Raw genomic sequence first — 230,686 nt, forward strand, 5'->3', positions numbered from 1 at the left:
CGAACTCGACGATGCGCTGCTCCCCGGCCGCCAGCAGCTTCTTGCAGGCGAATTCCGGCGAGGTGCGCAGGTAACGAGTGAACCGCGCCCCGGCGGCGTCGGTCACCTGCGTCGAGGGCGCGTGCAGATGGATCTCGTTACCGGGCGAGACCTGCAGGATCGCGGTCTCCACCTCGGTAAAGCCGGCGGCGGCAAACAACGCCCGCAGGTCGCGGGCAACGGCGGCGCGGGCGGCGAGGAACCCGCGACGGTCCGCATGGCGGGCGGGGGCCCACCAGGGAGACCCGTTAGCTCTTTGAGTCATCTAGGTTTTGCCCTGGAGAGGCGCAAAAGGCTGGCATTGAACCGGCAAATCAGTATGTTGCGCGCCGAAACTGCTTCGTCCGCCGCCGGGCCAGGGCAACCGCCAATAGCACAGCCGATATGGCCGGCCTGGCTGCCACCGCCCCGCCTACCAGGAAATTGATCCGTGAGAGTCATCGCCAGTTCTATTCGCAAGGGCAACGTCATCGATATGGATGGCAAGCTATATGTGGTTCTGAGCGCCGAGAACATCCATCCCGGCAAGGGAACCCCGGTCAGCCAGATCGAAATGCGGCGCATCAGCGACGGCGTGAAGGTCTCCGAGCGCTTCAAGACCACCGACCAGGTCGAGCGCGCGACCATCGAGGACCGCGACTATAACTACCTTTACGAAGATGGCGACGGCTTCCATTTCATGAATGCCGAGACCTACGACCAGGTTCAGGTGTCGAAGGACATCGTCGGCAACTCCGCGCCGTATCTGCAGGAGAACATGACCGTCAAGCTCTCGATGCATGATGGCAATCCGATCGCCATCACCCTGCCCCAGCGCACCACGCTGGAGGTCGTCGAGACCGAGCCTGTGACCAAGGGGCAGACCGCGTCGTCGTCCTACAAGCCGGCTATCCTGTCCAACGGCGTGCGGACCGCGGTGCCGCCGCATATCGGCATCGGCACCCGCATCGTGGTGATGACCGAGGACGGCTCCTACGTCGAGCGCGCCAAGGACTAACGGAGCGGAACAACGCCAATGACCGGGGGCCCGCGCCAGACAGCGTCAGCCGCCCCCGGCCCGTCTCGTTCAGGGGCCATCCGGCTACGCGCCGCGGTGGCCCTTTTTCATGGGCTCTTTCAGATCCTCGGCGTCCAGATCCTTGGTGTCGCCGTGCCGCTGCTGACCGGCAGTCCGGCGCAGGGCGACGAATTCCGGACGCCGACCATCGCCGCGGTCGATCCCGACTGGCGCGCCGCCCATGCTCAGCTCCGCAGTGAGCTCGGCAGCCGTCCCGAGCTGACCGGTCTTCTGACCTTCACCGGCGCCGGCGGGCACGCGCCGGACGACCCGCGGCGCTGGCCGGCCTTCGCCCAGCTCGCCGCGCTCACCTCGCCGCTGTTCCCGGCGATCGGCCGCAGCACCGTTCCGGTCCTGCTTCCTCTCGATACCGCCACGCTGCTGGCCGACCGCGCCGGCGGCGCACCGCAGCTCGCGCCGGCCCATTACCAAGCCGGTTTCGATACCGAAATGTTCGATGCCGGACCGGCCGGCTACGACGCGCTCTTCTCCCTGCCGCCGACCGGTATCGACGGATCGCCACAGCGCAGCTTCGCCGAGCCGGTCGAGGTGCATATCACCGGCTCGCTGCTGATCTACGACATCAACGATCCGCTGGCCGGCAAAGGCGAGCCGGTGAAGATGGTCGGGGCGCCCAGCCCGGATCTGCGCCGCGTCATTCGCGAAGGCTTCGTCCGTTATGCCTTTACCCGCTTCGGCGTGCCCTACGTGGTGTCGATCCCGTGCCTCGACAGCGTGCCGCGCCGCCATCGCCTGGCCTGTCGCGAAGCCTCCGCTGTCGCCGAGCGCTTTCTTGCCGCCCTGCGCATCGCCGGCGGCCGGCCGCAGCGTCGCCACGGCAACATCGAATCCGTCGCAGTCGAGCGGCCGGCAGCGGTATCGGCCAGTTTCACCTACCGCCCGCCCGGCGCCATTCTCCCCAACTCCGGCTACCAGGGCCAGCCTGGCCGGCCCGACCTCACCGCCTATGCCCAGATCCGCTTTCCCTTGCGTGACGTGCCGGCCTTCGCCAATTCGCAGTCGTTCCTCAATTGGGGCGACTGCAATTTCACCGGCCGAACCGCCTCGCCGCACAGCAAAGGCGCGCCCTACCGCTGCCGGCGCAACGACAAGCCGCTGGTGTTCGATGAATCCGCTGCCGAGAACTACAGCTACCCCTGGCAGGACAATTTCTGCGAGAGCCGCCATTTCGAGGTCGGCCAGTGCGCCAACGGCTTCGGCCACCAGGGCCAGGACATCCGCCCCTCGGCCTGCCCGCTGCGCAACGACGGCGCCGACCGTTGCGAGCCCGGGCGGTTTCCGATCCTCGCCGCGCGCGACGGCGTGATCCTGCGCTCGCCGAAGCAGCAGGCCGCCTATCTGCTCGTTGATGCCGCGCGCGACCATGTCCGGCTGCGCTACATGCACATGGCTCCGGCACAGATGGACGCCGACGGCCTGCTGAGCGGCCGCCTCGTCGCCGAAGGCGAGACCATCGGCTTCGTCTCGAACTATCAGGACTACCCCGGAGGCACCACCAGCCACCTGCATTTCGATCTGCAGGTCTTCACCCCTGACGGCTGGCTGTGGGTCAACCCTTACGTCACACTGGTGGCGGCCTATGAACGCCTGCTCGCCGCACGCGGCACCGAGGTTCCACCCGAGCCCCCGCCCGAAGGGGCAACCGCCGGCGCTCTGACGCCGGAGCCGGCCAAGACCGATACCAGCACCGACGCCGATGAGCGCTGACGCCGCGCGTTCCGGCGCCGGAGAAAAGCGCCTGGTGTGGCGTCTCGCAATTGCCTACGAGAGGCCTGCCGCAAAGGCGGTAGGCAATTGCGAAACGCCGCACCAAGCCTCCGCACCGATTCCATCGGAGCGGAGGAAGCTCTAGTGTCCTGTCTCCGAATTACCGCTTCATTTGCCTCACCCTCGTACGGTCATTCGGAGACATCAGGACACTAGCAAAATCAAAAAGCTAGTGTGGCTTATGTCTCGCAATTGCCTACAGGGGCTTGCCGCAAAGGACATAGGCAATTGCGAGACGCCACACTAGACTTCGTCCATGACACGGGCCGATTCTCTCTTGTCGCGACGCGCCCTGCTGCTTGGGGCCGCGGGCCTCGCGTTGGCCCCGGCAACGGCGTTCGCCGCAGCCGCCGGCTTCGAGTCCTGGTTGCAGGGCTATCGCGCCCGGGCGCTGTCGCGCGGCATCAGCGCCGCAACTTTCGATCGCGTCCTCGGCCGCATCGAGCCCGACATGAGCGTGTTCGCGCAGCTGCGCAATCAGCCGGAATTCCACGAGCAGACCTGGCAATACATCAACCGCCGCGTCTCCGACTGGCGGATCATCGCCGGCAAGGAAGCGCTGCGCGCCAATACCGCGCTGTTCGCGCGGATCGAGCGCGACTTCGGCGTCGAGCGTGGCACGCTGCTGGCGCTGTGGGGGGTCGAGAGCGCCTATGGCGATCCGCTGGTGCAGAAGAACCACATGCGCCCGGTCTTCCCGGCGCTCGCGGCGCTGGCGTGGAACGAGCCGCGCCGCAAGGCCTATTGGGAGACCGAGCTGACCAACGCGCTGCGCATCGTCCAGCGCGGCTGGAGCACCCCCGAGGAGATGCGCGGCTCCTGGGCTGGCGCCATGGGTCATACCCAGTGGATGCCGGAGGTCTGGCTCAATGTCGGCTTCGACTACGACGGCGACGGCCGCGTCTCGCCTTTCGGCAGGCCGGACGACGCGCTCGGCTCGACCGCGCGCTATCTCGTCAACCGCGGTAGGTATCACCGCGGCGAGCATTGGGGCTATGAAGTGCGGACCAACGGCGTCAGCGTCTCGGGCAACCGCAGCTATGCCGCGTGGAGCGAAGCCGGCGTGACGCGCGCAGATGGCCAGCCCTTTGCGCAACCCGCCGCCATGGCGCAGCTCTGGACTCCTGTGCCGGGCGGACCGAGCTTCCTGCTCGGACCGAACTTCTATGCGGTCCGCAGCTACAATCCGTCGATGAATTACGCTCTCGCCATCGTCCATCTGGGCGATCGCATTCTCGGCGGCGGTCCCTTCATCCAACCCTTCCCGGGCTCGGAGCGCGCGCTGACGCTCGCCGAAGTCCAGGAGATGCAGACCCGCCTCACCCGCCTCGGCTTCGACACCGGCGGCACCGACGGCCGGGTCGGCAACGACACCATGAAGGCGATCAAGGATTTCCAGATCAAGGCCGGCATCACCCCGCCCGACGGCTATGGCGGGCTGAAGGTGCTGGCGAAGTTGCGACAGGGATTGTAATTACCGCCTAGCGTGTACGATGACGGCGCCGCAATCTCTGTTTGCGCCGATATCGAAACCGCCGTATCATTTATCAAACATCTGACGCTCCCGCTGCTCGCCTCCGTACGAGCTCTTGGCGGTTTTGCATCCGAGTCGACATGACTGTCAGATTCTAACGCTGTCAGATTCTAACATTCGCATCCCATTGCTGCGGGGGGTGTTCGCATTTGCGAATGGAGTTAAGGATTTGACACCCGCTTCACGGGCGACGCGTCGAGTGGGTAGCAAATGTCAAATCCACTCCATGGGTGACTGACTTCCCGAAGCTCCGGAGCGCCAAAGCCAGCACATTTGAACGGCCGTAGTTCGATCGCGCTCCGGCTGCAGCAGAGTATTTGAAATGTCATTCCCAACATCTTCGTAGGTGCCGCGCATGACGATCAAGCCGCCTCCGAGAATCGCGGTCGGCAATTGCGAGACGGCACACTGGTGTCCTGTCTCCGAATTACCGCTTCGTTTGCCTCACCCTCGCCCGGTCATTCGGAGACATCGGGACACTAGCAAAATCAAAAAGCTAGTGTGGCTGATGTCTCGCAATTGCCTACGAGAGGCTTGCCGCAAAGGCGGTAGGCAATTGCGAGACGCCACACTAGCAAGCGCCGCTACTCAGCGGATCATCGCCGGTCCCATGTCCGGCACGGCGACGTCGACAATGCGCATCTGCACGCGCTCGTTGCCTTGATAGCGGTCGATGGTGAGCGAGCCGGCGACATGGAGAGGCTGGCCGCGGTTCTCGGTCAGCGCCTTGCCGAGTTTCTGGCCGACCGCACGGAAAGCAATGGCATTGACCATCGCGCCGTCGCCCGCCCTGAAGCGGGCGCGGACATGGGACTGGCCGACCTCGTCGACATAGGCGAGCTGGTGTGAGGGCAGCGCGACGACCGGCTCCGGATTGCCGGTGCCGAAGGGTGCAGCGCGGTTGAGCATCGTGACGAATTCCGGCGTCGCCGCACGGGCGCTGATCGCACCGTCGATCAGGATTTCATTGATGTGGCGCGCTCGCGCCACCTCGTTCGCCAGCGCGGATTCGATGAAGGCGCGGAATTCGCCGAGGCGCTCCTTGCGCAAGGTCACGCCGGCCGCCATGGCATGGCCGCCGCCCTTGATCAGCAATCCATCATGCACCGCCTGGCGGACCGCCTTGCCGAGATCGACGCCGGAGATCGAGCGCCCCGAGCCGGTGCCGATGCCGCCGGGCTCGAGCGCAATGGCGAAAGCCGGACGGGCGAATTTCTCCTTGAGGCGCGCGGCGACGAGGCCGACGACGCCGGGATGCCAGCCCGCGGCGGCGGTGACGATCACCGCCCCCTTGTCCTCCAGCCCGAGCGCGGCCATCGCCTCGGCTTCCGCCTGGGCTTCGGCGTCCTGCTCGATGGCGCGGCGCTCGAGATTGAGGCGGTCGAGTTCGGCGGCGATGCGCGCCGCTTCCGAGACGTCGGCTTCCAACAGCAGCCTGACGCCGAGATCGGCCCGGCCGATGCGGCCGCCGGCATTGATGCGCGGGCCGAGCAGGAAACCGAGATGCCAGGCCTCAGGCGGACCATTGAGGCGGGCGACGTCCATCAGCGCGGTATGGCCGATATGGTCGCGGCGGCGCATCGCGATCAGTCCCTTGGCGACGAAGGCCCGGTTGAGGCCGACCAGCGGCGCGACGTCGGCGACGGTGCCAAGCGCAACGTGATGCAGTTGCCCGAGCAGATCGGGCTCGGGCCGCATTCCGGTCCAGAAGCCGCGACCGCGCAATTCGCGATTGACCGCTACCAGCGTCACCAGCACGAGGCCGACCGCGGCGAGATGGCCGAGGCCGGACAGATCGTCGGGCCGGTTGGGGTTGACCAGGGCGTCGACCACCGGGAGTTCGTCACCGCACTGGTGGTGATCGATGACGACGATATCCATGCCGAGGCGCTTGGCCTCGGCGAACGGCTCGAAGCTCACGCTGCCGCAATCGACCGTCACCAGCAGCGTCGCGCCCTTGCCCGCCAGGGTCCGCACCGCCTCGACGTTCGGACCGTAGCCCTCGAAGATGCGGTCGGGAATATGGATCAGCGGATCGAGACCACAGAGCCGCAGATGCCAGGCGAGCAGAGCCGACGAGGTCGCGCCGTCGACGTCGTAATCGCCGAAGATGGCGACCTTCTCGTTGCGCACCACGGCGTCTGCGAGGCGCTTCGCCGCCACCTCCATCTGGGTGACGCTGAACGGGTCCGGCAGCAGCTTGCGCAAGGTCGGATCGAGGAAATCCGGCACCGCCTCGATGTCGACGCCACGGCCGGCCAGCACCCGCGCCAGCATTTCCGGCAGCTGGTGCCGCTGGGCGATCGCCAGCGCCAGCGCCGCGCCGCGCGCGTCAAGGCGATCGCGCCACAGCCGCCCGGTGGCAGACTGATCGACGCCGAGAAAGGCGGCCGGGGCTTCCACCGGCAGGGCTGCGAGTGGCGGTGTCATCTGACGCGGTCCGTCTGTGTCCTGAATTCCGGCGGCCTCGTGGTTCAAGACAGCTGCTTCGCAGCGTCCTGACCAAGAGGGAGCGAACGCATGGGTGTGCTTAACTTCCCCGACACCCCTTCCTCATCCTGAACAGGCGGCAACGGCGCCGTCTCCAAAGTTGAGGCCAAGGCATCCAACGTGAGGCATTCCGATCGCGAGCCATTCCAATCCTGAACGACCGGCGGCGCCGCGCGCCCCTCAACAACCGAACCGGTCGGCGAGGTCGACGAGATCGCGAACCACCATAGTCCAGTCATCCTCGGCACCGAAATCCTTGTTCTGCAGCGGGCCGTATTCGGTCGGCCGCGGCACGAAACAGGTGGCGAGGCCGCAGGCCCTGGCGCCCTTGAGATCGGCATTGTGGGCGGCCACCAGCATGACCTCGTTCGGCGCGAGCCCGAGCAGCGCCGCGGCGCCGAGATAGGTCTCCGGATCGGGCTTGTAGTGGCGAAACAGTTCGGCGCTGAGGACGAGATCCCAAGGCAGCCCGGCATGCTTGGCCATGTTGGTGAGCAGCGCCACGTTGCCGTTCGACAGCGGCGAAATGATGAAGCGGGTCTTGAGCCGGGTCAGGCCGGCGACGCTGTCGGACCACGGTTCGAGGCGGTGCCAGCCGCGCGTGACGTGGTCGAGATCGGCTTCACTCAACGAGCCGATGCCAAATTCCGGCAGCAGGCGCTCGAGCGAGGCGCGATGCAACGCGTCGAGATTGCGATAGCCGCGCTCGGGGTGGCGGCGGACCTCGTCCATGGACGGCACATAGGCGCCCCGCCAGGCATCCACCAGCCCGGTCCAGTCGCCGCCGAGACCACGCGAGGCGGCCCAGGCCGAGAGTTCGGCGATCAGGCTGCCGCGCCAGTCGACGACGGTGCCGAACACATCGAACAGCAGTGCGCGCACGCCGCTTGCTTGTGCCGACATATCCAGCCCCCTGATCGAGTTAATCCAGTCGCTTGCGATATTGGATGAAGTCGCTGCGGGCCGCGACCTGGTCGTAGAGCTGCTGGGCCGCGGCGTTGCGCTCCCGCGTCGACCAGTACAGCCGCGTCGCATGGGCATCGCGCGCCGCCGTCTCCACCGCCGCGATCAGCGCGCGACCGACGCCGTAGCCACGCAGGTCGGGGGCGACGAAGAGATCCTCGAGATAGCAGTAGCATTCCGGCGCCCAGGTCGAGCGGTGCAGCAGGAAATGTGCGAGGCCGGCGAGCCGGCCGTCGATCTCGGCGACGAGCCCGTGCAGCGGCTCCATCGGATCGAGGAAGCGCCGAAAACTGGCGTCGGTGATCTCCGGCGCCAGTGTCGTTTCGTAGAAGGCCAGATAGCCCTGCCAGAGCGGCTCCCAGGCGTCGCGATCGGCCTCGCGCAGCGGCCGGATGCCGAGCGGTCCGGCCATCTCCGTCAATCCAGATGAAACTTCGAGAGCTGACGGTGCTCTGCCTTGATCATGCGCACGGTGCCGGTCACCGAACGCATCACCACGGTCTCGGTTTCGATCGTATCCTTGCGGAACTTGACGCCCGACAGCAGCGAACCGTCCGTGACGCCGGTGGCCGCGAACAGGCAGTCGCCCCTCACCAGATCCTCGATGCCGTAGATCTTGCGCGGGTCCGTGATGCCCATGTCGTAGGAGCGTTGGCGCTTCTCCTCGGTGTCGAGGATGAGCCGGCACTGCATCTGGCCGCCGATGCAGCGCAGCGCCGCCGCCGCGAGCACGCCTTCGGGCGCACCGCCGGTGCCCATGTAGATGTCGATACCGGTGTTATGGGGATCGGCGGTGTGGATGACGCCGGCGACGTCGCCGTCGGTGATCAGGCGGACCGCAGCCCCCGTCGAGCGGACGCCGGCGATGATGTCGGCATGGCGCGGCCGGTCGAGCACCAAGGCGGTGATCGCCGACGGCGGCACTCCCTTGGCCTTGGCGAGACGCAGGACGTTGTCGGCCGGCGACGCGTCGAGCTCGACGATCCCCTTGTCGTAGCCGGGACCGATGGCGATCTTCTGCATGTAGACGTCGGGCGCGTTGAGCAACGTGCCGCCCTCGGCCATCGCCATGGTGGCAATTGCGCCCGGCATGTTCTTGGCGCACAGCGTGGTGCCTTCCAGCGGATCGACGGCGATGTCGACCCGGGGGCCGGTCTGAATGCCGACCTTTTCGCCGATGAACAGCATCGGCGCCTCGTCGCGCTCGCCCTCGCCGATCACCACCGTGCCTTCGATCGGGATCTTGTTGAGCTCGCGCCGCATGGCATCGACCGCCGCCTGGTCGGCGGCCTTTTCGTTGCCATGGCCGCGCAGCCGGGCCGCAGAGACTGCCGCCCGCTCGGTCACGCGGACGATTTCGAGCGTCAGGATGCGCTCCAGCAGTTGCTGCGGCGGAACGGCAATCGTCATGGACATCGGTCTGGCTCCTCAAATTCGACAATGCGGGCGAAACGCGCCCGCGTTCAGTTCTTCTCGATCCTGATCACCTGCGGCCGTCCGGTGATCACCTTGTCCCGCTGCACGGCTCGCAGCGCCCGATGCACGGCATCCTCGCTTGTGGCGTAGGTGATCAGAATCACCGGAACCGGCGTGGATTTCGTCCGAGCGACACCATTGCCGACCGCCGCGGCGTCAGGATGACGCTGGACGATGGATTCGATCGATATCTTCTGCTCGGCGAGTCGTGTCGCAATCGTGGCCGCTGTGCCGGGCAAATCGCGTGCCATCAGGCGGATATAATAGCCGCCCTCGTGGCGTTCCATGGGCGCCTTGGTGGTGGTGCGCAAACGCCTGACCGGCCGGCCGAACGGCAGCACCCTGGCGCCGCGTGCCACGTCGGCGATATCGGCGACGACCGCGGAGGCGGTGGCGGCGCCTCCGGCGCCGGGACCGACCAGCGTAATCGGCGGAATGCCCTCGCCGTCAATGGTCACCGCGTTGGTGACGCCCATCACCTGAGCGATCGATGACGTCTTGGGCACCATCGTCGGATGCACCCGCTGTTCGATGCCCTTGGCAGTGCGGACCGCGACGCCGAGCAGCTTGACGCGATAGCCGAGCTGTTCGGCGGCGCGCAGATCCTGCGGCGAGATCGAGGAAATGCCTTCCACATAGACCGCGCGCTGCGCCACCTTGGTGCCGAAGGCGAGGCTGGCGAGAATCGCAAGCTTCTGTGCGGTATCATGGCCGTCGATATCGAACGACGGATCGGCCTCGGCGTAACCGAGCCGTTGCGCGTCCTTGAGGCATTCGGCGAAGGACAGTCCCTCCTGCTCCATCCTGGTCAGGATGTAGTTGCAGGTGCCGTTGAGGATGCCGTAGACGCGCTGGATCGTGGTACCGGACAGGCCCTCGCGCAGCGTCTTCACGACCGGGATCGCGGCTCCGACGGCTGCTTCGAAATTGATCGCGCCGCCATGGGCCTCGGCAAGCTCGGCGAGGCGCACGCCATGCTTGGCGATCAGCGCCTTGTTGGCCGTCACCACCGCTTTGCCGGCGCGCAGCGCCGCCTCGATGGCGGAGAGCGCCGGCTCGTCGGCGCCGCCCATCAGCTCTACGAAGCAGTCCACGTTCGGATCGGTGGCGAGCGCCAGCGGATTGCGCGCCCAGCTGACGCCGCGCAGGTCGAGGCCGCGCTTGCGCGCGCGGGAGCGCGCGGTGACGGCGACGACGCGCACGCCGCGGCCGCAGCGCTCGGCGAGCGTGCGCTGCTGTGCCTCGATCAGGCGGACGACTGCGGACCCTACGGTGCCCAGCCCCGCAATGCCCACCCCGAGTGGCGCGACCATATGAGGAGAACCTGCCGGAAGAAATCTATCGCCGGTTGGCGAGAGGAACCACGTTGTGCAACGTTTCGACGCCGCTTTCAAGGAAACGGCGGAGATTGCGGGCCGCCTGGCGGATTCGCTGCTCGTTTTCCACCATGGCGATGCGCACATAGCCCTCGCCGTGCTCGCCGAAGGCGACACCCGGCGACACCACGACGCCCGACTTTTCCACCATCAGGGTGGCGAACTGCATGCTGCCGATGTGGCGGAATTTTTCCGGCAGCGGTGCCCAGGCGAACATCGACGCGGCAGGCGGCGGGATGTCCCAGCCGGCGCGACCGAAGGCCTCCACCAGCGTGTCGCGGCGCTTGTGGTAGATCTCGCGCATCTCGCGGATGCAGTCTTCAGGGCCGTTCAGCGCCGCGGTGGCGGCGACCTGGACCGGCGTGAAGGCGCCGTAGTCGAGATACGACTTCACGCGCGCCAGCGCCGCAATGATGCGATCATTGCCCACCGCGAAGCCCATGCGCCAGCCGGCCATCGAGAACGTCTTCGACATCGATGTGAATTCGACGGTGACGTCGATGGCGCCCGGCACCTGCAGGACCGACGGCGGCGGATGGCCGTCGTAATACATCTCGGCATAAGCGAGATCGGACAGGATGAAGATCTCGTGCTTCTTCGCGAACGCGACGAGGTCCTTGTAGAAATCCAGCGTCGCCACATAGGCGGTCGGATTGGACGGATAGCACACCACCAGCGCGATCGGCTTGGGGATCGAGTGGATGATGGCGCGCTCGAGCGACTCGAAGAGTTCCGGGGTCGGCTCCGCCGGCACCGAGCGGATCACGCCGCCCGCCATCAGGAAGCCGAAGGCATGGATCGGATAGCTGGGATTGGGAACCAGCACGACGTCGCCCGGCGCGGTGATCGCCTGGGCGACATTGGCGAAACCTTCCTTGGAACCGAGGGTGGCGACGATCTGGGTTTCGGGATTGAGCTTCACCCCGAAGCGGCGGTCGTAATAGGCGGCCTGGGCCTTGCGCAGCCCCGGAATGCCCCGCGACGCCGAATAACGGTCGGTGCGCGGCTTGCCGAGGGTTTCCTTGAGCTTTTCCAGAACGTGGGGCGGAGTCGGCAGGTCCGGATTACCCATTCCCATGTCGATGATATCGGCCCCCGCATTGCGCGCGGCTGCCTTGGCCCGGTTGACCTGCTCGAAGACATAAGGCGGCAGACGACGAATGCGGTAAAACTCTTCCATGGGACCCATGACCCTTGTCGCCGAAGTTCGTGCGCCAGTCGCAGCACCCTTCCGAGACGAACTTCGGAAACAGAAAGGGTACTAAAATCACAAATTTAGCCGGTGCCTTCGGTTTCGAAGCCGATGTCGGGAGCGGCCGCGACCGATCACGAAATCCGGACGCCGGCACCAGGACTCCCGGAACCCGCGGAGCACTCTTTGCGGCTGAATCGGGCTCTTTTTAGCACGACGGATCTGCAGTAACAGCCGCCGAATCCACCTAATTTGGCCGTTCGGCGGCTTTGGCCTGACCGGCCTGGCGGGCGCGGGCCGCCTTGAGGTCATCCTCGACCTTGGACTGCTCGTCTGCGCTCAGCGTCGGGTCGGTCCGGGCCGAGGGGATGTCGTGCACCGCGGGATAGGCGGCCGACTCGGCTGGCCGCGCCGGGGCTCCGGACGGCAGCCCGATTACAGGAAGGTCCGCCACCGGTACCGAGCAGCCCCCCAGCGAAAGGGCTGCTGCCGCCGCAGCCAGCACGGCGACGCCGCTCAGGCTGGCACGCCGGCCGTTCCGCCATGGATGGCATTGCCGGATCGCTGGTCTCATTTTCCGCACAGGGGGCCCTCGCACCGCCGAACTTGTATCAGGGCAAAGTATTAACGCCGGCTGATTATCGTTCGCCTAGTGTCCTGTCTCCGAATTACCGCTCCATTTGCCTCATGCTCGCACGGTCATTCGGAGGCATAAGGACACTAGCAAAATCAAAGTGCTAGTGTGGCTTATGTCTCGCAATTGCCTACGAGAGGCTTGCCGCAAAGGCGGTAGGCAATTGCGAGACGCCACACTTGGTGGCGTGCCAATATGACCGAAGCAAGACCTATTGTCGCGGCGCAACACAAGGTTTTCTGCAGCCGTCGCCCAACTATGTCATCATCATTTCAAGTCCGATGACAATATCCTGCGAGAGTCCAAGAAGTACCCGCCGACGATGAGTGACGCCCTCGAGATCGCCGACGCCGCAAAGAAGAACTTCGATGCCGAAGCCTTTGCGCTCAACCTCGCCCGCGCCATGGAGAGTGGCGGCAAGGCCCTCGCCGAATTCCTGAAATCCCGCGAGGACACGCCGCCCGACCAGCCGCCGCCGGAGCTTGCCGAAATCGTCAAGACCTTCACCGCGATCGCCGACTACTGGCTGTCGGACCAGAATCGCGCCAACGAATTGCAGCTCAAGCTGGCGAAATCCTACCTCGACCTGTGGGGCGCCTCGATGCGGCGTCTCGCGGGAGAAGACGCAGCTCCGGCGATCTCCCCGGCGCCGCGCGACAAGCGCTTCCAGGACGCGGAATGGAAGTCGAACCATTTCTTCGATTTCGTCATGCAGCTCTATCTGCTCACCACCCAGTGGGCCTATGAGGCGGTCCGCAAGGCCGATGACGTCGATCCGCATGTCCGCCACAAGGCGGAGTTCTACGTCCAGCAGATCACCAACGCGCTGGCGCCGTCCAATTTCGTCCTGACCAACCCTGAAGTCCTGCGCGACACCCTGGCGACGAGCGGTGCGAATCTCGTGCGCGGCATGAAGATGCTCGCCGAGGACGTCGCCGCCGGGCGCGGCAGCCTGCGCATCCGCCAGTCGGATTCCGCCAATCTCACGATCGGCGAGCAGCTCGCGACCACGCCGGGCAAGGTCGTCTTCCAGAACGAGATGATGCAGCTCATCCAGTATGAGCCGGCCACGGCGACGGTGCTGCGCACGCCGCTGCTGATCGTGCCGCCGTGGATCAACAAGTTCTACATCCTCGACCTCAACCCGCAGAAGTCCTTCATCAAATGGTGCGTCGACCAGGGACTCACCGTGTTCGTCATCTCCTGGGTCAATCCCGACGCCCGGCTCGGCGGCAAGACCTGGGACGACTACATGAAGGAAGGCCCTCTCGCGGCCATGGACGCGATCGAGCAGATCACCGGCGAGATGAGGGTCCATACCCTGGGCTATTGCGTCGGCGGCACGCTGTTGTCCACGACGCTGGCCTGGCTCGCCGAGAAGCGGCGGGTGCGCGTCACCTCGGCGACGCTGCTCGCCGCCCAGGTCGATTTCACCCATGCCGGCGATCTCATGGTCTTCGTCGACGAGGATCAGGTTGCGGCACTCGAGCGGACAATGCAACGCGATGGGGTGCTGGAAGGCAGCAAGATGGCCATGGCCTTCAACATGCTGCGCTCCAACGACCTGATCTGGCCCTACGTGGTGAGCAACTATCTTAAAGGCCAGCAGCCCGCGAGCTTCGATCTTCTGCACTGGAATTCCGACGCCACGCGGATGACGGCGGCGAATCACTCCTATTACCTGCGCAATTGCTACCTGGAGAACCGGTTGTCGGCGGGCACCATGGTGCTCGACAACACCCTGCTCGACCTCTCCAAGATCAAGGTGCCGGTCTACAATCTTGCCACCCGCGAGGACCACATCGCCCCCGCCGAGTCGGTGCTCTACGGCTCCCAGTTCTTCGGCGGCCCGGTGCGGTACGTGCTCGCGGGCTCCGGCCACATCGCCGGCGTCGTCAATCCGCCGGCGCTCGGCAAGTACCAGTACTGGACGTCCGAGCACAGCAAGGCCGAGAATGTCGCCGAATGGCTCGCCCGCGCGGAGGGGCACAAGGGATCGTGGTGGCCGGACTGGCGGGCGTGGCTCGAGAGCATCGATGCGGAAGCCGTGCCCGCGCGGACCGCCGGCACGGCGCAATTCCCGCCGATCGAGGATGCACCCGGCAGCTATGTGCGGGTCCGCGCCTAGTGCGATGGATCTGACGCTAGTGTCCCGTCTCCGAATTACCGCTTCGTTTGCCTCACGCTCGCACGGTCATTCGGAGACATAGGGACACTAGCAAAATCAAAGTGCTAGTGTGGCTTATGTCTCGCAATTGCCTACGAGAGGGGTGCCGCGAAGGCGGTAGGCAATTGCGAGACGCCACACTCGTATCAGCATTGCAGCGAATTCGTCGTACCACCGTCAGATCCAGAACCGCGCCGGTGCGGCCGCCGGCGCCGCAGTTATCCACTGCCGGCGAGCCGCCCTGCCCTGTTCCCCGCGCCGCGCAATTACACTATCACTTCGCAGCATTAAGTTGATGACGTGATCGAGCGGCGAGTCGTGGCTCGCCCCAAGCTGGGAGCATGCGATGACACGCGAATTGTTTTGGCTGACGCTGACGGTCGTCCTGACCGGACTGCTGTGGATTCCCTACGTCATCAATCGCTGCCAGGTGCGCGGCCTGTCCGGCGCCATGGCCAATCCGGCGCGCAACGACAAGCCCCATGCCGAATGGGCCAATCGTCTGATGTTCGCCCATGATAATGCAGTGGAGAATCTCGTCGTCTTCGCGCCGCTGGTGCTGATCCTCAACGCGATGGATTATTCCACCAAATGGACCGCACTCGCGGCGACCGTGTATTTCTGGGCGCGTCTCGCCCATGCCATCGTCTACGGGCTCGGCATTCCGGGTTTCCGCACCGTCGCCTTCACCATCGGCTTCCTCGCCCAGGTGGTGCTGGTGCTCGGGATCTTCGGACTTGTGTGAGCGAATGCCGGCAAGAACGCTCGCGGCGCCGCCAGGAATGGCGGCACCGCGGTGCGACATATGTTCAGATCATTGACGTCTCAGATCACTGGCGACCAAGGCGCCGGCACCAGGCCAGCACCTCGGCATTGGCGAAGACCGGCTTGCCGTCGGCGTCGAGCAATCCGTTGACGTGATCACCATGGAAATGGGAGATCACGATCATGTCGACGTCCTTGGGCTCGATGCCCGCCGCCCTGGGCGCGTTCCAGGCTCGCGATGAAGCCGTCTTCGCAGCGGCCCCGGCCGGTTGAACATCCGGCGGCGCCGGTTATTCCGCGGATGGCGTCTTGTTCCCTCACCGGTCCGGGTGCACGAGCCCGACCATACCGGACACCGCCGCTACACGGCGCTCCAGAACCAGGTCGCGACCTTGGAGATGATATCGCCGAACAGCAGCAGCACCGCCGCCCACACGAAGGCGGAGGCGAAATTGGCGATCTGGAACATTCCGTAGGGCATTTCGAATATTCCGGCGACGAGCGGCACGGTCGCCCGCAGCGGGCCGAAGAAGCGTCCGACGAAGATCCCGGGCACACCCCAGTCCCGAACGAAGGCCTCGCCCCTCGGCAGCATGTCGGGATGACGCGACAGCGGCCACATATGGGCGACGCGGTCCTTGAACTTGAAACCGATCCAATAGGACAGCCAGTCGCCGCAGGCCGCCCCGATCGATCCGGCCACCCAGATCGGCCAAAAGCTGATGCCGCTCGGCCCAATCAGCGCGCCGATACCGACGAGCGCGCCCCATGCCGGAATGAGGAGCGACAGGAAGGCGATCGATTCACCGAAGGCCAACGCGAACACGATCGGCGCAGCCCAGACCTGCTGGTCCCGTACGAAGTCGGTGATCGGCCTGACCAGTTCTTCCATGTCCGACGACTGAGTTCCCCCGGTTGACCTTGAACCAGAATGCGAACTTGCCGTCCAAGTCAAATGTCGGCGACGCCGCCGAACAGCCCGGGATGCCCGGCCGCCGCCTGACGCGATGCCGTCCCGGCGGGCGCCCGCGGACCATCTCGCCCGCACATTTCCCGTCGAAATCCGGAACGGACGGCCTCCATGCGTCGGCCTTCGCCGATGATTGCCACCAATACCACCCATTTGTTCACCGGGGGTGTTGCCGGCATTGTGATGGGCATCCAGCAGAATTTCACCCTCGCCCCGGCCCATGCTCGCTTCAATCTGGTCCGCGACGTGCTGCTGTTCCTGTTCGGCCGCTATGACAAGGTGGTGCCGGCCGCTGCCGAACTGCCCCCTGCGGCGCGTTCGCGGGCCGTTTCCAACATTCGCATTCCCGGACGCCCCGGCAGGCGGACCGCCGTGCCACATTGCCAGCCCATCCGTGGCATATTGGGGCTCAGCGATTCGCCCCTTCCGGACCTCACCGGATCTGAAGAGTTCTGAAGAGTTATGTCCAAGCCGTTGAAATCAAACAAAAATGACAAAGGCGAAGATCTCTTCGCCGGTGCCCCCAAGGGCCGCGCTGCGCCGTCCCGCCCCGCCCCTCGCGCCAGCAGCGCCGAAGGCGGCTACACCGCGCGCGACATCGAAGTCCTGGAAGGGCTGGAGCCGGTGCGGCGGCGGCCCGGCATGTATATCGGCGGCACCGACGAAAAGGCCCTGCATCATCTGTTCGCCGAGGTGATCGACAACTCCATGGACGAGGCGCTGGCCGGCCACGCCACATTCATCGAGGTCGAACTCGGCAAGGATGGCTTCCTCACGGTGACCGACAATGGCCGTGGCATTCCGGTGGACCCCCATCCGAAATTCCCCAAGAAGTCGGCGCTCGAAGTCATCATGTGCACGCTGCACTCCGGCGGCAAATTCGACTCCAAGGTCTACGAGACCTCCGGCGGCCTCCACGGCGTCGGCGTGTCGGTGGTGAACGCGCTGTCGTCGCGCCTCGAGGTCGAAGTGGCGCGCGAGCAGCGGCTCTATCGCATGGTGTTCGAGCGCGGCCACCCCAAGGGCAAGCTCGAGGAAGTCGGCAAGGTCCAGAACCGCCGCGGCACCACCATCCGCTTCAAGCCCGACACCGACATCTTCGGGGCCAAGGCGACGTTCAAGCCGCAGCGGCTGTTCAAGATGGCGCGCTCGAAGGCCTATCTGTTCGGCGGCGTCGAAATCCGCTGGCACTGCGACCCGGAACTGCTGCGTGGCGTCGAGGACGTGCCGTCCGAGGCGACCTTCCATTTTCCCGGTGGCCTGAAGGACTATCTCGTCGCGGCGATCCACGCCGATACCCTGGTCCATCCCGACGTCTTTTCGGGCCGTTCGGGCCGTAACGGCTCCCACGGCGCCTGCGAATGGGCGGTGGCCTGGACCGCGGACGCCGACGGCTTCCTGTCCTCCTACTGCAACACGGTGCCCACCCCCGACGGCGGCACCCATGAATCGGGTCTGCGCAGCGCCCTGCTGCGCGGCCTGAAGGACCATGCCGAGCGTGTCGGCCAGAGCAAGCGCGCCGCCTCGATCACGTCGGAGGACGTCATGGTCGGCGCCGCGGTGATGCTCTCGGTGTTCGTGCGCGAGCCCGAATTCCAGGGCCAGACCAAGGACCGCCTCGCGACGGCGGAGGCGCAACGCATCGTCGAGCAGGCCATCAAGGACCCGTTCGACCACTGGTTGTCGGGCAATCCGGTGCAGGCCAATCGCCTGCTCGAATTCGTCATGGAACGCGCCGACGAGCGGCTGCGCCGCCGTCAGGAAAAGGAGATCTCGCGCAAGACCGCGGTCCGCAAGCTGCGGCTTCCGGGCAAGCTCGCCGATTGCACCGACACCGCCGCGGACGGCTCCGAAATCTTCATCGTCGAGGGCGATTCCGCCGGCGGCAGCGCCAAGCAGGCGCGCAACCGCAAGACGCAGGCGATCCTGCCGCTGCGCGGCAAGATCCTCAACGTCGCCTCCGCCGGCCGCGACAAGCTCGCCAGCAATCAGCAGCTCGCCGACCTCGTCCAGGCGCTCGGTTGCGGCACCGGCGCGCAATATCGCGAGGAAGATCTGCGCTACGACCGCATCATCATCATGACCGACGCGGACGTCGACGGCGCTCACATCGCCTCGCTGCTCATCACCTTCTTCTACCGGCAGATGCCGCGGCTGATCGATGAAGGCCACCTCTACCTTGCGGTGCCGCCGCTCTACCGGCTGTCCCACGGCGAAAAGACCTTCTACGCCCGCGACGACGCCCACAAGGACGAGATCCTGCGCGCGCAGTTCAAGGCCAATGCCAAGGTGGAGATCGGGCGGTTCAAAGGTCTCGGCGAGATGATGCCGAACCAGCTCAAGGAAACCACCATGGATCCGGCCAAGCGAATGCTGCTGCGCGTCGTGCTGCTGCCGGACGATCGCGAGGGCACCGCAAGTTCGATCGAGCGCCTGATGGGGACCAAGGCCGAAGCGCGCTTCGCCTTCATCTCCGAGCGGGCGGAATTCGCCAGCGAGGATATGCTCGACGTCTGACGATCGCCTGGAACAGGAGCCGCCGATGCGCACCATCCGCCTCGCCCTTGGCCTCTTGCTCCTCGGCGTCTTGCTCCTCGTCATCGGCCTCATCTGGATCGGTCAGGGCACCGGCACTTTTCCCTACCCTGCCGCCAGCTTCATGATCCGGCAGATGCAGTGGGCGTGGATCGGCGGCGCCGTCGCGCTGGTCGGGTTGGTGCTCGTGGTGCTGTCGCGGCGGCGGTGAGACGCCCCTGCTCGGAGGTGCAGCTGATAGCCGCCGGCCTTCCGGGAGCGCTTCGGCTCGATCCGCCGCGGCTCAAGGAACGGACGCCTGCTCATCGTCGGTGCAGAAGCCGCCGGAGTGACCCGGCGGAGCGCGGCAAAACGCGGTTTTCGGCCGTAATCATTAAGGTTTTTGGCCGTTGTCATCGTATCCCGCATTGACTTTGGCCAATTCGTCCCTATCTTCCGGCCACAAGCGGCCGGTCTCGACACGCGAAATCCCGAATAGCCGCCTGCCTGCGTATTCCCACTCCCCGTGCCTTTAGAGCGTGCCGTTCCGGGGCTGAACGCGGCAGATTTTCCCGAGAATCCGAACGGCGGTTTCGACTCGAGGCTCAATGTCTTTTTCCAATCTCGGACTGTCCGACAAGGTGGTCGCCGCCGTCGCGAACGCCGGTTACACCACCCCCACCCCGATCCAGGCCCAGGCCATTCCTCACGTTCTCGCCCATCGCGACGTGCTCGGCATTGCCCAGACCGGTACCGGCAAGACCGCTGCCTTCGTGCTGCCGATGCTCACGCTGCTCGAGAAAGGCCGCGCCCGCGCTCGCATGCCGCGAACCCTGATCCTCGAGCCGACCCGCGAGCTGGCGGCCCAGGTCAAGGAGAACTTCGACAAATACGGCGCCGGCCAGAAGCTCAACGTCGCTCTCCTGATCGGCGGCATGTCCTTCGACGATCAGGACGCCAAGCTGATGCGCGGCGTGGACGTGCTGATCGCCACACCGGGTCGTCTGCTCGACCACTCCGAACGCGGCAAGCTGCTGCTCACCGGGGTCGAACTGCTGGTGATCGATGAAGCCGACCGCATGCTGGACATGGGCTTCATTCCGGATATCGAGCGCATCTGCAAGCTCGTCCCCTTCACCCGGCAGACGCTGTTCTTCACGGCGACCATGCCCAACGAAATCCGCCGGATCACCGAGGCCTTCCTGCACAATCCGGTCCGCGTCGAAGTCTCCAAGCCGGCCTCGACCGCCGTCACCGTCAGCCAGTCGCTTGCCACCTGCGGCCGCGAACCCCATGAGAAGCGTGAGATGCTGCGCCATCTCATTCGCTCGGCCCAGGATCTCAAGAACGCGATCATCTTCTGCAACCGCAAGCGCGACGTGGCGCTGCTGCACCGCTCCCTGCAAAAGCACGGCTTTGCCGCCGTCGCCCTCCATGGCGACATGGAACAGTCGGCGCGGATGGCAGCTCTCGACCAGTTCCGCAAGGGCGAGATGCCGCTTCTGGTCGCCTCTGACGTCGCCGCCCGCGGTCTCGACATTCCCGAGGTCAGTCACGTCTTCAACTTCGACGTGCCCCACCACCCCGACGACTACGTCCACCGCATCGGCCGCACCGGCCGCGCCGGTCGCCTCGGCACCGCCATCTCCATCGTCACCTCGGCCGACGCCAAATCCGTCACGGCAATCGAAAAGCTGATCGGTCAGGACATTCCGCGGGTCGATGTCGGCTTCGCGCCGTCGGCCCAACCGAGCGACGAGGGCGCCGGCGAGCGCAGCCATCGCGACGCCAAACCGCGCCGCGAAGGCCGGCGGGGCCGCAACGGCGGCCGTGCCGAGAAAGGTCACGAGCCGAGACCGGAATCCAGAACCGAGTCGCGATCGGAGCCGAGGTCGGAGCCGAGGTCGGCGGCCAAATCCGAGCCCGCCGGCCGCAAGGGCCGGGATCAGCATCGTGGCGAACGCAGCGCGCCCCCTGCAGCGCAGCAACCGCCCTCGATCGGGCGACCGGCGCCGCGCGTGCAGCGCGATGCGGCCGCCGAGCCTGGCGACCACTCCCACCTTCCGGCCTTCCTGTTGCGACCGGTCCGCGCCAGGATTTAACGCCCCGTTCACTCTCCTGACGTAGCGTTCGCACTGTTCGTTATTGTATATTGGAGATCGGCGGGTAGCGCAGCCCGCCGTTGGGGATATTGCCGTGATCGGGCTGGTCGACGAGCATCAACGCACCCTCGCGTTCGCCGAGGTTGCCCTGGGCCAAATCAGGTCGCTGCGGCAATCGGCCGTCCCGCGCAATTATGAGATCTGGTACGTCTACGCCACGGGCTACAACGCGGCGTTGAACAAGATCATCAACGAGACGCTGGCCCGCCAGGGCCGCCTCTCCGAATCCGATCTCGACCAGATCTACGAAACCTACCTGTCGCAACTGCGCACCTCGGACCGAATCGACAAGGTCGGTGCGCGGGTCATCAACGAAATCGACGAGGTCATGAACCTCGTGACCGACGCGCTGGGCCTGACCAAGGCCCTGGGCAACGAACTCGACGGCGCCACCGCACGCCTCGTCGGCGCGCGCGACCGCGATGCGGTGATGCACGTCGTCAACTCCCTGGTGAAGACGACGCTCGAGATGCGGGAGAGCAACCGCATGCTGGAAGCCCGGCTGGTCAACGCCAAGCAGGAGATCGGCAATCTCCAGGCGAGCCTCGAGGCGATTCGCGCCGAGACCCTGACCGACCCCCTCACCGGCCTCGGCAACCGCAAATATTTCGATCGCGCCATCGACGATGCGGTCGAGCAGGCCCTCGCCAACGGCGAGCCGCTGTCGCTGATGATGTTCGACATCGACCACTTCAAGTCGTTCAACGACAATTACGGCCATCTCACCGGCGACCAGGTGCTGCGCCTCGTGGCGATGTCGTTGAAGGCGACGATCAAGGGCCAGGACATCACGGCGCGCTATGGCGGCGAGGAGTTCGCCGTGGTGCTGCCCAACACCGCGCTGCGCCAGGCGCTCACGGTCGCCGACCATATCCGGCGTGCCGTCATGTCGAAGGAACTCAAGAAAAAGTCGACCGGCGAGATCCTCGGACGCGTCACCATCTCGGTCGGCGTCTCGATGCTGCAGAATGGCGACGACACCCGCTCGTTGATCGAGCGCGCCGATGCCTGTCTCTATGCCGCCAAGCGCAACGGCCGCAATCGCGTGGTCTGCGAAGCCGATCCGGAATATTGTCCGAACGATCACATTCAGGTCGCCTGAGCCTGGCGGGCCGCATCCGTCGAGGTCGGCAGCTCTCAGCGCCGCGACGTTTTCCGTCGGCGTTTCGCCGCCGGCTTGGCGCGTGCCGTCCGACCTGGCCTGGTCGCTTTCCTGGATTTCGGTGATGCCTTGCTCGCCGTCGACTTCGCGCGCGACGATGCCGTAGCCCCGGCCCGCTCCGCGCCGGACGCGCCGCTGCGCGACCGCGGCTTGCGGGGCTTGGCCAGCGCCGCGCGTTCGGCAGCCGCCATCGCGGTGCGTGCCCATCGCGCAAGCTCACCCGGATCGTCATAGAGCCGCTCCGGCAATTGCCAATAGGAGCGCACCGTCACGGTCTTGGCCCGGGTCTGATAGGCGAAGGGCGTGCAGCCCTCCTGTTCGAAATCGGGAATGCTGGCGTCGTCGGCGCGCAGATAGAGGCCGCCGCGCAGCGCCAGCGCGAAGTTCGTCCCGTCCGCGGAAATGCCGTAGCCGCTGAACATCCGGCGGATGCTCACGGGTCCGAATTCGGCAAACAGGTCGATAAGGAAGTCGCGGTCCATGCGCGGCGCCCCGGAAAACGGCCGCATGTCAGCAGAACGGCCGCGGCGGCGCAACCTGGATGAGGCGCCCTCAGGCCGGCAATTTGGCCGGCGTGAGCTGGACGGATTCGCCGCAGCCGCAGGCGCCGGTCTGGTTCGGATTGTTGAAGACGAACTGGGCGGACAACTTGTCCACCTTGAAGTCCATCTCCGTGCCGAGCAGGAAGAGCACCGCCTTGGGATCGACCAGGATGCGCACGCCCTTGTCCTCGACGACCTCGTCGGTCGGCTTGATGTCGTCGGCGTATTCGACGGTGTAGGACATGCCGGCGCAACCGCCGTTCTTGACCCCGACGCGCAGCCCGACGATCTCCGAACCGGCTCGGGAGGCAAGCTCGCGCACCCGCGCGGCGGCAGCCTCGGTCAGGCGCATCACCTGGGGCCGCGGGCGCGGTGCCGGTCGTCCGGAAGGTCCAGAATTCGGAATCATATTGGTCATTTGGTCGCGACCTCGGATATTTCAATGGCGCCGCGGCGACCCGCGGCCGTCACGCAAACCACGTCACCACATGTTGAGAACGAGCCTGGCCTCGTCGGACATCCGCTCGGGCGACCAGGCCGGTTCCCAGACGATACTCACGTTCACCGCGCCCACCCCGGGCACGCTGGCGACGGCATTCTCCACCATGGTCGGCAGTTCGGCCGCCGCCGGGCAGTTCGGCGTCGTCAGGGTCATCTCGACGCCGACCGCGCGGTCGTCGCCGATATCGACCTTGTAGATCAGGCCAAGCTCGTAGATGTCGGCCGGGATCTCCGGATCGTAGACCGTCTTCAGCGCCGCCACGATGTCCCGCCCCAGCCGCTCGGTTTCCTCCGGCGGCAGCACTGAGGTGGTGTCGACGTGGTTGGGCGCCGCCGTGGGCGCCGTCACCGTATCGAGGACCTGACCCGCGTCATTCATGCAAACATGTCCTGTGCCTTGATCAAAGCCTGCGCGAGGGCATCGATTTCTTCACGGGTATTATACATGGCAAACGACGCCCGGCAGGTGGCCGTCACCTGGAAACGTTCCAGAAGCGGCATCGCGCAGTGGGTTCCGGCGCGCACCGCAATGCCGGACCGGTCGATGATGGTGGCGATATCGTGGGGATGGGCGCCCTTCATCTCGAACGAGACGACGCTGCCCTTCTCCCTGGCGTTGCCGATGATGCGCAGCGAATTGATCTCGCCGAGCCGTCCATGGGCATAGCGCGTCAGTTCGCGCTCGTGGGCGGCGATTCGGTCCTTGCCGATGGAATTGACGTAATCGATCGCGGCACCGAGCCCGATCGCCTCGACGATCGGCGGCGTGCCGGCCTCGAAACGATGCGGCGGTTCGCCATAGGTCACCCAGTCACGGGTCACCTCGCGGATCATTTCGCCGCCGCCGTTGTAGGGGCGCATGGCGGCAAGCAGCTCATGCTTGCCGTAGAGCACGCCGATGCCGGTCGGACCGTAGACCTTGTGGCCGGTGAAGACGTAGAAGTCGGCGTCGAGATCCTGAACGTCGATCGCAAGATGCACGGCGGCCTGGCTGCCGTCCACCAGCACCGGAATGCCGCGGTCATGGGCGAGACGGACCACCTCTTTGACCGGAACGATGGTCCCGAGCAAGTTGGACATCTGGGTGATGGCGACGAGCTTGGTCCGCGACGACAGCAGCTTTGCGAACTCGTCGAGCAGGAAATTGCCGTCGTCGTCGACCGGCGCCCACTTGATCACCGCGCGCTGGCGCTCGCGCAGGAAATGCCAGGGCACGATGTTGGAGTGGTGCTCCATGATCGAGAGCACGATCTCGTCGCCCTCGCCGATATTCGGCGCGCCGTATGACGAGGCCACCAGATTGATGGCCTCGGTGGCGTTGCGCGTGAAGACGATCTCCTCGTTGCGTCGCGCATTGAGAAAGCGCGCGACGCGCTCGCGGCCGCCCTCGTAGCCCTCGGTCGCGGCGTTGGCGAGGTAGTGCAGGCCGCGATGCACATTGGCATATTCGGTCGTGTAGGCCCTCGTCATACGCTCGAGCACGGCCTGCGGCTTCTGCGCCGAGGCCGCATTATCGAGATAGACGAGCGGCTTGCCGTAGACCTTCAGCGCCAGCGCCGGAAAGTCGGCGCGCAGCCGCGATACATCGTAGGATCCGTTGGCGACAGCTGGGTGCATCAGCCACGCTCCTTCAGCCAGCGCTTCGCGGCGGCGACGACAACCTCGCGCAGATCGTCGTCGGCGATCGTCTCGATGGCTTCGCCGACGAAAGCCTCGATCAGTAGCGCCTGGGCGTCGGCCTCGGGCAGGCCACGGGCGCGCAGGTAGAACAGCAGGCTCTCGTCCAGCGCCCCGGCGGTGGCGCCGTGGCCGCAGCTGACGTCGTCGGCGAAGATCTCGAGCTCGGGCTTGTTGTCGATTTCGGCCTCGTCCGAGAGCAGCAGGCCGCGCGTCATCATCTTGCCGTCGGTCTTCTGCGCCTTCGGCCGCACCACGATGCGGCCCTGGAACACGGCATGGCCCTGGGCGTCGAGCACCGCGCGGAAGTTCTCGCGGCTGGTGCAGCCGGGCACCGCATGATCGACCAGCAGCGTGGTGTCGCCGTGACGGCGACCGCCCAGCAACGTGACACCGTTGGTCAGGACATCGCTGCCATCGCCGGCGAAGGTGACGGTCGTCTGATAGCGGCTGAGGCGGCCGCCAATGGTGAGATTGAAACTGTTGAGGCGCGCCTTGGCGCCGAGGGTGAAGACCGCGCCGGCGATATGGATCGCATCGCGCGCCTCCTCCATCAGCCGGATGTGCTGCAGCTCGGCGCCGTCGCCGATGGCGATCGTGACCATGTCGGAGGTCTGGTAGTTCGCCGCACCCGCCGCGGCGACGTAGCTTTCGACCAGCGTGGCTCGCACGCCATTGCCGAGCACGAGGCGGGAACGGCTGTAGGCCGCGGTGCCGACGCGGGTCGCGACGTGGACGAGATGGACCGGCTGCCTCAGCTCGGTCCCGCCGGCGATCTCGACGAGGACGCCGTCGGTGGCCAGCGCCGCATTGAGCGCCTGCATCGGGTCCGGCGAGCGATTGGCCAGCAGATCGGTGCCGGCATCGCTGTCGAGCGCGGCGCAGAGCGGCTGCATCGACACGCCGGCCGGCAGGCGGGCGACATCGGAGAGCTCGGGCACGAAGGCGCCGTCCACCAGGACGAGCCTCAGCGCACCGGCAACCACCTCATGGACCGCGAGCGCCGCGGCAGCCGCCTCTCGGGCGGCGCGCTGGGGAGCGGCGGCGAGCGGCGCCACGGTGCCGAGTTGGGCGCGCAGGTCGGTATACTTCCAGTCCTCGATGCGGCGATGGGGCAGCCCCTGCCGCGCAAAATTCGCGAAAGCCTCGGATCGCGCATCGGCGACCGCGGCGGTTCCAGGCAAACGGTCGCGCGCCGCGGCGTAGATCGCGTCCAGCGGATTGTCCTTGGGCTTGAGAACGGCGACGCTCATGACTGCATCCGTCACGCCGCCGCGTCTTCGAACTGGGCGTAGCCGCTGGCCTCGAGCTCGAGGGCGAGCTCCTTGCCGCCGCTCTTCACGACGCGGCCCCGCGACATCACGTGCACCACATCCGGGATGATGTAATCGAGCAGGCGCTGATAGTGGGTGATCACGATCATCGCCCGTTCGGCCGAGCGCAACGCGTTGACGCCGTCGGCAGCGATCCGCAGCGCGTCGATGTCGAGGCCTGAATCCATCTCGTCGAGGATGCACAGGCTGGGCTCGAACAGCGCCATCTGCAGCACTTCGTTGCGCTTCTTCTCGCCGCCGGAGAAGCCGACATTGACGCCCCGGCGCAGCATGTCCTGGGGAATGCCGAGCCGCGCCGAGACCTCGCGCACCTTCTTGAGGAAGTCGGGAGTCGAATATTCGCCCTCGCCGCGCGCCTTGCGCTGGGCGTTGAGCGCCGTGCGCAGGAAGGTCATGGTGGCGACGCCGGGGATTTCGACCGGATATTGGAAGGCGAGGAAGACGCCCTTGGCGGCGCGCTCGTCCGGCGCCATGGCGAGCAGGTCCTCGCCCTTGAACAGGATTTCGCCGTCGGTGACCTCGTAGCCCGGCTTGCCGGCGATGACGTGGCTCAGCGTCGACTTGCCGGAGCCGTTCGGTCCCATGATCGCATGCACCTCGCCGGCATTCACCGCGAGCGACAGGCCGTGGAGGATCTCACGCTCTTCGACGCGGACCTTCAGGTTCTTGACTTCCAACAACGCCATCTGTGCGCCTTTCTGAATTTCTTCCGTCGTGGGGGCAAGGGGCGCTCACGCGCGCCGCCGCCGGCCTCAGCCCACGCTTCCTTCCAGCGAGATCGAGATCAGCTTCTGGGCCTCGACCGCGAATTCCATCGGCAGCTGCTGCAGCACGTCCTTGACGAAGCCGTTGACCACCAGCGCCACCGCCTCCTCCTGCGACAGCCCGCGCTGGACGCAGTAGAACAGCATGTCCTCGGAGATCTTCGAGGTCGTCGCCTCGTGCTCGAACAGCGCCGAGGCGTTCCTGGCCTCGATGTAGGGCACGGTGTGCGCGCCGCATTCGTCGCCGATCAGCAGCGAATCGCAGGCGGTGAAGTTGCGCGTGCCCCTCGCCTTGCGATGGGCGCTGACGAGGCCGCGATAGGTGTTCTGCGACCTGCCCGCGGCGATGCCCTTGGAGATGATCCGGCTCGTGGTGTTGTTGCCGAGATGGATCATCTTGGTGCCGGAATCGACCTGCTGGTAGCCGTTGGAGATCGCGATCGAGTAGAACTCGCCCCGCGAATTGTCGCCGCGCAGGATGCAGCTGGGATATTTCCAGGTGATCGCCGAGCCGGTCTCGACCTGGGTCCAGGAGATCTTGGAATTGCGGCCGCGGCAGTCGCCGCGCTTGGTGACGAAATTGTAGATGCCGCCCTTGCCCTCGGCGTTGCCGGGGTACCAGTTCTGCACCGTCGAATACTTGATCTCGGCGTCGTCCAGCGCCACCAGCTCGACCACCGCGGCGTGGAGCTGGTTCTCGTCGCGCTGCGGCGCGGTGCAGCCTTCGAGATAGCTCACATAGGAGCCCTTGTCGGCGATGATCAGGGTGCGCTCGAACTGGCCGGTGTTGCGCTCGTTGATGCGGAAATAGGTCGACAGCTCCATCGGGCAGCGCACGCCCTCGGGGACGTAGACGAAGGAGCCGTCGGAGAACACCGCCGAATTGAGCGTGGCGAAGAAGTTGTCGGAGGTCGGCACGACGCTGCCGAGATACTTGCGCACCAGCTCGGGATGCTCGCGCAGCGCTTCCGAGATCGGCATGAAGATGACGCCGGCCTTCTTCAGCTCGGCCTTGAAGGTGGTGGCGACCGAGACCGAATCGAACACCGCGTCGACCGCGATCCTGCGCTCGCCTTCGGGCCGCTCGACCCCGGCCAGCATCTCCTGCTCGCGCAGCGGAATGCCGAGCTTGTCGTAGGTCGCCAGAATCTCCGGATCGACCTCGTCGAGCGAGGCGAGCTTCTTCTGCTTGGGGGCGGAGTAGTAATAGAGATCCTGGTAGTCGATCCTGGGATAATCGACCCGCGCCCAGGTCGGCTCGGTCATGGTCAGCCAGCGGCGATAGGCCTCGAGCCGCCATTCCAGCATCCAGGCCGGCTCGCCCTTCTTGGACGAGATGAAGCGAATGGTGTCTTCGGACAGACCCTTGGGGGCCTTTTCGGATTCGATCGCTGTCTCGAACCCATAGCGATATTGATCGACGTCGATCTGGCGAACCCGATCGACCGTCTCCTGTACGGCTGCCATTCTCATCCTCCGCTCGCGGTTTCAAGGACCGCGGTGGAACAGATCAAAATCTTTAGGGTCTTTCGTTCCGGAAATCACCCATTTTTTGGAACCGTTCGACCCGCGGTTCGCTAGTGTCCCTATGTCTCCGAATGACCGTGCGAGCGTGAGGCAAACGATGCGGGAATTCGGAGACGGGACACTAGCGTCATTCCTTAGCTAATGCGCCGCTGACGGTTCTCCAAGCCTCGAGGGCGAGATCGACGTCCGCTTCCGTGATATCCCAGCCAAGACTGAACCGAATGGCACCCTCGGCGAGGTTGTCGGGCACGCCCATGGCGGACAGCACATGGGACCGCGTGACCTTCCCTGAGGAACAGGCTGAGCCGGACGACACCGCCACCCCGGCGAGGTCGAACGCAATCACCGCGGTTTCAGCCCTGAGCCCCGGCACACCGATCAGAGAGGTATTTGGCAACCGCTCGACCTCCCCGGAGAAGACCTCCAACCGAGGATACTGACGCAGCCCCCGCTCAAGGCGGTCGCGCAGGCAGGCCAACTGCTTTGCCTCAACCTCCTGGGCCGCCATCGCCGCCGCCACCGCGGCGCCGAAGCCGGCGATGCCGGCAACGTTTTCGGTGCCGGCCCGCCGGTTCTGCTCCTGGCCGCCGCCGGCGATCAATGGCCGCGGCCAGATCACCTCACCGGCAGTGACAACCGCCCCAACCCCCTTCGGGCCGCCGATCTTATGTCCAGATACGGTCACAAGATCCGCCTTCAGCTCTTTGAGAGATAACGGAATTCTCCCGAACGCCTGGATCGCGTCGGCATGCAGCAGACCGCCGGCTCGATGGACCAGTTCGGCGGCGGCGGCAACCGGCTGGATCGCCCCCGTCTCGTTATTGGCCACCATCAGCGACACCAGCGCCGGCGGCCCCTCGTTGAGCCTTTCGGCGAGATCGTCGAGATCGACCACCCCGTCCCGGCGCACCCGGATCCTGGTGATCCGATCGGCGGGAAACAGCCCGCCGGCCAGCACGGAGACGTGCTCGATGGCCGACACCATCAGTCGCTCCACCGCCGCCCCGGCGCCGCGGCGCAAGCCCGGGGCGAGCGCCGTCACATTGGCTTCGGTGCCGCCCGAGGTGAAAATGACATCACGCGCATCGGCGCCGAGCGCCGCGGCGACCGCCGCCCGCGCCTCGGTGACGAGGCGCCGCGCCTTCCGCCCCTCGGTATGGATCGACGACGGATTGCCGGTCACCTCCAGCGCCGCGACAATGGCGCTCCGCGCCTCATGGCGCAGCGGTGTGGTGGCGTTCCAGTCGAGATAGATCCGCGGCTGCTTCATTTCTGATCCGTCACTCCGGCCCTCCGAACGTCTCCATAGGCCCGATCGTGGACTGGCGGAAAGCCCTTCCCGATCAGGCGCCTTGCCAAACTGCTTGCTTTTTGCCCCTGCGCTTATGGTAGAACGCGGCCGCTGTTCATCCGGCGCCACGCGCCGAGAGCGTCGGCCCGGCGGCCCGCTCTGGCAGGTCGAAAGCCCGCTCGCGAATGGGAAGCGGGGCCCCCCCGGCCCGCCTGGTTTTGAGGATTCCGAATGCCTGAAGTGATTTTCACCGGTCCTGCTGGCCGGCTCGAAGGCCGCTACCACCCGGCCAAGCAAAAGAACGCGCCGATCGCGATGGTGCTGCACCCGCACCCCCAGTTCCACGGCACGATGAACCACCAGATCGTCTATCAGATCTACTACTCCTTCGTGGCGCGGGGCTTCTCGGTGCTCCGCTTCAATTTCCGCGGCGTCGGCCGCAGCCAGGGGTCGTTCGACCACGGCGTCGGGGAACTGTCGGACGCCGCTGCGGCGCTGGACTGGGCCCAGACCATCAATCCGGAGGCACGGGCCTGCTGGGTCGCCGGTGTGGCCTTCGGCGCCTGGATCGGCATGCAACTGCTGATGCGTCGCCCGGAGGTTGAAGGCTTCATCTCGATCGCGCCGCCGGCCAATCTCTACGACTTTTCCTTCCTCGCGCCCTGCCCCTCATCGGGCCTGATCGTCCACGGCGACAAGGACATCGTGGTGCCGCAGAAGGACGTCAACACCCTGGTCGACAAGCTGAAGACCCAGAAGGGCATCGTCATCGACCATCAGGTCATTCCCGGCGCCAACCATTTCTTCGACGGCAAGCTCGAGCCGCTGATGGAATCGGTAACGTCCTATCTCGACATGCGTCTCGCCAACGTGCGGTGAGCCGTCACTGACCGCTCCGCCGGACGGCTCTTGCTCCTGAGAAGCGCGGACGCTTCACCGAGACACCGCTCTTCTCGGATCACGGCCTCGCCATCACCCCGCCGGTCATCGGCCGCGGCACGCCGGTCGTCGCCGGATAACTCAGCGGCAGGCCACGCAGGCTGCGCGCGGCGAGGAAGGCGAAGGCCTGCGCCTCGATGGTATCGCCGGCCCAGCCGAGCGCGTCGGCGGCTTCCACCGAGGCCGGCGCCAATCGGTGGCGCAGCATCCGCATCATAGCCAGGTTGCGGGCGCCGCCGCCGGCGATGATCCAGGCCCGCGGCTCTTTGGGCAGATGCGGGATGATCCGAGCGATCGCCCCGGCGGTGAAGGCGGTCAGGGTCGCGGCGCCGTTCCGCACCGACATCTCAGGCAGCGCGAGCGCGGCGAACTGGTTGCGATCGAGCGATTTCGGCGGCGGCAGCGCGAAGAACGGATGGCCGAGCGCCCGCTCGACCCAGTCCGTATCGGCATCGCCCTGGCTCGCGAGGCGCCCGTCCTGGTCGAACGGCTGTCCGGTGACGCGGAAGACGTAGTCATCGAGCAGCGCGTTGCCCGGGCCGGTGTCGCAGGCGATCAGCGTGTCCTCGCCGTCGATATAGGTGATGTTCGAGACGCCGCCGATATTGACCACCACGATCGGCCCGGCGCAGTCGAGGCCACCGGTCAGAGCGCGGTGATAGACCGGCACGAACGGGGCGCCCTGTCCGCCGGCAGCGACGTCGGCGGCGCGAAAATCATGCATCACGGGAATATGCACGGCCCGGGCCAGGGCCAGACCGTCGCCGATCTGCACGGTCATCCGGCGCTCGGGCCGGTGCAGCACGGTCTGGCCGTGAAAACCGATGACGTCGACCGACTCGCGGGCGATGCCGTGCTGGGCGATGAAGGCCGCAACCGCTTCCGCATGGGCGCGGGTCACGGCCGCTTCGGCCTCCGCCAGCACGCCGGGACGCTCGTCGCGGGATTGCAGCGCGATGGCTTCCCCCAGGGCGTGGCGCAGCAGGGCGCGCTCCTGGGCGGTATAGGGCCGATAGCCGGAGGGGCCGAAACCGGTCACCCTGATCCCGTCGGTCTCGATCAGGGCAATATCGACCCCGTCCAGCGAGGTCCCGCTCATCATGCCAATTGCGGTCATCACCATGGCGTCTTTTCCCTGCTTCGACTCGAGGGAACCTATAGCGCCAAGGGCTTGAGCTCGCACCACCGGCGGCCAGGAACCCAAACTTGTATCGACACTCCACTTCTTATAATGCCACAGGGCGCCGCCCGGCGGCAGCCCCTCCCCGCATCATGCCTGATGGTGCGGTTACCAGTCCATCAAGCAGATCTCAGAATCATGGCCGCTTTCAAATCGGACTTCCTCCACGTCCTCCAGAGCCGTGGCTTCATCCACCAGGTTTCGGACGCCGAGGCCCTGGACGCGCTCGCCGCGAAGGGACCGATCACCGGCTATATCGGCTATGACGCCACCGCCTCATCGCTTCATGTCGGTCATTTGCTCCCGATCATGATGCTGCACTGGATGCAGCAGACCGGCCACCGCCCGGTTGCCCTGATGGGCGGCGGCACCACCCGGGTCGGCGATCCGTCGGGCAAGGACGAGAGCCGCAAGATCCTCAGCCGCGACGATATCGCCTACAACCTGAGCTGCATCCGCACGGTGTTCGATCGCTTCCTCCGCTTCGGCGAGGGGCCGACCAACGCCCTGATGCTGAACAACGACGACTGGCTGGCGCCGCTCAATTACATCGATTTCCTGCGCGAGGTCGGCCGCCACTTCTCGGTCAACCGCATGCTGTCCTTCGACAGCGTCAAGCTGCGGCTGGAACGCCAGCACGAACTGTCGTTCCTCGAATTCAACTACATGATCCTGCAGGCCTACGACTTCGTCGAACTCCACAAGCGGACCGGCTGCGTGCTGCAGATGGGCGGCTCCGACCAGTGGGGCAACATCGTCAACGGGATCGACCTCGGCCGCCGCATGGCCAATGCCCAGCTGTTCGCGCTGACGGCGCCGCTGCTGACGACGGCGAGCGGCGCCAAGATGGGCAAGACCGCCGCCGGCGCGGTCTGGCTGAGCGCCGACAAGCTCAGCGTCTATGACTACTGGCAGTTCTGGCGCAACACCGAGGACGACGACGTCGAGCGCTTCCTCAAGCTGTTCACCACGCTGCCGCTCGACGAGGTGGCGAAGCTCGGCGCCTTGCGCGGCCAGGAGATCAACGAGGCCAAGAAGGTGCTGGCGACGGCAGCGACCGCTCTGGTGCATGGCCGCGAGGCGGCGGACGGCGCCGCCGAAACTGCGCGGCGCACCTTCGAGGAAGGAGCCATCGCGGCCACCTTGCCGACGCTGGACATTCCGCGCACCGAACTCGCCGCCGGCGTCGGCGTGCTGACGCTGTTCGTGCGCGCCGGCCTCGTCGCCTCCAACGGCGAGGCGCGGCGCCAGATCAAGGGTGGCGGGCTGCGGCTCAACGACGAGCCGATCAGCGACGAGAAGCTGGTGGTGAATGCCTCCCACCTCACCGCGGAAGACGTCGTCAAGCTGTCCTTCGGCCGCAAGAAGCACATGCTGCTCAAGCCGGTGTAACGAACGCCGACCGTCACCCGGAGCGGACGGACGGCGCCGACCGCTCGTCAGTTGTTGGGCGCCGGATAGTTGTCGTTCGGAGTGGCCTGGCGACCGGTGCCGAAGTCGAAGATCTTGCGCAGCAGACCGGGCGCGATCGCCGAGATCGGGTTGACGCGCAGCACCGGCTTGCCGGGCGTGCCCACCACTTCATAGGTGATGCCGATCAGGCCTTCGTTGCTGCCGCCGCCGAGCACGAGACCGACGATCGGGATCTGGCCGAACATGTTGTTCAGCGCGTACATCGGCACGAAGGTGCCGCTCATGCGGACCTGGTTGGCCGGATAATTGATGCTGCCTTCGATGGTGGCGCCCACCGTCGGACCATGGACGATACCGTCCTTGATCGAGAGCTGACCGGCCTGCCGGGTGAATTCGGCCCGCATGTGCGTGAAGCTGACACCTTTGCCGCCCGCCTGCTGGTCGTTGGCGACGACGCGGTCGAGCGCCGCCTCGCCCTTGACCGAGAAGTCACGGATATTGAGCAGTCCGTCCTGGGCCGAGCCGTCCGAGGCCGGCGGATCCATCGCCACCCACATCTTGCCGCCATACATGTTGCTGTAGATGTCGGCGAAGCGGAACAGTGCCCCGGCGTCGCCGGTCTCGAGATAGACGACCTCGCGCCCCTGGTTGCGGCCGCGAATGTCGCCGGTCAGCGGCGCATCGCGGCCGACCTTGCCGGCCAGCTGGAAGGCCTTGATGACGCCGGCGCGGCGCGACAGCTTGAGGTCGACGCCGCGCAGCGCCTCGCCGAGATTGCCGGCCACCGCCCCCATCTTCAGGTCGAGGTCGAAGTCGAAGGCCTTGGTCTTGCTCTTGTCGGCATCCTTGCCCGACAGTGCCGACTTGATGAAGTTGCGGGCGTCGAACACGTCGCCGCGCATCGACACCTTGAGCGAGCCATCGGTGCCACGCTCGGCCTTCAGTGTCGCCTTGTCGCCTTCGGACGGCGAATACACCGGGAAATTGGCGTTGAGCACGTCGCCGTTCGGATCGAGTTCGAGCGAGCCCTTGATCTGCGCGCCGCCGCCGTCGATGACGATATCCTCCAACCGGGTCGACTGGGGCTTTTGCACCGCATTGAACACCACACGCCCGGCCTTGCCCGGGGCCTTCACCCAGCCCGGCAGCATGTTGTCGATGCGCGCGGCGGTGAGATCGGCCTCGATGCCAAGCTTGTTGTCGTGGTCGGAAGCGCCGATCTTGCCGTTGACCTTGACCGGGATGTTGCCGCTGACCGCCGGGCCGAGATCGACTCCGAGCCGGGCCCGGCCGGCATCGTCGAGCGTTGCCTGCAGTTTCACGTCGGCGTCGCCGCCGTCCGTCGACTTGCGGTAGTCGACGCTGGCCGGCTGGCCGGCGATCTTGACGTCGCCCTTGACCTGGTAGCCCTGGTTGTTGGCGACGATCTTGAGGGCGTTCGCCTCCAGCTTCTGGTTCATCACCAGCTTGTCGGCCGCGAATCCGGCGATGTCGACGTTGATGGAATACGTCGTGTCGGCCTTCGAGAGCTGGTTCTTGATCGGCAGGCCGAGCAGCACCTGCGCCGAGATGGTGCCCTTGCTCCCATTGGGATCGATCGGCACGCCGCTGAACTCCCTCAGGCGATCCGAAGCGAGGATTTCGGCCGCGGCCGGGACCGGACCGTCGATCCGGAAACGCACCCGCGCCGGCGGCGGCTTGGGCACAAAGTCGGGAATCTCGAAGACGAGATCCGAGATCGTCAGCCGCCGCCCGGCAGGCGTGTCGACGAGCCCCTGGCCGATATTGATCGTGGCAGTACGCCCGGTGACGCGCGCCTTCAGATCGGCGTCATGAAAGCCGGGAATCTCATCGACCGGATGCATCGCCACGTTGCTGGCGACGAAATTGATCGCAAGTCCGTCGTCCGGGATCGGCGGCCCGCTGCGCGACAAATTCCGCACCGGCGAGTTGACGGCGATTTCCATGCGCTGCAGCGTGCCCTTGTCGACCCGCTCGATGATCCATTCGCGCACTTCCGGCACGATGATGATCGGCCAGATGCGCTTGAGCGCCGACGCCGGCATCGGCGTGCCGGCGAGGCCGAGCATCAGCCGCGGTTCGCCCGTGTAGTCGATCGTCCCCGAACCGGCGATGCTGATCTCGCCGTTGCTGAAATCGGCCTGGGTGAGCAGGACACGCCGGTTGTCGGTGTCGAAACGGAAGCGCACGGCGATGCGGTTGAAGATCAGCGGCTCGTCGCCGGGCTTTTGCGGGCCGAACAGGATGGTGCCCCCGCTCAGGGTCAATTGCCAGTTCGGCACCGCATCATTGGGCGGCTCCATGTTGGCGAGCAGCGTCACCCGGTTGGCGCCGGACACCACCTGGAACGGCGCCACCATGACGCGACGGCTGGCATCCCAATCGATGCTGAGCTCCGCTGCGTCGATGTCCATGGGATAATCGGGCGTATCGAGATCAATGACCTGGCCCGCGCCCAGCGAGACTTTGCCGGTCATGAAGGTCGGCAGTCCATCGCGGCCGATTTCACCCCGCACGGATCCGCTCAGCGGCAGATCGGCGGTGTAGTGCAGATCCTTCAGCCGAAGCGCCAGGATGATGTTGCGGACCGGCGCATTGTCCGCGCTCAATTCGAGCGCGCGCACGCCGTCGCTGGCCGGCCCGACCACGGCCTTCAGCGACCAGGCATTCTTGCCCTCTTCCGCGAGGCTCACGGCAATGCCGCCACCGCTCGGCCGGCGCAGGCTGAGGCTGATGTTCTGGAACTTGAGACGGCTGCCGTTGCGCTGGTCGTCGACGATCAGGTTGCCGTTCTTCAGGCCGATCTCGTCGAGATTCTCGCCGTCGAGCCCGGTCCTGCTGAGGCCGTCCAGCCAATCCAGTCCGGCCAGCACTCCTTCCATGCCGCTGCGCCCGCCGCTCGGACGGCTCGCGCCCGCCGCATCCTGCGGCGGCGAGACCGTTGCGTCGGGGGGCGTCGTTTGCGGCTGCGGTGCCGACTGCCCGGCCTCGGCCGGCGGCGGCGCCCCGAGCGTGCCGCCCGCCGTGGTGACCCCGGTGGCGAGCGGACGGGCGCTCTCGCCGGTGGACACGATCACCGCACCGTCCGGGGTGATCCGCACCGACAGCTCGGCACCGACGAGATTGAGGCTCTGGGCGCGCAGCCGCCCCATCAGCAGCGCCAGGGTCGAAATCCGCACTTCAGCCTTGGGCGCGCTGGCGACGATGGCGCGGGCGCGATCGCGCACCACGATATCGCGAATTCGCACCGCGATCCGGATGTGCCCGGCCCGCTCGATCTGGGTACCGCCCACCTCGACCGTGTGTTCGTTGCCGAGATTGTCCTCGATGGCGCTGACCAGCCAGGGGGTGAGGAGATCGAGATTGATCGGGCCGGTGCCGAGACGCCACCACAACACGGCGAAGCCCGAGCCAAACAGCACCAGCAGGGTGGCCAGGACGGCGACGGCGGCGCGCAGGCGCCGCGCACTCGCCACGGCGTGACCGATCGCGCCCATCCCCTCGCCGAGATGCGTCAGCCACGATCCGCCGCGGCTCTTGAGCAACCGCCGCGCACGGGCGCACGCGGCTGCATCGTCCTCATGATGCCAGCCGCCGTGCTCGCGGTCGGACGCACCGGATTCGATGCGCGGCGTCCGCGCCGTGGTCGGCTCGTTTGCTGCCATGACCCCTTGGTGCTGGCGCGGCTGTCGTTGAGGGTGGTGCCCCGCCGAACGACGAGCGTCGAATGGAGACGAACGCTCGTGACCCGGCATCGCTGCCTTTCCCCGGTTCATGTGATACGCGGCCGTCCGATCCGGTTCGCGGCGGCGCGACAGATTCGCTTGCCACCATACCCCGCAACGGTCAGATATGCACCGCGCCGACCCTGGCCGATGGCCCCGGCCGCATCCTCACGATTAGTGTTTAAGACCCGGCGAAAGCGACGAAAGGAAGGCGTATGTCCAAGAAAACGCGAAAGAAATCCTTGGCTACCCCCTCCCCCCGGAAAGCCGCCGTCAAATCTTCAAGGCCATCGGCTCGCGCAGCTACGAAGACATCCAAGCCGGCTTCGGCGAAGAAATCTTCAGCCAAGGGGGCAACCAGGTCCTCGACCAAGGGGCGAGCGAAGGCCGCTGTGACCTCCGGCCGCGCCAAACCCGCCGCCAAGGTCGCCGCCAAGGTCGCCAAGACATCAAGGACAACCAGGGGCGCAAAGGCAACCAGGGCAACCAAGAAGCCCATCGACCAAGCCGCAGAAAAGCCCGCAGCCGGCAAGTCCATCCTCGCGGCGCCGCCCAAGCCGGCCGAGCGCCCTGCGCCCGCGGCCGTCGAAGCCGTCAGGCCCAAGCCTCGTTCCGCCGCCGCCTCTCCCGAGCCGTCCAAGGTGCCGGTCGAGGCGGTAGCGGCAGCCAGCGCCGAGGGCCTGGTGCCCGGCGGACCCGCCCCCGACTTCGACCTGCCGCGTGACGGCGGCGGCCGCGCTTGCCTCAAGGACTTCGCCGGACGCAAGCTGGTCCTGTTCTTCTACCCGCGCGCAAGCACCCCGGGCTGCACCAAGGAGGCGATGGATTTCACCCGCCTGAAGGCGGACTTCGAATCCTCGGGGGCCGACGCGATCGGCATCTCAGCCGACTCGATAAAGGCGCAAGACTCATTTCGAAACAAATACATGCTGAAGATTCCTCTCATCTCGGATGAAAATCAGGAGATGCTCAAGGCCTATGGCGCCTGGGGCGAAAAATCGATGTATGGCAGGACGTTCCTCGGGATTATTCGCACAACGGTTCTGGTTGACGCCAAGGGCCGTATTGCCCGCATCTGGCGCCACGTTAAAGTGGATGGCCACGCCGATGAGGTCCTTGCCGCCGCCCGCTCGCTCTGACCGACCGCAATGGACCACCAACGTTGGAAACGGGACAGTTAGGTCAAATCCGCCCGACCGCATTTCCCGAATGTTAACCATAGCAGGGCCAAATCGCTTCCGGTTTCGCTGCCGTCGCCGTCTGTTGCGGCGGGCGGCCGGGAGTAACGATGTCCTACCGACCCAATCACCACCCCGATCATCATCCCCACCATCACCCCCGCGAACAGGTCCGGCCTCAGCTGCGCCGTCAGCCGCTGCTGCGCCAGCCTCCGGCCGGACGCACCGGCTACACCTTTGCCCATGCCGGACGTCAGGTGCGGATCGGGCCGGTGGTGTTCTGGATCGTGGTCGGCACGATTACCGTCATGGGACTGTGGTCGGCGGCCACGGCGACCTATTTCGCCTTTCGCGATGACGTCCTGACCCGGCTGATCGCCCGCCAGGCAAACATGCAATACGCCTACGAGGATCGTATCGCCGAACTGCGGGCACGGCTCGACCGTACCACCAGCCGCCAGATGCTCGACCAGGAACAGTTCGATCGCAAGCTCGAGCAGATCACACGTCGCCAGCAGGCGTTGGAATCGCGCGCCTCGGCCATGAACCAGCTGCCGGATGTGGCGGCGACCGGTTCGATCCGTCCCGCCGCCAAGAACATCAGCGACACGGCGCCGAGCGCCACGCCCAAGCCCTCCCCGATCAGCGACACCGTGACCTTCGTCGCGCCACCCGATCGCGAGGCGAGACTGGAGCCGCGGGTACCGGCCCCGGCGGCTCCCCAGCCGACCCAATACGCCAAGCTGCAGGGCCTCGATTCGACGTTGAGCCGGCTGCAGACGTCGCTCGACCAGGTCGAGACCCGGCAGATCGCCACGCTGAATGCCGTCGAGGATCAATATGAAACCCGGATGCGCCGCATGCGCGGGGTGTTCAGCGATCTCGGCCTCGACGTCGGCCAGATGGAGGGGGCCGCGTCGGTTCGAGGCGTCGGCGGGCCGTTCGTGCCGCTCAAGCCGCCGCGCGATGCCGACAGCTTCGCGCGTCAGATCTATCGCATCAACGTGACCCGCGCCGAGATGGAGCGGCTGAACCGCACCCTGGCGCTGGTGCCGTATCGCAAGCCGGTGCTGGGCGAGGTCGAATTCTCATCGGGATTTGGTGTCCGAAGCGATCCCTTCCTCGGTCGCCCCGCCATGCATACCGGGCTCGATTTCCGTGCCTCCATGGGCGATCCGGTGCGCGCCACCGCCAATGGACGGGTCGAGACCGCGGGCTGGAGCGGCGGTTACGGCCGGATGATCGAAATCAACCACGGCAATGGCCTGTCCACCCGCTACGGCCATCTCTCGGAGATCAAGGTCAAGGTCGGCGATGCGATCAAGATCGGCCAGATCATCGGCGCCGTCGGTTCGACCGGGCGCTCGACCGGCCCGCATCTCCATTATGAAACGCGCATCGAGGGGGAAGCGGTCGATCCCCAGAAGTTCCTGCGCGCCGGGGTGCGGCTGTCGGCCGGCTGAGCGGTCCTCCTTGTCCGGCCGGCGGAAACATGGTTTCTCGCCGCTGTGGTGGATCAGAACCTCCCTTCAAATTTGCGCGTCGGCCCCCGCTATCCGCGCCTCGGCCGTGCCGGCTTCCGGGCGGCGCGCTGGCTCGGCGCGAAGCTGCTGGCGGCGGCCGGATATCACGGCCTCGACAGCCCCTTCGCCAAGGAGCGTCTGCGCGAGATCGGCGACCGCCTGAGACGCGGCGACGCCGTCCTGCTCGCCGGTCTCGGCGCCCCCGGAACGCACAATTCCGGCGTCGCGCTGATCGAGGTCACCCAGGCGGGGCCGCGGCTGATCGTCAACAACGAGGAAGAGCGCTTCTCCGGCATCAAGCACGCGACGCAGTATCCGCGGCTTTCGATCGAGGCGATGCGCGAGACCTTGCGACGCATGGGCCGCGACGTCGGCGACATCGCCGCCTGGCTCACCACCTGGGATTATCCCGCCCTCGCCGGCACCCTGATCCGGACCGTGCTGGAAGAAGCGCCCGGCAGCCTCAAGCTGCTGCGCACCACCAGCGCCGCAGGCTTCGACGGCCACCACCTCGAGCAGATGACGCGCACGCCGAAGATCCTCGGCCGCCAGCTCGGCCTCGACGGCCGCGTGCCTCTGATCCTGTTGCCGCATCACGACAACCATGCCTGGTTCTCCTTTGCCGCCTCGCCCTTCGACGACACGACGGAGCCCGTGGCCATCGCCGTGCTCGACGGCACCGGGGATCGCGGTTCGGTCTCGCTCTATGCCAGCCTCAATGGGCGCATGCGCCAGCTCGCCTGCAACGACAGCGTCTTCGACTCCCTCGGCGCGTTCTACAGCGTGATCGCCTCGACCCAGGGCGGCTGGACCTGGCTGTCCTGCGAGGGCCGCTACATGGGTGCGGCGGCCTGGGGCGATATGAACCGCGCCACCAACCGCTACTATCGCGGCCTGCGCGAGGTGCTGCATTTCGGCGAAGGCGGCGCGATCCAGCTCAACCGGGCGCTGGGCTACTGGTATCGCGACCCGTTCGAGCGGCCCTATTCGCCGCAGCTCATCGAGCTGCTCGGACCGCCGCTGCAGCCGGAACAACTATGGAATCCCGACGCGATGCTGCGTGTCGAGGATATTCAGCACCGCCCCGACACCCAGGACCGCCTGGACAAGGCCGCGGCCTGCCAGATGGTGTTCGAAGACGCCATGATCCATGTCGTCGACCACCTGCTGCGTACGACCGGCGCCCATCGCCTCGTGCTCACCGGCGGCGTCGCCCTCAACGCCGTCGGCAACATGCGCATGCTCGAGCATTTCGACCGCGCCTGGTTCCGTGCCGCGCAGGGGCGCGACACGACGCTGCATCTGTGGGTGCCGCCGATGCCCGGCGATCCCGGCGTCACCGTCGGCGCGGCGTGGCGCTTCGCCAACCTCGCCGGCGCCGGACGGGGGGAGCCGCTGAGCCACGCCTTCTACTGCGGCGAGGCGCCGAGCGGCGGCGCCATCGCCGAGGCGCTGACGGCGGCGCCCGACATCGCGTCGCAGCCGATCGGCGAGATCGCAACCGTGGCCGGCCGCGACGCCATCGCCGACCTGATGGCCTTCATGGTGGCGGACGGCGCGGTGATCGCGCTCGATCAGGGACCGGCGGAGACCGGCCCCCGCGCACTCGGCCATCGCTCGATTTTCGCCAACCCGTGCGATCCATTGGTGCGCGAACGGCTCAACGAGCGGGTGAAATACCGCGAGGCGATCCGGCCGCTGGCGCCGATGGCGACACGCGAGGCGGCGCTCGACCTGTTCGAGTTGCAGGAGGGCGCCTCCGACGCCGACTACAACGCCTATAACTACATGGTGCTGACGGCGCGGGCCAAACCGCAGGCCCAGGCGAAGGTCCCGGCGGTGGTCCATGCCGACGGCACCGGCCGCATCCAGATCGTGCGCGAGGCGGACGATCCCCTCACCTATGCTTATCTGAAGGCGCTCGGGCGTCATGTCGGCGTCGAGCTCTCGGTCAATACCTCGTTCAACGTCGCCGGCCCGATCGCCCAGACGCCGCAGCAGGCGATCGAGACGCTGCGCAAGTCCAGGGGGCTCGATGTCGTGCTGATGGTCGCCGACAGCGGCGAGGTGTTCGCCGCCTGGCACGGCGGCGAGCGCGACAGCGGACGCTTCACCGGCTGGCTGGCGGCGTGGCGAGCCGCCCGAAGTGAAACCACGATGGCGTTCGCGCCATCGTCACGGAGCTGACCGGCACAGCCGTCGGCTCATTCCAGGCGCGCCGGAGCAAAGACGGCTCTATCCGGCTCTCTCCGCTCTCGCCTTCCTGACCGCGTTGATCATCCGCCCGTCGAGGAGCAGCAGCGCGCTGCCGATGATCAGCGCACCGATGATTTCACTCAGCGTCAAAGCCTCGCCGAGCAGCAAATGGCCGAGGATGATCGCGGTTACCGGAACAAGCAGCGTCACCAGCATCACATTGACTGCCCCGGACCGCGCCAGGATCTGAAAGAACAGGATGTAGGCCAGCGCGGTGGACATCACCGCGAGGCCGAGCAGCGCCAGCAAGGTCGCCGCGCCGGGCATCGGCAATGTCCACGGCTGCTCGATGATCGAGGCCAGCACCACCAGGACGAGGCTGGAGGCGGTGAGTTGTCCAGCCGCCGACACCAGCGGCGGAATGCCTGCAAGCATCCGACGTCCCCACAGACCGGACAAGCCGTAGCTCAGCGCGGCAGCGAGGCACAGCGCGATCCCCAGACTCTCCCGCCCGGTCATCCCGACGGCCTCCATGCGCACGACGACAACGCCGACAAATCCCAGCGCAACGCCGGCGATCCGCCCGAGCGTCAGGCGCTCGTCGCCGCTGACCGCAAGAATGATGACCGCGAAGATCGGTGTCGTGGCGTTGAGAACCGATGCCAGCCCGGCAGTGATCGAGGTCTGACCGGTCGCGATCAGCGACATCGGCACGACGTTGTTGAGCAGCCCCATGCCGACGAAAGGAACCCAGCCGGAGACTGTCGAAGGCAACCGCAGTCCGGCGATCTTCAAAACGGGCCACAGCACCAGCGCGGCGACGGCGACGCGCACCAGAATGACCGTCAGCGGCGGCAGCTCCCTCACCGCAACGCCGATGAAGAGAAACGAGCCGCCCCAGAGCACCGACAATACGATCAGGCGAAACCACGTGGGCCGGTCGATCGCCGTTGCTGTCGGCATTTCACATCCCGTCTCTGGGCCGGCTTGCGATGCCATCCGGGCGCAGCTCTGTCCGAACGACGAAGCGGCCTGAAGCATGCCTATGGGGCGGCGATCGCGCCACCCGATTTGCGTGATCTTCGAACAAAGCAGCGAACGCCAGCCGACGACGTCAATCGACGATGTCAGTCGACGTCCTCGATCGCGCCCGGCGAGGTGCCGAAGGCCTTCTGGGCCAACGTCGCGGCCATGAATTCGTCGAGCTCGCCGTCCAGCACGCCCTGGGTATCGGAGGTCTGCACGCCGGTGCGCAGGTCCTTCACCATCTGATAGGGCTGCAGCACGTAGGAACGGATCTGATGGCCCCAGCCGATATCGGTCTTGGCTGCCTGGTCGGCGACGGCCTGGGCCTCGCGCTTCTTCAGCTCCATTTCGTAGAGTCGGGCGCGCAGCATGTCCCAGGCCTGGGCCCGGTTCTTGTGCTGGGAACGGCCGGCCTGGCAGACCACCGCGACGCCGGTCGGAATGTGCGTCAGCCGCACAGCGGATTCGGTCTTGTTGACGTGCTGACCGCCGGCGCCGCCCGAGCGCATGGTGTCGGTGCGGACGTCGGCTTCCTTGATGTCGATCTGGATGCGATCGTCGACCACCGGAAACACCGCAACGCTTGAGAACGAGGTGTGCCGGCGAGCATTGGAATCGAACGGCGATATCCGCACCAGGCGATGCACGCCGCCCTCGGTCTTCAGCCAGCCATAGGCGTTGTGGCCCTTGATCTGGATGGTCGCCGACTTGATGCCGGCCTCTTCGCCCTCGGTCTCTTCGAGGTATTCGACCTTGTAGCCGTGCTGTTCGGCCCAGCGCGTGTACATGCGCAGCAGCATGGCCGCCCAGTCCTGGCTCTCGGTGCCGCCGGCGCCCGCATGGACCTCGACATAGCTGTCATTGGCGTCGGCTTCACCCGACAGAAGGGCCTCGAGCTCCCGCCGCGCCACTTCCTTCTTCAGCGCGCGCAGGGTGGCTTCGGCCTCGGCGACCACGCCGTCGTCGTGCTCTGCTTCGCCGAGCTCGATCATGCCGATCTGATCCTCGAGCTCACGCTCGACCTTGCCGATGCCGCCGAGCTGGTCCTCCAGGGAGGTCCGCTCCTGCATCAGCTTCTGGGCCTTCTGGGGATCGTTCCAGAGATCGGGGTCTTCAGCGAGCTTGTTCAGCTCTGCAAGGCGGGCAGTCGATGAATCGACGTCAAAGATGCCTCCTCAGCAGCCCGACTGACTGCTTGATCTCTTCGACGAGGCGTTCGATTTCGGGGCGCATGGATCCAGAACTCGGTGCCGAATGGCGATGGGCGGGGTTTAGCGGCTCACCGCCGCAAAGGCAATCGTGTGCGCCGGATCGATCCGTCTCAGTAGAGACCGCCGGTGCCGGAGCGGATGATGGCGCGGTCGGCGTCGGGCGAAACCGCGAGCGCGCGGCCGTCGGCGTCGGCGACGCCGATCACCGAATAGTTGTCCGGCGGCGCGGTGCCGGGCTTGAACGCCTCGAGGATCGACGCACCACCCGAGCCCGGAGACACCCGGGTTCCGGTCTTGGGGTCGACGCGGACCAGCTTGATGCCCGCCGGAATGCGGAACGGAATCGCCGGCTTGTCGGCGAGCGCGATCTTGAGGAAGTCGCGCGCCACCGGCGCGGCGAGATGGCCGCCGGTGGCGCCGCGGCCGAGATGGCGCGGCTTGTCGTAGCCGATATAGACGCCGACGACCACGTCCGGCGAAAAGCCGATGAACCAAGCGTCCTTCTCGTCGTTGGTGGTGCCGGTCTTGCCGGCGATCGGCTTGCCGACCTCGCGCAGCACCGTTGCGGTACCGCCCTGCACCACTCCTTCCATCATCGAGGTGATCTGGTAGGCGGTCATCGGGTCGAGCACCTGCTCGCGACGGTCGACCAGTGTCGGCTCGGGCTGACTCTTCCAGTCCGCGGCGTCGCAGCCGCGGCATTCGCGCTGGTCGTGGCGGTAGATGGTGTGGCCCCAGCGGTCCTGGATGCGGTCGATCAGGGTTGGCTTGATGCGCCGGCCGCCGTTGTCGAACATCGAATAGGCGGTGACCATGCGCAGCACGGTCGTCTCGCCGGCGCCGAGGGCATAGGACAGATAGTTCGGCAATTCGTCATAGACGCCGAAGCGCTTGGCGTATTCGCCGATCAGCGGCATGCCGACGTCCTGGGCGAGGCGCACGGTCACCGTGTTCAGCGAGTGCTTGAGCGCGTTGCGCAGCGTGGTCGGGCCGTAATACTTGCCGGTCGAATAGTTCTCGGGCCGCCAGACACCGGCGCCCTGTCCCTGGTCGATTTCGATCGGCGCATCGACCACCACCGTCGACGGCGTGTAGCCGTTGTCCATCGCCGCCGAATAAACCAGCGGCTTGAACGACGAACCCGGCTGGCGATAGGCTTGGGTGGCGCGGTTGAACTGGCTCTGGTCGAAGGAGAAGCCGCCGATCATGGCCTGGATACGGCCGGTGAGCGGATCCATCGCCACCAGCGCACCGGAGACTTCCGGAATCTGCCGGAGCCGGTACTGACCTTCCACTTTCGAGCCGTCCTTGGCGAGCAGCGGATCGACATAGATGACGTCGCCCGGCGACAGCACCTGGGCGAGGCTGGTCGGTGTCTTGCCGCGGGTCGCTCCTTGCGTCGGACGCGCCCAGCGCACGCCTTCCAGCGTGATCAGGCCGCTCTGGCGATCCTTCATCACCGCGCCGCCGAGTTCGCGGCCCGGCTGGAATCCGATGCGGGCCGACTGATCGCTGATCTCCAGCACCACGGCGAGCCGCCACGGCGAGATGTCGTTGAGCGATTTGACGTCGGCAAGCTTGACGCCCCAGTCGCCGCTGATGTCGATCTTGGTGGTGGCGCCCCGCCAGCCCTGGGCCTCGTCGTAACTGACGAGACCGTCGGCGAGCGCCTTGCGGGCGGCGAGCTGCAGTTTGGGATTGAGCGTGGTACGAACCGACAGCCCGCCTTCATACAGCTTCTTCTCGCCGTAGCGTTCGAAGATGTCGCGGCGGACTTCTTCGGCGAAATATTCGCCGCCGACGATATGCGCCGGGTTCGAACGGTTGGTGACGACGAGCGGATCCTTGCGGGCCTGGTCGGCCTCGGCCTGCTTGATCCAGCCGTTCTCCAGCAGACGATCGATGACATAGTTGCGCCGCTCGACGGCGCGGTCGTGGTTGCGCACCGGATGCAGCGCCGCCGGGGCCTTGGGCAGCGCCGCGAGATAGGCCGCCTCCGCCACCGACAATTCGTTCACCGACTTGTCGAAATAGACCAGCGATGCGGCGGCGACACCGTAGGCGCCGAGGCCGAGATAGATCTCGTTGAGATAGAGTTCGAGAATCTTGTCCTTGGAATAGGCGCGCTCGATCCGCATCGCGAGCAGCGCTTCCTTGATCTTGCGCGTGAACGACACTTCGTTGGTGAGCAGGAAGTTCTTCGCCACCTGCTGGGTGATGGTCGAGGCGCCCTGGGGCCGCCGCCCCGACCCGTAGTTCTGGGCATAGAGCACGACGGCACGGGCAAGACCGGTAAAGTCGATGCCGCCATGCTCGTAGAAATTCTTGTCCTCGGCGGCAAGGAACGCGTTGATCACCCGCTTGGGGATCGCCTGGATGGGCAGATAGAGCCGGCGCTCCTTGGAGTATTCCGCGAGCAGCGCGCCGTCGGCGGCGTGGACGCGCGTCATCACCGGCGGCTCATAATCCTGAAGCTGCGAATAATCCGGCAGGTCCTTGGAGAAATGCCACACCGCGCCGGAGACGACTGCGACCCCGACCAGGAATACGATGGTTCCTGCTGCAAACAGGAAGCCGAGAAAGCGCAGCAGCAATCGCATCCGAATTGTCCGTTCAACCCCTGCCCGCCCCGCGCCGGATCTCGCTCCGGATCGTGCGTTCCATTTCGCGGTCCCGGGACCGCACAACCAGCCGCCCGCGATGATTCCCCGCGGATGGGGCTAAGGTTTTATAAAGCGGCGGCTGTGGCCAAACTAGGGCTTATTGTCCTGCCTCGACCCGGCTTTCGCGCCCGGCGACGGCGGCCGTCGTGCCGTCCGAAACCACCCGCTTGCCGAAGAAGGCTTCGATCGCCTGCCCGACCGAGCCGACCGTCCGCGACCGCCAGCTCTCGGAGACGAGATGCTGGAGATCGTCCTTGTTGGTCACGTAGCCGAGTTCCACCAGCACCGACGGCACATCGGGCGCCTTGAGAACCTTGAATCCCGCTGATTTCAATGGGTGCTTGTGCAGCCGGGCGACCCCCTTCAGCTCCCCTGCCAGCAGGCGGGCGAAGCGATTGGAGAAGGTCTTGGTCTCGCGCTGCGCGAGATCGATCAGGATGTCCGCAACCTCGGTCGGCTCCTCGGTCAGATTGACCCCGCCGATCGCATCCGCCTTGTTTTCAGCGTCGGCGAGCCGCTCCGCCTCGGCATCCGACGCCCGGTCCGACAATGTGTAAATCGTCGCGCCCTGGGCATCGCCCTCGCCCTTCGGCAAGGCGTCAGCATGGATCGAAACGAACAGCGCGGCTTTGCGCTCCCGTGCGATCTTCACCCGTTCGCCGAGCGGGATGAAGGTGTCGTCGCTGCGGGTCATGACCACACGGTACTTGCCCGTCTTTTCGATCTGGGCGCCGAGGCTCCTGGCGAATTCGAGCACCAGATCCTTTTCGGCCTCGCCGCTCGGTGCCATGGTGCCGTTATCGATGCCGCCATGACCGGGGTCGAGCACGATCACCGGCCGCAGGTCAGGCGTCTCCGCCGCTGCCGGACCGGCGGCATTGGCCACCACCGCGCCGGTGGGCGCCGGATCGCCGAGCCCGGGCCGCACGGCGGCGCCGCCATCCGCCGCCTGGGCCTGGCGGAAGGCCGCCTTGTCCACCGCCGCCAGTTCGACGATCAGCCGGGACGGCTGGCCATTGGCGGCATCAAGCACATACGCCTTTTCGATCCTGGCCGGTCCGGTCAGGTCGAAGACCACGCGAGAGCCCCCCGGCATCACGAGACCGTAGCGGAAGGCCTTGATCAGTCCGCGGCCGGTGTGCCCGACCCCCGCCGCCAGCTGGAATGTGGTCTGAGGGATGTCCAGAATCACCCGGTAAGGATCTGCCAGGGTGAAGGCATGCACATCGACGCGGCGGTCGAGGTCGAGGATGAAACGGGTCTGTTTGTCGTCGCCGGCGATACGGACGTCGCGGGCGACCGGAAACTCCGGCTGGGCCACACTCGCCGCCATCGCCACCGTTGATTCGGCCGCCATCGCCGGCGCCGAACCCGGCCCCGTACCGGCCAATGCCGTCATGCAGCACAGCGCCAGCCCGCCAAAGGACGGGGACGATAGCCGAGCCAATAGATGCTGGTATGTGCGGCGAGCCACCGAATCCAAGCCTCCACCCGGCCCTTGATAGCCGAATAGAGCCACAGGGTTAATCGCCCCTTAAGGGGGTGTGGCCGTTTCAGGGCGACTGTTGCCGGGTGGCGACGCTCCCTTGCCAGCACCCGGCAATCGACGTATGTAAACGTTTGCTGACGGTATAACTCCCGGTTGCGTCGCGTTCAGCCTCCCGGTGCAGCGCCGGTCATTCGGACCACCTAGATCCTATCCTTTAGGTCCGGATGTCTTGCGTGCCTTTCCGCAGCCCGCCTTGGTCAGCGCAGTGCGCGACCGCCGCGGGCTCGGTTCAAGCCCGAGCGGCCGCCCGGCCCGGATGGACACCTCAATGGTCGACATCCTCCAGGGTTCCGGGGTCGCACCTCTCAACCGGAGCCGCTTCAGCCGGTCACGATGCCGCGAGGCATGGTTGCGAAGGCCGGTTGTGTGGCCGGCGAGCGCCTCCTGCGCTGCACCGATCCGCCAGCGACGAATAAAGGCGGCTGTCCTGCCGCACCGCATAGAACGGGCCGACGCTTGATGCGCCAGACTCAATTGCCAATCTCAGCCGCCGCGAAGTCGCCGACGCGCGCCATCATGGCGCATCGGCTGTTCGCCCGACCTGAGCGGGCAAAGCGCATCGAGAGCTCCTTCGGCCTTCCCCTCACCCCCGAATCAGGTGGACCGTCACCCAACCCCGCCGCGCGCCTTGCGCCGGCCGACAGACGGGCGTTCCGCCGCCGAGAGTTTTCCAATGCCAAACAAGATGTTGATCGATGCCACCCATCCGGAAGAAACCCGGGTCGTGGTGGTCCGCGGCAATCGCGTTGAAGAGTTTGATTTCGAGTCAGCCCAGCGCAAGCAGCTCCGCGGTAATATCTACCTCGCTAAAGTCACCAGGGTCGAACCCTCGCTGCAGGCCGCCTTCGTCGAATACGGCGGCAACCGGCACGGCTTCCTGGCCTTCAGCGAAATCCATCCCGATTACTATCAGATCCCGGTTGCCGACCGGCAGGCGCTGATCGAGGCCGAGGAGCGCGCCCACCGCGAGGCTGAGGAAGAATCCGAGCACCGCGATCGTCGCCGTCGGTCGCGCCATCGCGGCGCGCGCCGCCGCGGCCATGGCGAACGGGTGCGCAGCGAAATCGTCGAAGGTGGCGCCGAGGCGCCGGCCGCCGCATTCGAGGGCGAGGCCCAGGCCGTCGCCGAGGCAAGCCATGGCGAAGCGCCCTATGGCGAGGCTGGACACGCCGAAGCGCAGCACAATGATGCAGAACTTGGCGAAGCGCGTCGTGCCGATGCCCGCCATGACGACGACGGCCGCGAGCTGATCCACGACGATCACGCTCACGATGACGACGTGCCGCCGGTGGTCGCCCGCGGTTTCGACCGGCCTGACGTCGTCGCCGCGAGCGGGGAAGCCGCCGACGAGTATCACGACGACGAAACCCACGGCGGCGAGTTCGGGGCAGCCGACGATCGCGATGGCGGCCACACCGAGGACGATCACGGGCACCCTGACGACCATGAGCACCATGGTGAGCCTCATGCCGTCGAATTCGCTGCCGACACCGGCGAAGCGGTCGAGGCCGGGGCCGACGACGACGAGGATGACGACGAGGACGACGAAGAGGAGACCGAAGACGAAGCGGTCGAATCCGTCGGCGGCGACGACGCCCTCGAGGAGGTTCCCGAGCGTGCCTTCCGGCCTCGCCGCCAGTACAAGATCCAGGAAGTCATCAAGCGCCGCCAGGTGATGCTGGTGCAGGTCGTCAAGGAAGAGCGCGGCAACAAGGGCGCGGCGCTGACCACCTACCTGTCGCTCGCCGGCCGTTACGCGGTGCTGATGCCCAACACCGCCCGCGGCGGCGGCATCAGCCGCAAGATCACCTCGGCCCAGGACCGCACCCGTCTCAAGGAGGTCGTGCAGGATCTCGACGTGCCCGAGGGCATGGGCATCATCCTGCGCACCGCCGGCGCCTCGCGCACCAAGCAGGAGATCAAGCGCGACTTCGAATACCTGATCCGGATGTGGGAGACGGTGCGCGACCTCACGCTGCAGTCGCAGGCGCCCACCCTGGTCTACGAGGAAGGCTCGCTGATCAAGCGCTCGTTGCGCGACCTCTACAACAAGGAGATCGACGAGATCCTGGTCGCCGGCGAGGACGGCTACCACGAAGCCCGCGATTTCATGAAAATGCTGATGCCGACGCATACCCGCGCGGTGAAGCTCTATCGCGACCAGCAGCCGCTGTTCTCGCGCATGGGCGTCGAGAGCCAGCTCGACGCGATGTTCTCGCCGACGGTGCAGCTGCGCTCGGGCGGCTATATCGTCATCAACCAGACCGAGGCGCTGGTCTCGATCGACGTCAACTCTGGACGCTCGACCCGCGAGCATCACATCGAGGACACGGCGCTCAAGACCAATCTCGAGGCGGCGGAAGAAGTCGCGCGGCAACTACGGCTGCGCGACCTCGCCGGGCTGATCGTCATCGATTTCATCGACATGGACGAGAAGCGCAACAACCGCTCGGTCGAGCGCAAGCTCAGCGAGTGCCTGCGCCATGACCGCGCCCGCATCCAGGTCGGCCGGATCTCGCATTTCGGCCTGCTGGAGATGTCGCGCCAACGCATCCGCGCCAGCGTGCTCGAGAGCTCGACCGAGCCCTGCCCGCATTGCGGCGGAACCGGTCACGTCCGCTCGGTCGCCTCGGTGGCGCTGCAGCTGCTGCGCGGCCTCGAAGAAGTGCTGATGAAGGGCGCGACCCACAATCTCGTCGTGCGGACCCGCACCGAGGTCGCGCTCTACGTCCTCAACCACAAGCGCGGTCATCTGCGCGATCTCGAGAACAGCTTCAAGGTCACGCTGTCGATCCTCGCCGACCCGACCGTCAACGGCCAGCAGTCCTATGTGATTGACCGTGGCGAACAGGTCCACACGCTGGAAGCGGCCAAGGCGCTGCTCGCCGCCCAGGCGGCAGCGGCGCCGCCTGCGCTGATCGAGCCGCCCGATGAAGACGAGTTCGGCGACTTCGAGGGCGAACTCGAGAGCGAGGACACCGAGGAAGCCGCCGAGGGCGCTCCCGCCGAGGAATCGGGCGAGGCTGGCGAAGGCGGCCGTCGCCGCCGGCGGCGGCGACGGCGTCGCGGTCGTAGCGGGGAAGCCCGCGAGGGCGCTCCCGGTTCCGAGGAGCAGCTCGAAAGCCCGGCGATCGTCCCGTCCGACGATGCCGAGCCGAGCGAGACCTCCGAGGTCGATGAAGGCGAAGGCGCCGAAGACGAGTCCGAGGAGCGTGAAGGTCAGGAGCAGGTCGAAGCTGGTGGTGAGCGCCGTCCGCGCCGCCGTGGACGCCGCGGTGGCCGGCGCCGCCGGGGCGGTCAAGACGGTGCCGAAGGGCAAGAGCATGAGGGCTCGGCGGCAGCCATTTCCGACGAGCTCCACGTCTCGCCGCCGGACGTCGCAGAGGCCGTCGCCGATCTGAACGGCGCCGCGCCGGTTGAAGCGCCGCAGGCGCCCGCCGCGCCGGAAACCGACAGCGGTGACGGCGACACCACCAAGCCCCGCCGCGGCTCGACGATTCGTGAGAAGGTGAGCTTCTTCACGGCCGAGCCGCAGGGCGACGCCGCGCTGCCGCCCGCCGAAGCCCCGGCCCCCGCGGCCGAAGCCGCTCCGTCGCCGGAGAGCGCCCCGGCTCAGCACATCGCTCCCGCGCCACAGGCGCCGGCGCCGCAGCCGGCCGAATCTGCCGCGCCGCGCAAGGCCGGCTGGTGGTCGCGTCGCTTCGGCGGCGGCAACTGAAGACGACGAGGTCGGCGGGGGAGCCCTCGCGCCGGACGGATCGAGTTGCGAGCCCTTGAAAAAAAAACGCCCGGCCGATCGGCCGGGCGTTTTCGTCTGGGGTCGACGTGCCGGCGGCTCAGCCGGTGGTGATCGCCGTCTCGACGTCGGACGGATCGACGGTCCGGTTGAGCGCGGCATTGAGCTTGTCGCGATCGAGCTCGCCCTCCCACCACGAGACGAACACCGCGGCAACGCCGTTGCCGGTGATGTTGGTCAGCGCGCGGCATTCGCTCATGAACTTGTCGATCGAGAACACGATCGCCATGCCGGGCACCAGTGCCGGATTGACCACGCTCAGCGTCGCCGCAAGCGTGATGAAGCCTGCGCCGGTGACGCCGCTCGCGCCCTTGGAGGTCAGCATCGCCACCACCAAAATGGTGAGCTGCTGGTTCAGCGTGAGGTCGAAGCCGAGCGCCTGGGAGATGAACAGCGTCGCCAGCGTCATGTAGATGTTGGTGCCGTCGAGGTTGAACGAATAGCCGGTCGGCACCACGAGACCGACGACCGACTTCGAACAGCCGAGCCGCTCCAGCTTCTCCATCAGCTGCGGCAGCGCGCTTTCCGACGAGCTGGTGCCGAGCACGATCAGGAGTTCGTCGCGGATATAGCGGATGAACTTGAAGATGCTGAAGCCGACGAAGCGCGCGATCAGCCCGAGCACCACGACGACGAAGATCCCCGCGGTCAGATAGAACAGCGCGATCAGGCCGAACAGGTTGCCGAGCGCCTGGGGGCCGAACTTGCCGATGGTGTAGGCCATGGCGCCGAAGGCGCCGAGCGGCGCCGCCTTCATGACGATGGCGATGACGCCGAATACCGCATGCGCGGTGTCGTCGATCAGGTTGCGCAGCGTATGGCCGCGCTCGCCGAGCGCCATCAGGGCAAAGCCGAACAGGATGGCAAACAGCAGCACCTGCAGGATGTCGCCACGGGCGAGTGCGCCGACGACGCTGTCGGGAATGATGTTGAGGACGAAATCCACCGACTTCTGAGACTCGGCCTGCTTGATATAGCCCGCGACCGCCGCGGCGTCCGGCCTGGCGGCAAGGCCGTGACCGACCTGGAACAGGTTGCCGACGACGAGGCCGAGCAGCAGGGCGAAGGTCGAGACGATCTCGAAATAGAACAGCGCCTTGATGCCGACCCGGCCGACCTTCTTGGCGTCCTGGATATGGGCGATGCCGGAGACCACCGTGCAGAAGATGATCGGCGCGATCACCATCTTGATGAGCTTCACGAAGCCGTCGCCGAGGGCCTTGATCCATTCATTGGTGGCGAGCTTGGGATCGAGCCAGCCGACCACGATGCCGAGCAGGATCGCGATCAGCACCTGGACATAAAGGATCTTGTACCAGGGCTTGCGCGCCGGTGCTGCCACCGCCGGCATGATGGTTGTCGTGGACATTTCCCCGTTTCCCCTCTTAGTGACGCGTCACGCGGATGACATCGTTACATGACTGAACGCCGCACCCTATAAGGTGCGCCCGCCGCCCTGCCAATGCCGTCCGGTGGAAAAAAATGAGCCCCGGCGCAGGCCGCGCCGGGGCTCCAACATGATGAAAAACAAGGCGTTCCGGCCGGCGGCGATCAGCGCCGCGACAGCCGCTCCGTGCTGCGATGCAGCAAGGGCAACCCCAGGGCACCGAGCGCGCTCTTGATCACCGAGCCAGCGACGAACGGCACCACCCCGACGAGCCAGGCCTTCTCCGCGCCGAGCCCGAGGCCGCCGACCAGCCAGGCGAAACCGGCCGCCAGCATCACGGCGTGACCGGCGAGCATGCCGACGCCCAGCACGGCGACGGAACGCCCCATGCGCTCGACGATGACGCCCATCAGCACCGCGGCAAGGACGAAGCCGACGAGATACCCGGCGGTCGGGCCGGCGAACACCGCGGGCCCCCCCACCGGACCGGCAAACACCGGCAGCCCGGCCGCGCCTTCGCCGAGATAGGCCAGCAGCGTGGCCAGACCCAGCCGCCAGCCATAGGCGGCGCCGATCAGCAGCACGACCAGGCTCTGCATCGTCATGGGCACGTAGGGAAGCGGGACGTTGATCTTGGCGGACAGCGCCAGCAGCGCCGAGCCGGCCAGGACGAGGATGGCGTTGCGCGCCAGGGCGCCGGCCGCCGAATGCATCGCGGGCCGCAATGCCGCGCCGCGCTGGCGATGGGAAGAAGTTGTCGTCTCAGGCACTGCAAATCTCCTTGTCCTGCAGCAAGCTTCCTCGCACTGACCACGCCCCGCTCTTTCAGGCAAGCCCGGCCGCGCGCCGCGGCCATGCGCACAGCCGCGATCTCAGAACGTCGCGGTCGCGAGCCAGCGGCCGATCCGCGCCACGGCCGTGCGCATGTCCTCGGTCGAACGCGCATAGGAGAAACGGACGAAGGCACGGCCATGGATCGGATCGAAATCGACGCCGGGCGTGGCCGCCACGTGAGCCTCCTCCAGCATGCGCGAGGCGAAGACGAAACTGTCGGCGCAGAAGCGCGAGACGTCGGCATAGAGGTAAAACGCGCCGTCGGCCGGCAGGAAGCGATCGAGCCCCGCTTTGGGCAGCCCCTCGATCAGGATCTGGCGGTTCTCCTGGTAGCCATGCCTGACCGCATCCATTTCGGTCCGTCCCTCGAAGGCAGCCTCCGCCGCAATCTGCGACAATGTCGGCACCGAGATCGCAAGATTCTGCTGCAGCCGTTCGATCGGCCGCACCAGTCGATCCGGCACCACCATCCAGCCGACGCGCCAGCCGGTCATGCAGAAGTACTTCGAGAAGGAATTGATCACGACGGCATCCTGCGACAGCGCCGCCGCGGTCACCGCCGGAAACGCGTAGTCGAGGCCATGATAGATCTCGTCGGAAATGAAGCGGATGCCCGCACCGTCGGCCGCGGCCATCAGGCTCGACAGCGCCTCGCTGCTCATCATCGTACCGGTGGGATTGGCCGGGCTCGCAACCAGCACGCCTTTGAGCGGCGCGCGCCGATGGGCGGCGAGCAGCATCTCGCCGGTCAGCGCGTGGCGGTCCTCGCTCCTCGTCTCGATCAGCACCGGCTCGCAACCGAGCGCCGTGAGGACGTGCCGGTACGGCGGATATCCCGGTACCGTCACTGCGACCCGGTCGCCCGGCTCGAACAGCGCCAGAAAGGCCAGGATGAAGCCGCCCGACGAACCTGTGGTGACGACGATCCGCTCCGGATCGAGAGCGCAGCCATAGGTCTCATGGTAATGGCGCGCGATCCGGGCGCGCAGCGACGGAATGCCGAGCGCGGAGGTGTAGTCGATCCGCCCGGCATCGATCGCCGCATGGGCGGCGGCAAGGGCACAGGTCGGCGCCGACGCGGCCGGCTGGCCGACCTCCATGTGGACGACGTGGCCGCCCGACGCCTCGATCCGCGCCGCCGCAGCCATCACGTCCATGACCATGAAGGGAGGAACATCGCTGCGGGCGGACGGGGTCAACAGGCTCGCAGCAGCCGCTAAAGGTTTCACATTGGCCATCGAAATTGCTATGTCACGCTTGCGGCTGAACCATCGCGACTGCGCCGCGCGGTCGCCGTATTCGCCGGTTTGTAAGGCTGACTCTCAGTAGGCAAACCCTTGTTAGGCGGACTCGAGGCGCAAATCCAGAGCGGTCCTGAGCCCGGATTTCCCATCGACCGCAGAGGCGCGATACAGCTCAGGACGGTATCCCGGACGTGACGGTTTCCATGCTCAGCGACTGCACGCTCAATGCTGCCTTGCCCGCTGTCGCCGCTCGGCCGCGGGACGGTGGCCGTCGTTCCCTGCCGGCCCGGCTCACGGCGTGGCTGACCGCCGCAGCGCTGGCCTTGGGGCCCCTCGCCGCCGACGCCCAGCAGGCCAAGGGCCCACCGACCCTGCGCGACGCCGAGATCGAGCAGCTGCTGCGCGACTATACCCGCCCGGTCCTGCGCGCCGCCGGACTGGAAAAGCAGAACATCCAGATCACCATCATCAACGATCGCTCCTTCAACGCCTTCGTCGCCGACGGGCGCCGGATCTTCGTCAATTACGGCGCCCTGCTCGACGCCCAGACGCCGAATGAAATCATCGGCGTGCTCGCCCACGAGACCGGCCATCTCGCCGGCGGCCATCTCGCCAAGCTGCGCGAGCAGCTCTCCCAGGCGCAGACCCAGATGATCATCGCCATGCTGCTCGGCCTCGGCGCCATGGTCGCCGGCGCACGCAGCAACAGCTCGGGCGCTGGCCAGATCGGCGCCGCCGCGATCAGCGCGCCGCAGGAGGCCATTCGCCGCAACCTGTTGTCCTACCAGCGCCAGCAGGAGGAGAACGCCGACCGCGCTGCGGTCAAGTTCCTGAACGCGACCGGCCAGTCCGCCAAGGGCATGTACACGACCTTCAGGCGGTTCTCGGAGCAGATCCTGTTCGCGGCCCAGGGCAGCGATCCCTACACGCTGTCGCACCCGATGCCGGCCGATCGCGTCGCCGCGCTCGAGCAGATCGCCCGCACCAGTCCCTATTGGGACAGGAAGGACGATCCCGCACTGCAGCTGCGCCACGATCTGATGCGCGCCAAGATCTCCGGATTCATGGATCGCCCCGACACCGTGCGGCGCAAATACCCGCCGGGCAATGCCACCCTGCCGGCGCGCTATGCCCGGGCGATTTCCACCTACCGCCACGGCGACCTGCGCGTCGCCCTGGCGGAGATCGACAGCCTGATCCGGGAGCAGCCCAACAATCCCTATTTCTATGAGGTCCGCGGCCAGGCGCTGCTCGAAGGCGGCAAGCCGGCCGAGGCGGTCGCGCCGCTGCGCAAGGCGGTCCAGCTGTCGGGCAATGCCCCGCTCATCGAGATGTTACTTGGGCAGGCCCTGGTGGCATCTGATAATCGGGCCTACGCCGATGAGGCGATTACGATTCTGCGTGCCGCTCTCGCCAAGGAACCGGAGGCCGTGCTGGGCTATACCCAGCTTGCGATGGCCTACGGCCGCAAGGGAAATTACGCCGAGGCGGACCTCGCGTCCGCCCAGGCCGCTTATATGCGCGGCGACTTCAAGACCGCCCGCGATCTCGCGTCCCGGGCCAAGACACGCTTCGCCATCGGCACCCCGGGCTGGGTCAAGGCGGACGACATCGTGACCACAAAGCCATTGCCCGGCCAAAAGAACTGACCACACTTCGGGAACCGGCGCACGCTGCCGCCGCGGCCCGTTCGCTCGATCACCGACTTTGAAGAAAAGGACTTGCGATGCCTCTCACCTTCCTGCGCCGCCCCCTCGCCGCTGCCCTCCTCGCCGCCACCGCGCTGGCAGTGCCGGCGGCGATCCACGCGCAGTCCCTGACCGGGGCCCAACGCGGCGAGATCGAGGGCATCGTCAAGGACTACCTGCTCGCCCATCCGGAAATCCTCGAGGAGATGTCGGCGGAACTGACCAAGCGCCAGACGGCAGCCGACGCCGAGAAGCACGCGGCCGCCGTGAAGAAGAATGCCGACCTGATCTTCAATTCGCCGCGCGGCGTGCTGATCGGCAACCGCAACGGCGACGTCAATTTCGTCGAGTTCTTCGATTACAATTGCGGCTACTGCAAGCGCGCCATGAGCGACATGCTCGACCTGATCAAGGCCGATCCCAAGCTCCGGGTGACGCTGAAGGAATTTCCGGTGCTTGGCCCGGGTTCGGTCGAGGCGGCGCAGGTCGCGGTCGCAGTGCGCATGCAGGACCCCGCCGGCAAGAAGTATCTCGACTTCCACCAGAAGCTGCTCGGCGGCCGCGGCCAGGCCGACAAGGCTCATGCGATGGCGGCGGCCAAGGATGCCGGCCTCGACATGGCGCGGCTCGAGAAGGACCTGTCGAGCCCCGAGGTCCGCGCCACGCTGCAGGAGAACTTCAAGCTCGCCGAGGACATGGGCCTCAACGGCACGCCGAGTTACGTCGTCGGCAACCAGGTCGTCGTCGGCGCCATCGGGATCGACGGCCTGAGCAAAAAGATCAACGAAGCGCGCTGCGGCAAGGCCTCGTGCTGACGCTGACCCGAAGGCTTGGTGCGGTGGATCTGACGCTCGTTTCAGTATTGCAGCGAGTTCTTCGAACGCGCGTCAGATCCAAAATCACACTAGAATCATAATGATGCTAGTGTCCCCTTGTTTCCAACGTTCGTATGAGCGCCTGCTGCAATGGGATACGAACGTTGGAAACAGGACACTAGTGTGGCTTATGTCTCGCAATTGCCTACGAGAGACTGGCCGCAAAGGCGGTAGGCAATTGCGAGACGCCACACTAGCGGCGCGGGCTTGGTTAACGAGCGGTATCCGACTGTTCCCGCAAGTCTTTTGTGAGGCGGCAGAACGATTTAGGCTGGGATAGCTGCTGCCTGAAGGCTTTTCCTCGCCGCCAAGACTACCTATAACCCGCCAGACCGTGGCGGCCGGCCCTTTTGCCGGCCGCGCTCCGCTCGCCTCCGGCTGGATATCGATGTCACAGACAATCTTCGTCCTCAACGGACCGAACCTCAATCTGCTCGGCAGCCGTGAGCCGGACAAATACGGCCACGCCACCCTGGCGGATGTCGAAGCCCTGTGCCGCGCCACCGCCGCCGACTACGGCATGGAAGCCGATTGCCGGCAGTCCAACAGCGAAGGTGAACTGATCGACTTCATCCACGAGGCCGGCGCCAGGAAGGCGGCGGGCCTGATCATCAATGCCGGCGGCTACACCCATACGTCGATCGCGCTGCACGACGCCATCACCGGCGTCGCGCTGCCGGCGGTCGAGGTGCACGTCACCAACGTGCATGCCCGCGAAAGCTTCCGCCATCATTCCTTCATCGCCAAGGCCTGCTTCGCGAGCCTCGCCGGCTTCGGCATCGAAGGCTACCGGCTCGCCATTCTCGGACTCGCCACGCGCATCGGCGCCAAGGCGAAGGCCTGATTCCCTCAACTCCTGACCCGACACAGAATTCCGGATCGACAGCATGGCCCAGGACAAGACTTCCAAACCGGAGCAGGCCGCCGCGCGGCTGAGCGACGAGCGCGACCTGATCCGCGATCTCGCCACCCTGCTCGACCAGACCAATCTGTCCGAGATCGAGATCGAACGCGCCGGCCTGCGGATCCGCGTCGCGCGCACCATCACGATGTCCGCGATCATGCCGTCGGCACATGCCGCCGCGCCGGTGCTCGCCGCGCCAGCGTCGGTCGCCGGCGCCGCGCCCGCCGCTGCCGACCTGTCCAAGCACCCCGGCGCGGTGCCCTCGCCGATGGTCGGCACCGCCTATGTCGCGGCCGAACCCGGCGCCAAGCCGTTCGTCGAGGTCGGCAGCAAGGTGAAGGCCGGCGATACGCTGCTGATCATCGAGGCGATGAAGACCATGAATCAAATTCCGGCGCCGCGCGCCGGCACGGTCACCCAGATCATGATCGAAGACGGCCAGCCGGTGGAATACGGCGAGCCGCTGGTCATCATCGAATAAGCGCTCCCCAGGACGGCGATGTTCGACAAGATTCTCATAGCGAACCGCGGCGAGATCGCCCTGCGCGTGCTGCGCGCCTGCAAGGAGCTCGGCATCGCCACCGTCGCGGTGCATTCGACCGCCGACGCCAACGCCATGCATGTCCGCCTCGCTGACGAGAGCGTGTGCATCGGCCCGCCGCCGTCCAAGGACAGCTACCTCAACGTTCCGGCGCTGCTGGCCGCCTGTGAGATCACCGGCGCCGACGCCGTGCATCCCGGCTACGGCTTCCTGTCGGAGAATGCCCGCTTCGCCGAGATCCTCGCCGACCACAACCTGCATTTCATCGGCCCCAAGGCCGAGCATATCCGCCTGATGGGCGACAAGATCGAGGCCAAGAAGACCGCGATCCGCCTCGGCATTCCGGTGGTGCCCGGCTCGGACGGCGGCGTCGGCCCCGACGACGACGCCATGGCCATCGCCCGCAAGATCGGCTTCCCGGTGCTGGTGAAGGCCGCCGCCGGCGGCGGCGGCCGCGGCATGAAGGTGGCCCACACCGAGGCCGACCTGGCGCTGGCGCTGTCGACCGCGCGCAACGAGGCGAGATCGGCCTTCGGCGACCCGACCGTCTATCTGGAAAAGTATCTCACCCGGCCGCGGCACATCGAGATCCAGATCCTCGGCGACGGCCGCGGCGGCGCCATCCATCTCGGCGAGCGCGACTGCTCGCTGCAGCGGCGCCACCAGAAGGTCTGGGAGGAAGGCCCCTCTCCGGTCATCACCGCGGCCGCCCGCGCCCGGATCGGCGAGATCTGCGCCCATGCCATGCGCGAGATGAACTATCTCGGCGTCGGCACCATCGAATTCCTCTACGAGGACGGCGAGTTCTATTTCATCGAAATGAACACGCGCATCCAGGTCGAACATCCGGTGACCGAGATGATCACCGACATCGACCTCGTGCTCGAACAGATCCGCGTCGCCGCCGGCGGCGACCTGCCGGCCCTGCAGAAGGACATCACCGTCAGCGGTCACGCCATCGAGTGCCGCATCAACGCCGAGAACCCGGTGACCTTCCGGCCGTCGCCGGGCAAGATCCTGCAATATCATCCGCCGGGCGGCCTCGGCGTGCGGATCGATTCCGCCGCGTATCAGGGCTACGTCATCCCGCCCTATTACGACTCGATGATCGGCAAGCTGATCGTCCACGGCAAGACCAGGGCGGAATGCCTGATGCGGCTGCGGCGGGCGCTCGACGAGATGGTGGTCGAGGGCGTCGAGACCACGTTGCCGCTGTTCCGCGCGCTCGTCCGCGAGCCGGATATCATCGACGGCGACTATCACATCCATTGGCTCGAGCAGTATCTCGCCAACGGATCGAGTTAAGCGATCGGCTTAAGCGAGCCCCGGCGCTGAAGCCGTTCGCCGGATGCGCCGCGCCCTGCTATAAGCGGGTCATGTCTTCCCGCGACTCCGCCTCCCCCGAGATCACCCCGGCGGTGCTGCTGCGCGCCTACGCCTGCGGCATCTTTCCGATGGCGGAGAGCGCCGACGATCCGACCATCTTCTGGGTCGAGCCGGAGCAGCGCGGCATCATTCCGCTGCGCGGCCTGCACGTCTCCTCGCGCCTCGCCCGCACCGTGCGCGGCGACCGTTTCCGGGTCACCGTCGACGAGGCCTTCGGCCGCGTCATCGACGGCTGCGCCGCCCCCCAGGACGGCCGCGAAGAGACCTGGATCAACCGCCGCATCCGCGACCTCTACACCGCGCTGCACGACATGGGGCATTGCCACAGCGTCGAGGTCTGGGACGGCGACGAGCTCGTCGGCGGTCTCTATGGCGTCAGCCTCGGCCGCGCCTTCTTCGGCGAAAGCATGTTCCACCGCGCCCGCGACGCCTCGAAAGTGGCGCTGGTGCACCTCGTGGCCCGGCTGATCGCCGGCGGCTTCACGCTGCTCGACACCCAGTTCGTCACCGAGCACCTGCGCAGCCTCGGCGCCGTCGAAGTGCCGCGGGCGCGCTACCGCGCCCTGCTCGACGATGCCCTCGGCGGCTTCGCCGATTTCGACGCGCTGCCGACCGACCGGCCGGTCACCGGCCAGGAAGCGCTGGCCATCTTGACTGGGGAATGAACTCGCCGCCGCGGCGACGCCCTCCTTCGGCGATGGCGCCTATTGCCGGAACAGCGGGAAGAAGCCGGAAGGCTGCTGTTGCTCCGGCTGAGGCGGTGGCGGCAACGGCTGCGGTTGCGGCCGCGGCGCCGTCGGATTGGCCATGCCCGTCGGCTGCGCCGGCGGGCGCGCGGCGGGCCGCCGCTGCACGGGCGGCGCCGGCTTCGGCGGTGGCGGCGGTGTGTCGGTCTGGCTCGCGACGGTCTGGTCCGGCCCCCTACAGTCGGTCAGCCAGATATCATAGATCGGATGCTCGACGCCGTGCAGGCCCGGGCTCGCGGCGAACATCCAGCCCGAGAAGATCTTCTTCACCTCGCCCTGCAGCGTGATCTCTTCGACCTCGACGAAGGCGTCGGTGTTGGTCGCCTCCGTCGCCGGCCGGGTGTAGCAGGCGTCCGGCTTCACGCGCAGCGCGCCGAACTGGACCGTTTCGCCGATATCGACGTCGAAATTGATGATCCGCCCGGTGATCTTGTCGAGACCGGAGAACACCGCCTTCTTGTTGACGATCTTCTGGGCCGGCGGCTCGGTGACGATCTCGTCGCCGGGCTGCAGCGCCGCGGGTGACGGCGGCGTCGCCTGTGGCGTCGGCTGCGGCGTGCCGCGCGGCTGGCGCTGACCGGGCGGCAGGCCCGGCAGCGGATTGGGGCCGGCCGGCGCATTGGCGACATTGCCGCCCGGCGCTCCCGGAGCGCCCGGAGCGGTGGCCACCCCTGGCGGATTCTGGTTCTGAGGTACCGCGGCGCTATCCGGCGGCGGCAGCGGCTGGGACTGCACGGGACCCGGCGGCGGCGCGGTCATGGCTGGCCGGCTGGGAATCGGCAGGATGCGGCCCTGCGTCGGCAGGTCCGGCACATCTTCCTCGTCATCCGGCCCCAATGGCACGGCGCTGGGCGGCCGCGGCGGCGAATCGGAGAAGATATTGCCGATCTGCGCCTGCGCCGGCGCAAGCGCCGACAGCGAGGCGACGGCAAGCGCCGCAAGGGCAACCAGGGCAACAGGTCGGGTCATCCGCGGCTTCAATCAGCGAATCGGGTTTGCAGGGTAAATCGTGCCGCTCGCAAGGCTTCCAGTTAACACGGCGAATACGGCGGGAACAGGACGAAAGCAATTTCTACAACAATTTCAATCCATCCGGTGCCGTCTGTTCTCATTTTGTGCAGAAGGGTTTCATACGTTTCTGGTACGAAACTGGTACGGTGATATCAGCCTTCACGAACGGCACGCGGCGCAAGGGCGGTTCGCGCCACAAGAAACATGTTTCTTACCCGCTTGTCGATGACGGCACCATTTCCCACCATCTGACCAGACATAATGGGCATTATGCGAACGCCCGGCCGTGATCGCCAGGTCGGCCGACCACAAGGGATTGACTGCATGGGACAGCAGGGGGAGGACTTCGACAGCTACGCGCGATTGCTCGAAACGGCCTACGCTGAGCACGATGACGAAGACATTTTGCGCGAGTACATCTTGCAACGATGGATGATCGAGCATGCGCCGGCGCAAGAGTTGCTAGCCCATATTTTTTCGACCTGCAGGCCGAGCGCGTCGCAGCGATCGAGGCGGCCTTGCCCGATGCCGCAGCGACGCACAAAGCGACGGCTGCGGCGGCTTCAACGATACCGGAATAGCTGATGAGTGCACCGGTCGCACCGCTAACGGACTTTTGCGAGAAGCTCGCTTCGCCAAAAATTTTGCTCGGCATGGCGGCCAAAATGACTGCGAAATCGGGCCGCATCGACAACCGTGCGACCACGCTTTCGCTAGCGATCATGGGCGCGGCAGGTGACTTCACGAAGGGCCTGCATTGGAAGGCGCAACCGACGTGGGAGGGATCGGTTCGCTATCTTCGCGACACCTGCAGTGACGTGATCGCGGCCGAGACAATTGTGTGGCTCGCATTTTTGATGGGCCGTTTCTGGAAGGCCGACCAGAAGAACGATCGCAAAATGTTCGAGCGCATTGGCTTTGTGACTGTCGGCACCGCAGGCCGCCTCGCCGTATCAATGATAGAGGATCAGACGGGCATCGATTTCGCAGCGCATGCCGTCGATCGTCGCAAGTTTTATTTTGAGGCCGAAAAAGATACTTCCCGGCCGTTGTTCGAGGCCTTTGCTTCGATCGTGTTGAGTTCGGTCGGTCGCCGCTCGCCGACTGATCCACTTCGCAGCATTGGCCTGCCGCCGCCGGAATGGACACCGCTTTCGCTTTACGTAGCGACGTTCTTTTCGACGATGCCGGCGGGCTTCTACGAGACGTTCAAGCGAATGCTGCTGGCATGGCCCGATCGCTTTCCACACGACGACGATTTCGGTGATGAGTAGCGTCAGCAAAAGGGGAAATCGACGTAAGAGCCGGCGACTTCGCCTGCCCTACTCGATCGGCTGGCGGCGAGATCAAGCTTTCGAGCCGAAGCCGGAAGACTGGCAGCGTATCGAGGCCGCTTATGGCCATGAGCTTGCACCGGCGCTGCGGGAGGAAATCGTTGCGCATGTCGAGAAATATTTCCGAGGCCAGCCGGGAGAGGAAAACGCGCCGTTTGTTGATGACGCACTCGCGTATCTCAACCGCCTTGAGAAGTCCGGCAAGAAATTTTGGTCGCTGATGTTCGACGAAGGGGAAGGAGCGCAAACGACGGCAGCCGATTACGTGCAAGGCCAGGTCGGCAAATATCTCAGCCAGGTGCACAGACCGAGCTGGCAACAGTTGCTCGACTTCATGACAGGTTTGATCACCGCGATGGAAATGACTCGCAAGCAGATCAACGATCGAGCGCAGCAAGGCTTTGTGGAGGGCAGCTCATGGAATGGCCTCGTGCATGAGCTGATCGAGCTGCTAGCCCCCCACAAGTTGCCGGTCGGTCTCGCGAAGTTCGACGATCCTGCCCGTGCTGCCCCCTTCGTGGCCTTTTTTCGGGAGCTTCAGGTGACGTTCCCAGCACAGTACCAGCGACATGGAACCAGCAACGCCGCCTTGACAGAGGCGATCACCACGGCGCGCCGAAGCATCAAGCGCTTTCTAAGGGCCCAGGCTCAGAAGAATAACCCGCCACCGGAGGCGAATTAATCTTCCTAGAGCCCGCTTCGGGAGCGTGGCCAGGTGGCGGTGCGTTGCCGCCCTTCCCGTCCTGATGACATTGGATGGCCTCGCATCTCGCGGAGGCCCCATGTCTGGACATCTATCGATCGAAATTCTCGGGGTGATGAAAGGCGCGGCCGACGGGCCGCTTGCGATCGGCACCCTTGCCCTGATCGCGCTCGCGGCGACTGCGCGCCTGTGGCTGCGGCGCTAACACCCGTGCGGTCATCGCAAGCCTTTCGCGCTAATCGCGTCATCGCGGACTGTCAAATAAGGTGCGGCCCGATTGGCCCCAGTTTCGACATCCTAAGATTGCTTTTTTCTATGTATCAACCAACTTCGAATAACTGGTACAAGCTGGTACACGAAATCAGGTAAGCGACTGATTTTCTTGCCGAAGCCGAATGCCCGGAGTTAACGGCGGGGAAAGGGCGGATGCTCCGCCTCACGCCGCGCCGAGACGCCGTGCGGCGCGGCGCAGCGCCTGGGGCGGCTGACCGAAGGCGCGGATGAAGGCCCGGCGCATGCGCTCGGGATCGCGAAAACCGGTCGCCCGCGCCACCTGTTCGATCGGCTCGCCGATGCCTTCCACCCGCGCCCGCGCCGCCTCGACCCGCAGCCGTTCCACCGCCTTGGCCGGCGTCATGCCGGTCTCGGCGATGAAGGCGCGGTTGAAGTGGCGGGTGCTCATGCCCGCCTCCTCCGCCAAGCGCTCCACCGTCAACGCCGAATCGAGATGTTCGCGCGCCCAGGCGAGCAGCGGCCGGAATCGGCCGGTCGGCGCCTTGAGTTCGTTGAGGGCGGAGAACTGCGACTGGCCGCCGGGCCGGCGGTGGTAGACGACGAGCTGGCGCGCGGTCTCCCGCGCCACCGCCTCGCCGTCGTCCTCCTCGATCATGGCGAGCGCAAGATCGATCCCGGCGCTGATTCCGGCCGAGGTCCAGATCGAGCCGTCCTTGACGAAGATGCGGTCCGGCTCGAGCCGCACCTTGGGATAGGCCTTGATGAAATGGCGGCTGCGGCCCCAGTGGGTGGTGGCGCGGCGGCCGTCGAGCAGCCCGGCGGCGGCAAGCACATAGGCCCCGGAGCAGACGCTGGCGACACGGCGGGCATGACGGGCGGCGCGCCGCACGAAGGCGAGCGTCGCTTCCGACTGCATCGCCGCGAGCGTGCCCTCGCCGCCGGCCACGATCAGCGTATCGAGCGCGCGCACGCCCCTGAAGCCGCGCGCCAGCATTTCGACGCCGGACGAGCTGCGCACCGGCCCCGCAGCGAGCGCCAGCGGCCGGATGACGGCGGCGCGGCCGGCGAAGCGGCCGGCGATCTCGAAAGCCGCGATGGGACCCGCGGCGTCCAGCAGCTGAAAGTCGGGAAAGATCACGATGCCGATCATGGCGCGCTCCCGCGATGTCCGAAAGTAAGGGAAATATGCCATTTCGGCCATCGGCGGTCCATGCTCGATTGGACCGGCAAAGATCCCGACCGCAAGGAGTGCGCCGATGTCGCAACTGCAAATTGGATTCCTGCTCTTTCCCAAGCTGACCCAGCTCGACCTCACCGGCCCGGTGCAGGTGCTCTCGCGCCTGCCGGGCGCTCGGCTCCATCTGATCTGGAAGCGCATCGAGCCGATTGCGAGCGACGCCACCCTGGTGCTGACCCCGACGACGACCTTTGCCGACTGTCCGCGGCTCGACGTCGTCTGCGTGCCCGGCGGCGCCGGCGCCGACGACCTCCTGACCGACGACGAGACGCTCGCGTTCATCCGCCGCCAGGCGGCGTCCGCGCGCTTCGTCACCGCGGTCTGCACCGGCTCGCTGGTGCTCGGCGCCGCCGGCCTGCTGGAGGGCTATCGCGCCACCACGCACTGGTCGGCGATGGAGCACCTCGCGGCCTTCGGCGCTCGGCCCGAGCGCACGCGGGTCTGCGTCGACGGCAACCGCATCACCGGCGGCGGGGTCACGGCGGGCATCGATTTCGCGTTGACGCTGGCGGCCGAACTCGCCGGCCGCGCTGTCGCGGAGATGATCCAGCTCGGGCTCGAATATGATCCGGCGCCGCCGTTCGATGCCGGCTCGCCGCTCAGTGCGCCGGCGGAGATCCTCGCCGCCGTGAAGGAGCGGATGAAGCCGATGAGCGAGCGGCGCAGCGCGCAGGTCGCCAGGGCGGCCGCGCGCCGCGCCGATAGCACAACGGCCGCGTAACCGCGGCCGTCGAAATCGTTATTGGAGAGGCGAACTCGGAGACCAAGGACGGCTCAGGCGCCGGGCGTCCAGGCCTGGTAGTCGCCGGTCGCCTTGGGCCGCCGGCCGCTCGCCAGCGTCGAGCCCGACGGACGATAGGCGTTCGGCGTGCCGGTCGGGTTGGGCCGGTGCGGCTTCTCCCATTCGCGCGGCTTGTAGTCCTGCGCGGTCGGCGGGGTATCGACGATGTGATGCATCCAGCCGTGCCAGGCCGGCGGAATCCGCGAGGCCTCGGCCTCGCCGTTATAGATCACCCAGCGCCGCTCGAAGCCGAGCACCGGATCGATCTTGCCGCCGATGGTGCGGTAATAGCGGTTGCCGCCCTCGTCCTGACCGACGAGTTCGCCGAACCTCCAGGTCCACAGCTGAGTGCCGAAGGTCTGGGTGTTCCACCAGGTGAAAATCTTGAGGAAAAACTGCTTCATGCCACGGAATCCGAAGGCCGATATGGGGCCTTCAATGGCAGGCGGCGGCGGCCTTGTCCAGTGCGGCGGAGCTGACGCTCCGATCCCCTGCGGCCCGCCGCCCGCTCCTCCCGCATCCGTGAGCGAAGGTCACGATTCGACCGCAATCCGTTCAGTATCCAGACGGTCAGCGAAGCCCAATATGGCGGTCGATGCAGCAGAGGCTACCATCTGCCGCGGGGCACTGGCCAGCCGCAGTGGGAACTCTTCAACCTAAGTGACGTTTTCCAGTGCACAAAGACACCTGGAGACAGCCGATCATGATCAATTTCAAAATCGCGGGCGCGGCAGCGCTGCTCGCTCTCTCTCCCGCGCTGATGACGCAAGCCCATGCGCAGCGCACCGTCGCCGGCCACGGCTTCACGGCCTATGGCGGTGGTGGCGGTGGCGGTGGCGGCGGCTTCCACCCCGCCCCGAGCGGCGCCGGTTTCCATGGCTATGGCCCGCCGGCGGGCGGCACCGCCACCATTGCCGGCACCGGCTGGCACGGCGGCTCCTGGGGCGGCGGCTCCTGGGGCGGCCATCGCTGGCATCGTCGCGGCTGGGGATGGGGCCCGGGGATCGGCTTCGCGACCGGCTATCCGTATGGCTGCGGCTACTACGACAACTGCGGCTACTATGGCGCCGGCTACGCCTATGACGACGGTTACTGGGGCGATGCCTATGCCGGGCCGACCGTGGTCACCCGCGTCGGTGGTGGCGGCGATGTCGGCTACTGCATGCGCCGCTATCGCTCCTACGACCCGGCCTCGGGCACATTTCTCGGCTATGACGGATTGCGGCATCCCTGCCCGTAACCGCGACGTCGACGATGCGATCGCAAGGGCGGCTTCGGCCGCCCTTTTCATTGAGCGCCGCCCCGAAAATTCAAGACCGCGTCGCCAGCAGGACGCCGGCCAGCGTCATCACCAGCGCCGCAATCTGGCCCGGCCCAAGCGGCTCGTGCAGCACGATGGCCGAAGCGACGACCCCGATCACCGGCACCAGAAGCGTGCCGATCGCCGCCACCGAGGCCGGCAGGCGCGCCAGCGCCGCGAACCAGCACGCATAGCTGATGCAGAACTGCACCACGGTCATGTAGGCCATGGAGCTCCAGCCGACCGCGGACAGCACCTGCGGATCGGGGTGTTCGAAGACGACGCCGCCGATCACCACCGGCACGCAGCCGACCAGGATCTGCCACGATGCCGAGGTCAGCGGCGGCAGCTTCACCGGAAAGCGCTTCGCCGTCACGGTGCCGAGCGCGAAACCGAAAGAACCCGCTAGCGCCAGCACGATGCCGGGCAGCTTCGACAGGCTGGCGGCAAGGCCGTTGCCGCCCATCAGCGCGGCGATGCCGCCGAAGGCAAGCAGCAGCGCCAGCGTGCGCTTGAGCGTCGGTCGCTCGCCGAGGATCGGCCAGGCGAGCAGCGCCGCCCACACCGGCATGGTCGCGGCGATCACCGCGGCCTCGCTGGCCGGCAGCCAGAGCAGCGCGAGCCCGATCAGGGTCAGCCACGACGTGACGTTGAGCAGTGCGGAGAGCACCAACCGCCCCCATTGCACCCGTGGCACGATGAGCGATTGCCGGCTCGCCAGCGCCAGCAATGCCAGCAGCGCCGCGCCGGCCATCCCGGTCCAGCCGCGGGCCGACAGCGGCGGCCATTCGCCGAGCAGGTGCTTCATCACCGGCCAGGTCAGCCCCCAGCCGATCGAGGTGATGAGGAGATAGACGAGGCCGGCGGGCGCGAGCCGTGGCGCCGCCGGGACATTCGGGGCTGTCATGGGGATCGGTCGACCTTTGGATGCCGCGAGGGCCAGGTTTGGCGAGGCACGCTGGAGGGCAACAGATGGGCCTGGCCGGGGAGATCGCAACGGCACGGGACGTGTAGCGTGGCGTTCTGCAACCGAGTCGGTTGGCGCAAGCGAATTATTGCGATGCCGCCCGCCCTGTGAACAGCGGTGACGGCCCTCGCGGAAGCTCAAGGGAACGAGATTCCCACCTTGTCGAATCCGCTTGGACTCACTGATACTTGGATCAGGTCGAACCGCCCCGGCGGCGCTGGTTTTCCCCAAGTTCCCCCATATTTAGTATTTGATTCAGAAACCCGTACTATTTCTTGACGGGCATGACGGAGTCGTCCTAGTTTTCGACCTGTTCGGCGCGAGTGGTTTCTGTGTCCCGCCGGGTACCTCCTGACAGGGTATTGCAGTCCGCTCCGTCGCCGGTCGAGGCAACGGTCGAGGGCACGTCTGTCTCGGGGCTCCAGGTGCGCAAGACCGAATGAGGCGCAAGCCTCCGGCGACGAGCGAAGACGCGTTTCAAGCGTTGACAGTCGGGGCGTAAAACGGGGCCGGGCAACCGGTCGAACTGCGGGCGGCGACGCCCGCCATTGGAAATTTGCCGCCTGCCGCGAAGGCAGGGTCCGGCACATTCGGGGCTAGAGAACGATGCGGATTGAACGTCGCTACACCACGGCAGGCAAATCACCCTATGCGGACATCCCGTTCCGCCTGACGACGAGCGAGATCCGCAATCCGGACGGATCGGTGGTGTTCCGCGCCGACAATGTCGAGGTGCCCGAGGCCTGGTCGCAGGTCGCCTCCGATGTGCTGGCGCAGAAGTATTTCCGCAAGGCCGGCGTCGCCAGGCTCCTGAAGAAGGTCGAGGAAGAGACCGTGCCGTCCTGGCTGTGGCGCTCGGTGCCGGACACCGAGGCGCTGGCCGCCCTGCCCGAGGCCGAGCGCTTCGGCAGCGAGACCTCGTCGCGCCAGGTGTTCGACCGCCTCGCCGGCTGCTGGACCTATTGGGGCTGGAAGGGCGGCTATTTCACCGGCGAGGACGACGCCGTCGCGTTCTATGACGAGCTGCGCTACATGCTCGCCAGGCAGATGGTGGCGCCGAATTCGCCGCAGTGGTTCAACACCGGCCTGCACTGGGCCTATGGCATCGACGGCCCGGGCCAGGGCCACTACTACGTCGACTTCAAGACCGGCAAGCTGGTCAAGTCCAAGTCGTCCTACGAGCATCCGCAGCCGCACGCCTGCTTCATCCAGGGCATCGAGGACGACCTCGTCAACGACGGCGGCATCATGGACCTGTGGGTGCGCGAGGCGCGGCTGTTCAAATACGGCTCCGGCACCGGCTCCAACTTCTCGCGCCTGCGCGGCGAAGGCGAAAGGCTCTCCGGCGGCGGCCGCTCGTCCGGGCTGATGAGCTTCCTCAAGATCGGCGATCGCGCCGCCGGCGCCATCAAGTCGGGCGGCACTACCCGCCGCGCCGCCAAGATGGTGGTGGTCGACGCCGATCATCCGGACATCGAGACCTATATCGACTGGAAGGTGAAGGAGGAGCAGAAGGTCGCCGCCCTCGTCACCGGCTCCAAGATCAACCAGAAGCACCTCAAGGCCATCATGAAGGCCTGCGTCAACTGCGAGGGCTCCGGCGACGACTGCTTCGATCCGGAGAAGAACCCTGCCCTGCGCCGCGAGATCAAGCTCGCCCGCCGCGCGCTGGTGACCGACAACCTGATCAAGCGCGTGATCCAGTTCGCGCGCCAGGGCTACACCGACATCGCCTTCGACACCTACGACACCGACTGGGATTCCGAAGCCTATCTCACCGTGTCCGGCCAGAACTCCAACAACTCGGTGTCGCTCAAGGACGACTTCCTGCGCGCGGTCGAGACCGACGGCAACTGGAACCTGATCGCCCGCACCAACGGCAAGGTCACCAAGACGCTGAAGGCCCGCGAGCTGTGGGAGAAGATCGGCTACGCCGCCTGGGCGAGCGCCGATCCCGGCCTGCACTTCAACACCACCATGAACGACTGGCACACCTGCAAGGCGTCCGGCGACATCCGCGCGAGCAATCCCTGCTCCGAATACATGTTCCTGGACGACACCGCCTGCAATCTCGCCTCGGCCAACCTCATCACCTTCTATGACGTCGCGACCGGCCGCTTCGACGGCGAGGCCTATGAGCATCTGTGCCGGCTGTGGACCATCGTTCTCGAGATCTCGGTGACGATGGCCCAGTTCCCGTCCAAGGCGATCGCGGAGCTGTCCTACGAATTCCGCACGCTGGGGCTCGGCTACGCCAATATCGGCGGCCTGCTCATGAACATGGGCCTGCCCTACGATTCCAAGGAAGGCCGCGCCCTGTGCGGCGCCCTCTCCGCCATCATGACCGGCACTGCCTATGCGACCTCGGCCGAGATGGCGAGCGAGCTCGGCGCTTTCTCGGCCTACAAGAAGAACGCCGCGCACATGCTGCGGGTGATCCGCAACCACCGCCGCGCCGCCCGTGGCGAGGCGTCGGGCTATGAGGCGCTGGCCGTCCATCCGGTGCCGCTCGACATCGCCAGCTGCCCGCAGCCCGACCTCGCCGCCCATGCCGCCGCGGCCTGGGACAAGGCGCTGGCCGGCGGCGAGAAGCACGGCTTCCGCAACGCCCAGACCACGGTGGTGGCGCCGACCGGCACCATCGGCCTCGTCATGGACTGCGACACCACCGGCATCGAGCCCGACTTCGCCCTGGTGAAATTCAAGAAGCTCGCCGGCGGCGGCTACTGGAAGATCATCAACCAGGCGGTGCCGGCGGCGCTGCGCCGCCTCGGCTATCGCGAGAACGAGATCGCCGAGATCGAGGTCTATGCGGTCGGCCACGGCTCGCTCAAGCAGGCCCCCGCCATCAACCACTCGACCCTGACCGCCAAGGGCTTCACCGAGGAGGCGCTGGCCAAGATCGAGAAGGCGCTGCCGACCGCCTTCGACATCAAGTTCGCCTTCAACAAGTGGACGCTGGGCGATGACTTCATCCGCGACACCCTCGGCGTCTCCGCCGAGGCGATGGCGGCGCCGAATTTCGACCTGCTCGCCGCGATCGGCTTCACCCGGCGCGAGATCGAGGCCGCCAACATCCATGTCTGCGGCGCCATGACCGTGGAAGGCGCCCCGCACCTCAAGGCCGAGCACTACGCGGTGTTCGACTGCGCCAACCCCTGCGGCAAGATCGGCAAGCGCTACCTCTCGGTGGAGAGCCACATCCGCATGATGGCCGCCTCGCAGCCCTTCATCTCGGGCGCGATCAGCAAGACCATCAACATGCCCAACGACGCCACGGTGGAGGACTGCAAGTCCGCCTACCTCCTGTCGTGGAAGCTCGGCCTGAAGGCCAACGCGCTCTACCGCGACGGCTCCAAGCTGTCGCAGCCGCTCAACTCCCAGCTCATCGCCGATGACGACGACGAGGAGGATGCGCTCGAGGCGCTGCTCGACAAGCCGATGGCGGCGCGCGCCGCCCATGTCTCGGAGAAAATCGTCGAGAAGCTGGTCGAGCGCGTCGTGGTGATGCGCGAGCGCGAGAAGATGCCCGATCGCCGCAAGGGCTACACCCAGAAGGCGGTGGTCGGCGGCCACAAGGTCTACCTGCGCACCGGCGAATACGACGACGGCCGGCTCGGCGAGATCTTCATCGACATGCACAAGGAAGGCGCGGCGCTGCGCTCCTTCATCAACAACTTCGCCATCGCGGTGTCGCTCGGCCTGCAATACGGCGTGCCGCTGGAGGAGTATGTCGACGCCTTCACCTTCACCCGCTTCGAGCCCGCCGGCCCGGTGCAGGGCAACGACTCGATCAAATACGCCACCTCGATCCTCGACTACGTCTTCCGCGAGCTCGCGGTGAGCTACCTGTCGCGGTTCGACCTCGCCCATGTCGACCCGACCGAGTCGAATTTCGACGCGCTCGGCCGCGGCGTCGCCGAAGGCAAGTCGCCGGAGGCCTCGCCGGCCAGCCGCTATCTGTCCAAGGGCCTGACCCGCTCGCGCACCGACAAGCTGGTGGTGATGCATGGCGGCGCCGCGGCCGAGGCGGACGGACGCGGCGGCGCCAACGTCACCTCGATCGCCGCCGCCGGCGCCACCGCGCGCCACGGCAGCGATGCCGCGCCGCATGTCGAGGGCGCCACCGCGCTGAAGGCGGAGATGCCCGAGGCCCTGACCTGGAGCAAGGCCGGCTCGGCGGCGCAGGCGACGCCGACCAAGGCCGAACGCCGGGCCGAAGCCAAGGCCAAGGGCTACGAGGGCGAGATGTGCTCGGAGTGCGGCAACTTCACCCTGGTGCGCAACGGCACCTGCATGAAGTGCGACACCTGCGGCAGCACGACCGGGTGCTCGTAAGCCGAGTAGCGCCGCCGGTGCCCAACTTCGGGCAAGGCAAGCCCGCTCATCGATAAAACGAACCCCCGCCCTTTTGTGGCGGGTTTTCTATTCCATGGAGCGTGTCGGGACCGCTCTCGCCTACCCCTCTTCCAAGTCCCTCTTGAACTTCCGAGCCCAAGGTGGTCGAACCAAGGGCAACGCTCGCGCGGCCGAATACGTACCAGATAACCACAAGGCCGCCGACCTCTCGTCCTCAACCCGGCGCCGCAACCGGGCTGGAGCGACGCTGAAATTCACGTGAGCGACACATCGGCCCGCTGCCCCTCGGAGTGGCGGATCTTCTCTTGAATTACCCGGAACGCGCCTGCGGTGCGTTTCGCCTGGAAGGAGACAAGGACGATTATGGACGACGCAATGAAATGTCCGAAATGCAATTCCGAGCATGTCTATGAGGATCGCGGTCTGTGGGTTTGCCCGGAATGCGGCCATGAGTGGAGCGCGCAGGCTGGCGCTGCCGAGGCCGAGACCGCGCAAGAGGCGGGCGTGCGCGACGCCAACGGCAATCCGCTCAGCGATGGCGACAGCGTCATCGTCATCAAGGACCTCAAGGTCAAGGGCTCGTCGTCGGTCGTCAAGGGCGGCACCAAGGTCAGGAACATCCGCCTCGTCGACGCGACCGACGGTCACAACATCGCCTGCAAGATCGACGGTATCGGCGCGATGAACCTGAAGTCGGAGTTCGTCAAGAAGGCCTGACGTTCCTTGTCGCTCTGAAGTCCCCGAGACGAGTTTTTCGACTCGCGTTGCGGGGACTTCATCGACGGCATGAGGGGGGCGGACCCTGGCATGCCCCGTCCTCGCCCCACCGTTCGCGAGTCTCGGGCAGACAACCGCTCGCCCCGCCCTGCTCCCGCTGCCGGCCGCTACTTGCCGCCCCGCTTCGCCTTGAACGTCGGGGCGTTCTGCTCGCGCAGCGCCTCGGCGGAAATACCAACCACCTCGGAAATCTGCAGCAGCTGCCGCGCCAGGGGCGTCGTCCTGCGCCAGACCATGCCGATGGTGCGCGACGGTTGCGGATCCTGGAAGCGCGTCACCGAGACTGACGCCGAGCGCGTCTCCACCGCCACCGCCATTTCCGGGATCAAGGTGACCCCCATGCCGGCGCCGACCATCTGAACCAGGGTGGACAGCGAGCTTGCGTCCAGCATCTCCCGTGGCGGCGATTGCATGCTGCAGAACGACAGGGCCTGTTCGCGAAAGCAGTGCCCCTCTTCGAGCAGAAGCAGCCGCATCTCGCGCAACATCTCGGCGCTCGGCGCCGGCCTTCCCTCCTCCTCGCCCGGCCGGACCAGCAGGAAGTTCTCCGTGAACAAGGCGACCTCGGTCAGCGAAGGTTCGGAGACCGGCAGCGCGACGATGGCTGCATCGAGCCGGCCTTCCGCGAGCTCCTGGAGCAATTTCGGCGTCACCGTCTCGCGGACGTGAATGTCGAGTTCGGGATGCATGCGCGTGAGGTTGCCGATGACCTTGGGCAGCAGATACGGCGCAACCGTCGGGATCATGCCGACGCGCAGTCGGCCCACCAGCTGGTCCAGCGACGCCCGCGCGAAGTCGCCCAGCTCATCGACCGAGCGCAGGATCTCGCGGACCCGCTCGGCGAGCTCTTCGCCGAACTTCGTCAGCACGATCTGCCGCGCGCTTCTCTCGATGAGCACGCCGCCCAGGGCCTCTTCCAATTCCTTGATCTGCATCGACAAGGCCGGCTGCGTCACCGCGCAGGCGTCCGCCGCGCGTCCGAAATGGCCAAGACGGGCCAGGGCGTCAAAATAGCGAAGCTGACGGAGTGTAAACCGTATCATCAGAATATCTTATCGAGACAATCACCAAAGTCAATTTTACCTGATGATATAAGCCGCGTAGATTGCCCCGACGCTGAACCGGACCACCACAGGAGAAAGTCATGGACGATACGACCAAGTGCCCGTTCTCGGGCGGGGCCCGCGCCCACACCAACCGTGACTGGTGGCCGAACCAGCTCAACCTTCATGTTCTCCACCAGCATTCCTCCCTGTCCGATCCCATGGGTGAGGCGTTCGACTACGCCAAGGAGTTCAAGAGCCTCGACCTCGATGCCGTGATCAAGGACCTGCGTGCCCTGATGACGGAGTCGCAGGACTGGTGGCCGGCCGACTTCGGCCATTATGGCCCGCTGTTCATTCGCATGGCGTGGCACAGCGCCGGCACCTACCGCATCGGCGACGGCCGCGGCGGCGCCGGCTCCGGCACCCAGCGTTTCGCGCCGCTCAACAGCTGGCCGGACAACGCCAACCTCGACAAGGCGCGCCGGCTGCTGTGGCCGATCAAGCAGAAGTACGGCCGGAAGCTCTCCTGGGCCGACCTCTTGATCCTCACCGGCAACGTCGCCCTGGAATCGATGGGCTTCAAGACCTTCGGTTTCGGCGGCGGCCGCGCCGATGTCTGGGAGCCGGAAGAGGACATCTACTGGGGTCCCGAGGGCAAGTGGCTGGCCGACGAGCGCTACAGCGGCGAGCGTGAGCTCGAAGGTCACCTCGGCGCCGTTCAGATGGGCCTGATCTACGTCAATCCGGAAGGGCCGAACGGCAAGCCGGATCCGCTGGCCGCGGCGAAGGACATCCGCGAGACCTTCCGCCGCATGGCGATGAACGACGAGGAGACCGTTGCGCTCATCGCCGGCGGTCACACCTTCGGCAAGACCCACGGCGCCGGCGATGCGTCACTGGTCGGCGCCGAGCCGGAAGGCGCCGGCATCGAGCAGCAGGGCCTCGGCTGGGCCAGCAAATTCGGCACCGGCAAGGGCGCCGACGCGATCACCAGCGGCCTCGAAGTCACCTGGACCTCGACGCCGACCAAGTGGAGCAACAACTTCTTCTGGAACCTGTTCGGCTACGAATGGGAGCTGACCAAGAGCCCGGCCGGCGCCCACCAGTGGAAGCCGAAGCACGGCGCCGGCGAAGGCTCGATTCCGGATGCCCATGACAAGTCCAAGCGTCACGCGCCGGCGATGCTGACCACCGATCTCGCCCTGCGGTTCGATCCGGCCTACGAGAAGATCTCGCGGCGCTTCTACGAGAATCCGGATCAGTTCGCGGACGCGTTCGCCCGCGCCTGGTTCAAGCTCACCCATCGCGACATGGGCCCCCTCGCCCGCTATCTCGGCCCGCTCGTGCCGAAGGAGACGCTGCCGTGGCAGGACCCGGTCCCGGCGCTGGATCATCCGCTGGTCGACGCGCAGGACATCGCCGCACTGAAGGCGAAGGTCCTCTCCTCCGGCCTGACGGTGTCGCAGCTGGTCTCGACGGCGTGGGCGTCGGCGTCGACCTTCCGCGGCTCCGACAAGCGCGGCGGCGCCAACGGCGCCCGCATTCGCCTCGCGCCGCAGAAGGATTGGGAGGTCAACCAGCCGGCTCAGCTCGCCAAGGTGCTGCAGACGCTCGAGGCGATCCAGCAGGACTTCAACGCGTCGCAGTCCGGCGGCAAGAAGGTCTCGCTGGCCGACCTGATCGTCCTCGCCGGCGGCGCAGCGGTCGAGGCGGCGGCGAAGAAGGCCGGGCACGATGTCAAGGTGCCGTTCACGCCGGGCCGCACCGATGCGTCGCAGGACCAGACCGATGTGGAGTCGTTCGCCGTCCTGGAGCCGACGGCCGACGGCTTCCGCAACTATCAGCGCGGCAAGCAGCCCCTGTCGGCCGAGGAGCTGCTGGTCGATCGGGCGCAGTTGCTGACGCTGACGGCGCCGGAGCTGACGGTTCTCGTCGGCGGCCTGCGCGTGCTCGGCGCCAATGCCGGGCAGTCGGCGCACGGCGTCTTCACCAAACGGCCCGAGACGCTGACGAACGATTTCTTCGTCAACCTGCTCGACATGGGCACGCACTGGCTGCCCGTCGCCGGCTCGACCGAAAGCGTGTTCGAGGGGCGCGACCGCAAGACCGACGTCGTCAAGTGGACGGCTACCCGTGTCGACCTGATCTTCGGTTCGCACTCGCAGCTGCGGGCCCTCGCCGAGGTCTATGCCTGCGCGGATTCGACGGAGAAGTTCGTCAAGGATTTCGCGGCGGCCTGGACCAAGGTGATGAACCTCGATCGCTTCGATCTCGCCTGACCTGCCGGCGCGCGCAAACGGAATCTCCATTTCCCGGTGCGCTTGCGTATCATCACGAAACAGCCCGCCGCGACGGCGGGCTGTTTTTTTATCCGCGCCGGCGACGCACGGACCTGTCGCGCGCTCGCGCCTCCTCCGCTCCGAACGACGCATTCGCTGCAATGCGGATACGAGCGTCAGGACCACGACCGGTTCCATCCATGAAACAAGCTGGGTGTCATCGCGTTACGAATGACACGCTAACAAGGAAGCAGCACATGAAACGGCTTTTATTGATCGGATTTGCAGTTTGCACTTTTGCGCTCGCTCCGATCCTGTCTGCGTCGGCAATGCCGGCCGCAAGCCCTAATACACTCACCGATACTGACAGCTCGATCATCCAAGTAAGGGGTGGGCACGGCGGCGGCCATCCAAGTTGGGGCCATCGCGGTGGCCGAGGTCATCATTATGGATGGGGCCGAGGCCGTGGTTATGGTCATCGCCATCGGTGAGATCGAATTCTGGAAGAGGCCACCTCAGTCCGGCGGCTTTCTTGCTGGGGCGTTTTGATGCGGCCGACGCCTTGAGAAGTTCAACAGGTTCCGCGAACATCCACGCTCGCGGAAACGCTCGCCCTAAGATCGATCATCGATCCCGGAATCCGAAAGGGCACCACCACCATGTCGCCAGCAAGCTTGGCCCCGCCCAGCCGCGGGCAAGCACATGGAACGGCGCCGGGGCCTGGCTGACACCCGAAGGCCCCTCCGGTTCGGCCGGTGCCGGCGTGCCGCTTCGTTGACAAGATGGCTTGCGGCGCGTTCAAATCCCGCCGACCGCACGACAGATTGCGGCAACGAACACAAGGTGGGGAAACGATGGCTGGGTCGCTGACCGGACAGCGCGGATGGCTCGGAGCCGTGACGGGACTGCTTCTGGCGGCCCCCGCCGCGAATGCGGCAACGATGATCGGCGACGCCGGCGCGACCTGCAGCGGCCTCGCAGGACCGGCGCCGCAGGCCGTGCGCATCGATTCGGCGGCGTTGCAGGCGCCCTCGCCCGTTTCCGTCTCCGAGCGCGCGCCGACCCCCGCAGCCCGCATTTCCCCGGCCAATCCTGCATTCTGCAAGGTGCTCGGCCATATCGATCCGACCGACCCGAAGGCGCCGCCGATCAGGTTCGAGGTCAACCTCCCGGTCGAATGGAACGGCCGCTCGCTGCAGTATGGCGGCGGCGGCTTCAATGGCGTTCTGATCACCGGGCTCGGCTTGCCGCCGGCCTACCCCTACGACAAGCCTTCGCCGCTGGCCCGCGGCTTCGTCACCTACGGCACCGATTCCGGTCATGAAACGAAGCCCGGCGAGCCGCCGCAGACCTTCGCGCTCAATGCCGAAGCCTTCGAAAACTTCGCCCATCGCTCCTACAAGACGGTGCGGGATGCCGCCGTCGCCCTCATGGTGCGCACCTACGGCAGCCGGCCCGAACGCATGTATTACATGGGATCGTCCGAGGGTGGCCGCGAGGGACTGACCATGGCGCAGCGCTATCCGGACGATTTCGACGGCATCTTCGCCCGCGTCCCGGTGATCAACTGGGTCGGCCTGCTGCATGGCAGCACCCGCTCGGGACTGGTGACGATGGGCGACGGCTGGATCCGTCCGGCCCAGGTCAAGCTTGTGAACGACGCCGTGCTCGAGGTTTGCGACAAAGCCGATGGCGCCGACGATCGGTTGATCGAGAATGCGGTCGACTGCAAGGCGAAATTCGATCCCGGAACGCTGCGTTGCACTGATGGCCAGAGCGGCGATCAGTGCCTGGTCGATGCCCAGATCCGCGCGATCGAGACGCTGCATTCGAGCTACAAATTCCCGTTTGCGCTGGCCAACGGCCTTGACGATTATCCGGGCTGGGGCGTCTCGGGCGAAGACACTCCGGCCTTCGGTCCGACCGGCGGGTGGATGTCCTGGTGGCTCGGAACGGCTCCGCCGGCGCAGCCGCCGGTCCAGAGCAACGGCATCGCCTGGATCTACGGCGCCGGCGGCATCCGCTATGTGTTCGCGCGCGATCCCGAACTGGACGTCACGAAATACCGGCCCGAGGACTACAAGGAGCGACTGCTCCAGGTCTCGCAGCTGATGGATTCGACCGATCCGGACCTGAGCCGCTTCCGCAATCGCGGCGGCAAGCTCATTGTGCTCGAGCATATGGCCGATTATGCGCAGAGCCCCTACGCCGGCATTCGCTATTTCGAGAATGTGCAGCGTAAACTGGGCAAGGCGGAAACCGCCCAATTCGCACGGCTCTACACCGCACCCGGCGTCGACCATGTCGGCTCCGGCGCGCCCGCCAATGTCGACATGCTCGACGTGCTGGTCGCATGGGTGGAAAAGGGCGAGGCGCCCGCCGACCTCACGGTCGCCCAGCAGACGATCGCGCCGTCTTCGTTCGCCACTGTCAGAACACTGCCGCTTTGCCAGTGGCCGTCATGGCCCCGCTACAAGTCCGGCCCGGTCGAGGCCTCGTCGAGTTTCGCTTGCGCTCCCTGAACGTCGGCGTCGCTAGAGCAGACTCCGATCAAGGTGGATCATATCCGCATGCGGCGAAGTAGTTTGCGCATTGGGCGGGCTTGAAGATGTCGGCGCAGGTTTCGAGGGCGCGCATCAGGGCGGCGACGGTTCGCTCGGCGATTTTGCGCAAATGCGCTTTCAGCTTGGAAAACGCCTTCTCGATCGGGTTCATGTCGGGGCTATAGGGCGGGAGGTAGAGCAGCTCGGCGCCCGCGGCCTCGATCAACTCCTTGACCCGCGGCCCCTTGTGGGCGGACAGATTGTCCATGACGACAACGTCGCCTTTCGTGAGGGTAGGAACGAGGCAGTGTTCCACCCAGTCCTCGAACAGGGCGGCGGTGATCGGACGATCATAGGTCTTCGCCGCCACGAGCCCGCGAAGGCGGATGCCGGCGACGAGCGTGACCGTCTTGTAATGGCCGTGCGGCACGCCGACGCGCAACCGCCGTCCGCGCCGGCAACGCCCACCTTTGCGCGCCAAATTGGTCGAGGCGCCCGTTTCGTCGATGAAGACGAGCTTCTCGGGATCGAGATCGAGCTGTCGCTCGAACCATTCGAGGCGTTGCTTCAGGACGTCCGGCCGCTGCTGCTCCGAGGCGTGTGCGGTCTTTTTTTAAACGTGACGCCATGACGGTCGAAGAAGCGCCACAGCACGGAACTCGAAAAATGCTCGCCACAATTCCTGATCAGACGTTCCTGGATCTCCAGCAGGGTGACGTCCGGCGTGCGCCGGATCAGCCCCATCAGGTAGCCGTGATGGGCTTCGATGCGGCCGGAGCGGCGATCGCCTCCAGTCGACTTCGGCGACATTTCTCCCGTCGTCTCGAATTGCTTGACCCAGCGCACGGCGCTCGCAATGCTGACTTCGAAACGCTTCGCCGCCGCATTGCGCGACAGCCCGCCCGAGACGACAGCCTCCACCACTCGTTTGCGAAGATCGTCGGAAAGCGCCATTCCAGCCGCCTCCATTCTGCGGCAGGAATCATGAATCAGATGTCAGCCGATTCGGGAATCCTGATTCGATTCACATCGCTCGGAGCCTGCTCTAGTGTCCCGTCTCCGAATTACCGCCTCGTTTGCCTCACCCTCGCACGGTCATTCGGAGACATCGGGACACTAGCAAAATCAAAAAGCTAGTGTGGCTTAGGTCTCGCAATTGCCTACAGGGGCTTGCCGCAAAGGGCATAGGCAATTGCGAGACGCCACACTAGTGTCCCGTCTCCGAATTACCGCTTCGTTTGCCTCACCCTCGCACGGTCATTCGGAGACATCGGGACACTAGCAAAATCAAAAAGCTAGTGTGGCTTAGGTCTCGCAATTGCCTACAGGGGCTTGCCGCAAAGGGCATAGGCAATTGCGAGACGCCACACTAGCCCGGCCGCGAACATCCTGCGCTGGCGCGCTCACGACAGCAATTTGAACGGCAATCCGGACAGCAGCGCGCGGACGTAGCGCTTCTTCTGGTAGTAGCCGTTGAGCGAAACGCGCGGAAGCGCGGTCAGACGCTCGAGGCTTGCGGCACCGAGAACGCCCGGCTGGGTCGTCACCGCGACAGCAAACCCGCAGGTCCGCGCAGCGCTCGCCTCGCGAGCGCCGACCGCGTTTCGCCCGCCGTAAGGATAGGCAAGAGACCCGGGCCGACGACCGCAATAAGCCGCGACCGCGTTGGCGGATTGCCGGAGTTCGCGCATCAGGCGCTCGGGGCCGACCCGCTTGAGATTGGCGTGGGTCAGGGTATGAGCGCCGATTCCGACCAGAGGATCACTTGCCGCCAGCCGCGTCAGCTCCGACGCGGTCATGATCTCGTCGTCGACAATCCGCCGCCCGTCGACGCCACACGCCTGCGCCGCGCGTTCGATCGCGGCGACGGCCTGATCTTCGTCGACGCGCTGGACGAAGTCAGCCAGTCTTTCGAAAGCAATCCACTTTTCGCCGAGCAATGCGCACCGCACCGTCTCCACACCGTTGCCGAAATCGAACGGGAACGAGGCGGACGCGCGGATCAGAGCCTCGGCGCTCTCCCACCAAATGGTCGTGGTCCGCTCGACGAAGCCCGGCGTCACGAAAATCGTATAAGGCACGCGATGCTTGCGGAATACCGGCGCCGCATATCTTTCGTTGTCGCGATAGCCGTCATCGAGCGTCACGCAGAACAGCTTGCGCTGGTCCGTCGGATCGCTCAGCACCGCGGGCAATTCCTCCAGGCGCACCGCATGGAGGCCCGCCTCGCGCGCGACGGCCAGGGCGTCGTCGAGAAACTCCGGGGTCACCGCCAGGTGCCGGTTGGGCTCGAACGCAAAATTGCGTTCCGGCCTGACATGGTGGAGCGTGAAGATGACGCCGCGGCCGGCAGCCGAGGTGGCGAAGCGGCCGGCGCCGGTCGCGGCGACGAACTCCAGGCCCGCCCTGATGGCGAGCTGCTTCATCGACCGCCTCGCGGTCGAGATCAAGACCTCGGAGATCATCGGTGCGATCCTCTTCCCGCCCTCGCCGGCTCAGGCATAGTCGAAGTCGATCAGTTCATAGCGATCGAGACGGAAACGTGCCTGCTCCGGCTGGAAATCCCGGACCTGCACCAGCATCGGCGATGGGCGGACCCTTCGCGGCAGAACGATGCCGGGGCAGCGGGGAAGCTTGTCGTTGACCCCGACATAGACGAACAGGCTGCACCCCCACATCCGGCAAGCCGCGCGCACCGCATCGCGCAGCTCGTCCTGCGACGCACGACAGCCGGTCCGAACCAGGAACCCGCACAACAAAGTATGGAGGATTCCCCTGGATCGGCCCAGAAGCGATATCAGAAGCAGATTGCCGACGATGTGGATGCCGTAGTCACGCCCGGGACGAGAGAGACGATCGAACAGGATCGTCTCGTCCCAGATCAATCCGTCGTCGGACGCGGCGGTGCGGAATTGCGCCAGGAGAGGCATAAGCCGGTCGCGCTCGCGCAGGTCGAACCGAAACGATATCGCGTCTTGCGCGGCCGGCCGGCGCAGGCAGATCCCGACGCTGACGGGCAGCACGAGATGGGTCTGCAGTTCGAAGAAGTACGCATTGACACCCACCGCCTTCGCATTGGGCATGCCGATCGCAAAGCGAATTCCCTGGCTGATGAACTGCCGTTCGACCTCGTCGTAGAGCGCTCGAAGCGATTGCTTACCGCGATACCCGGGAAGGATGAACAGATCGACCAGCTGCGCCGCCGTCTCCCGCTTGCCATTCACGGTCAGCATCTGCCGGACCAGGGCGATCTGGCCGACCTTGCGCCCTCCGTCACGGAGCGACACGACCGTCGTCCCAAGCGAAAAGGCGTGCGCGTAAAGCCACTCGAGGCGAGCGGGCTGTATTGCCTCGCCGTGCGCGAACGCCTGCGTCATCAGTTCCGCGGTGACGACGTAGTCGATCTCTTGCTCGCACGCGACGGTTAGGGTCATGGCTCATCGGTTATCGAGGGGAGGCCTCATTCTGGCGGCACACTATTGACATAGTGTTGAGATCGACCGCTCCGATCGCAATTCCCGCCACGCCGGATCGAGCGGCCGACAACCGCAAGTCTGCCGAGCGCGGTGCACCAGAACGCTCGGGAAAGATCACAATCGGTGGTTGATGTGTCGTCGCCGCACTGGAACCAGGCCGTTCCAGCGAACGGCTGCGGTCGCCGCCGTCGGCCGAGGCAAACCCGCCATTGATGCCGCAGTGCGGTAGCGATGGTGCCTCCTCACCCCGGCTTCAGGCGCGCGGATCGCTCAATGCCCCGTCCAGGCCGCCATCCGCGGTCAAGATCCCCTGCCTCAGCGCCAGCAGGACGAGCTGGATGTCGGAGGCGACGCCGAGCTTGCCCTTGATCAGGTAGTGCGTGTTGGCCACCGTCTTGTGGCTGAGATTGAGCGTGCCGGCGATCTCCGCGGTGGTCTTTTCGGCAAGCAGGAGACGCAGGATCTCGAATTCGCGCGGCGACAGCACGTCGGTGGCGGCCGGCGCCTCGGCGATCCGGCTCAGCGCCAGCTCGTGGTCGACGTCGGCGCTGAGTGCCACCTTGCCCTGCAGCACCTCGAAGATCGCGCGCACCAGCGCGTTGGGCGGGCTGCTTTTGGTGACGTAGCCCCTCGCCCCCGCCCGGATCGCCTGGACTGCGTAGGCGGCGTTCTGATGCATGGTGAAGACCAGGACCCGGGCGGCGGCGTCCCATTGCCGGATTCGCCTGATGGCCTCGACGCCGCCGAACCCCGGCATGCTGAGATCCATGATGACGAGGCCGGGTCTCACCGTCTTGAACAGGCGATAGGCCTCGGCGCCATCGCCCGCCTCGGCGACGACCCTCAACCCCGGCTGTTTCTGCAACAGCGACCGATAGCCTTCGCGGACCACCGCGTGGTCGTCGACGAGCATGATGGTCGCGCTCGCGCTCACGCCGCCGCCATCGCCAGGTCCGGATCCACCGCGGCCGGCGGCACCGGAATCTGCGCCCGCAGCACCAGCCCGCCTGGATGCAGCACCTCGAAGTCCAATCGGCCGCCAAGCGCGCCGATGCGCTCACGCATGCCCAACAGTCCCAGTCCGGCTTTCATCGAGAGATCGCCGTCCGCTTTGCCGTCGTCCGCGACGGCGAGTTCGATGCAATGCGGCCGATCCGGCGGTGGCGGCTCCTGCATGCGCAGGCGAACCACGACGTTCGACGCCTGTGCATGCTTGGCCGCATTGGTGATCGCCTCCTGCGCGATCCGATAAAGGCTTGCCGCGAACTCGCCCGGAAGGCGATCGAACCGCCCTTCCAGTTCGATCGAAAACCGCGTCCGCCCTCCGGCGCGGCTGTTCCATCCCGCAACGAGACCCTCGAGGCTCGCGGCAAGGCCAAGCTCCTCGACGTCCGGTGGCCGAAGCCTCAACAGCGCCCCGCGCAGCACCTCCATCATATGGGCCGCCGTCCGCGCGATGCTCCGGCACTCCGGCACGAGCGCCGGACAGCTGTCGTGCGCCGTCTGGGCTGCGGAGGCGGCCACCGCGCCGATCGCCGCGAGGCACTGCCCGAACTCGTCATGGAGCTCCCGCGCAAGGTGCCGCCGCTCCTCGTCCTGGACCTCGATCAAGCGGCGGGTCAGCGCGTTGCGCTCCGCCAGCGTCGTCTCGAGGCTGCCCGCCAGATGATTGAACACGTCGCCGACCGCCGACAGCTCGGCGAGATCGAGCGGCGGCAGGCGGGCGGACAGATCGCCCGCCGCGAGGCGCTCGAGACCGGCGCGGATCGTGCGGGTCGGCCGCAGCGCGCTTGCCAGCGCCGCATAGACCAGCACGCAGAGCCCGAGCAGCGTGCCGGCCATCACCGCCACCAGCCGGCTGGTTTCGCGCCAGCTCTGCCCGATCAGGCTCTGCGGATCGGTCGATACCACAACCTCGCCCTTCGCCTCGCCGCGCAGCGGGACCGGGCGAACCGCCTGCACGTCGGCATCGAGCAGGCGACGGTAAAGTGCCGCGAAGAGCCACGGCGCCGCCGTGTCAGCGGGGTCCGCGCCGCTGCACAGGCGCTGGCGCAGGTCGCCGCCCCGGTCGCGATAGGCAATGCACAGGCCCGGCGCCATGACCACCGCGGCGATCGGCTGCAGATCGGGGAAGCTGACCAGCCCGCTCTTGATCCAGGAATTCTGGCCGGTTTGCAGCGAGAGGTCCCTGGCGGCGAGGTCCGCCATCCAGTCCGCCCGCGCCCGCGCCGAACGGCTGGTCTCGAACACGACGTAGGCCGCGGCGGCGGTGAAACACAACGCCGCCATGGCGGCGACCCGCAATGCCAATCGAAGTTTCAGATCGAGCCTCGGCGTCGGCATGGCATGCTCTTGCGACATTGGCATCGCCTGGAGCCTAACGCCGGGAACGGGCGCGCGGAAGCACCCGCGCCGCGGTCGGGCAATTTTCCCGGGTGCTGCCGGGCGGCTTTCGCTTTCTCGCCTTCGGGATTACGCCCAAGCTGACGGCGAAACGAAAGGCATTGCGACATGCGAAACCTCCTGTTGCGGTCGGTGGCCCTCGGCCTGTTGCTCGCGCCCTGCTGCGGTTCGGCCGACGACAAGGTCGCCCACAACGCCGTGATCGCGGTGGTCGATTTCGACTACACCGATGGCTCCGGCGAGATGCGGGATCAAAGCCAGGAGCATGCGGCGCGCCTCGCCGCCTTCATGACCGCGCTGCGCAACGACCTCTCGGCGCGCGCCAATCTGCGCGTCGTCGCCCCCAGTTGCAGTCCCGAACCGTGCGCGCCCGCCGGCCCGCGCGACGATCTTCTCGCGGCGGCCCGCGCGGCCGGCGCGAGCATTGTGTTGGTCGGGGGCGTCCACAAGACGAGCACGCTGGTGCAATGGGCGAATGTCGAGGCGATCGACGCCGCCACCGGGCGGATCCTGTTCCACAAGCTGTTCAGCTTCCGCGGCGACAACGACGAAGCCTGGCGCCGGGCCGAGTCCTTCATCGCCGGCGAGATCGTGGCGCTGCCGCCGTCGTGAATGGCGGCGGCAGCAGTCGCGCGAGGGAACGACCATGACAAACGCCGATGTCCTCCGAGGGCGCCGGGCTCTTGCCGGTTGCGCCGTTGCCCTGCTCTGCAGCGTCTCCGCCGCCGCCGCGGCGAGCGCCGATCCGGCGCCGGCCAGGATCGCGGTATTCGGCTTCGAACTCGACGATTTCAGTGGCGGCGCCGGTCTTGCCGGCAATTCCGCCGCCGATCGTCGCTACCTCGATCAGGCCACCAGCGAGGCGCGCCGGCTTCTCGCCCAGTCCGGCCGTTACAGTCTGGTCGAGGTCTCGGCCGCCGAGGACGAGGCCGCCAAGGAGCACACGCTCCACCAATGCCATGGTTGCGAGGCCGCCATCGCCTTCAAGCTCGGCGCCGAACAATCCTTTGTCGGCGTCGTGACGCGGATCAGCCGGACGGATTACGCGGTGCGCTTCGAGATCCGCGACGCGCGGAGCGGCGACCTGATCCGCGCCCAGAACAGCGATCTGCGGCTCGGCGCCGACTACTCCTGGTCGCGCGGTGCGGCCGCGCTGATCGAAAGCGGCCTGCTCGGGGCGCCATGAGGGGCGCCCGCCGCCCCGCCGTCCGGACGCTCAGCACGTGACGAGGTCGGTGTGTCCGAAGCCCTTGGCGTAGTCGAGCACGGAGATGACGACCGGGGTCAGGCGGAAGATGCGGACCTCCTCGGGGGTCGGCATCGAAACCGGCAGCGAGGTCTGCTCGGGATATTTCGAGGGCAGCAGCTGCAGCACTTTGGCCGCCTCACTCCGATCCGAGACCACCTGCGCGTGCGCCGCCATCGACAGGCCGGTGATCGCCATGATGTCCGGCGTATCGTGATCGATGGTCAATGACACCCGGTCATCGCCCGCCAGATTCGCCGCCTTCTGGCTTTCCAGGCCGCAGAGGAAATAGAGGGTCAGGCCGTCATTGACGTAACCGACCGTGGTCGCCTGCGGCCAGCCGTCGGGCCGCAACGTGGCAATGGTCATGATCCGGTGCTGATCCAGCAGGTTCAGGATCTTCTGCCTGAGCTCCTGGTCCATGACTTTTCTCCGCCGCTCGACGCCGGTCCAGGATAGGAGGGACGAAACGCCCCGGGATTGAGGCATCGCAAGGCGGCGGAGGCCCCGCGAGGTCGGTCCGGAACGGCCCCAAAAGACCTATTTTGCGCGGCAACCAAAAGGCTTATGGTCCGCGCCTCATCTCCCGCCAGGACCATTGGTAATGACCCGACTTTCGCTGCCCAAACACAAGATTCGCGTCCTTCTCCTCGAGGGCATCAACGAAAGCGCCGTCAACTTTTTGGCCGAAAACGGCTATTCCTCGGTCGAGCGGCTGACCAAGGCGCTCGATGCCCAGGCGCTGAAGGACGCGGTCAAGGGGGTCCACCTGCTCGGCATCCGTTCCCGCAGCCAGGTCACCGAGGACATTCTCGCCGCCGGCGACCGCCTGCTGACGGTCGGCTGCTTCTCGGTCGGCACCAACCAGATCGACCTCGACGCCGCGCGGCGGCGGGGCATTCCGGTGTTCAATGCGCCCTATGCCAACACCCGCAGCGTGGCTGAACTGACCATCGGCGAGATCGTCATGCTGATGCGGCGGATCTTTCCCCGCTCGGTGGCGGCCCATTCCGGCGGCTGGGACAAGTCGGCCGCCGGCAGCCGCGAGGTCCGCGGCAAGACGCTGGGCATTGTCGGCTACGGCAATATCGGCTCGCAGCTGTCGAACCTTGCCGAATCCATGGGGATGCGGGTGGTCTTCTTCGACCTGACCGACAAGCTCCGCCACGGCAACACCGAGCCGACGGCCAGCCTCGACGAGCTCCTCGCCGTCAGCGACGTCGTCTCCCTGCACGTGCCGGAGACCGCCCAGACCTTCGGCATGATCGGCCAGCGCGAGATCGCCCGGATGAAACCGGGTGCCTTCCTGATCAACAACAGCCGCGGCACCGTGGTCGACCTAGATGCCCTGGCCGAGGCCCTCAAATCGGGCCATCTCGCCGGCGCCGCCATCGACGTCTTCCCCGTCGAGCCGGTCTCCAATGCCGATCGCCTGGCGACGCCGCTCCAGGGGATTGCCAACGTCATCCTGACCCCGCATGTCGGCGGCTCGACCGAGGAAGCCCAGGACCGGATCGGCATCGAGGTCGCCCGCAAGCTGGTGGAATATTCCGACGTCGGCTCGACCCTGGGCGCGGTCAACTTTCCCCAGGTCCAGCTCCCGCCCCGGCCCAGCGGCACCCGCTTCATCCACATCCACGGCGACGTGCCGGGCGTCATGGGAAAGCTGAACGACATCGTCTCCGACCACGGCATCAACATCGCCGCCCAATATCTGCAGACCGACGGCGGCATCGGCTATGTGGTGCTGGAGACCGATGGCGCCGTCCGTGACCCGGAAGGCGTCCTCGAGGAGATGCGCGCGGTTCAGGGCACCATCCGCGCCCGCCTGCTCTACGAGCCGGACTGAGGCGACGGCGCCGATCGGATGCCGATCAATGCAAGCGCTGCCGAGGCGAACCCGGGCGGCGGGGTCGTGCTGCTTCACGGCATCGCCCGCAGTTCGCGCGCCTTCGGCCGCCTGGAGCGGACGCTGACCGAGGCCGGCTTCGCCGTCCTCAATCTCGACTATCCCAGCCGCCGCGCGCGGATCGAAGATCTCGCCGAAACCATTCATGAGGCCATCGACGGCTTTGCGGCGACTGTTCCGGGTGAGATGCATTTCGTCGCCCATTCCATGGGCGGACTCCTCGCAAGGGTCTACCTCGCCCGGCACCGTCCGCCGCGCCTCGGCCGCGTGGTGATGCTGGGCACGCCCAATGGCGGCAGCGAGATCGCCGACCTGCTCCGCAATTTTCCACCCTTTGGCGCCTTTTTCGGACCGGCCGGTCCGCAGCTTTGCACGCCGCAACATGGCGGCGGCCGGTGGCCAGCCAGCGACTATCCGGTCGGCATCATCGCCGGCCGGCGCGCCATCGATCCGTTCGGCTATCTGGTGCTGCCGCGGCCCAATGACGGGCGCGTCTCGGTCGCCAATACCCGGATCGACGGCATGGCCGACCATATCGTCATCGATGCGGCTCATCCCTGGCTGATGACCAATCGCGAAGCCGTGCGCCAGACCCTCAGCTTCCTGCGCAGGGGTCGTTTCAGTCGGGCGTGAGAGGCGGTCGGGCGTTTAAAACGTCGACAATTTTTCGCAAATTACCGTATCGGCCAAGTTGTGCCACGGCCACAATTCGCGTGCTTCGCAGGACAGACGACCGGAACAATCGATACGGGCATTGATTTAACTCAATGCACGACCAGCGCGACCATCCTCACAATCGTCCGATCTTCATGGGAGGCATACCATGGTACAGCCCAAGGATTTGGCCCGCGGCAAGCTCGGCACTTCCACCCAGGACCTGAGCGCCATCACCGGAGCGTACAACCACACCACCCAGCGCCGCTGGAATGGTCAGGACGCGTCCCTGATCGCGTTCAGCATGAAGAGTTCGACCCAGTTCGACGGCGAAAGTGCCAGCGGCGAAGGGCCGGACGACAAATAGCCGTCGGTCCGGCTCCACTCGCGACCGTTGGCAATTTCTTCCGATATCCGGTGCGAGTGCCGCAGGACCAGATCCCGCGAGGCGACGTGCTGCTGATCTACACCACCTCTTTCGATACGACCGTCGACCTGTTGATGCACCGCATGGGAACCCAGCAGTGCTTCCGGTACAATTTCGACCTGTGGCGCGACTACAAGCTCGATCTCGACGGCATCGGCTTCCGCATCGAGGATCCGACCGGCCGCCGGATCGACCAGGACACGGTCTCGAAAGTCTATTACCGCAAGCCTTTCACGACCCGCGACATCGACGCCCGCATCGAGATCAGCGACCAGGACGGCTATTGCGAAGCCGAGTTATGGTACGCGCTTCGCGATCTCACCAACCTGCTCTGGGGCATGGACAAACTCGTTCTGGTCGAACCCCGCGCCGACATGCGGATCGGTAAATTCGTCCAGATGCGCCTCGCCAGGCGCTACTTCCAGGTTCCCGACTATCACTTCGGCTACGGTCGTCCTGGCCCATTTCTGCAACGCGAGGCCGTGGTCAAGAGCCTCACGCTCGAGCCGGTCGCCGGCAAAACCGCCCCCCGCGTCATCTACACGACCCGCGTCGCGGAAACGGAGCTGTCGCCCGCTTTCCCCTGGTTCATCCAGGATTATGTGGCTGCCAGCAAGGACGTCACCGTCGCTTTCGTCCGGGATCGCGTGTTCGCGTTCGAACTCGATCGAGACGCGTTCGTCAAGCGCACCGCCGACTGGCGCGAATTGCCGGTCGAGGCCACTGCGGCGCAATGGCGCCCGCACCCGCTCGACGCCGCGGTCGAACGCGCCGTCTTCGGCTTCATGGCGGAGCTCGGCCTGCATTACGGCCGTCTCGACTTCCTGCTCGAGGCCGGGCGTTACATCTTTCTCGAGGTCAATCCCAATGGGCAATGGGGCTGGCTCGATGCCAACGGCGACTACGGACTGCTCGACAAGATGCTCGAGGAACTGTCGCCGCAGACGCCGTGCCATCCGCTTCCGCGGCTCGGCCGCATCGGCATCTGAACCGTCGCCGCGGCATCGCCGTCGTGCGGCCCGCCCAAGCGGATCGTGGCGCATGAACGATGGAAGACGAGCGAGGATGTCGCAGCGCGCCAGCAGCCGCGGTCAGCAGCGCGCGGTGCCCTGATCGACGGAAGGAGCCCGAGGCATGACGGAGACGACCTTCTTCGAAACGTCGCGATCAGCGGTGCAGAAGGCAATCAGTGGCGCGGTCGCCCATCACAGCGCGCATCTGCCGCCGCCCGAACGGGCCGCAGAATTCGGCGCGGCGTTCGCCCGCTTCGGTGATGCCCGCGTCGTCCTGCTCGGCGAGGCGACCCACGGCAGCTCCGAATTCTACCGCGCCCGCGCCGCCATCACCCGCGAGCTGATCCTGCATCACGGCTTCAACATCGTCGCCGTGGAGGCGGACTGGCCGGATGCGGCCAAGATCGACCGCTATGTCCGTCATCACGAGCCAAAGCCGGCGCGCGACGAGGCCTTCGCGCGCTTCCCGACCTGGATGTGGCGCAACGTCGAAGTGATGGAGTTCCTCGACTGGCTGCGCGCCCACAACGAGCCGCTGCCGGCGGCGCGCCGCGCATCCTTCCATGGCCTCGACGTCTACAGCCTGCGCGGCTCGATCAATGCCGTGCTGGACTATCTCGATCGCGTCGATCCGGCAGCGGCCGCGGCGGCGCAGCGCCGCTACGGCTGCCTCACCCCCTGGCAGGACGAGCCGGCCGGCTATGGCCGGACCCTGCTCCGCGGCACCGGCGACCCCTGCGAGGATGCGGTCGCCGCCCAGCTCTCCGAGCTGCTCGACAAGCGCCTCGCCTATATGCGCGACGATGGCGAGGCGTTCTTCGACGCCGCACAGAACGCCCGCATCGTGCTGGCCGCCGAGCGCTATTACCGCATCATGTATCAGGGCTCGCGCGACTCCTGGAACCTGCGCGACCGCCACATGTTCGACACCCTGCGGGCCCTGCTCGCCCATCGCGGCAACACGGCCAAGGCCGTGGTGTGGGCGCACAACTCCCACATCGGCAACGCCGCGGCCACCGCCATGGGCTGGCAAGGCGAATTCAATATCGGCGAGCTCTGCCGCACCGCCTTCGGCGCCGATGCGGTGTTGATCGGCTTCGGCACCGATCGCGGCACGGTGGCCGCCGCGACCGACTGGGACGAACCCATGGAGGTCAAGTCGGTGCGCCCGGCGCGAGCCGACAGCTACGAATTCGCCTTCCGCAAATCCGGTCTCGCGCGCGGCCTGACCGACTGGCGAACGGCCCAGAATGGCGAGGTCGCCGCGGTGTTGCGCGAACCGATGCTGGAGCGGGCGATCGGCGTCGTCTATCGTCCGGAGACCGAACTCGCCAGCCACTATTTCGAAGCCGTGCTGGCGGAACAGTTCGATGCTTATGTCTGGTTCGAGGAGACCCGGGCGGTCACGCCCCTGCCCGCCGGCCACGCGAACGGCATGCCCGAGACCTATCCCTTCGGCATATAGCGACGCGGCGCGCCGGCGATGCCAGCCCAAGCGCGGCTAGTGTCCTGTCTCCGAATTACCGTAGCAAGCGGCTTGCCGCAAAGGCGGCAGGCAATTGCGAGACGCCACACTAGCCGAAGGCGCGCTCGATGGCCGCGACCAGCTTGCCGGCGTCGGCGTCATAGAGCGCCGCCGTATTCATCGGATTGATCTCGACGATCTTCCACGCGCCTGCCGACAGGCACACGTCCAGCACATAGGCCTCCGCCGGCGCCCATCGCGCGGCCATCTCTTCGCCGAAGCGGACGGCTTCGTCACCAGCCGCCTGACAGAGCTGACCGGCACCGTCGCCATAAGCGCTTGCCGTCGCGACGCGCCCCCGCACGATCCAGAGCCGGACTTCACATGCGATCTCCTTCGGCGAACACCATAGTACCTCGGTCTTCTCGGTCAGCCGCGCGCGCCGCGGCCGCTCGCGGCCGAGCAGCGATCTTCGCCAGTCGTCGAGCGCGCTGCGCCGCATCACGACACCGTCAAAATACTTCTTGTGGGCCGCAGGCTTGATGAAGAACGGATCGATTGCGGGTTGTGCCGCCGCAAAGGTCGCGAAGCTGGCGTCCGAATTGAGCATGTGAGGCCGCCAGTGCCACAGGCAATCGTGGATGCTCCAGTGGTCAACGGCGAAACAGCCGGGCCGCCATCCCTTGCGCGCCGCGATCTCGGCCAATTCAAAGCTGCCGAAGATGATCACCTTACCGGCGGGGGTTATGTCCGGCGCGAGTTGTCCGTTCGCCGGATCTATGGCATGCTCGCTATACGGCGTTCCTGACCGCTGGAGTGCACGCGCGATCGCCTCCAGCCCGGGTTCTCGACAACTTGGTTCTCGACAACTTGCTTCTCGATGATCTGGCTCTCGATCGAACGAGGTCTGTAGAACCCAATGCATCGCAGCATTCCCACGCTTCGCCGGACAGCACGTTCTGCGAACCCGACGCAACCGTCCTCGAGAACCGCATCGGATACGGATGCCACAACCATGGCATGATAAACCCTTACGCTTCTCTCACCACCGGATGAGACAAATTCAATAAATACGTCATCTGTCCCAGCTCTGCTCGAACGGAGGTTCCCATGCTCGACGTTGCGACTTCGGCCCGGAAGACCACTGCCCTGGAAGTAGATGGAACCGATCAACGCCCAACGCGGATGGTGTATGTGCTGCCGGCGGCGCTGCAACGCCCGCGGGATCTGCCGATCGACAATCACCTCGACAGCGAAGGCGTCACCTCGAAGGTCTACAACTGTTGCTATTGACGGCACCGCCCGGTTCAGGATGTGGCCCGCGACCGGAATTCCGGCACGGGTCGCACTCCGGGCCGGTTGGTCTTTGCTGCAGTTTGGACTTTACCGCAGTTTGGATTTTGCCGCAGTTCGGATTTTGCCCCAATAGTCCGAGGCCGTCGTTCGGTCCGAGACAAAATCGTTTGCGCGGGGGGCTCACCTGCTCTCCTCCGAGCTGACACGCGAGGAATTGGCGTCGATTGCGGCGCACGCGAGCCCGCTGCGCGACCGCGCCCGGTCGGACCATCTCGCACATCAGCGCGACGACTGGCGCGTCGACGACCGCCTGCAGACCTGGCGTTCGACCGCCGCCGACGGCGATGAGATCGGCTTCGCCGCGCGACTGAGATCGTTGGGTCTCGACCTCCCGCGCGCGCGTCTGATCCTGCAAGCGACGCCGGCGCAACAGGAACTCCCGTCATGGACCGGCCTCCTCAATGAGGTATTGCACCGCAACACTTCAGGCGACCAGGCTCTCGGACCGGAGCACGACCTCGCCGAACACACCAAGCGTCCAATTCCCTTTCGCGACGTCCTGTTGCCCTTCGCCCAAGCCGCAATCGACAGGCTGTCGCGACAGCTCGGCGGCACTTATCAGGATTGGCCGGCCAATATACGCGCGACACTCGAGCGGGCGCTGCTCGAGACGCTCGCGTCCATCAGCGGTCGCGTCCTGCTCGTCGAGTTTCGCACCTCTCTTGCATGCCGGCAGCTGACGGCCTCACCTCCGGACGCCACGGCGGAGAGCGCCGGCACCGCTTCCGCCTACCGCCAGTTCGTGCGGGAGATGCGCGGCGACGGATTGAAGGCGCTTTTCATCGACTATTGCGTGCTCGCGCGGCTGATGTCCGTCGCCATCCAGAACTGGGTGACGACGACGGCCGCGTTTCTGACGCATCTTACCGGTGACCTAGACGCCATTCGTGCCACGTTCCTGATGGCCGGAGACCCTGCCGAGATCGTCGGCGTGCAGACGGGCCTGTCCGACCCCCATTGCGGCGGCCGCACGGTGATCGCCGTGCAGTTCGGCTCGGGCACTAAGATCGTCTACAAGCCGCGAAACATCGACCTCGACGCCGATTTCGCCGCCTTCATCGACGGCCTGAACGCAACCTCCGGCCTGACGCCGCTCTATCGCCTCAAGACACTCTGCCGCGGCGACTACGGCTGGACCGCCTTCGTCGCGCCGCGGGGGGCCGAGACCGACGCATCCATCCGCCGGTTCTATCGTCGCACCGGGATGTTGCTCGGCCTGATCTATGCGCTCAACGGCCGCGATTTTCATTTCGAGAACATCGTCGCCTGCGGCGATCATCCTGTCGCCGTCGACCTCGAGACCCTCTTCCACAACTCCGGCCGGCACGCGCTCAACGATCCCGCGACCGACGACGCCACGAGCCGGAGCCTGCGCCGCTCGGTCCTGCAGACCAATGTCCTTCCGAGCGTCGTGCGCCGCGACAAGCAATATTTCGAGATCTCCGCGCTGGCGCGGTCGCCGGACAGCGCCGAGGAGGTGGAGGCCCTGGTCTGGCGGAATGTCGATACCGATGCGATCGATTACCGCTATGCGCGCATCAAGACCGAGGCGGCCAACAATCTTCCCACGCTCGATGGCCGCGGCGTGTCGCCGGCCGACTACGTCGGCGAGATCAGCGGCGGCTTCGCCGCGATCTACCGCTTTCTCATGAATAACAAGGGGCCGCTGCTCGAGGAAGGCGGCGCGCTCCACCGCGTCTTCCGGCACGAAGCCCGATTCCTGCGGCGCGCGACCTCGCTCTACGACGACATTCTCTACCGCGCGCTGGCTCCAGAAAGCCTGAGCGAGGGGGTGGATTTCAGCATCCAGCTCGACCAGCTGGCGAGACCGCTGACTTCATCCCCCGCCACGGACCCGGGCGACTGGGCCGTTCTCGAAGCCGAGCTTGATGCGCTGTGGAATCTCGATATTCCGAAATTCATCACCTGGGGGACCGGCCTCGGACTGAACCTCGATAACGGCGCCATGATCGCCCGCTACTTTCCGCGGTCAGCCTGGGACGAAGCCGTCGAGCGCATCAAGGCGCTCGACGAGAACGATCTGCGCTGGCAGCTGTCGCTGATCTCCGCCGCGATGGAAGCCTCTTATCCTGCCGCCGAGCCCGGCGGCCCACCCGGTCCCACGCCGGCGGCCGCCTCGGACATGCCTGCAACGCAAGCAGCCCTGTTGACCCATGCCATCGCCATCGCCGACCAACTGCGCGCCTGCGCCATCACCTCCGAGACGGGAGAGCCGAGCTGGCCGACCTTCGTCTACCTCAACGGCACGGACCGTTTCACCCTGCAGGGGCTCTGCCACGATCTGTATAGCGGACGATCCGGCATCGCCCTGTTCTTCGCCGCGGTCGAAGCCGTTGCCCCCGGCAGGGGCTTCGGCCCGCTTGCCATTTCGACGCTGGCGCCCGTCCGGCGATGGCTGGAGCGGGCGCGTTTCGACGAAATCGCCATCATGGGCCTCGGCGGCTTTCTCGGGCTGCCCTCGGCCATCTACGGCCTCGTCAAGGTCGGCGAACTCCTCCGCATGCCGGAGCTGTTGCACGATGCCGGGCGGGCGATCGGCGCCATCGACCGCCGCCTGATCGAAGCCGACCAGACCTACGACGTCGTCGGCGGCGCCGCCGGCGCCATTCTCGTCCTGCTCGCATGCCGTGCCGGTCTCGGAGATGCCACGACCCTTCCGGCAGCGATTGCCTGCGGCGAGCATCTCCTCGCCGCGAGGAGACCGCATCCGTCCGGCTATCGCACGTGGTCGTCCTCGCGCGGGCCGGCGCTGACCGGCTTCGCCCATGGCAGCAGCGGCATCATCCATGCGCTATTGAAGCTCTATCAGGCGACGGGCCGGCGCCCCTTGTACGATGCCGCCGTTGAAGCGCTCGCCTTCGAGCGGACCGAATTCGTCGCGGCTGTGAACAACTGGCCCGACCGGCGTCGACCGCCAAGCCCGGAGGCGTTGGCGCCCGACTTCAAGATTGCCTGGTGCCAGGGCGCGCCGGGGATCGCCCTCGCCCGCCTCGCGGCGCTGCACGTCCACGATACGCCCGAGATCAGGCGCGACATTCGCGCGGCCCTCGCGGCGAGCTGCGCCAGCCTCCCGCTGCCCCGGGACCACCTCTGTTGCGGCAATGCCGGCCTGATCGAAACACTCCTGGTCGCCGGCAGCACCCCGGCGATCGACCAGGCCCCGTCAACCGGTTACGATCTCGCCACGCGCATCATCGCCCGTGCCCAAGCGGCCGGCTCCTTCGCGTTCGCCTTCGAGAAGACCTTCGTCAACCCGACCTTGATGCAGGGCCGCGCCGGACTGGGCTATCAGTTCCTGCGGCTCGCCTGTCCGGACCGTCTGCCTGCGGTTCTCCTTCTCGAGTAGATATCCGCGCATGTGCGATCATGGAGACGACAGATGACCGCCCCGCCAGAGGCCTTGACCCGGTCCGAACTCGACGACGCGGTCAAGCGGATCTTCCGCCGCTCGCAGACGGATTGCGTCTTCCGCCAACGCTGCCTGGCCGATGCCCCTGCGGTCATCTTGGAAATGACCGGCAAAGTGCTTCCGCCCGGGCTTGTCGTCGAATTTCGCGACGATGACGGCACAGCCGCGACGACGAAGTCGACAGAAGACGCGCCGCAAGGGCCCGGCAGAGGATGAGCCTGGCGCCCCCCAGTGTCCCGTCTCCGAATTACCGCTTCGTTTGCCTCACGCTCGCACGGTCATTCGGAGACATAGGGACACTAGCAAAATCAAAGTGCTAGTGTGGCTTATGTCTCGCAATTGCCTACGAGAGGGTTGCCGCGAAGGCGGTAGGCAATTGCGAGACGCCACACTAGTGTCCCGTCTCCGAATTACCGCTTCGTTTGCCTCACGCTCGCACGGTCATTCGGAGACATAGGGACACTAGCAAAATCAAAGCGCTAGTGTGGCTTATGTCTCGCAATTGCCTACGAGAGGGTTGCCGCGAAGGCGGTAGGCAATTGCGAGACGCCACACTAGTGTCCCGTCTCCGAATTACCGCTTCGTTTGCCTCACGCTCGCACGGTCATTCGGAGACATAGGGACACTAGCAAAATCAAAGTGCTAGTGTGGCTTATGTCTCGCAATTGCCTACGAGAGGGTTGCCGCGAAGGCGGTAGGCAATTGCGAGACGCCACACTAGACCGCGACCTTCAGCATTCGATCAAGGGTCTGGCCAATCTCCAACGCACTGAACCGGTAGCCGCGTTCGCCGCGGCGGCCGACCACGAAACCGAAACGCATGCCCAGGCATTGCGTCCAGCCGCGATGGTTCGGAGAGAAGCGGTCCGCCGGCTGCAGGACCAGCAGGGCGCAGGTTTCGGGACAAGCAAAGGCGCAATGCGCAACGTGGCTTCCTTCCATCGACACGACCGCCTCGGCGCCCATCAGCGCCTCCACGATCTCCTGCATTCCCGCCTCATGCACATCGACCGTGGCAAAGCCGAGCCTGGTCAACGCCTCCGCAATCTCGCGCTCGTTCTCGATCTCGCGCGGCTCGCCTGACGGGCCGCGCCTTAGATAGACCCAGCGCAAGCCCTCCCGAGCGCGATATCTCGCTCGCAGGCGCGCCCGCAGGACTTCGTATCTCGCACGCTTGAGCCCGTTCTGGGCGTAGTCGTTGAAGATCACCAGGTGGTCGATCCGGGCTCTGTCGATCGGGGTCCAATCCTGGCCGAAGGCCGCCTCATAGTCGCCAGCATGCCGGAACTCCGGCCGGCGGGTGCACAGGCATGTCCCCGCGGCTTCGGCCAGGAAATACTGCGCACAGTCGTCACGAAGCCAATGACCGAAATATTTCGATCCCATGGCGGAGGACGCCAGGGCCGCCGCCGTCAGGTGCCTCTCCTCGCCGCTGCAACCCGGTAGAGGGCTTTCAGATAGGCGGTGCCGATGGCGGCCGACATGAATCACCCCGTCCAGAAGGATCGCGCGCTTGAAGTGATAGGCGATGGTCGCCGGATGCGTGATGGTGGTCGCAACCGCAGCACGAACGGCGCTCTCGACCGTGTAATGGGTCCGGGTGCCCGTGACGCGATCGATCTGTCCGGGCAGATAGATCGCGGGCCGCAAGGTCTCGCGCGCCGCCGGCGCGAGAACGTCCTGCCGGGACGCCTCCTCCTCGAGTGCAGTCGGACCTGGCACCGCGCTCATGAACGATTGCAATCCTGCTGCCAATCGAATCGGAAGTCGCATTGTCCCCTTGCTCGATGATGGATGCTCAGCCTGCAGCCAGGGTTTCCCGGATCAACGCCTGCCACGACGACATTTCCCGCGCCGGCGCAAATCGCTCCCGCCACTGGGCGACGAAGCCGTAGTCGACCTGAAGCGTGGATTGCAGAATATCGTTCACCATGGCCCTGAGCTGTTGGAGAAACCCGTCGGCATCCGCGACGTCGGCGAGCCGCACATGGGAGATCCCCTCGACCCCTTCGCTCATCTCACCGCATCGCGTCGTGACGAGCGGCACCCCGGCGCAAATCGCAGCGATCCGCCCGGACGAACTGCCTTCGCCCAAGGTGGCCGAGCAATAGACGTCGGCGGCGGCGAGCGCCACGCGAACGTCCTCTCTCGGCACTTTGCCGGCAAACACGAGGTTGGCGCCGTGTTTCGCCAACAGGTCGTCAGCACGCCTCTTCCAGAAGCCCGCTTCCTGGAGCGAGATATCACCGAACAAGTCGAGGCGAACCGGCAACCCGTCCGCCAGCAGTCGCTCGACGCTGTTCAGCAAGACCGCGGTTCCCTTCTTGAAGCTGAAGCCGGTGTCGGCGATGAGCGCCACCTGCGCGCGCCCGCCCGCGCTGCGCGGCGCGATCTGCGGGAGTTCGATCGCGCTCGGAATGCAGACGATGCGGCCGGCCTCCATGCTCTCCAAACCTGCACGCTGTTCGCCGTTCTTGACGACGAGCGCGGCCGCGGTCCGGCAGACATACGCGATCGCGGCCCTTTCGCCTGCATTCCTGAAACCGCGCGAAAAGTCGGTGCCCACCATCACGGCGATGTGCGGGAAGTGCAGTTCCCGTCCGATCATCGCCGCGACATGCCCAGCAGTGAGCATGAAATTGGATATCAGCAGCGGCCGCTGGTCGGCGCTCGCCGCACGCCTGGAGATCTCGTTTTTCAGGATCTGATAGTTCATGCGCGCCCGTTCCCGGGCAAAACGTTCGGTCGAGGTCTGATCGGCAAGCGGCTCTTCCCAGGGAAAGCGAAGCGGCGCCAGCGGCACGACCTCGTAGCCGGCCCCATTGGTTCTGACCTGCCGCTGATCACCGCAAACATAGACCGTGACGCGCAAGCCGGCGCGCGACAGCCACCCGGCGAAGCGCTCCGTCCAGAGCTCGAGTCCTCCCTCGCTCGGCGGGTACTCCTCGGTAATCAGATGGACAGAGCCGTTCATCAGACTCCTCCGGTTCGGCGCCGGCCCGCCGAGCCGCGGCTCGATCAGCGGGGGCGCGCGCGACTGTCCCGATCAGGCTGCAGCCACCCGGCACAGCTCCGGCGTGATTTCGATCCTCGTCCAGACGTTGCGGCCGACCTGGCTTGACGTGGGCCCGACGAGATAAACAATCTCGGCCAACTCGCCGATCATGCTCCGATGGCGTACGGTGCGGCCGAACGGCAGCGCATATTCCATCGCGTGCACGTTCAGCTGTGCGCCCAGCCAGTCGCGCGTCTGCGCGACATCGCGGCGCAAGACGTCGTCGTCGAGCGAATCGATGTCCTGGTGGCTGCGGCCATGGTTTTCGATCGTAACCCCCATATCCACCAGATTCAGCAGCTCCCGGCGGCTCAGGGTCTGGGCATGCTCCTCGAGCGCGTACGCGCTGCAGTTCAACAGCTCGCCGATTTCGGCGACATGGCTGCATGCGGCCTCGGGCGTCAGAGCCGAGAGCACAGCCTTCGCCGCGCGGCGGAACACATCGATGCCCTGCCCGAGATCATAGACCTCGCCGCCGTAGCTGACCCGCGCCTCCCGTCTCGCGTCGAGGCAGGCGTTGAGCAGAGAAAAGAAATAGGGCTCTCCCGTCTCGACCTGATGCGCGTTGACAAACAAGCGAACGTGGTGCCCGCACTCGCGCGCGAGCGCAGCCGCGTGGCCGGCCGCCCTGGTCGAATCGTCGATGGTCAGGATGTCTCCGGGACCGCTTGGCGGTCCCGCTCGATAGGGCGACGACCGCGCCCTCAGATAGGATCGGAGCGCCGCCTCAGGAGCAATATTTCGAAAGATCTGCTGTCCGCCTGCCCATTCGCGCGCACAGCCATGCAACAGATGTATCGCCATGCGCCTCAGCCTTCTATTCCGTCTTCTTGTCGCAGGCTAAAATAGCTGCTCGCCAGTTCCCTGATCCGCATTGGCGCATCGTCCGACCACTCCCAGGCGCCCGACGCGCCGATGCGCAGGTCCCGCACCGGATCGAACCCCAGCTCGGCGAGGAGCTGATGGCGGCGCGAATAGTTGCGGTTCTCTTCGCTGCCGTGCCAAAGATGAAGGGCGCGCCCTTCGCGACAGCCAACGCGCCCCTTGGTCGCCAGCCAGAACGGCTGCGCCCAGGCTTCGTATTGCGACCGGCGGACATCATCCAGGCAGTGAATGGAGGCCAGTTCCTGGTAACGGCCGAGACAGGCGGCCGCCAGGGCGCGGTCGGCACCGCCGAGGATCATGGCGTCGTAGAATCCGTGCCGCTCCATCAGTTCACGACTTGCCGCCCATGCGCCGCCCTGAAAGGCGTGCCTGAGCGTCTTGAACGCCTGCAGTTCCAGCCGGTTCCGCCCAGCGAAAGACAGATATGCGATGGCGTAGCCGCTCGGCGGCCGGTCGGGGCTCATCGCCGCCGAAATCGTCTCGCCCTCCTCGAGGTTGACCAGCTCCGAGTAGCACTGCACCAGATCGAACCGGCGCAGCAGCTGCCGCGTGGCATCAAGCCAGTCCTGGTCGGCGAAGACGAAGTCACAATCGACCCAGGAGATATAGCGCACCGTTTGCGGCAGCCTCTCGAGCGCAAGATTGAGCATCCGCTCCTTCTGCCAGAGCACCGCTCCCGGGCTGACGCGCAGCACCCAGTCTGCATCGTCGTTGGCGAGCTCGAAGACGCCATTGGGCGAAAACTCGACGACGACAAGCGGCGCGGCGAGATGCCGGCGAAACCGCGTGAAGTTATTCCGGCGCGAGGCATAGCGACATGGGTTGAAGTAGGTGCTGACCACACAAATGTCGCTCTCGTCGAGAGTTCTTCGCATGTGGTCCGCGTCGCCATGGCCATGATCGAAGCCCGGAGCAGTTTAGACGCGCCACATGCTTTCCGCCAGCCCGCCGGCCCTTGGACCAAGCTCGTCGGGGCGAGCGGTCAGACAAGTACAATCATACCGAACACGGGGTATCCCGAAGTAACTGCCAAATGCGCTCAAGCGGACCGAAACACATTCTGCACCTGGCACATCCTGGCATAGACGCCGTCCCGGCGGCTCAACTCCTCGTGCGTGCCCTGCTCGACGATGGCGCCGCCCTGCAGCACCACGACGCGATCGGCCAACATGATCGTGCTCAGCCTGTGCGCAATGATCAGGCTGGTTCCACCTGCGCGCACCCGGCGGACGGCATCCTGAATCGCACGCTCGGTGACCGAGTCGATGTTTGCCGTTGCCTCGTCGAGGATCAGAATTGGCGCGTTCTTGAGCAGCGCGCGGGCAATCTCGATCCGCTGCTTCTCGCCGGCGCTCAATCTGCCTCCCCGTTCGCCCACCATCGTGTCATAGCCGTTCGGCAGCGCCGCAATGAATCGATCGCAGCGCGCCGCCGTGGCGGCGCTCAGCAATTCATCTTGGCTCGCGGTCCGGCGCCCGTACAGGATATTTTCTCGCACCGTTGCATGAAACAGCACCGGCTCCTGGCTGACGAAACTGATCTGCCGGCGCAGAGCGTCCAGCGAGAGGCTGCGAATGTCCTGTCCGTCGATAAGGATCCTGCCGCCGTCGAGCTTGTAGAATCCCAGTAGCAGATTGGCGATGGTCGACTTGCCAGAGCCTGTGGCTCCGACCAGCGCCACGGTCTGGCCGCGTTCGATATTGAGCGAAACCTCCTTGAGGATGAATGGACCCGAGCCATAGCGAAAGCTCACGGCGTCCCACGCGACATTGCCGAGCACCGGCTGCCTGGGCGCGCCGTATCCGCCCCACAGGACCGCCTCGTCGGCCTCGTCCATGATGTCGAACAGCCGCTCTCCCGCCGCGCGGGCCGACTGCAGGGTCGTGTTCAACCCGTGAATATTGATCAAGGGCGCATAAAGCATCGCCAGATAGAAGACGAAGCTGACCAATTCGCCCAGACTGATGCTCTGCCGCAGCACGAGTGCCCCGCCGACCCCCCAGATCAGGACCGTGCCGAGCGAGGTGAAGAAGGTCATCGCCGGCATATAGACCGCCCACAGATTCAGGACCCGCATGGTGCGGTCCCGCAACTCCTCGTTTCGCAACTCGAAGCGATGCGAACTATATTCGATGTGTCCGAACGCCTTGATTTGCCGGATGCCCTGCAGATTATCGAGCAGCACCGCATTCAATGCGCTGAGCGACCGCCGCTTCGCCCGCAGGCGCTCCCGCGCCTTGGCGGTAAACCAGATCGAGCCCAGCGTCACGAACGGCAAGGGAATGAGGCTGAAGGCCGCCAGCGTTGAATCCTTGACAAACAGAATGGTCAAAACGATCGCGATCGTCGCGAGTGACACCGCCCCCTGCTCGGTGCCCTCGACCAGCAGCTTCTCGACATCGGTCACGTCTTCGACGACGCGGGTCATCAGATCGCCGGTGGACATCCTGTCGAAATAGCTCACCGGGAGCCGCTGCAGGTGCTCGTAAGTATCGCGGCGCATATCATAGGTGATGCGCTGCTCGAGGCTGTTGCTGACGAGGGTGCGCAGTGAGCTGAACAGGTCCCGCATCACGAAGGCGAGCAGCAGCCCGAACACTGCCATGGTCAATTGAACCGGCGCCTGCCGGTCCAGGATCCCGTCGACGATATACTGGGTCAGTTGAGGAAAAGTCAGCGCCGACAGCAGCGCAACGGCCGTACAGAGGATGTTGAGCGCAGCACGGCCGCGATGTCGATCCAGATAGTGCGCCGAGCGGCGCAAGGTCTCGACGACGCTCCTCGGCGTCGACGCGAACCCTCCGCGCATCGCGGCCGAGGCATCTGGTTGGAACTGTTCCGGATCCGACGACTGATGAACGCTGCTCGCTGACTTCATCATCGAAACCGCTCGGCGAGGGACACTAGCATGGCCGTGATTCTAGTGTGGCGTCTCGCAATTGCCTACCGCCTTTGCGGCCAGTCTCTCGTAGGCAATTGCGAGACATAAGCCACACTAGCGCTTTGATTTTGCTAGTGTCCTTTATGTCTCCGAATGACCGTGCGAGCATGAGGCAAATGGAGCGGTAATTCGGAGACAGGACACTAGAAGATCGCCAAGGACCTGATCTCGATGCTTTCGCGGGGCCTCGCATCCGGCGGCGCCGTCGGATCTCTGAAGGCGCTGTGAACTGCCCAGCGCGCGCGGCCATCGTCGCGCGAATCGTAGCCCTTGAACAGTAGCACCTCGTCGCACCTCATCCGAGGGAACCAGAACCATTGATGCGTAGGGCGATAGACCAGAGCGTAGCTCTGAGCGACCCGGGCCGGGTGCCGACGCTCCGAGATGACCAATTGATCCGGCGAAACCGTGCTGGCATCAAGGATGGCAAGCGGGTCCGTCTCGACGGGATGCCCGACGGCCCCCCAAGCCTGAATGATCGCAAAGCTGCCGCCGAGAGCCTCGGCTGCGCTTTCGGCGACGACACGCGCCCTCTCGGCGCCCGAGCTTGCCGAGTAGTCGGCGTGGACACCGAGGATCGGCCGAGCTGCGGCTCTGGCTGCACCTGACTGGCGCCCCGCCGGGCCGGCGGACCTGCGCAGCACATGGTCAAAGATGATGACGCGCCTCGCCTTGCACAACTCCGCGATCAGAGCCTCCATGGCCGGATAATAGACGCGCCTGATGTCGTCTTCGTCATCGAACCGGCAAGGCGTGATGCCGTGCCGCACCAGGCGGAAGCCCTCGCGATCGAGCGAGTGTTCGCTTTGGCGCCGCCGACCGTTGTGAATCGTCACCGACCGCGTGTCGAAGGCGCCGCCGCTGCGCTCCTCCCGGCCATCGGCGTGGACGATCGCGGTGATGATCGTCGTGCCGTCATCGGCGACGAAGTTAAGCGCTGCTTCGAGCGTCCCCGGTGACGCATCGAGATCGGTCGTGGTCTCGCCCATGGGCACCCCCTGCCGGCGTCTTCGGACGGCGAGGGACCGAGCGGCTCCTCGCCTTCCGGGTTTTCCGATCAGCGCTGCGATCTCCTCGACTTATGCTGCCGCTCCGGCCATTTATCAAGACGACGCGGTTGCCGGTACGCCACGCTGCCGCTGCCGCTGCGGCCGGCGCCGGAACGTGCGCCGCGCCCATATCAAGAGCCCGGTCGAGAGCAGCCCGAGCAGCGCCAGTGAAGTGAAAACGTTGAGCGGGCCGGAGACGACGCCGAACCAGTTGCCCTCGTGAAGCAGCCTGGGCCAGTTGCGCGGCAGTTCCGTGACACCCTGCGCCGTGACCGCATGGGCGCGCAATTCACCGCCCTCCTGCAGCCGCGCCATGGTGCCACCGCTGCGGACGCTGAGCGAGACGAGCTGTGCCAGGTCATGGGTCTGTGCGACTTCGGCGACCGCCTGTTTCAGCGGCACCGGCCGGCCGGCGGCGCCGAGCCCGCCGCCGCTCTGGAAGGTCAGGCCGAAGGCCATGCACAACCCGGTCAGGGGGCTGAGCACGATCAGCGGCAGGCCAAACCAGGCAATGCCCTTGTGCCAGCCCGACAGGCTGTTGCGCAGCCGCGGCAGCCCCATCAGCACGCCCAACGTCATCAGCACCAGCATCGCCGCGGTTGAGGCGATCACCAGCCAGGACTGGCCGACCAGATGCTCGTGATTGCGCCGCGCCCATTGAAACAGATCGTTGAGCGGCGCCGTGGTCGTCGCCGGCTCGCCGGTCGAGAGGTCGATCTCCGGCGCACTGATGCCGAGCAGCCGCAGATGTCCCGAGGCGCCGTCGATGGCGAGGCCCCGCGCCTTGCCATCGGGATCGAAGCGCGCCAGCACCTTCTCGACGCGGCTGAGGTCGATCGACCCCGGCACCACCGACATGGTCTGCACCACCGGCTGAAACGAGATGATCAGGCCCGTGATGATCAGCGCCAGCAACGGCAGCGCGAACACCAGCGTGATCCATCGGTGCAGCTTCAACAGAACGACGTTATTCATGCCTGCGGGTCTCCGAATACCGCGCGAAACTGCCTGCGTCGGCGGCGCGAGGCAAATGACAGTTTGTCCATGTCGACGCGCGTGTTTCTAATGATTTCCTGACGCGTAGAAGCTGCTCACCAGAACAAAATGTCCGCCGCGACGGCGCCAGGTCTGGTGCAGACACAGTTCGCCGCGGCAGAAGCCGCCGCGCTCGCAATGATAATCCTCGAAGTGAAGATTGATCTGCTGACCGCTCTGCGAATACGTCGCAAAATAATGCCCGAGATGGGGCTGTTGCCGGCACATGGCGCCGATCGCGTGCCGCACTTCGGGCGGCAGCCGCGCCATGTGCAGGGGATTCCACGGCCAGTCCTTCAGGCTCTGGCCCGAAGCCATTGTCGGCGTCAGAGCGACCATGATCGTCGCTGTCAGCCACCTTCCGAACGGCCGCATGAAACCCTCCTATAGGACGTTCACCTCTCGCCGGAACGGCACATCACGCGCGGGAAGATCGAGAGGGCGACGGCGCGGCTGTCGCCGGCTTGCGCCGTGGCGCATCGATCGCCGTGGATTGCGCCAACGCATTACACCACCTTGCCGAACAAGGCGCCGATGCCCGCGGTGAGGCCCATGGCGAAGGCACCCCAGAAGGTCACGCGCAGGGTCGGCTTGAGGACGGCGGCACCGCCGGCCCGGGCGCCGATCGCCCCGAGCACCGAAAGGAAGACCAGCGAACCGATCGCCACCACCGGGATCAGCATCCGCGTCTGCGACATCAGGACGAGCAGCAGCGGCGCCGCGGCGCCGACGGTGAATGTGGCGGCCGAAGCCACCGCCGCCTGCACCGGCCGCGCCATGGTGATGTGGGAGATGCCAAGCTCGTCACGGGCATGGGCGCCAAGCGCATCCTTGGCCATCAGCTGTCCGGCGACCTGCCTCGCCAGCGCCGGCTCGACGCCGCGGGCGACATAGATCTGGGCAAGCTCTTCTTTTTCGAAGTCCGGCTGAATCGCGATCTCCCGCGTCTCGCGGGCGAGATCCGCCTGCTCGGTGTCGGACTGGGAACTGACCGAGACATATTCGCCGGCGGCCATCGACATCGCCCCGGCGACGAGGCCGGCGATGCCGGTCAGCAGGATGTCGCCCTGGGTCGCCGCCGCCGAGGCCACTCCGAGCACCAGGCTGGAGGTGGAGATGATGCCGTCATTGGCGCCGAGCACCGCGGCGCGCAACCAGCCGATGCGATCGACGACATGGGTCTCCCTGTGCAGGCGGCTCATTGCTCGTCCTTTCCTGTTGTCCGGCCCTTACAGGGCACGCCGTCGGCATGGCAGCAGGCACGCAGCCCGCCGAGATCCGACTGATCGAGTTCGAGGCTCCAGCCATACGCTTCGAGCACGTCCTGGACGATGGCGAGGCCGAGCCCGGACCCTTCCTTGCGTTCGTCCAGCCTGATGCCGCGGCCGAGTGCCGAAGACCGCAGCTCCGGCGGGATTCCCGGCCCGTCATCCTCGACGCAGATCGTGGTCGCCGCTGCCCCGGCGCTGAGCCCCACCCGCACCCGGGAGCGGGCGTGCCGCGTCGCGTTGTCGAGCAGGTTGCCGAGCACTTCGGCGAGGTCGGTCCGGTCGAACGGCGCGCTGGTGTCGACGCTGCCGCGGATGTCGTAGTCGATGGCCGCGCCCTCCGCCGTGCGCGACAACGTCGCGACGAGGGAGCGCGCCAGCGGCGTCACCGCGGTGGTGACGCGGCGACCGACGCTGGCCTGGCCGCGCAGCCGCGCCCGCGCCAGTTCGCGATCGACATGGCGCCGCATCACCTCGACCGCGGATTCGATATCCGCAGCAAGGGTCACTTCACCCTTGCCGCGCAGGCGCTCGCCGTCGGCGGACAGCGCCGCGAGCGGCGTCTTGAGGCCATGGGCGAGGTCGGCGGCGCGGTTGCGCGAGCGCTCGATGTCCTGCTCGCGGGCCTCGAGCAGCGCATTGACTTCGTCCACCAGCGGCTTGACCTCGAGCGGCACGGTGGAGGCCAGATGCCGGCGCTGGCCGGCGCGGATCTCGGCGACCCCGCGCCGGAGCACGTCGAGTGGCCGCAATCCGAGCGTCACCTGGACCACGGTCGCCAGCGCCAGGATCGATCCGAGAATGGTCAGGGCGATGGCGAGGTCGGCGGCGAAGGCGTTCCGCGCCGTAGCGATCCGCGACAGGTCGACGGCCACGGCGACGCGGACCGAAACCGGCTGATCCTTGATCTTCAAAGTGACGAGACGCTCGGTGACCAGCACCTGGGCCCCCGCCGGCCCCGCCGTCTGGTGGCGGTGGACCTCGCCCGGCGACGGGGTGTCCTCGGGCAGCTTGAGCACCGTGTCCCACAATGAGCGCGAGCGCATCAGGTCGCCGCGATCGTCGGCGATCTGCCAGTAGAGCCCCGACAGCGGCTCGGCGAAGCGCGGATCGACCGGCGGCCTCAGCAGCTCGAGCTTGCCGTCGGCACCTACATCCATGCCGGCCAGAAGCTGCTTGAGGTGAACGTCGAGATCGTCCGCCAGCGTTCGCGCCACATGGCGCTCGAACAGCAGGATCAGGGCCACGCCGGCGATCGCCAGCGCGACCACGATGGTGGCGGCGCCGCCGGCGATCAATCTCAGCCGGAGCGAATTGCGCGTCATTCCTCGGTCTCCGGCACGAGATAGCCGAAACCTCGCCGGGTCTCGATCAGGCCGTTGCCGAGTTTCTTGCGGACGCGGCCGACCAGCACCTCAACCGCGTTGGATTCGTGCGCATCGTCCTGCCCGTAGAGATTTTCGCTCAGCTCCTGCTGCGACACCACCCGGCCGCGCCGCAGCAACAGATAGCTCGCCAGGCGGAATTCCAGCGGCGACAGGGTGACGGGCACGCCACGCCGGAACACCTTCATCTGGCGGATGTCGAGGGTGATGTCTCCGACGCTGACCTGTGACGATGCATGCCCGGACGAACGCCGGACGATGGAGCGCAGCCGGGCCAGCAGCTCTTCGATCCGGAATGGTTTCGGCAGGTAATCGTCGGCACCGGCGTCGATGCCGTCGACCCGCTCGATCCAGCTGCCCCGCGCCGAGACGATCAGCACCGGCATCTCGCGGCCATTGGCACGCCAGCGCTTGAGCACCGCGAGGCCGTCCATTCCCGGCAGGCCGAGGTCGAGAACCACGGCGCCGTAGTCTTCGGTGTCGCCGAGAAACCATGCCTTCTCGCCGTCTCCGACCACGTCGACGATATAGCCGGCCGCCTCGAGCGCCTGGCGCACATCGATGGCTATTCGCCGATCGTCTTCAACCAGCAGGAGGCGCATCACTTTTCCCGAATCTCGCCGATGTCGCCGGTGCGGGCATCGACATGAACATCGACCAGCCGGCCCTTGCTGTCGACGACATGGAATTCGTAGATCCACTGGCCGTTCTGGCGCTCGATCTCGACCCCGGTGATGTCGCCGGGCAGTTTGCTGCGGACGATGGCGAGCAGATCGGTCAGCGGGCGGATTTCGCCGCGTTCGACGGCGCGACGGATCTCGTCCTGGTCGCGGCTGGCGTGCTCGCGGCCACCCGCCTCCGTCCCGGCCGCAACCGTCAGCGCAATCAGCAGGATGAGCCCGCCGAGGCGGGCGCTTATCGGACCTGTTCCGAGCATGGATGCTCTATGGCGGATTTCACCTGACAAACCGCTGACATGGATCAAGATTCGGACAGTAAGGGTCTTTCATCCCCCCGAAACATAGTCCGGAGATCGGCGGAGGTCATCGGCGGCGGAGGCGCCATCCCCAGCGAGGTCCTGATGGCGACGTTCGCTATTCAGCGCAGCTGGGCCATGCGCGGGAGGCCCGCGCCTACCCCCGCTCGATCAGGCTGTCGGCGCGCTGCAGCAGCCGCGCCATGGCCCGCCGCAGCACGTCACGCTCGGCGGCATCCAGCGCCTCGAGGATATAGGCCTCCCGCGCCCGGGCGAGCGGCACGATCTTGTTGTAGAGGGCGCGGCCGGCCGGCGTGAGACAGACGATCTTGGCCCGGCCATCGCCCGCATCGTCCTCGCGCCGCACGAGGCCGCCCTCCTCGAGACCCGCGATGGCGCGGCTGACCTGCATCTTGTCCAGAGTCGAATTTTTGGGTGCGCCCTTGTCACGCCGGACCACGCCACCTCGTCTTGTTCTCAGAAGCAACCAGGAGATGGATATGCAACCGAGACTGAATGCACCCAAGGTGGCGCCGAAAATGTACCAGGCGATGGTCGAACTGGAGGGCAAGGTGCGCGACAGCGGCCTCGAGGCGTCGCTGATCGAGCTGGTCAAGACCCGCGCCTCCCAGATCAACGGCTGCGCCTTCTGCATCGCCATGCATACCCGCGATGCGATCACCGATGGCGAGGACCCGATGCGGCTCTACCTGCTGGATGCATGGCACGAAGCGCCCTGCTATACAGATCGTGAACGGGCGGCCCTGGCTTGGACCGACGCCCTCACCCTCGTGGCCGCGACCCATGCGCCGGACGCCGATTACGAGGCCCTCAAGGCGCAGTTCAGCGACGAGGATCAGGTCAAATTGACCATGTTGATTTGCACGATCAATGCCTGGAACCGGATCGCCATCGGTTTCCGCGCGGTTCCCCAGATCGAGGCGAGCGATGGACAAGGCCGCTGACCATGCTGCGGTCTTCGCCTCGCAGCGGGCGCGGCTGACCCGCATCGCCTATCGCATGCTCGGCACCCATGCGGAGGCGGAGGATGTCGTGCAGAACGCCTGGCTGCGCTGGCGCACGGTGCCGCCGGCCGAGATCGACGATGCGCCGGCCTATCTCGCCCGCATCGTCACCCGCCTCAGCCTCGATCACCTCAAATCGGCCCGCGTCCGGCGCGAGACCTATGTCGGCGCCTGGCTGCCTGAACCTCTGATCGAACGTGCGGGCACGAGCCCGCCGCTCGACGAGCCCGAAGACATCACCTTGAGCCTGATGTTCGCGCTGGAACGGCTGTCACCGCTCGAACGAGCGGCCTTTCTGCTTCACGACGTGTTCGATCTGTCCTTTACGGAAGTCGCCGCCGCGATCGGACGTGACGAGGCGGCCTGCCGTCAGCTCGCGGCGCGCGCCCGCGCCCATGTCCGTGCCCAGCGGCCACGCTACCGCCTCGACGAAACCAGGGGCGCGGCCCTCGCTCGCGCCTTCTTCACCGCCGCCAACAGCGGCGATGTCGGCCAGCTCAGTTCGATGCTGGCGGAGGATGTGGTGGCCTGGGGGGATGGCGGCGGCAAGATTGCCGCGAACATCAATCCGATCCGCGGCCGTGACCGGGTGCTTCGGTTCCTCGCCGGCCTCGCCCGCAAGCGGCGGGACCGCGATGGCGAATTCATCGAAGCGGTCGCCATCGACGGCCTGCCCGGCTTCATCTCCCGCGACCGCAGCGGCGCGCTGCAGACCACCGCACTCGAGATCGACGATCGCGGCATCGTCGCAATCTACACCATGCGCAATCCGGACAAACTCGGCCAGGTCATCGCCATGCTCGGCGGCGACGCGGAACGGTGCTGAGGAGGCGGCGCGAACGCCCCTACCTGACCTCCGGCACGAAGTGGTCGTCGACCTGGGCGGTCTCGCCGCTCGCCACGTCGGTAGCCTTGATCGTGACCGGGACCGTCTTCGGCGGCAGCGTCCCGGCATCCATCCGGACCGACAGCCGCACCTCGCGGGTCTGGTCCTGTCCGACCTCGACCACCAGTCGGCCGTCGGCGGCGCGTTCGATGCCGGCCGCCTGCACATGGGCTCCGGGCAGGCCGAGCACGTCGATGACAATGGACTGGGCCGTGCCCTTCTTGTTGAGGAGACGCACCGTATAGTCGTTGCGCACGCCGCCATCGGAGAGCACCACCGCCAGCGGATTGCGATCGTGCAGCGCGCTGACCTGGAGCGAGCCGCGGGTCGCCAGCGCATAGATCATGATGCCGCCGACGATCGCGATCACCGCCGCATAGAGAACAGTGCGGGCGCGGACGATGCGATAGATCGGCGGCAACCCGGCCTGACGACGCTGGCCGTTGAGGTCTGTGTCATAGGCGATCAGCCCGGTCGGCCGGTCGATCTGGAGCATGATGTTGTCGCAGGCGTCCATGCACAGGCCGCACTGGATGCAGCCGAGTTGCAGCCCCTCGCGGATATCCACGCCGGTCGGGCAGACATTGATGCACTGGTGGCAGTCGATGCAGTCGCCGGCCGGCTCGTTATGCTCCCGCGCGACCTCCGCCTTCTTGACCGACATCCGCGGCTCGCCGCGGTCGCGACGATAGGTGACGTTGAGCGCCCATTCGTCGGTCAGCGCAGCCTGGATGCGCGGCCAGGGACACATGTAGATGCAGACCTGCTCGCGGGCATGGCCGGCGAAGACATAGGTGGTCGCCGTGAGGATGCCGATCCACAGATAGGCGATGAACGGCGCTTGGAAGGTCGCCAGCTCCTTCACCAGGGTCGGCGCATCATCGAAATACAGCACCCAGGCGCCGCCGGTCCACCAAGCGATCATCAGCCAGATGAAGTGCTTGGTGACGAGCTGGCGCAGATGGGTGAAGCTCATGCCTTTCTTGTCGCTGAGCATGCGCTCGCGCCGGTCGCCCTCGACCCAGCGCTCCACCGCATAGAACAGGTCGGTCCACACCGTCTGCGGGCAGAGATAGCCGCACCAGATGCGACCGGCAACGGCGTTCATCAGGAACAGCGCCATCGCCGCGATGATCAGCAGCCCGGTGAAATAATAGACTTCCTGCGGCCAGAGCTCGATGAGGAAGAAGTAGAACCGCCGATGCGGCAGATCGATCAGCACGGCCTGGTCAGGCAGACCCGGCCCGCGATTCCAGCGCACGAACGGCAACAGGTAATAGACGCCCAGCGCGAAGATCAGCAACGCCCATTTGATGCGCCGATAACGGCCATGGACCGCCTGCGGATAGACCTTCTTGCGGGCGGCGTAGAGCGGCCCTTCGATAATGGTATCACCCATGTCTACCGACCGCTCCTTTCGCCGTTCCCGTTGAGATCAGGCCGTTCGATGCCCGCCGCCGCTGCGGCCGATCCTGGCCGCCACCAGATAAGACAGCGGCATTGCCACGACGACGCCGGCCAGGGCGGCCAGCGGTATCACCTTCATGGGATCGGCCAGCCCGACCGTCAGCACCGTAATGACGGCACTCCCCGCCAACACCGTTCCCAGCATGACCCAGATGACGACAGCGACTTTGAGCATTGGTCCATCTCCTCGATGTTCCGTGCCGACTCCTCGAGACGGCAATGCCTGGAGATCTTCCAAGCCCGCCGGCGCAACGCCTTGATCTGGCGCAAGAGCGGCAGCGATATTGCCGCATGGCACGCGCCGGAACGGATTTATATTAGTATTTACTGAAATATAACAGCGACTGGACGCGGGGCTGCGGCGGTCTGCCAGCCACGCGCCTTGCCGGCGCTTCTGAATCGTCGGCTCAAGGTCAATGCCATCGGCGGCGGCGCCGAGGACATCATGAAGGACCTCGCCAGCCGGCAACTGGGGCTGTGACGCCGACGCCTTACGCCGAAGCTTCGCGCATCATCGTCTTGAGCATCTCGGCGAGCACGCTGGCGATGGCGCTGGTGCCGCGCTGATGGCCGACCAGCATCAGGGTCTGGGTCTCCTGCGCCAGTTCGCGCACCGGAATATAGACGAGCCGCCCGGCCCGCCGTTCGAACTCGATGTCGAACGGCGTCAGGAAGGTGATGGCGTTGTCGACGATGGCCGCGTTGCGCATGATCTCGATGGCGTTGGTCTGGATCGCCGCCTGCGGCTCGAGCGCGGCCCGGGCGAAGGCCGTATCGAGATAAGGCCTGATCGCGGTGCTCTGGTCGGCGATCACCAGCGGATAATCGACGCAGTCGCTGAGCCGGATCTGGCTGCGCTTGGCCAGCGGATGGTTCGGCGCCATGGTGGCGCCAAGCCGGCCGACGGCGCGGGCCAGCGTCTTGAGATTACCGTCCTTGGTGAAATCGAAGCCGATACCGAGATCGGCCTCGCCGGTCGCGACCGCCGACTGGATGTCCTCGCCGGTGGTCAGAAGCGTGAGGTGCAGGACGACGCGCGGATTGGCCGCCCGAAACTGCTTGACGGTGCCGGGGACGAGATTGGAGGCGAGACCGCTCATCATCGCCACGGTGATCTCGCCGCGGCGCAGTCCCTTGAGCTCCTCGATCTTGTCGCGGGCGCGCGACAGGTCCTTGAGCGTCTGGCGGATATGTCCGATCAGCACTTCGCCGGCCGCCGTCAGCACCAGCTTGCGCGGCAGCCGTTGAAACAGCGGCGTGCCGATCTCGGTTTCCAGCGCCAGAATCTGGCGGCTGATGGCGGAGGCGGCGACATTGAGATGGCTCGCCGCCTTGCGGATCGATCCGGTCCGTGCCACCTCGTCGACATAATTCAACAGACGACTATGTAACATCCCCCTGCTCCACCTGCCGATCGCAATCCCGTCCCGGGCAGGCGCAAGGATGGAATCTCGTTGCCTGAAAGGCAACAGGGTCGCCGAAACAAAGCACTTTCAAGCAGGCCATTCCCCATGCTCAATCAGCTCCGAGAAGGACGCTCGGGGCGATCGCGCGCCGTGCGCCCGGCATCAGCGCAGGAGCTCACCTCACGTGGCGTTCAGTGTCGCAAGTCTCGCCAAGGCCGCGGCGTTCCGGATCTCGCCGAAGGATACGAACTATTTCGTGATGCTGTTCGATCACGAGACGGACCGCATCGACAACATCTTCGTCGTCGAGATCTTCCAAAAGGGCGGCGCGACGCCCCCCAACACCCATGCCGCCGCCCACGAATTCTTCCATGTGCTGCATGGCGAAGGCATCGCCCGCTGCGACGGCAAGACCGTGCCGATCAGGAAGGGCGCTTCGCTGCTGCTCCATCCCGGCTCCGAGCATGTGATCGAGAATACCGGTCCCGGCAAACTCTACACCCTCACCGTGATGACGCCGAACGAGGGTTTCGCCGAATTGATCCGCGGCGGCGAGCCGGTGACGATCGACGCCGAGGACCTCGAGGTGCTGCAGGGGCTCGCGGCCCATGGATGACGGCGCCTTCATCGACCGCGCCGCCGCGCCGGCGGACGAACTGGCGCCGCTCGGCGCCAGCCCTCGTAACCGCTGGCTGGTCTCGGCCCGGCAGGCCAATCTCGTGCGCCCGCCACGACCGCCCCTTCCGATCTCGCTCGACAGCACGGGGCGGCTCGTCACCTTCGATCTCGCCCGCACCGCCATCATCATCGTCGACATGCAGAACGATTTCTGCCATCCGGATGGCTGGCTCGGCCAGATCGGCGTCGATGTCGCGCCGGCCCGGACCCCGATCCAGCCACTGCAGGCGCTGCTGCCGGCGCTGCGCCAGGCGGATGTTCCGGTGATCTGGCTGAACTGGGGCAACCGCCCCGACCGGCTCAATCTCAGCCCATCGCTGCTGCACGTCTACAAGCCGTTCGGCACCGGCACCGGCCTCGGCGATCCGCTGCCCGGCTCGGGAGCGCGCGTGCTCGAACGCGGCAGCTGGTCGGCAGCCATCGTCGAGGATCTCGAGGTCGCGCCCGGGGACATTCACGTCGCCAAATATCGCATGTCCGGATTCCAGGACACCGAACTCGACAGCATCCTGCGCAATCTCGACGTGACGACGCTGTTGTTCGCCGGCGTCAACGCCGATCAGTGCGTGCTGTGCACACTCCAGGACGCCAATTTCCGCGGCTATGACTGCCTGCTGCTCGAGAACTGCAGCGCCACCACCTCGCCCGATTATTGCATGGCGGCGACGATCTACAACGTCCGGCAGTGTTTCGGCTTCGTGCTTTCATCCACATCGGTGACGGCGGCTCTGGCCGCGAAGGCAAGCTCGTGAACGACAAGCTCATGAACGGCCCACCCTTTGACGACATCGCCGGCCAGTCGTCCGGATATCCGCTCGACGCCCTGATCGCCGACCTCGGCGACATTCCGGTGGAAACCAGCCCCGCGGTGGTGCGGCGCCGCTCCCGCGACTTCTTCTGGTACAGCCCGATCCTCAACGAGGAGCTCAGCGGCAAGTCGGCGGACCTGATCGCCACGCCGCGGACCGAGGCTGACGTGGTGCGCATCGCCGGCGCCTGCGCTCGCCACCGGGTGCCGCTGACCGTACGCGGCGGCGGCACCGGCAATTACGGCCAGGCGGTTCCACTTGCCGGCGGCGTACTGCTCGACATCACCGAACTCTCAGCGATCGATTGGGTCAAGCCCGGCATCGTCCGCGTCGGCGCCGGTGCCAAGATCAACCAGCTGGACGCCGAACTCGCGCTGAAGGGCTGGGAATTGCGCATGCATCCCTCCACCAAGCGCACCGCCACCATCGGCGGCTTCGTCGCCGGCGGCTCCGGCGGCATCGGTTCGATCAATTACGGCGGTCTGCGCGAGCCGGGCAACGTCATTGCCGCCCGCATCGTCACCCTCGAGGAGACGCCGCGCGTCATCGAGCTGCGCGGCGAGGCGGCGCAGCGGATCAACCACGCCTACGGCACCAACGGCATCATCACTGCCCTGGAAATGCCGCTGGCGCCGCTGTGGCGCTGGATCGACGTGGTGGTCGCCTTCGACGACTTTCTCGACGCCGTCGCCTTCGGCCATCGGATCGCCCTCGCCGACGGCGTGGTCAAGAAGGTGCTGGCGCCGGTGACCTGGCCGCTGCCGTCCTATTTCGGCGCGCTGCGCCCTCATTGCCCGGACGGCCGGCATCTGCTGCTCGCCATGGTCGCCGAGCCCTCGCTCGAGAGCTTCAAGGACTTGCTGGCGGGCCGCGGCACCATCACCCTGGAGACGCCGACCGACGACAGTCCCGGCAAGGTGCCGCTCTACGAATACACCTGGAACCACACCACCTTGCAGGTCCTCAAGACCGATCGCTCCGTCACTTACCTGCAATGCCTGTATCCACACGACCGCCTGCTCGAAAAGGCCGCGCAGATGCGCAGCCTGTTTCCGGACGAGGCGCTGCAGCATTTCGAGTTCATCCGCTTCAACGGCAACGTCACCGCCAGCGGATTGCCGGTGGTGCGCTTTTCGACCGCCGAGCGGCTCAACGAGATCATCCGCCTTCACGAAGACCATGACGTCGGGATCGCCAATCCGCACGTCTACACCATCGAGGATGGCAGCCGGTACAAGAAGGCGGAGGCCGACCAGCTCGGCTTCAAATACGAGGCCGACCCCTTCGGCCTGCTCAATCCCGGCAAGATGCGGAGTTTCGCGGCGCGGACGAATTGATCGATGCGAATACTCTACGTCTATTGCCATCCGCTCGACGACAGCTTTCACGCCGCCATCCGTCATGACGCGCTGGCCGGACTCGCCGAAGCCGGCCATGCCGTCGACCTGCTCGACCTCTATGACGAAGACTTCGATCCGGTGCTGACCGCAGTGCGGCGGCGCGACTATCACGATGCGGTGCGCAACCGCGCCAACAACCAGGCCTATGTCGACCGCCTGATGGCGGCGGAAGCCCTGATCATCCAGTTTCCGACCTGGTCCTTCGGCCCGCCGGCCATGCTCAAAGGCTGGTTCGACCGCATGTTCGGCCCGGGCATCGCCATGGATCTCTCCGACCCGGGGCGGGCGAAGCCGCTGCTCACCCACATCACGCGGATCAGCGGCATTTCGACCTATGGCCGCCCACGCTGGCAGGCGATCGCCATGGCCGATCCGCCGCGCAAGGTCATCACCCGCTACCTGCCGTGGTTTACCGGTTCACGGGCTCGGGTGCGCTATCACGCGCTCTATCACATGAATACCGCGACGGCGGTGCGGCGGGCACGTTTCCTCGCCAAGGTGCGGCGGGAGATGGCGCGGTTTTGAGAAGGCGCGCGGACTAGTGTGGCGTCTCGCAATTGCCTACCGCTTTTGCGGCAAGCCTCTCGTAGGCAATTGCGAGACATAAGCCACACTAGCGCTTTGATTTTGCTAGTGTCCTTATGTCTCCGAATGACCGTGCGAGCGTGAGGCAAATGGTACGGTAATTCGGAGACAGGACACTAGGGCAACTTGGCTACAGCGCCCAGCGGTGCACGGTGAGGTGTTCCGCGGCAACGCGTTCGTCGATGGCTGCGCGCGTCATCAGCCCGGTCTGGGTATCGACGTGGGCGACGACCGAGGCGGCGTTGAGCGTTGCGGCGCGTAGCGCGTCGGCGCCGGACTTTCCTAGCGCAAGACTGCCGGCGAAGGTCGCGGCGAAGGCATCGCCCGCCCCCGCCGTACCGGCGACGTTGGCCACGGTCAGGGCCGGGCAATAGAGAACCTCGCCGCCGGATGCGACGAACGCGCCGTTCGCGCCGTCGGTGACCAGCACATGCTTCGGACCGCGGCTCAGGAGCGCCTTGAGAAAGGCGACGAGCCCCATCTCGAAGCCGCCGCCGATCAGGCCGCGCACCGCCAGCGGCGGCGGCGTCTCGGCCCCCTCATGGGCCGGCAGCACCGGCCCACCCTCGCCGAAATCGGCGATCAGGCCCGGCACCAGCACGTCGGCCTCGTTGCGATTGAGCGCCAGGATGTCGATGGAGGACAGGCAATCGAGGAACGCGCGGCCGCGCGCCGAGAGCTGGCGCACGCCGGGATTGGTCGCCACGAGAGCCTGGTTCCGCTTCGCCTTGGCGATCAGTTCCGGGAAGCAATCCGCGGATTTGTTGCTCAGATTGGCGATATAGACGAGGTCGACCTGAAACGCCTCGTCGCGCAGATCCGTCAATTCCAGGAGAGTGTTAGCGCCGCGAAAGGTAAAGACGGCAGCGTTGCGATCGTGGGAGGAGACGAGGACGGAAGCGCCGGTCGGCGCCCGCGCGTCGCGGCTGATCCAGCGCGTCGAGACGCGCTCGGCCATCAGCCGCGCCATGATGCTCTCGGCGCGCTCGTCCTGGCCGACTTTGGCGAGCACCGCGACGTCGAGGCCCAGCCGGGCCATGGCGACGGCGGCATTGACCGCGCCGCCGCCGCAATGGGTCGAGATTTCCTGCGCCTCGGACTTGCGGCCCTCCTCCAGCAACAGGAACGAGATATCCGCATTGCGCATGGACATGCGCTCGATCCGGTCGCTCGCAATGATCGCAATGGTGTCGATCATCGCGCCGCCGACGGTCAACGCCTTCATTCCGCCGCCCTTCTCTTCCGTCGCCGGCTACTGAGTGGCCTGCAGAGGCGCCTTCGCAGCCTTCGGGGGTACAATAGCTTGATGACGGGGTCGGCGAAATACGCCGAGGCCAATCGGTCCTCCGCCAACAGTACGTCACCGGTTCCCGCAGACCGCGGCAATCGCCTCCCGTGCACCGGTTGGAAGCGCCTTTCGGCATGTGGACGACATCACGAGGTGCCGCCCACGTCAGCTCCACTGCGAGCCGGCGCGCGGGGCGGCGACGCGATTAGGCAATCCCTGCACGAAGAACGCGCAAACCGCCTGCTTCGATTTCATCCGCGGCGAGGCTCGGCAAACGTTGCTCAAAAGGCAACGGATATGCCGAATTAAAATGCTTCCGGACAACAGCGGCACCATGCATCTTCGTTCCGAAGCCGACTTGATCGTCGCGCCTGATCGAAACGCCAGCGCTCCGCCGGGATGTGCTCCGAACCGAGGCCCGCATGACCTTCCCCATCCGCGTCCCAGCTTCCCGTTTCAAACGCCCCCTCGCCGCCGCCGGCGTCGCGCTGTGCGCGCTCCTGACCACGGCCGCGCCGTCGCTGGCCGCCGACAAGATCACCTTCCTGACGAGCTGGTTCGCCCAGGCCGAACACGGCGGCTTCTACCAGGCCAAGGCCACCGGCCTCTACGACAAGGCCGGCCTCGATGTCACGATCAAGATGGGCGGACCGCAGGTCAACGGCGTCCAGTTGCTGCTCGCCGGCGAGACCGACATGCTGATGGGCTACGACATCCAGGTGATGAAGGGCCGCGAGCAGAATCTGCCGCTGGTCACCGTGGCGTCATCCTTTCAGTTCGACCTCCAGGGCATCATGACCCACGACGATGTGCCGGATCTGGCGGCGCTGAAGGGCAGGCCCGTCCTGATCGCCGGCTCGTCGCGGACGACCTTCTGGCCGTGGCTCCGCCTCAAATACGGCTACACCGACGACCAGATCCGTCCCTATACCTTCAACCTGCAACCTTTCTTCGCCGACAAGACCGTCGCCCAGCAGGGCTATCTTTCCTCAGAGCCTTTCCAGGCGGAGCAGCAGAACGAGAAGGTGCATTTCTTCCTGCTCGCCGACGGCGGCTATCCGCCCTACGGATCGACCATCGTCACAACCGAAAAGATGATCAAGGAGAAGCCCGACGTCGTCGCCCGCTTCGTCAAGGCCTCGCTCGAGGGCTGGCGCGACTACATGGCCAATCCGGCGCCGGGCAACGCCCTGATCAAGGCCGACAACCCGAAGATGAGCGACGCCCAGATCGCCTATGCCCTCAGGCGGCTCAAGGAAACCAAGGCGCTCGACGGCGGCGACGCCGCCAGCCTCGGCATCGGCACGATCACCGCCGATCGCTACAAGAAGATCTACGATTTCCTGGTGGCCGGGGAACTGCTCGATCCCAAGACCGACTGGCAGAAGACCTTCGACACCCGCTTCGTCAAGGACCTCAAGGTCGGCGTCCAGTAGGAGCAGATATGAACGCGCTGGTGTCGAACGATACCATCGAGGGCGACGCGGTCCGCAAGATCGGGGAGCGGCCGCCCGTCGTCGAGGTGCTGTCGGCCGAGAAAATCTTCGCCAACGGCACCCGCGCGCTGTCGCCGATCGACCTTACCATCGCCGACGGTGAATTCCTCACCCTGATCGGCCCCTCGGGCTGTGGCAAGAGCACCCTGCTCAAGCTGATCGCCAATCTGATCGAGCCGTCGGACGGGCGCCTGTTGTGGTGGCGCGGCACCTTTGGCCAGGTTGGGGCCGAGGGGCGCCGCTTCGCCTTCGTCTTCCAGGAGCCGACCCTGATGCCCTGGGCGCGCGTCGACGCCAACGTCCGCCTGCCGCTCGACCTCGCCGACATTCCCAGGACGAGGTCGACGCCAGTCGTGGCGAACGCTCTTGCCCGGGTCGGCCTCTCCGCCTTCGCTCGCCATTATCCCCGCCAGCTGTCCGGCGGCATGAAGATGCGCGCCTCCATCGCCAGGGCGCTGGCGACCGAACCCAATCTGCTGCTGATGGACGAGCCGTTCGGCGCCCTCGACGAATTCACCCGCAACAGGCTCGACGCCGACCTCGTCCGGTTGTGGTGGGAGCGCAAGCTGACGACCGTGTTCGTCACCCATTCGATCTACGAGGCCGTCTTCCTCTCGACCCGCATCATCGTGATGGCGGCGAATCCCGGCCGGATCTTCCGCACCATGACCATCGACGAACCGCAGCCGCGCAGCGAAAGCTTTCGCGACAGTCCCCGCTTCGCCGCCTATTGCCGCGAATTGTCGACCTGGCTCGCCGAGGCCTCGCTGCCGTCCGCTGCCGGAGGCGAGCGATGACGCCGCTCATGCAGTCGGAGAGTTTCGTCCGGATCGCCGCCCCGGTCGGTGTCGGCATCGTACTGATGGCGATCTGGGAGATCGGCTGCCGCCTCGGCGGTGTTCCGGTTTATCTGTTCCCCAAGCCGAGCGACATCGCGGCGAGCTTCGTCCAGCACGGCCCGGCGCTGCTCCGCGCCCTGCTGGTGACGCTGCGCATCACCCTGCAGGCCTTCGTCGTCGCCATGGTGGTCGGCACGCTGGTGGCGTTCATGTTCGTGCAGAGCCGCGCCATCGAGGTCAGCCTGTTTCCCTACGCCGTCCTGCTGCAGGTGACGCCAGTGGTGGCGATCGCCCCGCTGATCATCATCCTCGTCAAGAACACGCAACTGTCCCTGACGATCTGCGCCACGCTGGTGGCCTTGTTTCCGATCATCTCCAACACCACGCTCGGCCTGCGCAGTGTCGATCCCGGACTCGCCAACTACTTCCGGATGAACAAGGCAGGCCGCCTGAAGACGCTGATCCGGCTGCGCATCCCCGGCGCGCTGCCCTATTTCTTCGGCGGCCTGCGAATCTCCAGCGGCCTCGCCCTGATCGGCGCAGTGGTCGCCGAATTCGTCGCCGGGACCGGCGGCCGCTCCTCGGGGCTCGCCTATGAGATCCTCGATGCCGGCTTCCAGCTCGACATTCCGCGGATGTTCGCCGCCCTCTTCCTGATCACGGCGGCCGGCGTTCTGCTGTTCGCCGCCATGGTCGGCCTGTCCAAGCTCGCGCTCTCCGGCTGGCACGAGAGCGAGATCGGAGCCGAATCGTGACCTCTCTCCTGATCGAGAACGCCGAAGGCATTTTCACCGGCCGCTCCGGTGCGGCCATGCGTGCGCAGGGTGCCATCCGCATCCGCGGCGGCGTCATCGCCGCCATGGGGGCACTGACCGCCGAGCCCGGCGAACGCCGGCTCGATGCCCGGGGCTGCGTGGTCTATCCCGGCCTGATCTCGACCCACCATCACCTGTTCCAGAGCGTGATGAAAGGCGTCGATCCTGGCATCGACCTGCCGCTGTCCGGCTGGCTGCGCAGCGTCCCCTACCGGCTCTGGTCCAAGGTCGACGAGGAAGCGCTGGCGACCGCGGCGCGGATCGGGCTGACCGAACTCCTGCTCTCCGGCACCACGACAGTGGCGGACCATCACTACCTGTTCAGCGACACCTATCGCTTCGACCCGGCCCAGGTGATCTTCGACGTCGCCCGCGACCTCGGCATCCGCCTGGTGTTCTGCCGGGGCGGCGGCACCAAGGCCAACCACATCGCAGCCGACGGCACCGTGCCGATGCCGGTGCAGTCGCTCGACCGCATGCTGGCCTCGGTGGAGGCCTGCGCCCAGCGCTTCCACGATCCCTCGGCGGGAAGCCTGAGCCGTGTCGCGCTGGCGCCCACCACGCCGACCTGGTCACTCGACCCGGGCGAATTGAAGGAGACCATCGCGGCGAGCCGCCGGCTCGGCCTCAATCTGCACAGCCACCTGTCGGAGACCGCCGACTACGTCGAATTCTGCCTGTCGGTGCACGGCGTCCGTCCGGTGCATTGGCTGGCGGAGCACGACTGGCTCGGGCCCGACATCTGGTTCGCCCATCTCGTTCATCTCGATCAAGACGAGATCCGCCTCCTGGCCGAGACCGGCACCGGCATGGCGCATTGTCCGCAGTCGAACTGCCGCCTCGGCTCCGGCATCGCGCCGGCCAAGGAGCTGGCGAAGCTGGGCGGCGCGGTCTCGCTCGCCGTCGACGGCGCCGCGTCCAACGAATCCGCCGACATGATCAGCGAGATGCACAGCGCCTGGCACACCCACCGGGCGGTCAAAGGCGCCGATGCGGTGACCGCCGAGGAGGTCGTCCAGTGGGCGACCGCAGGCGGCGCCCGGGTGCTGGGCTGGCCCGAGATCGGAACGCTCGCGGTCGGCCAGCAGGCCGACATCGCCATCTTCGATCTCGATCAGCCGCGTCATTTCGGCATGCACGACCCGCTGATCGCGCCGGTGACCTGCGCCGGCGCGCCGCAGGTGCGCCACCTCCTGGTCGGAGGCCGCGTCGTCGTCGAGAACGGCGCCCTTCCCGGCCTCGACCTGTCCCGGCTCCGTGCCGACGCCGCGCGCGTCGTCGCACGGATCGCCGCCTGATCGTCATGGAGAGACCCCCATGCTGAACACCAAGCAGCCGGTGCTGCGCCGCTTCTGGTACGCCATCATGCCGCTCGACCACCTCAAGGACGGGCCGAAGCCTTTCACCTTGCTGGGCGAGCCGATCGTGCTGTTCCTTGACGCCAAGGGCGAACCCGCGGCGCTCGAGGACCGCTGCTGTCATCGCACCGCCAAGCTGTCGAAAGGCTGGTGTCGGGATGGCAACATCGTCTGCGGCTATCACGGCTGGGAATACGACCGCGACGGCAAGCTGGTGATGATCCCGCAATTCCCGTTCGAGCAGCCGGTGCCGGAGACCAGGGCACGATCGTTCCGCACCCGAAGCCGCTATGGCTATGTCTGGGTCGCGCTGGACGAGCCGCTGGCCGACATTCCCGACATCCCCGAAGATCGCGAGGGCGGCTATCGGCGGATCTTTCAGTTCTACGACAAGTGGAACACGGCGGCGCTGCGGCTGATGGAGAACTCGTTCGACAACGCCCATTTCGCCTTCGTGCACAAGGCGACCTTCGGCGACATCAGTCAGCCCCGGCCGGAGAAATACGAGATCGTCGAGACCGATTACGGCTTCGAGGCCGAGACCGTCGTCACCGTCCGCAATCCGCCGAGCGCGGTGCGGATCACCGGCACCAGCGAGCCGACCACCAGGCGGCACATGCGCAACAAGTGGTACATGCCGTTCTGCCGGCGTCTCGACATGGAATACCCCTCCGGCATCCGCCACATCATCTTCAACTGCGCGACCCCGATCTCAGACGGTCAGATCCAGGTGGTGCAGCTCCTGTTCCGCAACGACACCGAGGCGGACTGCCCGGCGCAGGAATTGATCGACTGGGATGCGGCGATCATCGCCGAGGACCGCGACATCCTGGAATCGACCGACCCCGACGCCATCGTCGACATGGGCCGCAAGATCGAGATGCACATGCCGTCCGACCGGCCGGGCATGCTGATGCGCAAGCGGCTGCTGGAGCTGCTGCACACCCACAACGAAGAGGAAGTGCCGAAAGCGCCGGCCTGAACAAAAGCGACGGCGCGAAGACCTCAGCGTCCGGTCCAGTCCGGCCGCCGCTTTTCGGCGAAGGCGGCGAGCCCCTCCTTCGCATCCTCGGTCATGGCGAGCAGCGCGATCTGGCTCTCGGTGTAGGTGATAGCCTCGTCGAACGACATCGCCGCGATCGCCCGCATGGCGTATTTGCCGCGCCGGATCACGGTCGGCGACTTGTCGGTAATGCGTCCGACCAGCCAGTCAACCTTGGCATCGATGATGGCGTTGAGCGCCAGGAGGTTGGCCCGCTCGGCCTCGGCGAGCGCACGGCACGGCACCGCACGGCGCGCGATCCGGCGAACAAGTCTTAGACCTTCCTTAACCGCAATTCCGCCGGCAAGTCACCGCTCCAGGCTCCATGGGCACACGCCCGCTGGCATGCCAGGCCGGACCCTCCGCCCTGCCGCCCCGGCAATTGCCGCCGCCGGCAAGCCACGTTATATGACGATCATCATTTATTATGCCCGAGGAATTCCGCCATGGCTTCCGATCCTGTCGTCATCCTGTCCGCGGTGCGCACCCCGCTCGGCCGTTTCCAGGGCGAACTGGCGAGCATCGCCGCGCCGCGGCTTGGTGCTCATGTGATTGCGGCGGCGGTGGACCGCGCCGGCCTCGCCCCGGAGCAGGTCGACGAGGTGCTGATGGGTTGCGTCCTGCCCGCCGGCCAGGGGCAGGCGCCGGCACGCCAGGCAGCGCGCGCCGCGCAGTTGCCGGATGCGACCGGCGCAACCACCATCAACAAGGTCTGCGGCTCGGGGATGAAGGCCACCATGCTCGGGCATGACCTCCTGACGGCGGGCTCCGCCGGCATCGTCATCGCCGGCGGCATGGAGAGCATGTCGAATGCGCCCTATCTGCTCGCCAAGGCGCGCAGCGGCTATCGCATGGGCCACGACCGCATCATCGACCACATGCTGATGGATGGCCTCGAAGACGCCTATGAGAGCGGCCGGTCGATGGGCGACTTCGGCGAAGCCACGGCCGAAGCCTATCAGTTCAGCCGCGAGGATCAGGACAGCTATGCCATGGAAACCTTGCGGCGAGCACGTGCGGCGGTGGAGAGCGGCACCTTCCGCGCAGAAATAGCGCCGGTCACGATCCAGCAAAAAGCCGGCCCGCGCATCGTCGCCAATGACGAGCATCCGCTCAAGGTCGACCCCGGCAAGATCCCCGCGCTCAAGCCCGCCTTCCGCGCCAATGGCACGATCACGCCGGCGGCTTCCTCGGCCAACGCCGACGGCGCCGCCGCCCTGGTCCTGACCCGACGCTCAGTGGCCGAGCGCGCGGGGCGAGGCCCCCTCGCCGAGATCAAGGGCCATGCGACCCACAGCCAGGAGCCGCAATGGTTCACCACGGCGCCCATTCCAGCGATCCGTAAGCTGCTCGACAAGGTCGGCTGGCGCGCCGGCGACGTCGATCTCTTCGAGATCAACGAGGCCTTCGCCGTGGTGGCCATGGCGGCCGCCCGCGATCTCCGCATCGATCGCGACCGCCTCAACGTCAATGGCGGCGCCTGCGCGCTCGGCCACCCGATCGGCGCCACCGGCGCGCGGCTGATCGTGACGCTGCTGCATGCGCTGGAGGCGAGAAAGCTGCGCCGCGGCATCGCCGCCTTGTGCATCGGCGGTGGCGAAGCCACCGCGATCGCGGTGGAGCGCATCGCCCACTGAAGGGACAGAGCGACGGACGGTCGGCGCTGCGGCCGAGGCGTCACGGCCTCACTTCGTCCGCCTGGCGGCGAGCTGCAGCGCCACGGCGATGCCCGAATAGATCAGTCCGAGCGCGGTGACGGCGGTCCAGCCGCCTTGGCGCCAGCCCACCATGGCGGTCGCCGAACCAATGGCGCCGCCGACGAACATCAGTCCCATGAAGATGGTGTTGAGTCGCGCCCGCGCCTGCGGTCGCAGCGCATAGACGATGTGCTGGTTGGAGATCAGCACCGCCTGGCTGGCAAAGTCGAGCAGGATGACGCCGACGACGAGGCCGGCGATCGATGCCCAGAGCCCGAAGATCGCCCAGGCGACCACCACCAGCACCGCGCCGGTCACGATCACCGGGCGCGGACCGCGGCGATCGGCCATCCGGCCCGCCGCCGGGGCGACGAGAATGCCGACCATGCCGACGATGCCGAACAGGCCGGCGACATCCGGGCCGAGACCGAAATGCTCCTGCAGGCGGAACACAAGAATGGTCCAGAACACGCTGAACGCGGCAAAGATCATGGACTGGGTCATGGTCGAGAGGCGCAGTGCCGGCAATTCGCGCCACAGCGCCCACATCGATCCGATCAGCGCCGGATAACTGACACCGCCTTCCGGCCGGCTGCGCGGCAGGCGCAGCGCCATCGCCGCCGCCGCACCGAGCGCCAGCGGCACGCCGAGCCAGAACATGGCGCGCCAGCCGAAATGCGCCGCTACCGCGCCGGCGAGCGTACGGCTCAGCAGGATGCCGCTGAGAAGCCCGGCCATGACCATACCCACCGTGGCGCCCCGGCGCGGCACTGGCGCCAGATGCGCGGCGAACGGCACGATCTGCTGGGCCACGGTCGCCATCATCCCGGTCAGCACCGAGGCCACCACCAGCGTCGAGGCATTGGGCGCGACGGCGTTGGCCGCCAGCGCCAGCGCAAGAGCGACGAACTGCGCTGCGATCAGACGCTTGCGCTCGATCAGGTCACCGAGCGGCACCAGGAGAAATAGCCCGGCGGCATAGCCGATCTGGGTCGCGGTTGGCACCAGCGTGGACAGCGGATCCGGCAGCTCGCTTTGGATCAGTCCCATCATCGGCTGGTTGTAATAGATGTTGGCGACCGCGATGCCGGCCGCCGCCGCCATCGCAACAACAAGGCCGCGGCCGATCCCCTGGGCGGTGCTCTGCGGTGACACGATCGGATCTCCAAAACTGATGTCGGTCATGGGATGAGGAATCAAGCTCGTATCCCGGTTCGAACGTTCATATACCGTGGCCGCATGGACCTAAACGAACGGTAGAACCGAAGGGAGACTTGCATCATTGTGATTGTAGGGTGGTTTTTGATCTGACGCTCGCATGAATGACTCGCTGCAATGCTGATACGAGCGTCAGGAGCGTCAGATCCACCGCACCGGCTGTCCTGACGACGTCCTCGACACGAGTTGATGATGGAGCGAGCGGCGAGAATCGGGCACTCAGCGTCGGGGCGCTCACGACCGGGGGGCAGATGATGTCGACCGTGAGACTATTTCTGGTGCTGATGGCCTGCGTGATCGGGTCCGCGGAGATTGGATCGCAAGCAGCGCGCGCCGCCGCTGTCCTGATGCGCGAGCCGGCCGAGGGCGAGATGCGACTCGGCCAGAGGGTTCGGGTCGATGACGGAAGTTGTCCCACCGGCCAGATCAAGGAAGTCACCGCGTCGCAGCTGACGCCCCAGGGCATCCTGCGCACCCGCGTCTGCGTCAAGCGCTGACCAGTGCGGTGGATCCGACGCTCGTATGAGTGCTCGCTGCAATGGGATACGAACGTTAGGACCGGGTCACTCGCTGAAGAACTGCCCGCATTTCTGCACCGTGTCGCTGGCGCCCCAGGGCATGATCGGCACCGATGAGGTCGAATTCTTCGGCGAGCCCTCGATCAGCCGGTCCGAGTAGACCATGTAGACGAGCACGTTGCGCTTGGCGTCGCAGCCGCGGACGATCTGCATCTTCTTGAAGAACATCGAGCGGCGCTGCCGGAACATGTCGTCGCCCTGGGACAGCTTGGACTTGAAACGGATCGGGCCGATCTGCCGGCAGGCCAGCGAGATGTCGGACACCTCCTCGGCAATGCCGAGCCATCCCTTGATGCCGCCGCGCTCGGGCACGGTGAAGTGGCAGGCGACGCCCTCGACCTCCGGATCATCGATGCCATAGGTGGCGAGCTTGTCGTTGGGCGTGAGCAGCTTGAAGACCGTCGAGCGACGGAAGATCAGGTCCGGCTCGTCGGCCGCGCGCGCCGGAGTCACCGCCGACAGCGCAACCATGCCGAGCGCCATCGCGCTCGCGCCGAGCCGCCAGCCACGACACAGGGCCAGCAAACGCCGCCAAGATGCCGCAGTAAGACCATGATTCCAGCGACTGATTCTCATTTACTTCATCCTTCGCGTGAACCGTCGCCGTCGACACGTGACAGTTGAGTTCCATATCGCCGCCGGCCAACGCCATGTAGGCATGCTGGAGCGGATTCGGAAGGCGGCCGGCTCGTTAAGATGGCGTCAGACATTTGAGTTCAATTTGCTTGCGAATCTAACATTCCAGTGGGGTGGATTTGACGTTCGCTCCCACCTGGCCGCAGACGGACAAAGCGAATGACCAGCGCCCCATCTCGTCCAACGAACTTCGGAAGCAGACAACTGGTCCGGCCGCTGTGAACCCAATTGCGGCCAGCGATACTCATGGCGAGATAGTTGGGAGCTTGAGCGTGACGGCAACTGCAAATGGGCGAGCGGTTCGGAATGGGCGGTGGGGCGGACCGGGCGTCGCGGCGGCATTGGCCGCGTCGCTGACGACCACATTTCTTCTGACGGCGCCCGCGCATGCCTACACCGTGTTCTGGCCAAATCAGACCTTCGAATATGTCGAGCCGGCACCGCCCCAGCCCAAGCGGATCAGGAAGCCCAAACCGCATTATCCGGGCCTCGCCGCGGCGCCCAAGGATCTCGCCAAGCCGAACGGGCCACTGATCATCGTGGTCTCGATCGACAAGCAAACCCTGCGCGTGTTCGACGCCAACGGGCTGCTCGCCGAGACGCCCGTGTCGACCGGCATGAGCGGCCATTCGACGCCCATGGGCGTGTTCAGCATCATTCAGAAGAGCAAGTGGCACCGCTCCAATATCTACAGCGGCGCGCCGATGCCCTACATGCAGCGCATCACCTGGTCAGGGGTCGCCCTCCATGCCGGCGTCCTGCCGGGCTATCCGGCCTCCCACGGCTGCATCCGCATGCCGACGGCGTTCGCCACCAAATTGTGGAGCTGGAGCAGGCTCGGCGCGCGGGTCATCGTCGCCCCGGGCGAATTGACGCCCACCGACATCAGCCACCCGGTACTTTTGGCGCATGCCGAGCAGATCGCGGCAAAGGCCGAACCGGCGACAGCGTCCTCCGTGGTGGCGGCGGCGACCTTCCCCGGCTCGGCTGCTGCGAACGAGGGCGCTTCGCTTCCCTCGCTCGATCGCGCAGAGTTGCGGCTGACGCCCCATGACAGCACGGCAACGACCGCCGCTGGTGGCGCCGTCCGCATTCGCGTTGCCGATGCTGAGGGTGGCATCAGGGCCCCGGTGGCGGCCGACACTGCGACGAAATACCAGGACCAGGACACGAACCCGAGCGCCGGACAGGCCGACGGGGTCAAGGCCGACGGCAAGACTGAAACCAAGATCGACACCACGCCCGATGCGGGCATCGGCGCGAAAAGCGAGGCCGGGCTCGAGACCAAGCCCGAAACAATAACAATGTCCGCCGACGTCAAGACCGAGCCGAAGTCCGCCCCCGAAGCCAAGGATCAGGACCGGACGGCCGGACCGGCCGCGGCGGCCTCACCCAACAAGGGCTTGCCCGACGCCGCGGCCCCAACCAGGGACGAAGCGCCGCCGGCACCGAAGCGCACCGGCCATGTCGCCGTCCTGATCAGTCGCAAGGACAACCGTCTCTACGTGCGGCAGAATTTCGAGCCCTGGTTCGACGTGCCGATGACCTTCGCCGCCGGCGACAGGCCGCTCGGCACCCACATCTTCACCGCGCGACCGGATGGCGCCGAAGCCGGGAGCTATCGCTGGTCAGTCGTCTCGCTGCCGGCCGGGGCGCGGCGGCGCATCGAGGTTACCGACCGCCGCGGCCGACACCTCGTCCAGGACGTCACAGCGCCCACCGCACCGCAGACGACCCCTGCCGAGGCGCTCGACCGTCTTGCCATTCCCGAGGAGGCCCGGATCAGGATCGCCAGTGCGCTCGCCACCGGCACCTCGATCATCGTCTCGGATCTCGGCCCGGGCAGCGAAACCGGCCTCGGCACCGATTTCATCATGCAGCTGCGCTGATGTTTTGATTTGGGCGACATCGCCGTTCCGGGCGCTCGCCTGCCCGGCCATGCTGCCCTAGTGTCCCGTCTCCGAATTACCGCTTCGTTTGCTTCACCCTCGCACGGTCATTCGGAGACATCGGGACACTAGCATCATTATGATTCTAGTGTGGTTTTGGATCTGACGCTCGTTCGAAGAACTCGCAGCAATACTGAAACGAGCGTCAGATCCACCACACTAGTGTGGCGCCTCGCAATTGCCTACCGCCTTTGCGGCCAGTCTCTCGTAGGCAATTGCGAGACATAAGCCACACTAGCGCTTTGATTTTTCTAGTGTCCTTATGTCTCCGAATTACCGTGCGAGCGTGAGGCAAATGGAGCGGTAATTCGGAGACAGGACACTAGTGTGGCTTATGTCTCGCAATTGCCGACAGGGGCTTGCCGCAAAGGGCATAGGCAATTGCGAGACGCCACACTAGAACGTCCAACGCATGGATAGCCTTTCGACGGAACTTTCGCCGACCTCCCGCCGGCCGGCCACCGACGCCCTTGACCGCCTCACCGGCCTCGGCTGGTCCGGCGGTCTCGCCGCGATCCTCCTCGCGCTCGCCGCTTCATTTGCGCTGCTCGGCTACACCACGGTCTATTGGCGTCATGCCGATATGGACTTCATGGTGATCTACAGTTCGCTGGCGCTCAATGACGGCCAGCCGCAACAATTCTTCGACCACCCGGCCTATCTGACCATCGTCGCGGTCCGGCTCTGGTTGAAGGCGCTGCATACGCTCGGCCTGCTCGACGCCGCTTCGCTCGGCACCTTGCCGCCGGCGAGCGACGTCGCGGCCTTCGACGCCGCCATGACCCATGTGGTGCGCGCGGCGCGTCTCGTCAGCTTCGCCACCACACTGGCATTCGTGTCGGTCTTCGCCGTTCTGGTGCGGCGGCTGGTGCGCGACTGGCGGGTCGCCCTGCTTGCCACCTTCGCCTTCGCCTTTTCCGGCGGCATCGCCGTTCACCTCCGCATCCTGCGCAGCGAATTGATCGCCGCCTGCTTCGTCCTGTTCGCTCTGATGCTGCTGATCGCCGCCGGCCGGCGCGCCAGCACCTTGCGCCCCCTCGTCGCGGGCAGTGCGGCAGCGCTATGCGTGCTGGCGCTCGAGAACAAGGTCCACGCCATCCTGCTGATCGCGGCATTGCCGGTGCTGTTGCTGCCCTTCGGCGGCCCGGAGAGCGCCAGCAAGCCGTTCTGGCGCAGCGGCTTCGGTTGGGGGGCCGCCCTGGCGACCGCTCTCGTCGCCGCGCTGGCGGTGACCGCCGCAGCGCCGCTGGTCGCCAGCGGCCTCGATCCGGCGGCGCTCGCCGCCGCCGGGCTCAAGCCAGCCCTGGCGGGTCGAATCGGCATCGTCCAGGCCGGCATGATCGCCTGGAGCGGCGCCGGCATGATGGCCTATGCCCTGACCTGGCGCATCAGCGCCGCGGAAACCATTACCAGCATGGGCGCCATGCTGACGGGCGCCTCCCTGGCTCTCCTCACACTTTTGTTCAACTACAATATCAATGACATCGTTGTCGTTCTTAATCCTCTTGAGAAGATGTTGAGCTACGTCGATGCCTCCGGGGCGAGCGCCACGAGCGGCGGTCCGGCCGCCACAATCTGGCTCATTCTCGACGGCATCCGGCTGGTCCTGATGCGCCTCACCTTCGTGCTCTATTCCTCGCCGCGACCGACCGTCTTCCTGACCTGGCTGATCCTGCCCGGCATCATCTATGGCTGGCGCCGCGGCGAGCGGCAGGCGGCGCTCCAGGCCACGTTGCTCCTCGGCGCCGCCATCGGCATCGACGCCCTCGGCGTCCGCCGCGGACTGAAATCGGAATACTTCGTCTTCACCGACCCGCTGATCATCCTCGCTGGCGCCGTGCTGCTCGATCGCTTGGCCGACCTCGCGCGGTTGCGCCTCGCCTACCCGATCGCCATCGCGCTGATGGTCCTGCACGTCACGATCAGCCAGGCCGAACCGGTCCGCTACGCCCTCAAGCGCAGCGGCCCGCAAGACATCTGCGAGTGGAACGTGGCCTACATGCCGCGCCTGCCGGTGCCCTGGTGCGCGGAACCGAAGCCGGCCCCTTGACGCGCGACGGCTCGTCGACGTGCAGTTCATGAAATACGCACGTTGGAACCGGGACACCGGTGTCCCGGTTCGAACGTTCGTATTCCCATGCAACGAGCACTTCTACGAACGTTAGAACCAAAGGGATACCAGCATGATTATGATTCCAGTGCGGCTTTGGATCTGACGCTCGTATAAAGAGTTCGCTGCAATACTGATACGAGCGTCAGATCCACCGCACTAGTGTCCTGTCTCCGAATTACCGCTTCATTTGCCTCACTCTCGCACGGTAATTCGGAGAGCTATCGCCAAATTTTGGTGACGGCCGGACCGGTTAGGCGGCGGCGGTTACGGGCTGACGGTCGGTCGGCTTGGCGATGACCTCGATCCCGTCGTTGAATGTCACACCGAGAACGAGTTTTGGCAACTGGTTGTGGCCATCGAGGCGACGCCAGCTTTTTTGTGCGCCTTCGAGCAATTTGAAGACCATCGCGAGCGCGGTCCTGTTCGACAGGCAACCCTTCGACCGGATCGTGCGGTGGCGCACGGTCGCGAAGGTGCTTTCAATGGGATTGGTCGTCCGCAGGTGTTTCCAATGTTCGGCCGGGAAGTCGTAGAACGCCAGTAGCGCGTCCCGATCCTTGCTCAGGCAGTCGGCCGCTTTCTCGTATTTGGGCGTATAGCTCTCGATGAAGGCGTCGAACGCCAGCTCGGCGGCGGCCCTGGTTTCAGCCATCCAGATCTCCTGCAATGCGCGCTTGGCCTTCGGCTGCTGGCTCTTCGGCAGCTTGGCGAGCACGTTGGCGGTCTTGTGCACCCAGCAGCGCTGCTCGCGTGTTTTCGGCCAGACCTCACCGGCGGCTTTCCAGAACCCGAGCGCGCCATCGGCGATGACGAGCCGCGGCGACACCTCGAGCCCGCGCCGCTTGAGGTCGAGCAGCAGATCGCGCCAGTCCTGCGCGCTCTCGCGGGCGCCATCGGTGAAGCCGACCAGTTCCTTGCGGCCCTCCGGCGTCGCCCCGATCAGCACCAGGATGCACTGCTTTTCGTCTTCGAGGCGCGCCTGGAGATGGATGCCATCGGCCCAGATGTAGACGTAGCGTTTCGCCGACAGATCGCGCTTCTGCCACGCGGCGTGCTCGTCGAGCCAGCCGTCCTTCAGACGGCCGATGGCGGATGCCGACAACCCGGCCGCGTCCTTGCCGAGCAGCGCCGCCAGCGCCTCGGAGAAGTCGCCGGTCGAAATCCCCTTCAGGTAAAGGATCGGCAGCAGCGTTTCGATCGACTTCGACCGGCGCATATAGGGCGGCAGGATCGACGGCGAGAACCGGATGCGATCGGGATCGGCGGCGGCCGCCTCGCGATCGCGCACACGCGGCTGGCGGACGGCGACCGGACCTATACCGGTCATTACCTCTCGCTCCGGCAGGTGACCGTGGCGGACCACGCGCTGGCGGCCGTCCCCGGTCTTCAAATCGGCATGCTTGCCGACAAAGTCCGCGACTTCGGCCTCGACCGCCTGGGCCAACAGGGCACGCGCCCCGTTGCGCAAGATTTCAGTGAGTTGGTCGTCGACGTTTCCTGGCTGAATCAGCTTGATAATGTTATCTTTGGACACGGCATATCGCTCCTTCGGTGGAGAAGTGGAGGCGTCAAGCACCCCCACGATATGCCGCCTTTCCGATTCCTGCCGTCACCAACTTTCGGCGATAGCTCCTAAAACGGCGTCCAATTGTTGATACCGAAATGATCATTGACGATCTCGGTAAGCGCCTGTTCGAAGACTTCCTGGGACTTCAACAGGGATATCAGCTCCCGGGCCTCGGCCTTGCGATCGGAACCGTAGAGCGCCAAGGCACCGCGCAGCACGGCTTGGCGCGGGGTCGGTCGCCATATCCCGCCAGCAAAGCAGCCGATCGAAATCGCTGATTGTGTTCGAGTCTTTCGCTAGCTCTTCGAGATTTGCGATCGCGAGCCGGCCGGAACTATCGTCCCACCACGTCCAATGTGCATATTGATTTCTGATCTGGAGAGCTCGACGGATGGCCGTGATCGCCAGATCGAAATCCGCTTCAAGGCCCAGTTTCTGATAGGCAGGATGGCCAAGGTTTTGGGCAGCATTGATGCGCTTGGTCTCGCCTCTCACGCCGAACATCGTTTTGAAGGCTCGATCGAAGTCGCCGATGCCCTGCTGAACGCAATGGAGCAGACCGATTTCGAGGTTGTTGTAGTCCGCCAGAAGCCGGCCGATTGCCGTCACTTCGGCGACGCGTGCATTGGCGGCCATGCATTGAGACCTTGATCGTTAGTCCAGGATCATGTTCGCCTGGGTTTATCACGCGGGACCTTGTTTGAGCCGTGCGACAAAAGCTATGGCCTGCGCTTCGAACGGCGGATCGAGCTGGGTCGCCTTGATGCGCTCGACGATCAGATCGTGATTCAGCGGACGTGCGGCATGGTAGGCCTCGACGAACTCCCTGTCCTTCTCGGACAGGCGGGCGAGTTTCGAGACGATGACGTCCTCGGGGCATGGCGCGACAGCCAGAACCTGCCGACCATCAACTTCGACTTCCCGATAGATTGCCCGTTTGGTCCAGTCGGGCGGCAAGCGCGCCGTATTCTCATCGACGCCATCTATATAGAAGCCATGCTCGCGGTGGAAATCGGAGCCTTCCCCGAAGAAAGCGTTGATCTCTTCGGACGCTTCCGGAGGATACTCGGGGTCCAGCTCCTTTTGGGTGACCTCCCAAATTTTTGCATTTTCAGGGTATGCGTCGATCTCACCCGAGGTACGCAGCAAAATCGGCGCGTCGGGCCACGAAAGGAGAATGCTCTGGCTTCCGATGATGAAGACCTTGTCGGTTTTGAACAGCCGCGCAATAGCCCGGACTGTCTCGACAAGATCTTCAAAAGTGCGGACGAAGGAGGGTTGCTTCACGCAACCATCCGCGGGGGCTCCGCGAATGTCGGCGACGCTTGAGCGACGCGTCTTGCTGCTCTCCAGATACGGCGACGTAACGCCGTGTTACTGAAGTCGATTCCGTCAGCCAGGATGAAAGGCGATGACAGGCGCAAACGCGTCATTCTTTCGCTGCGGCTCGCCAAAAGACGACGAATCTCGCACGTAGGAAGGTCAAGCAGTTCCGACCATTCGCGAATGAACGAATAGCCTTCGAAATGCTGCGAGCTCCGGTCGAGGGAAACCCTGGCCTTGTCGACCAACGAAGGGTCGCGACCGATCGCCCGCGCAATAAGCCGATGGATCATCAGCTTCGCGGTGTCGTTCACATGCTCCTGGTTGAGTGCGACGCTCATGGCTTCGACCAGCTCCTCAAAAAGGGAGAATAAGCACCTGCCGTTAAAATCCAACTACTTCCGGCCCCTCAGCCGCCCGGTTCTCGTTTGGCCACAGGTTTCCGTTCTCTTTCCGTTCAGAATAGCAGTTCCGTTTGGCCTGGACAATGCCTTCGCAGGCGTTCGGTTGCCATCGTGAACGCGTGAACAGGCCCCACCCCTCCGAACTCCCTGCACCCCTCTTGATATTACTCTTTTGATGTAATATTATTTACTGAAATATTACCCTAAAGGAAAACACATGATAACCCCCTCGCAGTGCCGCGCAGGCCGCGCCTTGCTCGGTTGGTCCCAGGAAGAGCTGGAAACGGCATCACGGGTCTCGAAAAAAACGATTGCTGACTTTGAACGTGACCAGCGCAATCAACAGGCGCGCACGATCGATGCCATCGAGGCGGCTTTGAATTGGGCTGGTATCATCTTCATCCCGCAGAATGGCGGCGGCGAGGGCGTACGAAAAAGAGGGTCAATGCCCCGCCTGTTTCGGCGCGACGATGTCGAGCATCGTGAATGGGTAGCGTTCGCCTTTGACTACAAGCAGCAGCGCTATACCGGATTTGTGAGCTATCAGGCTCTGGCCGGAATCGCGCTTTCCGGCATCGAGCCGATCGCGGCATTCGACCGCGATGTCGCACGGATCCTGATGCGGGCCGCAGAAAAAGTCGATGAGGCAGATTTCGATCCGGAAGGCCGTGTGCTCTTACATCGCGGCGATCTGCCGCCTCTGGAGTTTAATCCGAAAGTCGGAGGCAGGATCGTCGCTCGAAAGAGGCTTCATCTGATAGGCCGTCGTGGATTTACCGCTGCCAACGGAGTGCAGGTCGAACCCGTGGACTACAACGGCTTTCGCGTTGAATTCGCCGACGGCCCCGTGAAGGTGTTTCTTAAACTCCGCCCCGGAGATGCCGATCATGATGCCCTTGATGTCAGCGCCGAGGTCGCGGCTGGCGCCTTCATTGTCAGCGAACGCAACGACTGTCCTTTTTCCCTTGGAGACCGAGTGCGCCTCATTGCCGGCCAACAGCGTCCCGAGATAAAGCCCGGTGAGGTCGGCACGGTTTGCGAGATCGAAGACTATCCGATCATGATGGGGCCAGCGCCGCGCATCCGCGTCCAGTTTGGAAGCTGCCAGACGGCTTGGGAGGTCCCGACACAATTCGAGTCGGCAAACTGACGGGAAGTGGAAGATGATCTGAGCGCGCGGCGAAGCTCGACAGGTAGCGGCAGCGCAGCGGACAGGCGGAAACGCATGGTTCAACGAGCGGGTGAAAGGCGGCGCCGACTACGACCTGGCAGACCTCAGCAGTCTTTCACGCAAAGACCAAAAGCGCGATCTCCACGGTATGATCCGGCGCGTCGTCGAGGGCTATCGCTTCGTGGACGACATGACCGCGACGGAACGATCGCTCGCTACAGGATGGGACTCAGAAAAGCCGCAACGAGACGACAGCGCTGATCGCCACTCGCACGGTTGCGTAGCGACGTAGCGATTATTTTGGCGAGGCGGGATCGTTTGGGCTCTCGGCCTCTCCAGAAGCATGCGCGTCCGCAGCCTGAGCGTTCGGCTGCTCTTCTGCGCGCAGCATACTTTTATCGAGCAGACCCGCTTGCACGAAATGACTTTTGATCGGACCCGAGAGGAAACTGTCGAAAGCCCACCGCTTCAAAATCCATCCGTCGATGCCTACCTCGTGCAATAACAGGGCGTGGTAGAGGACCGAGAGTGCATCGCTTTTGGTGTTGGCGTCGTTCAGAAACTCGGAATAGCTGGCGTCGTGCCGCTCGCCACCGAAATGCGAAATGTCATTACGCAATTTTGCACATGCGTGGCAGAATATCCGCAACTTTTCCTCATCGAGGCCCAACGGCAACGCCTTAAACATCTCGAATAGACGTTGTTCGAGCGATGGTTCGTGCGCGTGTTCAAGGCGTTTCGCCAGCCATCGCTTATCTTTTGCAATATCGATTTTGTCGAGAATCCGGCTGACCTTCGCGGCGATGGAGTCCGAGCTGCCGCCCTTCTTGCGGTGAAAAGCTTCAAGGCCCCAGATCAGGTTGACGAAGCGGTGCTCGATGTACATAGCCATGCCGCGCCGCAGGCCGAGATAAAGATAGAATCCCGGACCGAACTCGTCCCGCATCGCTTTCCAGCGCGACCAGATCGCGCCGAACGCATTGCGAAGCTCCGGAAAGGCGGTGACGGTGTTGTAGTGCGAGGGAGCCTCGACCGGCTCCTTGCTCTTCATCCGCTGAAAATACCATCGGCATCGCGAGCCATCCGGGAGGTCCATAAAAGGCCAGCCCAGCTCGTAATCGGAGCCGGTCAGCAGCTTGAGAAGATCTTCGAACATCCGGAACTGAAGAGCGAGATCGTTCAGGGTGTTTGGCGTGTTAAGGTTCAGCCTCGCGTAGACCACCTGTTTGAGCGAATAGGCGTGCGTTCCAAGCATCCCGGCTGCATCGACCTCGATGTCGAAGATCAGCGTCAGGGTCCCATCACCATCCGGGTAACTGATGTCGTCGCGCGCTTTATACTTCAGAGTGATCGTATCGGGCGTGTCCTCGACCTCGATCACCCCGAGCCGGAGCCAGTCCTCGAAGCCCGTCAGCGGTATGGTCAGCGTGGCAAACAGCGGTGCGGCCGTGCCCGTTATGAAGACGCTGCGGCCGATCAGACAATGAGCGGCGCTGAACTTTTCGTAGGAGATGCCGTTGGTGCTGAATCGTCCGCCGTTCCTGTTCAGATCGCACAATAGAACACGTTCGCCACTGCCTTTGAGCAGGCCCTGAATGCAGCGCGTGACAGGCTCGCGGGACATCGGAGCCATCGGATCGTGCGGATTCGGCAGGTAGCCATCGAGTTCGAGGACGGCGCGCCCATTCTCTTCAACACGCAGCAGCCCGGCGACGTGCGCGTCAGGGGCGAGCAGGCCTTCGGCGACAGCCTCATCATGCCACCAGAACACGCCGCGTTCTTCAAAGACGCTCATCGCTATTCCGCCTATAAATCTCAGGGCTCAACATGATCGTGGCCGCCCAACGCATGCCACTGCGCGGTATCGAGCTGGCCGTCCGGCTTGAGGAAATGGGCTCGGCGTGCTCGGAGGATTTCGAGCCCCTCTATCGCCTCGCCCGGATCATCCGAGGTACAAGGCCCCTCATAAACGACCCCAGCCAAAGACCATGAGCGGAGCGTGCCTTGGACGACGGTCAGCATGATGCCGCCGCTGATCCCGCCGAAGTCGAAGTTCGGCGGCGGAGCGCCGTGGACCGGATCAGGCAACCAGCAGGAACGCTCAAAAAGACTGACCACGTCCCGGTCATTCACGCCGCTGGCGACACCCGAACCACGCACCAGTCCGAAGCAGACGCCTTGCGAACCTATCGGCTGTGTTCCCGCCTGGGGATAGCCTGCGTAGTAGATCCCGCAATTCTCCGCAGGCGGCTTCGGGGGCCAATGGCGTTGATACCCTGTCAGCACGGTCTTTCCCAGCGCCGCCACCTCTTGCTCCGACATGCGAAAGGTTGCGATATCGATTGCGGAATGGGCGGCGATTACCCGCTCGGCCCAATCGACCACGAGGGGATTACCATTGGTGGCGAGGCACAAGGGACCGGCGCCTTCCCGGCGTGCGCGCATCCAACCGTGCACCACGTGACAGGCCGTCACGCCGAAGACGCCCTGGCCGGCGTTCAGAAAGAATGCCGTGCCGTTTCGCGCGATCGGACTGCCGTCGGGCAAACGTCCGACCACCCAGTAGAGCGGCGCGCAGAATGAACCAGCGAGTTTCAGTTCCGCTTCGCCGAGGCCGTTCCGCATGATGGCGATCGCCTCCTCTCTGGAAAGTTGAGGCGATATGTCATCTGCTTCTTCGGTGATGGCCGACATGATGATGTTGAGCTAGAGGAACGGACGCGGTGCATCGGCGCCGTCGCGAGCCGGCCGCAGCCAATCGTCGAGATGTTGGTCCAGCTTAGGTATGAAAACGAAATGACGGATTTGGCATGACGTTATCAGACAATTCCGTCATGATCTCCCCGACCTTCTTTGCGAATAGTAGGGTGACAGGCAGACGCGTGATGCCGTCGCTCGAATTCCAGTTCATTTTCGACAGCGTCAGGATTTCCCTTGATCTTGCCTCGATGTCGGTCGGCCCCGCCGATCCGATCTGAATTGGCGCGGGGATGTGCGCCCCAGGAAACTCATCCCACCACGGTACATAACCGCTGGTGAAAAGATATGAATCGCCTTCGATCTGACAAAGTGTCCCCCGCCAAGGTTCTTCCGATCCCTTCCTGACCAACCTGAACGGCGTCTGTCTCAGCCAGATGAGATCGCAACTTGGGACAATGCCTTTCGTGCCTTCCCGGAATCCCTCCTCCTCCTCCGGCTGGTACATCGAAGTCTTGTGAACCACCACGCGCTTTGGCTTCACGCCAGTGCGCTTCTCGTAGCCATGCAGGATGTCCCGCATCATCGCGAACGCTTGGGACTTGTTCAGGTAGGGCTGACGATCTCGGCGTTGCTCGTGATCGATATGAGCCCCCTTTAGACAAAATGGCTCGTGATCTGAGGAGAAAGCCTGGGCTACACTCGCGTAGACGAGATGCCCACCTCGCTTCTTGAGATGATGGAAGGATACGCCGATGAAACACATCCCCTCGGGTAGGTCGGCCGGCCGCCAAGGAAGCCCGCCGGCTTTGTAATAGAGCGCCGTCGTGAAATTCCAGGCCCGTGTCGCCTGGCTGTGCCCGGAATCCTCCGCCCGATCGATCGTTTCACGCCGCAAGACCTGGATCGGAACCGCGTTCTCGTATTTGTGGACTTTCGCCTTGAGCGCCCGATAGAAAGTCCGGAACAGCAGATCCTCCGCTGTTGTACGGAGCGCTTCGGCTTCGGCGAGATCCTCCTCCGAGGGCGCGAACAGATCGCCTTGAGCGCTCTCCTCTTCGCGCTTCAATATCTCAAGGGCTCTCCGTTCCTTGCCGGAAAGCTCGGGGTTCTGCACGCGTAGATCCCCGAGCGCATCCGCAATGCACACCACGATGCAATCCGGACGCAGGTCACCGAACATGCTGCTGATCGGTCCCTCGAACAGCTCTACGAGAGCATCAAAGTCCTCGCCGCTGATGCGTTCCCTGAACAGTCGGCTAAATTGCGCCTTGTCAATCGTCCGGACGAAAGTCTGGTCGACCTCGAATTTTGCGCCAAGGGCCTTTTCCGCGCCGGGCCAATCCCGAAATCGACGCGCGTTGCGTTCGCGCGCGGGTTTGAAGCCGTCCATGGCGGCGATCCAAGCACGAGCTGCGGCGACTTCTTCGGCGAGCCCCACCAAGCCTACGCGGATCGTCCGAAGGCCTCGATGATCGGCTGGACCTCCAGCCGACAGCGCGCGCCGCGGATCGAAGTCTCGCCGGCCGTTGCTGAACTGCAGCTCCGGCTCAGGCAGACATTTTATCGTTATCGCTGTCACCATCGATCAATCCTTCTTCGGGAACGTCCAGGGACATGAATGCACCTTCGAGCAGGAGGTCCTCGACCGGTCCCTGCCCCATGTTTACGACAGGCGCGCCTTGCGCAATGAAACGTCCCCAGAACGTCAGATCGCTTTCAACACTCTGGTTGCGGTCGAACTTCATCCGTCGGGTTGCCTTCGCGGTTCTGGCGTAACCCGGAAGCGGTGTCTGCGCGTCCGGGCCGGTGAACATATAGAACGGCTTCACACGCACGCCCCAGATCGGTCCCAGTCGTGCGATTTCGTAAGCGATGCCTTCGTTCTCGAACCACATGCGGGGTGGATCACCGCGCTGCTTCACGACCTCGCGCGGTATGCCACGGCGGCGGGGCGTGTCGTAGATCATCATTCGCGGCCCGCTCCTCTCCCCAACGAAGTAGGCACGACGGTTGGACTTGCGATCCGGTTCGATCATGAGGCCCCGAGATCGCAATCCACGGAGTTGTCCCTCGAAGTGCTTCCGAAGCAGCCAGGACAACACGCGCGCGAGGTCTGGATCGGCCTCCAACTCGTTCCGGGAGGTCACTCGCACGGTGGCCTCCATCATCACCGGCTTGAGGATTGTATGGAGAAACTCCGCTGGTGCGAACGACCAGAGCTCACCCTCGCGGATTAGCGCTGTGCCGATTTCATTGAGAGGCACCTTCTTTGCAATCGCTTCCAGCGTCCCCGAAACGCGTACCCGCGACACGGCTGCCGGCAACGACGCGAATGGCATCAGGTTGACGATATAGGTGCCGATCGGTCGTGTATCCCGCGCGACTGATGCCGATTTTCCGGAAGTTGCGGGCTGGAATATCTCGGCCCTGAATTCGTCACTGCCGGGCGGCACGCTGAAGACCGCCGTTCCGTCCCCCTCTTTAGCGAAATTCAGTACGTCAGCCAGGCCCGTCCCTGCGCGTTCCATCGCGCTCATTCCATAAAAAATGTCGCAAAGCGCCCGGTTGCGGGGGGAGGTCAATTCGCGGACCGGTTCGAACTGACCACGCGCATCGAGCTTGAGCTTGGCTGCGACGCGTTCCTCGAGACGCCCGGGATTCAAAAATATAATGCCGCTGTTTCCCTGCGCTTCGATCGTCGCGGGACGCCCATCGGCGTAGTCACGATGGACCAAGAGATTGATGCAAAGTTCGATCAGCGCGCGCTCATGATAGGCACGGCGCTCTTCGTGACGCCCGCGCACCTTAACCTTGAGAACGGGATTGACGTCCTCCTGCTCGGCCCAATCGAGCAAGTCTTTCCGCTGCTTCAGCAGATTCCCGGTGATGACTTTGCGTTTCTTGCCGTCGACTGTGACGGTGACGACGGCGTGGGGAAGGAAACGCTGCGGGTCGCGCCCAAAAAGAAGAACGGCAGCGATGCTGGGCCGATCGACGCCGCCCGCGTCGATCAACAACCCGAGCTCGCGCAGAAACACCTTCAACGAAGCCGCGGTCGGCTCTCGCAAGCCGAGCTTACGCGAATACTGATGAGCCGTGTGCAAGGCGAGATCGAGATCGAGATCGGCGAGCGTAGCGCCATCCATAGGACGGTCGTCGAAATCGGGCTTGGCGTCCGCAACAGGCGCGCCGAGATGCCTCTGCTGGCGCGCAAGCTCGCTATCGAGGTCGGCGAACAATTCGTCAAAGCCGTCGATCTCGCAGAGTTTGAAGTTACTCCCCAGTCTGTTCCGGAGCGCCTCGACGTTCGGATGCAGATCGCCACCGCGGTGACACCAGAAAATTCCCTTCCTGAAAGCGAGATCGCCGGACTCGCCCAGGAGGCTGGCCATGATCGACGGTTCGGCGCCACGATACCCGACCACGATCAGCGGCGTGGACTGCAGCAGAGGTAACAACGCTCCGACCAGCTTCGGATCGAGATTTGCGACCTCTTCGGCCAGATTCTTGTCGGTGTACTGTTCGGCTTTGCCGTGCAGCCAGACGATCTGAGCGCGATTGAAGATGTCGAATTCCCGGAAATCATCCGGGCCGCGATTCACTTCCGCCACGTGTCGGATGTGCGGGCGTTTGTCGTTGAGCGCCCGAGGAAGGCAGATGTCAAAATTGGTCGTGAGGATCGTTCCGACAAGCCCTCTGAGAACGAGCTCTGCGAGGTGGCGGTAGCCGCGGCCAATCTCGCCGTCCGGCGCGATCAGGTCGAGAAGCACCTTTTGGCGGTACGCTTGAGGCGTGAGCAGATGCTTGATCGCGAGCGGGAAGTTCTCTGGCAGCTTGGCGGGATCCCGGACAAACCAATCCTGCTCGTTCAGCCATGCCATCCACTCGGACGTTTTGACCTGTTCGGGGAGTACGGTACCGCCGACGATCCTCTCCGCATAATACCGGCGCGCGATGCGCTTTACGCTTTCGTCGGCCAAAGGAACCCCGGACGAGAACGATGCGCCCGCGCCCAACAATACCGTTGGACGGGCCTCGTTCTGGGGGTTGAGAACCGATGCAAGTTCACGGACACTATCTAGGTGGGTCATGCGCGGATTCCGGTTCGGACCGAATCAGAACAATACAGGAACGCACGACTTTGCGCTGCTGGCAATCGCCACTTTTCAACTGAAATTCGGCCGGGGCCCCAGGCCGCCTCCGAATAGGCGTCTTCGGCCTCACCCATGCACGGTGGACCACCGCGATCGGACGACTGCTGCGTGACAAGAACGACGTGGCAGCTCTCAAGCTCACACGTCTCAGCATTCTTCGGAAAGTAGTCAAGGCTTGAAGCGGTTGTGGGGCAAAGTGCCAGCTTTGCCAGCCAGGATTCGTGTGCAACAGCCCGCGATCTTCAACAAGTATCGAGCTATCGCCAAATTTTGGTGACGGCCGGACCGGTTAGGCGGCGGCGGTTGCGGGCTGACGGTCGTTCGGCTTGGCGATGACCTCGATCCCGTCGTTGAATGTCACACCGAGAACGAGTTTTGGCAACTGGTTGTGGCCATCGAGGCGACGCCAGCTTTTCTGTGCGCCTTCGAGCAATTTGAAGACCATCGCGAGCGCGGTCCTGTTCGACAGGCAACCCTTCGACCGGATCGTGCGGTGGCGCACGGTCGCGAAGGTGCTTTCAATCGGATTGGTCGTCCGCAGGTGTTTCCAGTGTTCGGCCGGGAAGTCGTAGAACGCTAGCAGCCTGTCGGACTTAGCGCACCCGTCGAGGATTGGTTAGAATCGAAGCGTTGATTCGGCCTTTTTCAGGGGGGGGGGGCGCGGTTGAGCAATTTCCGCACGATTGACCGGCAGACGGGATTTTTGCTTCCGCCCTCGGTCGACGAGTGGCTGCCGGAGCGACATCTGGCGCGTTTCGTCGTGGAGGTGATCGACGACCTCGATCTTCGGGCGATGTGCGGGGATTATCGGGGCTCCGGCTCGGCGGCGTATCATCCCTCGATGCTGCTTGGACTGCTGGTCTACGGCTACGCGACGGGCGTTTTTTTTCGAGTCGCAAGCTCGAGCGGGCGAGCTATGACAGCGTGGCGTTCCGCTTCATTGCGGCCAACGAGCATCCCGACCACGACACGATCGCGGCGTTCCGGCGGCGGTTTCTGAGGGAGATCGAAGCGCTGTTCGTTCAGGTGCTTTTGCTGGCGCGCGAGATGGGCGTGCTGAAGATGGGCACGGTGGCGCTGGACGGCACGAAGATCCACGCCAGCGCCAGCCGGCACAGCGCGCTTTCTTACGAGCACGCGGGCAAGATCGAAGCGCAGTTGAAGGCCGAGGTGGCCGAACTGCTGGCCAAGGCCGAGGCGGCGGACACTGCGGACGTTCCCGACGGGATGTCGGTCCCCGAAGAACTGGCGCGGCGCGAGGAGCGCTTGCGGAAAATCGCTGAGGCGCGTGCGAAGATCGAGGCGCGCGCCAAGGAGCGTTACGAGCGCGAGCTTGTGGAGCACGAGGCCAAGCTGGCGGCGCGGGCGGCCAAAACTGCGGAGACGGGCAAGAAGCCGCGCGGCAAGCCGCCGGAGCCGCCGGAGCCGCCGGCCGAGGGACCGCTGCCGAAGGACCAGATCAATCTCACGGACGAGGATTCGCGCATCATGCCGGTGGCCGGCGGCGGCTTCGATCAATGCTACAATGCGCAGGCCGCGGTGGCGGTGGGCAGCATGCTGGTGGTGGCGGCGGACGTGGTTCAGGCGCCCAACGACAAGCAGCAGATCGAGCCGACGCTGGACAAGCTCGGGGCCCTGCCTCCGGCGCTGGGCGAGACCGAAGCGCTGCTCGCGGACGCGGGCTATTTCAGCGGCCCGAACGTCGAAGCCTGTGTGAAGGCGGGGGTGGCGCCGGTGATCGCGATGGGTCGCCAACCTCACCATCCGCCTCTGGCCGAACGCTTTGAGAAGACCCCGGAGGCGCCGGCCAATCCGACGCCAGTCGAGGCGATGGCGCATCGGCTGAAGACGGCGGAAGGCCGCAATCTTTACGCTCTGCGCAAACAGTCGCCGGAGCCGGTGTTCGGCATCATCAAATCGGTGCTCGGGTTCCGTCAGTTTTCGATGCGCGGCCTGGCAAAGGCGCGCGGCGAGTGGAGCCTCGTGACCATGGCCTGGAACATCAAGCGAATGTTCGCCCTCGCCCCCGCCTGAGGCGGACGCAGCCGGCCGAATGCACCTCGAACCGTCCACGCTATAGCGGTCAGGGCAATCTCACCGCGCCCTCGGCCGGCAATAAAATGAAAACGACCGCACCAGGTTGAAAAACCAAACCCGCCACAAACTCCAAGACCTCAGTCCGACAGGCTGCTAGGCGACTATCCTCGCTACGGCACACCGAGGGAGATCAATCGATGATGAACCGGAGGGGCGTGGTCACCCTCGCGCTGGGCATCGCGGCAATCCCGAACCTGCTCGGACGGCGGGCCATCGCCGATGACGGCCCGGCGAGCCGGATGACCGCCTATGTCTTCAGCTTCAAGGCGCTGAGCGGGCCGGATATCCGCCTCGCCGACTTCGCCGGCCGGCCAATCATGGTGGTCAACACCGCCTCGCTCTGCGGCTATACCCCGCAATATGCCGGGTTGCAGGCGTTGTGGCGCGAATTTGCCGACGCCGGCCTGATGATCGTCGGCGTGCCTTCCAACGATTTCGCCAGCCAGGAGCCGGGCGGCAAGGCCGAGATCGACGACACCGCCCACCGCCAATATGGCGTCACCTTCCCGATCACGGCCAAGACGGCCGTACGCGGGGCCGACGCCCATCCGTTCTATCGCTGGGCCGCGGCGGAACGGCCGAAGGATGTTCCGGCCTGGAACTTCCACAAATATCTGCTCGGTCGCGACGGACTAATCGCCGAGGTGTTTCCCAGTGCGGTCGATCCGCTCGACACCCGCGTCAAAACCGCCGTCGGTCGGGCCCTTGCGGCGACGTGACAATGCCGCGTGTCGCTGGCACACTTGGCGACTCAGTCGCGGCTACGCTAGTGTCCCGTCTCCGAATTACCGCTACGTTTGCCTCGCGCTCGCACGGTAATTCGGAGACATAAGGGACACTAGCAAAATCAAAGTGCTAGTGTGGCTTATGTCTCGCAATTGCCTACAGGGGCTTGCCGCAAAGGGCATAGGCAATTGCGAGACGCCACACTAGGATGACGGCCAAGGCAATGATGCCGCGGCGATGACAGGGCGCCGGCTGATCACGAGCGGCGCGCCGGCGATCCGCGAACGACCAAGCAGCGATCAACCAAGCAGCGAACGCTCCTTAACGGCCGACACTGTAACGAATACAACTGCCGAGATCCGACGATATCGGACCGATCTCGAGAACGAACCAGAAAGAGAGACTGCAAGAAGCGCACAGCCGAGGACCAGAACACCTGACGACAATCGACGGCGGCGGCGAGGATGTCATTGAGTGACATCGTCGGTCCGCGACACCAAAGACATCGATGCGCGGCGGGACGGTCCAGGCCTCAATCAGGGTGGGGAATGCGATGCGGAAAACGACAGGTTTGCTTCTCGCGAGTGCCGTGACCCTTTGGGCGACCACCGCCTGGTCGCAAGCCCCCCGCCCGGCGGCCGCCGCGCCCATTGCACCGGCCGCAGCCAAGACCGCGGCAGTCCCGGCCCCGCCACCCGCGCCGGCCGTCGACAAGACAAGTTGCGCCAATCCCGACGCCCTCGGCGTCAACCGCGTCGTGCAGATCGACACCACCGGCGGTCCCGGCTTCGGCTTCGAGCACTTCAAACAGCTCGATTTCCTGCGCGACAAGGAGGTTGTGCTGACCTTCGATGACGGTCCATGGCCCGGCAATACCCCGGCGGTGCTCAAGGCCCTGGCCGACGAATGCACCAAAGGCCTGTTCTTTCCGATCGGCAAGCACGCCACCTACCATCCGGAAATCCTCAAGCAGGTCGCCGCCGCCGGGCACACCATCGGCGCCCACACCTGGTCCCACGCCGTCTTGAACCGCAAGGGCATGACCGAACAGGCTGCCAAGGACGAGATCGAGAAGGGGTTCAGCGCGGTGCGCTGGGCGCTCGGGGCACCGCCTTCGCCGTTCTTCCGCTTTCCGGCGCTGCAACACCCGCCGGCCATCGTGACCTATCTCGGCGGGCGCAATGTCGGCATCTTTTCCTGCGATCTGGATTCCTTCGACTTCAGGGCCAGCAAGCCCGAGAAGATCGTCGATACCGTCATGGGCAAGCTCGACAAACTCGGCAAGGGCATCATCCTGATGCACGATTTCCAGAAGCACACCGCCGAGGCCTTGCCGACGTTGCTGCGCAAGCTCAAGGCCGGCGGCTACAAGGTGGTGCAGATCAAGGCCAAGGTTCCGGTGCAGACCATCGCGAGCTATGATGAGGATCTGCTGAAGGACACCAAATTGCCGACCGTGAGCAGCCGTCCGGTGTCCTCTGTGGTACAGACGATCTCGGAATAGCCGCGCCCAATCACGGGTGGCGGCGCCTGCCAGAGGACGGTCGTGCTGCGTTTGGAAGGTTACGTGATCGTGTCCGGCGACGGCATGCTGGCGGACGCCGGCGGTTCGATGCCGGACAGTTTGAAGTTCGAGGCGGATTACCGCTTCTTCTCGACCGCACTCGATGCTGTCGATGTCGTCGTCCATGGCCGGAAGTCGTTCGAGGACCAGCCCAACTCGCCGCGCCGTCGCCGCGTCATCGTCACCGGCAAGGTGGCCTCGCTTGCCGACGATCCGGGCAATGCGAAGGCAACGCTGTGGAATCCTGCCGGCGCACCGTTCGAGGCCGCCTGCGCCCATGCCGGCGTGACGGAAGGCATCGCCGCCATCATCGGCGGCCCTGGCGTCTTCGCGATGTTTCTCGGCCGCTACGACACCTTCTGGCTGTCTCAGGCGCCCCGGGTCCGCGTGCCCGGCGGCCACGGCGTCTTTCCCGGCGTGCCGGAGCGCTCGCCGGAAGACATCCTGCGCGCCAGCGGCCTCCACCCGACCGACACCCGCGTGCTCGATCCCGCCGCGGATGTGCGCGTCACCGCGTGGCGGCGGAGCTGAAGCGCGGCGTCGTTAAAGCTGGCGCTCGCCCAAGGTAAGGTCCGCCGCATCGCGCGGCGTCCGCGGGAAGCCCGCGATGATCAGCAGCGCCCCAACCAGCGACAGATTCTTGAGCGCTTGAATCGTATCGTCGACGTGCCTGGAGCTGCTCACGTCCCAGAACGGGTGATAATAGAACGTCGCCACGAGCACGAACAGCATCAGCACCACGGCGAAGAAGCGGGCGCCGAAATTGAGCGCAATCATCAGCGCGCAGATGATCTCGGTGGCGCCGGCCGCAATCGCCAGGATCTGTTCGAACGGCATGCCGGTAAAAGCCGCGATCTGATCGGCATAAGGCGAAACCACCGACGGCAGCACGACATGGGCTGCAAGGTCCTTGGCCGTGGCCGTCAGGTCGACGAGCTTCAACACCCCGGAGACGACGAACAGCACCGCAAAGAGAACTCGCCCGACCGCGACCACCATGCCTCTGCCCCTCGTAAAACCGGGATTGGTCCCGGCGGAAATCCAGGCGAACACAAAACGGGGCCGCTACGGCTGATCGACATGCGCCGATCGGCAATCGTCCCCCGCCGGGCGCAGATCCGCCCGGCTGCTATTTGTAGCCAAGAACCCGGTCGACGTTCGAGCCTTTTCCGGGTCGATTCCCAACAATCAGGCGAAGAGCGTCGGCTGCTGCCGGCTGGCCTTCTCCTGAGCTTCGACCACCGCCACCGCGGTCATGTTGAGAATGCCGCGGGCGGTGACTGAAGGGGTCAGAATATGGGCCGGGCGCGCCGGGCCGATCAGGATCGGTCCCACCGGCAAGGCGTCGGCGACCATCTTGATCATCTGATAGGCGATGTTGGCGGCGTCGAGATTGGGCATGATCAGCACGTTGGCCACGCCCTCCAGCCGCGAATGCGGCAGGATGCTCTGACGGATCAACTGCGACAGCGCCGAATCGCCCTGCATTTCGCCGTCGGCCCCGATCTCCGGATGCTGCTCGGCGAAGATGCGCGTCGCATCGCGCATCTTGCGCGATGATTCACTATCATAGCTGCCGAAATCGGAATGGGACAGGAAGGCGATCTTGGGCGTCAGCCCGAAGCGCTGGACATGCACCGCGGCCTGGGCCGCAATCTCCGCCAGCTCGGGGGCGGTCGGGTTGAGGCGAACCTGAGTATCGGCGAGGAAGAACGGCCCCTTGCTGGTAATCAGCAGGGCGAGCGCCGACACATCGACAACGCCATCGGAGAAGCCGATGATCTCGCGGATGTGCCGCAGATGGCTCATGTAGCGGCCTTCGACACCGCACAACATGGCGTCGGCCTCGCCGCGCGTGACCGCGAGCGCCGCGATCACCGTGTTGTTGGTGCGCACCAGCGTGCGCGCCGCATCCGGCGTCACGCCGTTGCGGCCGGCCGCATCGATATAGCTCTGCACATAGGAGCGGTAGCGCGGATCGTCCTCAGGATTGATCAGCTGAAAATCATGTCCGGCCCGGATGGTGAGGCCGAGACGCTGGATGCGGGCGGCGACCACGGAGGGTCGACCGACCAGGATCGGGTGCGCGAGCTTCTCCTCCAGGATCACCTGGGTGGCGCGCAGGATGCGGGCGTCTTCACCTTCGGCGAAGATCACGCGCACCGGCTGGGTTTTCGCCTTGGCGAAGACCGGCTTCATGATCAGGCCCGAGCGGAAGGTGAACTGCTCGAGGCGCCCCACATACTCGTCGAAATCGGCGATCGGCCGGGTGGCGACGCCGGACTCCATCGCCGCGCGGGCCACGGCCGGGGCAATGCGCAGCATCAGGCGGGGATCGAAGGGGTTCGGAATCAGCGAGCCAGTGCCGAAGCCCTGCACCTCCGAGGCATCCGAGGAACGCGCCACCACGTCGGACGGCGCTTCGCGCGCGAGCTGGGCGATGGCATCGACAGCGGCGCGTTTCATCTCCTCGTTGATCGCGGTGGCGCCGACGTCGAGCGCGCCGCGGAAGATGAAGGGGAAGCACAGGACGTTGTTGACCTGGTTGGGGAAGTCCGAACGACCGGTGCAGATCATGGCGTCCGGGCGAACCGCCCGCACCTCGTCCGGCATGATCTCGGGGGTCGGATTGGCCAGCGCCAGCACCAGCGGCTTGTCCGCCATCTCGGCGACCATCTCGCGCTTGAGCACATTGGGACCGGACAGGCCGAGAAAGATATCGGCTCCGCCGATCACTTCGCCGAGGGTGCGCTTGTCGGTCTTCTGGGCATAAACCGACTTCCAGCGGTCCATGTTCTCGTTGCGGCCGACATGAACGAGGCCGTCGATGTCGCAGACCCAGATGTTCTTGCGCTGGGCTCCCATCGACACCAGCAGATTGAGGCAGGCGAGCGCCGCAGCCCCGGCACCGGCGGTGACGATCTTGACGTCCTCGAGCTTCTTGCCGTTGAGCGCCAGCGCATTGCGCACCGCGGCGCCGACGATGATCGCGGTGCCGTGCTGGTCATCATGGAAAACCGGGATCTTCATGCGCTGCTTGAGCTGATCCTCGATCTCGAAGCACTCCGGCGCGCGGATATCCTCGAGATTGATACCGCCAAAGGTCGGCTCCAGCGCCGCCACCGTCTCGACCACCCGCTCGACCGTGCTGGCCGCGATCTCGATGTCGAAGACGTCGATATTGGCGAACTTCTTGAAGAGGACAGCCTTGCCCTCCATGACCGGCTTGGAGGCCAGCGGGCCGATATTGCCAAGGCCGAGCACTGCGGTGCCGTTGGAAACCACGGCGACCAGATTGGCCCGGCAGGTCAGCGTCGCCGCCTCGCCCGGATCCTGCACGATGGCATCGCAGGCGGCAGCCACGCCCGGCGAATAGGCCAGCGCGAGATCGCGCTGGTTGGCCAATGGCTTGATCGGCTGGATTTCAAGTTTGCCGGGGCGCGGCTGACGGTGATAGGCGAGCGCGGCGGAGCGCAGGTCCTCAGAATTCGACATCAAGTCCCTCAAGTCCCTCGACCGCCCGCCCGGACGTCATCCGCGCGAAGGGTCAGATGTGTCTGACCGCCCCGCCGTGGTCCGGCGTGGCGGTCGTCAGTTGATTAGTCCTTACAGCGCGAGGCCCGGTCCGGCGTGATCAGGTCTGCGGCAGATTGAGACGAATATGCAGCTCGCGCAACTGCTTCGGCGTGACCTCGGAGGGCGCGCCCATGAGCAGGTCCTCGGCGCGCTGGTTCATCGGAAACAGCGAAATCTCGCGCAGATTGGTCGTGCCGCATAGCAGCATGACGATGCGGTCGACGCCCGCGGCCATGCCGCCATGGGGCGGCGCGCCGTACTGGAAGGCGCGATACATGCCGCCGAAACGCTCGACGACATCCTGCTCCCCATAGCCGGCGATCTCGAAGGCCTTCACCATGGCCTGCGGCCGGTGGTTGCGGATACCACCTGATGCAATCTCATAGCCGTTGCAGGTGATGTCGTACTGGAACGCCTTGATGGTCAGCGGGTCCTGGGTTTCCAGCGCCTCGAGCCCGCCCTGGGGCATCGAGAACGGGTTGTGCGAGAAATCGACCTTCTTGTCGTCCTCGTTGTACTCGTACATCGGGAAGTCGACGATCCAGGCGAGTTCGAACCGATCCTTGTCGATCAAGCCGAGCTCGTCGCCGACCTTGTTGCGGGCGAGGCCCGCGAAGCGAACGAACTTGGCCGGGTCACCGGCGACGAAGAAGGCGGCGTCGCCATCTTTCAGGCCGAGCGCGTCGCGGATCGCCGCGGTCCGTTCCGGACCGATATTGTTGGCGAGCGGCCCCGCCCCCTCGCCGCCCTCGCGCCACATGATATAGCCAAGGCCGGGCTGGCCCTCGCCCTGGGCCCAGCTGTTCATGCGGTCGCAGAACGCGCGCGAACCGCCACCTGGCCCCGGAATGGCCCAGACTTCGTTGCGCGCATCCTCGAGCATGCGGGCGAAGACCTTGAAGCCCGAGCCGCGGAAGTGCTCGGACACGTTCTGCATCACCAGCGGATTGCGCAGGTCCGGCTTGTCGGAGCCATATTTGCGCAGCGCCTCGGCGAAGGGGATCCGCGCCCAGTTACGGGTGACGGGCTTGCCCTTGGCGAATTCCTCGAACACCCCCGTGATCACCGGCTCCATGGCGGCGAAGACGTCGTCCTGGGTGACGAAGCTCATTTCGAGGTCGAGCTGATAGAACTCGCCCGGCAGGCGATCGGCACGCGGGTCCTCGTCGCGGAAGCACGGCGCGATCTGGAAATAGCGATCGAAGCCGGACATCATCAGCAGCTGCTTGTACTGCTGCGGCGCCTGCGGCAGGGCGTAGAACTTGCCGGGATGGATGCGGCTCGGCACCAGGAAGTCGCGGGCGCCCTCCGGCGAGGACGCGGTCAGGATCGGCGTCTGGAATTCGAAGAACCCGGCGTCCTTCATCCGCCGCCGCATCGAATCGATGATGGCGCCGCGGGTCATGATGTTCTGGTGCAGCCGCTCGCGGCGCAGGTCGAGGAAGCGATATTTCAGCCGGATGTCCTCGGGATATTCCTGATCACCGAACACCGGCAGCGGCAATTCGCCGGCCGGGCCCAGCACCTCGATCTCGGTCACGAAGACCTCGACCGCGCCGGTCGGCAGTTCGGGATTTTCCGTGCCCTCGGGACGGCGGCGGACCCTGCCATCCATCCGCACCACCCACTCGGACCGCAGCTTCTCCGCCTCGCGGAAGGCCGGCGAATCCGGATCGGCGACGCATTGGGTCAGCCCGTAATGGTCGCGCAGGTCGATGAACAGGACGCCGCCGTGGTCGCGAATGCGGTGGCACCAGCCCGACAGCCGAACCGTTTCGTCGATATTGGCGGCGCGGAGCGCGCCGCAGGTATGGGTCCGATAGCGATGCATTGAGGTCCTGGACTGGCGTCGGAGTGGAATCTGGCCTTGACGGCGCGCCTTCGTTTACCCGAGGCGTGCCGGCCCGGCAACCAAGACGGGGGGCCAAAATCCACCCTGCACTATCCCGCACGAGCAAAAATGCTCGTCAAAACAACACTGTTATCCTCTAAAATCGGGGCGACAAGGCGGCCAAGACCGGTTATGCAGCAGCGTCATGAAGCTGATCACCACTACCGCTGAACTGGACGCGGCCTGCGCCCGCCTCGCCCGCCACCCCTCCATCACGGTCGACACCGAGTTCCTGCGGGAGACGACCTATTATCCCCTGCTCTGTGTTATCCAGCTGGCCAGCGCCGAGGAGGCCGTGGTCATCGATACCCTTGCCGAGGGGCTCGAACTTGGGTCGTTCTTCACCCTGATGGCCGACGAAACGGTGCTCAAGGTATTCCACGCCGCCCGACAGGACATCGAGATCATCTGGCACCGGGCCGGAATCGTACCCCACCCGGTGTTCGACACCCAGGTCGCCGCCATGGTGCTCGGATATGGCGACAGCATCGCCTACGACTCCCTGGTCGAACGGATCACCGGCCACCGCCCCGACAAGACCCACCGTTTCACCGACTGGTCGCGGCGGCCGCTCACCGAAGAGCAGCTCCACTACGCCGTGTCGGATGTCACCCACCTGCGCGAGGTCTTCGCCGCGCTCGATGCCGATCTCGCCAAGCGCGGCCGCAACGACTGGGTCAGCGAGGAAATGGAGGTCCTGACCTCCCCGAAGACCTACGACTTCCACCCTGAACGGGCCTGGGAGCGGCTCAAGACCCGCGTCCGCAAGCCGAAGGAATTGGCGGTCCTGATGGAGGTCGCCGCCTGGCGCGAACAGGAGGCGCAGAGCCGCGACGTGCCGCGCTCGCGCGTGCTCAAGGACGACGCCATCGGCGACATCGCCACCCATGCGCCGACCACCCTGGAGCGGCTCGCCAATCTGCGTTCGCTGCCCAAGGGATTTGAACGCTCCAAATGGGGCAACGACATCATTGCCGCGGTCCAGCGCGGACTAACGCGCGATCTGAACAACCTGCCGAAGCTGGAAAGACCGCGCAACAACGTCAATACGTCGGCGATCGTCGAGCTCCTGAAGGTGCTGCTGCGCATGACCTCCGAGCGCCACGGCGTCGCCTCGAAGATTCTCGCCACCGTGGACGATCTCGAACAGATCGCCGCCGACGATCATGCCGACGTCGCAGCGCTCCATGGCTGGCGCCGCGAGCTGTTCGGCGAGGCCGCGCTCGGGCTCAAGCATGGACGCCTCGCGCTGGCCATCGACAAGGGCCGCGTGTTGCCGATCAATCGCGGCGAAACCTGAGCGTTACCAGCTAGTGTCCCGGTAATTCGGAGACGGGACACTAGCATCATTGTGATTTTAGTGCGGTTTTGGATCCGACGTTGGTAGCGGCAGCCTATTCGCCGAGGACGCGCCGCCGTTCATCGAACTCTTCCTTGTCGATCTCGCCGCGTGCATAGCGCTCCTTGAGGATGTCCAGCGCAGTGCGGGGCGGCGCGACATGGTGCCATGGCGCCGGCGCCGGACCGCCCGCCCAGCGCACCGCAACGGCCACGGCGGCGACGATCACAACCAGGAACAGGATCATGAACAGTGGACCGAAGATCATGGCGAGCCCGCCACCCCACCACATCATATGCGGGCCATAGGCCCATCGTTCGGCATCCGTCGATGCCTGCGCCCACACCGCACCGGGCACAAGGGCCAGAGCGGCCGCTCCGACGGCCGCGAACCGAGTGAAACCCTGTCGCATCAGCTTGCTCCATCCATGGTGGAGCCGCCATGATGGCGCCGGCCCGGTGGCGCGTGTTGCGCCAGGTCAAGCCGAACACGGCGGTCCAGCCGGGCGAAGGCCGGAACGACACCGGCAGCAGCGGCGAGACTGTCGTCGGCCGCGCCGCGCAGCACCGCGGCGTCAGCCGCGCACCACCGCGCCCGAGCGGCCGATCAGCTTGGCAAGTTGCTTGAAACGGCTGGCGACCCGGTCGGCGGCCAGTTCGGCAGCTTTCGGCGCCACCACCAGTTCCAGTTTGCGCCCGCGACTGCGGAAACGAGTCGCCGAGAGCACGCCGGGCTGCGCCGCCGAGATCAGGTGCGCGACCCGGAAGATCGCTCCGAACAGGCGCGCCCTCTCCAGCATGTGCGCCGTCACCAGCGCCCGCACGTCGGCCGGGGCCTCGTTGACGGGATTGAGCCCGGCATAACGGTAGTAGATGGCGAGCGCGATCAGCGCCCTCTCCTGATGGCTGACGGCGCCGAAATGCCCGTTGAGAATCATGCTCATCGACTGCTCGCCGCGATGATCGGGATGGGCGCGCCAGCCGATATCCGACAACAGGCAGGCGGCGTGGCGCAGACGACGCTCCTCGACGCTTTCTTTCAGGCCGGCGGCGCGAAACAACTGGTCGCACCAGGAGGCAAGCTCGTCGGCATGCCCGGGCGAGCGCGAATACAGCCGGTTCATGCTCTGGGCATCGGCGATCAAACCGTCCTGCGTCCGCTCGGCCGCCGGCAGCTTTTCGAACAACAATCCCTCGCGCACGCCATAGGTCGAGAACACGATCGCCTTCGGCCGCGCGATCTGAATGATGTGCTCGAGCACCAGCGCCGCATAGGTCAGCAGCGGGCGTCGCGCGTCCGCCACCGTCTCGATATCCGCCAGCATGCCCGCGGCGGCCAGCCGACGCAGCCGCCGGGCGAAATCGAGCGCCTCGGCCGCGGGAATGGTGTAGCCGTGCATCACCCGCAGCGGATAGCCGCTCTGGATGATGTGAATGCGCGCCAGCGCCCGCCAGGTGCCGCCGACGGCGTAGAAATTGCGCGCCCGGCCCTGCTGCAGGAACGGCACCTCGGAAAGCCCATCCCTGACGATGCGCTCCGCCTTCTTCAGCGACTTCTGCGCATTGTCCTGCAAGGCGAGGCCACCGAGCGGCAGCGTCCGGCCGGTGCCGACGCGGCGGCCGTGGACCTCGACGAGTTCGAGCGAGCCGCCGCCGAGATCGCCGACGATCCCATCGGGCTTGAACACGCCTGAAATGACGCCGAGCGCCGACAGCCGCGCTTCGCGGCGACCGGACAGGATTTCGATCGGCGCCCCCGCGATCTGCTCGGCCCGGGCAATGAAATCGGCGCCATTGCTGGCGTCGCGGCAGGCCGCCGTGGCGATGGCGTAGATCCGACCGACCTTCATGATGCGACACAAGGCACGGAAACGGCGCAGCGACGACAGCGCCTTCTCCACGGCGTCGGCAGCCAGCAGACCCGTGGTCTGCACCTCCCGGCCGAGACCGCACAAGGTCTTTTCGTTGAACAGCGGCGAAAGGTTGCGCGTCAGCCCTTCATAGACGACGAGGCGCACCGAGTTGGAGCCGATGTCGATGACGGCGATGCTGGACCCGTTCGCCCGGCCAACGCGGCCGCGCGGCGAGCCGCTAGTTCGACGGGGACTGGCGCTCCGCGCGGCGGGTGAGGCGGCGTGGCGAGGATTCCTTGAGCGACTTACCACGACCGGACAAACTCGGATTCGTCATGAAGTAATTGTGCACGTTGAAAGACTCTTCGCCCTTCGCAGCTTTCATACGCGTTGACGATCCGTCCGGCAACAACTGCCAGCTTTGCTCGTTATCCTTCAGATTGGCCACCATGATCTGCTCCAGAACCTGTTGATGGACCGTGGGATTCTGGAGCGGACAGAGCACCTCGACGCGACGGTCGAGATTGCGCGGCATCATGTCGGCGGAGGAGATATACACAATCGCCCGCGGCGACGGCAGGCCGTAACCCATGCCGAAGCAGTAGATGCGGCCATGCTCGAGGAAGCGGCCGATGATCGACTTGACCCGGATATTCTCGGAAAGGCCGGCGACGCCCGGTCGCAGGCAGCAGATTCCGCGCACCACCAGATCGATCGAAACACCGGCCTGCGACGCCTCGTAGAGCGCGTCGATGATGTCCGGATCGACCAGGGAGTTCATCTTCATCCAGATCGCCGCGGGCCGGCCGTGCTGGGCATGGCCGATTTCGTCGGCAATATGCTGGAGGATACGCTTGCGCAGGGTCAGGGGCGAAACCGCCATCTTCTCGATGTCTGTCGGCTCGGCATACCCCGTGATGAAGTTGAAGACGCGGGCGCAATCGCGGGCGATCACCTGATCGCAGGTGAAGTAGGACAGGTCGGTATAGATCCGCGCCGTAACGGGATGGTAGTTGCCGGTTCCGACATGGACGTAGCTCGTCAGGCTGCCGGCCTCGCGGCGCACGACCAGCGACAGTTTGGCGTGGGTCTTGAGTTCGATGAAGCCATAGACCACCTGCACGCCGGCGCGCTCGAGGTCGCGCGCCCAGCGAATGTTGGCCTCTTCGTCGAAGCGGGCCTTCAACTCGATCAGGGCCGTGACCGACTTGCCGGCTTCGGCAGCCTCGACCAGCGCCTTGACGATCGGCGAATTACTCGAGGTCCGATAGAGCGTCTGCTTGACGGCGACGACATCGGGGTCGCGCGCCGCCTGCTGCAGGAACTGCACCACCACGTCGAATGATTCGTACGGGTGGTGAACGACCAGATCTTTCTGGCGGATGGCGGCGAAGATGTCGCCGCCATGATCGCGCACCCGCTCCGGATAGCGCGGCACATAAGGCGAGAATTCGAGGTCGGGCCGATCGAGCCGGGTGAGCTGTGAGAGCTCATTCATGGCCAGCGCGCCATCGACCAGGAAGACCTCGTCGTCGGCGGTGGCGAGGGCATGCTGCACGAAATTGCGCAACTCGATCGGCGTGCTCGCTTCGATTTCCAGCCGGATCACCGAACCGCGGCGGCGGCGCTTCAAGGCGGTCTCGAACACCCGCACGAGATCCTCGGCCTCTTCCTCGATTTCGATTTCCGAATCGCGGATGACGCGAAAGGCCCCCTGCCCCTTCACCGTATAGCCGGGGAACAGCCGACCGATGAACAGGCTGGTCGCCTGCTCCATCGAGATCAGGCGAATGGCGCCGTCCTTGCCACCCGGCAGTCGAATGAAGCGGTCGATCTTGCCGGGCATGCGGATCAGCGCATTCATCGCCTTGCCGTCCGAGACCCGCGTCAGGTGCAGCGCAATCGAAAAGCCGAGGCTTGCGATGAACGGGAACGGATGGGCCGGATCGATCGCCAGCGGGGTCAGCAGCGGGAAGATGTTGTGGAGGAAGTGCTCCTCGATCCAGGCCCGCTCGGCCTTGGTGGCGTCCTTGCTGTCGATCAGATGGATGCCGAACTCTTTGAGGCCGACGCGCAGCTCACGCCAGATCGCCTGCTGGTCGCTGGCGAGCGCCGACACGGTCTCGTTGACCCGGGCGAGCTGTTCCGAGGGGGTCAGCCCGTCGGGGCTGCGCTCGGTGATGCCCTCCCTGATCTGCGCCTTGATGCCGGCGACGCGGACCATGAAGAACTCGTCAAGGTTGTTCGCCGAGATCGACAGGAAGCGCACCCGCTCGAGCACGGGATGGCCCGGATTGACCGCCTCCTCGAGCACCCGACGGTTGAAGTGCAGCCAGGACAGTTCGCGATTGATGAAGCGCTCGGGGCTTGCCGCGATCCCGGTCAGCTTCTCAGCTGCAGGAGAACCCTCTTTTAGAACAACGACTTGTGCAGAATCCATGAGGTTTTACAGCCGCTCCTGCCTAGTGTCCCGGTTCTAACGTTCGCCTACCGTGGCAGCGTCCGCTTAAACGAACGTTAGAACCAAAGGGACACTAGCATCATTATGATTCCAGTGCGGTTATGGATCTGACGCCCGGATGAAGGACTCGCTGCGATGCTGAAACGAGCCCCGAAGCATCCGCTCCCGCGATGACAACTCGGTGACGTTACAGTGACAGTTTGGGGTCTGCCGCGGCGGCGTCAAGGCGCGGCGGAACTTTGGCTGCGCCCTTGCTCTGACGTTCGCATTCCGACCGGCGACCGGGCCGCGGCGGTCATATCGAATGGGACCGTCTGGTTTCGGCCGCGCGCAACACCTCGGCGGCGAGCGCCCGCGTGACCGGCCGCCGCAACCGCAGCGCTTCGCTGTCGAGACGGGCCACCGCCTCGCGCGCCGCGACCACCGAACGCTCGATCCGGGTCGCGAGATAGTTGATCACCGCGATGTCGACGCTCATCTGGCGATCGGCGCAGAACTTCACCAGCAGCGCCAGAAACAACTGGTCGTCGGGCGGCCCCAAGGGCACCACGGGAACGGCTCGCAGCCGCGAGCCGAGATCCGGCAGCGAGAAGGACAGGCCGGTCGGCGGCTGGCGCGAGGTGATGAGGACGTAGGCACGTTCCTCGCGGGCGAGGTTCAAGAGATGGAACAGGGCGCGTTCGTCCAGCGGCGCGCCGTCGAGATCCTCGACCGCGACCGCGCCGGCGGCGACGAGATCCGGAACCACGTCATCGGCAAGGGCGCAGGCGGCGACCACCGGCGCGCCGGTGCGCTCCGCCCAGATCGCGGCGAGATGGCTCTTGCCGCAGCCTTCCGGCCCGGCCAGCAGCATGACCCGGTTCGGCCAGTCGGGCCAGCCGTCGACCAGGCCGAGCGCCGTGGCGTTGCTCGGCCCCTCGAGAAAATTGTCACGCGTCAGGCTTTCCGTATGCGGCAGAGCCAGCGCGAGCTGATGCGGACGCTCGGTGCCGCTCATACTGCGCCCCGCGATGGCGATCCTGGGCCGCCCACGGCTGCCATCTGAAGTCCTCGCATGGTCATGATCCGGCGGCGGCGTGGCGAATGTCGAACCCGCACTAGTGTCCCGTCTCCGAATTACCGCTACGTTTGCCTCGCACTCGCACGGTCATTCGGAGACATAGGGACACTAGCAAAATCAAAGTGCTAGTGTGGCTTATGTCTCGCAATTGCCTACGAGAGGGTTGCCGCGAAGGCGGTAGGCAATTGCGAGACGCCACACTAGCGGATCGGCTCGACCGAGCTCACATGCCGCACCCAATGAACGAGGTAGAAGGACACGGAGGCGAGCGTCAAGACCGTGACCAGCACCATCAGTATCAGATCGAACGGGGCCGGATCGAAACCGAAGCTGAGGGCCGCGAGGATCAAGGCGGCGAAGCCGACCTGGGCGGCGGTGTTCAGTTTCGAGACCATCAGCGGCTTCATCTCGACCGGCCTGCCCAGCAGCCAGGACACGATCACGGCGCCGACGATCATGACGTCGCGCGATGCCACCAGGATCACCAGCCAGCGCGGGATCACGCCCCAGATGCCCAGGGCCACATAGATCGACACCAGCAAGGCCTTGTCGGCCAGCGGGTCGAGCAAGGCGCCGATCTCGGTCGTCATGTCGAAGCGCTTGGCGAGAAAACCGTCCACGGCGTCGCTGATCCCCGCCACCACGAACAGCGCGAAGGCAATCGTCATCTGGCCCGAAGCGATGGCCCAGATGATGACCGGCACCAGAATGATCCGGCCAAGAGTGATGATATTCGGGATCACGCGTCGTCTCGCCCGCCCGGTTGCAAGGCACTAGTGTGGCGTCTCGCAATTGCCTACCGCCTTTGCGGCAACCCTCTCGTAGGCAATTGCGAGACATAAGCCACACTAGCACTTTGATTTTGCTAGTGTCCTTATGTCTCCGAATGACCGTGCGAGCATGAGGCAAATGGAGCGGTAATTCGGAGACGGGACACGAGCAACATATGGCTTCTCGTGGAGTTTTGGATTTGACATTCGCGTCACGAGCCCGCGTCCTGGCGGGTAGCGAATGTCAAATCCACTCCACGAGCGGTTTGATCGGGGGCGGACAGGCCGTTGTCAACACAGGAAACACCGCGCGCCGGGACGCGGCATTGCGCAGTGGACAAATCTTCCGTAACGAGCGGAAAACACCGGTCCCGTTCCGGCGGGACCAGCTGCCCCGCGCCGCCTGGCGCCGCGGGGCTGGAACCGCGGGCCGACCGGTCCGCCCGGTCCATCGGGACCCGGAGCAACAGCAATGACCGACAAGCAAGGGCTCACATACGCGGACGCCGGGGTCGACATCGACGCCGGCAACCGCCTGGTCGACATGATCAAACCGCTGGTCCGCGCCACCGCGAGGGCCGGCGCAGCGGCGGAGATCGGCGGTTTCGGGGGCCTGTTCGACCTGAAGGCGGCGGGGTTTCGCGATCCGGTGCTGGTTGCCGCCACTGATGGGGTCGGCACCAAGGTCAAGCTTGCGATCGACAGCGGCCTGCACGGCGGCATCGGCATCGATCTCGTCGCCATGTCAGTCAACGACCTCGTCGTCCAGGGCGCCGAGCCTTTGTTTTTTCTTGACTATTTCGCTTGCGGCAAGCTCGATCCGGAGGCCGCAGCGGCGATCGTGGCGGGTGTTGCGCAGGGCTGCCGGGAATCCGGCTGCGCGCTGATCGGCGGCGAGACCGCCGAAATGCCCGGCCTGTACAAGGACGGCGATTATGATCTCGCCGGCTTCGCCGTTGGCGCGGCCGAGCGCGGTACGCTGTTGCCGCGGCCGGACGTCGCCGTCGGGGACGCGGTGCTCGGCCTGCCTTCCTCCGGGGTCCACTCCAACGGCTTCTCACTGGTGCGCAAGGTGGTCGATACCTGCGGGCTGCGGCTCGATCAACCGGCGCCGTTCTCGCCGGTGATGACACTGGGAGCGGCGCTGCTGACCCCCACCCGCCTTTATGTGAAATCCTGCCTGCGCGCGATCCGCGAAACCAGCGCGGTGAAGGGCCTCGCCCATATCACCGGCGGCGGTTTCACCGACAACATCCCCCGGGTGCTGCCCAGGGGACTAGGCGTCCGCATCGACCTGCCCGCCGTGCCGGTGCTGCCGGTGTTCAAGTGGCTTGCCGCCCAGGGCGGGATCGCCGAGCCGGAACTGCTGCGCACCTTCAACTGCGGGATCGGCATGATCGCGATCGTGTCGCGTCCCGCCGTTGCCGCGGTGACCGAAGCTTTCGCCGAAGCCGGCGAGACCGCCACCTATCTCGGCGAAGTGATCGAGCAGGCGGACAGCAGCGTCGTCTATGACGGCCACCTCGACCTGTCGCTATGACGCGTTCGTCCCCGTCCAACTCCGGCGCCGCAGTATCATGACGCTCCATCTCGGCTTCCTCGCCTCCCATGGCGGCAGCAGCATGCGGGCCATCGTCGCCGCGATCGAGGCCGGCTCGCTGGACGCCCGCGCCTGCATCGCGATCTGCAACAACGGCGATGCGCCGGCGCTGCAATTCGCCAGGGAGCACGACCTCCCTGCTCGCCATATCAGCGCCCGCACCGCCGGCAGCGATGACGCGGCCGATCGCGCCATCTGCGCGGCCCTCGACGAGGCCGGTGTCGACTGGGTGGTGATGTCGGGCTATCTGCGCAAGCTCGGGCCGGCGACGCTCGCACGCTATGGCGGACACATCCTCAACATTCATCCGGCCTTGCTGCCCAAATTCGGCGGCCGCGGGATGTTCGGCCACCACGTCCACGAGGCGGTGCTCGCCGCGGGCGAGGCCGTCAGCGGCTGCACCGTCCATCTCGTCGACGAGGAATACGACCACGGCGAGATCCTCGCCCGGCGCGAGGTCCCGGTGCTGCCGGGCGATCGCGTCGAGGATCTGCAGGCCCGCGTCATGGCGGTGGAGCCGCCGCTGTTCGTCGAGGTCTTGCGCGGCATCGCTGCCCGCGCGTCCTGAGCCGGACAAAAAAAGGCCCCGAGCGAACCTGCCGGGGCTTCATCGGACATCGATGCAAAGGTTGGAAAAGCCTGGCCTCAGCTGAGCTTGAGATTCTCCGCCGAGGCGCGGCCGCGGTTTTCCACCAACTCGTATTCGACGACCTGGTTCTCGTTGAGGGTCGTCAGCCCTGCCCGTTCCACCGCCGAGATGTGAACGAACACGTCCTTATCGCCCATGGCAGGCTTGATGAAGCCGTAGCCCTTGGTCGGGTTGAACCACTTGACGGTACCTTTTGCCACGCGGGTCTCCTGCACTAGAATGGAATTTCTGAACCATCACACCAGTCAAAAAAAGACGAGGCGCGCTTCACGCGTGCCACGCCACACACGGGTCTTGGGTCGCTTGCGAACGATAATCGGGAATCGCAACTGCACAGACGAACGGCCTCAACTCCGCTTGCGATACAATCCCAACACGAAAAATCCGGCTTAGCAAGGCTGGGTAGCAGCGCGCGTCGTGTGCTCCGCATCAACCGCTGCGGCATTGCAACAACATGGGGGCGGCATCCACGGCGTTGTGCAGCGCGCAAGAACCCGCATCCTGCCCAGCGCCGAAGTCGGCCATCACTGGATCGCCGCGCGCCACGTCACCGACGGAAATAGGCTTCGATCATCTGGGCCAACAGCAAGTTCGTCGACAACGTCGCGCAGAACATGTCGCCGATCACGGTCTTCCGCCAATGGTCGGGCCGTCACGGTGGCGGGCCAGGGCACGATCGGCGTCGAAGTCCGCTGGTAGGACGCGCGCGCGGGGCGCCCGTCTCCAGCTCGATCAGACCGCATCGCCTGAGCTGACCGAGGCGGTGGAGCGCTCGACCTGCTCCTGCAGCCGCCGCTGCCGCCACAGCCCGCCCCAGACCAGCACGATCAAGGCGCCTGCGACCGCGAAGCTGAATTCGGCCAGCGGCTCGGACCAGGCCAGCGAACGCGCGCTCGCGAACACATGCGACACCGCATCGATCTGAAGCGCGATCCTGCCCTCGAGCAGATTCTGGACGGCCGGATGCACCGCCGGATCGGTGGCGATCACCTCGCCGGCGATCCAGCCGAGCAGAGCGGCGCCGAGCCAGACGAGGATCGGCAGCCGGTCGAGCACCGCCATGATGAGGGCCGCGCCGGCGACGATCATCGGAATGCTGATCACGAGGCCGAGCACAAGCAGCGTGACACTGCCGTTGGCAGCCGCTGCCACCGCGATCACGTTGTCGAGGCTCATGATGATGTCGGCGACGGCGACGATGCGCACCGCCGCCCAGAGATTGGCGGCGGACTTGACCTCTTCGTCGTCGTCTTCCGGCACCAGAAGCTTGACCGCGACCAGGATCAAGGCGAGCCCGCCCGCCAGCTTGAGGTAGGGCAGCGACATCAAGGTCGCGACGATCCCGGTGAAGATGACGCGCAGCAGAACGGCGACGCCGGCGCCCAGCACCATGCCCCAGACCCGCTGCCGATGGTGGAGCCCGCGACAGGCGAGCGCGATCACCAGCGCGTTGTCGCCGGAGAGCAGGACATTGATCCAAATGATCTTGGTGAGCGCGACCCAGAAATCAGGACGGCCAACTTCGTCGGCAAAACCGTTGCTAACTACCTGCAGCAGGCCGTTCATGACAGTGCTCCCCCCGTCGAGCAGCGCCAAAAATCAACGGCCGCGCTCCGGATCAGCCGGAGGCGGCCGTCGTTTCGCGATCGCGTATCAGCCGACGATTTCGTTGCCGGAGAAGAACTGGGCAATCTCCACCGCCGCGGTCTCGGCCGCATCGGAGCCGTGAACGCTGTTCTCGCCGATCGAGTTGGCGTGAAGCTTGCGGATCGTGCCGTCGGCCGCCTTGGAGGGGTCGGTGGCGCCCATTACCTCGCGGTATTTTGCGATCGCGTTCTCACCTTCGAGCACCTGCACGACCACCGGACCGGAGATCATGAAGTCGACCAGTTCGCCGAAGAACGGCCGCGCCTTGTGCACGGCATAGAAGGTTTCGGCCTGCTCGCGCGTCATCTGGATGCGCTTCTGCGCGACGATTCTCAGCCCGGCCTTCTCGATCAGCGCATTCACCGCACCGGTGATGTTGCGGGCGGTGGCATCGGGCTTGATAATCGAAAAGGTGCGTTCAATCGCCATAACTGCTCCTGACGGGTTTTCGGGGAAATTTCGGCGCTTATAACGGCGCGGCCCAATCGGGGCAAGCGGCCTGCCGCTGCCGCCCAAGGCCGTCACCTGCCTCCCACATCCCGCCGCAACCAAGCTTACGTCTTTGTCATGCTGGTGAACGCCGGCTGAAGGCCCGGTCCTGCGCCGGTTCAGCTTGGGCGCGATAGGTTCGTCTCATGAATGCCGGCCTGGGTGCCCCAGGCGCCTTGGCATCAGTGTCGCCGGCAGCGCCGGCCCATGACAGGAGACGATCATGTTTCGCAAGCTCGCCTTTGCAATTGTCGCAGCGACGTCGCTCGGCATGACGGCATTGGCGCCCAGCGCCGCGTCGGCCCATGACTGGGATCGGGGCGGCTGGGATCGGGGCGGCTGGGACCGTGGCGGCTGGGATCGCGGCGGGCACCACGATGAGCACGATGGCTGGCGTCACGGTTACGGGCGGCGCTTCTACGCCGGTCCGGGCTATGGCGGCGGCGGCTGCTGGGTTCGCCGCCCGGTTCCCACGCCATGGGGCATGCGCTGGCGCCTCGTCAACCGCTGCGACTGACCACTCTTTCCCGTCGCGTCTTTCCCGCCTGACCTCCCGAGACTGCCCCGGCCGCCCGTGCCGGGGCTTTTTTTTTGCGTCGGCCGCCGCGGCGAAAGGACTGCGCCAAACCATGAACGCACCGCGCGTTTGCGCCAACGACCGCCCGGACCGGCACATCCGCGGTTCGCGCATTTTTACGCGCTTTTTACCCTGATTGTCGGTAGTCGCGCGGCGGGGTGAACCGAACGCCACCGCAACATGTTGGTGGGTCGTATGCATTTGATCGTTCTGGAACGGGCGGAGTGACCAATGAGTCGGGCGACGTCGCGCCGGGGCACCGATCTCTCCATGGACCGGACGACCTCCATGGCAGTGTGTCGGGGCGTCGGTGACAGTCTGCGAAAGCTCACTGCGGCGGAGGACGATGGCACCGCCCTGCCCGATCGCCTGCGCGAACTGGTCGAGGAACTGCGCCGGCGCGACAGCCTTCCCCGCTAGTGTGGCTTATGTCTCGCAATTGCCTACGAGAGGCTTGCCGCAAAGGCGGTAGGCAATAGCGAGACGCCACACTAGCGCTGACGGATCCTGACCGGCAGAGGCCGTTGCGAAACCGAATTGGCGAAAAGCCGGCCGTGGTGAAAACAGGCTTGCCTTTGCCGCCCTCCGCGGTGAAAACGCCCACATGCTTTCCATCGAAGATCTATCGATCCGGGTCGCGGGCCGGCTCCTGATCGATCATGCCTCGGTTCAGATCCCTCCCGGCGCCCGGGTCGGGTTGGTTGGCCGCAACGGGACCGGCAAATCGACCCTTTTCAAGGTGATCCGCGGCGAACTTGCCGCCGAAAACGGAACGATTTCACTGCCGCCACGCTGGCAGATCGGCAGCCTCGCCCAGGAAGCGCCGGGCGGCCCCGACAGCCTGATCGCGGTGGTGCTGCGAGCGGACCGCGAGCGCCATGCCTTGCTGGCGGAGGCCGAGACCGCCACCGACGCACATCGGATCGCCGAGATCCAGACCCGCCTCGTCGACATCGACGCCCATTCGGCGCCGGCGCGCGCCGCCGCGATCCTGTCCGGCCTCGGTTTCTCCGCCGCCGACCAGGAACGCCCTTGCCAGGAATTCTCCGGCGGCTGGCGGATGCGTGTCGCCCTGGCCGCGACGCTGTTCGCGGCACCTGACCTTCTGCTGCTCGACGAGCCGACCAACTATCTCGACCTCGAAGGCACGCTGTGGCTGGAGGATCACCTTGCCAGCTATCCGCGCACGGTGATCGTGATCAGTCACGACCGCGACCTGCTCGAGACCTCAGTCGACCAGATTCTTCATCTCGACCGCGGCAAGCTCATGCTCTATCGCGGCTCCTATTCGTCGTTCGAGAAACAGCGCGCCACTCGCGAGATGCTCGACGCCAGGCAGGTCAAGCGCCAGGAGACGGAGCGCAAGCGGCTGCAGGCCTTCGTCGAGCGCTTCAAGGCCAAGGCGTCAAAGGCGCGGCAGGCGCAGTCGCGCGTCAAGATGCTCGAACGCATGGAGCCGGTGACGGCGCTTGTCACCCAGGACGTGCGCGAAATCAGCTTTCCGGCGCCGAAGCGACTGCTGTCGCCGCCGATCATCGCCGTCGACAATGTCAGCGTCGGCTATGACGCCGCACGGCCGATTCTCAATCGCGTAACGCTGCGGATCGATCCCGATGACCGCATCGCCCTGCTCGGCGCCAACGGCAACGGCAAATCGACGTTGGTGAAGCTGTTGGCCGACCGGCTGAAGCCGTTCTCCGGCAGCGTCGTCCGTGCCGACAAACTGTCGATCGCCTATTTCGCCCAGCATCAGGTCGACGAGTTGGACGAGGACGGCTCGCCCTATGGTCACATCCGGCGGTTGATGCCCGACGCGCCCGAGGCCAAGGTTCGCGCCCGCGCCGGGGCCATCGGCTTTTCCGGCAAGGCCGCCGACACCCTGGTGAAGAGCCTGTCGGGCGGCGAAAAGGCGCGGCTTCTGCTCGGGCTCGCCACCTTCTTCGGGCCCAACATGATCATCCTCGACGAGCCCACCAATCATCTCGACATCGACAGCCGAGCAGCGCTGGCCGAGGCGATCAACGAGTTTCCAGGCGCCGTGATCATGGTCTCGCACGATCGCTATCTGATCGAAGCCTGCGCCGACCAGCTCTGGGTGGTGGCCGACCGTGCTGTGACGCCGTACGACGGCGATCTCGACGATTATCGCCGCACCGTGCTCTCTGCCCGCGGCACGCGGACCGCGCCGCGCGAACGCACGGCCGATGCACCGCGCCCGAACGGCGAGGAGGTCGCGCGGCGCAAGGCCGACCGGCGTTCGCTGAAGCAGCAGATCGCCGCCGCCGAGGCGGAAATAGCGCGGATCGGCGACATCATCGAGAAGATCGATGCGGCGCTGGCGCTGCCGGACATCTTTGCCCGCGATCCGGCCAGGGCGGCCCAGCTCGGCAAGGCGAGAACCGGAGCCACCGCCGCCCTGCAACGGGCCGAAGAGCTCTGGCTCGAATTGAGTTCGGAAGCGGAAGCCGCCGGCTAAGTTCATCCGAAGCGGGTGCCGCTTCGCATGATGATAAAAAGAGCGAAACCTCAGGCGTGCTTCTTGGACCGCTTGGCCGGCTTCGCAGGGGCCGGCGGCGCCGGCGCCGCCTCTTCATCCGTCAGGCGACCCGAGGTGAAACGGTAGATCCCAGGGCGCGGGCCGCGGGTATAGGTCAGCACCGCAACACGCTCGCCGCGCTCGTTCGCCGAGATATTCACGTTATCGGGCGTGCCCGCGGCGCGGGCAACATCGCATTCGGTGTGGCCGAGCGCCACGGCGCCGGTCGGCGCCGGCTGGCCCTGGGCCTGGGCATTGGCGTCGCCCGGCGACACGCCGGCGCAGCTACCGTCGGCACCGATCAGGTCGGCGGGCGAGACCTGCGCGGTCGACGACAGCGGCGGGGTCTCGATCGAGACGCTGCGGTTGAACATGCGCGCCGGCCGCGAGAACCATTCCTGGTCCTTCAACGAATAATCCGACAGGCTCGCGCCGCAACCGGCGAGCGCGGGAGCGATGACGAGCAGGATGGCAGCACCAGTGCGATAAGAAGTCATTCGTCTCACTTAAAAAACCCGATTCCCACGCCGAAACCCACCGGCCCCGCCGCCGTTGCGACCGTTCCCACCATCCATTTGAGGCGCCACCGTGGCTTGCCGCAAGATGGCCCCGTGAAATTCCACCACAGGCTTAATGGCGCACCTGCCTGTCATTGCCGCTTCTGCCATCGGCCACGTTCATCCGCCTGCCAGTATGTCACTTCGAAGCCGCGCGCCTTGCTGTCGGCCCAGGCCGCGCGCGCCCCGCTCAGCGCCTCGTCGTCATTGCCGTCGAAGATCAGCACGAGGCGCTCGTAGCTGGCTGAATCCTCCGGCATGGCGGCGTTGTCCACCAGAAACCGGATCTGCGCGCCGTTCGGATTGCCGGCCTCGATCGCCAGCACCACCGGATGCTCGCCGGCGCCTTCGTCGCGCCATGTTCCGTGCGGCAGAAACGAATCGTCACGAAATGTCCACAGGTGTGTATCGAGCGCGCCGACCCGCTCTTCCGATCTCGCCTGAATCACCACCCGCCAGCCGCGCTCCAGCGACTTTTCCACCAGGGGCGGCAGCACCGCCTCCAGCGTCATGTCCTGCAAGTGATAGAACAGCACGTCGGTCATCGCGCGATTCCAGGCAATCTACATCCTGCCTTCGTAGTGATCGGCCACCAGGCGGTTCAGCAGTCGCACACCGAAGCCCGAGCCCCAGCTCGTATTGATGTCCGTTGCCGGCGCTCCCATGCCGGTGCCGGCAATGTCGAGGTGAACCCAGGGCGTGCCGTCGACGAAGCGCTGCAGGAACTGTGCTGCGGTGATCGAGCCGCCGTGCCGGCCGCCGGTGTTCTTCATGTCGGCGAATTTCGAATCGATCAGCTTGTCGTATGCCGGGCCCAGCGGCATCCGCCAGACGAGTTCGCCGGTCTCCTGCCCGGCCTTGCTGAGGCGCTCGGACAGCTCGTCGTCATTCGAGAACAGACCGGCGTGCTCGGTGCCGAGCGCCACCAGGATGGCGCCGGTCAGGGTCGCCAGATCGATCATGAATTTCGGCTTGAATTTTTGGCCGACATACCAGAGCACGTCGGCCAGCACGAGCCGGCCCTCGGCATCGGTATTGATGATCTCGATGGTCTGGCCGGACATCGAGGTGACGATGTCGCCGGGGCGCTGGGCGTTGCCGTCGGGCATGTTCTCGACAAGACCGATGGCGCCGACCGCATTGACCTTGGCCTTGCGCGCGGCGAGCGCATGCATCAGGCCGACGACGCAGGCCGCGCCTGCCATGTCGCCCTTCATCTCCTCCATGTTGGCGGCGCCCTTGATCGAGATGCCGCCGGTGTCGAAGCAGACGCCTTTGCCGATGAAGGCGACCGGCTTGTCACCCCGCTTGCCACCGTTCCAGCGCATCACCACGACACGGCCCTCCTGGGTCGAGCCCTGGGAAACCCCGAGCAGAGCGCCCATGCCGAGCTTGGTCATGGCCTTGACGTCGAGAATCTCGATGGCGACCCCGAGCTTGCGCAATTCCGCAGCGCGGCGGGCGAACTCCGCCGGATACAGTACGTTCGGCGGCTCGTTGACGAGTTCGCGCGCCAGCAGCACGCCGTCGACCACCGGCGCCTCGCCGATGAACGCCTTGCGCGCGGCCGCGACATCGGCGACCGCCAGCGAGACGTCGGCGGCCAGCGCCTTGTCCTCGTCCTTCTTCTTGGTCTTGTAACGATCGAAACGATAGGCCCGCAGCCGGATACCGGCGGCAACCGCCGCCGCGTCCGCGGCGCTCATGGCGCCATCGGACAGTTCGGCGACCACGGTGACTGGACCGACCTTCGAGGACAGCCGGGCAAGAGTGGCGCCGCCGAGAGTGACGTAATCGTGAGGCGTCCGCGCCCCGTTCTTTCCCGTCCCGACCACGATCAGGCGGTCGACCTTGAGCCCCTGGGGGGCCAGGATGTCGAGTGCCGAACCGCTCTTGCCCTTGAAATGCGCCGCGCTCGCCGCCCGCTTCACCGTCGCGATGGCGTCGCCGAGGAGCTTGCTCCCGACGGGACCGAACTTGAGCGATTCGTCGGAAAACAGCACCAGAACGCCACGGGCGGCGGCAGAAAACGAAACGAAGCCGACCTTGACGGCGTCGGGCATGTGCAAAACCTCCAGAACAACGGCTGACGGACAGATCTCGGCGAGACGATCCGGGCGGGAAGGCCCCTACTATGGCCCGCCGGTGGTGGCGCTGCCAAGACGAGCGTGGCCCGCGGGACACGCAAACAGTATATTAACCAACAAATAAGGGGTTGCCGCCATCAGCCATTTTATTGACCAATCAACGGGATACTATTCAACAAGGGCCTTGGTTCGGGCCTTTCGCCGCAGCCCGCCTTGGGGAGGGCGGCAGGTGGCGCGGTAATCGATTAGTCGTGGCAGCACGCCGATGCTGCCGGTTTTTGAGGTGTGCCACGGCACAGGGGCGGATGACGCGCGTGATGCAGATCGATCAGACGGTGCGCCACGCCGTGACACGCGACACCGTGACGGCGGCCATTCGTCCGGCCAGCCGGGGCGCCGCGGCGCGATCGATTGCTTCAATCACCGCGCCCTCGACGATCTGCCCGGTCGCCTCATCGCGCTGTCTGGCCAGGCGGTCCGCCCGCGCATGACGGTCCTGGTCTCAAACACTCTGGGGCGTTATTTCGCCGGGCGCTTCCTGCTGGCTACGCTGTCGGTCTTCGTCGGCATCTTCCTGCTGGTCGTGTTCGTCGATTACATCGAGTTGATGCGGCGGACGGCCAACAACACCGGGGCTTCCGCGCTCTTTATCGCCGAGACTTCGATCTTCCGGGTGCCGCAACTGCTGGAACGGCTGATGCCGTTCTGCATCCTGGTCGGCGCCATGACCTGCTATCTCGACCTGTCGCGCCGGCTGGAACTGGTGGTGGCCCGCGCCGCCGGCATCTCCGCCTGGCAATTCATGAGCCCGGCGCTGGTCACCGCCCTGCTCCTCGGGGTCGCTGCCACCACGCTCTATAACCCGTTGTCAGCCGATCTCCAGGAGCGCGCCAAACGGATGGAGGCGACCCTGTTTACCGACCGCGGGCTGCAGGACGCCTCGGGCTTCTGGGTCAACCAGATCAGTTCGGACGGCCAGGCCATCATCAGCGCGGGGGGCAGCCAGGAACAGGGTGTGCGACTGACCGGCCTGACGATCTTCCGCTTCACCCCGTCGGGCGAGTTCCGCGACCGAATCGAGGCCCGCGAAGCAACCCTCGAAGCCGGCCGCTGGCGGCTGCAGGGCGCCCGCCTCTACACCCTTGATAATCCGCCCGAGGATCACGAGACCTTCCTTCTGCCCACGAACCTGACGCCGGCGCAGGTCCGCAACAGTTTTTCCACGCCCGAGAGTGTGTCCTTTTGGCAACTTCCCCAATATATCCAGTCTTCTCAAGCATCTGGGCTGGCGACAGCAGGCTACCGGCTGCAATACCAGAAACTTCTGTCACGCCCGTTTCTGCTGGCGGCGATGGTAATGCTCGCGGGCGCCGTCAGCCTCCGGTTCTTCCGGTTTGGCGGTGTTCAGAAGATGGTTTTGAGTGGCGTGGGGGCAGGCTTTCTGCTCTATGTCCTCTCGAAGGTAACCGAGGATTTGAGCAAGGCAGATTTGATGCACCCGGTGGCCGCGGCGTGGCTTCCCGTCGTCGTTGGCGGCCTCACCGGGTTCTTGGCCTTGCTGTATCAGGAGGACGGGTAGTGGCCGTTGTCGCCGCCCGCCAAAGCATGACGCCCCACCCCCGGCGGCGCACGGTTGTGCGCGGCCTGCGCTTTGCCGCGTCCACGGCTGTGTCTTGGGCCTGCCCGGCCTGTCTCTCGGCGCTCACCGCCGGGATGCTGGCGTTCGCCCCCGCGATGCTGAGCCCTGCCCCGGCGCTGGCCCAGAGCTTCACCTACAATCCGCTGCCGCCGAGCCCCAAACCGGCGCAGCGGCCGGATGACGGCCAGATGCTGGTCCAGGCCACCGAGGTCGACTACGACTACAATAACCAGCGCGTCTCGGCGGTCGGCAACGTCCAGATCTATCACAACGGTTCGACGGTCCAGGCCGACCGGGTAATCTACGACCAGAAGACCAAGCGCCTGCGCGCCGAGGGCAACGTCCGCATGACCGATGTGGACGGCAAGATCACCTATGCCGAGATCATGGATCTCAGCGACGACTATCGCGACGGCTTCGTCGATTCGCTCCGGCTGGAAACCGCCGACCGGACCCGCATGGCCGCGACCCGCGCCGACCGCACCGAGGGGCGCTACACGGTGTTCCAGAGCGGCGTCTACACCGCCTGCGCCGAATGCCGCGACAATCCGAAGAAGCCCCCGCTGTGGCAGGTGAAGGGCGCGCGCATCATCCACGATCAGCAGGAAAAAATGCTGTATTTTGAGGATGCGCGGCTCGAATTCTTCGGCGTGCCGATGGCCTATCTGCCGTATTTCTCGACGCCTGATCCGACCGTGAAGCGCAAGTCGGGCTTCCTCCAGCCGTGGGCGACCCAGAGTTCCGCCACCGGCTTCAACGTCGAGGTCCCCTACTACTGGGCGCTGGCGCCGGACTACGACGTCACCATCACGCCGCGCGTCAGCACGCGCCAGGGTGTGCTGCTGCAGGGCGAATTCCGCCAGCGGCTGATCAATGGCGCCTACGAGATCCGCGCCTATGGCATCAACCAGCTCGAGCCCAGCGCCTTTGCCGGCGCCGCTGGTGATCGCACGCTGCGCGGTGCCGTGCAGACCTCCGGCCAGTTCGCCCTCAACGACAAATGGGTCTGGGGCTGGGACGGCACGCTGCTGAGCGACAAGACGTTCTTTCAGGACTACAGCCTGTCGGTGTACCGCAATCCGCTACAGTCCTTCCTGACGACGCCCACCGAGGCGACCTCCCAGGTCTATCTGACCGGGCTCGGCAATCGCAGCTACTTCGACATCCGTTCGATCTATTACTACGGCTTCTCCGCCGCCGACGTGCAGAGCCAGATCCCGGTGGTCGCGCCGGTGATCGACTATTCCAACGTGGTGAACCGCTCGATCCTCGGTGGCGAACTCAGCTACAAGGGCAACTTCACCAACCTGACCCGCTCGACTGCGGCTTTCGACGCTCTCACCACGACGGCGGTCAACAACGGCTGGTGTCTGCCGACCTCGGCTGATCCGGCGATGAAGACGCAGGCGAACTGTCTGCTGCGCGGCGTGCCGGGCACCTACACCCGGCTGTCCGGCGAGGTCGATTGGCGCCGCTCCTTCACCGACCCGATCGGCCAGATCTGGACGCCGTTCGTCTCGCTGCGGGGCGATGTCATCAATGCCTCGGTCGACAATCAGCCCGGCGTATCCAACTTCACCAATGTCGGCGATACCCAGGTCGGCCGGCTGATGCCGGCGGTCGGCTTCGAATATCGCTATCCGTTCATCAACGTTCAGCCCTGGGGCACCACCACGATCGAACCGATCGCGCAGGTGATCATCCGGCCGAACGAGACCCATGCCTCCAGCCTGCCGAACGAAGACTCCCAGAGCCTGACCTTCGACGCCAGCAATCTGTTCAGCGTCAACAAATTCGCCGGCTGGGACCGCGTCGAGGGCGGCAGCCGCGCCAATGTCGGCGTTCAGGCCACCACCCAGTTCGACCGCGGCGGCTCCGTCAACGTGCTGTTCGGCCAGTCCTACCAGCTGTTCGGACTGAACTCCTATGCGGTGCAGGATCTCACCAATACCGGCCTCGACAGCGGCCTCGACAAGCGGGTCTCCGACTATGTCGGGCGTGTCACCTATCAGCCGAACCGCACCTACACGTTCTCGGCCAGCACCCGGCTCGACAGCGACACGCTGGCGATCCAGCGCCTGGAACTCGAGGGGCGCGCCAGCTTCGACCGCTGGTCGATCAGCATGATCTACGGCAATTACGGCCCGCAGCCGGAACTCGGCTATCAGAACCGCCGCGAGGGCATCCTGACCACGGGCTCGATCAAGCTGGCCGCCAACTGGGTGGCCTCGGGCGGCGCGCGCTTCGACCTTCACTCCAACACCATCAACCAGTACACCATCGGCGCCGGCTACGTGGACGATTGCTTCGTGCTCGCGGTCAACTACATCACCGACTATGCCTACCAGACGGTGACGACGGCGAACCCGACGGTCGATCACCGCATCATGCTGCAGATCGGTCTGCGCACGATCGGCTCCACCTCGATCAGCCAGAGCGTCGGCAGCGGCGCCACTCAGTAATCGTCCGTCTGCCACGGCCGGGACACAAAAATCCCCCATGGCAGCGGGCATGAAGTTCCGACGGACAACCCACGGATGGTCATCATGACCCCGATTTCCATCACCCGCCTCGCCGCTGCGATCGCCCTGTTCTCGGCGCCGCTCGGGCTCTCCCTGGGCCTCGCCACCCCTGCCCGGGCCCAGACGGTGGTGCTCATGGTCAATGGCGAGCCGATCACCAATTTCGATATCGAGCAGAGGGCCAAGCTGGACGCTCTGTCCACGCACAAGACGCCCTCGCACGACCAGGTCGTCAACGAGCTGATCGACGAGAAGGTGAAGATCCGCGAGGCCAAGAAGTACAGCATCGATCCGGCGGCGTCCGAGATCGACAGCATGTACGCCAACATGGCCTCGCGCATGCGCATGAACCCGGACCAGCTCACCAAGACGCTGGAAAACCAGGGCATCCGCCCAGAGACCCTCAAGAACAAGATCCGCGCCGACTCGGTCTGGAGCGGGCTGGTGCGCGGCCGCTTCAAGGACTCGCTGCAGGTCAACGAGAAGGACGTCGCTTCGGCGATCCCGGCCAAGGGCGACGACACCGCCGCGACCAGCTACGAATATACCCTGCGGCCGATCGTGCTGGTGGTGCCGCGCGGCGCCCCGTCGGGCGCGCTGGATGCCCGTCGCCGCGAAGCCGAAGCCCTGCGCGGCCGCGTCCAGAGCTGCGCGGAGGCGTCCGAACTGTTCCGCTCCATGCGCGACGCGGCGATCCGCGACAGTGTCATCAAAACCTCCGCGGACCTGCCGCCGCCCTTGCGCAAGCTGCTCGACGACACCCCGGTCGGCAAGCTCACGCCGCCCGAAGTCACCAAGCAAGGCATCGAGATGGTGGCGCTGTGCAACCGCAAGCCGACCACCGCCGACACGCCCGAGAAACGAGAGATCCGCGAAAAATTGTTCGCACAGAAATTCGAGGCGAAGTCGAATGCCTATCTCAAGGATCTACGCAAGGCGGCGATGATCGAGAAGCGGCAATGAGCCGCCGCGCGCTGTCATGCGGACCGCGCTCATGAAGCCACTGGCGCTCACCATCGGCGAGCCCGCGGGCATCGGCCCGGACATCACGCTGGCAGCCTGGCTGCAGCGCCGCGAGCGTGCCCTGCCGCCCTTCTACCTCGTCGGCGATGCCGGCTTCATCGAGGGGCGCGCCGCCCGTCTCGGCCTCGACGTCCCGGTGGCGACGGTCCAGCCGGAAAGCGCGGCCGGGACCTTCGCCGATGCACTGCCTGTGGTCGAGACCGGCGAACGCATCACTGCCGCCGCGGGCAGGCCCGACGCCAGCAGCGCGCCGGCGGCCATCGCCGCGATCCGCCGCGCCGTTGCCGATGTCAGTGAGGGTCGCGCCGCCGCGGTGGTGACCAATCCGATCGCCAAGAGCGTGCTCTACAAGGCCGGGTTTTCACATCCCGGCCATACCGAATTTCTCGCCGAACTCGCTCGCAGCGACGGCGCCGCCCCGCAGCCCGTGATGATGCTGTGGTGCGAGGATCTCGCGGTCGTGCCGGTCACGATCCACGTGGCGCTGCGCGACGCCATCGCCCGCCTCTCCACCGGCCTGATCGTCGATACCTGCCGGATCGTCGCCGACGATCTCAAGCGGCATTTCGGCATCGCCGCGCCGCGGCTGGCGCTGGCCGGTCTCAACCCCCATGCCGGCGAGGCGGGCACCATCGGCACCGAGGAGCGCGACGTGATTGCACCGGCGATCGCGGCCCTGCGCCGCTCCGACGTCGATGCCACCGGCCCCTGGCCCGCCGACACGATGTTTCATGCGGCCGCACGCCGGACCTATGATTGCGCCATCGGCATGTATCACGATCAGGCGCTGATCCCGATCAAGACGCTGGCCTTCGACGACGGCGTCAATGTCACGCTGGGCCTGCCCTTCATCCGCACCTCGCCCGATCACGGCACGGCGTTCGACATCGCCGGATCCGGGCGGGCCAATCCGTCCAGCCTGATCGCCGCGCTGCGCCTTGCGGCGCGCATGGCCGCGCGCGGCGCCGCCGAGGCGGCACCAGGGAGCCGATGAGCGCGATCGACGACCTGCCGCCGCTGCGCGAGGTGATCCGGCGTCACGAACTTTCGGCGCGCAAGGCGCTCGGCCAGAACTTCCTGCTCGATCTCAATCTCACCGCCCGGATCGCCCGCGCCGCCGAGCCGCTGGCCGAGGCCACGGTGCTGGAGATCGGCCCCGGTCCCGGCGGATTGACGCGCGCGCTGCTCGCTCTCGGCGCCCGGCGGGTCATCGCCGTCGAACACGACGAGCGGGCGCTGCCGGCGCTGGCCGAGATCGCGGCGCATTATCCCGGGCGGCTCGAGGTCGTGCACGCCGACGCCCTCACGTTCGATCCACGCCCGCTCCTCGCCGGCGAACGCGCCCGGATCGTCGCCAACCTGCCCTACAACATCGCCACCGTGCTGCTCGCCAACTGGCTCTGCGCCGACCCCTGGCCGCCCTGGTACGACATGATGGTGCTGATGTTTCAGCGCGAGGTCGCCGACCGCATCACCGCGCAGGTCGGCGAAGATGCCTATGGCCGCCTTGCGGTGCTCGCCAACTGGCGCTGCGAGACCAAACGGCTGTTCGACATCGCGCCCTCGGCCTTCGTGCCGCCGCCCAAAGTGACCTCTTCCGTGGTACGCCTCGTGCCGCGGGCCGCGCCCTTGCCGTGCAATCGCCGGGCACTGGAGCGCGTCACCGCCGCGGCCTTCGGCCAGCGCCGCAAGATGCTGCGCCAGAGCCTGAAGTCGCTCGGGGTCGAGCCCGCCCGTCTCGCCGCCGCCGCCGATATCGAGCCGACGCGCCGCGCCGAAACCGTGCCGGTCTCCGGCTTTGTTGCCATGGCCCGAGAATTCATCACTATGACGGCTGCAACACAAGAAACGCCGGGAGCCGAACCGCCATGACGCTGATGCGCCGCCAATCCCTCGTCACGTTCGACGCGCCGCTGTGCGAGACCATCATCGACGCGCCCAAGCCGCAGGGCCGCGAGGTGCTGGTGCGCATCGAACGCTGCGGGCTGTGCCATTCCGACCTGCACATCCAGGACGGCTATGCGGATATCGGCAACGGCAAGCGCCTCGACACCACCCGCGGCATGATCCTGCCCTTCACCCTCGGCCACGAGATCGCCGGCGTCGTCGAGGAGGTCGGACCCGACGCCGATCCCGCGCTGATCGGAACGAAAAAGGCGGTGTTTCCCTGGATCGGCTGCGGCCAGTGCCAGGACTGCCTTGCCGGCGATGAAAATCTCTGCGCCAAGAATCGCTTTCTCGGCGTCGCCATCGACGGCGGCTTCGCCACTCATGTGCTGGTGCCCGACCAGAAATACCTGCTCGACTACGATCCGCTGCCGGTGAATTTCGCCGCGACGCTGATGTGCTCGGGCGCAACCGCCTATGGCGCGCTCAAACGCCTCGTCGACCGGCCGCGCCAGCGCAATCTCCTGCTGATCGGCCTCGGCGGCGTCGGCATGATGGGGCTGTCGATCGCCAAGGCGATGTTCAAGCAGCCGATCTCGGTGGCCGATCTCAGCGCCGCGGCCCGCGATACTGCGCTGAAGAACGGCGCGCGCTTCGCCTATGACCCGGCGGAGCCGGATGTCGCCAGGCGCATCCTCAAGGAGACCAATGGCGGCTTCGACGAGGTCGTCGATTTCGCCGGCAATGAGAAGTCGATGGCCTTCGCCGTTTCGGTGCTGGCGCGCGGCGGCAAGATCGCCGTCTCCGGCCTGATGGGCGGCACCTTCTCGATCCCCCAGGTCCAGTGGATCTACAAGCGCATGACCATCGAAGGCTTCATGACCTGCACCTTGCAGGAGGCCAAGGAGCTGATGGCGCTGGCCCGTGCCGGCAAGGTGGCGCCGCCGCCGATGCAGGAGAAGCCGATGGGCGACGTGCAGAAATGGATCGACGAATTGCGCGCCGGCCACGTCGTCGGCCGCATCATGATGGTCAATCCGTGAATCAGCCGAGCTGCCGTTGCAGCTCGCGCACGAAGCCGGTCAGGCCGACGCGGCGCTCGCGCTTCAGTCGTTCGGCCTTGAGGATCGATTCCACCTCGGCATAGGCGGTCTCGATGTCGTTGTTGATGACGATGTAGTCGTATTCGGCCCAGTGGCTGAGCTCATGGCTCGCCCGGTTCATGCGGCCGCGGATCACCTCGGCCGAATCCTGGGCGCGGCTGTGCAGCCGCAGCTCGAGATCGTGGGCCGACGGCGGCAGGATGAAGACGCTGACCACGTCGTCGCGAGCCTTCTCGCGAAGCTGCTGGGTCCCCTGCCAGTCGATGTCGAACAGCACGTCGCGGCCTGCCGACAGCGCGGCCTCGACCGGCGCCTGCGGCGTGCCGTAGCGGTTGTCGAACACGGTCGCCCATTCCAGCAGTTCGTCGTCGCGCACCATGACCTCGAAGCGCGCGGCGTCGACGAAATGATAGTCGCGGCCGTCCTGCTCGGCCGGGCGCTTCGGCCGCGTCGTCGCGGACACCGACATCGACAGTCCGGGCGTACGCTCGAGCAAGAGGCGCGACAGCGTGGTCTTGCCGGCGCCGGATGGCGACGACAGCACGAACATCAGTCCGCGCCGCTCCAGGCCCTCGATGCGTTTGCCTGTCATCGGCGTCACTCCAGATTCTGCACCTGCTCGCGGAACTGCTCGACCACATTCTTCATGGCGAGCCCGATCCGGGTCAGTTCGATGTCGTTGGATTTCGAGCAGGTGGTGTTGACCTCGCGGTTGAATTCCTGAGCGAGAAAATCGAGCCGCCGGCCCACCGCCCCGCCCTTGGCGAGCATCTCGCGGGCCTGGGCCACGTGGGAGGCGATGCGGTCGAGCTCCTCACGGATGTCGGCCCTGGCGGCGATCATGACTGCTTCCTGGCTCAAGCGGTCCGCATCGAAACGCTCGGATGTCTCGATCAGCACCTGGATCTGTTCGGCGAGACGGGCGCGCACCGCCTCCGGACGGCGGCCGGGCGCCGCATCCGCCTGCCGCGCCATGGCTTCGATTTCGTCGAGGCGCTGGCCGAGCACGGCGCCCAGCGTCGCGCCTTCGTTCTTGCGCATCTCGACGAGGCTCGACAGCGCCGTGTCGAAGGCGGCGACGACCGCGGCGCGAGCTGCCTCGCTTTCGGCCTCGCTCGCCTCGGGCTCGACGATCTCGATCACGCCCTTCAGCGCCAACAGGCCGTCGACGGTCGGCGGGGCCGCCCCGGTACGCTTGGCGAGATCGGTCGCTATGCGCAGCATCGCCGTCAGCACATCCTCGTTGACGCGGACGTCGCCGGTCGGGCCAGAGCGGGTCACCGTCAGATTGGCGTAGACCGTGCCGCGGATCAGACGCTCCGCAGCACGTTTGCGCAGCACCTGCTCGATCTCGTCAAACCCCGGAGGCAGCCGCAGGCGGAAATCGAAGCCCTTGGCGTTGACGGATTTCAACTCCCATTCGAAGGCGTGAGCGCCGCTGCCGCCATGGCTCCGGGCAAAGCCGGTCATACTCGATAACGCCATGACACTTCATCTCCCTCGATTGGGCCGGTTCGGCAGGTCCGCCGCGTCAAGGGCCCACCACGCACTGATGCACGACGGGGCGATCCTTGCGCCATCGTGGCGCAAGCACCACAAACCAAAGCGGCGAAAGGACATCCGAACGGCGAATGGCGGCGACTTTATCCGCGCGGCACACCCCTCACAAGCGCAGCCGCCTGCTACTCCACGGTCTCGGCGGGCGCGGCGGGGGCCAGCGTGCTGGCGCCGTTCCTGGTGTTGACACCCCGCTTGGCCGGTGCGGCGGCCCGCTTCCTGGCCGGCGCGGGCTTGGGCGCATCGCCGGCGGCGCCGGTGGCCTGATCGGCCGCCGCAGCCCCTGACGCGCCTGCCGGTGCGGCTGCCGCGGGGGCTGCTGGCGGCGGCTCGTCCGCCGGTTCGAGCGTGTCGTTCTGCTGCTGCTTCTCCAGGCTGCGCAGCTTGGCGACGCTCTTCTGATGCTGATCGTAGGTTTCCGAGAAGGCATGACCGCCGGTGCCGTCGGCGACGAAGAACAGATCGCGGGTGCGGGCCGGATTGGCGGTGGCATCAAGGGAGGCCCGGCCAGGATTGGCGATCGGCCCCGGCGGCAGGCCTTCGATGACATAGGTGTTGTAGGGCGATGGCTGGGTGATCTCGCTGCGCTTGATCGGCCGCCCGAGCGTGCCTTTGCCGCCGACCAAGCCATAGATGATGGTCGGATCGGACTGCAACTTGATCTTCTGGCGCAGCCGGTTGGCGAAGACCGCGGCGACGCGGCTGCGCTCGTCCGCCCGCCCCGTCTCCTTCTCCACGATGGAGGCGAGCGTGACCAGTTGCTCGGGGCTCTTGAGCGGCAGGTCCGGATTGCGCCGCTCCCAGACTTCGACGAGCACGCGGCGCTGGGCCTGCTGCATGCGCTGGATCACCTGCTCGCGCGTGGTGCCGCGCGGAAATTTATAGGTCTCCGGCAGCAGCGTGCCCTCGCGCGGGATCTCGCGGATCTGGCCGCTCAGGGTGTCGTTCTCGAGCAGCCGCGCCACGATCTGCTCCGAGGTCAGCCCCTCGGGAATCGTGAAGGCGTGCTGCACCACCTTGCCTTCGACGATGGTGTTGATCACGTCGCGCAGGCTGGCACTCTTCTGGAAGTTATATTCACCCGACTTGAGCTCGGACCGCGCCTTCATGGCGATGACGCCGCCGAAAAAGGCCCAGCGATTGCTGTCGATGACAGCCTCGCGCTGCAGGATGTCGGCGATGTCCCCCATGCCGGCGCGCGGCGGAATATTGACGACCTTGTCTTCCTGCAGCGGCCCGGGCGCATCGAGCTTCTGGCGGCCCCAGACATAGCCGACACCGACAGCGATCATCGCCACCAGGATAATGGTGATGATGGCATTGCCCGCGACGACGAACGGGTTGCGAGCGCGTGCCGAATGTCGTGGCGGCGGTGGCACCTGCTCGGGCTCGAGCGCGGCCCGCGGGCTCTTCGGCGAGATCGGCGGTCTTTCACTCATGCTGCAACCAATCCTGTCGGTCCGATCGGATTCCCGCCCCGCCGCCTTCGCTCGCTCGCCCAATTCAGCCGTGGTGCGGCCGGCCTCGGCACCGCAGCTGTGGCTTCACTGCGCGGCTTCTCTGCACCGGAAATGCCTGCGGAGACCTCGCCGAGGTCACCGGCTCCCGGGGATCGAGATTCGCCCGAAGAATGTTACACGGCGATTGCAAGCAATCATCGTGGAATATGGCAAAAGGTTGGAAGCTGCGCCGGTCAGTCGACCACCCGGCGCAGGATCAGCGACGCGTTGGTGCCGCCGAAACCGAACGAATTGGACAACGCAATATTGATCTCACGTTGACGCGCCTTGAGCGGCACGAGATCGATCGCCGTCTCCACCGACGGGTTTTCCAGATTGATGGTCGGCGGCGCGACATTGTCGCGGATCGCGAGAATGCTGAAGATCGCCTCCACCGCACCTGCGGCGCCGAGCAGATGCCCCGTCGAGGATTTGGTCGAAGACATCGAGATCTTGGATGCGGCATTGCCCAGCAGCCGCTGCGCCGCACTAAGCTCGATCTCGTCGCCGAGCGGCGTCGAGGTGCCGTGGGCGTTGATGTAATCGAGATCGGAGGCTGCGAGGCCGGCGCGCTTGAGTGCTGCGGCCATGCAGCGAAAGGCGCCGTCGCCGTCGGCCGAGGGCGCGGTGATGTGATAGGCGTCGCCCGACAGGCCATAGCCGACGACCTCGGCGTAGATCTTGGCGCCGCGCTTTTTGGCGTGCTCGTACTCTTCGAGCACGACGATGCCGGCCCCCTCGCCCATGACGAAGCCGTCACGGTCGCGGTCGTAGGGCCGCGATGCCTTTTCCGGTCGGTCGTTGAACCCGGTCGACAGCGCCCGCAGCGCACAGAAGCCGCCCAGCGAGATCCGGCTGATCGGCGATTCGGTGCCGCCCGCCACCATGACGTCGGCGTCACCGAGCGCGATCAGGCGCGAGGCGTCGCCGATGGCGTGGGCTCCGGTCGAACAGGCCGTCACCACGGAATGGTTCGGGCCCTTGAGGCCGTGCGCGATCGAGACGAAGCCCGAAGCGAGATTGATCAGCCGGCCGGGGATGAAGAACGGCGACAGCTTGCGCGGACCACGTTCTTTCAGGGTGATCGACGCCTCGGCGATGCCGGTGAGTCCACCGATGCCGGAACCGATCAGCGTGCCCGAGGCGCATCGATCCTCCTCGGTGGCGGGGTGCCAGTCGGCGTCGTCGAGCGCCTGCTTGGCGGCCGCCATCGCGAAGATGATAAAATCGTCGACCTTGCGCTGCTCCTTCGGCTCCATCCAATCGTCCGGATTGAAGGTACCGCCGGTGCCGTCGCCACGCGGAATGCAGCAGGCGACCTGGCTCGGCAGATCGGACGTATCGAAGCTGTCGATCCGCTTCGCTCCGCTCTCGCCGTTGAGAATGCGTTTCCACGACGCGTCGACGCCGCAACCGAGCGGCGAAACCATGCCGAGGCCCGTGACGACGACCCGTCTCATTGCTTCACACTCCGAAGTCGCGATCCGAATATTGAACTCGGAACGCCAGAACAGATGCCAAGAAGCCGGTGGACCGAGCGCGCGGTCCGTCCGGCTTCTGCAATTGTCCGATGGTAGAAAAAATCAGCTCTTCGCGTTCTTCTCGAGAAACTTCGTCGCGTCGCCCACGGTGAGAATGGTCTCCGCGGCGTCGTCGGGAATCTCGCAGCCGAACTCTTCCTCAAAGGCCATCACGAGCTCGACCGTGTCGAGGCTGTCGGCACCGAGGTCGTCGATGAAGCTCGCGTTGTCGACAACTTTCTCCGGCTCGACACCAAGGTGTTCGACCACGATCTTCTTAACCCGCTCGCCAATCTCGCTCATTTCAACCTCGTGCTTGTTCCAATGGACTTCAGCCGCGGGCGGCAAAAGCCTTCGGGTAAATCAAGTTGGGATACTTCAACCTGCTGGACCCAAAACCCGCTGAACCCCCTTCGCCAGTCTCGCTCGTTCGCTGCGAACTGGCGCATTACGGACTGTCGCCAGTCCGCTGTCCCCAGAAACGGCGACCGGTTCGGCCACGGCAATATACAGGGTTTTGCAATCCTGCAATGGCGTTCTTGTCCCCACCCGGCGCCGCCCGGTTACCATAGTTCGGTCCCATAAGCCAGCCACGCGCCGCCGCCGCAGCGCGGTGGAAAACAACTGCTAGGGGCCTCAGATCATTGCCATTCCACCATTCACATGGAGGGTCTGGCCGGTCACATAGCCGGCCTCGTTGGAGGCCAGATAAACCGCCGCGGCGGCAATATCCTCGGGGGTGCCGAGCCGCGCGGCCGGGACCTTCGACAGCACCGCCTCGCGCTGCTTCTCGTTGAGGACATCGGTCATCGGCGTCGCGATGAATCCCGGGGCGATGCAATTGGCTGTCACATTGCGCTTGGCGTATTCTTGGGCCAGCGACTTCATCATCCCGATCAGCCCCGCCTTGGATGCCGCATAGTTGCCCTGCCCCGGATTGCCGGTAACCCCGACCACGGAGGTGATGGCGATGATCCGGCCGAAACGCTTGCGCATCATCAGCTTGGTCGCGGCGCGGGCGAGGCGGAATGTCGCCGTCAGATTGACGTCGATGACCGCGTTCCAGTCCTCGTCGCGCAGCTGAACGAAGAGATTGTCCCGGGTGATGCCGGCATTGCTCACCAGGATGTCGAGCTGCCCCATGGCCGCCTCGGCCGACGGCACCAGGGCCTCGACCTGTTCGGCATCGGACAAATTGCAGGGCAACACATGAACGCGGGAACCGAGTTCGCCGGCGAGCTTGTCGAGCACCTCGCGGCGGGTGCCGGAGATCGCCACGGTGGCGCCCTGGCCGTGGAGGGCCTTGGCGATGGCGCCCCCGATGCCGCCGGTCGCGCCGGTCACCAGCGCCGTTCTGCCCGTCAGATCAAACATGATGTCCTCGTTCAAACGATCCTGAGAGTTGGCAGGGGGTTTGCCGCAAGCCGGCGCATGCCGTCAATGACCGCCAGCCCCGCGCGACCCGAAATCCCCGCCTCATGGCGCGGTTCAAACGCCTGTCCGAAGCAGAATACCGCCTCCAAGACACACTCAATTCACAGATTTCGTGCGCCGCGGCGTTCGCGGCCAGCGCTGTCCATCCAGCCGGCCGCCCCCCGGGGGGCGTCCGGCGACGCCGTCCGTCGCATAACCGGCTGCTGCCGGAACGGTCGAGCGATGCGGATCGCAACCGCATCTCGAACATGCGCAATGATCGGCTCAGCCCCGCCGCCGCGGCGTTCCAGTGTGGCGTCTCGCAATTGCCTACCGCCTTTGCGGCCAGTCAGCCGTAGGCAATTGCGAGACATAAGCCGCACTAGCTTTTTGATTTTGCTAGTGTCCCGATGTCTCCGAATGACCGTGCGAGGGTGAGGCAAAGACGCTCGCTGGTGGAGGCCGCGACGACGATCAGCCCTTCGTCGCCGCGAGCGCATCCTTGACCGCGGCGATATCGCCGGGCGAGCCCATCGCCAGTCCGGTGGCCCCGGCGGCGATGCGCTTGACGAGCCCGGAGAGCACCTTGCCGGCGCCGATCTCGACGAACAGCGTCACGCCCTGTCCGGCCATGAAGGCGACGCTCTCGCGCCAGCGCACGGTGCCGGTGACCTGCTCGACCAGGCGGCGGCGGATGTCGTCGGGATCGCTGATCGGCGACGCCAGCACATTGGCAACCAACGGCACCACCGGCGTCGCGATCGTGACACCGGCGAGCGCTTCGGCCATGGCATCGGCCGCCGGCTGCATCAGCCGGCAATGGAACGGCGCGCTCACCGGCAGCAGCATGGCGCGCTTGGCGCCCTTGCCCTTGGCGATCTCCACCGCGCGGTCGACCGCCTCGCGGTGGCCGGAGACGACGACCTGCCCGCCGCCATTGTCGTTGGCGGCATCGCACACCTGCCCCTGCGCCGCTTCGGCGGCGACCGCCACCGCAGCCTCGTAGTCGAGGCCGAGCAGCGCCGCCATGGCGCCGACACCCACCGGCACCGCCTTCTGCATGGCGCGGCCGCGGATGCGCAGGAGTCGCGCGGTATCGGAGATCGACAGCGCGCCGGCGGCGGCGAGCGCCGAATATTCGCCGAGCGAGTGGCCGGCGACGAAGGCGGCATCGCGCGCCACGACAACGCCGGCTTCGACCTCGAGCACGCGCAGCGCGGCGAGCGACACCGCCATCAGCGCCGGCTGGGCGTTCTCGGTGAGCTGCAGCGTCTCCGCCGGCCCATCCCACATGGTCGCGGTCAGGCGCTCGCCGAGAGCGGCATCGACCTCATCGAACACGGCGCGCGCCGCGGCGAAGCCGTCCGCCAGCGCCTTGCCCATGCCTACTGCCTGCGATCCCTGGCCGGGAAACGTGAATGCTGCCGTCATGCCCTAGTGTCCTGTCTCCGAATTACCGCTTCATTTGCCTCACCCTCGCACGATCATTCGGAGACATCAGGACACTAGCAAAATCAAGAAGCTAGTGCGGCTTATGTCTCGCAATTGCCTACAGGGGCTTGCCGTAAAGGGCATAGGCAATTGCGAGACGCCGCACTAGTACCCTGTCTCCGAAGTTCGTGGTTCGCCTGCAGCACCCTTCCGACACGAACTTCGGAAAGCGGGTCCCCCTCGCGAAATGCCGCGGGTTAAGACACTGGCGCGGGCGATGCTGTCAAGTCGGCCGGCGCGCCCTCGGTTATCTGCTCGGCGGCGACGCGTTTTCGGCGCAGGAGGCAATGGCGGTCGGGCTCGTCAATGCGGTGGCGCCGCATGACGACTTGGAGCGCCGTGCCGAGGACCTCGCCGGGCGCATCATCGCTCATTCGCCGCTGGCGGTGACCGCGGTAATCACGGCGGCGCGGCGCCGCCCCCAGCCTTAGAAGCCGGACGCGGCCTGGTCGCTGGACATCGCCACGCCCTCGCGGGAGCGGCGGACATTGCTGACCAGCTGCCCCGGCCGGTCCTCGGACGCCGGCCTTGCCGTCGCCAGCCGCAGCACCGCCAGGTAGCTCGACTGCACCTCCATGCGCGCGGCGTAAGGCCCGCGCGACAGGATCGCGTGCACCTTGGGCAGGTTGTAGCAAGGCACGTAGAACAGGAGATGATGCTCGAGGTGGTAGTTGACGTAGTACGGCGCGATGAACGCCCGCGCCAGCAAGCCCGCGCGCGTGGTGCGCGTGTTGCGCAGCGGATCGTTGCTGTCGGGCACCACCGCGTGCTCGGCGATGTTGCGGATGCGGGTGATCACCATCATCCAGGTCAGGAGCGGCACCAGCCAGAGCAGCGGATAGGCCCACCACACCCCGGCGAGCGCGAGCAAGGCAAACAGGCCTGCGTTGACCGCGATCTGCCGGCCGAGCGCTTCGGCCGCACGGCGCAGCCGCTGCCGGAGCGGCCAGACTGAATCGCCCAGCGCGTTGAGCAGCTGCGCCTTGCGCAGTTGGAAGCCAGTCTGGCCAGTGATGTCGCGAATGAATTTGCGCCGATAGCTCGCCCTGGTGATCGGGAAAGGCGCCGACAGGACGAGGTCGGGATCGTCTTCCTGCTGGGTCCGCGCATGATGCTGCAGGTGATAGCGGCGATAGGCCCGCGTCTCGGCGAAGATCGGACAGGCGCAGAACCATTGGCTCAGCAGCATATTCAATCGTTCGGACGCGGCGAGGCTGCCATGGGCGCCATCGTGCATCAGGATGGCGAGGCCGAGCTGGCGTGAGCCGATCAGGGCGACCGCGACGAGGTAGGTCACCGGATTGGGAAAGACCGCGACGAGGGCCATGGCAGCGCCGATCACCGCCCAGGCATGGGCCACCAGCGCGATGCCTTGCCAGTCCGAACGGCACCGCACCTCGACGAGTTCGGCCTCGGTCATCAGGTCGCGCGCCTTCAGGCGAAGTGCTGTCATGGCGTCTTCTCCGCGGCAGTCGTTTCGCTTTTGTCGTTGTCGCTGTCGTCGGCCACGAGGCGCAGCGGCGCATCAGCCTCGGCCTCCAGCAGGTGCAGCATGTCCGCCACCATCACCTCGGCGGAGCGGCCGACGGCCTGCCCCTCGATGGTGACACCGATGGCGATCGTCCAGAATCGCCGGGCGGTCAGCGCCGGATCGCGCCGCGAGCGCCAGCCGCGCCGCGCCATTTCGCCGGCATAGGCGCGCAGGCCCTCCTGGTGCAGCCGCTGCACCGTACGCTCGATCAGCGACGCGAGTTCAGGACGCCGCCGCGCCAGCGTCATCGCCTCGATGAAGAAGCCGATGGCGTCGGCATGGATCACCCGTTCGACGAGCGCGCGGGTATAGGCCTCCGGCGTCGCGGCGCCGCTGGCCGCCTCTTCGGCGCCGCGGGCAAGATACAGCACGTCGCGGCAGGCAGCCTCGACGAACAGGGCCTCCTTGGCGTGGAAGTAATAGGTGATCTGGCTGGGAAAGGCGTCCGCCGCGGCGGCGATGTCGGCGATGGAGACGTCCGCCAGGCCCCGCTCCTTGAACAGCCGGCTGGCGGCGTTCAGGAGCTTGGAGCGGGTGCGTTGGCCGGCGCTGCGCGTGGCGCGCACGGCGTGCTTGGGCGCGACTGCGCCGGTTCCGGACATTTCACTCCCCTGAATTGATGTTGTTTGTATGTTAGACAAACAAATCCGTCAAGATGGTCATGGATACGCCGACCAGGCTATGTTCGCACCCGGAACCGCCCTCCCCATTCGCCCCCGGCGGGGCCATTCCGGGCCGTTTCGCCTTGCCAAGAGCGAATTATCCCTTATAAGCAGCGCCATTCGTGAGCTTCCGGCCGGGAGCTGAACGGACGATCTCAGCAATCCCACTTCACCGGATTGATGCGACAGGATCGGCACCACCGATCCGGCGTCCCGTGTTCCCGCCTTCTGAGCAGTCGAGCCTTTCCCGAAGGGCTCGAAGGGCTTGCCGCCGGCAGCATCGCGACCAACTCAGGAAAGGACGGCCATGCCTCTTTACGAGCATGTATTTCTTGCGCGCCAGGATGCCAGCGCGCAGCAGGTCGAAGAACTCACCGCCCAGCTTACCGGCGTGATCGAAGGTCTCGGCGGCAAGATCACCAAGACCGAGGCGTGGGGCGTGCGCTCGCTCACCTACCGCATCAACAAGAACCGCAAGGCGCATTTCGTCATGCTCAACATCGACGGCCCAGCCGCGGTGGTGGCGGAGGTCGAGCGCCAGGAGCGGATCAACGAAGACATCATCCGCTATCTGACGGTGCGCGTCGACGAGCTCGAGGAAGGCCCCTCGGCGATGATGCGCAAGTCCGAGCGCGACCGTGACCGTGACGACCGCGGTGGTTTCCGTGGCGAACGCGAAGGCGGCTTCCGTGGCGACCGCGGTCCGCGTCGCCCCCGTGAAGAAGCCCCTGCCGAGACCGAGGAGTAAGAAACATGGCCGAAGCTGGTGCTCGCCGTCCGTTCTTTCGCCGCCGCAAGTCCTGCCCGTTCACGGGCGAGAATGCGCCGAAGATCGACTACAAGGATTCCAAGCTGCTGATGCGCTACGTGTCCGAGCGCGGCAAGATCGTGCCGAGCCGGATCACCGCCGTGTCCGCCAAGAAGCAGCGTGAACTCGCCCGCGCCATCAAGCGCGCGCGGTTCCTGGGCCTGCTGCCCTACGTGATCCGCTAAGCCTTCCCGATGCCATCAGCGGTGCCGGCCTCGCCGGCGCCGCTGGTCGCACGGATCTGATCGCAACACCAAAGATCGCAGCGCCGTCGCCATCGGCGACGGCGAACACAGCAAGGCTCCGGGGTCACGCCCGCGGCCGATGGTTGGGGCAAACGACGCCTCTAACCGCTCGAAGGGAGCGGGACAGCTGATGATGATGCAGATTCTCATTGCGCTCGCCGCCGGCGCCGCTTCGGCGCTGATGTTCGTGTCCATCATTTCGGGCGCGATGGTCTCGCTCGTTTTGTTCTATCTCGCCCCGTTGCCGCTGATGGTCGCAGCGCTCGGCTGGGGCACCGCCAGCGCGCTGGTCGGCGGCCTGCTCGGCAGCGTCGCCATCGGCACCATTCTCGGCCTGCCCTATATGGCGGCCTTCGGCCTGACCATTGCCCTGCCCGCCTTCTGGCTCGGCCATCTCGCGCTGCTCGCCAAGCCGGTCGAGACCGCGCCATCCGCCCAGCCCGTGCTGGAATGGTATCCGACCGGCCGCATCCTGGCCTGGATCGCCGGCTTCGCCGCGCTGACCACCATCGTCGCCCTGCTCTCGCTCGGCACCGACGCGACCGCGATCACCGAAATGCTCAAGCGCGCCCTGACGCGCATGTTCGGCATGCGCGACGCCGGCTCGAGCGATGCGGCCAGCACCGACCAGCTCGTCACCGTGCTCGCCGCGATCGCGCCGTCGGCCGCGACCATGGTGGCGATGCTCACGCTGGCGGTGAATCTGTGGCTCGCCGGCCGCATCACCCGGACTTCCGGACGGCTGGCGCGGCCCTGGCCGCAACTCGACCTCACCGAACTGCCGCCGATGACCCTCGCCGCCCTTGCCCTCGTGCTGGCGCTGGCCTTCACCGGCGGGCTGACGGCGCTGATCTCGCAGATCATCGTGGCGGCCCTCGTCATGGCCTATGCGCTCAGCGGTTTCGCGGTGCTGCACATGCTGACCCAGGGCGCGCAGCTGCGCGGCCTGTGGCTGAGCAGCAGCTATGCCGCCGTCCTGATCTTCGGCTGGCCCCTGCTGATGATGACAGCGCTCGGGCTCGTCGATGCCGCGTTCGGCCTGCGCCGCCGCAAGCTGGCGCGGCCCGGCCGGTCACCATCCCAGTAATTTCCAACCCGCAACCTGATCGAACATCGAAGGAGATCAACCATGGAAGTCATTCTTCTCGAGCGCGTCGCCAAGCTCGGCCAGATGGGCGAGGTCGTCCGCGTCAAGGACGGCTTTGCCCGCAATTTCCTGCTGCCGCGCGGCAAGGCGCTGCGCGCCACCAAGGACAACCGCGAGAAGTTCGAGGGCATGAAGGCCGACCTCGAAGCCCGCAACCTCGAGGCCAAGGGCGAAGCCACCAAGGTCGCCGAGAAGATCGACGGCAAGAATGTCATCGTGCTGCGTCAGGCCTCTGAAACCGGCCAGCTGTTCGGCTCGGTCTCGGTCCGCGACATCATCGCCGCCTTCGCCGCGGAGGGCGTCAACATCAACCGCTCGCAGGTCCTGCTCGACGCGCCGATCAAGGTCATCGGCCAGCACAAGGTGTCGGTCGCCGTGCATCCCGAGGTCGAGGTCACGGTCAGCGTCACCGTCGCCCGCAGCGCCGACGAGGCCGACCGCATCAACCGCGGCGAGGACGTCAACAGCCGCAAGGAAGACCAGGACGCCACCGCCGAGGCGCTGGCCGCCGCCGGCGAGTTCTTCGATCCGGAAGCCGCCGAGGAAGAGCCGGCCGCCGGCGCCCAGTAAGCCTCGCGCTCCAACGCAAAAGCCCGGCCATCAGGCCGGGCTTTTTTGTGCCTATCTGCTGTCGCAGAGGTCGTCGCTATCGGCCGCGCCGCGCGCGGTGCCCTCGCCTTTACTGGTTGGACGCCGGCGAAGCGGCCGGACTGGCCGTTTCCTTGGCCGCCTCGGCAGCGGCGGGTTTCTCGACGCTCTTTTCGGCGGGCTTCTCGCCTGCGGGAGCCGGCGGCACTTTGGCGTCACCGGCGTCGGGCTTGATGTCGGCCGCCGTCGGCGGCGGCAGGTTGACCGGCTCCGGCACCGGCACTGCGGCGTCGATGGCGCGCTGCGAGGCCGCCGGGGTCTCCGGCTTGGTTTCCTGCTTTGCGGCGGCGGCCGCATCCCCCTTGGGCGCCTCGGCGGCAGGTTTGGCGGCATCGGGCCTGATCGCCGCGTCCGGCGTCGTCGGCTCGCCCTTCCGGCGTTTGCCGAGCCTGGTCTTGCCCTTGGCCCGGGTGGGCGCTTCGCCTTCGGCGGCCGGCATCTCGCCGCGTGGCCTGCGTTCGACACGCTCCTTGTCGCCGCCAGGCCCGGATTCGGCCGCAGGCGTCCCGATCGGAGCATCGGACCGCAGATTGGCCGCGCCCTCACGGCGGCCGTGGCGGCCAGCCGCCCGAGGCTCGGCTGCCGCGCCGCCGCCGCCGCCGGCCAGGAGATAGGCGCTCAGCATCTGCGCCATCTCGCCTCCGGTCGTGTAATGCTGCCGCAGGAAACCGGGCAGCGACTGCGGCGGCACCGTTTTCAGAAGCCCGCGCGAGCTCTTGTGACAGGCGCTGCAATTACCGTTGAAGATTTGAATGGGGCTTTTGCCCGCATCCAGGTTCTGGGCCCAAACGGGCGTCCCCACCACGCAGCCGATCACGGCAGCCGCCGCTAAACTGAGCGCTCGGCTCAACATTTACGTCCTCCAGACCCGTCAGCTTCCACATTGCGGGCGACAGGTTTAGCGGAATCTCCGGCGAAGGGAAGCACCGTTCCCGCCCCCGAACGCGCCGTTCTGGCCGCCCTGCTCGAGACGCATTGGCGCCCTTGCGAGAGCCATGCTTAAGTACATACCTACTAGGAACCGGGTCCTGACCGAAAGGGTTGAATTAGGCGCAATTTGCGTAGCCGAATTCCTCCAGTTCGCGCTGCGCCAATTCGGGTGGCGACATGTCGGGCTTGTTGGGTCATTTCCTTCAGCGTTTCGTCCGGCGCGGTATTCTCACGGTCACGACGGCCGAGGGCGAGACGAACACCTATGGCGACGGCACCGGACGGCCGGTCGCGATCCGTCTCACCTCGCGCCAGGCCGAGCGACGACTGCTGCTCGATCCCGAACTCGCCCTCGGCGAGATCTATATGGACGGCGGCATGATCGTCGAGCAGGGCTCGATCGCCGACCTCCTGGCCGTTTCCCTCGACCAGCCGCAGATGTCGCCGCAATGGGGCAGGCTGCAGCGCTCGGTACGCTACCTCTTCCGGCACGCCCAGCAGTTCAACGTCCGCGGCCGGGCGCGGCGCAACGTCGCGCACCATTACGACCTCGACAGCCGGCTTTACTCCCTCTTCCTCGATGCCGACCGGCAATACAGCTGCGCCTATTACGAACATCCCGAAGCATCGCTCGATGACGCCCAGCTCGCCAAGAAGCGGCACATTGCCGCCAAGCTGCTGGTGGGACGCGGCCATCGCGTCCTCGACATCGGCTGCGGCTGGGGCGGCCTCGGCCTCTATCTCGCCGAAACCGCCGGCGCGAACGTCACCGGGGTTACCTTGTCGGCTGAACAGCACGCCGTCGCCATCACCCGGGCCGCCGAGAAGCACCTGTCCAGATCTGCAAATTTCCTGCTGCAGGACTACCGCGACGTGCCCGGCACCTTCGACCGCATCGTCTCGGTCGGCATGTTCGAGCATGTCGGCGTCGATTATTACGACAGCTACTTCCAGCGCTGCGCCGAGCTGCTGAGCGAGGATGGCGTGATGCTGCTGCATTCCATCGGCCGCTCCGAAGGGCCGGGCATCACCAATCCCTGGATCGCCAAATACATCTTTCCCGGCGGCTACATCCCCGCCTTGTCGGAAGTGCTGCCGGCGATCGAGCGGGCCGGCCTGCTCGTCACCGACGTCGAGATCCTGCGGCTGCATTACGCCGAGACCCTCAAGGCCTGGCGCGAACGCTTCCTCGCCCGACGGGAGGAAGCCGAACAGCTCTACGATGCGCGCTTCGTGCGGATGTGGGAATTCTACCTGGCGGCGTCGGAAATGTCGTTCCGCAAGCAGAACATGATGAATTTCCAGATCCAGCTCGCCAAACGCCAGGGAATCGTGCCGATAACGCGCGACTACATCCCGCGCGAGGAGGCCCGCCTGCGCAACGCCGAAGGCCAGCACAGCCCCAAGCTCCAGCTCGCCGGCGAATAGGCCTGCGCCAGATGACACGGTCAAGCGCCGCGACGCGGCGGATCGACGTTATCCGCCATTTCCAGAGCGGCGTCATGGTGGTGCATAAGCACGCGGTTCCACCTTTCGCCGGCCGCACAGCAGGTGCTTTATACGCCCCCCATTCCGTTGAATTTGAAGTTATTGTCGCGCCATGGCTGTTGATTCGAACGTTCTCAAGCTGGCGCCGGATACCTCCGCGCCGGCGTATCGCGCGGCGCCGCATAACATCGAGGCGGAGCAGAGCCTGCTCGGCGCGATCCTCGTCAATAACGACGCCTTTTACCGGGTCTCCGACTTTCTCGAGCCCAAGCACCTGTTCGAGCCGATCCATCAGGTGATCTACGAGACCGTCTCGAGCCTGATCCGCGCCGGCAAGATCGCGACCCCGGTGACGCTGAAGACCTTCCTGCCCGCCGACGCCGACATCGGCGGAATGACGGTGGGGCAGTATCTCGCCCGCCTCGCCGCCGAGGCGACCACGATCATCAACGCCCAGGATTACGGCCGGACCATCTACGAACTCGCGCTGCGCCGCGACCTGATCCGCATCGGCGAAGACATGGTGAATGTCGCCTATGATGCGCCGGTCGACTTCGCGCCGCGCTCGCAGATCGAGGATGCCGAGCGGCGGCTCTACGAGCTCGCCGAATCCGGCCGCTACGAGGGCGGCTTCCAGCGCTTCTCCCAGGCCCTCACAGTCGCGGTGGATCTTGCCGCCGCCGCCTACAACCGTGACGGCAAACTGTCAGGCGTCTCGACCGGCCTGCGCGACCTCGACGCCAGGATGGGCGGCTTGCAGCGCTCCGACCTCATCGTCCTTGCCGGACGCCCGGGCATGGGCAAGACTTCGCTCGCCACCAATATCGCCTTCAACGTCGCCCAGGCCTACGCCTACGACATCGCGCCCGATGGTACCCACCGCACCACCAACGGCGGCGTGGTCGGCTTCTTCTCCTGCGAAATGTCGGCCGAACAGCTCGCCACCCGTATCATCGCCGAGCGCACCGGCATCCCCTCGAGCAGCATCCGCCGCGGCGGAATTTCGGAAGCGGACTTCGAGAAGATCCGGGACCATGCCATCGAATTGCAGTCGCTGCCGTTCTATGTCGACGAAACCGGCGGCCTCGCCATCGCCCAGCTGACCGCACGCGCCCGCCGCCTGAAGCGCCAGAAGGGCCTCGACCTGATCGTGATCGACTATATCCAGCTGCTCTCGGGAAGCAGCAAGCGATCCGACAACCGCGTCCAGGAAGTGACCGAGATCACCACCAGCCTGAAGGCGCTGGCGAAGGAACTGAACGTGCCGATCATCGCGCTGTCGCAGCTCTCGCGACAGGTCGAGAACCGGGAGGACAAGCGGCCGCAACTGTCCGACCTGCGTGAATCGGGCTCGATCGAGCAGGACGCCGACGTCGTCATCTTCGTCTACCGCGAGGAATACTACCTGCAGAACCGGGAGCCCCGCCCCGGCACGCCGGAACACGAGAAGTGGCAGACCGAAATGGACCTCGCCCATGGCAAGGCCGAAGTCATCATCGGCAAGCAGCGCCACGGCCCGACCGGCACCGTCGAACTGCACTTCGACGCCAACATCACCCGCTTCGGCGATCTCGCGAACGACAATTATCTGCCCGAGCAGATGTGAGCGGCGCCGGCGCGGGATGCGAGCCTCGCTGCATGCTCGACTACTGCTGCGGTTGAACCGCAGCAGTGCGCCGCGTATGGTTGATCGGCCGAGATCGGCGCTGCGTCGCGCGACGCCTGCAGGCCGGCGGCGTTCCATGCTCCGAACTCTTCGCGCCGACGTCTTCGAGTGTCGATCGACATGAAACAAACGTCCATTCTTTCAGCTGCCGGCGCGACCGGATCGAAGCCGAGCCATGACGCGGCCTGGGATGCCGCCGTCAACGGCATTCTGACCATCGACCTCGACGCCATCGTCGCCAACTGGCGCAAGCTCGACAGCCGTGCGGTGCCGGCCGAATGCAGCGCCGTGATCAAGGCGGATGCCTATGGCTGCGGCGCCGCGCCGGTGGCGCGCGCCCTGGTCGGGGCCGGCTGCAAGACGTTCTTCGTCGCCACCGCCGTCGAGGCCCGCGCCGTGCGCCTCGCCGCCCCGGGCGCGACGATCTATGTGCTCGACGGCTGCTTCGTCGGCGCGGCGGAGGCCTTCGCCGAGATCGATGCCAGGCCGGTCATCGGCGATCTCGCCGAACTCGCCGAATGGGACGCCTTCTGCCGGCGCAGCGGCTGGAGCGGCGGCGCCGCGCTGCACGTCGACACCGGCATGAGCCGCCTCGGCCTGTCGATGGCGGAGGCGCAGTCGCTGCTGCCGCGCGTTCACACCGGCAATCACGGCCTCACCCTGGTGCTCAGCCATCTCGCCTGCGCCGAAACGATCGATCATCCGATGAATGCGCGGCAGCTCGGCGCCTTCCGGGAGATCGCCCAGGCCTTTTCCGGCATTCCTGCCTCGCTCGCCAACTCATCGGGGATCTTCCTCGGCCCGCATTTCGGCTTCGAGATGGTCCGCCCCGGTGCCGCGCTCTACGGCATCAACCCGACGCCGGAGGCCGACAATCCGATGAAGCCGGTGATCCAGCTGCAGGCGCGCATCGTCCAGCTCCGCAACATCGAGCGCGGCGAAACCGTGGGTTACGGCGCGACCTGGACGGCGCGGCGGCCGACCCGCCTCGCGGTGGTGGCCGCGGGCTACGCGGACGGCTACTTCCGCGCCGCCGGCGGCGTCGACGGCGTGCGCAGCGCCGAAGTGATGGTCGCCGGCCGGCGCTGCCCGATCGCCGGACGGATCTCCATGGACCTGCTCGCGGTGGACATCACCGATGTCCCGCCCAATGCGGTGCGGCGCGGTCACCTCGTGACGTTGATCGGCGAAGGCATCACCGTCGACGAGGTGGCGCACCACTTCGACACCATCGGCTACGAGGTGATGACGAGCCTCGGCCACCGCTACGCCCGCGTCTATCGCGGCGCTGTTTGATGCGGTGAAGCGCCAATGGCCAAGAACACGCTGAGCTTCGTCTGCCAGAACTGCGGCACCGCCTACAATCGCTGGCAGGGCAAATGCGACTCCTGCGGCGAATGGAATACGCTGGTCGAGGAAGACGTCAGCGGCGCCACGACGATGCCGGCGAGCATCCGGCCGCGACGCAAGGGCCGCACCTTCACCCTCGAGTCGCTTTCCGGCGAGAGCCATGACGCGCCGCGGCTGCCCTCGGGTCTCGCCGAGCTCGATCGCGTCACCGGAGGCGGTTTTGTCCGCGGCTCGGTGCTGCTGGTCGGCGGCGACCCGGGCATCGGCAAGTCGACCCTGCTGACCCAGGCCTCCAGCCTGATGGCGCGCGCCGGCCATCGATCGGTCTACATCTCCGGCGAAGAGGCGGTCGCCCAGGTGCGGCTGCGCGCCGCCCGCCTCGGCCTCGCCGGCGCCCCGGTGCAGCTGGCCGCCGAAACATCGGTCGAGGACATCATCGCCACCTTGTCGGAAGGAGCGACGCCGCGGCTGGTGGTGATCGATTCGATCCAGACCATGTGGACCGACACCGTCGAATCCGCCCCGGGCACCGTCACCCAGGTGCGCGCCTCGGCCCAGGCGCTGATCCGGTTCGCCAAGAAGTCCGGCGCGGCGCTGATCCTGGTCGGCCACGTCACCAAGGACGGCCAGATCGCCGGGCCGCGGGTCGTCGAACATATGGTCGACGCGGTGCTGTCCTTCGAAGGCGAAGGCTCGCAGCAGTTCCGCATCCTGCGCGCGGTCAAGAACCGCTTCGGCCCGACCGACGAGATCGGCGTCTTCGAAATGACCGGGCTCGGCCTGCGCGAGGTCTCCAACCCTTCGGAACTGTTCCTGTCGGAGCGCGATCTCGGCAGCCCCGGAACCGCGGTCTTCGCCGGCATCGAAGGCACCCGGCCGGTGCTGGTGGAACTCCAGGCCCTGGTGGCGCCGACCTCGCTCGGCACTCCGCGCCGGACGGTGGTCGGCTGGGACCAGAGCCGCCTGTCCATGGTGCTGGCGGTGCTGGAAGCCCATTGCGGGGTCAAGCTCGGCGGCCATGACGTCTACCTCAACGTCGCCGGCGGGCTGCGCATCCAGGAACCGGCGGCAGATCTCGCCGCCGCCGCGGCGCTGGTGTCGTCGCTGGCCAACGCGCCGCTGCCGCCCGACGCGGTCCATTTCGGCGAAATCTCGCTATCGGGGGCGGTGCGCCCGGTGGCGCAGACCGCGGCACGGCTCAAGGAAGCCGCCAAGCTCGGTTTCAGCCGCGCGGTGCTGCCGGAGACCGCCCGCGGCGAGGCGACCGCCGATGGCGGCCTTTCGCTGACCACCGTCGGCTCGCTCACCAGTCTCGTCGCCGATATCGCGGCCCGCGGCGCCGGGCGTGGTGCCGCCGCTGGAAAAAATGCCACACCGGCGAAAATCCGCCGGAGCGAGGCCTGAACGGCGGATGACGCTGGCCGCCGCCGCCGCTATACACCCCCCGGGCGGTTGCCACGCGCCCGCCCAGACGGTCGGGTATCGCGGCGATCAGGAACCGAGACGGATCGGCCAGGCGGCGATCGAGGACTCGAACGGCTGCGGCCGGCCGGGTGCCTCGGCAACGTTGCTGCGGTTGGGCGTCGTCTTCTTGGGCCTTGCAGGGGCGGTGCGATCACCGTCATCTGGCTAAAGCCTGCGGAACCGATTCGCCCGGGAATTGGAATGCAAGAGCGGACCTGACCAGCCGATGCCGATTACGCTTCTCGATCTCATTGTTCTCGCGGTGATGCTGCTGTCGGGCCTGTTGGCGATGATCCGCGGCTTCATGCGCGAGATCCTGTCGATCGCCGCCTGGGGCGCCGCCGCCCTGACGACGCTCTATGCCTTCAACAAGCTGCTGCCGACCGCCAAGACCTATTTCAACAACGATACCATCGCCGCCATCGCGGTGGTGGCCGGCGTCTTCATCGGCACCCTGATCGTCGTCTCGATCGTCACGGTGCGGATCTCGGACATGGTGCTGGATTCGCGGATCGGCGCGCTCGACCGGACCCTCGGCTTCCTGTTCGGTCTCGCCCGCGGCCTCCTGATCATCGTCGTCGCCTTCCTGTTCTTCGTCTGGCTGGTCCCCGAGAAGCAGCAGCCCGATTGGGTCCGTTCGGCGAAATCCAGGGTGGTGCTGCAAGGAACCGGCGATTGGCTGATGTCGCTCTTGCCGGATGACCCCGAGAACACCATCTTGAAGAGGTTCAAGAAGCCGAAAACGGACGAGGAGCAGAGTGACGCGGCTCCCGATCCCCGCCCGACCGGCGGGACCGATGCCGGCGGCTATGCGAAATCGGCTCGTGACGGCCTCAAGCAGTTGATCGACGGCGGCAAGGCGGCCCGGTAGCGGCCTGCCGGGGCGATCGGCTTTTGAGGAGGTTCTGCTCTTCCGAGGGGCTTTGCGCTTCTGAGGAGTTCTCAAGAACCAGAGGCGTCTGGACGGTGACGGCTGGCGGGCGCTACAAGGCGCCCAGGATGCGAAAGGTTGCCGGACTTCAGCTCCGGTGGAGAGAGGCACGATGGACGAGATGCAGGACCCCTCCGGCGACACTCCTGCCCGGGACCTCGGCCCCCGCCCTGACAGCCTTAACCGAAGCTTTCCCGAAAGCATCATGATCGACAAGGACCTCGACGGCGACACGCTGCGCGAGGAATGCGGCGTGTTCGGCATCTTCGGCCACCCCGAGGCCGCGGCGATCACCGCGCTCGGCCTGCACGCCCTGCAGCACCGCGGCCAGGAAGCCGCCGGCATCGTGTCCTTCGACGGCGGCCGCTTCCATTCCGAACGCCGCCTCGGCCTCGTCGGCGACACCTTCTCCCGCCGCGAGGTGATCGAGCGCCTGCCCGGCTCCGCCGCCGTCGGCCACGTGCGCTATTCGACCACCGGCGAAACCATTCTGCGCAACGTGCAGCCGCTGTTCGCCGAGCTCAACGCCGGCGGCTTCGCCGTCGGCCACAACGGCAATCTCACCAACGGCCTCACCCTGCGCCGCGAACTGGTGCGCGGCGGCGCCATGATGCAGTCGACCACCGACACCGAGGTGATCCTGCATCTCGTCGCCCAGTCCAAGCGCAACCACTTCATCGACCGCTTCATCGAGGCGCTGCGCGCCATCGAAGGCGCCTATTCGCTGGTGGCGCTCACCAACAAGAAGCTGGTCGGCGCCCGCGACCCGCTCGGCATCCGGCCGCTGGTGCTCGGCGAACTCGACGGCTGCCCGATCCTCGCCTCGGAGACCTGCGCCCTCGACATCATCGGCGCCAAATACATCCGCGACATCGAGAACGGCGAGGTCATCGTCTTCGACGAGAGCGGGGTGCAGAGCCACAAGCCCTTCCCGCCCCAGGACCCGCGGCCCTGCCTGTTCGAATACATCTATTTCGCCCGGCCGGACTCGGTGCTCGGCGGCCGCCCGGTCTACGACGTGCGCAAGGCGATCGGCGCCGAACTCGCGCGCGAGAGCCATGTCGAGTCCGACGTGATCGTCCCGGTGCCGGATTCCGGCGTGCCCGCGGCGATCGGCTACAGCCAGCATTCCGGCGTGCCCTTCGAGCTCGGCATCATCCGCAATCACTATGTCGGCCGCACCTTCATCCAGCCGACCCAGAGCATCCGCGAGCTCGGCGTGCGCATGAAGCATTCCGCCAACCGCGCTGCGATCGAGGGCAAGCGCATCGTCCTGATCGATGATTCGCTGGTGCGCGGCACCACCTCCAAGAAGATCGTGAAGATGATGCGCGAGGCCGGCGCCCGCGAGGTCCATTTCCGCATCGCCTCGCCGCCGATCACCCATCCCGATTTCTACGGCATCGACATGCCGGACCGGGCGCATCTTCTGGCGGCGACCCGCACCATCGAAGAAATGCGCGACCTGATCGGCTGCGACAGCCTCGCCTTCCTGACGGTGGACGGACTTTACCGCGCCATGGGCGAGCCCGGACGCGACCCGGCCCATCCCAAATTCACCGACCACTATTTCACCGGCGACTATCCGACCCCGCTCACCGACCAGAACCACACCGAGACCACGCCACGCCAGCTCTCGCTGCTCGCCGAAGCGAGCTGAGCCAGGCCGAGCCGAGACGAGCGTATCGCCCGGGTCGGCACACGGGAGGAGCGCGGCGGCGGCGTTGACACCCCGCCGCCCGCCACGTAACTGGCCGCCATCAACTCCGGCCGCCGTGTGCAGATCATGACCAAGCCCCTCGCCTCCCGCATCGCCCTCGTCACCGGAGCTTCGCGCGGCATCGGCCGCGCCACCGCCAAGGCGCTTGCCGCCGCCGGCGCCCACGTCGTGGCCGTTGCGCGCACCGTGGGCGGGCTCGAGGAACTCGACGACGAGATCCGCGGCCTCGGCGGCGCTGCCACCCTTGTGCCCCTCGACCTCACCGATGCCGACGGCATCGCCCGGCTCGGCGCCGCGCTCCATGAGCGCCATGGCCGTCTCGACGTGCTGGTCGGCAATGCCGGCATCGCCGGCCCGTCGTCGCCGCTCGGCCATATCGATCTCAAGCCGTGGAACGACGTCATCGCCATCAACCTCACCGCCAACTTCCAGCTGGTGCGCTGCATGGAGCCGCTGCTGCGCGCCTCCGACGCCGGCCGGGCGGTGTTCATCACCTCGGGCGCGGCCAGCAAGGCCACCGCCTATCTCGGCCCCTATGCGGTCTCCAAGGCCGGCGTCGAGACCCTGGCCCGGGTCTGGGCGAACGAGACCGCGACCACCGCGATCCGCGTCAACCTGTTCAATCCGGGACCGATCCGCACCAGGATGCGGGCGACCGTGATGCCGGGCGAAGACCCGATGACGCTCGACACGCCGGAGCAGGCGGCCGAATTCATCGTGCCGCTGTGCCTGCCGTCCTTCATGGAGAACGGCAGGTTTTACGACTATCCCACTAAGACTCTGATGAATTTTCGCCCGCCGGCGCCCTGATTTGGGGCTCAAACCAAGGCCGGCGCGCGCCTGTTCAGGATTTCCGCCTGGCCTTGTGGGCGAACGGATTGGCCTTCTCGCGCAGCGTGATGCGGATCGGGGTGCCGGGCAGATCGAACGCGGCGCGCATGCTGTTGGTGAGATAGCGCAGGTAGGACTCCGGCACCGCGTCGGCGCGGGTGCAGAACACCACGAAGCTCGGCGGCCGTGCCTTGGTCTGGGTGATGTAGTTGAGCCGCAACCGCCGGCCCGACACCGCCGGCGGCGGATTGGCCGAGGTCGCCTGCTCGAACCAGCGGTTGAGGGCACTGGTCGGCACGCGGCGGTTCCACACCGCATAGGCCTCGCCGATCGTCGCCATCAGGCGATCGATGCCCTCGCCGGTCACCCCCGAGACCACCACCAGCGGCACGCCCTTGACCTGCGGCAGCCAGTGATCGGTGTCGTGGCGCAGCGAACTCAGGAGATTGGCCTGGCGGCCGATCAGATCCGCCTTGCTGACGGCGATGACCAGGGCGCGGCCCTCGCGCTCGATCAGGTCGGCGATGCGCAGATCCTGCTCCTCGAAGCGGATCTGGGCGTCCATCATCAGCACCACCACCTCGGCGAAGCGCACCGCGCGCAGCGTGTCGGCCACCGAGAGCTTCTCCAGCTTCTCGTCGATGCGCGAGCGCCGGCGCAGCCCGGCGGTATCGAAGATGCGGAACGGCCGGCCATCCCAGTCGAGATCGACCGAGATGGAATCGCGCGTGGTGCCGGCCTCGGCGCTGGTCAGCAGCCGCTCCTCGCCGAGCAGGCGGTTGATGAGGGTCGATTTGCCGGCATTGGGACGGCCGACGATGGCGACGCGGATCGGCCGGGGCGGCCCGCCCTCCTCGGCCTCGTCGGCCTCCTCTTCGAAATCCTCCTCGCGCTCCGGCGGCGGCATCAGCGCCTGCAGCGCGTCGTAGAGATCGCTCAGGCCCTCGCCGTGCTCGGCCGAAATCTGCACCGGATCGCCAAGCCCGAGGGCATAGGATTCCATGGCACCGACCTCGCCATGCTTGCCCTCGGCCTTGTTGGCGAGCAGCACCACCGGCTTGCCGGCGCGGCGAGCCAGATCGGCGAAGCTGCGGTCGGCCGGGGTCAGGCCGAGCCGGGCGTCGATGACGAACAGCAGGGCGTCGGCGGCGGCGATCGCCGTTTCGGTCTGCTCCTGCATGCGCGCGGTCAGCGAGCCGCGGGGGCCCTCGTCGAGGCCGGCGGTGTCGACCACGGTGAACCGCAGGTCGCCAAGGCGGCCCTCGCCTTCGCGGCGGTCACGCGTCACGCCGGGCTGGTCGTCGACCAGGGCGAGCTTCTGGCCGACCAGACGGTTGAACAGGGTCGACTTGCCGACGTTGGGCCGGCCGATGATGGCGAAGGTGAAGGACATGACCGATCCGTTCGCCCGTTCTGCGGGCGCTGTCAACCGCGCAGGTCAGACGGCGAAGTCGGTCGCGGCGGTCAGTGGTTGAAGCTACCGCTCGGCAGCGGCGCGGGGAAAGCACTCTGCTGGGCGGGCGCAGCCTGCGGCTGATCCTGGGCCGGCGCCGGGGCGCTGGCGCGCTGGCGTTTGGCGGGCTTGGGAGCAGGCGCCGCGGCGGCGTCGCCATCGGCGGCGGGCTCGGCAGAAGTGGCCGCAGCCGGCGCCGCATGGTGCTTCGCCGCACGCCGGGTCTTCTTCGGCTTGGACTCCGGCGCTGCCTTCGCCGCTTCCGCGGCGGCTGCGGCGGCCTGCTGTTGCTGCTGCTCTTCCACCGCACCCTTATACAATTCCTTCGGCACGCCCTGCTCGAGGCCCGGCACGCCCTCGGGGAAGACCGGCTTGCGCTCGCCCGGCAGCTTCTTCTTGGTGTCCATGAAGTCCAGCAAATCGGTCGGATCGAAGCTGCTCATGCCGCCGCTGCAGCCGGCGAGAACGCCGGCGAGGGAGATCAGGACGGAGGCGGCGATCAGGCGTCGGGCGCGGATCATGCGGTTGGCTGCTCGCAATTTGATTACTCGTTGTTCGGTCGGCTCAGCTCTTGGCGACCGGTGGCAGCAGGGCCTGCAGCGCCTCGGCGCGGTTGCGGATGCTGGCCGGCGTCTCGGCATCGGTCATGATCAGGTCCACCCACTGGCGCGCGGCGGAGGCGTCGCTGGCCTTCCAGGCGGACTGGGCGAGCAGCTCGCGCGCGCTGTGGCGGAAGGTGCGGCCGGCCGCGGTGAGCGGCTCGAGGCGCTGGCGAATCTCGTCGAACGGTGCGGTATCGACCAGGAGGCCCGCGGCCCGGACCTTGGCGAGGTCCTGTTCCGGCTGGCCGACGCCCGAATCGGCGCCGATGGCGTCGAACTGCTTGACCGCGCCATCGCGGTCGTGGGTCGCGAGCTCGGCCGCGGCGCGCAGCCGCGCCAGGGTGCGGTAGCCGCGCGGCGCCTCGGTCGCGAGCTTTGTGAAGGCGGCTTCGGCCTCGGCGTGCTTGTTGTCTTCCGCCAGCGTCGCTGCCGCCTCGAAGGCAGCCCCCGCCTCGGCGGCGTGCTTGGCCTCGTAATATTGATAGCCGCGCCAGCCGGCGACGCCGGCGATGATCAGAATCGCGGCGCCGATGATCAGGAGCGAATAGCGGTCCCACAGCTTCTTGAGCTGCTCGCGGCGCAGCTCCTCGTCGACTTCATTAAATAATTCAGACACTTGAAGACTTCCCACCCCAGGCCGGACGGCGCTCGCCCCTGGCGCTCCGCGTCCCGCTGCCGGGCGGCGATACCCCATCGGTATGGCGGAGGCAAGGCAAAGCCTGCCGTTTCAACGTGTTACAGCGCCTACTTGCCCCGGTAGACATGCTCCGGCCCGGGGAAGACCCGCGCCCGCACCTCGCTGGCATAGCCCTCGATCGCCTTCTCGATCTCGGGGCCGAGATTGCCGTAGCGCTTGACGAATTTCGGCACCTTCTCCGACAGGCCGAGCATGTCTTCGAGCACCAGCACCTGGCCGTCGCAGGCGGCGCTGGCGCCGATACCGATCGTCGGGATGCTGATGACTTCGGTGATGCGCCGCGCCAGCGGCTCGGCCACGGCCTCGATCACGACCGAGAACGCGCCGGCCGCCGACACCGCCCGGGCGTCATTCTCGATCCGCGCCGCGTCCGCCTCGTCCCGCCCCTGGGCGCGGAACGAGCCGAGCGTGTTGATCGACTGCGGGGTCAGGCCGATATGGGCCATCACCGGCACGCCCCGTTCGGCGAGAAAGGAGATGGTCTGCGCCATGCGCGCGCCGCCTTCGAGCTTGACCGCGCCGCACTGGGTTTCCTTGAGGATGCGCGCCGCGGCGTGAAAAGCCTGTTCGGGCGAGGCCTCGTAGGAACCGAACGGCATGTCGACGACGACCAGCGCCCGCTTCGAGCCGCGCATCACCGCGCGGCCCTGCAGGATCATCATCTCGAGCGTCACCGGCACCGTGGTCTCGAAGCCGTGCATGACGTTGCCGAGGGAATCGCCGACCAGGATGGCGTCGCAATAGCGGTCGACCAGCGCGGCGGTATGGGCGTGATAGGAAGTCAGCATCACGATCGGATCGCCGCCCTTGCGGGCGCGGAGGTCCGGCGCGGTCAGCCGGCGGACGGTCGTTTGCACGGACATCTTGAACTACGCTCCGAAGACGCGGACGCCGATCACCACCGGATGGAAGACGAAGCCCAGCGCCAGATAGACGACGGTGCCGACGACGACGGCGAGAATGTCGTTGGTGACGCCGCCCACCGGGATCGGCGGACCGCCGGGATCGCTGCGGTGCTTGAGCGAAATCCGGTCATAGACCGCCCAGCCGAGGAAGCCGCCGAACAGGATGATGCTGCCGAGGTCTCCATTGGAGAGCAGATGCGCCACCGCCCACAGCTTCACCGACGCCAGCATCGGATGCTTGAGCGCGGTATAGATCTTGCCGCGCAGATAGGAGGCCACCAGCATGATCGCCGCCGGCAGCATCAGGCCGATGGTGACGTGCTTCATGAATGCCGGCGGATGCCAGACGTCGATCCAGCCGGTCGCGCGATAATCGGCGAAGCCCCAGGCGATCAGCACGACGGCGAGGAGCGAGACCAGCGAATAGACGATCTTGTAGGCGCTCTCGCCGAACTTCTTGATCAGATCGGCCCGCAGCTCGCGCTTCGTGGTCAGTCCGTGAGAACCGATGAACAGCGCCAGCCCCAATACAAGTCCCGCAAGTCCCATGGTTTCACCCCCGCCGGTCCGGGCCGCAGTTGATCCGTTTTCCACCCACCTGGGATTGCGACACGTTTGTCCCCCGCGGGCGGCTTGTTATAGTCCGCCCGCCACGCGTTCCGCTATCACCTTGACGCGGGCCGGCCAACGCCAAACCCGCCTTGCACCGGCCGGGACGATGCGCCTCACGGCCGCCGCCGACCAGAACCGACAACCGCCTTGCGAGAGACTCCCCGCATCATGATCAAGACTGCCTCCGCCGCCATCGCCCTGCTGCTGCTGGCCACCGCACCGCTTGCCGCACAGACGGCCGGACACACCGCCGGGCAGGATTGGCCGACCAGATCGGTGCGGATCATCGTGCCCTTCGCACCGGGATCGACCCCTGACATGGTCGGCCGTGTCCTCGCCGAGGATCTGCAGGCCCGTCATCCCGGCATCAATTTCATCGTCGAGAACAAGCCCGGAGCTTCCGGCAACACCGGCACCGACGTCGTCGCCAGGGCCGAGCCCGATGGCTCGACCATCGGCATCAGCCTCGGCGGACCGCTCGCGATCAACGCCCTGCTGTTCTCGAAGCTGCCCTACGATCCCGATCGCGACATCGCACCGATCACCATGCTGACGGCGCTGCCGAGCGTGCTGGTGGTGCCGACGAGCCTCGGCGTCAATTCCGTCGCCGAATTCGTCGCGCTCCTGAAGAAGGATGCCGGCAAGTTCAGCTACGCCTCGATCGGGGCCGGTTCGCTGTCGCAGCTCTGCATGGAGGCGATCGGCCAGAAGGCCGGTGGCGGCCGGATGGTCCATGTGCCATACGGCAGCTCGCCCCAGGCGGTCACCGCCGTGATCCGCGGCGACGTCCAGGCCGCCTGCGTGGCGGCGATCGCGGTGACGCCGCAGCTCGCCTCCGGCGCGGTGAAGATCCTGGCGGTGACGACGCCCAAGCGTTCGGTTTTCCTGCCGGACGTGCCGACGCTGAAGGAGAGCGGCGTCGACGTCGAATCCGATGCCTGGAACGCGCTGATCGCGCCGGCCGGCACGCCGCCCGCGATCATCGCCAGGATCAATGCCGAGGTCGGCGAGACGCTGCGCAAGAGCGAGGTGCGCGAGAAGCTCCGCACCCAATTGATCGAGCCGGTGCCCTCGACCCCGGAAGAGGTCAAGGCGCGCATGGCGGCCGAGAAGAAGCTGTGGGCGGACGTCATCAAGGCCAGCGAGATCCGCATCAACTGATCGACGACACATAAGAAGCAAATTCGGGAGGACCATCCATGAAGCCGTTGCTGCGCGCGCTGTTCGGCGCGACCGTTCTGCTGCTTGCCGCCAGCTCGGTCGCCGGCGCTGCCGAGATCAAGGTGATGATCTCCGGCGGGGTGAGCGCCGCCTACAAGGAGCTGGTGCCGCAATTCGAGCGCATGACCGGCCACACCGTGGTGACGGCCTACGGTCCCTCCATGGGCACCACGCAGAATGCGATCCCGGTGCGGCTCACCCGCGGCGAGCAGGCCGACGTGCTGATCATGGTGGGCGATGCGCTCGGCAGGCTGATCGATGACGGCAAGGTGATCAGGGACAGCCGCGTCGACATCGCGCGCTCGCCAATTGGCATGGCCGTGCGGGCCGGCGCGCCGAAGCCCGACATCTCGACGCCCGAGGCGCTCAAGAAGACCCTGCTCGCGGCCAAGTCGGTGGCCTATTCCGACAGCGCCAGCGGCGTCTATGTCGGCACCGAACTGTTCGCCAAGCTTGGCATCGCCGAAGAGATGAAGGACAAGGCGAAAAAGATTCCGGCCGAGCCGGTGGCCAGGGGCGTCGCCCGCGGCGACAGCGAACTCGGTTTCCAGCAGGTCAGCGAGCTGCTGGCGGTCTCTGGCGTCGATCTCGTCGGCCCGCTTCCCGAGCCGGTGCAGAAGATCACGATGTTCTCGGCGGCGCTCGCCAGCGGCGCCCGCGAGCCCGACGCCGGCCGCGCCCTGATCGCCTTCCTCGCCTCGCCGGCTGCCGCGCCGGTCCTCAAGAAGACCGGGCTCGATCCGATCGCGGCGGCGAAGTAGAGCTGCCCGAGGGCCAAAGGTCCGCGACCTGCAGTCGCGGACGGCGGCTTTCATCGCGCCGCCATGGCGCCGTAATGGCTCCGTCATGCAAGGTCCCCACAAAGGCCCGGTTCCACCACCCACGGGGCCGCCATGATCCGCAACACCTTCACCACGACCCTTCTCACCAGCGCCGCGCTGAGCCTTGCCCTCGCCGCGCCCGCTCTCGCCCAGCAGGAATTCCCGGCGAAGCTCGCTGGCCATGCCGTGCTGCCGGCCGAGAGCTTCATCGACGCCCCGGCCGACGCGCCCGTCGATCTCAAGACCTCGGGCAAGTACACCACCGGCAAACGCAATGAGGCGATCGGCTCGGTGATGGGCAAGTCCTACGAGCGCGACACCGGCGTCAAGCTGCCGTTCAAGGGCCAGCCGCTGCAGGGTCATTCCGGCATCAAGGTGATGAGCGACGGCTCGTTCTGGATCATCACCGACAACGGCATGGGCGCGAAGGCCAATTCGCCGGACTCGATGCTCTACCTCAATCACTGGACCATCGACTTCGCGAGCGGCAAATGGACCCATCTCGGCACCATCTTCCTGCACGACCCTGACAAGAAGGTGCCGTTCCGCATCGTCCATGAAGGCACCGGGAAGCGCTATCTCACCGGCGCCGATTTCGACACCGAAGGCTTCCAGATCATCGGCGACACGCTGTGGATCGGCGACGAATTCGGCCCCTACGTCATCAAGGCCGACCTCACCGGCAAGATCCAGGCGGTGTTCGAGACGCTCGCCGACGGCAAGCCGGTGCGCTCGCCCGATCACTATGCCGCTGCCTCGCCGGGCGCGCCGGGCCTGACCTACACCAACGTCAACCTGCGCCGCTCCAAGGGCTATGAGGGCTTCGCCGCCAGCAAGGACGGCAAGTTCCTCTACGGCCTGCTCGAGGGGCCGCTGTGGGACGCCGACAAGAAGGACTTCGAGAGGCAGGACGGCAACGAGGCCTCGCGCATCCTCGAATTCGACGTCGCCGCGCAGAAATTCACCGGCCGCTTCTGGTACTACCGCTTCGAAGCCAACGGCAACGCCATCGGCGATTTCAACATCATCGACGGCACCACCGGCCTCGTCATCGAGCGCGACAACGGCGAAGGCACCGCCGACAAGGCCTGCGCGAGCGGCGTGCGCGGCGCCGACTGTTTCCCGGATCTCGCCAAGTTCAAGCGCGTCTACAAGATCGAGCTTTCCGACGCCAATGTCGGCAAGGCCGTGCGCAAGATCGGCTATATCGACCTGATGAAGATCCAGGACCCGGACAAGAAGGCCCGCAAGCCGCTCAACAATGGCGTGCTGACCTTCCCGTTCTTCACCATCGAGAATGTCGACGTCGTCGATCCGACCCACATCATCGTCGGCAACGACAACAACCTGCCGTTCTCGTCGAGCCGCGAGCCCAACAAGGCCGACGACAACGAGATGGTGCTGCTCGAGGTCGGCGACTTCCTCAAGGCGAAGTAAGCCCGGCAGATCCAAACCACCGGCGCGGCCTCACGGCTGCGCCGGTTTCTGCTCCGCGCCACCGTGTTCGTTGCTTTCGTTCAACTCGCTTCCGTGCGAATTTGACTCCAAACAAGTGAGCCCAACTTTTCGGCATTCGCAGCGAATGAACATGTCGAACCAGTCTTGCGATCGCAGCCCCCCTGTTGCGCGAAGGGAGTTGTTGGCCACGCTCGCCTCGTTTATCGCCGACAAGACGATCGGGCGACCACTACGCGTAGCGGTAGATGGCCGCACGGCGTCCGGGAAAACGACCTTCTCGAATGAGATTGCTGCGTTGGTAGAACGGGCTGGCGGGCCGGTCATCCGAACGTCGATCGACGGTTTTCATCGGCCAAAGGCCGAACGCTATGCGCGCGGCCGGCATTCCCCCGAGGGATATTACTATGATTCACGCGATCTCTTGGCCGTGAGGCGACTGCTCCTGGATCCGCTCGGGCCGGACGGAGATCGCCGATATCGCACCGCCTCATTTGACCTGGCGAATGATTGCCCTCTCGATCAGCCGGCTCAGACCGCGCCCACCGATGCCGTTCTCATTGTTGATGGAACATTTCTTCAGCGCCCTGAGCTCGTCGATGGATGGGACTTCGTCATCTTTGTTCTGGCTTCGCAGCAACGCTGCGAGCAAAGGGGCATCCAGCGTGACGCCGGCGCGTTGGGCGGCATCGAGGCCGCAAGCCAGCTCTATGCGACGAGGTACCGACCAGCTTTTGATCTGTACGAGAAACTCTGCGCACCGGCAGCGACAGCAGACGTTGTGTTCAACAACGACGACCTTGAATGGCCGAGCATGATCGTACGGAATTAGTCAGCGCATCCGGAAGTCGGACCGGTAACCCATGTCACGGACCGGCGCGGCCTCACGGCTGCGCCGATTTCCGCTCCGTGCCGTTCGCCTCGCTGCGGTTGTCGACATAGCGCACCATGATCGGCCGGCCGGCGATGGCGCCGCCGAGGCCTTTCGACAGCGGCAGCGGCGCGCAATGGCCGAGCGACCGCGATACCGCCTGCCGGTAGTCGTCGCGCGCCGATTTCGGCGCCTGCGGCGTCGCATAGGTCACGCGTGGCGGCGCGATCAGGCTGCCGTCGCGTCTGAGGCTGAAGCGCACCGCCAGTTCCATCCCGGGCCGTGCCGCCTCGCCGTCCGGCGGTGCCCAGCACGAGCGCAGCATGGCGAACAGGTCGGAGATGGTGTCGAGGTCGTGGTCGGGCCGCTGGTATCCCGCCGCGTCGGTGTCCGCCGGCACGCTCAGCACCGTGAGGTGCAGGTCCTGGCCGATCGGATAGTCGATCTCGGGGCTGCAGGGCCCGCGCTCGAGCGGGCTGCAGACGCTCGGCGTGCACGGCCGATTGTCGAGGACGCTGCAGGGCGCATGGGCGAACGGGCTGGGATCGGGCGGCGGCCGGCGCACCCTCGCGGCCGCGGAGGTCGCGAGGACGAGCGCGAGCAGAAATGCGACCAGGCGCAAGGACGGCATCGGGGATCCGGTCTCCATCCCCGACAGGTAGGAGCGCCCGGCGGAAGCGCAATTCAAGCCTGCGTCAGACCTGCGCTCAGCCCTTCTTCTTCACGTCCTTGACGTTCTGGAAGACGATGCCCTCGGAGCGCTCGCGGGTATAGTCGAGATAGAACTGGTTCTTCGCCAGGAACACGAGGTCGCCGTCGACGTCCTCGGCGACCCCCGAGCCGTTGGTGTTGACGAAGGCGTCGAGCTGCTTGCGGTCGGCCGCCGAGATCCAGCGCGCCAGCGAGAATTCGCTGATCTCGAAATCGACCGGCAGGCCGTATTCGGCATCGAGCCGCGCTTTCAGCACGTCGAGCTGGAGCTGGCCGACGACGCCGACCAGGGCGGGCGAGCCGTCGCGCGGTCGGAACACCTGGACGACGCCCTCCTCGGACATCTGCTGCAGCGCCTCTTTCAGCTTCTTGGCCTTCATGGCGTCGGTGAGCCGGACCCGGCGCAGGATTTCCGGCGCGAAGCTCGGCACCCCGACGAAGGTCAGCTCCTCGCCCTCGGTCAGGGTGTCGCCGATGCGCAGCGTGCCGTGGTTGGGAATGCCGACGACGTCGCCGGCGAAGGCCTCCTCCGCCAGGGCACGGTCCTGGGCGAAGAAGAACTGCGGCGCCGACAGGCTCATGGGCTTGCCGGTGCGGCTTAGCCTCGCCTTCATGCCGCGCGTGAGCTTTCCAGAGCAAAGCCTTGCAAATGCAATGCGATCCCGGTGATTTGGATCCATATTGGCCTGGATCTTGAAGACGAAGGCGGTCATTTTCGGCTCGTCGGCCTCGACCTTGCGCAGGTTGCTGTCCTGGGCGCGCGGCGGCGGCGCGTAGCGGCCGAGCCCCTCCAGCAGGTCACCGACGCCGAAGTTGCGTAGCGCGCTGCCGAAATAGACCGGAGTCAGGTGGCCCTCGCGGAAGGCCGTGAGGTCGAACGGCTTGCAGGCCTCGGTAACCAGGGCAAGTTCGTCCTCGATCGCCGCGGCGTCGAGGTTGGGGTTGCGCGCGGCGAGATCGGCGATGGCGATCTGCTCGGCCGCGCCGGTCTTGGCCCCGCCGCCCTCGAGCAGGCGGATGCCGCCGGTGGCGATGTCGTAGGTGCCGACGAAATCACGGCCGCGGCCGACCGGCCAGGTCATCGGCGTGGTATCGAGCGCCAGCGTCTTCTCGATCTCGTCGAGCAGGTCGAACGGATCGCGGCTCTCGCGGTCCATCTTGTTGATGAACGTGATGATCGGAATGTCGCGCAGCCGGCAGACCTCGAACAGCTTGCGGGTCCGCGCCTCGATGCCCTTGGCGGCGTCGATCACCATCACCGCGGAATCGACCGCGGTCAGCGTCCGGTAGGTGTCCTCGGAGAAGTCCTCGTGGCCCGGCGTGTCGAGCAGGTTGAAGACCAGCCCCTCGAATTCGAAGGTCATGACCGAGGTGACGACGGAAATGCCGCGCTCGCGCTCGATCTTCATCCAGTCCGAACGGGTGTTGCGGCGCTCGCCCTTGGCCTTGACCTGACCGGCGAGATTGATGGCGCCGCCGAACAGCAGCAGCTTCTCCGTCAGCGTGGTCTTGCCGGCGTCGGGGTGGGAGATGATGGCGAAGGTCCGCCGCCGCGCCACTTCGGCGGCGAGCGGGCCTGACGGCGCTTCCTGGGTCAAAACGATTTCGGACATGGCGGCATGCGTGTCGCAAGAAAACGCGGCCGGATCAAGGGTTCGGGCCCAAGATGGGGCCTTGTCGTCAGCGCAGCGCCGAAACGATCAGGGAACTGGCGAAGGCCACGAAGGCGGACGCCGGGATCGTGATCACCCAGGCCACCACGATCGAACTTGCCACGTTCCAGCGCACCGCCGAGGTGCGGCGCGCCGCGCCCACCCCGACGATGGCGCCGGTAATGGTGTGGGTGGTGGAGACCGGGACACCGAGCCAGGTCGCCAGGAACAGGGTGACGGCGCCGCCGGTCTCGGCGCAGAAGCCCTGCATCGGGGTCAGACGGGTGATGCGGCTGCCCATGGTGCGGACGATCCGCCAGCCGCCCAACAGCGTGCCGAGCCCCATGGCGGTCTGGCAGGCGATCACCACCCAGAACGGCACCGCGAACGTGCTGCCGAGATAGCCCTGGGAATAGAGCAGCACCGCGATGATGCCCATGGTCTTCTGGGCGTCGTTGCCGCCGTGTCCGAGGGAATAGAGCGAGGCCGAGACGAACTGCAGGGTGCGGAAGGCGCGGTCGACCGCGAACGGCGTCGAGCGCACCGACAGCCAGGACACCACCGCGACCAGCACCAGGGCGAGCAGGAAACCGAGCAGCGGCGAGAGCACGATGGCGAGCACGGTCTTGCTCAGGCCGGTCCACTCCATGGCGCCGAGGCCGGCCTTGGCGAAGCCGGCGCCGATCAGGCCGCCGATCAGGGCATGGGAGCTCGACGAGGGAATGCCGAGGCCCCAGGTCACGATGTTCCAGACGATGGCGCCGGCCAGCGCGGCGAAGATCACCTGGGGATCGACGATGCCGGGATCGATGATCCCGGTGCCCAGCGTGGTGGCGACATGCAGGCCGAAGAACAGGAAGGCGATGAAGTTGAAGAACCCCGCCCACAACACCGCATATTGCGGCCGCAGCACCCTCGTCGAGACGATGGTGGCGATGGAATTGGCGGCGTCGTGCAGGCCGTTGAGAAAGTCGAACAGCAGCGCGACGCCGATCAGGCCGATCAGGAACGGAAGCGAGAGGGTCGCGTCCACGTCAAACTTGCTCGATGACGATGCTGCTGATCTCGTTGGCGACATCGTCGAAGCGATCGGCGACCTTTTCGAGGTGGTCGTAGATCTCGGCGCCGACGATGTAATCCATGGTGTTGGCGGTGCGGTGCTTGAGGAAGAGCTCCTTCAGGCCGATGTCGTGCAGATCGTCCACCCTGCCCTCCAGCTTGGTCAGCTCCTCGGTGATGGCGATCAGCGTGGTGACGTTGTCGCCGATGGAGCGAAGCAGCGGCAGCGCCTTCCCGACGAGCTTGGAGCATTCCACCAGAATGGTGCCGATCTCCCGCATCGGCGGTTCGAATTGCCGCACCTCGAACAGCGTCACCGCCTTGGCGGTCTGCTGCATCTGGTCGATGGCGTCGTCCATCGAGGTGATCAGGTCCTTGATATCGACGCGGTCGAAGGGGGTGATGAAGGTGCGGCGCACCGCCGTGAGCACCCGGCGGGTGATGTCGTCGGCCTGCTGCTCGAACTGATTGACCTTCTGGCACCAGGCCGGCACGTCGTCACCGCCGCGCAGCATGGCCTCCAGCGCCTCGGCACCGTGGACGATGGTTTGCGAATGCTCGGCGAACAGCTCGAAAAACTGCGCCTCGTGGGGCAGCAGCGCCTTGAACCAGCTCAGCATTGACGTCCATCCTCCGGCCCCGCCACGGAGCCCCCGCTGCAACTGCCCCGCCGGTGTCCCCCGGGAAGCCCCGGCCAGCTGCGGCCGGGCGTCACATATCGGTCATTAGACGCCGCCCGGCAACAGGCCAGGGCCCGGCGGGGTCTCCGCCGGGCCGGCGATGTGGATAAACGATGACCGGCCGGGCGGCGCGATGTCGAATCGCCAAGGAAATATCATGCCGGAGCCGCGAAGGACGGCCCTCGCCTCCCGCCGCCGCCGGGCGTTACCGCCCTCAGAGCGAGCGCTTGAAGTATTGGCCGATCTCGCCGATCACCCCACGACGGAAGGTCAGCACGCAGATCACGAAGATGCTCCCCTGGATCACCGTGACCCACTGGCCGAACTGGGCGAGATACTGCTGCATGGCGATGATGACGAAAGCGCCGACCACCGGACCGAAAACCGTGCCGAGACCGCCGACCAGCGTCATCAGCACCACTTCGCCCGACATCGACCAGTGCACGTCCGTGAGCGAGGCGTTCTGGGCGACGAAGATCTTGAGCGAGCCGGCGAGCCCGGCCAGCGTGCCCGACAGGATATAGGCCAGCAGCTTGTACTGGTCGGTCTTGTAGCCGAGCGAGATCGCGCGCTGCTCGTTCTCGCGGATCGACTTGAGCACCTCGCCGAACGGCGAATTGATGATGCGGAAGATCAGGAGGAAGGCCAGCAGAAACACGCCCAGCACCACGTAATACAGCGTGGTGGTGTCGGCTAGATTGAGGATCCCGAACATCCGGCCCTGGGGCACGCCCTGGATGCCGTCCTCGCCGTGGGTGAACGGTGTCTGCAGGTAGAGGAAATAGAGCAGTTGCGACAACGCCAGCGTGATCATCGCGAAATAGATGCCCTGGCGACGGATCGCCACCAGCCCGGTCACGACCGAGAGCGCGCAGGCGGCGGCCATGCCGACCAGCACGCCGATCTCCGGCGCCACCGCCCAGACCTTCAACGCATGCGCGGTGACATAGCCGGCGGTGCCGAGGAACATGGCGTGACCGAAGGACAACAGCCCGCCATAGCCGATCAGGAGATTGAAGGCGCAGGCGAACAGCGCGAAGCACAGCGCCTGCATGACAAAATAGGGATAGATGCCGGTGAACGGCACCGCGATCAGCGCCGCCGCCATGATGGCGAAGGCGACGACTTCGTCGCGGCCGGCGCGATGGACGGGAGCGGCGTTGTCGGTGATGGAAGTCATGTCAGGTGGCCCGTCCCGTCAGTCCCGTCGGCTTCACCAGCAACACCAGAACCATCAGCACGAAGACGACGGTGTTGGAGGCCTCGGGATAGAAATACTTGGTCAGCCCCTCGACGATACCGAGGGCAAAACCGGTGATGACCGATCCCATGATCGATCCCATGCCGCCGATGACGACCACGGCGAAGACGACAATGATCAGGTCCGCGCCCATCAAGGGCCGGACCTGGTTGATCGGCGCCGACAGCACGCCGGCGAGCGCCGCCAGCGCCACGCCGAAACCGTAGGTCAGCGTGATCATGCGCGGCACGTTGATGCCGAAGGCGCGGACCAGCGTCGGGTTTTCGGTGGCAGCGCGCAAATAGGCGCCGAGCCGGGTCCGCTCGATCAGGAACCAGGTCGCCAGGCACACCACGACCGAGAAGATGACGACCCAGGCGCGATAGACCGGCAGGAACATGAAGCCGAGATTGACGCCGCCCCTGAGCGCGTCCGGGATGGCGTAAGGCAGGCCCGAAGAGCCGAAATAGTTCTGGAATACCCCCTGAATGATCAGCGCCATGCCGAAGGTCAGGAGCAGCCCGTAGAGGTGGTCGAGCCCGGTCAGCCACTGCAGCATGGTGCGCTCCAGCACCACGCCGAACAGGCCGACCGCGATCGGCGCGAGCAGCAGCGCCCACCAATAGCCGATGCCGAGATACTGCAGCAGGAAATAGGCGACGAACGCGCCCATCATGTAGAGCGCGCCGTGGGCGAAATTGATGATGTTGAGCATGCCGAAGATCACGGCGAGGCCGAGACTCAGCAGCGCGTAGAAGGAGCCGTTGATCAGTCCGACCAGAAGCTGGGCGAAAAGGGCTTGCATGTGGTTCAGTCTTTCATACGCGAAGGCGGCCGGCCTGATGCGTCATCGCGCCGGCCGCCGCGAGCGGGCCGTTACTTCTTCACCAGCGGGCACTTGCTCTCGGACAGCGGCGTGAAGGCCTGGTCCGCCGGGATGGTCGCCACCAGCTTGTAGTAGTCCCACGGCGCCTTGGATTCCGACGGCTTCTTGACCTCGAACAGGTAAGCCGGATGGATCTTGCGGCCGTCGGCGCGGATCGAGCCCTTGCCGAACAGCGGATCGTTGGTCGGCATCTCCTTCATCTTGGCGACCACCTTGGCGCCGTCATGAGGATTGCCGCCCAGCGCATCCAGCGCCTTGAGATAATGCAGTACACCGGCGTAGACGCCGGCATGAACCATGGTCGGCATCTGCTTGTTCTTCATGCGCTCGGAGAAGCGCTTGGAGAAGGCCCGGGTGCCGTCGTTGAGATCCCAGTAGAAGGTCTCGGTGAAGTTCAGTCCCTGGGCGACGTTGAGGCCGAGGGCGTTGACGTCGCTGATGAAGAGCAGCAGTGCCGCGAGCTTCTGGCCACCGGAGACGATGCCGAACTCGGCGGCCTGCTTGATCGAGTTGGTGGTATCGCCGCCCGCATTGGCGAGGCCGATGATCTTGGCCTTGGAGGCCTGGGCCTGCAGCAGGAAGGACGAGAAGTCCGAGGTGTTGAGCGGATGCTTGACGCCACCGACCACCTTGCCACCGGCGGCGGTCACCACCGCGGTGGTATCGCGCTCCAGCGCCGCGCCGAAGGCGTAGTCGGCAGTGAGGAAGAACCAGGTGTCGCCACCCGCCTTGACGAGGGCGCCGCCGGTGCCGTGCGCGAGCATGTAGGTGTCGTAGGTCCAGTGCACGGTATTGGGCGAGCACTGGGCGTTGGTGAGATCGGAACTCGCGGCGCCCGAATTGATATAGACCGCGTTCTTCTCCTTGACGATGTTGTTGACCGCCAGCGCCACGCCGGAATTGGGAACGTCGACGATGGCGTCGACCTTGTCGACGTCGAGCCACTGCCGGGCGATGTTGCCGCCGACGTCCGGCTTGTTCTGGTGGTCGCCGGCGATGACGTCGATCTTCCAGCCCTTGGCCAGCAGCCCGGAATCCTCCACCGCCATCTGGGCAGCCAGCGTCGAGCCGGGCCCGCCGACATCGGCATAGAGGCTCGACTGGTCGCTCAGGGAGCCGATCTTGGCGGTCTTGTCCTGGGCGTAGGCGGCGGAGATCGCCGACAGCCCGACTGCAGTACCCAGCAGCAGCATCGAAAGCGTCTTACGCATGAAATTTCTCCCTTTGAATTTCGCCCGGTGGCCCGTCAGATCCACCGCACCAGTGTCCCGATTCCACGTTCGTACCCCTGCAGCGAGCACTAAACGCCGAGATAAGTATGCAGCTTGTCCATATTGGCCTGCAGTTCGGAATTGGCGAAGCCATCGATGACCTTGCCATGCTCGACGATGTAGAAGCGGTCCGCCACCGTCGACGCGAAGCGGAAGTTCTGCTCGACCAGCAGGATGGTGAAGCCTTCCGCCTTGAGCCGCGCGATCGTCCGCCCGATCTGCTGGATGATCACCGGGGCAAGGCCTTCCGTCGGTTCGTCGAGCATCAGGAAGCGCGCGCCGGTGCGCAGGATGCGGGCGATCGCCAGCATCTGCTGCTCGCCGCCGGACAGCTTGGTGCCCTGGCTGGTCAGGCGCTCCTTTAGATTGGGAAACAGCGCGAAGATCTGGTCGAGGGAGAGCCCGCCGGACCGCACGGCCGGCGGCAGCATCAGGTTCTCGCGGACATCGAGGCTGGCGAAGATTCCCCGCTCCTCCGGGCAGATCGCGATGCCCATGCGGGCGATCTTGTCCGACGAGGCGCGCGCGATCTCGCGGCCGTTGAAGCGCACCGAGCCCGAGCGCTTGCCGATGATGCCCATCACCGACTTCAAGGTAGTGGTCTTGCCCGCCCCGTTGCGGCCGAGCAGCGTCACCACCTCGCCCTCGCGGACGTTGAAATTGATGCCGTGAAGGACGTGGGACTCGCCGTACCACGCCTGCAGGTTCTCGACCTCGAGCACGACATTGCCGGTCTTGTCGCCGGCGGGCGTCGGCGCGGCGGACGGACGATCAAGCATGACCCGCTCCCAGATAGGCTTCCTTGACGCGCTCGTCCTTGGTCAGGTCGGCATAATCGCCTTCGGCAAGAACGCGGCCGCGGGTCAGCACGGTGATCGTGTCGGACAGGTTGGCCACCACGTTGAGATTATGCTCGACCATGACGATGGTGTATTTGGCGGAGATACGCTTGATCAGCGCTGCGATCTTGTCGATGTCCTCATGGCCCATTCCGGCCATCGGCTCGTCGAGCAGCATCATGTCAGGATCGAGCGCCAGCGTGGTGGCGATCTCCAGCGCCCGCTTGCGGCCATAGGCCATCTCCACGGCCTGGGTATCGGCGAAGGCGCTCAGCCCGACATCGTCGAGCAGTTCGCGGGCACGATCGTTGAAGCGGTTGAGCACCGCCTTGGAGCGCCAGAAGTCGAACGACTGGCCGTGCTGGCGCTGCAGCGCCACCCGCACGTTTTCCAGCGCCGTCAGATGCGGGAATACCGCCGAGATCTGGAATGAACGGACGAGGCCGAGGCGCGCGACATCCGCCGGCTTGAGCGCGGTGATGTCCTGGCCGCGATACAGAATCTGGCCGCGCGACGGCGTCAGAAACTTGGTCAGAAGATTGAAACAGGTGGTCTTGCCGGCACCATTCGGGCCGATCAGCGCGTGAATGCTACCGCGCTTGATGCGAAGATTGACGTCGCTGACCGCGACAAAGCCGGCGAACTCCTTGGTCAGACCTCTGGTCTCGAGAATAAACTCGTCAGACAAGCCGATTCCCCCGTTTCCTCATTTCACGGTGTGCCGCCGTGCGAGGCAATTGTTCTTTATGTGATGGGCCTGCCCCTTGCGGCGAGCGTCTCGCCCGGGACAGGCAGTGGCGAACTATGCCGCCAAGTCCCTGTCTTTCGCAAGCTGTATTGAGCGGCACCGCGCCGCGGCATCCCCAAGGGATTCAACGAGATTGTCGGACTCGCGAGGACCGCGACGGAAGTTCGGCGCCGCGCGGCAACCGAGCTGCGACACGCGGCCTCGGACGCCACCATGCCTTCCAGCCACGGCAACCGCGGAGGGATTCCGGCCGGAATCCGGTTGGCCTTTTGGCGCGATTCTTGAATATAACCATGCCATCGCCGGCTCCGAGAAACCTCCTCCCGAGCTGCCCTTCTCGCTTCTCTCGACCTTGGGCCGAGACATCCGGATCCCATCTGATCTGCCATGAAAAGTGTCATCATCCTCGGCGCCGGCATGGTCGGCGTCTCTTCCGCCATTCACCTCCAACGTCGCGGCTGGTCGGTGGTGATCATCGACCGCAACGAGCCCGGCCGCGAGACGAGCTACGGCAACGCCGGCATCATCCAGAGCGAGGCGGTGCGGCCCTATGCGATGCCGCGCGATATCGCCTCGCTGGCGTCGATCGCCGCCGGCCTCACCAATGATGTCCGCTATCGCGCCACGGCGCTGCCGAGCCATGTGAATGCCCTGATCCGCTACTGGTGGCACTCGATGCCGGCGCGCCACCGCGCGATTTCCGATGCCTATGCGACCCTGATCGCCCAGGCGCTGCCGACCCATGACGGCCTGATCCAGGATGCCGGCGCCGGCGCCCTCGTTCGCCGCGAGGGCTTCTTCCTGCTCCACCGCACCGCCAAGGCGCTCGAAGCGGCCCTCGCCATCGCCGCGGTGAACCGCGATCGCTACGGCGTGCGCTTTTCCGCGCTCACGCCGGCGCAGCTGCGTCAGGCCGAACCGGGCCTGATCAACGGCGGCGCCGGCGCGATCCATTGGGAAGACCCCTGGACGGTGAGCGACCCCGGCGCGCTGGTCAAAGCCTATGCGGAGCTGTTCCTGCGCGAGGGCGGCCGCATTCTGCGCGGCGATGCGGCTTCGCTCGAGCCCGACGGCGCCGGCTGGCGCATCGACAGCGCCGACGGTCCTCTGACAGCTTCCGCCGCGCTGGTCGCCCTCGGACCGTGGTCGCCGATCCTGCTGCGCCGCTTCGGCTACCGCTTCACCATGGTGCGCAAGCGCGGCTATCACCGTCATTATGCCGGCGGCGCCGAATTGCTGCGGCCGGTGATGGACGGCGCCTTCGGCTATGTGCTGGCGCCAATGCGCCAGGGCCTGCGTATCACCACCGGCGCCGAGCTGACCGGGGCCGATGCCCCCGCCACGCCCGTGCAACTCAAGAAGGCCGAAGCCGCCGCGCGCACCCTCGTCAAACTCGGCAACCCGGTGGAGGCCGAACCGTGGTTCGGCACCCGCCCCTGCATGCCGGACATGCTGCCTGTGATCGGTCGCGCGCCGCGCCACCGTTCGTTGTGGCTCAATTTCGGGCATGGCCATCAAGGCTTCACCCTGGGCCCGGCGACCGGACGCATGACCGCCGAGCTGATGGACGGCGACAAGCCTTACGTCGATCCGACGCCGTTTCGGCCGGAGCGGTAGGAGCGCCAACGCATATTCTGCCGTCGCCGCCCGCGAACGCGGGCGGCCCGGTACGCCGTGTGTGCAGCCGCCTCGTGCCATTGCGCCGACACGGACTACTGGGTCGCCCGGTCGAAGCCGGGCGACGACGACAGCGAATGACGCACCGCCCTCACCGGCAGACGAAGCACGGCAACGGCGTCGCTTGCGCGCCCGAGGCGCGCCGTCACCCGCGCGTCACGCCCGCGGCATAACTCTCCGGCTTGAAGCCGACCAGAAGTTTCGCCCCGTGCTCGAGCACCGGGCGCTTGATCATCGACGGCTGGGCCAGCATCAGCGCGATCGCTTTCGCCTCGGTGAGGTCCTTTTTCTCGGCCTCGGGCAACGCGCGGAAGGTGGTCCCGGCACGATTGAGCAGCACCTCCCAGCCCACCACCTTGCACCAGCCGGCAAGGTGTTTGCGGTCGATACCCTCGGTCTTGTAGTCGTGAAAGCGATAGGCGACGCCGTGGCTGTCGAGCCAGACCCGCGCCTTCTTCATCGTGTCGCAATTCTTGATGCCGTAGATCGTCGTTGCCATCTGGCCTGCTGCTGATTTCCGCGGTCGCACTCCTCGTCAGCCCTGGCGCACGCCCATGCGGAATGAGCCCCTGTGCCGGCCTCGCACGAAGATAGGCGAGGACAGATCCTTCATCAAAGCGAATTTGCCGTCCCCCATGTCGCGCCGATACATCTGCAGCAGGATCGGCCGGGTATTGGCGCCGGCCTTGCGCACGGCGCGATCGTTGAACAGCCGCCGGTTGCGGCAATGGGCGGCATTCCAGGCCGGATCCTTGCCCTGCGGCTGGCGATAATTCGGGTTGTGGGTCGACAGGTAGCCGCCAACCCCTTCACTGCCGCGCATGGATCGGGCGCGAGGCGACGCCGCTGCCGCCGTCTCGCTTCAGGTGCTTCCCGCCGCGCGCGCCCCGGATGGCACTCCGTAAGCAGCAAGGAAGACACGGATGCCGCCCTCGATCAGCGCGTCATATTCGGCTTCGCTCGGCGGCCTCATCGACAGCGCCCAGTTCAGCGGCAGCCGTCCCTGCACCAGTGCAAGAAACTGGACGGTCGCGAGGTGGAAATCCGTAATGCGCAACAGCCCCTGCGCCTGCGCCGCGCGCAGGAAGGACTCGACCTCGCCCTCGAAGCGGCGCGGCCCGGCATTCATGAAGACTTCCGCCATGTCCGGGAAGCGCGACGCATAGGCGACGATCAGACGATTGAGGGCAAGGCCCTCGTCATGGAGGAAGAAAGCCGTGAAGGTGCGCGCGATCCGGCGCAACGTCGCCTCGACGTCGATCGGGCCCTCCTGAGGCACCCACAGGGATTGCGGGCGGACGCGACGGCACTCGTCGTCGACGAGGGCCTTGAGCAGCGCGGCCTTGCTCGCGAAATGGACGTAGAGCGTCGCCTTCGACACCCCGGCGTCGCGCGCGATCGCATCCATGCTGACGGCGTCGAAGCCCTTGTCGAGGAACAGGGCGCTCGCGCTGTCGAGAATCCGCCGGGCCTTGCGGCTTTCGCCTCCGGAGGTGTCCGCGGGATCGGCGGCCTTCGGCCTTTGCCGGACGAGCGTGTTGATCATGTGGGTGGCGCTTCCCTGCCGTTTCATTTGACTTGACTCAACCCTACCGCCGGAACCAATGTACGCGCAAATAACACTGAACCGTATAGTTTCTAAATGTTACTGAACCTCTCTGAATCAACGAAAACGGTACTGAATAACCGAATGTCCCCATTAAAATACCGCACAGCGCTGCCGGCTGCTCTCGGCATCCTGGTTGCCTCCTGTGCCGTCGGTCCGAATCATCTTGTGCCCGACGCTCCATCCGTCGACGGCTACACCCGCGAGCAGCGCCCCGCGGCGACCGCGAGCGCCGACACCGACGGCGGCGCCACTCAGCGCTTCACGCTTGGGCACGACCTCTCCGGCCAGTGGTGGACCCTCTTCCACTCACGCCAGATCAATGCCTTCGTCGAGGAAGCGATCGGCAACCACCCGGATGTTCAGGCCGCGCAGTTCGCCTTGCGAGCGGCCCGCGAGAACGTATTCGCCCAGCAGGGTTCGCTGTTTCCTCAGGTCACCGCCACCGGCCAGGATCAGCGGCAGCAGACCTCGACCTCGCAGTCCGGCGTGGTCCCCGGCCAGACGTCGCTCTACAATCTCTACAACGCCTCGGTCAGCGTCTCCTATGCTCTCGACCTCTGGGGCGGCACGCGCCGGCAGGTCGAGGCGCTGCAGGCCCAGGCCGACTATCAGGCGTTCAAACTGGAGGCGACCTATCTGTCGCTGACCGCGAATGTGGTCACGGCGGCGATCACCGACGCCTCGCTGCGTGGCCAGATCGCCGCCACCGAGGACATCATCAAGGCTGAAACCGACCAGCTCGCGCGAGTGAAGCGCCAGTTCGAACTCGGCGCGATCTCCAATGCCGACGTGCTGTCGCAGGAATCGACCCTCGCCAGCGCCAAGGCGACGCTCGCGCCATTGAAAAAGCTGCTCGCCCAGCAACGCAATCAGCTGATGGCCTATCTCGGGCGCCTGCCCAGCCAGGACCGCGGCGAATTCGTCGCGCTGTCGGACCTGCGCCTGCCGCGCAGCCTGCCGGTATCGCTGCCGTCGAAACTGGTGCGGCAGCGGCCTGACATCCGCCAGGCCGAAGCCACGCTGCATCAGGCCACCGCGACGGTCGGGGTCGGCATCGCCAACCTGCTGCCCCAGGTGACGCTGTCCGGCAGCTATGGCGCGGCGTCGGCGGCGCGGCTGTTCACACCCGACACCATCGTCTGGAGCGTCGCCGCCAGCGTCAGCCAGAAGATCCTCGACGGCGGCACGCTCTATCACACCAAGGAATCGGACGTCGCAACCTTCGAGCAGGATCTCGCCCTCTACAAGAGTGCCGTGATCACCGCCTTCCAGAACGTCGCCGATTCACTGCGCGCGGTGCAGTACGACGCCGAAACCCTGCGAGCCCAGGTCGCCGCCGAAAAGGCCGCCTATGACAGCCTCACCATGGCGCAGGAGCAGTTCAAGACCGGCGCCATCGCCTATGCGACCATTATCAATGCCCAACAGACGTACCTGAATGCGCGCGTAACGCGTGTCAAAGCCCAGGCGGCGCGTTTCACCGACACGGCCGCGCTGTTCCAGTCCCTCGGCGGCGGCTGGTGGAACAGGATCGACCAAACCCCTGACGCCCTGCCCCGCGTCAATCCCGGCTATTTCGCCGGCCCAGACATCAAACCCCAGGAAGCGATGCGATGATCAAGCGAATGGCGATCATGCTGAGCGCGATGGCGATCGTGTTCGGCGGCCTCTACGGATTCCAGGCCTTCAAGGCCACCATGATCAAGAAGGCGATCGGCGCGATGGCCAATCCGCCGCAGACCGTCTCGACGGTGATCGCCGCCACCGACAACTGGCAGTCCTCGCTCAAGGCCGTGGGCTCGTTCAAGGCGGTCAACGGCGCCGATCTCGCCCTGCAGGCCAGCGGCATCGTCCAGGCGATCAAATTCGCCTCGGGCGACACCGTCGAGGCAGGACAGGCGCTGCTGCAGCTCGTGGCCGACGACGACGTCGCCAAGTTGACGTCGCTGGAGGCGACTGCCGAGAACTACGCCGTCGTGGTCAAGCGCGACGAGGAGCAGATCAAGTTCAAGGCCGTCAGCCAGGCAACGCTCGACACCGACAATGCCAACCTCAAGAACGCGCGTGCGCTGATCGACCAGCAGCGCGCCATCGTCGCGCAGAAGACGCTGAAGGCGCCCTTCGCCGGACGCCTCGGCATCCGTGCGGTGGATCTCGGCCAGTATCTCGGCGCCGGCACCACCGTCGTCACGCTGCAGTCGCTCGATCCGATCTATGTCGACTTTTACCTGCCGCAGCAGGCGCTCGCCCAGATCAGGATCGGCCAGGACGTGACCACGACCGTCGACACCTTCCCGGGGGAGCGGTTCACCGGCCAGATCGCCGCAATCAATCCGAAGGTCGACTCGACCAGCCGCAACGTCCAGGTCCGCGCCTCGATGAAGAACCCCCAGGCGCGGCTGCTGCCCGGCATGTTCGCCAAGGTCGACATCGCCGTCGGCAAGCCGCAACAGCTCGTCACCGTGCCGCTGACGGCGATCGTCAGCAATCCCTATGGCGACCTCGTCTACCTGGTCGACGGCGCGGCCGCCAATCAGAACGGCACGGCGCGGCAGAGCTTCGTCAAGACCACGGCCGCACGCGGCGACCGGATCGCCATCACCGAAGGCGTCAAGGAGGGCGAGAAGGTCGTGATCGCCGGCCAGCTCAAGCTTCGCAACAGCAGCCCTGTCACGATCGACAATTCCCAGGTGCCGGTCGCCGAGACGGCGCCGTCCATCGTCGATCAGTGACTCTTGGGAGCGTTCACCGTGGCACGGCATGCCGCCCGCCCGCGTTCATGCCATCGCGACGTCGCGGGTCACCACGAGCGACATGGTGTGCCGGGTCGCGCGGTCATGCCGGCCGACGACGACGTCGGGCGTGGCTGCGCACCGAACGCCCTGATCGCCCACCCCCCGACCGTCACGGCGTCTTAGTTCAGGACAAATCGATCATGCGCTTCACCGACATCTTCATCCGCCGGCCGGTGCTGGCCATCGTGGTCAGCGCGCTCATCCTCGTGCTCGGCATGCGATCCATGCTGACCCTGCCGATCCTGCAGTATCCGCGCACCCAGAACGCCATCGTCACGGTGACGACGACCTATGCGGGCGCCGACAGCGACATCATCGCCGGCTTCATCACGACGCCGCTGGAGAACGCCATCGCCCAGGCCAACGGCATCGACTACATGACGTCGACCAGCATCACCGGGACCAGCACCATCACGGTCAACCTGCGGCTCAACTACGACTCCGGCAAGGCGATGACGGAGATCAACGCCAAGGTCAACTCGGTTCTCAACCAGCTGCCGTCGGGCTCGCAGCAGCCGACCATGACGCTGAAGGTCGGCCAGACCATCGATTCGATGTATATCGGCTTCGCCAGCGAGGTTCTGGCGCCGAACCAGGTGACCGATTACCTGACCCGTATCGTGCAGCCGAGGCTTCAGTCCGTCGTCGGCGTCCAGACCGCCGAACTCCTCGGCGCCAAGAAGTTCGCGCTGCGCGCCTGGCTCGACCCGGTCAAGCTCGCCGCCTATGGCCTCACCGCCACGGACGTCAGCACGGCGCTGACCGGCAACGACTACATCTCCGGTCTCGGCTCGACGCGGGGCAACCTGGTGCAGGTCGATCTTGCCGCCTCGACCAATCTTCATTCGCTGGCCGAATACCGCAACCTCGTCGTCAAGCAGGTCAATGGCGCGATCGTCCGTCTGCAGGACATCGCCAACGTCACCCTCGGCAACGATGATTACGACTCGGCGACGAAATTCAACGGCAAGACCGCGGTCTATATCGGCATCCAGGTCGCGCCGACCGCCAACCTGCTCGACGTCATCAACGGGGTGAAGGCGGCTCTGCCCGACATCACGGCGCAGCTCCCCAACGGACTGACCAGCCAGATCATCTACGACTCCACGGATTTCGTGAACAGCTCGATCGACGAAGTGGTTCACTCGCTGATCGAGGCCATCGTCATCGTCACCGTCGTCGTCTTCCTGTTTCTGGGCTCATGGCGATCGGTGCTGGTGCCGGTGGTGGCAATTCCGCTGTCGCTGATCGGCACGTTCGCGGTGATGCTGCTGATGGGCTTTTCCATCAACCTGCTCACGCTTCTCGCCCTGGTGCTGGCCATCGGCCTCGTCGTCGACGACGCCATCATCGTCGTGGAGAGCGTGCAACGGTTGATCGACGAAGGCGTGGCGCCGGTGGAAGCGGCGATCCAGTCGGCGCGCGCGCTGGGCGGGCCGATCATCGCCATGACCGTGGTCCTGATCGCTGTCTATGTTCCGGTCGGTTTCCAGGGGGGCCTCACCGGCGCGCTGTTCACCGAATTCGCCTTCACCCTCGCCGGCGCCGTCACCGTCTCGGCGGTGATCGCGCTGACGCTCTCGCCGGTGAACTGCTCGTGGCTGCTGCGCCGGACCAACCGCGACGGCCACGACTTCGAAGCGCGCTTCGTCCGGCTGATCGACCACACGATGGAACGGCTGTCGAGCGCCTATCGGCGCGGCCTCGAAGCGACCTTCCGCATGAAGCCGGTGGTGGTGGTCTTTGCGCTGCTGTTGCTCGCCACCATTCCCTGGCTCTATTCGAACTCGACCAGCGAACTCGCGCCCGAAGAGGATCAGGGCGTCGTTCTCGCCCTCACCTATTCCGCGCCGTCGGCGACGCTGACCCAACGGCTGTTCTACGACGACCAGCTCTACCGGCTGATCGGCTCGAAGCCGGAAACCGAGACCGTCTTCCAGATCGACACACCGAGCCAGGCGATCGGCGGCTGGGTGCTGAAACCCTGGGACAAGCGGAGCAGATCGGCGAAAACGCTGCAGACCGAATTCCAGACCGCGGTCAACAGCATCGCCGGCACCCGATCGGTGGCGTTCCAGCCCTCGCCCCTGCCGGGCAGCAACGGCCTTCCGATCCAGTTCGTGATCGAAAGCACCGGCGACTTCAACCAGCTCGACGAAGTGTCGCGCAGCTTCATGGCCGATGCGCTCAAGAGCGGCCAGTTCATCTTCCTCGACAGCGATCTCAAGATCGACAAGCCGCAGACCTCCGTGGTGTTCGACCGCGAGAAGACCGCCGAACTCGGCCTCAAGATGAACGATCTCGGCGCGTCGCTGGCCACCATGCTCGGCGGCAACTACACCGGCTGGTTCAGCCTCGACGGCCGTTCCTACAAGGTGATCCCGCAGGTCGAGCAGAACGCGCGGCTCACCGCTGACCAGCTTCTCGACTACTATATCCGCGCCAGCGACAGCTCCATGGTGCCGCTCGCGACCGTCGCCCGTCTCGAGAAGAAGACCATTCCGCAGTCGCGCAACCATTTTCAGCAGGTCAATGCCGCGACCATCTCCGGCGTGGCGATGCCGGGCGTCGCGCAAGGCGACGCGCTGGCGACGCTGAAGTCACTGACGAAATCGCTTCCGGCGGGCTATTCGGTCGACTTCGGCGGCGCGTCCCGCCAACTCGAACAGGAATCCGGCGGCTTCGTCACGACCTTCGCCTTCGCCCTGATTATCATCTTCTTGTCGCTTGCCGCCCTGTTCAACAGCTTCCGCGACCCGATCATCATCCTGGTCTCGGTGCCGATGTCGCTGGCCGGCGCGCTGATCTTCATCAGCATCGGGATCGGCGGCGCCAGCATCAACATCTACACCCAGGTGGGCCTCGTGACGCTGATGGGTCTCGTCAGCAAGCACGGCATCCTCATGGTCGAGGTCGCCAATGAGCTGCGCGAAGCCGGCAAGGCGCGCCAGGAGGCGATCATCGAGGCGGCGACGATCCGGCTGCGGCCGATCCTGATGACCACCGCCGCCATGGTGCTCGGCGTGGTGCCGCTGATCACGGCCTCCGGCGCCGGCGCGGCCTCGCGCTACAACATGGGCCTCGTCATCGCCACCGGCCTCGCCATCGGCACCCTGTTCACCCTGTTCGTGGTGCCGGTCGCCTATGCCCTGATCGCCCATGGCTCGGCCCATGCCGAGGCGGCCGGCGCCGACGTGGCCCCCGCCCCCCACGGCGCCTGAAACGCATCCG

The 230,686-nt window shown here is 65.9% G+C and carries 198 protein-coding genes and 5 pseudogenes (1 of these 203 cut by a window edge); 93 read left to right on the forward strand and 110 right to left on the reverse strand.

Annotated features, from left to right (window positions below):
• Positions 1 to 304, reverse strand: the start of a protein-coding gene (gene epmA / locus DB459_RS22770) for an EF-P lysine aminoacylase EpmA (RefSeq protein WP_253708159.1). Its footprint begins 746 nt before the window's first position; only the first 304 of its 1,050 coding nucleotides appear in the window; the start codon lies at positions 302 to 304; its stop codon lies beyond the left edge, outside the window.
• Between the two features lie 165 nt (positions 305 to 469).
• Between epmA and efp the strand changes: the two genes are divergently transcribed.
• The 3 genes from efp (at position 470) to DB459_RS22785 (ending at position 4,358) form a co-directional block, all read left to right on the forward strand.
• Positions 470 to 1,036, forward strand: a complete 567-nt coding sequence (efp, locus tag DB459_RS22775) for an elongation factor P (protein ID WP_253708161.1) — start codon at positions 470 to 472, stop codon at positions 1,034 to 1,036.
• A gap of 96 nt (positions 1,037 to 1,132) precedes the next feature.
• Positions 1,133 to 2,824 carry a M23 family metallopeptidase gene (locus tag DB459_RS22780; protein ID WP_253708164.1) on the forward strand — a complete coding sequence of 564 codons (1,692 nt, stop codon included), beginning with the start codon at positions 1,133 to 1,135 and terminating at the stop codon, positions 2,822 to 2,824.
• 316 nt (positions 2,825 to 3,140) lie between these two features.
• Complete coding sequence (locus tag DB459_RS22785) at positions 3,141 to 4,358, forward strand: lytic murein transglycosylase (RefSeq protein ID WP_253708167.1); 1,218 nt, start codon at positions 3,141 to 3,143, stop codon at positions 4,356 to 4,358.
• Positions 4,359 to 5,006: 648 nt separating this feature from the next.
• On the opposite strand, the gene recJ is transcribed toward DB459_RS22785, so the two are convergent.
• The 7 genes from recJ to DB459_RS22820 form a co-directional block, all read right to left on the reverse strand.
• On the reverse strand, positions 5,007 to 6,848 hold the full coding sequence (gene recJ, locus DB459_RS22790) for a single-stranded-DNA-specific exonuclease RecJ (RefSeq protein WP_253708170.1): 1,842 nt from the start codon (positions 6,846 to 6,848) through the stop codon (positions 5,007 to 5,009).
• A 240-nt stretch (positions 6,849 to 7,088) separates the two neighbouring features.
• A complete protein-coding gene (locus tag DB459_RS22795) occupies positions 7,089 to 7,811 on the reverse strand; it encodes a haloacid dehalogenase type II (RefSeq protein ID WP_253708173.1) in 723 nt (240 codons plus the stop codon).
• Between the two features lie 19 nt (positions 7,812 to 7,830).
• The gene (locus tag DB459_RS22800; protein ID WP_253708188.1) at positions 7,831 to 8,283 is read right to left on the reverse strand and encodes a GNAT family N-acetyltransferase; all 453 of its coding nucleotides are present in this window, start codon (positions 8,281 to 8,283) and stop codon (positions 7,831 to 7,833) included.
• A 5-nt stretch (positions 8,284 to 8,288) separates the two neighbouring features.
• Positions 8,289 to 9,287: a class II fructose-bisphosphatase gene (glpX, locus tag DB459_RS22805; protein WP_253708208.1), complete on the reverse strand. Its 999-nt coding sequence runs from the start codon at positions 9,285 to 9,287 to the stop codon at positions 8,289 to 8,291.
• Positions 9,288 to 9,334: 47 nt separating this feature from the next.
• Positions 9,335 to 10,660: a homoserine dehydrogenase gene (locus tag DB459_RS22810; RefSeq protein ID WP_253708211.1), complete on the reverse strand. Its 1,326-nt coding sequence runs from the start codon at positions 10,658 to 10,660 to the stop codon at positions 9,335 to 9,337.
• 25 nt (positions 10,661 to 10,685) lie between these two features.
• Positions 10,686 to 11,903 carry an LL-diaminopimelate aminotransferase gene (locus DB459_RS22815; protein ID WP_253713669.1) on the reverse strand — a complete coding sequence of 406 codons (1,218 nt, stop codon included), beginning with the start codon at positions 11,901 to 11,903 and terminating at the stop codon, positions 10,686 to 10,688.
• A 259-nt stretch (positions 11,904 to 12,162) separates the two neighbouring features.
• On the reverse strand, positions 12,163 to 12,489 hold the full coding sequence (locus DB459_RS22820; RefSeq protein ID WP_253708214.1) for a hypothetical protein: 327 nt from the start codon (positions 12,487 to 12,489) through the stop codon (positions 12,163 to 12,165).
• 382 nt (positions 12,490 to 12,871) lie between these two features.
• On the opposite strand from DB459_RS22820, the gene DB459_RS22825 reads away from it, so the two are divergent.
• Positions 12,872 to 14,677 carry an alpha/beta hydrolase gene (locus DB459_RS22825; protein WP_253708216.1) on the forward strand — a complete coding sequence of 602 codons (1,806 nt, stop codon included), beginning with the start codon at positions 12,872 to 12,874 and terminating at the stop codon, positions 14,675 to 14,677.
• 385 nt (positions 14,678 to 15,062) lie between these two features.
• Positions 15,063 to 15,461: an MAPEG family protein gene (locus DB459_RS22830; protein WP_253708218.1), complete on the forward strand. Its 399-nt coding sequence runs from the start codon at positions 15,063 to 15,065 to the stop codon at positions 15,459 to 15,461.
• 115 nt (positions 15,462 to 15,576) lie between these two features.
• On the opposite strand, the pseudogene DB459_RS22835 reads toward DB459_RS22830, so the two are convergent.
• Positions 15,577 to 15,696: pseudogene (locus DB459_RS22835) on the reverse strand (MBL fold metallo-hydrolase); the annotation flags it as partial.
• A gap of 146 nt (positions 15,697 to 15,842) precedes the next feature.
• Positions 15,843 to 16,373, reverse strand: a complete 531-nt coding sequence (locus tag DB459_RS22840) for a DedA family protein (protein WP_253708221.1) — start codon at positions 16,371 to 16,373, stop codon at positions 15,843 to 15,845.
• Between the two features lie 207 nt (positions 16,374 to 16,580).
• Between DB459_RS22840 and DB459_RS22845 the strand changes: the two genes are divergently transcribed.
• From DB459_RS22845 to DB459_RS22865, 5 genes are all read left to right on the forward strand, one after another.
• Positions 16,581 to 16,907 carry a hypothetical protein gene (locus DB459_RS22845; RefSeq protein WP_253708224.1) on the forward strand — a complete coding sequence of 109 codons (327 nt, stop codon included), beginning with the start codon at positions 16,581 to 16,583 and terminating at the stop codon, positions 16,905 to 16,907.
• Between the two features lie 6 nt (positions 16,908 to 16,913).
• Entirely contained in the window at positions 16,914 to 18,968 is a 2,055-nt protein-coding gene (parE, locus tag DB459_RS22850) for a DNA topoisomerase IV subunit B (RefSeq protein ID WP_253708227.1), read from the forward strand.
• A gap of 25 nt (positions 18,969 to 18,993) precedes the next feature.
• Positions 18,994 to 19,197, forward strand: coding sequence for a hypothetical protein (locus tag DB459_RS22855; protein ID WP_253708230.1), 204 nt, complete (start codon positions 18,994 to 18,996; stop codon positions 19,195 to 19,197).
• A gap of 376 nt (positions 19,198 to 19,573) precedes the next feature.
• Complete coding sequence (locus tag DB459_RS22860; RefSeq protein WP_253708232.1) at positions 19,574 to 21,067, forward strand: DEAD/DEAH box helicase; 1,494 nt, start codon at positions 19,574 to 19,576, stop codon at positions 21,065 to 21,067.
• 94 nt (positions 21,068 to 21,161) lie between these two features.
• Complete coding sequence (locus tag DB459_RS22865) at positions 21,162 to 22,229, forward strand: GGDEF domain-containing protein (RefSeq protein ID WP_253708235.1); 1,068 nt, start codon at positions 21,162 to 21,164, stop codon at positions 22,227 to 22,229.
• A 35-nt stretch (positions 22,230 to 22,264) separates the two neighbouring features.
• Here DB459_RS22865 and DB459_RS22870 read toward each other — a convergent pair whose 3' ends face one another.
• The 8 genes from DB459_RS22870 to DB459_RS22905 all read right to left on the reverse strand — a co-directional run bounded on the left by DB459_RS22870 (position 22,265) and on the right by DB459_RS22905 (position 29,904).
• Positions 22,265 to 22,771, reverse strand: coding sequence for a TfoX/Sxy family protein (locus tag DB459_RS22870; protein WP_253708237.1), 507 nt, complete (start codon positions 22,769 to 22,771; stop codon positions 22,265 to 22,267).
• Positions 22,772 to 22,841: 70 nt separating this feature from the next.
• Positions 22,842 to 23,249, reverse strand: coding sequence for an iron-sulfur cluster assembly accessory protein (locus tag DB459_RS22875; RefSeq protein WP_253708240.1), 408 nt, complete (start codon positions 23,247 to 23,249; stop codon positions 22,842 to 22,844).
• 63 nt (positions 23,250 to 23,312) lie between these two features.
• Entirely contained in the window at positions 23,313 to 23,711 is a 399-nt protein-coding gene (locus tag DB459_RS22880; RefSeq protein WP_253708243.1) for an SUF system Fe-S cluster assembly protein, read from the reverse strand.
• Positions 23,708 to 24,949: a cysteine desulfurase gene (locus tag DB459_RS22885; RefSeq protein ID WP_253708246.1), complete on the reverse strand. Its 1,242-nt coding sequence runs from the start codon at positions 24,947 to 24,949 to the stop codon at positions 23,708 to 23,710. Before DB459_RS22885 ends, DB459_RS22880 begins: the two co-directional genes overlap by 4 nt.
• Positions 24,949 to 26,262 carry a Fe-S cluster assembly protein SufD gene (gene sufD / locus DB459_RS22890; RefSeq protein WP_253708249.1) on the reverse strand — a complete coding sequence of 438 codons (1,314 nt, stop codon included), beginning with the start codon at positions 26,260 to 26,262 and terminating at the stop codon, positions 24,949 to 24,951. The genes DB459_RS22885 and sufD overlap by 1 nt, the downstream gene beginning before the upstream one ends.
• 11 nt (positions 26,263 to 26,273) lie before the next feature.
• The gene (gene sufC / locus DB459_RS22895) at positions 26,274 to 27,029 is read right to left on the reverse strand and encodes a Fe-S cluster assembly ATPase SufC (protein ID WP_253708262.1); all 756 of its coding nucleotides are present in this window, start codon (positions 27,027 to 27,029) and stop codon (positions 26,274 to 26,276) included.
• A 66-nt stretch (positions 27,030 to 27,095) separates the two neighbouring features.
• Positions 27,096 to 28,574: a Fe-S cluster assembly protein SufB gene (sufB, locus tag DB459_RS22900; RefSeq protein ID WP_253708264.1), complete on the reverse strand. Its 1,479-nt coding sequence runs from the start codon at positions 28,572 to 28,574 to the stop codon at positions 27,096 to 27,098.
• A 187-nt stretch (positions 28,575 to 28,761) separates the two neighbouring features.
• Complete coding sequence (locus DB459_RS22905; RefSeq protein ID WP_253708266.1) at positions 28,762 to 29,904, reverse strand: cysteine desulfurase family protein; 1,143 nt, start codon at positions 29,902 to 29,904, stop codon at positions 28,762 to 28,764.
• A gap of 252 nt (positions 29,905 to 30,156) precedes the next feature.
• Between DB459_RS22905 and DB459_RS22910 the strand changes: the two genes are divergently transcribed.
• On the forward strand, positions 30,157 to 30,804 hold the full coding sequence (locus DB459_RS22910) for an alpha/beta hydrolase (protein WP_253708268.1): 648 nt from the start codon (positions 30,157 to 30,159) through the stop codon (positions 30,802 to 30,804).
• Positions 30,805 to 30,883: 79 nt separating this feature from the next.
• Here DB459_RS22910 and DB459_RS22915 read toward each other — a convergent pair whose 3' ends face one another.
• Positions 30,884 to 31,987, reverse strand: a complete 1,104-nt coding sequence (locus tag DB459_RS22915) for an anhydro-N-acetylmuramic acid kinase (protein WP_253708270.1) — start codon at positions 31,985 to 31,987, stop codon at positions 30,884 to 30,886.
• A 195-nt stretch (positions 31,988 to 32,182) separates the two neighbouring features.
• On the opposite strand from DB459_RS22915, the gene tyrS reads away from it, so the two are divergent.
• Positions 32,183 to 33,436: a tyrosine--tRNA ligase gene (tyrS, locus tag DB459_RS22920; RefSeq protein WP_253708273.1), complete on the forward strand. Its 1,254-nt coding sequence runs from the start codon at positions 32,183 to 32,185 to the stop codon at positions 33,434 to 33,436.
• A gap of 47 nt (positions 33,437 to 33,483) precedes the next feature.
• On the opposite strand, the gene DB459_RS22925 is transcribed toward tyrS, so the two are convergent.
• The gene (locus tag DB459_RS22925) at positions 33,484 to 37,233 is read right to left on the reverse strand and encodes a DUF3971 domain-containing protein (RefSeq protein ID WP_371926804.1); all 3,750 of its coding nucleotides are present in this window, start codon (positions 37,231 to 37,233) and stop codon (positions 33,484 to 33,486) included.
• A 362-nt stretch (positions 37,234 to 37,595) separates the two neighbouring features.
• Between DB459_RS22925 and DB459_RS22930 the strand changes: the two genes are divergently transcribed.
• The 3 genes from DB459_RS22930 (at position 37,596) to DB459_RS22940 (ending at position 42,091) form a co-directional block, all read left to right on the forward strand.
• Entirely contained in the window at positions 37,596 to 38,342 is a 747-nt protein-coding gene (locus DB459_RS22930) for a peroxiredoxin (RefSeq protein ID WP_253708280.1), read from the forward strand.
• A 149-nt stretch (positions 38,343 to 38,491) separates the two neighbouring features.
• Positions 38,492 to 39,844, forward strand: coding sequence for a M23 family metallopeptidase (locus DB459_RS22935; protein ID WP_253708283.1), 1,353 nt, complete (start codon positions 38,492 to 38,494; stop codon positions 39,842 to 39,844).
• Positions 39,845 to 39,916: 72 nt separating this feature from the next.
• Positions 39,917 to 42,091 (forward strand): carbamoyltransferase C-terminal domain-containing protein, encoded by a 2,175-nt coding sequence (locus tag DB459_RS22940; RefSeq protein WP_253708286.1) that lies wholly within the window; start codon positions 39,917 to 39,919, stop codon positions 42,089 to 42,091.
• Between the two features lie 48 nt (positions 42,092 to 42,139).
• Here DB459_RS22940 and DB459_RS22945 read toward each other — a convergent pair whose 3' ends face one another.
• The 4 genes from DB459_RS22945 to DB459_RS22960 form a co-directional block, all read right to left on the reverse strand.
• Positions 42,140 to 43,063, reverse strand: a complete 924-nt coding sequence (locus DB459_RS22945; protein WP_253708289.1) for a DMT family transporter — start codon at positions 43,061 to 43,063, stop codon at positions 42,140 to 42,142.
• A gap of 164 nt (positions 43,064 to 43,227) precedes the next feature.
• Positions 43,228 to 44,359 (reverse strand): peptide chain release factor 2 gene (gene prfB / locus DB459_RS22950; protein ID WP_253708292.1). Its coding sequence is split into 2 segments (ribosomal slippage): positions 43,228 to 44,289 and positions 44,291 to 44,359, totalling 1,131 coding nucleotides; the frame shifts between segments, so codons are not numbered across the junction.
• 88 nt (positions 44,360 to 44,447) lie between these two features.
• Positions 44,448 to 46,937 carry a penicillin-binding protein 1A gene (locus DB459_RS22955; RefSeq protein WP_253708295.1) on the reverse strand — a complete coding sequence of 830 codons (2,490 nt, stop codon included), beginning with the start codon at positions 46,935 to 46,937 and terminating at the stop codon, positions 44,448 to 44,450.
• Positions 46,938 to 47,097: 160 nt separating this feature from the next.
• Positions 47,098 to 48,357, reverse strand: a complete 1,260-nt coding sequence (locus tag DB459_RS22960; RefSeq protein WP_253713670.1) for an N-acetylmuramoyl-L-alanine amidase — start codon at positions 48,355 to 48,357, stop codon at positions 47,098 to 47,100.
• 865 nt (positions 48,358 to 49,222) lie between these two features.
• Between DB459_RS22960 and DB459_RS22965 the strand changes: the two genes are divergently transcribed.
• A complete protein-coding gene (locus DB459_RS22965; RefSeq protein WP_253708298.1) occupies positions 49,223 to 52,267 on the forward strand; it encodes an Rne/Rng family ribonuclease in 3,045 nt (1,014 codons plus the stop codon).
• A gap of 118 nt (positions 52,268 to 52,385) precedes the next feature.
• On the opposite strand, the gene dctA is transcribed toward DB459_RS22965, so the two are convergent.
• The 3 genes from dctA to DB459_RS22980 form a co-directional block, all read right to left on the reverse strand.
• A complete protein-coding gene (gene dctA, locus DB459_RS22970) occupies positions 52,386 to 53,714 on the reverse strand; it encodes a C4-dicarboxylate transporter DctA (protein ID WP_253708318.1) in 1,329 nt (442 codons plus the stop codon).
• A gap of 182 nt (positions 53,715 to 53,896) precedes the next feature.
• Entirely contained in the window at positions 53,897 to 54,445 is a 549-nt protein-coding gene (locus tag DB459_RS22975) for a biotin transporter BioY (RefSeq protein ID WP_253713671.1), read from the reverse strand.
• A 159-nt stretch (positions 54,446 to 54,604) separates the two neighbouring features.
• Positions 54,605 to 55,804, reverse strand: a complete 1,200-nt coding sequence (locus tag DB459_RS22980) for a pyridoxal phosphate-dependent aminotransferase (protein ID WP_253708337.1) — start codon at positions 55,802 to 55,804, stop codon at positions 54,605 to 54,607.
• Between the two features lie 209 nt (positions 55,805 to 56,013).
• On the opposite strand from DB459_RS22980, the gene DB459_RS22985 reads away from it, so the two are divergent.
• From DB459_RS22985 to aat, 6 genes are all read left to right on the forward strand, one after another.
• Positions 56,014 to 57,459 carry a M48 family metalloprotease gene (locus DB459_RS22985; protein WP_371927003.1) on the forward strand — a complete coding sequence of 482 codons (1,446 nt, stop codon included), beginning with the start codon at positions 56,014 to 56,016 and terminating at the stop codon, positions 57,457 to 57,459.
• Positions 57,460 to 57,536: 77 nt separating this feature from the next.
• On the forward strand, positions 57,537 to 58,313 hold the full coding sequence (locus tag DB459_RS22990) for a DsbA family protein (RefSeq protein WP_253708353.1): 777 nt from the start codon (positions 57,537 to 57,539) through the stop codon (positions 58,311 to 58,313).
• Between the two features lie 448 nt (positions 58,314 to 58,761).
• On the forward strand, positions 58,762 to 59,217 hold the full coding sequence (gene aroQ, locus DB459_RS22995; protein WP_253708356.1) for a type II 3-dehydroquinate dehydratase: 456 nt from the start codon (positions 58,762 to 58,764) through the stop codon (positions 59,215 to 59,217).
• 43 nt (positions 59,218 to 59,260) lie between these two features.
• On the forward strand, positions 59,261 to 59,758 hold the full coding sequence (gene accB, locus DB459_RS23000) for an acetyl-CoA carboxylase biotin carboxyl carrier protein (RefSeq protein ID WP_253708358.1): 498 nt from the start codon (positions 59,261 to 59,263) through the stop codon (positions 59,756 to 59,758).
• A gap of 18 nt (positions 59,759 to 59,776) precedes the next feature.
• Positions 59,777 to 61,123: an acetyl-CoA carboxylase biotin carboxylase subunit gene (gene accC / locus DB459_RS23005; RefSeq protein ID WP_253708360.1), complete on the forward strand. Its 1,347-nt coding sequence runs from the start codon at positions 59,777 to 59,779 to the stop codon at positions 61,121 to 61,123.
• Between the two features lie 71 nt (positions 61,124 to 61,194).
• Entirely contained in the window at positions 61,195 to 61,869 is a 675-nt protein-coding gene (gene aat, locus DB459_RS23010; protein ID WP_253708373.1) for a leucyl/phenylalanyl-tRNA--protein transferase, read from the forward strand.
• A 39-nt stretch (positions 61,870 to 61,908) separates the two neighbouring features.
• Here the strand turns inward: aat and DB459_RS23015 are convergent, their stop codons facing one another.
• Entirely contained in the window at positions 61,909 to 62,919 is a 1,011-nt protein-coding gene (locus DB459_RS23015) for a DUF2155 domain-containing protein (RefSeq protein WP_253708375.1), read from the reverse strand.
• 626 nt (positions 62,920 to 63,545) lie between these two features.
• On the opposite strand from DB459_RS23015, the gene DB459_RS23020 reads away from it, so the two are divergent.
• Together DB459_RS23020 and DB459_RS23025 are read left to right on the forward strand one after the other, a co-directional pair.
• The gene (locus tag DB459_RS23020; RefSeq protein WP_253708377.1) at positions 63,546 to 64,235 is read left to right on the forward strand and encodes a hypothetical protein; all 690 of its coding nucleotides are present in this window, start codon (positions 63,546 to 63,548) and stop codon (positions 64,233 to 64,235) included.
• On the forward strand, positions 64,228 to 64,977 hold the full coding sequence (locus DB459_RS23025) for a hypothetical protein (RefSeq protein ID WP_253708379.1): 750 nt from the start codon (positions 64,228 to 64,230) through the stop codon (positions 64,975 to 64,977). The genes DB459_RS23020 and DB459_RS23025 overlap by 8 nt, the downstream gene beginning before the upstream one ends.
• Here the strand turns inward: DB459_RS23025 and DB459_RS27640 are convergent.
• Positions 64,919 to 65,089 carry a CxxxxCH/CxxCH domain-containing protein gene (locus DB459_RS27640; protein WP_371926805.1) on the reverse strand — a complete coding sequence of 57 codons (171 nt, stop codon included), beginning with the start codon at positions 65,087 to 65,089 and terminating at the stop codon, positions 64,919 to 64,921. The two genes, DB459_RS23025 and DB459_RS27640, sit on opposite strands and share 59 nt — an antisense overlap.
• On the opposite strand from DB459_RS27640, the gene DB459_RS27415 reads away from it, so the two are divergent.
• Complete coding sequence (locus DB459_RS27415; RefSeq protein ID WP_256519226.1) at positions 65,078 to 65,203, forward strand: hypothetical protein; 126 nt, start codon at positions 65,078 to 65,080, stop codon at positions 65,201 to 65,203. The two genes, DB459_RS27640 and DB459_RS27415, sit on opposite strands and share 12 nt — an antisense overlap.
• 231 nt (positions 65,204 to 65,434) lie before the next feature.
• On the opposite strand, the gene DB459_RS23030 is transcribed toward DB459_RS27415, so the two are convergent.
• On the reverse strand, positions 65,435 to 66,382 hold the full coding sequence (locus tag DB459_RS23030; protein ID WP_253708381.1) for a GlxA family transcriptional regulator: 948 nt from the start codon (positions 66,380 to 66,382) through the stop codon (positions 65,435 to 65,437).
• Positions 66,383 to 66,488: 106 nt separating this feature from the next.
• Here DB459_RS23030 and DB459_RS23035 point away from each other — a divergent pair, with 106 nt between their 5' ends.
• Complete coding sequence (locus tag DB459_RS23035) at positions 66,489 to 67,190, forward strand: DJ-1/PfpI family protein (RefSeq protein WP_253708383.1); 702 nt, start codon at positions 66,489 to 66,491, stop codon at positions 67,188 to 67,190.
• 53 nt (positions 67,191 to 67,243) lie between these two features.
• Here the strand turns inward: DB459_RS23035 and DB459_RS23040 are convergent, their stop codons facing one another.
• A complete protein-coding gene (locus DB459_RS23040; RefSeq protein WP_253708386.1) occupies positions 67,244 to 67,654 on the reverse strand; it encodes an NADH:ubiquinone oxidoreductase subunit NDUFA12 in 411 nt (136 codons plus the stop codon).
• A gap of 299 nt (positions 67,655 to 67,953) precedes the next feature.
• Between DB459_RS23040 and DB459_RS23045 the strand changes: the two genes are divergently transcribed.
• Entirely contained in the window at positions 67,954 to 68,490 is a 537-nt protein-coding gene (locus tag DB459_RS23045; RefSeq protein ID WP_253708389.1) for a BA14K family protein, read from the forward strand.
• A 70-nt stretch (positions 68,491 to 68,560) separates the two neighbouring features.
• Here DB459_RS23045 and DB459_RS23050 read toward each other — a convergent pair whose 3' ends face one another.
• Positions 68,561 to 69,457 carry a DMT family transporter gene (locus DB459_RS23050; protein ID WP_253708392.1) on the reverse strand — a complete coding sequence of 299 codons (897 nt, stop codon included), beginning with the start codon at positions 69,455 to 69,457 and terminating at the stop codon, positions 68,561 to 68,563.
• Between the two features lie 666 nt (positions 69,458 to 70,123).
• Between DB459_RS23050 and DB459_RS23055 the strand changes: the two genes are divergently transcribed.
• Together DB459_RS23055 and DB459_RS23060 are read left to right on the forward strand one after the other, a co-directional pair.
• Positions 70,124 to 73,855, forward strand: coding sequence for a vitamin B12-dependent ribonucleotide reductase (locus DB459_RS23055; protein ID WP_253708395.1), 3,732 nt, complete (start codon positions 70,124 to 70,126; stop codon positions 73,853 to 73,855).
• A 384-nt stretch (positions 73,856 to 74,239) separates the two neighbouring features.
• The gene (locus DB459_RS23060) at positions 74,240 to 74,593 is read left to right on the forward strand and encodes a zinc ribbon domain-containing protein YjdM (RefSeq protein WP_253708414.1); all 354 of its coding nucleotides are present in this window, start codon (positions 74,240 to 74,242) and stop codon (positions 74,591 to 74,593) included.
• Between the two features lie 167 nt (positions 74,594 to 74,760).
• On the opposite strand, the gene DB459_RS23065 is transcribed toward DB459_RS23060, so the two are convergent.
• Positions 74,761 to 75,696, reverse strand: coding sequence for a hydrogen peroxide-inducible genes activator (locus DB459_RS23065; RefSeq protein WP_253708417.1), 936 nt, complete (start codon positions 75,694 to 75,696; stop codon positions 74,761 to 74,763).
• Positions 75,697 to 75,797: 101 nt separating this feature from the next.
• On the opposite strand from DB459_RS23065, the gene katG reads away from it, so the two are divergent.
• Complete coding sequence (katG, locus tag DB459_RS23070) at positions 75,798 to 77,978, forward strand: catalase/peroxidase HPI (protein ID WP_253708435.1); 2,181 nt, start codon at positions 75,798 to 75,800, stop codon at positions 77,976 to 77,978.
• An 854-nt stretch (positions 77,979 to 78,832) separates the two neighbouring features.
• Positions 78,833 to 80,500 (forward strand): tannase/feruloyl esterase family alpha/beta hydrolase, encoded by a 1,668-nt coding sequence (locus tag DB459_RS23075; RefSeq protein ID WP_371926806.1) that lies wholly within the window; start codon positions 78,833 to 78,835, stop codon positions 80,498 to 80,500.
• Positions 80,501 to 80,528: 28 nt separating this feature from the next.
• Here DB459_RS23075 and DB459_RS23080 read toward each other — a convergent pair.
• The 5 genes from DB459_RS23080 to DB459_RS23100 all read right to left on the reverse strand — a co-directional run bounded on the left by DB459_RS23080 (position 80,529) and on the right by DB459_RS23100 (position 86,358).
• A protein-coding gene (locus DB459_RS23080; protein WP_253706756.1) for an IS630 family transposase occupies positions 80,529 to 81,475 on the reverse strand; the annotation gives its coding sequence in 2 pieces (ribosomal slippage) (positions 80,529 to 81,136 and positions 81,136 to 81,475; 948 coding nt in all).
• Positions 81,476 to 81,924: 449 nt separating this feature from the next.
• Positions 81,925 to 82,986 (reverse strand): polysaccharide deacetylase family protein, encoded by a 1,062-nt coding sequence (locus tag DB459_RS23085; RefSeq protein WP_253708437.1) that lies wholly within the window; start codon positions 82,984 to 82,986, stop codon positions 81,925 to 81,927.
• A 30-nt stretch (positions 82,987 to 83,016) separates the two neighbouring features.
• Positions 83,017 to 83,955 (reverse strand): GNAT family N-acetyltransferase, encoded by a 939-nt coding sequence (locus DB459_RS23090; protein WP_253708439.1) that lies wholly within the window; start codon positions 83,953 to 83,955, stop codon positions 83,017 to 83,019.
• A 295-nt stretch (positions 83,956 to 84,250) separates the two neighbouring features.
• Positions 84,251 to 84,910, reverse strand: a complete 660-nt coding sequence (locus DB459_RS23095; protein ID WP_253713673.1) for a response regulator transcription factor — start codon at positions 84,908 to 84,910, stop codon at positions 84,251 to 84,253.
• A 17-nt stretch (positions 84,911 to 84,927) separates the two neighbouring features.
• Complete coding sequence (locus DB459_RS23100) at positions 84,928 to 86,358, reverse strand: sensor histidine kinase (protein ID WP_253708441.1); 1,431 nt, start codon at positions 86,356 to 86,358, stop codon at positions 84,928 to 84,930.
• Positions 86,359 to 86,508: 150 nt separating this feature from the next.
• On the opposite strand from DB459_RS23100, the gene DB459_RS23105 reads away from it, so the two are divergent.
• A complete protein-coding gene (locus tag DB459_RS23105) occupies positions 86,509 to 87,012 on the forward strand; it encodes a DUF2380 domain-containing protein (protein WP_253708443.1) in 504 nt (167 codons plus the stop codon).
• Positions 87,013 to 87,046: 34 nt separating this feature from the next.
• Complete coding sequence (locus DB459_RS23110) at positions 87,047 to 87,586, forward strand: DUF3280 domain-containing protein (RefSeq protein WP_253708445.1); 540 nt, start codon at positions 87,047 to 87,049, stop codon at positions 87,584 to 87,586.
• A gap of 30 nt (positions 87,587 to 87,616) precedes the next feature.
• Here DB459_RS23110 and DB459_RS23115 read toward each other — a convergent pair whose 3' ends face one another.
• On the reverse strand, positions 87,617 to 88,069 hold the full coding sequence (locus DB459_RS23115; protein WP_253708447.1) for a pyridoxamine 5'-phosphate oxidase family protein: 453 nt from the start codon (positions 88,067 to 88,069) through the stop codon (positions 87,617 to 87,619).
• A 181-nt stretch (positions 88,070 to 88,250) separates the two neighbouring features.
• On the opposite strand from DB459_RS23115, the gene serA reads away from it, so the two are divergent.
• The 5 genes from serA (at position 88,251) to DB459_RS23140 (ending at position 93,114) form a co-directional block, all read left to right on the forward strand.
• On the forward strand, positions 88,251 to 89,495 hold the full coding sequence (serA, locus tag DB459_RS23120) for a phosphoglycerate dehydrogenase (protein ID WP_253708449.1): 1,245 nt from the start codon (positions 88,251 to 88,253) through the stop codon (positions 89,493 to 89,495).
• 18 nt (positions 89,496 to 89,513) lie between these two features.
• Complete coding sequence (locus DB459_RS23125; protein ID WP_253708452.1) at positions 89,514 to 90,188, forward strand: triacylglycerol lipase; 675 nt, start codon at positions 89,514 to 89,516, stop codon at positions 90,186 to 90,188.
• A gap of 190 nt (positions 90,189 to 90,378) precedes the next feature.
• Positions 90,379 to 90,576: a hypothetical protein gene (locus DB459_RS23130; protein WP_253708455.1), complete on the forward strand. Its 198-nt coding sequence runs from the start codon at positions 90,379 to 90,381 to the stop codon at positions 90,574 to 90,576.
• A gap of 50 nt (positions 90,577 to 90,626) precedes the next feature.
• Positions 90,627 to 91,625: a hypothetical protein gene (locus DB459_RS23135; RefSeq protein ID WP_253708457.1), complete on the forward strand. Its 999-nt coding sequence runs from the start codon at positions 90,627 to 90,629 to the stop codon at positions 91,623 to 91,625.
• A gap of 145 nt (positions 91,626 to 91,770) precedes the next feature.
• Complete coding sequence (locus DB459_RS23140; protein ID WP_253708460.1) at positions 91,771 to 93,114, forward strand: erythromycin esterase family protein; 1,344 nt, start codon at positions 91,771 to 91,773, stop codon at positions 93,112 to 93,114.
• Positions 93,115 to 93,223: 109 nt separating this feature from the next.
• On the opposite strand, the gene DB459_RS23145 is transcribed toward DB459_RS23140, so the two are convergent.
• On the reverse strand, positions 93,224 to 94,090 hold the full coding sequence (locus tag DB459_RS23145; RefSeq protein WP_253708464.1) for an ATP-grasp domain-containing protein: 867 nt from the start codon (positions 94,088 to 94,090) through the stop codon (positions 93,224 to 93,226).
• A gap of 134 nt (positions 94,091 to 94,224) precedes the next feature.
• On the opposite strand from DB459_RS23145, the gene DB459_RS23150 reads away from it, so the two are divergent.
• The 3 genes from DB459_RS23150 to DB459_RS23160 all read left to right on the forward strand — a co-directional run bounded on the left by DB459_RS23150 (position 94,225) and on the right by DB459_RS23160 (position 98,116).
• Positions 94,225 to 94,407 carry a hypothetical protein gene (locus DB459_RS23150; protein WP_253708467.1) on the forward strand — a complete coding sequence of 61 codons (183 nt, stop codon included), beginning with the start codon at positions 94,225 to 94,227 and terminating at the stop codon, positions 94,405 to 94,407.
• A 217-nt stretch (positions 94,408 to 94,624) separates the two neighbouring features.
• Entirely contained in the window at positions 94,625 to 97,837 is a 3,213-nt protein-coding gene (locus DB459_RS23155; RefSeq protein WP_253708470.1) for a type 2 lanthipeptide synthetase LanM family protein, read from the forward strand.
• Positions 97,838 to 97,891: 54 nt separating this feature from the next.
• Positions 97,892 to 98,116: a hypothetical protein gene (locus tag DB459_RS23160; protein ID WP_253708472.1), complete on the forward strand. Its 225-nt coding sequence runs from the start codon at positions 97,892 to 97,894 to the stop codon at positions 98,114 to 98,116.
• Between the two features lie 501 nt (positions 98,117 to 98,617).
• On the opposite strand, the gene DB459_RS23165 is transcribed toward DB459_RS23160, so the two are convergent.
• The 13 genes from DB459_RS23165 to DB459_RS23225 all read right to left on the reverse strand — a co-directional run bounded on the left by DB459_RS23165 (position 98,618) and on the right by DB459_RS23225 (position 110,906).
• Positions 98,618 to 99,631, reverse strand: a complete 1,014-nt coding sequence (locus tag DB459_RS23165; protein ID WP_253708474.1) for a glycosyltransferase 61 family protein — start codon at positions 99,629 to 99,631, stop codon at positions 98,618 to 98,620.
• 67 nt (positions 99,632 to 99,698) lie between these two features.
• Complete coding sequence (locus tag DB459_RS23170) at positions 99,699 to 100,874, reverse strand: glycosyltransferase family 4 protein (RefSeq protein WP_253708477.1); 1,176 nt, start codon at positions 100,872 to 100,874, stop codon at positions 99,699 to 99,701.
• A 72-nt stretch (positions 100,875 to 100,946) separates the two neighbouring features.
• Positions 100,947 to 101,759 (reverse strand): polysaccharide deacetylase family protein, encoded by an 813-nt coding sequence (locus DB459_RS23175; protein WP_253708480.1) that lies wholly within the window; start codon positions 101,757 to 101,759, stop codon positions 100,947 to 100,949.
• A gap of 5 nt (positions 101,760 to 101,764) precedes the next feature.
• Entirely contained in the window at positions 101,765 to 102,535 is a 771-nt protein-coding gene (locus tag DB459_RS23180) for a hypothetical protein (RefSeq protein WP_253708483.1), read from the reverse strand.
• Between the two features lie 344 nt (positions 102,536 to 102,879).
• Entirely contained in the window at positions 102,880 to 104,604 is a 1,725-nt protein-coding gene (locus DB459_RS23185; protein WP_253708486.1) for an ABC transporter ATP-binding protein, read from the reverse strand.
• A gap of 320 nt (positions 104,605 to 104,924) precedes the next feature.
• A complete protein-coding gene (locus tag DB459_RS23190) occupies positions 104,925 to 105,770 on the reverse strand; it encodes a CmcJ/NvfI family oxidoreductase (RefSeq protein ID WP_253708489.1) in 846 nt (281 codons plus the stop codon).
• 114 nt (positions 105,771 to 105,884) lie between these two features.
• Positions 105,885 to 106,805, reverse strand: coding sequence for a PepSY-associated TM helix domain-containing protein (locus DB459_RS23195; protein WP_253708491.1), 921 nt, complete (start codon positions 106,803 to 106,805; stop codon positions 105,885 to 105,887).
• Positions 106,806 to 106,892: 87 nt separating this feature from the next.
• Positions 106,893 to 107,240 carry a hypothetical protein gene (locus DB459_RS23200; RefSeq protein ID WP_253708494.1) on the reverse strand — a complete coding sequence of 116 codons (348 nt, stop codon included), beginning with the start codon at positions 107,238 to 107,240 and terminating at the stop codon, positions 106,893 to 106,895.
• A gap of 131 nt (positions 107,241 to 107,371) precedes the next feature.
• The gene (locus DB459_RS23205) at positions 107,372 to 108,067 is read right to left on the reverse strand and encodes a VIT family protein (RefSeq protein WP_253708497.1); all 696 of its coding nucleotides are present in this window, start codon (positions 108,065 to 108,067) and stop codon (positions 107,372 to 107,374) included.
• Positions 108,064 to 109,458 carry a HAMP domain-containing sensor histidine kinase gene (locus DB459_RS23210; RefSeq protein ID WP_253708499.1) on the reverse strand — a complete coding sequence of 465 codons (1,395 nt, stop codon included), beginning with the start codon at positions 109,456 to 109,458 and terminating at the stop codon, positions 108,064 to 108,066. The genes DB459_RS23205 and DB459_RS23210 overlap by 4 nt, the downstream gene beginning before the upstream one ends.
• On the reverse strand, positions 109,455 to 110,120 hold the full coding sequence (locus tag DB459_RS23215; protein WP_253708502.1) for a response regulator transcription factor: 666 nt from the start codon (positions 110,118 to 110,120) through the stop codon (positions 109,455 to 109,457). The genes DB459_RS23210 and DB459_RS23215 overlap by 4 nt, the downstream gene beginning before the upstream one ends.
• Positions 110,120 to 110,455, reverse strand: coding sequence for a PepSY domain-containing protein (locus DB459_RS23220; protein ID WP_253708505.1), 336 nt, complete (start codon positions 110,453 to 110,455; stop codon positions 110,120 to 110,122). The genes DB459_RS23215 and DB459_RS23220 overlap by 1 nt, the downstream gene beginning before the upstream one ends.
• Before the next feature lie 196 nt (positions 110,456 to 110,651).
• The gene (locus DB459_RS23225; protein WP_253708508.1) at positions 110,652 to 110,906 is read right to left on the reverse strand and encodes a MarR family winged helix-turn-helix transcriptional regulator; all 255 of its coding nucleotides are present in this window, start codon (positions 110,904 to 110,906) and stop codon (positions 110,652 to 110,654) included.
• Positions 110,907 to 110,994: 88 nt separating this feature from the next.
• Here DB459_RS23225 and DB459_RS23230 point away from each other — a divergent pair, with 88 nt between their 5' ends.
• Together DB459_RS23230 and DB459_RS23235 are read left to right on the forward strand one after the other, a co-directional pair.
• Positions 110,995 to 111,459, forward strand: coding sequence for a carboxymuconolactone decarboxylase family protein (locus DB459_RS23230; RefSeq protein ID WP_253713674.1), 465 nt, complete (start codon positions 110,995 to 110,997; stop codon positions 111,457 to 111,459).
• Entirely contained in the window at positions 111,443 to 112,345 is a 903-nt protein-coding gene (locus DB459_RS23235) for a sigma-70 family RNA polymerase sigma factor (RefSeq protein WP_253708511.1), read from the forward strand. The genes DB459_RS23230 and DB459_RS23235 overlap by 17 nt, the downstream gene beginning before the upstream one ends.
• A 19-nt stretch (positions 112,346 to 112,364) precedes the next feature.
• On the opposite strand, the gene ccoG is transcribed toward DB459_RS23235, so the two are convergent.
• From ccoG to DB459_RS23250, 3 genes are all read right to left on the reverse strand, one after another.
• Entirely contained in the window at positions 112,365 to 113,804 is a 1,440-nt protein-coding gene (gene ccoG, locus DB459_RS23240) for a cytochrome c oxidase accessory protein CcoG (protein WP_253708514.1), read from the reverse strand.
• 36 nt (positions 113,805 to 113,840) lie between these two features.
• Positions 113,841 to 114,047 carry a hypothetical protein gene (locus DB459_RS23245; RefSeq protein ID WP_253708517.1) on the reverse strand — a complete coding sequence of 69 codons (207 nt, stop codon included), beginning with the start codon at positions 114,045 to 114,047 and terminating at the stop codon, positions 113,841 to 113,843.
• A 316-nt stretch (positions 114,048 to 114,363) separates the two neighbouring features.
• On the reverse strand, positions 114,364 to 115,266 hold the full coding sequence (locus DB459_RS23250) for a LysR family transcriptional regulator (RefSeq protein WP_253708532.1): 903 nt from the start codon (positions 115,264 to 115,266) through the stop codon (positions 114,364 to 114,366).
• A gap of 196 nt (positions 115,267 to 115,462) precedes the next feature.
• Between DB459_RS23250 and DB459_RS23255 the strand changes: the two genes are divergently transcribed.
• Genes DB459_RS23255 through DB459_RS23270 form a run of 4 tightly spaced genes read left to right on the forward strand, consistent with a single transcriptional unit; the run spans position 115,463 to position 118,690 of the window.
• The gene (locus DB459_RS23255; protein WP_253708535.1) at positions 115,463 to 115,894 is read left to right on the forward strand and encodes a cupin domain-containing protein; all 432 of its coding nucleotides are present in this window, start codon (positions 115,463 to 115,465) and stop codon (positions 115,892 to 115,894) included.
• Positions 115,887 to 116,708, forward strand: a complete 822-nt coding sequence (locus DB459_RS23260) for a cysteine hydrolase family protein (protein ID WP_253708538.1) — start codon at positions 115,887 to 115,889, stop codon at positions 116,706 to 116,708. Before DB459_RS23255 ends, DB459_RS23260 begins: the two co-directional genes overlap by 8 nt.
• A gap of 11 nt (positions 116,709 to 116,719) precedes the next feature.
• Positions 116,720 to 118,102, forward strand: coding sequence for an FAD-binding oxidoreductase (locus DB459_RS23265; RefSeq protein ID WP_253708540.1), 1,383 nt, complete (start codon positions 116,720 to 116,722; stop codon positions 118,100 to 118,102).
• A gap of 3 nt (positions 118,103 to 118,105) precedes the next feature.
• Positions 118,106 to 118,690, forward strand: coding sequence for an NAD(P)H-dependent oxidoreductase (locus DB459_RS23270; RefSeq protein WP_253708543.1), 585 nt, complete (start codon positions 118,106 to 118,108; stop codon positions 118,688 to 118,690).
• A 190-nt stretch (positions 118,691 to 118,880) separates the two neighbouring features.
• On the opposite strand, the gene DB459_RS23275 is transcribed toward DB459_RS23270, so the two are convergent.
• On the reverse strand, positions 118,881 to 119,975 hold the full coding sequence (locus tag DB459_RS23275; RefSeq protein WP_253708545.1) for a carbohydrate kinase family protein: 1,095 nt from the start codon (positions 119,973 to 119,975) through the stop codon (positions 118,881 to 118,883).
• 485 nt (positions 119,976 to 120,460) lie between these two features.
• On the opposite strand from DB459_RS23275, the gene DB459_RS23280 reads away from it, so the two are divergent.
• From DB459_RS23280 to DB459_RS23300, 5 genes are read left to right on the forward strand one after another with little or no spacing between them, the layout of a single operon-like run.
• Positions 120,461 to 121,474 (forward strand): ABC transporter substrate-binding protein, encoded by a 1,014-nt coding sequence (locus DB459_RS23280; protein ID WP_253708548.1) that lies wholly within the window; start codon positions 120,461 to 120,463, stop codon positions 121,472 to 121,474.
• 8 nt (positions 121,475 to 121,482) lie between these two features.
• Positions 121,483 to 122,331, forward strand: coding sequence for an ABC transporter ATP-binding protein (locus DB459_RS23285; protein ID WP_253708551.1), 849 nt, complete (start codon positions 121,483 to 121,485; stop codon positions 122,329 to 122,331).
• Positions 122,328 to 123,128 carry an ABC transporter permease gene (locus tag DB459_RS23290; RefSeq protein ID WP_253708554.1) on the forward strand — a complete coding sequence of 267 codons (801 nt, stop codon included), beginning with the start codon at positions 122,328 to 122,330 and terminating at the stop codon, positions 123,126 to 123,128. The genes DB459_RS23285 and DB459_RS23290 overlap by 4 nt, the downstream gene beginning before the upstream one ends.
• The gene (locus DB459_RS23295) at positions 123,125 to 124,486 is read left to right on the forward strand and encodes an amidohydrolase family protein (RefSeq protein WP_253708557.1); all 1,362 of its coding nucleotides are present in this window, start codon (positions 123,125 to 123,127) and stop codon (positions 124,484 to 124,486) included. The genes DB459_RS23290 and DB459_RS23295 overlap by 4 nt, the downstream gene beginning before the upstream one ends.
• Before the next feature lie 19 nt (positions 124,487 to 124,505).
• Entirely contained in the window at positions 124,506 to 125,528 is a 1,023-nt protein-coding gene (locus DB459_RS23300; protein ID WP_253708560.1) for an aromatic ring-hydroxylating dioxygenase subunit alpha, read from the forward strand.
• A 23-nt stretch (positions 125,529 to 125,551) separates the two neighbouring features.
• Here the strand turns inward: DB459_RS23300 and DB459_RS23305 are convergent.
• Positions 125,552 to 125,779 (reverse strand): annotated as a pseudogene (locus DB459_RS23305) (enoyl-CoA hydratase/isomerase family protein); the annotation flags it as partial.
• Positions 125,780 to 126,034: 255 nt separating this feature from the next.
• On the opposite strand from DB459_RS23305, the gene DB459_RS23310 reads away from it, so the two are divergent.
• Positions 126,035 to 127,225, forward strand: a complete 1,191-nt coding sequence (locus DB459_RS23310; RefSeq protein WP_253708562.1) for an acetyl-CoA C-acyltransferase — start codon at positions 126,035 to 126,037, stop codon at positions 127,223 to 127,225.
• Positions 127,226 to 127,273: 48 nt separating this feature from the next.
• Here the strand turns inward: DB459_RS23310 and DB459_RS23315 are convergent, their stop codons facing one another.
• Positions 127,274 to 128,470 carry an MFS transporter gene (locus tag DB459_RS23315; RefSeq protein ID WP_371926807.1) on the reverse strand — a complete coding sequence of 399 codons (1,197 nt, stop codon included), beginning with the start codon at positions 128,468 to 128,470 and terminating at the stop codon, positions 127,274 to 127,276.
• Between the two features lie 296 nt (positions 128,471 to 128,766).
• Here DB459_RS23315 and DB459_RS23320 point away from each other — a divergent pair, with 296 nt between their 5' ends.
• Positions 128,767 to 129,000 carry a DUF6719 family protein gene (locus DB459_RS23320; RefSeq protein ID WP_253708564.1) on the forward strand — a complete coding sequence of 78 codons (234 nt, stop codon included), beginning with the start codon at positions 128,767 to 128,769 and terminating at the stop codon, positions 128,998 to 129,000.
• Positions 129,001 to 129,066: 66 nt separating this feature from the next.
• Here DB459_RS23320 and DB459_RS23325 read toward each other — a convergent pair whose 3' ends face one another.
• On the reverse strand, positions 129,067 to 129,564 hold the full coding sequence (locus tag DB459_RS23325; RefSeq protein WP_253713676.1) for a CreA family protein: 498 nt from the start codon (positions 129,562 to 129,564) through the stop codon (positions 129,067 to 129,069).
• A 425-nt stretch (positions 129,565 to 129,989) separates the two neighbouring features.
• Between DB459_RS23325 and DB459_RS23330 the strand changes: the two genes are divergently transcribed.
• Together DB459_RS23330 and DB459_RS23335 are read left to right on the forward strand one after the other, a co-directional pair.
• Positions 129,990 to 131,606 carry a L,D-transpeptidase gene (locus DB459_RS23330; RefSeq protein ID WP_253708566.1) on the forward strand — a complete coding sequence of 539 codons (1,617 nt, stop codon included), beginning with the start codon at positions 129,990 to 129,992 and terminating at the stop codon, positions 131,604 to 131,606.
• 472 nt (positions 131,607 to 132,078) lie between these two features.
• The gene (locus tag DB459_RS23335) at positions 132,079 to 133,716 is read left to right on the forward strand and encodes a hypothetical protein (protein ID WP_253708568.1); all 1,638 of its coding nucleotides are present in this window, start codon (positions 132,079 to 132,081) and stop codon (positions 133,714 to 133,716) included.
• Between the two features lie 313 nt (positions 133,717 to 134,029).
• Here DB459_RS23335 and DB459_RS23340 read toward each other — a convergent pair whose 3' ends face one another.
• The 4 genes from DB459_RS23340 to DB459_RS23355 form a co-directional block, all read right to left on the reverse strand.
• Entirely contained in the window at positions 134,030 to 135,313 is a 1,284-nt protein-coding gene (locus DB459_RS23340) for an IS256 family transposase (protein WP_253707724.1), read from the reverse strand.
• Between the two features lie 132 nt (positions 135,314 to 135,445).
• Entirely contained in the window at positions 135,446 to 135,982 is a 537-nt protein-coding gene (locus DB459_RS23345) for a hypothetical protein (RefSeq protein WP_253708570.1), read from the reverse strand.
• A gap of 48 nt (positions 135,983 to 136,030) precedes the next feature.
• Positions 136,031 to 136,633, reverse strand: a complete 603-nt coding sequence (locus DB459_RS23350; RefSeq protein WP_253708572.1) for a DUF6036 family nucleotidyltransferase — start codon at positions 136,631 to 136,633, stop codon at positions 136,031 to 136,033.
• The gene (locus tag DB459_RS23355; RefSeq protein WP_253708574.1) at positions 136,630 to 137,010 is read right to left on the reverse strand and encodes a hypothetical protein; all 381 of its coding nucleotides are present in this window, start codon (positions 137,008 to 137,010) and stop codon (positions 136,630 to 136,632) included. The genes DB459_RS23350 and DB459_RS23355 overlap by 4 nt, the downstream gene beginning before the upstream one ends.
• Before the next feature lie 280 nt (positions 137,011 to 137,290).
• Here DB459_RS23355 and DB459_RS23360 point away from each other — a divergent pair, with 280 nt between their 5' ends.
• Entirely contained in the window at positions 137,291 to 138,223 is a 933-nt protein-coding gene (locus DB459_RS23360) for a helix-turn-helix transcriptional regulator (RefSeq protein WP_253708575.1), read from the forward strand.
• A gap of 316 nt (positions 138,224 to 138,539) precedes the next feature.
• Here DB459_RS23360 and DB459_RS23365 read toward each other — a convergent pair whose 3' ends face one another.
• The 5 genes and pseudogenes from DB459_RS23365 to DB459_RS23385 form a co-directional block, all read right to left on the reverse strand.
• Positions 138,540 to 140,039, reverse strand: a complete 1,500-nt coding sequence (locus tag DB459_RS23365) for a HEPN domain-containing protein (protein WP_253708576.1) — start codon at positions 140,037 to 140,039, stop codon at positions 138,540 to 138,542.
• Between the two features lie 20 nt (positions 140,040 to 140,059).
• Positions 140,060 to 140,938: a hypothetical protein gene (locus DB459_RS23370; protein WP_253708578.1), complete on the reverse strand. Its 879-nt coding sequence runs from the start codon at positions 140,936 to 140,938 to the stop codon at positions 140,060 to 140,062.
• Between the two features lie 85 nt (positions 140,939 to 141,023).
• Positions 141,024 to 142,526, reverse strand: a complete 1,503-nt coding sequence (locus DB459_RS23375) for a hypothetical protein (RefSeq protein WP_253708580.1) — start codon at positions 142,524 to 142,526, stop codon at positions 141,024 to 141,026.
• The gene (locus DB459_RS23380) at positions 142,492 to 145,035 is read right to left on the reverse strand and encodes an SIR2 family protein (RefSeq protein ID WP_253708582.1); all 2,544 of its coding nucleotides are present in this window, start codon (positions 145,033 to 145,035) and stop codon (positions 142,492 to 142,494) included. The genes DB459_RS23375 and DB459_RS23380 overlap by 35 nt, the downstream gene beginning before the upstream one ends.
• 352 nt (positions 145,036 to 145,387) lie before the next feature.
• Positions 145,388 to 145,687 (reverse strand): annotated as a pseudogene (locus tag DB459_RS23385) (transposase); the annotation flags it as partial.
• A gap of 75 nt (positions 145,688 to 145,762) precedes the next feature.
• Here DB459_RS23385 and DB459_RS23390 point away from each other — a divergent pair.
• From DB459_RS23390 to DB459_RS23405, 4 genes and pseudogenes are all read left to right on the forward strand, one after another.
• A pseudogene (locus DB459_RS23390) lies at positions 145,763 to 147,132 on the forward strand (IS1182 family transposase).
• A gap of 200 nt (positions 147,133 to 147,332) precedes the next feature.
• Positions 147,333 to 147,914: a glutathione peroxidase gene (locus DB459_RS23395; RefSeq protein ID WP_253708584.1), complete on the forward strand. Its 582-nt coding sequence runs from the start codon at positions 147,333 to 147,335 to the stop codon at positions 147,912 to 147,914.
• Between the two features lie 560 nt (positions 147,915 to 148,474).
• Positions 148,475 to 149,425 carry a polysaccharide deacetylase family protein gene (locus DB459_RS23400; protein ID WP_253708585.1) on the forward strand — a complete coding sequence of 317 codons (951 nt, stop codon included), beginning with the start codon at positions 148,475 to 148,477 and terminating at the stop codon, positions 149,423 to 149,425.
• Positions 149,426 to 149,470: 45 nt separating this feature from the next.
• A complete protein-coding gene (locus tag DB459_RS23405) occupies positions 149,471 to 150,016 on the forward strand; it encodes a dihydrofolate reductase (protein WP_253713677.1) in 546 nt (181 codons plus the stop codon).
• Between the two features lie 12 nt (positions 150,017 to 150,028).
• Here the strand turns inward: DB459_RS23405 and DB459_RS23410 are convergent, their stop codons facing one another.
• The 3 genes from DB459_RS23410 to aspS all read right to left on the reverse strand — a co-directional run bounded on the left by DB459_RS23410 (position 150,029) and on the right by aspS (position 154,892).
• A complete protein-coding gene (locus DB459_RS23410) occupies positions 150,029 to 150,484 on the reverse strand; it encodes a DoxX family protein (protein ID WP_253708586.1) in 456 nt (151 codons plus the stop codon).
• 189 nt (positions 150,485 to 150,673) lie between these two features.
• The gene (locus DB459_RS23415) at positions 150,674 to 152,983 is read right to left on the reverse strand and encodes an NADP-dependent malic enzyme (protein WP_371926808.1); all 2,310 of its coding nucleotides are present in this window, start codon (positions 152,981 to 152,983) and stop codon (positions 150,674 to 150,676) included.
• A gap of 136 nt (positions 152,984 to 153,119) precedes the next feature.
• Positions 153,120 to 154,892 carry an aspartate--tRNA ligase gene (aspS, locus tag DB459_RS23420; RefSeq protein WP_253708590.1) on the reverse strand — a complete coding sequence of 591 codons (1,773 nt, stop codon included), beginning with the start codon at positions 154,890 to 154,892 and terminating at the stop codon, positions 153,120 to 153,122.
• A 205-nt stretch (positions 154,893 to 155,097) separates the two neighbouring features.
• Here aspS and rnd point away from each other — a divergent pair, with 205 nt between their 5' ends.
• Positions 155,098 to 156,252, forward strand: coding sequence for a ribonuclease D (rnd, locus tag DB459_RS23425; RefSeq protein ID WP_253708592.1), 1,155 nt, complete (start codon positions 155,098 to 155,100; stop codon positions 156,250 to 156,252).
• Positions 156,253 to 156,346: 94 nt separating this feature from the next.
• Here the strand turns inward: rnd and DB459_RS23430 are convergent, their stop codons facing one another.
• From DB459_RS23430 to DB459_RS23450, 5 genes are all read right to left on the reverse strand, one after another.
• Complete coding sequence (locus DB459_RS23430) at positions 156,347 to 156,703, reverse strand: SHOCT domain-containing protein (protein WP_253708593.1); 357 nt, start codon at positions 156,701 to 156,703, stop codon at positions 156,347 to 156,349.
• Positions 156,704 to 156,865: 162 nt separating this feature from the next.
• A complete protein-coding gene (gene ppx / locus DB459_RS23435; RefSeq protein WP_253713678.1) occupies positions 156,866 to 158,338 on the reverse strand; it encodes an exopolyphosphatase in 1,473 nt (490 codons plus the stop codon).
• A 43-nt stretch (positions 158,339 to 158,381) separates the two neighbouring features.
• Positions 158,382 to 160,583 carry an RNA degradosome polyphosphate kinase gene (locus DB459_RS23440; RefSeq protein ID WP_253708594.1) on the reverse strand — a complete coding sequence of 734 codons (2,202 nt, stop codon included), beginning with the start codon at positions 160,581 to 160,583 and terminating at the stop codon, positions 158,382 to 158,384.
• Between the two features lie 316 nt (positions 160,584 to 160,899).
• On the reverse strand, positions 160,900 to 161,601 hold the full coding sequence (locus tag DB459_RS23445) for a DnaA ATPase domain-containing protein (RefSeq protein WP_253708596.1): 702 nt from the start codon (positions 161,599 to 161,601) through the stop codon (positions 160,900 to 160,902).
• 263 nt (positions 161,602 to 161,864) lie between these two features.
• On the reverse strand, positions 161,865 to 162,407 hold the full coding sequence (locus DB459_RS23450; RefSeq protein ID WP_253708598.1) for a CDP-alcohol phosphatidyltransferase family protein: 543 nt from the start codon (positions 162,405 to 162,407) through the stop codon (positions 161,865 to 161,867).
• Positions 162,408 to 162,906: 499 nt separating this feature from the next.
• Here DB459_RS23450 and purM point away from each other — a divergent pair, with 499 nt between their 5' ends.
• Both purM and purN read left to right on the forward strand, forming a co-directional pair.
• Complete coding sequence (gene purM / locus DB459_RS23455) at positions 162,907 to 163,974, forward strand: phosphoribosylformylglycinamidine cyclo-ligase (protein ID WP_253708600.1); 1,068 nt, start codon at positions 162,907 to 162,909, stop codon at positions 163,972 to 163,974.
• Positions 163,975 to 164,011: 37 nt separating this feature from the next.
• Positions 164,012 to 164,602, forward strand: coding sequence for a phosphoribosylglycinamide formyltransferase (gene purN / locus DB459_RS23460; protein ID WP_253708602.1), 591 nt, complete (start codon positions 164,012 to 164,014; stop codon positions 164,600 to 164,602).
• Between the two features lie 77 nt (positions 164,603 to 164,679).
• Here purN and DB459_RS23465 read toward each other — a convergent pair whose 3' ends face one another.
• The 3 genes from DB459_RS23465 to ndk all read right to left on the reverse strand — a co-directional run bounded on the left by DB459_RS23465 (position 164,680) and on the right by ndk (position 166,759).
• A complete protein-coding gene (locus DB459_RS23465; protein ID WP_253708604.1) occupies positions 164,680 to 164,883 on the reverse strand; it encodes a cold-shock protein in 204 nt (67 codons plus the stop codon).
• A 532-nt stretch (positions 164,884 to 165,415) separates the two neighbouring features.
• Positions 165,416 to 166,249: a TerC family protein gene (locus DB459_RS23470; protein ID WP_253708606.1), complete on the reverse strand. Its 834-nt coding sequence runs from the start codon at positions 166,247 to 166,249 to the stop codon at positions 165,416 to 165,418.
• Between the two features lie 87 nt (positions 166,250 to 166,336).
• Positions 166,337 to 166,759, reverse strand: a complete 423-nt coding sequence (gene ndk / locus DB459_RS23475) for a nucleoside-diphosphate kinase (RefSeq protein WP_253713679.1) — start codon at positions 166,757 to 166,759, stop codon at positions 166,337 to 166,339.
• Positions 166,760 to 167,042: 283 nt separating this feature from the next.
• Between ndk and DB459_RS23480 the strand changes: the two genes are divergently transcribed.
• The 3 genes from DB459_RS23480 to DB459_RS23490 all read left to right on the forward strand — a co-directional run bounded on the left by DB459_RS23480 (position 167,043) and on the right by DB459_RS23490 (position 169,872).
• Complete coding sequence (locus DB459_RS23480; RefSeq protein WP_253708607.1) at positions 167,043 to 167,336, forward strand: sulfur globule protein precursor; 294 nt, start codon at positions 167,043 to 167,045, stop codon at positions 167,334 to 167,336.
• A gap of 291 nt (positions 167,337 to 167,627) precedes the next feature.
• Positions 167,628 to 167,816 carry a hypothetical protein gene (locus DB459_RS23485; RefSeq protein WP_253708609.1) on the forward strand — a complete coding sequence of 63 codons (189 nt, stop codon included), beginning with the start codon at positions 167,628 to 167,630 and terminating at the stop codon, positions 167,814 to 167,816.
• A 184-nt stretch (positions 167,817 to 168,000) separates the two neighbouring features.
• Positions 168,001 to 169,872, forward strand: coding sequence for an ABC-F family ATP-binding cassette domain-containing protein (locus tag DB459_RS23490; RefSeq protein WP_253708611.1), 1,872 nt, complete (start codon positions 168,001 to 168,003; stop codon positions 169,870 to 169,872).
• A gap of 50 nt (positions 169,873 to 169,922) precedes the next feature.
• Here the strand turns inward: DB459_RS23490 and DB459_RS23495 are convergent, their stop codons facing one another.
• The 3 genes from DB459_RS23495 to DB459_RS23505 form a co-directional block, all read right to left on the reverse strand.
• The gene (locus DB459_RS23495) at positions 169,923 to 170,429 is read right to left on the reverse strand and encodes a hypothetical protein (RefSeq protein WP_253708613.1); all 507 of its coding nucleotides are present in this window, start codon (positions 170,427 to 170,429) and stop codon (positions 169,923 to 169,925) included.
• Positions 170,430 to 170,581: 152 nt separating this feature from the next.
• Entirely contained in the window at positions 170,582 to 171,034 is a 453-nt protein-coding gene (locus DB459_RS23500) for a DNA polymerase III subunit chi (protein ID WP_253708616.1), read from the reverse strand.
• Between the two features lie 18 nt (positions 171,035 to 171,052).
• Positions 171,053 to 172,552, reverse strand: coding sequence for a leucyl aminopeptidase (locus tag DB459_RS23505; protein ID WP_253708619.1), 1,500 nt, complete (start codon positions 172,550 to 172,552; stop codon positions 171,053 to 171,055).
• Positions 172,553 to 173,063: 511 nt separating this feature from the next.
• Between DB459_RS23505 and lptG the strand changes: the two genes are divergently transcribed.
• The 6 genes from lptG (at position 173,064) to DB459_RS23535 (ending at position 180,690) form a co-directional block, all read left to right on the forward strand.
• Entirely contained in the window at positions 173,064 to 174,155 is a 1,092-nt protein-coding gene (gene lptG / locus DB459_RS23510; protein WP_253713680.1) for an LPS export ABC transporter permease LptG, read from the forward strand.
• A complete protein-coding gene (locus tag DB459_RS23515; protein WP_371926809.1) occupies positions 174,155 to 176,677 on the forward strand; it encodes an LPS-assembly protein LptD in 2,523 nt (840 codons plus the stop codon). The genes lptG and DB459_RS23515 overlap by 1 nt, the downstream gene beginning before the upstream one ends.
• An 84-nt stretch (positions 176,678 to 176,761) precedes the next feature.
• Positions 176,762 to 177,700, forward strand: coding sequence for a SurA N-terminal domain-containing protein (locus DB459_RS23520; protein WP_253708621.1), 939 nt, complete (start codon positions 176,762 to 176,764; stop codon positions 177,698 to 177,700).
• Positions 177,701 to 177,716: 16 nt separating this feature from the next.
• Positions 177,717 to 178,754 carry a 4-hydroxythreonine-4-phosphate dehydrogenase PdxA gene (gene pdxA / locus DB459_RS23525; RefSeq protein ID WP_253708624.1) on the forward strand — a complete coding sequence of 346 codons (1,038 nt, stop codon included), beginning with the start codon at positions 177,717 to 177,719 and terminating at the stop codon, positions 178,752 to 178,754.
• Positions 178,751 to 179,632 (forward strand): 16S rRNA (adenine(1518)-N(6)/adenine(1519)-N(6))-dimethyltransferase RsmA, encoded by an 882-nt coding sequence (rsmA, locus tag DB459_RS23530; RefSeq protein WP_253708627.1) that lies wholly within the window; start codon positions 178,751 to 178,753, stop codon positions 179,630 to 179,632. Before pdxA ends, rsmA begins: the two co-directional genes overlap by 4 nt.
• Positions 179,629 to 180,690, forward strand: a complete 1,062-nt coding sequence (locus DB459_RS23535; RefSeq protein ID WP_253708630.1) for an alcohol dehydrogenase — start codon at positions 179,629 to 179,631, stop codon at positions 180,688 to 180,690. Before rsmA ends, DB459_RS23535 begins: the two co-directional genes overlap by 4 nt.
• A 1-nt stretch (position 180,691) precedes the next feature.
• Here the strand turns inward: DB459_RS23535 and gmk are convergent, their stop codons facing one another.
• The 7 genes from gmk to fabD form a co-directional block, all read right to left on the reverse strand.
• Positions 180,692 to 181,342, reverse strand: coding sequence for a guanylate kinase (gene gmk, locus DB459_RS23540; RefSeq protein ID WP_253708633.1), 651 nt, complete (start codon positions 181,340 to 181,342; stop codon positions 180,692 to 180,694).
• A gap of 5 nt (positions 181,343 to 181,347) precedes the next feature.
• Complete coding sequence (locus DB459_RS23545) at positions 181,348 to 182,235, reverse strand: YicC/YloC family endoribonuclease (RefSeq protein ID WP_253708636.1); 888 nt, start codon at positions 182,233 to 182,235, stop codon at positions 181,348 to 181,350.
• Between the two features lie 197 nt (positions 182,236 to 182,432).
• Complete coding sequence (gene mltG / locus DB459_RS23550) at positions 182,433 to 183,746, reverse strand: endolytic transglycosylase MltG (protein WP_253708639.1); 1,314 nt, start codon at positions 183,744 to 183,746, stop codon at positions 182,433 to 182,435.
• 254 nt (positions 183,747 to 184,000) lie between these two features.
• Positions 184,001 to 185,266 carry a beta-ketoacyl-ACP synthase II gene (fabF, locus tag DB459_RS23555; protein WP_253708642.1) on the reverse strand — a complete coding sequence of 422 codons (1,266 nt, stop codon included), beginning with the start codon at positions 185,264 to 185,266 and terminating at the stop codon, positions 184,001 to 184,003.
• Between the two features lie 123 nt (positions 185,267 to 185,389).
• Entirely contained in the window at positions 185,390 to 185,629 is a 240-nt protein-coding gene (locus tag DB459_RS23560; RefSeq protein ID WP_006610957.1) for an acyl carrier protein, read from the reverse strand.
• A 333-nt stretch (positions 185,630 to 185,962) separates the two neighbouring features.
• The gene (fabG, locus tag DB459_RS23565) at positions 185,963 to 186,700 is read right to left on the reverse strand and encodes a 3-oxoacyl-[acyl-carrier-protein] reductase (RefSeq protein WP_253708645.1); all 738 of its coding nucleotides are present in this window, start codon (positions 186,698 to 186,700) and stop codon (positions 185,963 to 185,965) included.
• A gap of 513 nt (positions 186,701 to 187,213) precedes the next feature.
• Positions 187,214 to 188,170, reverse strand: a complete 957-nt coding sequence (gene fabD, locus DB459_RS23570) for an ACP S-malonyltransferase (RefSeq protein WP_253708648.1) — start codon at positions 188,168 to 188,170, stop codon at positions 187,214 to 187,216.
• 188 nt (positions 188,171 to 188,358) lie between these two features.
• Here fabD and DB459_RS27420 point away from each other — a divergent pair, with 188 nt between their 5' ends.
• Entirely contained in the window at positions 188,359 to 188,661 is a 303-nt protein-coding gene (locus DB459_RS27420; RefSeq protein ID WP_256519227.1) for an enoyl-CoA hydratase-related protein, read from the forward strand.
• On the opposite strand, the gene DB459_RS23580 is transcribed toward DB459_RS27420, so the two are convergent.
• The gene (locus tag DB459_RS23580; RefSeq protein WP_253708654.1) at positions 188,658 to 189,683 is read right to left on the reverse strand and encodes a fatty acid desaturase family protein; all 1,026 of its coding nucleotides are present in this window, start codon (positions 189,681 to 189,683) and stop codon (positions 188,658 to 188,660) included. The two genes, DB459_RS27420 and DB459_RS23580, sit on opposite strands and share 4 nt — an antisense overlap.
• The gene (locus tag DB459_RS23585) at positions 189,680 to 190,363 is read right to left on the reverse strand and encodes a TetR/AcrR family transcriptional regulator C-terminal domain-containing protein (protein ID WP_253708656.1); all 684 of its coding nucleotides are present in this window, start codon (positions 190,361 to 190,363) and stop codon (positions 189,680 to 189,682) included. Before DB459_RS23585 ends, DB459_RS23580 begins: the two co-directional genes overlap by 4 nt.
• A 367-nt stretch (positions 190,364 to 190,730) precedes the next feature.
• Between DB459_RS23585 and rpsF the strand changes: the two genes are divergently transcribed.
• The 4 genes from rpsF (at position 190,731) to rplI (ending at position 193,193) form a co-directional block, all read left to right on the forward strand.
• Entirely contained in the window at positions 190,731 to 191,171 is a 441-nt protein-coding gene (gene rpsF / locus DB459_RS23590) for a 30S ribosomal protein S6 (RefSeq protein WP_253708659.1), read from the forward strand.
• 5 nt (positions 191,172 to 191,176) lie between these two features.
• On the forward strand, positions 191,177 to 191,416 hold the full coding sequence (gene rpsR, locus DB459_RS23595; protein WP_253708661.1) for a 30S ribosomal protein S18: 240 nt from the start codon (positions 191,177 to 191,179) through the stop codon (positions 191,414 to 191,416).
• A 190-nt stretch (positions 191,417 to 191,606) separates the two neighbouring features.
• A complete protein-coding gene (locus DB459_RS23600) occupies positions 191,607 to 192,563 on the forward strand; it encodes a DUF2232 domain-containing protein (protein ID WP_253708664.1) in 957 nt (318 codons plus the stop codon).
• Positions 192,564 to 192,605: 42 nt separating this feature from the next.
• Complete coding sequence (gene rplI, locus DB459_RS23605; protein ID WP_253708666.1) at positions 192,606 to 193,193, forward strand: 50S ribosomal protein L9; 588 nt, start codon at positions 192,606 to 192,608, stop codon at positions 193,191 to 193,193.
• A 109-nt stretch (positions 193,194 to 193,302) separates the two neighbouring features.
• Here the strand turns inward: rplI and DB459_RS23610 are convergent, their stop codons facing one another.
• A complete protein-coding gene (locus tag DB459_RS23610) occupies positions 193,303 to 194,124 on the reverse strand; it encodes a hypothetical protein (RefSeq protein WP_253708668.1) in 822 nt (273 codons plus the stop codon).
• Positions 194,125 to 194,378: 254 nt separating this feature from the next.
• On the opposite strand from DB459_RS23610, the gene DB459_RS23615 reads away from it, so the two are divergent.
• The 7 genes from DB459_RS23615 (at position 194,379) to DB459_RS23645 (ending at position 203,630) form a co-directional block, all read left to right on the forward strand.
• On the forward strand, positions 194,379 to 195,629 hold the full coding sequence (locus tag DB459_RS23615) for a cyclopropane-fatty-acyl-phospholipid synthase family protein (protein WP_253708670.1): 1,251 nt from the start codon (positions 194,379 to 194,381) through the stop codon (positions 195,627 to 195,629).
• Positions 195,630 to 195,801: 172 nt separating this feature from the next.
• Positions 195,802 to 197,295, forward strand: a complete 1,494-nt coding sequence (locus DB459_RS23620; RefSeq protein WP_253708672.1) for a replicative DNA helicase — start codon at positions 195,802 to 195,804, stop codon at positions 197,293 to 197,295.
• 180 nt (positions 197,296 to 197,475) lie between these two features.
• The gene (alr, locus tag DB459_RS23625) at positions 197,476 to 198,651 is read left to right on the forward strand and encodes an alanine racemase (RefSeq protein WP_253708674.1); all 1,176 of its coding nucleotides are present in this window, start codon (positions 197,476 to 197,478) and stop codon (positions 198,649 to 198,651) included.
• Positions 198,652 to 198,666: 15 nt separating this feature from the next.
• Positions 198,667 to 200,109: a DNA repair protein RadA gene (gene radA, locus DB459_RS23630; RefSeq protein WP_253708676.1), complete on the forward strand. Its 1,443-nt coding sequence runs from the start codon at positions 198,667 to 198,669 to the stop codon at positions 200,107 to 200,109.
• Positions 200,110 to 200,395: 286 nt separating this feature from the next.
• A complete protein-coding gene (locus tag DB459_RS23635; protein WP_253708678.1) occupies positions 200,396 to 201,040 on the forward strand; it encodes a CvpA family protein in 645 nt (214 codons plus the stop codon).
• A 181-nt stretch (positions 201,041 to 201,221) separates the two neighbouring features.
• Positions 201,222 to 202,760, forward strand: a complete 1,539-nt coding sequence (gene purF / locus DB459_RS23640) for an amidophosphoribosyltransferase (protein WP_371927004.1) — start codon at positions 201,222 to 201,224, stop codon at positions 202,758 to 202,760.
• A 126-nt stretch (positions 202,761 to 202,886) separates the two neighbouring features.
• Positions 202,887 to 203,630 carry an SDR family NAD(P)-dependent oxidoreductase gene (locus DB459_RS23645; RefSeq protein ID WP_253708680.1) on the forward strand — a complete coding sequence of 248 codons (744 nt, stop codon included), beginning with the start codon at positions 202,887 to 202,889 and terminating at the stop codon, positions 203,628 to 203,630.
• A gap of 34 nt (positions 203,631 to 203,664) precedes the next feature.
• On the opposite strand, the gene der is transcribed toward DB459_RS23645, so the two are convergent.
• The 5 genes from der to DB459_RS23670 form a co-directional block, all read right to left on the reverse strand.
• Complete coding sequence (der, locus tag DB459_RS23650; RefSeq protein ID WP_253708683.1) at positions 203,665 to 205,044, reverse strand: ribosome biogenesis GTPase Der; 1,380 nt, start codon at positions 205,042 to 205,044, stop codon at positions 203,665 to 203,667.
• Between the two features lie 71 nt (positions 205,045 to 205,115).
• The gene (locus DB459_RS23655; RefSeq protein ID WP_253708686.1) at positions 205,116 to 205,625 is read right to left on the reverse strand and encodes a hypothetical protein; all 510 of its coding nucleotides are present in this window, start codon (positions 205,623 to 205,625) and stop codon (positions 205,116 to 205,118) included.
• A gap of 43 nt (positions 205,626 to 205,668) precedes the next feature.
• Positions 205,669 to 206,322: a tetratricopeptide repeat protein gene (locus DB459_RS23660; RefSeq protein WP_253708688.1), complete on the reverse strand. Its 654-nt coding sequence runs from the start codon at positions 206,320 to 206,322 to the stop codon at positions 205,669 to 205,671.
• Between the two features lie 128 nt (positions 206,323 to 206,450).
• Complete coding sequence (gene panB, locus DB459_RS23665; protein WP_253708691.1) at positions 206,451 to 207,266, reverse strand: 3-methyl-2-oxobutanoate hydroxymethyltransferase; 816 nt, start codon at positions 207,264 to 207,266, stop codon at positions 206,451 to 206,453.
• A 6-nt stretch (positions 207,267 to 207,272) separates the two neighbouring features.
• Entirely contained in the window at positions 207,273 to 207,857 is a 585-nt protein-coding gene (locus tag DB459_RS23670; protein WP_253708694.1) for an NnrU family protein, read from the reverse strand.
• A 231-nt stretch (positions 207,858 to 208,088) separates the two neighbouring features.
• Here DB459_RS23670 and DB459_RS23675 point away from each other — a divergent pair, with 231 nt between their 5' ends.
• The 4 genes from DB459_RS23675 to DB459_RS23690 all read left to right on the forward strand — a co-directional run bounded on the left by DB459_RS23675 (position 208,089) and on the right by DB459_RS23690 (position 212,249).
• Positions 208,089 to 209,081: a tripartite tricarboxylate transporter substrate binding protein gene (locus DB459_RS23675; RefSeq protein ID WP_253708697.1), complete on the forward strand. Its 993-nt coding sequence runs from the start codon at positions 208,089 to 208,091 to the stop codon at positions 209,079 to 209,081.
• A gap of 38 nt (positions 209,082 to 209,119) precedes the next feature.
• Positions 209,120 to 209,902 (forward strand): extracellular solute-binding protein, encoded by a 783-nt coding sequence (locus DB459_RS23680; protein ID WP_253708700.1) that lies wholly within the window; start codon positions 209,120 to 209,122, stop codon positions 209,900 to 209,902.
• A 132-nt stretch (positions 209,903 to 210,034) separates the two neighbouring features.
• The gene (locus DB459_RS23685; protein WP_253708702.1) at positions 210,035 to 211,399 is read left to right on the forward strand and encodes an esterase-like activity of phytase family protein; all 1,365 of its coding nucleotides are present in this window, start codon (positions 210,035 to 210,037) and stop codon (positions 211,397 to 211,399) included.
• Between the two features lie 202 nt (positions 211,400 to 211,601).
• Complete coding sequence (locus DB459_RS23690; RefSeq protein WP_253708705.1) at positions 211,602 to 212,249, forward strand: uridylate kinase; 648 nt, start codon at positions 211,602 to 211,604, stop codon at positions 212,247 to 212,249.
• Positions 212,250 to 212,301: 52 nt separating this feature from the next.
• Here the strand turns inward: DB459_RS23690 and DB459_RS23695 are convergent, their stop codons facing one another.
• The 9 genes from DB459_RS23695 to DB459_RS23735 all read right to left on the reverse strand — a co-directional run bounded on the left by DB459_RS23695 (position 212,302) and on the right by DB459_RS23735 (position 221,314).
• Complete coding sequence (locus DB459_RS23695) at positions 212,302 to 212,919, reverse strand: hypothetical protein (RefSeq protein WP_253708708.1); 618 nt, start codon at positions 212,917 to 212,919, stop codon at positions 212,302 to 212,304.
• Positions 212,920 to 212,995: 76 nt separating this feature from the next.
• The gene (locus DB459_RS23700) at positions 212,996 to 214,612 is read right to left on the reverse strand and encodes a peptide chain release factor 3 (protein WP_253708710.1); all 1,617 of its coding nucleotides are present in this window, start codon (positions 214,610 to 214,612) and stop codon (positions 212,996 to 212,998) included.
• Between the two features lie 67 nt (positions 214,613 to 214,679).
• Positions 214,680 to 215,684, reverse strand: coding sequence for an inorganic phosphate transporter (locus DB459_RS23705; RefSeq protein WP_253708713.1), 1,005 nt, complete (start codon positions 215,682 to 215,684; stop codon positions 214,680 to 214,682).
• Between the two features lies 1 nt (position 215,685).
• Entirely contained in the window at positions 215,686 to 216,330 is a 645-nt protein-coding gene (locus DB459_RS23710; RefSeq protein ID WP_253708716.1) for a DUF47 domain-containing protein, read from the reverse strand.
• A gap of 274 nt (positions 216,331 to 216,604) precedes the next feature.
• Positions 216,605 to 217,570 (reverse strand): branched-chain amino acid ABC transporter permease, encoded by a 966-nt coding sequence (locus tag DB459_RS23715; protein ID WP_253708719.1) that lies wholly within the window; start codon positions 217,568 to 217,570, stop codon positions 216,605 to 216,607.
• 1 nt (position 217,571) lies between these two features.
• Positions 217,572 to 218,435, reverse strand: coding sequence for a branched-chain amino acid ABC transporter permease (locus tag DB459_RS23720; protein WP_253708721.1), 864 nt, complete (start codon positions 218,433 to 218,435; stop codon positions 217,572 to 217,574).
• A gap of 71 nt (positions 218,436 to 218,506) precedes the next feature.
• Positions 218,507 to 219,727, reverse strand: a complete 1,221-nt coding sequence (locus DB459_RS23725) for an ABC transporter substrate-binding protein (protein ID WP_253708723.1) — start codon at positions 219,725 to 219,727, stop codon at positions 218,507 to 218,509.
• 89 nt (positions 219,728 to 219,816) lie between these two features.
• Positions 219,817 to 220,566 (reverse strand): ABC transporter ATP-binding protein, encoded by a 750-nt coding sequence (locus tag DB459_RS23730; RefSeq protein WP_253708724.1) that lies wholly within the window; start codon positions 220,564 to 220,566, stop codon positions 219,817 to 219,819.
• On the reverse strand, positions 220,559 to 221,314 hold the full coding sequence (locus DB459_RS23735; protein ID WP_253708726.1) for an ABC transporter ATP-binding protein: 756 nt from the start codon (positions 221,312 to 221,314) through the stop codon (positions 220,559 to 220,561). The genes DB459_RS23730 and DB459_RS23735 overlap by 8 nt, the downstream gene beginning before the upstream one ends.
• Positions 221,315 to 221,761: 447 nt before the next feature.
• Between DB459_RS23735 and DB459_RS23740 the strand changes: the two genes are divergently transcribed.
• The gene (locus tag DB459_RS23740; protein WP_253708727.1) at positions 221,762 to 222,991 is read left to right on the forward strand and encodes an FAD-binding oxidoreductase; all 1,230 of its coding nucleotides are present in this window, start codon (positions 221,762 to 221,764) and stop codon (positions 222,989 to 222,991) included.
• Between the two features lie 205 nt (positions 222,992 to 223,196).
• Here DB459_RS23740 and DB459_RS23745 read toward each other — a convergent pair whose 3' ends face one another.
• From DB459_RS23745 to DB459_RS23755, 3 genes and pseudogenes are all read right to left on the reverse strand, one after another.
• A complete protein-coding gene (locus tag DB459_RS23745) occupies positions 223,197 to 223,550 on the reverse strand; it encodes an ArsC family reductase (RefSeq protein ID WP_253708729.1) in 354 nt (117 codons plus the stop codon).
• 36 nt (positions 223,551 to 223,586) lie between these two features.
• Positions 223,587 to 223,853, reverse strand: a pseudogene (locus DB459_RS23750) (methyl-accepting chemotaxis protein); the annotation flags it as partial.
• Between the two features lie 60 nt (positions 223,854 to 223,913).
• On the reverse strand, positions 223,914 to 224,624 hold the full coding sequence (locus tag DB459_RS23755; protein WP_253708731.1) for a TetR/AcrR family transcriptional regulator: 711 nt from the start codon (positions 224,622 to 224,624) through the stop codon (positions 223,914 to 223,916).
• 117 nt (positions 224,625 to 224,741) lie between these two features.
• Between DB459_RS23755 and DB459_RS23760 the strand changes: the two genes are divergently transcribed.
• From DB459_RS23760 to DB459_RS23770, 3 genes are all read left to right on the forward strand, one after another.
• Complete coding sequence (locus tag DB459_RS23760) at positions 224,742 to 226,277, forward strand: efflux transporter outer membrane subunit (protein ID WP_253708734.1); 1,536 nt, start codon at positions 224,742 to 224,744, stop codon at positions 226,275 to 226,277.
• Positions 226,274 to 227,392 carry an efflux RND transporter periplasmic adaptor subunit gene (locus tag DB459_RS23765; protein ID WP_253708737.1) on the forward strand — a complete coding sequence of 373 codons (1,119 nt, stop codon included), beginning with the start codon at positions 226,274 to 226,276 and terminating at the stop codon, positions 227,390 to 227,392. Before DB459_RS23760 ends, DB459_RS23765 begins: the two co-directional genes overlap by 4 nt.
• A gap of 203 nt (positions 227,393 to 227,595) precedes the next feature.
• A complete protein-coding gene (locus DB459_RS23770) occupies positions 227,596 to 230,676 on the forward strand; it encodes an efflux RND transporter permease subunit (protein WP_253708739.1) in 3,081 nt (1,026 codons plus the stop codon).
• Positions 230,677 to 230,686 lie beyond the last annotated feature (10 nt).

It is taken from the genome of Bradyrhizobium sp. WD16 (assembly GCF_024181725.1).
GTDB lineage: Bacteria > Pseudomonadota > Alphaproteobacteria > Rhizobiales > Xanthobacteraceae > Bradyrhizobium_A.

Bases quoted from the DNA above. Each gene is read 5' to 3' on its own strand.
- dctA (WP_253708318.1), bottom strand. From the start codon at position 53,714: ATGTCCACGACAACCATCATGCCGGCGGTGGCAGCACCGGCGCGCAAG.
- sufC (WP_253708262.1), bottom strand. From the start codon at position 27,029: ATGGCGTTGTTGGAAGTCAAGAACCTGAAGGTCCGCGTCGAAGAGCGT.
- DB459_RS23225 (WP_253708508.1), bottom strand. From the start codon at position 110,906: ATGCAGGTCAGCCGCGCCATCGCGGGTCTCGAGGAGGGCGGCCTCGTG.
- mltG (WP_253708639.1), bottom strand. From the start codon at position 183,746: ATGAGTGAAAGACCGCCGATCTCGCCGAAGAGCCCGCGGGCCGCGCTC.
- glpX (WP_253708208.1), bottom strand. From the start codon at position 9,287: ATGTCCATGACGATTGCCGTTCCGCCGCAGCAACTGCTGGAGCGCATC.
- DB459_RS23250 (WP_253708532.1), bottom strand. From the start codon at position 115,266: ATGTTACATAGTCGTCTGTTGAATTATGTCGACGAGGTGGCACGGACC.
- DB459_RS23645 (WP_253708680.1), top strand. From the start codon at position 202,887: ATGACCAAGCCCCTCGCCTCCCGCATCGCCCTCGTCACCGGAGCTTCG.
- DB459_RS23395 (WP_253708584.1), top strand. From the start codon at position 147,333: ATGATGAACCGGAGGGGCGTGGTCACCCTCGCGCTGGGCATCGCGGCA.
- DB459_RS22860 (WP_253708232.1), top strand. From the start codon at position 19,574: ATGTCTTTTTCCAATCTCGGACTGTCCGACAAGGTGGTCGCCGCCGTC.
- DB459_RS22795 (WP_253708173.1), bottom strand. From the start codon at position 7,811: ATGTCGGCACAAGCAAGCGGCGTGCGCGCACTGCTGTTCGATGTGTTC.
- DB459_RS23210 (WP_253708499.1), bottom strand. From the start codon at position 109,458: ATGACGCGCAATTCGCTCCGGCTGAGATTGATCGCCGGCGGCGCCGCC.
- DB459_RS22905 (WP_253708266.1), bottom strand. From the start codon at position 29,904: ATGAAGCAGCCGCGGATCTATCTCGACTGGAACGCCACCACACCGCTG.
- DB459_RS22855 (WP_253708230.1), top strand. From the start codon at position 18,994: ATGCGCACCATCCGCCTCGCCCTTGGCCTCTTGCTCCTCGGCGTCTTG.
- DB459_RS23140 (WP_253708460.1), top strand. From the start codon at position 91,771: ATGACGGAGACGACCTTCTTCGAAACGTCGCGATCAGCGGTGCAGAAG.
- DB459_RS22880 (WP_253708243.1), bottom strand. From the start codon at position 23,711: ATGAATGACGCGGGTCAGGTCCTCGATACGGTGACGGCGCCCACGGCG.
- sufD (WP_253708249.1), bottom strand. From the start codon at position 26,262: ATGAGCGTCGCCGTTCTCAAGCCCAAGGACAATCCGCTGGACGCGATC.
- DB459_RS23440 (WP_253708594.1), bottom strand. From the start codon at position 160,583: ATGGATTCTGCACAAGTCGTTGTTCTAAAAGAGGGTTCTCCTGCAGCT.
- DB459_RS23655 (WP_253708686.1), bottom strand. From the start codon at position 205,625: ATGATCCGCGCCCGACGCCTGATCGCCGCCTCCGTCCTGATCTCCCTC.
- DB459_RS23730 (WP_253708724.1), bottom strand. From the start codon at position 220,566: ATGCTTGATCGTCCGTCCGCCGCGCCGACGCCCGCCGGCGACAAGACC.
- DB459_RS23520 (WP_253708621.1), top strand. From the start codon at position 176,762: ATGACCCCGATTTCCATCACCCGCCTCGCCGCTGCGATCGCCCTGTTC.
- DB459_RS23670 (WP_253708694.1), bottom strand. From the start codon at position 207,857: ATGGGACTTGCGGGACTTGTATTGGGGCTGGCGCTGTTCATCGGTTCT.
- aroQ (WP_253708356.1), top strand. From the start codon at position 58,762: ATGTCACAGACAATCTTCGTCCTCAACGGACCGAACCTCAATCTGCTC.
- DB459_RS23490 (WP_253708611.1), top strand. From the start codon at position 168,001: ATGCTTTCCATCGAAGATCTATCGATCCGGGTCGCGGGCCGGCTCCTG.
- DB459_RS23065 (WP_253708417.1), bottom strand. From the start codon at position 75,696: ATGATACGGTTTACACTCCGTCAGCTTCGCTATTTTGACGCCCTGGCC.
- DB459_RS22975 (WP_253713671.1), bottom strand. From the start codon at position 54,445: ATGCATTCGGCGGCCGGCGCCCTGGCGCGCAACGCCATCCTCGTCCTG.
- DB459_RS23500 (WP_253708616.1), bottom strand. From the start codon at position 171,034: ATGACCGACGTGCTGTTCTATCACTTGCAGGACATGACGCTGGAGGCG.
- DB459_RS22935 (WP_253708283.1), top strand. From the start codon at position 38,492: ATGTCCTACCGACCCAATCACCACCCCGATCATCATCCCCACCATCAC.
- serA (WP_253708449.1), top strand. From the start codon at position 88,251: ATGACCCGACTTTCGCTGCCCAAACACAAGATTCGCGTCCTTCTCCTC.
- DB459_RS23290 (WP_253708554.1), top strand. From the start codon at position 122,328: ATGACGCCGCTCATGCAGTCGGAGAGTTTCGTCCGGATCGCCGCCCCG.
- DB459_RS23580 (WP_253708654.1), bottom strand. From the start codon at position 189,683: ATGACAGCACTTCGCCTGAAGGCGCGCGACCTGATGACCGAGGCCGAA.
- accC (WP_253708360.1), top strand. From the start codon at position 59,777: ATGTTCGACAAGATTCTCATAGCGAACCGCGGCGAGATCGCCCTGCGC.
- DB459_RS22845 (WP_253708224.1), top strand. From the start codon at position 16,581: ATGATTGCCACCAATACCACCCATTTGTTCACCGGGGGTGTTGCCGGC.
- DB459_RS22870 (WP_253708237.1), bottom strand. From the start codon at position 22,771: ATGGACCGCGACTTCCTTATCGACCTGTTTGCCGAATTCGGACCCGTG.
- DB459_RS23695 (WP_253708708.1), bottom strand. From the start codon at position 212,919: ATGCCGTCCTTGCGCCTGGTCGCATTTCTGCTCGCGCTCGTCCTCGCG.
- aat (WP_253708373.1), top strand. From the start codon at position 61,195: ATGTCTTCCCGCGACTCCGCCTCCCCCGAGATCACCCCGGCGGTGCTG.
- DB459_RS27415 (WP_256519226.1), top strand. From the start codon at position 65,078: ATGTCTGGACATCTATCGATCGAAATTCTCGGGGTGATGAAAGGCGCG.
- rsmA (WP_253708627.1), top strand. From the start codon at position 178,751: ATGAGCGCGATCGACGACCTGCCGCCGCTGCGCGAGGTGATCCGGCGT.
- ndk (WP_253713679.1), bottom strand. From the start codon at position 166,759: ATGGCGATTGAACGCACCTTTTCGATTATCAAGCCCGATGCCACCGCC.
- DB459_RS23105 (WP_253708443.1), top strand. From the start codon at position 86,509: ATGCGAAACCTCCTGTTGCGGTCGGTGGCCCTCGGCCTGTTGCTCGCG.
- DB459_RS23765 (WP_253708737.1), top strand. From the start codon at position 226,274: ATGATCAAGCGAATGGCGATCATGCTGAGCGCGATGGCGATCGTGTTC.
- DB459_RS23015 (WP_253708375.1), bottom strand. From the start codon at position 62,919: ATGACCCGACCTGTTGCCCTGGTTGCCCTTGCGGCGCTTGCCGTCGCC.
- DB459_RS23075 (WP_371926806.1), top strand. From the start codon at position 78,833: ATGGCTGGGTCGCTGACCGGACAGCGCGGATGGCTCGGAGCCGTGACG.
- DB459_RS22980 (WP_253708337.1), bottom strand. From the start codon at position 55,804: ATGGCCAATGTGAAACCTTTAGCGGCTGCTGCGAGCCTGTTGACCCCG.
- DB459_RS23280 (WP_253708548.1), top strand. From the start codon at position 120,461: ATGACCTTCCCCATCCGCGTCCCAGCTTCCCGTTTCAAACGCCCCCTC.
- DB459_RS23150 (WP_253708467.1), top strand. From the start codon at position 94,225: ATGCTCGACGTTGCGACTTCGGCCCGGAAGACCACTGCCCTGGAAGTA.
- ccoG (WP_253708514.1), bottom strand. From the start codon at position 113,804: ATGGGTGATACCATTATCGAAGGGCCGCTCTACGCCGCCCGCAAGAAG.
- DB459_RS23375 (WP_253708580.1), bottom strand. From the start codon at position 142,526: ATGGTGACAGCGATAACGATAAAATGTCTGCCTGAGCCGGAGCTGCAG.
- DB459_RS22800 (WP_253708188.1), bottom strand. From the start codon at position 8,283: ATGGCCGGACCGCTCGGCATCCGGCCGCTGCGCGAGGCCGATCGCGAC.
- DB459_RS23355 (WP_253708574.1), bottom strand. From the start codon at position 137,010: ATGAGCGTCGCACTCAACCAGGAGCATGTGAACGACACCGCGAAGCTG.
- DB459_RS23110 (WP_253708445.1), top strand. From the start codon at position 87,047: ATGACAAACGCCGATGTCCTCCGAGGGCGCCGGGCTCTTGCCGGTTGC.
- DB459_RS22815 (WP_253713669.1), bottom strand. From the start codon at position 11,903: ATGGAAGAGTTTTACCGCATTCGTCGTCTGCCGCCTTATGTCTTCGAG.
- DB459_RS23190 (WP_253708489.1), bottom strand. From the start codon at position 105,770: ATGGGCGAGACCACGACCGATCTCGATGCGTCACCGGGGACGCTCGAA.
- aspS (WP_253708590.1), bottom strand. From the start codon at position 154,892: ATGCATCGCTATCGGACCCATACCTGCGGCGCGCTCCGCGCCGCCAAT.
- DB459_RS23040 (WP_253708386.1), bottom strand. From the start codon at position 67,654: ATGAAGCAGTTTTTCCTCAAGATTTTCACCTGGTGGAACACCCAGACC.
- rpsF (WP_253708659.1), top strand. From the start codon at position 190,731: ATGCCTCTTTACGAGCATGTATTTCTTGCGCGCCAGGATGCCAGCGCG.
- DB459_RS22965 (WP_253708298.1), top strand. From the start codon at position 49,223: ATGCCAAACAAGATGTTGATCGATGCCACCCATCCGGAAGAAACCCGG.
- DB459_RS23770 (WP_253708739.1), top strand. From the start codon at position 227,596: ATGCGCTTCACCGACATCTTCATCCGCCGGCCGGTGCTGGCCATCGTG.
- DB459_RS27640 (WP_371926805.1), bottom strand. From the start codon at position 65,089: ATGTCCAGACATGGGGCCTCCGCGAGATGCGAGGCCATCCAATGTCAT.
- DB459_RS23060 (WP_253708414.1), top strand. From the start codon at position 74,240: ATGGACGACGCAATGAAATGTCCGAAATGCAATTCCGAGCATGTCTAT.
- DB459_RS23095 (WP_253713673.1), bottom strand. From the start codon at position 84,910: ATGCTCGTCGACGACCACGCGGTGGTCCGCGAAGGCTATCGGTCGCTG.
- DB459_RS23055 (WP_253708395.1), top strand. From the start codon at position 70,124: ATGCGGATTGAACGTCGCTACACCACGGCAGGCAAATCACCCTATGCG.
- DB459_RS22985 (WP_371927003.1), top strand. From the start codon at position 56,014: ATGCTCAGCGACTGCACGCTCAATGCTGCCTTGCCCGCTGTCGCCGCT.
- DB459_RS22925 (WP_371926804.1), bottom strand. From the start codon at position 37,233: ATGCCGGGTCACGAGCGTTCGTCTCCATTCGACGCTCGTCGTTCGGCG.
- gmk (WP_253708633.1), bottom strand. From the start codon at position 181,342: ATGACAGGCAAACGCATCGAGGGCCTGGAGCGGCGCGGACTGATGTTC.
- DB459_RS23325 (WP_253713676.1), bottom strand. From the start codon at position 129,564: ATGGCGCTCGGCATGGTTGCGCTGTCGGCGGTGACTCCGGCGCGCGCG.
- DB459_RS23090 (WP_253708439.1), bottom strand. From the start codon at position 83,955: ATGACCCTAACCGTCGCGTGCGAGCAAGAGATCGACTACGTCGTCACC.
- sufB (WP_253708264.1), bottom strand. From the start codon at position 28,574: ATGGCAGCCGTACAGGAGACGGTCGATCGGGTTCGCCAGATCGACGTC.
- DB459_RS22990 (WP_253708353.1), top strand. From the start codon at position 57,537: ATGCCTCTCACCTTCCTGCGCCGCCCCCTCGCCGCTGCCCTCCTCGCC.
- DB459_RS23505 (WP_253708619.1), bottom strand. From the start codon at position 172,552: ATGCCCGACGCCGTCAAGGTCGGCTTCGTTTCGTTTTCTGCCGCCGCC.
- DB459_RS22830 (WP_253708218.1), top strand. From the start codon at position 15,063: ATGACACGCGAATTGTTTTGGCTGACGCTGACGGTCGTCCTGACCGGA.
- DB459_RS23560 (WP_006610957.1), bottom strand. From the start codon at position 185,629: ATGAGCGAGATTGGCGAGCGGGTTAAGAAGATCGTGGTCGAACACCTT.
- DB459_RS23085 (WP_253708437.1), bottom strand. From the start codon at position 82,986: ATGATCTCCGAGGTCTTGATCTCGACCGCGAGGCGGTCGATGAAGCAG.
- DB459_RS23370 (WP_253708578.1), bottom strand. From the start codon at position 140,938: ATGTCGGCCATCACCGAAGAAGCAGATGACATATCGCCTCAACTTTCC.
- DB459_RS23130 (WP_253708455.1), top strand. From the start codon at position 90,379: ATGGTACAGCCCAAGGATTTGGCCCGCGGCAAGCTCGGCACTTCCACC.
- DB459_RS23335 (WP_253708568.1), top strand. From the start codon at position 132,079: ATGGATAGCCTTTCGACGGAACTTTCGCCGACCTCCCGCCGGCCGGCC.
- DB459_RS23380 (WP_253708582.1), bottom strand. From the start codon at position 145,035: ATGACCCACCTAGATAGTGTCCGTGAACTTGCATCGGTTCTCAACCCC.
- DB459_RS23485 (WP_253708609.1), top strand. From the start codon at position 167,628: ATGAGTCGGGCGACGTCGCGCCGGGGCACCGATCTCTCCATGGACCGG.
- DB459_RS23200 (WP_253708494.1), bottom strand. From the start codon at position 107,240: ATGCGGCCGTTCGGAAGGTGGCTGACAGCGACGATCATGGTCGCTCTG.
- alr (WP_253708674.1), top strand. From the start codon at position 197,476: ATGAAACAAACGTCCATTCTTTCAGCTGCCGGCGCGACCGGATCGAAG.
- DB459_RS22885 (WP_253708246.1), bottom strand. From the start codon at position 24,949: ATGCACCCAGCTGTCGCCAACGGATCCTACGATGTATCGCGGCTGCGC.
- DB459_RS23700 (WP_253708710.1), bottom strand. From the start codon at position 214,612: ATGTCCGAAATCGTTTTGACCCAGGAAGCGCCGTCAGGCCCGCTCGCC.
- DB459_RS23170 (WP_253708477.1), bottom strand. From the start codon at position 100,874: ATGAACGGCTCTGTCCATCTGATTACCGAGGAGTACCCGCCGAGCGAG.
- DB459_RS23235 (WP_253708511.1), top strand. From the start codon at position 111,443: ATGGACAAGGCCGCTGACCATGCTGCGGTCTTCGCCTCGCAGCGGGCG.
- DB459_RS23685 (WP_253708702.1), top strand. From the start codon at position 210,035: ATGATCCGCAACACCTTCACCACGACCCTTCTCACCAGCGCCGCGCTG.
- accB (WP_253708358.1), top strand. From the start codon at position 59,261: ATGGCCCAGGACAAGACTTCCAAACCGGAGCAGGCCGCCGCGCGGCTG.
- DB459_RS23715 (WP_253708719.1), bottom strand. From the start codon at position 217,570: ATGACTTCCATCACCGACAACGCCGCTCCCGTCCATCGCGCCGGCCGC.
- DB459_RS23300 (WP_253708560.1), top strand. From the start codon at position 124,506: ATGCTGAACACCAAGCAGCCGGTGCTGCGCCGCTTCTGGTACGCCATC.
- DB459_RS22810 (WP_253708211.1), bottom strand. From the start codon at position 10,660: ATGGTCGCGCCACTCGGGGTGGGCATTGCGGGGCTGGGCACCGTAGGG.
- DB459_RS23600 (WP_253708664.1), top strand. From the start codon at position 191,607: ATGATGATGCAGATTCTCATTGCGCTCGCCGCCGGCGCCGCTTCGGCG.
- DB459_RS22875 (WP_253708240.1), bottom strand. From the start codon at position 23,249: ATGACCAATATGATTCCGAATTCTGGACCTTCCGGACGACCGGCACCG.
- DB459_RS23035 (WP_253708383.1), top strand. From the start codon at position 66,489: ATGTCGCAACTGCAAATTGGATTCCTGCTCTTTCCCAAGCTGACCCAG.
- pdxA (WP_253708624.1), top strand. From the start codon at position 177,717: ATGCGGACCGCGCTCATGAAGCCACTGGCGCTCACCATCGGCGAGCCC.
- DB459_RS23445 (WP_253708596.1), bottom strand. From the start codon at position 161,601: ATGAGCGGCACCGAGCGTCCGCATCAGCTCGCGCTGGCTCTGCCGCAT.
- DB459_RS23315 (WP_371926807.1), bottom strand. From the start codon at position 128,470: ATGACCGACATCAGTTTTGGAGATCCGATCGTGTCACCGCAGAGCACC.
- DB459_RS23215 (WP_253708502.1), bottom strand. From the start codon at position 110,120: ATGCGCCTCCTGCTGGTTGAAGACGATCGGCGAATAGCCATCGATGTG.
- lptG (WP_253713680.1), top strand. From the start codon at position 173,064: ATGACGGTCCTGGTCTCAAACACTCTGGGGCGTTATTTCGCCGGGCGC.
- DB459_RS22955 (WP_253708295.1), bottom strand. From the start codon at position 46,937: ATGCGATTGCTGCTGCGCTTTCTCGGCTTCCTGTTTGCAGCAGGAACC.
- fabG (WP_253708645.1), bottom strand. From the start codon at position 186,700: ATGTTTGATCTGACGGGCAGAACGGCGCTGGTGACCGGCGCGACCGGC.
- DB459_RS23545 (WP_253708636.1), bottom strand. From the start codon at position 182,235: ATGGCGTTATCGAGTATGACCGGCTTTGCCCGGAGCCATGGCGGCAGC.
- panB (WP_253708691.1), bottom strand. From the start codon at position 207,266: ATGTCCGTGCAAACGACCGTCCGCCGGCTGACCGCGCCGGACCTCCGC.
- rplI (WP_253708666.1), top strand. From the start codon at position 192,606: ATGGAAGTCATTCTTCTCGAGCGCGTCGCCAAGCTCGGCCAGATGGGC.
- DB459_RS23265 (WP_253708540.1), top strand. From the start codon at position 116,720: ATGAACGGCCCACCCTTTGACGACATCGCCGGCCAGTCGTCCGGATAT.
- DB459_RS23740 (WP_253708727.1), top strand. From the start codon at position 221,762: ATGAAAAGTGTCATCATCCTCGGCGCCGGCATGGTCGGCGTCTCTTCC.
- DB459_RS23745 (WP_253708729.1), bottom strand. From the start codon at position 223,550: ATGGCAACGACGATCTACGGCATCAAGAATTGCGACACGATGAAGAAG.
- DB459_RS23755 (WP_253708731.1), bottom strand. From the start codon at position 224,624: ATGAAACGGCAGGGAAGCGCCACCCACATGATCAACACGCTCGTCCGG.
- DB459_RS23615 (WP_253708670.1), top strand. From the start codon at position 194,379: ATGTCGGGCTTGTTGGGTCATTTCCTTCAGCGTTTCGTCCGGCGCGGT.
- DB459_RS23025 (WP_253708379.1), top strand. From the start codon at position 64,228: ATGAGTAGCGTCAGCAAAAGGGGAAATCGACGTAAGAGCCGGCGACTT.
- katG (WP_253708435.1), top strand. From the start codon at position 75,798: ATGGACGATACGACCAAGTGCCCGTTCTCGGGCGGGGCCCGCGCCCAC.
- DB459_RS23360 (WP_253708575.1), top strand. From the start codon at position 137,291: ATGATAACCCCCTCGCAGTGCCGCGCAGGCCGCGCCTTGCTCGGTTGG.
- parE (WP_253708227.1), top strand. From the start codon at position 16,914: ATGTCCAAGCCGTTGAAATCAAACAAAAATGACAAAGGCGAAGATCTC.
- purF (WP_371927004.1), top strand. From the start codon at position 201,222: ATGCAGGACCCCTCCGGCGACACTCCTGCCCGGGACCTCGGCCCCCGC.
- DB459_RS23620 (WP_253708672.1), top strand. From the start codon at position 195,802: ATGGCTGTTGATTCGAACGTTCTCAAGCTGGCGCCGGATACCTCCGCG.
- DB459_RS23675 (WP_253708697.1), top strand. From the start codon at position 208,089: ATGATCAAGACTGCCTCCGCCGCCATCGCCCTGCTGCTGCTGGCCACC.
- DB459_RS22820 (WP_253708214.1), bottom strand. From the start codon at position 12,489: ATGAGACCAGCGATCCGGCAATGCCATCCATGGCGGAACGGCCGGCGT.
- DB459_RS23635 (WP_253708678.1), top strand. From the start codon at position 200,396: ATGCCGATTACGCTTCTCGATCTCATTGTTCTCGCGGTGATGCTGCTG.
- DB459_RS23430 (WP_253708593.1), bottom strand. From the start codon at position 156,703: ATGCGACAGGGTTTCACTCGGTTCGCGGCCGTCGGAGCGGCCGCTCTG.
- DB459_RS23125 (WP_253708452.1), top strand. From the start codon at position 89,514: ATGCCGATCAATGCAAGCGCTGCCGAGGCGAACCCGGGCGGCGGGGTC.
- fabD (WP_253708648.1), bottom strand. From the start codon at position 188,170: ATGACGGCAGCATTCACGTTTCCCGGCCAGGGATCGCAGGCAGTAGGC.
- DB459_RS23470 (WP_253708606.1), bottom strand. From the start codon at position 166,249: ATGAACGGCCTGCTGCAGGTAGTTAGCAACGGTTTTGCCGACGAAGTT.
- DB459_RS23045 (WP_253708389.1), top strand. From the start codon at position 67,954: ATGATCAATTTCAAAATCGCGGGCGCGGCAGCGCTGCTCGCTCTCTCT.
- fabF (WP_253708642.1), bottom strand. From the start codon at position 185,266: ATGAGACGGGTCGTCGTCACGGGCCTCGGCATGGTTTCGCCGCTCGGT.
- DB459_RS23175 (WP_253708480.1), bottom strand. From the start codon at position 101,759: ATGGCGATACATCTGTTGCATGGCTGTGCGCGCGAATGGGCAGGCGGA.
- DB459_RS22960 (WP_253713670.1), bottom strand. From the start codon at position 48,357: ATGGCGGCCGAATCAACGGTGGCGATGGCGGCGAGTGTGGCCCAGCCG.
- DB459_RS23400 (WP_253708585.1), top strand. From the start codon at position 148,475: ATGCGGAAAACGACAGGTTTGCTTCTCGCGAGTGCCGTGACCCTTTGG.
- DB459_RS23115 (WP_253708447.1), bottom strand. From the start codon at position 88,069: ATGGACCAGGAGCTCAGGCAGAAGATCCTGAACCTGCTGGATCAGCAC.
- DB459_RS23585 (WP_253708656.1), bottom strand. From the start codon at position 190,363: ATGTCCGGAACCGGCGCAGTCGCGCCCAAGCACGCCGTGCGCGCCACG.
- DB459_RS23760 (WP_253708734.1), top strand. From the start codon at position 224,742: ATGTCCCCATTAAAATACCGCACAGCGCTGCCGGCTGCTCTCGGCATC.
- DB459_RS23725 (WP_253708723.1), bottom strand. From the start codon at position 219,727: ATGCGTAAGACGCTTTCGATGCTGCTGCTGGGTACTGCAGTCGGGCTG.
- DB459_RS23535 (WP_253708630.1), top strand. From the start codon at position 179,629: ATGACGCTGATGCGCCGCCAATCCCTCGTCACGTTCGACGCGCCGCTG.
- DB459_RS23260 (WP_253708538.1), top strand. From the start codon at position 115,887: ATGGATGACGGCGCCTTCATCGACCGCGCCGCCGCGCCGGCGGACGAA.
- DB459_RS23310 (WP_253708562.1), top strand. From the start codon at position 126,035: ATGGCTTCCGATCCTGTCGTCATCCTGTCCGCGGTGCGCACCCCGCTC.
- DB459_RS23610 (WP_253708668.1), bottom strand. From the start codon at position 194,124: ATGTTGAGCCGAGCGCTCAGTTTAGCGGCGGCTGCCGTGATCGGCTGC.
- DB459_RS23720 (WP_253708721.1), bottom strand. From the start codon at position 218,435: ATGCAAGCCCTTTTCGCCCAGCTTCTGGTCGGACTGATCAACGGCTCC.
- DB459_RS23165 (WP_253708474.1), bottom strand. From the start codon at position 99,631: ATGAGCGCGGTGCCAGGTCCGACTGCACTCGAGGAGGAGGCGTCCCGG.
- radA (WP_253708676.1), top strand. From the start codon at position 198,667: ATGGCCAAGAACACGCTGAGCTTCGTCTGCCAGAACTGCGGCACCGCC.
- DB459_RS22825 (WP_253708216.1), top strand. From the start codon at position 12,872: ATGAGTGACGCCCTCGAGATCGCCGACGCCGCAAAGAAGAACTTCGAT.
- DB459_RS23270 (WP_253708543.1), top strand. From the start codon at position 118,106: ATGCGAATACTCTACGTCTATTGCCATCCGCTCGACGACAGCTTTCAC.
- purN (WP_253708602.1), top strand. From the start codon at position 164,012: ATGACGCTCCATCTCGGCTTCCTCGCCTCCCATGGCGGCAGCAGCATG.
- DB459_RS23365 (WP_253708576.1), bottom strand. From the start codon at position 140,039: ATGAGCGTCTTTGAAGAACGCGGCGTGTTCTGGTGGCATGATGAGGCT.
- DB459_RS23345 (WP_253708570.1), bottom strand. From the start codon at position 135,982: ATGGCCGCCAATGCACGCGTCGCCGAAGTGACGGCAATCGGCCGGCTT.
- DB459_RS22785 (WP_253708167.1), top strand. From the start codon at position 3,141: ATGACACGGGCCGATTCTCTCTTGTCGCGACGCGCCCTGCTGCTTGGG.
- DB459_RS23220 (WP_253708505.1), bottom strand. From the start codon at position 110,455: ATGCTCGGAACAGGTCCGATAAGCGCCCGCCTCGGCGGGCTCATCCTG.
- DB459_RS23285 (WP_253708551.1), top strand. From the start codon at position 121,483: ATGAACGCGCTGGTGTCGAACGATACCATCGAGGGCGACGCGGTCCGC.
- DB459_RS23030 (WP_253708381.1), bottom strand. From the start codon at position 66,382: ATGATCGGCATCGTGATCTTTCCCGACTTTCAGCTGCTGGACGCCGCG.
- DB459_RS23245 (WP_253708517.1), bottom strand. From the start codon at position 114,047: ATGCTCAAAGTCGCTGTCGTCATCTGGGTCATGCTGGGAACGGTGTTG.
- DB459_RS23410 (WP_253708586.1), bottom strand. From the start codon at position 150,484: ATGGTGGTCGCGGTCGGGCGAGTTCTCTTTGCGGTGCTGTTCGTCGTC.
- recJ (WP_253708170.1), bottom strand. From the start codon at position 6,848: ATGACACCGCCACTCGCAGCCCTGCCGGTGGAAGCCCCGGCCGCCTTT.
- DB459_RS22915 (WP_253708270.1), bottom strand. From the start codon at position 31,987: ATGGTGATGACCGCAATTGGCATGATGAGCGGGACCTCGCTGGACGGG.
- der (WP_253708683.1), bottom strand. From the start codon at position 205,044: ATGTCCTTCACCTTCGCCATCATCGGCCGGCCCAACGTCGGCAAGTCG.
- DB459_RS22840 (WP_253708221.1), bottom strand. From the start codon at position 16,373: ATGGAAGAACTGGTCAGGCCGATCACCGACTTCGTACGGGACCAGCAG.
- purM (WP_253708600.1), top strand. From the start codon at position 162,907: ATGACCGACAAGCAAGGGCTCACATACGCGGACGCCGGGGTCGACATC.
- DB459_RS23495 (WP_253708613.1), bottom strand. From the start codon at position 170,429: ATGACTTCTTATCGCACTGGTGCTGCCATCCTGCTCGTCATCGCTCCC.
- DB459_RS23205 (WP_253708497.1), bottom strand. From the start codon at position 108,067: ATGAGCCGCCTGCACAGGGAGACCCATGTCGTCGATCGCATCGGCTGG.
- DB459_RS23710 (WP_253708716.1), bottom strand. From the start codon at position 216,330: ATGCTGAGCTGGTTCAAGGCGCTGCTGCCCCACGAGGCGCAGTTTTTC.
- rnd (WP_253708592.1), top strand. From the start codon at position 155,098: ATGAAGCTGATCACCACTACCGCTGAACTGGACGCGGCCTGCGCCCGC.
- DB459_RS23020 (WP_253708377.1), top strand. From the start codon at position 63,546: ATGAGTGCACCGGTCGCACCGCTAACGGACTTTTGCGAGAAGCTCGCT.
- DB459_RS23230 (WP_253713674.1), top strand. From the start codon at position 110,995: ATGCAACCGAGACTGAATGCACCCAAGGTGGCGCCGAAAATGTACCAG.
- DB459_RS23100 (WP_253708441.1), bottom strand. From the start codon at position 86,358: ATGTCGCAAGAGCATGCCATGCCGACGCCGAGGCTCGATCTGAAACTT.
- DB459_RS23680 (WP_253708700.1), top strand. From the start codon at position 209,120: ATGAAGCCGTTGCTGCGCGCGCTGTTCGGCGCGACCGTTCTGCTGCTT.
- DB459_RS23480 (WP_253708607.1), top strand. From the start codon at position 167,043: ATGTTTCGCAAGCTCGCCTTTGCAATTGTCGCAGCGACGTCGCTCGGC.
- DB459_RS23275 (WP_253708545.1), bottom strand. From the start codon at position 119,975: ATGAAGGCGTTGACCGTCGGCGGCGCGATGATCGACACCATTGCGATC.
- DB459_RS23195 (WP_253708491.1), bottom strand. From the start codon at position 106,805: ATGAATAACGTCGTTCTGTTGAAGCTGCACCGATGGATCACGCTGGTG.
- DB459_RS23050 (WP_253708392.1), bottom strand. From the start codon at position 69,457: ATGACAGCCCCGAATGTCCCGGCGGCGCCACGGCTCGCGCCCGCCGGC.
- tyrS (WP_253708273.1), top strand. From the start codon at position 32,183: ATGGCCGCTTTCAAATCGGACTTCCTCCACGTCCTCCAGAGCCGTGGC.
- DB459_RS22945 (WP_253708289.1), bottom strand. From the start codon at position 43,063: ATGCCGACAGCAACGGCGATCGACCGGCCCACGTGGTTTCGCCTGATC.
- rpsR (WP_253708661.1), top strand. From the start codon at position 191,177: ATGGCCGAAGCTGGTGCTCGCCGTCCGTTCTTTCGCCGCCGCAAGTCC.
- DB459_RS22910 (WP_253708268.1), top strand. From the start codon at position 30,157: ATGCCTGAAGTGATTTTCACCGGTCCTGCTGGCCGGCTCGAAGGCCGC.